This window comes from Pantoea sp. BJ2 (assembly GCF_040255075.1).
Lineage (GTDB): Bacteria > Pseudomonadota > Gammaproteobacteria > Enterobacterales > Enterobacteriaceae > Pantoea > Pantoea leporis.
In genome coordinates this window covers 1268035-1498720 of record NZ_CP158292.1, presented here as the reverse complement: position 1 = coordinate 1498720, position 230686 = coordinate 1268035, and the positions used below count along the sequence as shown (strand labels likewise).

Sequence of the window (230686 nt, the reverse complement as noted above, 5' to 3'; positions counted from 1 at the left end):
TCACCTTCGGCACAATATCCTGGCGCACCAGCGTGGTTGGCACGTTCCACGGTGGATTGAGCACCACATTATTCAGCGCGCTACGCATCAGCGGCGTTTTGCGGTCAGGACGACCCACAATCACGCGTGATGACAAAATGGTGGCGCCGTTGTTGTAGTAGGTCAGCGAATAGTTGGGAATGTTCACCATGATGCCGTTATGCATATCATCCGGTAGCAGACGCAGACGCTGTATGTTGAGCGCCAGCAGCGAAGCACGCATCTGCGGTGGCACATTCAGCCATTCACGGGTACGCGGACCAATTGCGCCGTCATCGGCCAGTCCCTGCCAGTGCTGGAAGCGTTTAACGCCCTCCACCAGCGCAGCGTCATACACGTTGGGTCCGGTTGCCGTCGGATTAGCAGCCACATTATTGGCCGCTTCAGGCGTCGCAGCGAGTGCCGGAGCCGCATCAATATCATCAAAGTTTGCCGCAGACGGGCTCACCGCCACCGGCTGATTGCTTTGGCTCACCGGAACCGGCGCAGTTGGCACCGCGTCTTCCGCCGGCGTTGGCGTAGTACTATGGCTGGCGGTCAACATGCCGGTGCGTTGCAGAATCTCACGCAGCGCAGGCACATCATTACTGATCTGCCCTGGGCGTAGCGTAACGGTATCACGCAGCTGTGGCCATGGGCGATCGTCGGTGAGTAACGTTTTCAGCGCATTATGCATCGGCGCATATTGCGGATGCTGCGGTTGCAGCGAGACCACGAAAGTCCGGCTGCCGCCGCCGTTCACCGCATTCTGCCACTGATTGATGGCCGCCAGTGATGGCATGGTCAGCTTGTAAGGCACATTGCTGTAGAGCCAGGTTTCACCCTGTGTCGGCACATTGGCAACAAACTGCAGATAGCCAAGCATCGCATCACTGAGCACGATATCGCGCGCCAGGCCTTTAATGTTCGGGTTAGTCAGACGCTCCACCCAGCGGGTGAATTGCGGCTGTACGCCTGAGAGCGCCACTTCCGCCAACTGCTGCTGGAAAGCCTGCACCGCTTGCGGGTCCTGCCACAGCGGAGCCATATCGCGCGACGCATAAATGCCGGCTAAACCGGGCAGGTAGAAAGGTTGTTCAGTGGCGCTGAACGCCTGCTGAATCTGCTGCTGGCTGGCAGCAACCGACATCGAACTGTGGTGCGTTGAATTGGGTAGCGTGGAGGTGATGGCCGCATGGCTCACAGCCAGCGGCGATAGTACCAGTGACAAACCGAGTGCTACTGCAGCACGACTCATTTTGCTCTTATTGTTTAGCAACATCCCTGCCCCCTTCTCACCAATGACATAGCGCCCTGTGATCGCCATGTACAGCCATACTCATAATGTTGAGTATACGAATAAAAAACGGCATCTGCCTCTCAGTGCAGATGCCGCATACAGATTAAACGTAGTGCTGTTTTTTAACCAGATTAAGCGCTATGAATTCTCATATTCAAGACCGACCTTAGGACTTTGATCCTTGCTCGGTGCAGGATCTGCCGAGAAGCCGCGCAGCCCAACCACATGCACATGTTCGGTGTTATTGAACATTTTACGCACCAGTTTGTAGGTGGTGCCTTTTTCCGGGCTGATATTCTCTGGCGCCGCGATGATCAGCTGCATCTCCAGACGTTCGCACAGCTCAAACAGTGTGGCGATCGAACGCGCATCAAGACGTGCCGCTTCATCGAGGAACAGCAGACGACACGGCGAAATATCTTTGCCACGCAGACGACGTGATTCCTCTTCCCAGCTCTGTACCACCATCACCAGAATCGACATCCCGGTACCGATCGCTTCACCGGTAGAGAGCGCCCCACTTTCTGCACGCAGCCAGCCGTCAGTGCCACGGTTCACTTCCACTTCCATCTCAAGATAGTTGCGGTAGTCGAGCAGTTCTTCACCGATGGTTTGCGGCGTGCGCTGGCCCATATCGATCTGCGGATTCAGGCGCTGATAAAGTTTCGCCAGCGCTTCCGAGAAGGTTAATCGGTTGCTGGTAAACAGATCCTGATGCTGTTCATGCTCTTCCGACAGCGTATCCAGCAGCGTTGAGTGCGCTTCACGCACGTTCACGTTGAGGCGCACGCTGCGCACCTGACCAAAGCTTACCGCCTGCAACCCCTGGTTCAGCTGGCGAATACGGTTTTGCTCGCGCTGGATGGTTTTACGAATGATGTTCGCTGCACTGCGTGAGCTGATTGCCAGCGTCTGTTCACGCGCCGTCAGCTCTTCGGTCAGACGATTCAGCTCAATCTCCATCTGCTCGATGGCTTCAACCGGATCGTCGGTACGAATGATGTCCTGGCGAATACGTTCGCGCAGATGCTGATACACCGCGATAAAGAACTGAATCTTACGTTCCGGACGTTTCGGATCTTCAGACATACGCAGCACATCGCGCAGATGTTCGTTATCCGCCACCGCCAGACGCAGCGCACCCAGCGCCTTATCCGACATCGAACGCAGCTCATCGCCGCTGAGATAGGCCAGCTCGCGACGATGCAGACGACGCTCAACGCCATTCTCTTTCACCAGACGCAACACCGTGCACCAGCCCGCTTTCGCGCTGACCACCTGCTCACGAATCTGATGATAATCGCGTTCCAGCTTGCGCAGTTTTTTCTGCAGGCTGTCCATTTCGGCTTCACAGAAGGTGATCTGTTTTTCCAGCTGGTTGCGACGCGCACGGTTGTGGCTTAGCGCGCTATACAGCTCATCACGACGAATGCGCGCGCGCTCTTCTGCACTGGCATCGGCATGCACGCCGATATCCTGCATCTCTTGCTGCAACTCTTTCAGCATGTCGCGTTTGGCATCGTATGAACTTTTTAGCGATGCCAGCACCTGCGAATACTGCGTCAGCTGGGCCTGATGTCCACGCAGACGTTCGCGTGCGCGGCTGCGCTCGCCTTCCGCCTGCTCCAGACGCTGACGCAACTGTTCGTTGAGATCGCTGTTGCCACCCAACATGCCAGCCGAACTTTCATAGCTGAAGTGCGCGCGGCGCTGCACCACTTCGGTCAGCGCAAAGGCTTGCTGACGCGCATCACGCTGCTGCTGCTGTGCCTGCTGATAGTCGCGCTGCAGCTGATCGTGCTGCTGCGGATCGCTTTGCAGTACCGCAATCAGCGGCTCCAGCTTGCTGAGTTTGCTGCCGTGCTGATGCAGGAAACGCGCGGCTTCCTGTGCTTCTTCAACGCGCTCGCGGATCTCTTCACAGCGATCGCCAAGCGTGTCGTCGAGCAGCAGATTTACGCGTGGCAACAGGCGGTTCAGCTGGCTGACGCCCTCTTTTGCCTGCTCAAACTGCGCGCGCTGCTGCTGATTGTCATTTTCATGCTGCGCCAGCGCCCGCTCCAGCTCGCCACGACGGCTGTTAAGCTGACGAATCTGCGCTTCCGGATCTTCGTCAAACGCCACCGCTAAATGGCTGCCGATGAAGCGGCTAAAGGATTGATGCAGACGCTGGGTTTTCTGTACATCAAACGACAGCGTGGCATAACGTTCAGCCAGCTGTTCACGTTCGTTGTTCAGCAACTCAAGCTGGTTTTCACGCGCCGCGCGACCAAACAGCGGCACTTTCGGGAAGCGGGAGTAGCGCCACTGACGCTCAGCCACTTTCACCACCACCGCTTTTTCCAGCTCTTCGACGCTAAATACGCTGTCGTCAAAGGCTTGCGGATCGCCTTCAATCAGATAGAGATCTTCCGGGCACTCGTCTAAACCGTCGAGCAGGTCGCGCACCAGCGACAGATCTGGCACCACGATGGCGTGGCGCGATGGACCGTATAGCGCCGAGAAGTACGGTGCATCATCCAGCGTAACGTCATCATAAATTTCCGACAGCAGCACGCCGCCAAAACGTTCCGCCAGCTGCGTCAGTCGCGCATCTTCCGCACCGCCCGGTTGGCTCAGACGTTCAATCTGCTGTTCAACTTCGCGCTTACGCGCGGCCAGCTCGTCGCGCTCAACCGTGGTTTCACGCTCGCGCTCCAGCAGTTGCTGCATAAATTCGGTGATTTGCTGGCTGCTGGTCAGCTCCTGACCGGTTTGCTCGCTCAGCTGCGTCAGGATTTCCTGCGCCGCCAGCCAGTGTGGCGCACGCGCGGTCAGCGCAGTGATGCGTTCACGCAGCTGCTCCAGCTCCTGACGCATCAACATGCGGCGTTCACCGGCATCGGCAACGCTGCTATTCAGTTGCTCAATCTGCGCTTCGAGTTCACGCTGCAAGCCGTCCAGCGCATCCGCATCGTATTGCTGGCCCTGACGTTTGCAGAAATCCGCCAGCAAACGCTCAGCATCATGCTGCTCACGCAGACGGGTTTCTAATTCATTGAGGCGCAGACGCAGCGAGGAAAGCTGTTCGGCCTGGTGGCGCTGATTGCCAGCGTCGCGCAGTAATTCGCGCCCCACTTGCCACGCATCCTGACGACTGACGTCACCGGCGATGCTGGTAACTAACGCTAACGCTTGCTCAAACTGGCTGTGTGCCGCTTCGGCGACGCTCAGTTTCTGTTCCAGACGCAGCAGGCGCTCGGTGGCTTCTTCTTCACGCGCCTGGAAGGTTTCCTGCCATTCGGCCGCGTTATCGATGGTTAAATCAGGCAGCTGACACTGCGTGCGCGCCTTTTCCAATGCTTGCAAAGCTTGCTGATACTGGATTGCCCGCGTCTGTTGCACGTCGAGCGCCTGCTGGAAATCGGCGAGTTGGCTTTTTAGCTCATCGACTTCCACTTCAGCCGCTTCGGCGCGTGCTTCATTCTCTTCCTGCACTTCGCGCGCTTCGGCAACCACTTCGTTCTGCTCTTCGAGGCGATAGGTCAGCTCTTCCAGATCGGCATCATAACGCTCGATTTTTTCCTGCTGGCGCATGGCGGTTTGCACCAGATTCAGATGGTCGCTAGCGCCCTGATAATCGCTTTCCAGATCGCTCTCAGCACCGCTGTGCTCGGCCAACTCGCGCGCCATTTCAATGTGGCGATACTGCTCGGAAATCAGCTGGTTGCGGCTGGTAAACAGCTCATTACGCAGCTGCAGCGCGCCGTCGAGGTGAATACGACGCTCGTTGGCGTGGCGCATGTAGTCGGCGGAAACGTAGTTGGTGGCTTCCGAGATCAGATGCTTAAACAGGTCGCGATCGGATTGGGTGACGCGAATCGCTTCCAGCGTCATGCGGTTTTCCCGCAGTGCAGCTTCCATATCCTGGAAGGCTTTACGCACGCCGCCATTTTCTGGCAGCAGGTAATCGCGCAGTGAACGGGTGATAGCGCTGGAGATACCGCCGTACAGCGAAGCTTCAATCAGGCGATAAAACTTACTGCGATCGCTGGCGTTACGCAGACGACGCGGCACCACGCCGAGCTCGAACAGCACCGCATGGTAATCGGTGACCGAGTTGTACTGTTTGAATTGCACGCCTTCCTGCGCTTCCACACGCTCCTTCACTTCCGTCAGCGGCAACACGCGCGCCTGACGGTTATTAAGGATTTCGGTCAGCATATCGGTCGCCTGTGAATCGCTCGGCAAGCCGTGAATACTGAATGGTTTGATATCGACCTTTTTATCGCGTCCCGCTACCTGCTGCAGACGTACGCCAACAATCACGCGTTGATGGCGTGAGTTGACCACATCCAGCACCGAATAGCAGACGCCGGCGCGCAGCTTACCGTGCAGGCCTTTATCGCGCGAACCCGATGTCGCACCGGCTTCGGTGGTGTTACGGAAGTGCAGCAAGGTTAAGTCAGGGATCATCGCCGTCACGAAGGCGGCCATGGTGGTGGATTTACCCGCACCGTTACCGCCCGAAAGCGTGGTGACCAGTTCATCAAGATCAAAAGTACGGGCAAAGAAGCCGTTCCAGTTGATCAGCGTTAGCGAACGAAATTTACCGCGTTCAATCATGCTTGTTCATCCTCCGCGTTATCACTCGCGTCGCTTTCAGCGTCAATATCGTTATCTGCTTCATCGTTCTCAGTCGCAGCCGGCGCACTTTCCAGCGTCATCGCTTCACCGTCACGTATCAGGCGCAGCTGCGCTTCACGCGCATCGTCACCGCTGCGCACGTCGGCGCCAAAGCGGAACACTGATTCGGTGATGCGGAATTTGCTGCTGTCGTTGCCCATAAACCACACCATGCCGAGACGGCGCAGGCGGCTCAGCGACGCACGCATTTTTTCCTGCAGCTTGGCGCGATCAAGATCGGAACCGGTAGAACGCTGATTGACCAGCTTGAGCAGCTTGCTCTCATCGGCCAGCGACAGCAGTTCGTCGTACAGCTCTTGCTGGGTAAAAATCCCTTCATTCGCCAGACGTTCCGGGCTGAGATAGAGATAGCAAAGAATTTTGCCCACCATCATATCCAGCTCGGACAACACCGAGCGTGGAATCAAAGTGGTTGAACGCGGACGCAGATAGAAGAAGCCTTCCGGCGCGCGGATCAGCTCAACGTTGTAGCGCGCGTAAAACTCTTCGAGATATTCCTGGTAATCCATCAGGAAGGCGTGATTATCCAGCTCTTCAATGCCAATGTGGCGACCCGCGCGTAACTGGCTATCGAGCGCCGGGAAAATCGGGTTTGCCAGAGCCAATGCCAGTTTGACTGGCATCACTTGTTCAATATTTGTCGATGACATGTGCCTGCACCTTGGCTCCGTAATCATTAATGGCCTGCCATTGCGCAGGCAGACCGGCTAAATCAGCTTCGGCCACGCCGAGTCGCACCGCTTGATCGATGACGATACGCGCCAGATCAAAGTGGCGCGCGCGCGGATACTGCGACAGATAGTCGCGCATCACCGTGGCCAGATGGAGCGGCTTCTGCTCCTGCTTATAAATCTGCAGCGCCTCTTCGATCATCGCGGCCAGCTGCTCGCGAATCTCATTAAACTCTTCGTATTCCATTTCCGGCGGCAGCTCGCCCATCACCTCGTCATTACGCAGCGTCATCTCTTCATCGCGCATATCGTAGAGACGATCGGCATTGGCGTAGGTCAGCGCCCACGGCTGATCGAAATAGTTTTGCACCGACAGGCGTAAACGCTGCGCAAACACGCGGTTCTTATCCATGTCGATGGCGGTACGAATAAACTTGTGTACGTGGCGGTCGTAGCCGATCCACAGATCGATAGCCTGCTGGCCCCAGCTGATGATGCGATCGAGCTTGTTTTGCAGGTCAAACACCAGCTTATCGACAAAGCCCAGATCCGGGCTGCTCAACGTCGCATCCTGGATGCGCAGCAGGTTGGCCTGCAGCTTATCGCCCGCCGCCTCCAGCGTATCCTGCAGTTCACGCAGCGTACCGGACGTTTCCGACAGCAACATTTCACAGCTGGAGATCGCCGCGCGCCAGTCTTTGTTAAGCAGATCGGCAATATCGGTTTTTACCGCTTGCTGCTGCTCATCCATCAGACGCTGCGTCATGTCGATGCTATCGAAGATTTCCGCCACCGAATATTTCAGCGGCGCAAACACGTTACGATGCCAGTGGAATTCATCACCGTCCTCTTCGGCGGCATCTGCGGCACGTTTCAACTCCTGCGCCACAATCGACAGCTGCATCGACAGGCGCAGCGTGGAGAACTCGCGCTGGCGGATGTAATAGTCGGTAATGCCGATGGCGAGTGGCGTCAGGCGATAGATGGCGTGCCCTTCAGTCAGCTCGCTGGTAAAGCGGTTCAGCAAGCGCTGACGCACCATGTCATTAATGGCGTTATTGGCACGGACCTGCACGGTTTCGTGGGTTTGTTCGAATGCTTTGCTAACGTGACGAAACGCGTCAATCAGCTCGCCTTCACTCATCTCGCCGTCCATGCGCTCACCGTTTAAGGTGGCGATGGCCAGCAAAAAGGCCAGACGTTCTACCGGCAGCGCAAGCGAAAAATCGTTCTTGCGCGCCCATGCCACCAATTCGGGGACCGTCTGGGAAAATTCGCTCATAGTTGATCCTTCTGGCTGGGTTTGCGCGCGGTCACGTGGATATAGCGCCCTAAGCTTAAAAAGGGCTCCTGGCGACAGAAACGCCGTTCCATCTCAATGATTTCCTCAACGCTCTTCCCTGCGCCGGGTTGCGGCTTCATGTAATCACAGAAGACGCGAATACCCGCACGCCGTTCAATTTCAAATCCGCAGTTTGTCAGCCAACGCGTCACATCATCCGGATCACGCGGGAAATCGGGCGACAGCGTGCGCTTTTTACGTTTGCTCATATTGGCGCGCATATAGCCGAAGTTGCCAAGCGTCAGGGTGCGGAAGGTTAAGCCGTGCGCGTTGTAAAACATCAACGACAGCACGCCGCCGGGCTTGAGCGTGTGCCACAGCGCTTGCAGCACCTCTTCCGGATGCGCGACCCATTCCAACACCGCGTGAAACAATACCAGATCAACCTGCGTATCCAAATGTTCGCCCACCTGCTGGGCGCTAATTTGTTTGAATTGCATGTTGTGGCTCACACCCGCGGCAAGCGCATGGGCTTCCGCCAGCTTCAGCATCTCAGCAGAGAGATCGCACAGCACAACCTGATGACCGCGCGCCGCCAGGCCGCTTGAGACTTGTCCCACGCCGCCGCCGGCATCCAGCACCTTCAAGGATCCGGCAGGCAATGTCGGTAACAGAGCTTCCAGTTCGTCCCAGACAATCGCCTGGCGCACTTGCCCTTTGCGCGTGCCATAAATGTTCTGTGAGAATTTGTCCGCCAGATCGTCAAAGTTACGATCCTGCATGATGATGGCTCCGCTTTGCTGCATTCAACTTGTGCTATTTTGTCACAGGCTCAACAAGAATGAACCTTTCATGCCGCAGTAACCGTCTGGCAGCTGTTTTTTTGGACAAAAGAGGCCATATTCGATGTTTTTCGCATTTAAAAAAGTCATTGGCGGGATGTTGCTTCCCTTGCCGCTGCTGTTATTAATGATGGCGGCAGGACTTTTGCTGCTCTGGTTCAGCCGCTGGCAAAAAAGCGGCAAAATCCTCATCTCTTGCAGCTGGCTGCTGCTGCTGATTTTGAGCCTGCAGCCGGTTGCCGATCGCCTGCTGTCACCGCTGGAAAATCATTATCCCACCTGGAACGGTAACGAGCCGGTCGATTATATCGTGGTGCTCGGCGGCGGCTATACCTTCAATCCGAATTGGGCACCGAGTTCCAACTTGATTAATAACAGTCTGCCGCGTGTGGCCGAAGGCGTGCGTCAGTGGCGGCGCTATCCGCAGGCCAAAATGATCTTTACGGGCGCAGCAGCCGGCGAAAACCCACGCAGCAGCGCCAGCGTGGCGGCCGAAGTGGCGGAAAGTCTGGGCGTGCCATCAGCAGCGATTATTCAGTTGGATCAACCCAAGGATACGATTGGCGAAGCTCGCGCGGTGAAACAGACGATTGGTGAACACCCGTTCTTACTGGTGACTTCCGCCAACCATCTGCCGCGTGCCATGCATTTCTTTCAAAGTGCCGGCATGAATCCGCTGGCCGCACCGGCAAATCAGTTGGCAGTGACCTCGCCGCTAAACTGGTGGGAACGCGCTATTCCGTCACCGCTGTGGCTGGCACATAGTGAGCGTGCGATCTATGAAACGCTGGGACAAACCTGGCAGAAGCTGCGCGGTGACGATCTCACCTCAACCCAGCCAGGGGAGTAATTGCGCGCGGGCGTGATCGAAGCGCGGACGGTCAAACTGTCCGCTGCTGACCAACGTGTCGACGCAATCCCACAGCTGATACAACCAGCGCCGCCAGAGGAAACCTTCCGCCACAGGCGCGCGCTGCAGATAGTGCTGCAGCAGTGACGCTTCTGCGCCGCTATCCGCCAGGCGCATCAGATCGTATTCGCGCGGTGCCCAGAGAATGTTGCCCGGCTGCATCATGGCAATAAGCTGATCGCTGTGCGCATCTTTTAACATACTGGCTAAGCGCAGGTTGCCGTGCATCAATACGCAGGGATCGTCAAAACCGTTGAACAGACGCGGTAATAGCTGACGGCTGCGAAACAGAATCTGACGATCTTCCAGTGTAAAAAACGGCGGTGACAAATAACCCAGCGTTGACCACAACACATCCACCCGCTGGCGATACCATGCGGGCCAGTTATTCTCCTGCACGCTGTCCACGCTGCCGACTAAGCCATGGCTGTCAATACGATGCCACGCCAGCACGCCTTCGACGATCTGTTCGCACAGCTGTTCCCAGCGCGCTGCGCTGCGGGCCGGAGCTTCCGCAGATACACCGTTAAAGCGTGCCATCAGCAACATTTCATGTACCGGCTTTTGCTGGCTAAGCACCAGACCAAACACGGCAGGCACGGCGATCAAGCCATCATGGCCGAGCATGGTCAGTTTTTTAGCTTCCAGCGCAGCGCGTCCCTGATGACGAAAATATTTCGCCACCAGCGGCATCGGTTTACCGGCGTTATCGTAAAGCGCATACAGCCGCGTGTGCGCCTGCTCGCTAATGGTTTCGAGACGACTGATGCTTTCACCAAGCACCAACGCGAGTTCTGAACGGAGCTGTTCCATGCAATATCCTCCGACGTCAAAGGGCTGGAATATGCTGGAGGTGATGGCGGCGCAAAGCTTAGCGCCAGATCAAACTTTCAGGCCAGCGAGAGCCGCTGGCCGGTCGGAGATTAACCCTGCATAGCGAGACGAACCCGCTCAAGGTCTTCCGGCGTATCCACCCCAACACTTGGGATAGTTTTTGCCACCGCGACGTGAATCTTTTCACCGTACCACAGCACGCGCAGCTGTTCGAGCAACTCAATGTGCTCCAGCGGGCAAGGTTCCCACGCGATGTAGCGACGGATGAAACCGGCGCGATAGGCGTAAATGCCAATGTGGCGGAGCAGCGTGTCGCCAATCTGCTCGCGCGAACGCGCATAACGCTCGCGATCCCAGGGAATGGTGGCGCGTGAGAAGTAGAGCGCATAACCTTTGGCGTCCATCACCACTTTCACCGCGTTCGGGTTAAAGGCTTCTTCTGCATTGGTGATCGGCACCGCCAGCGTCGCCATCCCGGCTTCAGATTGCGCCAGATTACCTGCCACCTGACGTACAATCTCCGCCGGGATCATCGGCTCGTCGCCCTGCACGTTAACGATGATCGTGTCGTCGGCAAACTGATACTTTTCGATCACTTCGGCCAAACGCTCAGTTCCGGACTGATGATCGACCCGCGTCATGCACACTTCGCCGCCAGCCGCCGTTACCGCCGCAGCCACATCCGGATGATCGGTGGCGACAATTACGCGATCGGCACCCGATTCACGGGCGCGTTCCATAACGTGCAGCACCATCGGTTTACCCTGAATATCCACCAGCGGTTTGCCGGGCAGACGGGTTGAAGCATAACGTGCAGGAATAATGGCAACAAAACTCATGGATGAATCTCTTCAACAGACAGCGTACGCGCTTCCACTTCCAGCAGCACTGGAATCCCGTCACGTACCGGGTAAGCCAGGCCATCCGGTTTACAGATCAGCTCTTGCTGCTCTTTGTTGAAATAGAGTTTTCCGTTGCATACCGGGCAAGCAACGATTTCGAGTAAACGGTGATCCATAATCTTCTCCATTCAGGACCGATTCAGACGGGTAGCATAGCATAATAGCGTGCGCGTGAATGACGCACTCAAGCCGGACAAATGGCAGCTTTATTCACCAATCGACCAGCGATTTGACCAGGCAGCCAGCAGTTCTGCTGGCGCATCTTCGATAATCACTTGGTTGGCGCCTTGCCACGCGGCGAAGCGATTAATGGCTTTTTGGACGTCATTAAGGAAAGCGTTACTGATGAGTGTGCCCTCTTCCAGCCAGAATGCACGAACCACTAATTGCTGCGCCTGACGCTCCATTTTGGCATCGATGCGCGCTTTCAATAATCCGCGATGCAGGACCGGCAGGACAAAATAACCATATTTGCGCTTTTCCGAAGGCGTATAGCACTCAATGCGGTAATCAAAATTAAACAGCTCCAGCGCGCGACGACGATCCCAAACCACTGGATCAAAGGGTGACAACAGCGCGGTATGCGTGGCAGAGAGTGGCTTTTCCAGCAGCGGCAATAATGCGTGGTGTAACCACATTTCGCCCAGTTGCTCGACCTCAACACGCACAATTTCTCCGCGCGCAGCCGCATCCTCAAGCCATGACTTGAGCGGTGCGCGTTTGAGCCGGTAATAATCGGCTAACCAACTGCCACGGAAAATGCCGAGACTGAATGCGCTGTGACTCAGCATCTGTAACACCGCTTCGTCTTCACTTAACGCATGTTGTTCATCAATCCAGTCCGGCATTACGCGGCTGTGCAGATCGTAAACCCGCTGGAAGTTGCGCCGCTCCACCACCATCAACTGACCCGCGCTGAACAAATTCTCCAGATGACGCTTATGCGGCTTCCACGCCCACCAGCCCGGTTTGGTCTGTTTATCATTACTGAAATCGGCTGCTCGCACTGGGCCGTTGGCGGAGATGTGTTGCAGTAGGTCAGTGATTTCCTGTTGATGTTCCTCAACCCATCGTTGGTTGTACTTCCAGCCCAGTCGCTGCGGTTCCAGCATGCGGTGGCGCAGCAACGGGTAATCTTCGAAAGGAATAAAACAGGCTTCATGAGCCCAATATTCAAATAATGCGCCCGAGGCCAGCGCCTCTTCCAGCCAGTTGGTCTGATACGCGCCAAGGCGGCTAAACAGCACCAGATAAGGACTGCGTGCCACCACATTGATGGTATCAATTTGCAGCAAAGACATCTGACGCACAGTCGCGTGTATATCAGCAAAGCGCGCACGTCGGCCTAAAGGACGTAACAGTCCCTGAGCAGCCAGATGCAGATGACGAGCAGTTTGCAACGAGAGGGAAGCGACGAGGTTCATAACTCCATTCCCTTTTTGGTGGTTAGCGCGAACGGGCGTCGCGCGCGGTAGTGCAGAGATGGGTGATATCGTCTAACAAGGTTGTCACCGCCGTGCCTTGCAGATGCGCATCAACCGGCAAATACCACCAGTTTGGGCGAGCAAAACTACGGCATTTTACCGCATCTTTTTCCGTCATCAGCAAGCACTGATCTGCCTGAGTCAGACGCCGCAATTCGTCTTCGCTGTAAGCATGGTGATCGGCGAAGGCAATTTCAGCCACTGGCTTGATGCCTTGCTGCTTAAGCGTGTTGAAGAAGCGCGGCGGATGACCTATGCCGGCCATCGCGACAATTTCCGGCAATTGCGCTAACGCCACGCTTGCACCGTTGATCAGGTTGACCGCCAGACCGGGCTGCAATGACATCGCAATTTCGCCCGCCTGCGCATCGCCGCCGTTAACGATCACCGCATTTACGGTGCTAAGTCGTGAGGCGCGTTCACGCATCGGCCCAGCCGGTAACCACCAGCCATTGCCAAAACGACGCATCCCATCCACCACCACAATTTCGCGATCGCGCTGCAGCGCGTAATGCTGCAGGCCATCATCGGTGATAATCACATCCAGATCGTGCGCAGCGAGCAAGCCTTCTACCGCCAGACGCCGCCGTGGCGCAACGGCGACCGGCACTTGCGTGCGTTGAGCGATCAGCACAGGTTCATCGCCGGCCTGCGCCGTGGGCGTTTCAGCGGTAACCAGCAGCGGATAACGTTCAGCTTTTCCGCCGTAACCCCGCGACACCACGCCAGCACGTACTCCACGTTGTTGCAGCGCCTGCACCAACCAAATCACTACGGGCGTTTTACCATTCCCACCTGCGGTGAGGTTCCCCACCACAATCACAGGGCAAGGCGCGCGCCAACTTTTTCGCCAACCGCGCTGGAAGCTGAGGCGAATCAATAGGGTAATCGCCCCATAAAGCAGACTCAGTGGCCATAGCAGCAGCCATAACGGCGAGCGCCCGCTCCAGATGCGTTCGATCATTGACCGAACTGCAGTTTGTGAAGCTGCGCATAGGCGCCCTTCTGTTCAAGCAGCACGCTGTGAGTACCGCGTTCGACAATGCGACCATCTTCAACTACGACGATCTCATCGGCTTTCTCAATGGTCGACAGACGGTGCGCAATCACCAGTGAGGTGCGATTTTTCTGCAGCTCATCAAGTGCGGCCTGAATCGCCCGCTCAGATTCGGTATCGAGCGCTGATGTGGCTTCATCGAGAATCAAAATCGGGCAGTCGCGTAGTAACGCACGCGCAATCGCAATACGCTGACGCTGACCACCGGAAAGCAGCACGCCATTCTCACCTATCACGGTATCAAGGCCATTATCCATCTTCTGGATGAAGTCCATTGCATGCGCCATGGTCGCAGCCTGCTCGATTTGCTCGCGCGTGTATTGACCATTACGGGCATAAGAAATGTTGTTGGCGACGGTGTCGTTGAAGAGATGAACGTTCTGGGAAACCAACGCCACTTGATTACGCAGTGAACGCAGGGTGTATTCGCGCAGATCGTGGCCATCCAGCAGAATTTCACCGCTATCAATGTCGTAGAAGCGCGTCAGCAAGCTGGCCATAGTGGATTTACCAGAGCCAGAACGGCCGACCAGTGCAACGGTTTTACCGGCAGGCAGCGACAGGTTGATATCACGCAGCGCAGGAATTTCTCGGCCTGGATAGGTAAAAGTCACGTTGCGGAATTCCACATCACCCTTAGCACGATCCATTTCACGCTTGCCGTTATCCACTTCCTGCTCACTGTCAAGAATCGAGAACAGCGTCTGACAAGCCGCCATACCACGCTGGAACTGCGCATTCACGTTGGTCAGTGACTTGAGCGGACGCATCAGGGCGATCATTGATGAGAACACCACGGTGATGGTACCGGCTGTCAGCGTTTCCATCACGCTTGGGAAACTGGCGGCATAAAGCACAAATGCCAGTGCCAGCGAGGCAATCAACTGGATTACCGGATCAGAGATTGAAGATGCTGACACCAGTTTCATGCCTTGTTGGCGCATCCTGTTACTGACCTGAGAAAAACGCTTGGCCTCCACTTCCTGGCCACCAAAGATCAGCACTTCTTTATGCCCTTTTAGCATCTGTTCGGCGCTGGTGGTGACCTGTCCCATGGTGTTCTGCATGTTCTTACTGATGCTGCGGAAACGTTTGGAAACAGTACGAATAGCAAAGGAGACGATCGGTGCCAGCACAATGAGAATCAAAGACAGCTGCCAGCTGTAATAGAACATCATGATGAACAGGCCAATGATTGAGGCCCCTTCACGCACCACCGTAACCAGTGCACTGGAAGAGGAAGAGGCCACCTGTTCAGAATCGTAGGTGATGCGTGACAGCAGCGTCCCCGTTGATTGCTGATCAAAGAAGGTTACCGGCATGCCCATCATATGGCCGAACAGGCGGCGACGCATGTTCATGACCACGTTGCCGGACACCCATGAGATGCAGTAACTGGAGATATAACTGGTCACGCCACGTACCAGCATCAGGCCAATTACCACTAGCGGCATCCACAGCATTACGGATCTGTCTGCTTTACCGAAGCCATCATCCAGTAAAGGTTTCAACAGAGAGAGCATCAGGGTATCGCCTGCCGCATTGAGTATCAGCGCCACCGCTGACACATACAGGCCAGCCTTGTGGGGCGCAATCATCGGCCAGAGTCGACGGAATGTCTGCCACGTTGAGAGATCTTTATCTTGATGCATTATTTATTCACGCTGTTTGAAATAGCCGCTCATTCTACCTGGAATCGCGTTTGACGCCAAACCACTGATGGTACCATCGAGGCATTATTTGCTCTCTTAAGCCCTTAATTTGCCAATGACCTTGTCTGATACCCACATGAATCTGACCCGATTGTGCCGTGTCGTACCACATATAGCCTTGCTGACGATAGCGTTGCACCACGGCTGGCGCAGGCATACGCCAGGCGTTATACCGCGCCACCGAAGCAAATGCTGCTTTCCCAGCAACATTACGTAACAGTAATGCGCCTGATGAAGTCCGACTACCATGGTGCGGAACCTGCAAAATTGTCGCGTTCAGAGCCTCTTTTTCCAGCGCGACAATTTTTCTCTCGGCTTCTAACTCAATATCCCCGGTGAGTAACACGCTAAAGAGCCCGTCATCGACTCGCACCACACAGGAATTGTTATTTTGTCCCTGGGTCTGATTCTCCGGCGGCCACAAAGCGGTAAATTGCAATTTGCCCCACTGCCACCGCTGACCACGGAAGCATGGCAGGTGTCCGTCTTCCGCCAGGGCACTACGAATTGCTACCGCTGGATTAACTTTGAGCAATGAGTGTAGCCCACCACGGTGATCAAGATGCTTGTGGCTTAGTATCAAAGAATGGAGGCTTCTGCCGTGATACTGCAACCATGGCAGAATGACGCGCGAACCGGCATCATCCTGTTTCCAACCCGGTCCAACGTCATACATCACCACTTCATTGCCCTGTGTAATGGCAATCGCCAGGCCATGCCCCACATCAATCATGTCGATTTGCCAGTCATCACGCTGTGAAGCGCTGCGCCAAAGGATGATTGCGAGTATCAGGCTAAAGCACGGCATCACACTGCGATAAATCAGCTTGCTGCGCCAGAGAACTAATCCTACCCACAGCAGCACGATAGCAGGTAACGTATCGCTCCATGCCCACCAGCCAGCGGGTAACCACTGCAGCAGGAGCATGACCTGGCTTATGGAAAGATCCGCCAGAGACCATAATCCCGTTGAAATCAGCGGCACTGGCAATAGCACTGCCAGCAATATCAGTGGCACCGTGACAAAAGACACAACCGGCACCGCGATCAGATTTGCTAATAACGCACTCAGGCTTATTCCCTGAAACAGGAAGATTTGTAGTGGAGCCATGAGGATCATCATTCCTAACTGCAGATGTAGCAATTGCAATAACAGCCATCGACGCTTTGCGCGAAAGCGATGTGTTAATGGAAACCATTGATACCAGGTAATCAGCATCGCGACCGCCAGTGCCGACAACCAAAAGCTTTCTGACAGCACAGTTAATGGATCCAGTACCAGCAAAGCGCCGATACATAACGTCCAGACTTGCCAGCCACTGAGCTGCCAACCGGCGCTGCGCATCCCTATCCATAATATGAGCGCGATCATCGCGCGCTGGGCCGGTGCATGACTGCCAGAAACCCACGTGTAAGTCGCTGCGGTCATAACACTAACCAGCAGCGGAAATAAATGACCAATCAAATGACCCGGCAAAATTACCTGGATAGCACGCGCCAACAGCCATCCAACGCTGGCAGCTAATGCAATATGCATTCCCGAGATTGCCATCAAGTGGGCAGTACCTGTTTCCCGCAGCAACTGTCGCTGTTCTTCAGTCATGTTGGTACGTATACCAAACGCTAAAGCCTGCATAATTGCCGGTTGTTTGAGCGTATCGAATGCGGGTAGATGATGATTGATTAAACGCGTCCGCCAGTTGCAAGTAAGCGATTCCACCTGCTTACTGATGATGCGCCCTTGCAGCGGCGTGTGATTAGACAAGGCAAAGCGCTGCAGATCGAACTCGCCTTGATTTAATCTGCCGTGGACGGCACGCAGTCGCAGTTTCATCTGCCAGCGCTGACCGGCACAGTACGGTTGCTCCATCGAAGCATTATTGAGCATGACAAAGAGAGGTGGAAACTGATAACGCTGACCGACACGCAAGATTTGCACGGTTAATTGCTGCTTCTGTTCACGAACTTCAGTCACCCGTACAGTGGCTTCAATTGTGGCGGCAGTCAGATCCCCAATGGCATTGACCATCTGGCGGGCTTCAGTCAATGTCCAGGCCACCATTAAGAGAGCAATCCCTGCAAGCCGTAGCAACGTGATTGGCATCAACCCAAGCGCCACAGCGAGTACAACCATGATGACTATTCCGTTGGCAGCGGGTATATGCGGCAATATGCCCAACGGCAATGCCGAGGCAATCATCAATCTGGCCAGAACAATCCAGTTCATATGCATCATTACTCTCCCTCATTGGCGGAAGAGTGTGCCGAGAAAAGCAGGGATTTACTTCATTGAAAAGAGAGTGTGTCGCGATGGATTCCGAGACTTTTGCAGAGATTACATTGATGAGACTTCATTTTGGAAAGCAGATCTCAATTCCGCATACTCTAAGCAAAAAAAAACGACACCCTAGAGTGTCGTTTTTATCGTTCGGTAGCGGCTTAGCCGTAGATGTTCGCACGGTCACGCAATTCTTTGCCCGGCTTAAAGTGGGGAACGTATTTACCTTCCAGATCCACTTTGTCGCCCGTTTTCGGGTTACGCCCCGTACGCGGTGCACGGTAATGCAAAGAAAAGCTGCCGAATCCCCGGATTTCAATGCGCTCGCCCTGGGCCAACGTAGTGGCCATGTGCTCAAGCATCTCTTTGACCGCATCCTCAACGACTTTCGCCGGAATATGAGTATGCTGGCCAGCAAGTCTTTCAATTAGTTCTGACTTGGTCATGTAACCTCCGGTTAATCCTTATTTGGAAAGGTATGACAGCTTTTACCGAAACCGGACGATTTTCATCGTCCGGTGCCTTAGGTCGATTACTCGCCTTTAGCCGCTTTGAACGCTTCAGCCATCGCGCTAGAGAAGTTGCTGCCTTCATCCTGTTTGGTGTTAACAGTGTTGATAGCTTCTTTCTCATCAGCCTGGTCTTTAGCACGAACAGACAGGCTCACAACGCGGTTCTTACGGTCAACGCCGGTGAATTTAGCTTCAACGTCGTCGCCAACACTCAGAACCAGAGTTGCGTCTTCGATGCGGTCCAGAGAAGCTTCAGAAGCGCGCAGGTAACCCTCTACGCCGTCAGCTAATTCTACTGTAGCACCTTTCGCGTCAACTGCAGTGACTTTACCAGTCACGATAGCGCCTTTCTTGTTCAGGGTGATGTAGTTGTTGAATGGATCTTCAGCCAACTGCTTCACGCCCAGAGAGATGCGCTCGCGCTCTGCATCAACCTGCAGTACAACGGCAGCGATTTCGTCGCCTTTTTTGTACTCGCGAACGGCTTCTTCGCCAGTCGCGTTCCAGGAGATGTCAGACAGGTGAACCAGACCGTCGATGCCACCGTCCAGGCCGATGAAGATACCGAAGTCAGTGATTGACTTGATTTTACCTTCAACGCGATCGCCTTTGTTGTGGGTCTCAGCGAACAGCTGCCATGGGTTAGATTTGCACTGCTTCAGACCCAAGGAGATACGACGACGCTCTTCATCGATGTCCAGAACCATTACTTCAACCACATCGCCTACGTTTACAACTTTAGACGGATGGATGTTTTTGTTGGTCCAGTCCATTTCTGAAACGTGTACCAGACCTTCAACGCCTTCTTCGATTTCTACGAAGCAGCCGTAATCAGTCAGGTTGGTTACACGACCAGTCAGGCGAGTGCCTTCTGGATAGCGCTTAGCGATAGCAACCCAAGGATCTTCGCCCAGCTGTTTCAGGCCCAGAGATACACGGGTACGCTCGCGGTCGAACTTCAGCACTTTAACAGTGATTTCGTCGCCCACGTTGACGATTTCGCTCGGATGCTTAACGCGTTTCCAAGCCATATCGGTAATGTGCAGCAGGCCATCAACGCCGCCCAGATCCACGAATGCACCGTAGTCAGTGAGGTTCTTAACGATACCTTTAACTTCCATGCCTTCCTGCAGGTTTTCCAGCAGCTGATCGCGCTCAGCGCTGTTCTCAGATTCGATAACTGCACGGCGTGAAACCACGACGTTGTTACGTTTCTGATCAAGCTTGATTACTTTGAATTCAAGCTCTTTGCCTTCCAGGTGCAGAGTATCGCGAACCGGACGAACGTCTACCAGTGAACCTGGCAGGAACGCACGAATACCGTTCAGCTCAACTGTGAAGCCACCTTTAACTTTGCCGTTGATAACACCGGTAACAGTTTCAGCGTCTTCGTAAGCTTTTTCCAGCGTGATCCAAGCTTCGTGACGTTTAGCTTTCTCACGGGACAGCAGGGTTTCACCGAAGCCGTCTTCTACTGCGTCCAGCGCAACGTCAACTTCGTCGCCTACCTGGATTTCCAGTTCGCCGGCTGCGTTCTTGAACTGCTCTGCAGGAATTGCAGATTCAGATTTCAGACCCGCATCAACCAGAACTACGTCTTTGTCGATAGAGACAACAACGCCACGAACGATGGAACCCGGACGGGTTTCGATTTCTTTCAGGGACTCTTCAAAGAGTTGAGCAAAAGATTCAGTCATATTGATAATCTTAGGATTCTTCAATTTAACGTCCACCTGACTTCATTGTCGGATGGGGTTGTTTCACATGCCCTGCACCGGGTCCTTGGTACAGGGTTACAGCAATTCGGTTGCCGAAAGATTAAATGCCCAACTTACGCTTAGCATAATCAAGCGCCTTTTCAATCACTTGCTCAATCGACATACTGGTTGAATCCAGTACCAGAGCATCTGTGGCAGGCACTAAAGGGGCGATGGCACGATTACGATCGCGGTCGTCGCGTTCCCTTATCTCGGATAAAAGGCGATCAAAGTTAACATTAAAGCCTTTCTCCTGCAACTGTAGCATACGGCGATGCGCACGCTCTTCCGAGCTGGCGTCGAGGAATATTTTCACTGGCGCATCAGGGAAAACCACGGTTCCCATATCGCGTCCATCAGCGATTAAACCGGGCTCTTCGCGGAATGCACGTTGGCGTCGAAGCAATGCCTCACGCACCCGCGGGAAAGCGGCAACGCGCGATGCGGTGTTGCTGACTTCTTGCGTGCGGATTTCACCGGTGACATCTTCACCTTCAAGAACCACCTGCATTTCACCGTCAACCGATAGAAAACGCACATCAAGATGCGCAGCCATCGGTACTAATGCTTCCTCGGACTCAATATCCACCTGATGGTGAAGTGCGGCCAATGCTAAAACGCGATAAATAGCGCCAGAATCCAGTAAGTGCCACTGCAACGACTCCGCCATCGCTTTACATAAAGTCCCTTTACCCGCGCCACTTGGCCCATCGATGGTAATAACCGGGGCGATTGCCGTCATTGTTCTCTCCTGTTGCTGCGTGCTTATTGTCAGCCCTTCCAGGCCGCCTGGATTGCGCGGCATTATACGCTGCCTGCGTCGGGTTAGTACCCTTTAGCGTAGACAGCGCTAGAAATATAGACAGATTCAGAACAATTTCCGCCTGATAAGGCCAGAAGAGAGCAAAGAAACCCGGCGCAGTGCACCGGGTTAAACGATCAGGAAGTATGACTGATTTTCGCCAACTGCTGGAAATAGCTCGGGAAGGTTTTAGCAGTGCAGCCTGGATCAAGGATGGTTACCGGCGTATCGGACAGAGCCACCAGTGCGAAGCACATTGCCATACGGTGATCGTTGTAAGTACCGATGTCCGCATGTTGCAACTGAGCCGGCGGTGTGACACGAATAAAGTCTTGCCCTTCTTCTACTTCCGCCCCCACTTTGCGTAACTCAGTCGCCATCGCAGCAAGACGGTCGGTCTCTTTTACGCGCCAGTTATAGATGTTGCGCATCAACGTGGTGCCTTGAGCGAAAAGGGCAGTAGTTGCAATTGTCATTGCCGCATCGGGAATATGGTTCATATCCATATCGATTGCCGTCAGCGATCCGCGTGTGCAAGAGATATAGTCATCTCCCCACTCAATCACTGCGCCCATCTTTTCCAGCACATCAGCAAAACGGATATCGCCCTGCACGCTGTTGCGGCCAATACCGGTTACACGTACGGTACCCCCTTTAATGGCAGCGGCAGCGAGGAAATATGATGCAGAAGACGCATCACCTTCCACCAGATAATCGCCCGGAGACTGGTACTGTTGCTGCCCTTTAACCACAAAACGCTGATAGTCCTGATTATCAACATCCACACCAAAGCAGCGCATCAGGTGCAAGGTGATATCAATGTAAGGCTTAGAAACCAGATCGCCTTTTATGGCGATGATGGTGTCTTGCTGCGCCAGTGGCGCGGTCATTAGCAATGCCGTGAGAAACTGGCTGGATACACTGCCATCGACGCTGACTTCCCCACCAACAAAACCACCATTAAGACGCACTGGCGGGTAATCGGTCTGTTCGAGATAGTCAATCTTTGCTCCGCCCTGACGCAGTGCATCAACCAGATGACCAATCGGACGCTCTTTCATGCGTGGCTCGCCAGTCAGAACGATTGACTGCTCGCCCAAACACAGCGCGGCAGCCAAAGGTCGCATCGCTGTACCTGCGTTACCGAGAAAAAGCTCAAGCGGTTTTTCAGCATGTAAAGGGCCCGCGTTACCTATCACTTCGCATACGGTGCGATCGTCTGAGAGCGTATAGCTGACACCCAGCGCTTTGAGGGCATTCAGCATGTGCTTAACGTCATCGCTATCAAGCAAGTTAGTCAGGCGGGTGGTGCCCTTTGCCAGCGCGGCCAGCAAGAGTGCGCGGTTCGAGACGCTTTTTGAACCCGGTAAGTTTACCGTGCCGTCAACGCGAGCAATCGGTTGTAGAGTCAGGGAGTCCTGCATGTGAAACCAAATCTCCAGAAAATACGAGACCCCATCGAGTGACGGGGTCTGATACCAGACAAGCTGGCATGAAAAAGCAATTAGCCGTGGCGACGTTCGAAGTCGACCATGAACTCAGTCAGCGTTTTAACCCCTTCCAGCGGCATCGCATTGTAGATCGATGCACGCATACCGCCAACCACGCGATGGCCTTTCAACGCGTGCAGCCCAGCCTTGAGAGACTCTTCCAGGAACACTTTGTCCAATGAGGAATCGGCTAACTGGAATGGCACGTTCATACGTGAACGGTTTTCGCTTGCGACATCGTTGCGATAAAACGCACTGTTATCAATCACGCCATACAATAAGTCGGCTTTTGCCTGATTCAGCTTGTCCATCTCAGCCACGCCGCCCTTCTCTTTCAGCCATTTGAATACCAGGCCAGAGAGATACCATGCGAAAGTCGGCGGAGTGTTAAACATCGATTCGTTTTCGGCCAGCACCTTATAATCAAGGATAGAAGGCACATAACGTTGTGCTTTGCCTAGCAGATCTTCGCGCACAACCACTAAGGTTAAGCCCGCCGGTCCGATATTTTTTTGTGCGCCAGCGTAGATCACGCCATAGCGACTCACATCGATTGGACGAGACAGAATAGTAGAAGAGAGATCGGCAACTACGACTTTATCGCCAAAATCCGGCTCTTCATCGATAGCAATGCCATCAATCGTTTCGTTCGGGCAGAAATGGACATAAGCCGCATCATCATTTAACTGCCATTCACGCATTGGTAATAAAGCACGCTTACCATCACGCGTGGTTTTAATATCAATGGTATTTGGCGAGCAGAATTTCTCGGCTTCTTTAATTGCGCTGTGAGCCCAGTAACCGCCGTCAATATAATCTGCGGTTTTTGCATCACCCAGCAAGTTGCCGGGAATGGCCGCGAACTGCGCACGCGCACCGCCATGGCAGAATAAAACTTTGTAGTTGGCTGGGATCTTCAGCAGATCGCGAAAATCTTGTTCTGCCGCTTCTGCAACAGCAATAAACTCTTTACTGCGGTGACTGATCTCCATCACCGAGGTGCCTAAACCGTGCCAGTTTGTCAGTTCTTGTTCTGCGCGACGGAGCACTTCTACCGGCAGCATAGCCGGGCCAGAGCTAAAATTATAAACCTGAGTCATTTCCCCTCACCACTGTCATATCGAACGGTTATGAATACCCAACCGGTTTTATCATTGCCTCCAGATGGCTGCAATCATTAATCCGGCAGCGATCACATTTCCAGAGCCAGCTCCACCGCAGCTTATGTCATAAATGCATTCAGCCATGGAATTTTGTGAGGTTGTTCCAGAAAGAAAAATCGCCAAGCGGAATGGCGTAACAACCTTAACCAGTCTGAGATAAATTTGGCTGACTGAATAGCGAAGCACGCATAAAACCCGTATTATTGCCCGCTTTACGCCCACCCCATTGACTTAAGAGAGCGCCACCATGACGCAAACGTTTATCCCCGGAAAAGACGCCGCACTGGAAGATTCCATTGCTCGCTTTCAGCAGAAACTGCAAGACCTTGGTTTCAATATTGAAGAAGCTTCCTGGCTGAATCCGGTGCCACACGTCTGGTCAGTACACATTCGCGATCGCGACTGCCCGCTGTGCTTTACAAATGGCAAAGGTGCTAGCAAAAAAGCCGCTCTGGCTTCAGCGCTGGGCGAATATTTTGAGCGCCTCTCTACTAACTATTTCTTCGCCGATTTCTGGTTGGGTGAATCCATCGCTAATGGCGATTTTGTTCACTATCCGAATGAAAAATGGTTCCCGCTCACTGAGGACGACAGCCTGCCAGAAGGCATTTTGGATGCGCGCCTGCGCAAGTTCTATGATCCTGATGAGAGCCTGGGTGCTTCTGAGCTGATTGATCTGCAATCCGGCAATGACGAGCGTGGAATTTGTGGCCTGCCATTTACCCGTCAATCTGACCAGCAAACAGTGTATATCCCGATGAATATCATCGGTAATCTGTACGTTTCGAATGGTATGTCTGCCGGTAACACCGCGAACGAAGCGCGTGTACAGGGTCTTTCTGAAGTGTTTGAGCGTCATATTAAGAATCGCATCATCGCCGAATCCATCAGCCTGCCAGAAATTCCAGCAGAGGTGATGCAGCGTTATCCTGGCGTAATTGAAGCAATTGAACGTCTGGAAGCAGAAGGTTTCCCAATCTTCTCATACGATGCGTCACTCGGCGGCAAATACCCGGTTATCTGCGTTGTTCTGTTCAATCCAGCAAATGGTACCTGCTTCGCTTCGTTTGGCGCACATCCGGACTTTGGCGTCGCACTGGAGCGTACCGTTACTGAACTGCTGCAGGGCCGCGGTCTGAAAGATCTCGACGTGTTCACACCGCCAACGTTCGATGATGAAGAGGTAGCGGAACACGCTAACCTGGAAACGCATTTCATCGATTCAAGCGGTCTGATTTCATGGGATATGTTTAAAGACGATGCCGATTATCCTTTCGTCGACTGGAGCTTTGCGGGTACCACTCACGAAGAGTTTGATACGCTAATGGCGATCTTCCGTGCGGAAGATAAAGAAGTCTATATCGCTGACTATGAACATCTGAGTGTTTACGCTTGCCGCATTATCGTGCCGGGCATGTCTGATATTTATCCAGCAGAAGATCTGCTGCTGGCAAATAACAGCATGGGCGCACCACTGCGCAAAACCCTGCTGGCGCTGCCAGACAGCCAATGGGAACCCGAAGCCTATCTCGAGCTGATTGTGCAACTGGATGAGGAAGGTCATGATGACTTTACTCGCGTGCGCGAGCTGCTGGGTCTGGCATCAGGCAAAGACAATGGCTGGTACACGCTGCGTATCGGCGAGCTGAAAGCCATGCTGGCGCTGGCCGGCGGCGACCTGGATCAGGCTCTGATCTGGACTGAATGGACGATGGAGTTTAATCAGTCCATCTTTAGTGAAGAGCGCGCAAACTACTACCGCTGCCTGCAAACCTTGCTGCTGCTGGCAATGGAAGAGGAACGCGATCCGCTACAATATCATCGCGCCTTTATTCGTATGTACGGCCAGGCTGCTGTTGAGGCTGCTTCAGCGGCAATCAGTGGCGAAGCGCCCTTCTATGGATTGCAAGCGGTCGATCTGGATCTGAAAGCTTTCCCTGCGCATCAATCATTACTCGCTGCCTATGAAAAGCTCCAGACAGTTAAACGTCGTTATTGGTCACAAAAATAGCCTTAACGCTTAAATTTCCATTTATAGAAATTAGGGTATTGGTCAATGGCACTGAAAAAATCAGTGCCATTTTTTTATATTGATCATACAAAGAGATTTAAGTGCATTATTAAATAACAATTCAGCTTTAATCGTTAATGATATTTAACAAAATCTAGTCTTGCCCGCAGCCACCTTCAACTTATTTTGCATAAATTAAAAATTATTTATTACAATAAATTCAATAATTTAAGCAGCACTCAGACGCATTTACGCTTCGCTTATCAGCGACCTTCCGGTCAAATATGATCCACATCAATTTCTGACCTATACTCCTTTGTTAATATCTTTACAGGCAATTTTTGGAGAGCGTTAGTGTGAAAGCTGACAACCCTTTTAATTCATTATTACCGGCGGCAATGGCGAAAGTTGCAGAAGAAGCCGGCATATATAAAGCTACTAAACGTCCTTTAACCACCTTCTTCCTTGCCATCACTGCTGGCGTATTTATCTCAATCGCATTTGTCTTCTATATCACTGCGACCACCGGAAGTGGAGCAATGCCCTACGGCATAGCAAAACTGATCGGCGGTATCTGTTTCTCGCTCGGTTTAATGTTAGTCGTGGTGTGCGGTGCTGACCTGTTCACCTCAACTGTTTTGATCGTGGTGGCAAAAGCCAGCGGCCGTATCACCTGGCTGCAACTCGGTCGACACTGGTTGACGGTCTATATCGGTAACCTGTTTGGTGCGCTGTTCTTTGTCGCGCTGATCTGGTTAGCCGGTGAACACATGGTGGCGAATGGTGCCTGGGGTTTGAATGTCCTGCAAACCGCTGACCATAAAATGCATCACACCTTTATTGAAGCAGTGAGTCTCGGCACGCTCGCCAACCTGATGGTTTGCCTGGCGGTGTGGATGAGTTATTCCGGCCGCAGTCTGATGGACAAAATGTTTGCGATGATCCTACCGGTGGCGATGTTTGTTGCCTGCGGTTTTGAACATAGTATTGCCAACATGTTCCTTATCCCGATGGCCATCGTTATCCGTGATTTTTCCAGCCCGGAATTCTGGCAAATGGCTGGTGCAAGCGCAGCACAGTTCCCGTCACTAAGCGTTAGTGACTTTATTGTTAACAACCTGATTCCCGTGACCATCGGCAACATTATTGGCGGCGGATTATTAGTCGGTTTGACCTACTGGGTAATCTATCTGCGTGGCGATGAGCCGGTGCATTAATGAATTGGTACGGGCGTGCTGAGTCAGCGCGCCATACGTCAAAGTCTCCCTTAATAAGGCAGGTATATCATGTCCGAACTGAATGAAAAAATGGCGTCAGCCTGGGAAGGATTTAGCGCCGGCGAATGGCAGAACAGCGTCAATGTCCGTGACTTTATCCAGAAAAACTACACACCGTATGAAGGCGACGAATCCTTCCTCGCTGGCGCGACGCCGGCCACAACTAAGCTGTGGGACAGTGTACTTGAAGGCATCAAAATCGAGAACCGCACCCACGCGCCGGTAGATTTTGACACCGATCTGGCTTCAACCATCACCTCTCATGATGCCGGCTACATCAGCAAATCGCTGGAAAAAATCGTTGGCCTGCAAACTGAAGCACCTTTGAAACGTGCCATCATCCCGTTTGGCGGCATCAAAATGGTTGAGGGTTCTTGCAAGGTTTATGGCCGCGAACTTGATCCCGCGCTGAAAAAAGTCTTCACTGATTACCGCAAAACCCATAACCAGGGCGTGTTCGATGTTTACACCCCTGACATCATGCGCTGCCGTAAATCAGGCGTGTTGACGGGTTTACCGGATGCCTATGGCCGCGGTCGTATCATCGGTGACTATCGCCGCGTTGCGCTGTACGGCATCGATTTTCTGATGAAAGACAAAGTTGCGCAGTTCAACTCTCTGCAGAGCGATATGGAGAATGGCGTTGACCTCGAAGCCACCATTCGCCTGCGTGAAGAGATCTCTGAACAGCACCGCGCACTGGGTCAGATCAAAGAGATGGCTGCGAAGTATGGTTCAGATATCTCGCTGCCCGCTACCAATGCTCAAGAAGCCGTTCAGTGGACTTACTATGGCTATCTCGCGGCGGTGAAATCTCAGAACGGTGCGGCAATGTCCTTTGGTCGCGTATCCACCTTCCTTGATGTGTATATCGAGCGCGATATTCAGGCCGGAAAACTGACTGAAGAAGAAGCACAGGAACTGATTGACCATCTGGTGATGAAACTGCGTATGGTGCGCTTCCTGCGTACGCCTGAATACGATGAGCTGTTCTCCGGTGACCCAATCTGGGCAACAGAATCACTGGCGGGTATGGGCGTCGATGGTCGTACTCTGGTGACTAAAAGCACCTTCCGTTTCCTGAATACGCTTTACACCATGGGGCCATCTCCGGAGCCAAATATGACCATCCTGTGGTCAGAAAAACTGCCGGTTAACTTTAAGAAATACGCCGCAAAAGTGTCTATCGATACATCCTCATTGCAGTATGAGAATGATGACCTGATGCGTCCTGACTTCGACAACGATGACTATGCTATCGCCTGCTGCGTTAGCCCAATGATTGTCGGTAAGCAGATGCAGTTCTTCGGTGCGCGTGCCAACCTGGCAAAAACCCTGCTGTACGCAATCAACGGTGGCGTTGATGAAAAACTGAAAATGCAGGTGGGTCCGAAAGAAGCACCAATCACTGACGAGATTCTTGATTACGACATCGTGATGGAGCGCCTGGATCACTTCATGGATTGGCTGGCTAAGCAGTACGTCACCTCCCTGAATATCATTCACTACATGCACGATAAGTACAGCTACGAAGCTTCACTGATGGCGCTGCACGATCGTGACGTTTATCGCACCATGGCCTGTGGTATCGCGGGTCTGTCTGTTGCGGCTGACTCACTTTCTGCCATCAAATACGCCAAAGTGAAAACCATCCGTGATGAAGATGGTCTCGCAGTAGACTTTGAAATTGAAGGCGAATATCCGCAGTTTGGTAACAACGACTCTCGCGTTGATGACATGGCGTGCGATTTGGTTGAACGTTTCATGAAGAAAATTCAGAAACTGCAAACCTACCGTAACGCGGTGCCAACTCAGTCAGTGCTGACCATCACTTCTAACGTGGTTTACGGTAAGAAAACCGGTAATACGCCAGACGGACGTCGTGCGGGTGCGCCATTCGGTCCGGGTGCTAACCCAATGCACGGCCGTGATCAGAAAGGTGCGGTGGCTTCACTGACCTCCGTTGCGAAACTGCCCTTTGCTTACGCGAAAGACGGCATCTCTTATACTTTCTCCATCGTGCCAAATGCACTGGGTAAAGATGATAACGTGCGTAAAACCAATCTTGCTGGCCTGATGGATGGATATTTCCACCATGAAGCCAACATTGAGGGCGGCCAGCATCTGAACGTTAACGTGATGAACCGTGAGATGTTGCTGGATGCGATGGAACATCCTGAGAAGTATCCGCAGCTGACCATTCGCGTATCCGGTTATGCTGTGCGCTTCAACTCGCTCACCAAAGAGCAGCAGAAGGATGTAATTACCCGTACGTTCACTCAGTCGCTGTAATCGTAGTTCACTGAGATTGAAAGGCTCCTGCGGGAGCCTTTTCTCCACAAGTCCGTTTTGCCAGTTTGCTGGTGCTGGCGACCTGGCAAAATCGACTTTCACTTTTAGAGCACAACATAGATTGTGCTGCCTGATATTCAGGCCCACCTGGAGAACTCATCGCAATGTCAACCATCGGTCGTATCCACTCCTTTGAATCCTGCGGCACCGTTGACGGCCCAGGCATCCGCTTCATTACCTTTTTTCAGGGCTGCCTCATGCGCTGCTTGTATTGCCATAACCGCGATACATGGGACACGCATGGCGGTAAAGAAGTTACCGTTGAAGAGTTGATGAAGGATGCGCTCTCATATCGTCACTTCATGAATGCATCTGGCGGTGGCGTGACGGCGTCGGGTGGCGAAGCGATCTTACAAGCGGAGTTCGTGCGTGACTGGTTCCGCGCTTGCCAGGCAGAAGGCATTCATACCTGTCTCGACACTAACGGCTTTGTTCGTCGCTACGATCCGGTGATCGATGAATTGCTTGATGCCACTGATTTGGTAATGCTCGATTTAAAACAGATTAACGATGATGTGCATCAGATTCTGGTGGGCGTTTCCAATCATCGTACGCTGGACTTTGCGCGCTATCTGCAGAAGAGAGGCAAACGCACCTGGATCCGCTTTGTAGTGGTGCCTGGCTACTCCGATGATGATGACTCCGTTCATCGCTTGGGTGAGTTTACCAAAGATATGGATAACATAGAGAAGATCGAATTGCTGCCTTACCACGAGTTAGGCAAACACAAATGGATCGCCATGGGCGAAGAGTACAAGCTGGATGGTGTTAAGCCGCCGAGCAAGGAAACCATGGAGCGAGTGAAGAATATCCTCGCCAGCTACGGCCATGAAGTGATGTATTAACCGCAAACAAAAGGGGAACCACCGGCTCCCCTTTTTACTATTTCATGGGAATGCGTTAAGCATGTGCGACAGGAGTAGCCTGATGATCGGCTTTGCGCAGTAACATCACCAGATAAACCAGTGCAACTGCAGCAATCATCACAAACAGCAGGCGGTCAGAGTAATTCTGCATCAGCATTGACGTCATTCCCGGCCCCACCAAACTGCCCACGGTATAGCTAAACAGTAACGCCTGATTCATTGCCACTAACTCATGATGCGCGACGGTTTCGCACGCCCAGGACATCGCCACCGGATAAAGTGTAAAACCAGCAAGACCCAGCACAAATAGCGCTGGCGCCATCGCAGTATCACCTAACATAGCAATCGCACCCAGGATAACCACAAACACTTGCACACGCAGCACCATCAGACGACCAAAGCGATCGGCTAAACGTCCTACCGGCCACTGACCGACAATGCCGGAACTGACCAGTAACGCCATCCAGTAACCGACGTTTGCATCACTCATACCCTGATGTGACAGATACAACGGCATCAAGCCATAAAGTGAGCCGAGAACGATACCGGAAATAATGCAGCCATTGATGCCGAGACGAGAACTACGACGACGCAACATAACCCAAAGGCGCCCCGTTGAAGCTTCTTCTGTCGCAGCGCTGGTATTGACATGCACAAACACTACCGGCAATACCGCACAGATAATCAGTGCAGTCACCCATGGAATCACGTGGAGCAGCTCGGTCGACACGCGGCTCACCAGCAACTGGCCTGCAACAGTGCCGAGGTAATAGATGATCATATAAGCCGCCAGCAACTGACCGCGATTACGCACGGTACCGCTGCATAACAAGGCACTCTCAACCACCACCCAAATCAGCGCACAACCGACACCTGCGGTAAAGCGCAGTAATGTCCAGCTATAGAAACCATCCAGTATCACCATGCCCATGGTCGCTACGGCAAAAAGCACGCTGGCAAGGTAAAAACAGCGATTAAAACCATAACGAGTAATCAACCAGCCCGCGAGCAAGGTGCCCAGCAAGTTACCGGTGTAATACGATGAGCTAGCCATTCCCACTTGCCAGGTCGGCAATTGATCATGGGTAAGCCAGAGCGGTACCAGCGTATTAAGCACAGCGATAGACACCGTCATGAGCATTAAGCCGCAAAGCAGCAAAACGACGGGGCGCGACCAGGTTGACATAGGGAATAAAACCAAAAGAAATGACGATAATTGCGCGCAGTTTGCCATCCGCTATCTTAAAGTCAATGTGCAAAAATTCGTCGCCGCACGATTTGCTGCGGAACAATTTATTTTTTTTATCTTCAGAGGGTTAGAAGCATGAGGAGGGATACAAGTCTGGCATCTATCTATTTGAATTTACGATTTTTAATGGTTAATAGCCATTTCTTGTCGATAACGTTTATTTCTTATTAATTCCGACTAAAAAATAATTATTTTGCCGCTTAAGAAACAAAAAACCCGGCATCGCCGGGCTCATATAATTGCGCGTTGATTAGCCAACGAATTCCAGTCCGCCCATATAAGGACGTAGTACTTCTGGCACTTCAATGCGGCCATCTGCTTGCTGATAGTTTTCAAGCACAGCCACCAGAGTACGACCCACTGCCAGACCAGAACCGTTCAGCGTGTGCACCAAACGCGGTTTCTTGTCGGTTTTGCTACGGCAGCGCGCCTGCATACGACGAGCCTGGAAATCACCCATGTTGGAGCAAGAGGAGATTTCACGATAGGTGTCCTGTGCTGGCAGCCAAACTTCCAGGTCGTAGGTCTTGGAAGAGCCAAAGCCCATATCGCCGGTGCAAAGCAGCACTTTACGGTATGGCAGATTGAGCAACTGAAGCACTTTCTCTGCATGGCCCACCAACTCTTCCAGTGCATCCATGGAGGTTTCAGGCGCCACAATCTGCACCATTTCCACTTTATCGAACTGGTGCATACGGATTAAACCACGCGTATCGCGCCCGTACGAACCGGCTTCAGAACGGAAGCATGGCGTGTGCGCAGCAAGTTTGAGCGGCAAAGATTCTTCTTCAACGATCTCATCACGCACCAGATTGGTCAGCGGCACTTCAGCGGTAGGGATCAGCGCATAGTTGCTGCTACCCGCTTCTTCGCCCAGCGGCTTGGTATGGAACAAATCTTCACCAAACTTCGGCAGCTGTCCGGTGCCATACAACGTTTCCTGATTCACCAGATACGGAACATAGGTTTCAAGATAACCGTGCTGCTGCGTATGCAGATCAAGCATAAACTGGCTAAGCGCACGGTGCAGACGCGCGATCTGGCCCTGCATCACAATGAAACGTGAACCCGTCAATTTCACCGCGGCGGCAAAGTCCAGACCTTTGGCGGCTTCACCCAGCTCAACATGATCTTTCACCGGGAAATCGAACTGGCGCGGCTGGCCCCAGCGGCTGACTTCCTGGTTCTCGCTGTCATCTTTACCCAACGGGACTTCGTCAACCGGGAGGTTTGGCAATGCGAGGGCAAAGTCACGAATTTCGTTCTGCAGGGCATCCAGTTCTGCTTTAGCCGCATCCAGGCGTTCGCCCAGCGCGTTCACTTCCTGACGCAGCGGCTCGATGTCTTCCCCACGTGCTTTGGCCTGACCGATGGATTTGGATCGGGAATTACGCTCAGCCTGCAGATTTTCAGTTTCTACCTGCAAGACTTTACGACGCTCTTCAAGCGAACGTAAGGTTTCCACATCCAGTTTAAATCCTCGGCGTGCCAGTTTTTCTGCGACTGCGTCTGGCTCGTTACGCAGCAGGTTGGGATCGAGCATGCTAATCCTGTGTAATAAAAGGTTGATTGAACGAATGGCGGGACTTGCATCCCTATGGAATGCAATGAAATCCTTGCTCACCTTACCGTAAGGTGTTTATCAGCGGTAGCGTTTTATCGGGCTATTTTGATCCTGCTCAGCCAGCCAGGCGAGTTTTTCGCCAATTTTCCCTTCGAGCCCGCGATTAGTCGGTTGATAGTAGCGCGTCTGCGCCATTTCAGGCGGGAAATAGACTTCGCCAGCGGCATAGGCGTTAGTCTCGTCGTGCGCATAACGATACTCTTTGCCCAGCCCCATCTCTTTCATCAATTTGGTAGGGGCGTTGCGTAAATGTTCCGGCACATCGTAGTCAGGAAATTCGCGCGCATCGCGCATCGCGGCTTTGAAAGCGGTGTAAACGGCATTACTTTTGGGTGCGCTTGCAAGGTAGACAATCGCCTGGGCAATCGCCCTTTCGCCTTCGGCTGGACCGACGCGCGTAAAGCAATCCCAGGCCGCTAGCGCAACCTGCATGCCGCGCGGATCGGCGTTACCCACATCTTCCGAGGCGATAGCCAGCAAACGGCGTGCGACATACAGCGGATCGCCGCCGGCGGTGATGATTCTTGCATACCAGTAAAGTGCCGCATCAGGTGCTGAACCGCGAACAGACTTGTGCAGAGCGGAGATCAGATCGTAGAAACGATCGCCTTTGTTATCAAAACGCGCCGCTCTTTCACCGGAAACTTCGTTGAGTAATTGTGGCGTTAATTCACGCTGGCCTTCGGCATTGCTTTCAGCCATATCCGCCATCATTTCCAGCGTATTCAATGCCCGACGCGCATCACCGTTAACCAGTTCCGCTATCATACGGCGCGTATTATCCGGCAGCACAATATCGCTTTTGCCATAACCGCGTTCGTCATCCTGCATCGCCTGCAGCAGAACCTGTTCAATATCAGCAGTGGTAAGAGACTTGAGTAAATATACGCGGGCACGGGATAGCAGCGCGGAATTGAGTTCAAACGAGGGATTTTCAGTGGTGGCACCAATAAACGTAATGGTGCCATCTTCAATATGCGGCAGGAAAGCATCCTGCTGACTTTTGTTAAAGCGATGGACTTCGTCGACAAACAGGATGGTGCGTCGACCCACCTGACGATTTTGTCGGGCACGCTCGATCGCTTCACGAATCTCTTTCACGCCAGAAGTGACAGCAGAAATGCGCTCAACATCAGCTTTACCGTAATGGGCGATAATCTCGGCTAATGTCGTTTTCCCTGTCCCAGGCGGTCCCCACAAAATCATCGAATGCAGATGCCCGGCCTCAATGGCGCGCGGCAGCGGTTTACCGGGCGCCAGCAAATGCTGTTGCCCAATGTAGTGTTGCAGCGTCGCCGGCCGCATACGAGCGGCCAGCGGCTGAAACTCATTCGATGGAGCGAAATCCAGAGACAGGTTACTCACCGTGACCTCACTGACGTTGATCGTCCACCGTTACCCCTTTTGGCGGCGTAAAGGTGAATTTGTCTGGGCTAATAGCGCCGTTGTTTTGGCTCTTCAGCTGATAATCGCTGTGCTGACCATCTTGCTCAATCGCGCTGAACTTATTGATGGTGCCAGACGATGTCACATTGATGGTGAACTGCTTGAGGTTGCCATCACTGCTCTTCGGCGTTAGCTCAAAATTATCGCCCTGCTGCTTGATGTTGTACTGTTTCCAGTCGCTTGGCTGGTTACGCGCAATCAGCATAAACGGCGTATTACTGGCTGCATTTTGCAACAGGCTAACGCTGGCTTGTTCAACGAAGGGATTGTAGAACCACAGATTTTTGCCATCAGAAATAATTACGCTTTCATCCGGCGCGGTCATGTGCCAGTTAAACAAGCTTGGGCGCTTCACCCACAGCTCGCCTTCACCATCCTGCACGTTGGCACCGCTGCCATCGGTCACTTTCTGACTGAAGCTGGCATGGAAGCTGTTCACTTTATTAAGACGCTGTTGCAGATCGCTGGACGCATCCGCCAATACTGATGCGGAAACAAAACTGGCCAACAGGCCACAGGCAATAACGCGTAATTTCATCTGATTCGATTCCTTATTTATTGTTTCCCGACACTTACAGCATTAAACGTAGTTGCCATCCTGTCTCTTCGACAGGAGAAAAAGCCGAAAGCTCCCGAAGATATGGGGATCGACCAACAGATAAACAATGGGCCAGTGTTAACTGGCCCATAAGCAGACAACTGCACGCGATAAATTACATCTCGTGTGGCGGCGGCGAAAGCACTTCGCGGTTGCCGTTATGTCCCGGTTCAGAAACGATGCCCTGCGCTTCCATCTGCTCGATGATACGTGCGGCACGGTTATATCCGATACGGAATTGGCGCTGAACTCCAGAAATGGAGGCTCGGCGTTTTTCCACTACGAAAGAGACCGCCTGATCAAACAGCGGATCCAGCTCTTCATCGCCCATCATTCCGCCAGCTGCACTCTCGCTCTCTTCACCAGCAGTAATGCTTTCGATGTATTGCGGGCGACCGCGTGCTTTCCAGTCCTGAACCACCGCATGCACTTCCTGATCGCGCACGAATGCACCATGCACACGTACAGGCATTGAGGAGTTTGGCGGCATGTACAGCATGTCACCCATCCCCAGCAGCGATTCTGCACCGCCCTGATCGAGGATGGTACGTGAGTCGATCTTGCTGGAAACGGTGAAGGCGATACGCGTCGGGATGTTGGCTTTGATCAGGCCGGTAATCACATCAACCGACGGACGCTGTGTCGCCAGCACCAGGTGAATACCCGCCGCTCGCGCTTTCTGAGCCAGACGAGCAATCAACTCTTCGACTTTCTTACCGACCGCCATCATCAGATCGGCAAATTCATCGACCAGCACCACGATATAAGGCAGTTTTTCCAGCACCGGCGGTGTGGTGTCCATGCTATCGCCCGGTTTCCAGAACGGATCCGGAATCGGTCGACCCATCGCGGCAGCCTGCTCAATCTTCTCGTTATAGCCGGCCAGATTACGCACGCCCAGCGCAGACATCAGTTTATAGCGACGCTCCATTTCACCAACACTCCAGCGCAGCGCATTGGCCGCATCTTTCATGTCTGTAACCACTTCGGTCAGCAAGTGAGGGATGCCTTCGTAGACTGACAGCTCGAGCATTTTCGGGTCGATCATGATAAAGCGCACTTCTTCCGGCGTGGCTTTATACAGCATGCTAATGATCATGGTGTTAACGCCCACTGATTTACCGGAACCGGTGGTACCGGCAACCAGCAAGTGCGGCATTTTCGCCAAATCAGCCACCACCGGCTGGCCAGCAATGTCTTTACCCAACACCACTGCAAGCGGTGACGGGTTTTCACGAAATTTAGGGCAATCCAGTACTTCGCGCAGATAAACGGTTTGACGATGTTTATTTGGCAGTTCAAGCCCGACGTAAGGCTTGCCTGGAATCACTTCCACCACGCGCACGGCAACCGCAGACAGAGAACGCGCCAGGTCACGCGACAAGTTAGAAATACGGGAAGCTTTAACGCCTGGCGCTAAATCGAGCTCGAAGCGGGTAATAACCGGACCAGGTGAAATACCTACAACCTCCGCCTTTACTCGATAATCAGCCAGGCGTGCTTCAACCAGCCGCGCGGTTTGCTCCAGCGCAAACATATCCACCGGCTCTTCTTCTGCCGGTGGTGACGTGAGCAGATCCAGCGTGGGCAGCGGCGTAGAAGGTTTTTCCAGCGGCTGTTCATGGCGAACCAGGAACGGATGGAACAAGCTGTCCTGCACAGGCGCAGCAGGTTTCACTGGTGCAGGCGGCGCAGAATAAGCTTCCTGTTCCGGCGACGACCATGGGCTGGATTCAGCACTCAACGACGGCAATGGCGATGGCTCCGGCGCAGCGGGTTGTTGCCACGGCGCGGGCTCTTCTGACTCTGGCGATGCAGAAATAGTGAACAGTGGCTCGCTCGGGCTATCGTCGACCAAATCTTTCATTGGTGAAAAATCAAAGGCAGACGATGTATCCAGATTAAATACCGGTGCTTCCTTCACTTCAGGTTCGGTATAGCGTTGCTGCTGCTGATCAGCGAACTGACGTGCAAGTTGAGCCTGCTGCAATGCATCCTCATCATCAGGCTCAGACGCTTCCTGCCAGCTTTCACCGTAACGATTCTGCTGCTGCGACGCGAAGGCTTCACGCAACTGCGCCTCTTGCAGCTCAACATCCTCTTCCTGTGGAGGAACGCTGTAAGACGCAGTGACTTCCGGCTGTTGCTGCTCAGCATCTTTAGCCTGTTCTTCCGCCATGCGCTGCGAGGGCAACTTAATGCCGTACGAAGCTAACTCACGTCGTGTTGGCAACTTAACTTTGTTTGGACGCGGCAACTCTGGACCAATGCCCTGCTTCACCTGCGGGTTGTAATCACGCTCAGGTACGATATCGAAGGCAGGTGAATAAGCAGCAGGTGATGTCGCTGCTTTGACTGCTCCAGCGGCAAGTGAAGCGGCGGCGAGACTGTTTAAAGGTGCAGAAGATGAAGCGGCATCCTGCCAGTTGCCCATGCTCGGGCCCTCATCATCATCAGCCGGCGAAAACGGTGAAGGTGCTGCTTCACCTGGCATCTCGAAACGATAGAGCGGAGCAGAAGGCTGCGCGATTGGTTGTTGCGCTGCAGCAACAGGCTGAGGAGCCGGAGTCGACTGAGCCGTGGCTTCGGCAACGCGTGGCATTGCGTCGGGTTCGGCAGATGCGGCTGGAGCAGGCTGCATAGCAGCTGGAGTTTGCTGTGCAGCTGGAGTTTGCTGTGCAGCTTGCGTAGTAACCGCAATTGCAGCGGCAGTTGCCGCACTCGCCTTCGCCAGCAGCGGATCGTCGCCCAACTCCGCAGCAACCGGTTCGCTCACCTTGCGCGGTTTAGCTAACAAGACATCATCGTCGTCATTAACGGACTGTACAGCATGCATCGGAGGCGACACCTCATCAGCAAGCTCTTCGTCGTCGTATTCTTCTTCCTGCCAGGGTTCGTCATGTCGTGAACGGTTGCTGGCAAAGGTCAGAACACCCATCACCACGCCGCCGATCTTCTCGGCAATCGTCAGCCATGACCATCCGGTGTAAAGCGTGATGCCGGCAGCCCAGACGCACAGCAGCGTCAAGGTGCCGCCAGCCGAACTGAACCACGGCGCCATCGCATTGCTGACCAGGCTGCCGATTACGCCGCCGGAAGCAAAATACCAGATGTCATCTACGTTGAGCGCCGCCAGACCACAGGTCGTTACCACCAAGGCCAGCACGCCAATCAGGCGTAAACCAACGGCAAAATAGTCGATGTAATCCTGACGATCGCGTTGGCGGAAGGTGATCCAACACAGACCAATAATGACGGGAGGAATGGCGTAGGCCATCACGCCAAAGATGAACAATAGCGTATCGGCCAGCCATGCGCCGACGCTACCACCCAGATTATGGATAGGTTCGTGCCATGCGGTTTGTGACCAGCTTGGATCTGACGGGTTAAAACTAACCAGCGACACCATCAAATAGATGGCGAACAAGGCCACAAGAATGAGCAACGCTTCCAGCAGACGACGTCCACTGCTCAGCGGTTGTAACGAAACATCTTTATCTTCTGTATATTCCTGGCTCAAGAGAACTCTCCAGGTGCCTGTAAATTAAGAAGGCAACAACGTCGGGCATGCCCGACGTTGGTCCTGTATGAATTCACAGGAGTGTACCGAAATCCTGCAAGCTTTGCACCTGCCCTGCACTACCGGGTTTTGATCACCAGACGATTGCTCTGTTTGACCTCTTCCATCACCACGTAAGTTCGGGTGTCGTTTACGCCCGGCAGACGCAGCAAGGTCTCACCCAGCAATTTACGATAAGCGGACATATCCGGTACGCGGGTTTTCAGCAGGTAGTCAAAATCACCGGAAACGAGGTGACATTCTTGAGTTTCCTCAAGTTTTTGCACGGCGGCGTTAAATTGTTCAAACACATCTGGCGCACCACGATTCAGAGTAATCTCAACGAAAACCAGCAGTGAAGCATCCAGATAATGCGGGTTGAGCTGCGCGGTGTAGCCCAGAATGAAGCCTTGACGCTCGAGGCGGCGCACGCGCTCAAGACATGGAGTTGGCGATAATCCAACACGTTTGGAAAGCTCGACATTAGAAATTCGACCGTCTTTCTGCAGTTCATTCAGAATATTTCTGTCGATACGATCTAAATCTTTTCCGGGGCGTTTCTTATTGTCTACCATTATTATTGTCTCTCTTAATTCCTTCCCTTTACCTGCCACACCCTGAAAACGCTCATTGTTCAGGGCCTTACTGAAGTGAAGACCATAAGCCTGTGCAGTAACGCGTCCATCCGTATGACGCATGTTGTCTGTCCACATCATGCGTCACTACCAATGTCAGGCTGAGTTTATTCGGCTAAAAAGCCCAAAACAGAAATGAAATTCTGTTTTGAATCGCTAAATATTCTCTGCTTCTCCCAATGTTTTCGCAAAAGCGCAGGCGATTGTCAAAGTAAAACATCCAAATTCAGTACAAGATGCCAGATAGAGTTCTGGGTTGCTGTTTTTAAATGAGAATTTTTATGCTGCTGCACCACTAATTGCCGAGCATTGCCCCCTTTTGGCGCAACGCGCGTGCAAAACTTGCACTCATCGTCTACGCCGCTCGCAGTGATTGTTAACAAAATTGCTGGAGCCTTTTTTTGCGGCGTTAATTTCCCTACAATCAAAAACTATGTTGTCAGAAAAAAATTGAGGAACGCATGAGTACGGCCAAACACAGTAAGCTGCTCATTCTGGGCTCCGGCCCTGCCGGTTATACTGCTGCGGTATATGCAGCGCGCGCTAACCTGAATCCGGTGTTAATTACCGGACTGGAGAAAGGAGGTCAGCTCACCACCACCACCGAAGTGGAGAACTGGCCAGGCGATGCAAACGATCTGACCGGTCCAGCGTTGATGGAGCGCATGCAGGAGCATGCCGAGAAATTCAACACCGAGATCATTTTTGACCACATTCATACCGTCGATTTGCAGAACCGTCCGTTCCGTCTGGTCGGCGACAGCGGTGAATACACTGCTGATGCGTTGATCATCGCCACTGGCGCATCGGCACGTTATCTCGGATTGCCATCAGAAGAAGCGTTCAAAGGCAAAGGCGTCTCTGCTTGTGCGACCTGCGACGGCTTCTTCTACCGCAATCAGAAAGTTGCCGTCATTGGTGGCGGTAACACTGCCGTTGAAGAAGCGCTTTATCTGGCTAACATTGCTGCAGAAGTGCATCTGATTCACCGTCGCGACAGTTTCCGCGCTGAGAAAATCCTTATTGACCGTCTGATGGAAAAAGTGCGCAATGGCAACATCGTGCTGCACACCGACCGCACGCTGGATGAAGTGGTTGGCGATCAAATGGGCGTGACGGGCTTGAAACTGCTGTCTACCAAAGGTGAAGCGGCTGAATCACTGGACGTCGCTGGTTTGTTTGTCGCTATCGGCCACAGTCCAAATACCGCAATTTTTGATGGTCAGCTGGATTTGGAAAATGGCTACATCAAAGTGCAGTCTGGTCTGCACGGCAACGCCACGCAAACCAGCATCCCAGGCGTGTTCGCTGCCGGCGATGTGATGGATCATATTTATCGTCAGGCCATTACCTCTGCCGGTACCGGCTGTATGGCGGCGTTGGATGCGGAACGCTTCCTCGATGGACTGGTTAAAAACGATAAGTAAGTTGTTAATAACTTGATCATAATCGCTAAAAGGCGGCCAGTTTTGGTCGCCTTTTTTGTTACCTGCGTGCTACAGTTCACGCGCCCGATATTGCTGGGTTTTCATCCGGGATTTACATCTCTTTTGAGTTACCAAACGGCATAGCATGAACAAATCACGGCAACAAGAACTTCTCCGCTGGCTCCGTCAGCAACGTCATCACGGTGCGCGCAACTTACGTGCGGCTTCGCTGCTGGGTTTTGCTGGCGCATTGGTCATTATCGCCCAAGCCTGGTTACTGGCTTCGCTGCTGCAAAATCTGCTTGTCGCACAGCAACCGCGCGCATCACTGCTCACCGATTTTCTGCTGCTGCTGCTGTGCTTTGTTTTGCGCGCCGGATTGCATTACGCCCGCGAAATGGCAGGACATCGCGCCGGCGTTGCCATTCGCCGTGCGCTGCGTCAGCAGGTTCTGGATCGACTCAATGTGCTCGGTCCCGCCTGGATTCAAGGTAAGCCAGCAGGCAGTTGGGCTACGCTGCTGCTCGAACAAATCGAAGAGATGCAGGAATACTACGCGCGGTATCTGCCTCAGATGTCGCTGGCACTCTTTATTCCGTTAGCCATATTGATCGCCATTTTTCCAATTAACTGGGCGGCGGGATTGATTCTGCTGGTCACCGCGCCACTGATTCCCCTATTTATGGCGATGGTTGGCATGGGCGCTGCAGATGCCAATCGCCGCAACTTTGTTGCTCTCGCCCGGCTAAGTGGTGATTTTTACGATCGTCTGCGTGGACGTGAAACGCTGCGCCTGTTCTATCGCGCTGCGGCAGAGCAAGAAGCAATTGCCGCCAGTACCACCGATTTTCGGCAACGCACTATGGAAGTGTTGCGCCTGGCGTTTCTCTCATCTGCCGTGCTGGAATTTTTTGCCTCACTGGCGATTGCTGTCGTCGCGGTCTATTTCGGTTTCTCTTATCTCGGCGAACTGAATTTTGGTCATTACAGCACCGGTGTAACGCTGTTTGCTGGTTTCCTGGCACTTATTCTGGCGCCTGAATTTTTCCAGCCGTTGCGCGACTTAGGCACCTTTTATCACGCCAAAGCGCAAGCGATTGGCGGAGCTGATGCGCTGGACCAGTTTCTACGCGAAAGTCCCGATCCACACGAAGAGCACGCTTCTCGCGAGCTTTCTCTCACTGCACCGCTGCATATTCAGGCTCAGAATTTGGTGGTCATGACTGCTGGCGGTGAAGCGCTGTCTCAATCGCTCAATTTCACTCTCGATACTGGTAAACGTGTGGCGCTGGTAGGACAAAGCGGTGCAGGCAAAACCGCGCTGATGAACGTCTTGCTGGGTTTCCTGCCTTATCAAGGTTCACTGCAGGTTAATGGGCAGGAGCTGCGTGATATCAACCGCGATAGCTGGCAACAATATATTGCCTGGGTTGGCCAAAATCCGCATTTACCCGCGCAAACGCTACGCGAAAACCTGCTGCTTAATAGCCCCATTGATGACGCTACGCTCATGTCAGTTCTGCAGCGCGCGGGCGTTGACGAGTTTTTAGATCGTCTGCCAAACGGATTAGATACTCTTTTAGGCGATGGCGGCGTGGGGCTTTCCGTCGGTCAGGCGCAGCGTATTGCCGTGGCGCGAGCCCTGCTCAAACCGGCACAACTGCTATTGCTTGATGAGCCCGGTTCTGGGCTGGATAGCCAAAGTGAGCAACATGTTATCCGCGCACTGCAGCAGGCGGCCACCCAGCAAACCACGCTGATGATCACGCATCAACTCAACGAGCTCGCTAGCTGGGATGAAGTGTGGGTGATGCTGGCCGGGCAACTGGTGCAACAAGGTCCCTGGCAGCAGCTGATTGAACAAGATGGACCTTTGCGTGAAATGGCGCAGCATCGTCAGAAGGAGATCGCATAATGAATAATTTGTCGCCTTTCCTGCGTCTGTTTAGCCGTCATCCATGGCGTTTGGGACTTGGCATTATTCTCGCCATTATCACTTTGCTTGCCAGTATCGGATTGCTGACTTTATCCGGCTGGTTCCTTGCCGCCTCTTCGCTGGCGGGCGTAGCGGGACTTTATACGTTCAATTACATGTTGCCCGCTGCCGGCGTGCGCGGCGCGGCGATCACGCGCACGGCTGCACGTTATTTTGAGCGTCTGGTGAGCCACGATGCCACCTTCCGCGTGCTGCAACATTTGCGCGTATTCACCTTCAGCAAAGTCATCGCCCTATCGCCGGAACAGCTGGCTCGTTTTCGTCATGGCGAATTGCTCAACCGTTTTGTCAGCGACGTGGATACACTCGATCATCTTTACCTGCGTGTGATCTCGCAGTTGATCGGTGCAGCGGTGGTAATTGTGGTGGTCACCTGCGGTTTGGCGCTGCTGGATGTACCGTTAGCTTTGCTGCTCGGCGGTATGATGCTTTTGACGCTGCTGCTCATGCCGCCGCTGTTCTGGCGGCTTGGCACCTCAGCCGGACACCAAATCGCCCAGCATCAGGCCAACTGGCGCATGCAGTTGACGCACTGGATTACTGGCCTGTCTGAGCTGAAAATTTATGGTGCAGCACAACAGTGGCGCGACCAACTTGATAGCGATGAACAGAAGTGGCAACAGGCGCAACGCAGACAACATTGCCTGCAGGCACTGGCGCAAAGTGTGTTGCTGGTCATCAGCGGCGCGACGGTTACGCTGTTGCTATGGATTTCCGCGAATGGCGTGGGTGGAAACAGTTCGCCGGGCGCATTGATCGCGCTGTTTGTGTTCTGCGGACTGGCGGCGTTTGAAGCGCTGGCCCCGGTTGCCGGAGCGTTTCTGCCGCTGTCGCAGGTGACCAGCGCCGCTAAGCGGGTACAGGAAATCATTGAACAGCCCGCCGCGATCCGTTTTCCCAGCGCAAAAATCAGTAGCCCATCAGGTATCAGCCTGAAAATGGAAAACATCCGCTTCAGCTATCCGCAGCGCCCCGAACCGGTGTTGCAGCATTTTTCCCTATCGTTAAATGCAGGTGAGCATTTGGCGCTGCTCGGTCCAACCGGCTGCGGCAAATCCAGTCTGCTGGCGCTGATTACCCGCGGTCGGGAAGCGCAGCAAGGTACAATTAGCCTCAACGATAGCGATCTCGCCGCCTGGGATGAAGCTTCGTTGCGTAGCCGAATTAGCGTGGTAACACAGCGCGTGCATCTGTTCAGCCAAACGCTGCGCGACAATCTCCTGCTGGCAAAACCCGATGCCAGCGATGAGCAACTGGTTGATACGTTGAACAAGGTGGGTCTGGCCCATCTCGCCGAACACAGCGAAGGATTGAATGCGTGGATGGGCGACGGCGGTCGACCGTTGTCCGGCGGCGAACTGCGTCGTCTGGCGATAGCACGCGCCCTGCTGCATGATGGCGATTTGTGGCTGCTGGATGAACCTACCGAAGGTTTGGATGCCAACACCGAGCAGCAAATTCTGGCGTTATTGCAACACGTCACCCGCGGCAAGACGCTGATTATGGTAACGCATCGCTTAAGTGGTTTAGACGCCATGGACCGCATTTGCGTTATGGATCAGGGACAAATTATCGAATCCGGTTCGCACGCCGAATTAATCTCAAAAGCAGGCCGCTACTGGCGTTTCCATCAGCGCTTTACGCTATAGTCTTAGCCAACAGCCCTGAGTGTGATTGATGCAATGAGACTGATACAGCTTTCACGAGATTCATTAAATTTCCCACCACCGGAAATGGCGCTGCGCGAGCCCAATGGATTATTGGCGATGGGCGGCGATCTCTCCCCTGCCCGCCTGATGAATGCTTATCAGCGAGGCATTTTTCCGTGGTTTTCTCCTGGCGATCCGATTCTCTGGTGGTCGCCGGATCCCCGCGCGGTCATGCTGCCAGAATCTTTCCATCTCAGCCGCAGTATGGCGCGCTTCCATAAGCGCTCACCGTATCGCGTCACCATGAATCATGCGTTTCCGCAGGTGCTGGAAGGCTGCGCCAGCGGCCGTCAGGAAGGGACATGGATCACTTTCGAAGTGAAACGTGCGTGGTTGCGGTTGTACGAACTGGGCCATGCACATTCGATTGAAGTCTGGTGCGAGCAGCAACTGGTCGGCGGGATGTATGGCCTGGCGCTGGGGCAAATTTTTTGCGGTGAATCGATGTTCAGCCGTCAGGAAAATGCCTCGAAAACCGCGCTCTGGGTATTCGCACAACATTTTCAGGCGCATCAGGGCCAGCTGATTGATTGTCAGGTGCTGAATCCGCATACCGCTTCCCTCGGTGCGGTGGAAATTCCTCGCGTTGATTATCTGCAGTACGTGCAAACGCTGGCGTGGCAACCGGTTTCCGAGAGTTGCTGGCACACACAAACCCTTTTTTGACATCGGTCACCGATGTTTTGCACACAATTCCCGACAAAAGTGATACAATAAGCGAGTTTGGTATGTCGTCCGCGCTTCGCTGTGGCGAGCCGGAATTGCCAGGTTGGGAATCTCACACATTTCCCGAAGCTGTTTTGATTGTGCAACTGATGCCGATTGCTACAGATTCTTAGCCCGCTAATCCCCCGCAGACGTCAAAAAACACCCTAATTTATCCGTACTGCACGCGCAACGGCGCGACGCACGGCGAAGCGTTGGCAAAATCATCAACGGTTCTTTACATAAATCATGGAATTCGGCATTATCTTGCCGGTTCAACAGTTTGGTAGTACACCCAGAGGATTCGATGGCCAAAGAAGACAATATTGAAATGCAAGGTACCGTACTGGATACGTTACCGAACACCATGTTCCGCGTAGAGCTTGAAAACGGGCACGTGGTTACCGCTCATATCTCCGGTAAAATGCGCAAAAACTATATCCGCATCCTGACGGGCGACAAAGTGACTGTCGAGTTGACCCCGTACGACCTGAGCAAAGGCCGCATTGTCTTCCGTAGTCGCTAAGTAGATATTTCTATCTCGCGCTGATGGCACAAACTTAGCGCAAAAAAAAGGCCGGATTCGCATCCGGCCTTTTTCATATCTGCAAAACGCTTAGTGTACTGTACCTTCGGTTTTACGTTTTTCCGCACTCAGGAAGTGGTATGTAAGCTGGTTTTTATCTTTATCCAGCGCTACTGATACCGATCCACCATCAACCAGCGAACCAAACAGCAGTTCATTCGCCAACGGTTTCTTCAGATTTTCCTGTACGGCACGTGCCATCGGACGCGCACCCATCGCTTTATCGTAGCCTTTATCAGCCAGCCAATCGCGCGCATCATCGCTAACTTCCAGCGATACGCCCTTCGCATCCAGCTGAGCCTGCAACTCGACGATAAACTTATCCACTACCTGATGAATCACTTCCTGAGACAGGTGACGGAACCAGATAATGTTATCGAGACGGTTACGGAACTCTGGGGTGAAGATCTTTTTGATCTCTTCCATCGCGTCAGTACTGTTGTCCTGATGAATCAGGCCAATCGACTTACGTTCAGTCTCACGCACACCGGCGTTGGTGGTCATCACCAGCACCACATTGCGGAAATCTGCTTTACGACCGTTGTTATCGGTCAGCATACCGTTGTCCATCACCTGCAGCAGCAGATTGAAGACATCCGGGTGCGCTTTCTCGATCTCATCCAGCAGCACCACAGCGTGCGGATGTTTAATCACCGCATCAGTCAGCAAACCGCCCTGATCGAAGCCAACGTAGCCCGGAGGCGCACCAATCAAACGGCTGACGGTGTGACGTTCCATATACTCGGACATATCAAAACGCAGCAGCTCGATACCCAGCGCTTTTGCCAGCTGGACGGTAACCTCTGTTTTACCGACACCGGTTGGGCCCGCAAAAAGGAAGGAACCGACCGGTTTACGATCTTGGCCCAAACCTGCACGGCTCATTTTGATCGCTTCAGTCAGTGCTTCAATCGCATTATCCTGACCAAACACCAACATTTTCAGGCGATCGCCGAGATTTTTCAGCGTATCACGATCGGTTTGTGACACGCTCTGCTCAGGAATACGCGCAATACGTGCCACCACCGTTTCAATATCCGAAACGTTAACGGTTTTCTTACGCTTGCTGACGGGCACCAGACGCGCACGCGCACCGGCTTCGTCAATCACGTCAATCGCTTTATCCGGCAGATGACGATCGTTGATGTACTTCACCGCCAGCTCCACCGCCGCACGCACCGCTTTGGCGGTATAACGCACGTCATGGTGCGCTTCGTACTTCGGTTTCAAGCCGTTAAGAATTTGCACGGTCTCTTCCACAGAAGGCTCGGTGATATCGATCTTCTGGAAACGACGCGCCAGCGCACGATCCTTCTCAAAAATGTTGCTGAATTCCTGATAGGTCGTTGAACCCATCACGCGAATTTTGCCGCTGGAGAGCAACGGTTTAATCAGGTTCGCCGCATCCACCTGGCCACCCGATGCCGCACCGGCACCGATAATGGTATGAATTTCATCAATAAACAGGATGCTGTTACTGTCCTGCTCCAGCTGTTTCAGCAGCGCTTTGAAGCGTTTTTCAAAATCACCACGGTATTTGGTACCCGCCAGCAGCGAACCGATGTCGAGTGAATAGATGGTGCACTCTTTCATCACTTCCGGTACGTCGCCCTGCACAATGCGCCAGGCAAGCCCTTCGGCAATCGCGGTTTTACCCACGCCCGATTCCCCCACCAGCAGCGGGTTATTCTTACGACGACGGCATAACACCTGAACAGTACGTTCCAGCTCTTTATCGCGGCCGATCAGCGGATCGATTCCGCCGACACGAGCAAGCTGATTAAGATTGGTGGTGAAGTTTTCCATACGATCCTCCCCGCCTGCTTGCTCTTCGTTAACCGGATTCTCCGCATTGTTCTGCGGCTGGCCGGGTTCGTCTTTACGCGTACCATGGGAGATGAAGTTCACCACATCGAGACGGCTCACTTCGTGTTTGCGCAGCAGATAAGCCGCTTGCGACTCCTGCTCGCTGAAAATCGCGACCAGCACGTTCGCGCCTGCGACTTCACTGCGACCGGAGGACTGGACGTGGAATACCGCGCGCTGCAGCACACGCTGGAAGCTGAGCGTAGGTTGGGTATCGCGCTCCTCTTCACTGGCAGGCAGCACCGGCGTGGTTTGTTCGATGAAGGCTTCGAGTTCCTGACGCAGAGCCACGATATCCACCGAACAGGCTTCCAGTGCCTCTCTGGCCGACGGGTTACTGAGCAATGCCAGCAACAGATGCTCGACGGTCATAAACTCATGACGGTGCTCGCGCGCTCTGGCGAAAGCCATATTTAAACTGAGTTCCAGTTCTTGATTGAGCATTTGGCACCTCCCCCAATTATCGCTCTGACAACCTATCTCCTATATGGAGATGGCTTCAGGCTTTTTCTAGCGTACACAGCAACGGATGTTCATTATCTCGTGCGTAATTGTTCACCTGGGCTACTTTGGTCTCCGCCACTTCTGCAGTGAATACACCACAGATTGCTTTTCCATGGTAGTGAACTTTCAACATCAGCTGCGTTGCACGTTCAATATCATAAGAAAAGAACTTTTGCAGAACGTCAATAACAAATTCCATAGGTGTATAATCGTCATTATTCAGAATGACTTTATACATTGAAGGCGGCTTTAACCCTTCGCGTACTTTATCTTCGGCTAGATGTTCAAAATTAAGCCAGTCGTTTGTGTTTGCCATAATGTTCCGTCGAAATTCTGCGTTACGGTTGTGCACATCTCTGCGCCCATTCCTAAAGTTTAACATGCCTGTCAAGCCGGTTTTCAGTTGATAAAAACTGGCCCTAAAAGCACATGCGCGACCTGTATCACAAAATTTGCAATAGCGTTAACTGCCTCAAATTTTGATGAATTTATCCCCGTCCGCCAGGGCCGTTTGCTTGACGGTAAGGTCCGTTTCTCTACATTCTACTAACACAAGCTGATTGAGTTTTAAACAAACTCGACTCACAGCTTCGATGACCTCACCTACTTATCAAAATGTCTTGCGAGGGAAGTAAAAGCATGGAGACGGGTACAGTAAAATGGTTCAATAACGCCAAAGGCTTCGGGTTTATCTGTCCGATTAGCGGCGGCGACGATATCTTCGCACACTACTCCACGATTCAGATGGAGGGATACAGAACGCTGAAAGCTGGCCAGCAGGTTCAGTTTGATGTCCATGAAGGACCAAAAGGCAATCATGCCAGCCTGATCGTGCCCTGTGAAGCCACGCAAGCCGCGGTCGCTTAACGCGCATGCTGCTTCACGTATTCTGACCACTCCCGAAAAAAAATGCCAGCCGCAGACGCTGGCATTTTTATTTGGCGCATCTCACCCTTTCCTCAATCCGCCCGGCCGCGAGCCAACCACATCACGCGCGCAAACAGCTGATCCAGCAACGGCGGAATCGCCTGTGGCCCGCGTTCAGCCGCAGCCATCGCGACGGCAATCGCCAGCTCAGGTTTCGAGCTGTGCTGAATGGCTTTACTAATAATACGCCGCGTGTTCATCGGCGCGTTTAACGGCAGATGCGCCGTCTGGTAATAAATATCGCTGAAACCCTGCTTATAGAGAAAATGTTCAATATCCGGTGCCGGAAACTGCGTGAGATGATCGCTTTCCCGTGCCGCCGACGGTAGCTGGCTGCGGGCAGTCGCCGCATATTTGCTGCCCGCCTGGTCGCCGTCGGTCAGCACATGCCAGGCGATGCCCATGCGTTGGGCGAACTTCAGCAGCGGTTTCAAGCCCGATTGCGCAAACTCAATGACTTTCACTCCTTCCGCCGCGAAGTGATAGCCACGCTGCCGCGCCAGTTCATTGATAATCCACACTTCGGTCTCGCCTTCCACCAGCAGCCAGCAGCGGGCAAACAGCGCCGAAGGACGATTCACGCGGATGTGGAAACCGATACGGCGACTCTCTTCAGCGCTTAAACCTTCAGGCCCAATGCGCCATGCCGCCACGCGCGCGGGTTCACGTACCAGCCGACACATATTTTCCAGTGGCACCTGCGATAGCAGTTCACCCGAGTTGGTGGTGGCGATTTTCTGTAGCGGCATCAGTTCCAGTAAATTCCACGCCACCGACAGCATAATGGGATGCAGCCGCGTCTCCGGATCTTCCACCAGCAGCAGCGGATGCGCACCCGCCGGCAGCGGCTCGTTGCCGTGCGCCTGAATCAACAGCGAGAACATGCGCAGCAGAATCACCTGACGACTGCGTGATTCGGTGCCGGCAATCAGGTGATTAAGTTTATCCAGCGATCGCCAGCCTTCGCTGCCATCGCGAACTTCCGGTGCCACGCGCGGCGCGCTGCTGCCTGACTGCTGCACCAGAAAATAGTGTTCCAGCAGCTGCTGCATAGTATGCAATCCCTGACGCAGCAGATCGTCGCTAAGCGTTTGCGGGCGCACTACCAAATCGCGCGTCAGCTTTTCCACTTCCTGCGCCAATGCCGTCAGCGTCGTCGCGCGGCGCTCCGCATCGCTGTCAGCATGGCGGTTACGACGGCCAAAACGCGCATCGCGTAAACGCAATACCGGATAATAAGCGCGCAGGTATGCCAACGCTGCGTCAGTGCCTGCCGCTGGCAACACATCGTTATGCTGATCGATGAAACGCCAGCTGGTTTTTACACCCTGATCCTGACGTTTAGCACGCGTGCTGAAACGGATATAGCGTCCATGCTCATCGTGCTGCCAGAAGGGCTGAAACAACGCACTCTCATCATCGCTCTGGGCACGAAAACGAAATACCAGCTGCAACTGGCGCATGCGGGCATCAATGTCGCCGGGCGGGAAGTGAAAGTCGTGTTCGCTAAACTGATAAGGCTCGGCGGCGGGTGCCAGCAACAGCGTCAATGCATCGAGCAGGCTCGATTTACCCCAGGCATTTTCCCCAATCAACACATTGGTGTTGGTCAACGGCAATGACAGCCGATTAATACCGCGAAATCCGTAAATATCGATATGTTCCAGAATCATCATACATTCCATCTGCTGCTTTGCCTGAGCATGGTCCGCCACGCTGCGTTGGTCAAGTCAGCGCCGGGGGAAAAGGTTTACACTTCAACCGTTTTTCGCTAGCGTGGCAGCCCGCAAATCATGGATAGAAACCTCACATGTACGGATTGATTATCATCCTTTTGCCGCTGATTTTCGGCTATCTGCTGCCGCTGCGCCACACCACGCTTTTACAGGCGGTTGCCCGCACGCTGAGCGCGCTGGTCTACATCATTCTGTTCTTTATGGGCACCAGCCTGGCATTCCTCGATAACCTGAGCAGCAATTTGCTGGCCATTTTCCACATCGCGCTGGTGAGCATGCTGAGCATTCTTGCCTGCTCGCTACTGGCGCTGTGGCTGCTGGAGCGACGCTGGCCGTGGCGTCATCAGCACAAGCCACAAGCGCTGCCGTCGCGTCTGCATATGGCGCTGGAGTCGCTCAAGCTGTGCGGTTCGGTGCTGGCGGGCTTTCTGCTCGGTTTGAGTCAATGGGCGCCGCTGCGTCACGCCTCGACCATCAGTGAATACGCCTTGATGCTGATGCTATTGCTGGTCGGTATTCAGCTGCGCAGCAGCGGCATGACGCTGCGTCAAATCACCATCAACCGGCGCGGCATGCTGGTGGCGCTGGTATCGCTGTGCAGCGCGCTGGTGGGCGGCGTAATGGCCGCGCTGCTGCTGGATCTGCCGATCAAAACCGGCCTGGCGTTAGCCAGCGGTTTCGGCTGGTATTCGCTCTCCGGCATTCTGATGAGCGAATCGTTCGGCCCGGTGATAGGCAGCGCCGCCTTCTTCAACGACCTGCTGCGTGAGCTGATCACCATTATGCTGATCCCGCTGCTGATCACCCGTCAACGCAGCATGACGCTGGGCTTGAGCGGCGCAACCTCGATGGATTTCACGCTGCCAATCCTGCAACGCACCGGCGGCATGGAGATCGTGCCCGCTGCGATTGTGCACGGTTTTATTATGAGTTTGCTGGCGCCAATCCTTATCGCCCTGTTCTCGGCATAACGCATTTTTTCACGCCTGCACACAAGCTTCATCGTCTACGCTTTCTGACTGACACGTTTTCGCCATCGGCATGGATGGCTCAACACCAGAAAGGAGCATAACGATGAAGCAAACTGTGGCGGCAATGCTGGCAAAAACTTTGGAAAACGCCGGCGTGAAACGCATTTGGGGCGTCACCGGTGACTCTCTCAACGGGCTGAGCGACAGCCTGAATCGCATGGGCACCATCGAATGGATGCCGACGCGCCATGAAGAAGTGGCAGCCTTCGCGGCCGGCGCTGAAGCACAAATCAGCGGTGAATTGGCGGTATGCGCCGGTTCCTGTGGACCGGGCAACCTGCATCTCATCAACGGCTTGTTTGATTGCCACCGCAATCACGTTCCGGTTTTGGCCATCGCCGCCCACATTCCTTCCAGCGAAATTGGCAGCGGCTATTTTCAGGAAACCCACCCACAAGAATTATTCCGCGAATGCAGCCACTATTGCGAGCTGGTTTCCAATCCGGAGCAGCTGCCGCAGGTACTGGGCATTGCGATGCGTAAAGCGATTCTCAATCGTGGCGTATCAGTGATTGTGATCCCCGGGGACGTGGCGTTGCAGCCGGCCCCGGAAAGCGCACGCAGCGAATGGTATCCGCCGCAGTTGCCGCACGTGGTGCCAACCGCCCGCGAAGTGGCCGCGTTAGCTGAAACGCTGAATGCAGCGAAAAATATCACCCTGCTGTGCGGTAGCGGTTGCGCTGGCGCGCATGACGAAGTGGTGAAGCTGGCAGAAACGCTGAAAGCGCCGATTGTGCACGCGATGCGCGGTAAAGAGCACATCGAATATGATAACCCTTACGATGTCGGCATGACCGGATTGATTGGCTTCTCTTCTGGTTTCCACGCCATGATGAATGCCGATACCTTAGTGCTGTTGGGGACGCAATTCCCCTATCGCGCCTTCTATCCGGCCGATGCCAAAATCATTCAGATCGACATCAATCCGGGCAGCCTTGGCTCACACAGCCATGTGGATATGGCGCTGGTGGGTGACATCAAAACCACCTTGCATGCTCTGCAGCCGCAGCTCACCAGCAAAACCGATCGTCAGCATTTGGACAAAGCGCTGGAGCATTATGTCGATGCGCGCAAAGGGCTGGACGAACTGGCCACCGCTAACGATAAGCTGGCGATTCACCCGCAATATCTGGCCCAGCAAATCAGCGAATACGCCGATGATGACGCCATCTTTACCTGCGACGTCGGCACGCCAACCGTGTGGGCAGCGCGCTATCTGAAGATGAACGGCAAACGTCGTTTGATCGGCTCGTTCAATCACGGTTCGATGGCCAACGCCATGCCGCAGGCGTTGGGCGCGCAGTCGCTGGACAAGCAGCGTCAGGTGGTGGCGCTGTGTGGCGACGGCGGTTTTAGCATGTTGATGGGCGATTTCATTTCGGTGGCGCAGCTCAAGCTGCCGGTAAAACTGGTGATCTTCAATAACAGCGTGCTGGGCTTTGTGGCGATGGAGATGAAAGCCGGTGGCTATCTGACCGACGGCACCGACCTCGAAAACCCGGATTTCGCCGCCATCGCCGCCGCCTGCGGCATCAAAGGCATTCGCGTCGAGAAAGCCTCCGATCTTAACGGCGCGCTGCAGGAAGCCTTTGCGCACGATGGCCCGGTGTTGCTTGACGTGATTACCGCCAAAGAAGAGTTGTCGATGCCGCCGCAGATTAAAGCCGAGCAGGCCAAAGGTTTCAGCCTCTACATGATGCGTGCCATTCTGAATGGACGCGGTGATGAGATCGTGGAGCTGGCGAAAACCAACTGGCTGAGGTAAAACAATTCAGGCCAGACATGATGATAACGCGGGCACTTCGCCCGCTTTTTTATTTCAGGAGAGCGACGTGATCGATCTACGCAGTGATACCGTAACCCGCCCAAGTGCTGCCATGCTCGATGCCATGATGGCAGCCGAAACCGGCGATGATGTCTACCGCGATGACCCCACCGTATACGCACTGGAAGTCGAAGCCGCACGCTTGAGCGGCAAAGCCGCCGCCCTGTTCTTCCCCACCGGCACGCAAGCTAATCTGGTTGCGCTGCTGTGTCACTGCCAGCGCGGCGATGAATATATCGTGGGTCAGCAGGCGCACAACTACAAATATGAAGCCGGCGGCGCAGCGGTGCTTGGCAGCATTCAGCCACAGCCAATTCTGCATGCGGAAGATGGTTCCCTGCCGCTGGCGGAGGTGGCCGCCGCCATCAAACCCGACGATTTCCACTTCGCCCGCACCCGTCTTCTGAGCCTGGAAAACACCCATCACGGTAAAGTGCTGCCGCTCAGCTATCTGGAGCAAGCGTGGACTCTCACCCGCGAGCATAAGCTGGCGCTGCACATTGATGGCGCACGTATTTTTAACGCCGTGGTGGCACAGAATGTGGAGCTGGAAGCGATTGCGCGTTACTGCGACACCTTAACCATCTGCCTGTCAAAAGGCCTCGGCACGCCAATTGGTTCGCTGCTGTGTGGCGATGAGGCCTACATTGAGCAAGCGCGTCGCTGGCGCAAAATGACCGGCGGCGGCATGCGCCAGTCGGGCATTCTGGCCGCGGCGGGGTTGTATGCGTTGAAGCACAATGTCGCGCGTCTCAAAGAGGATCATGATAATGCGGCATGGTTAGGCGAGCAGCTCAGCGCCATCGGTGTTGAAGTGCTCAATCAGCACACCAACATGCTGTTTGTGAAGGTGCCAACAGAGAAAGTTGACGCGCTGAAAAGCTGGATGCAGTCGGGCGATGTGCTAATCAGCGTTGGGCCCGTAACGCGTATTGTCACGCATCTGGATGTCAGCCGTCAGGATCTGCAACGGCTGGTGGCGCACTGGCAGGCATTCCTGCAGCAGTAAACAAACGGCCGCCATTTATGGCGACCAATGCCGCGTATCACTGCGCCGCACCGTACTTCGCTAATAACGCGCGGGCGATCGCCAGGGTTTCTGCATCGGCGATGCCGCGATAATCACGCGGGCGGAAATGCATTTGAAACGCCGCAATCAGCTTGCGCTGCATCTGCGGCGTGGTCGCCGCCGCCACGTCGTAGCCATAGCGCTGCAGCACATCCAGCAGTTCTGCCTGATCCACGCCTTCATCCGCCGCGCGTCCGTTAAGATAGCGCTGCACCGTTGCCTGCTCGGGCCAAGCGCCTAAACCGTGCTCTGCCAGCTGCTGCCAGGGAAACAGCGGACCGGGATCCTGCTTACGCTGCGGCGCGATATCGCTGTGCCCGACCACATTTTCCGCCGCGATGCCGTAGCGCTGAGTGATATCTTTGACCAGCGCCATCAGCGCGCTGATCTGCTGCGGCGTAAAGGGCTGCCACTGCAAACCCGTTAAGGTTCGACGATAACCACTGTTGACGATTTCAATACCAACCGAAGTGTCATTAATGCGCGTTGCGCCGCGCCAGAAACTCGGGCCTGCGTGCCACGCGAGTTGGCTTTCCGGCACCAATTGCCACACCACGCCCTTGCCGTTTTTATGCGGCGGATTCTGCGGAATCAGGTAGTGCGCGCTAACTTCCCGATCGGTCAGCGTCGCCAGCGAATTGGAGAAATCCTCAGCGGTGTAATGAATCACCACCACCTTAATACGCGGCCGCGCGCCCTGCGCCGGATGCGCGGTATCCACCCAGTAACCGTGGCGCGCTTCAATCGATGACTGACAAGCGCTGAGTAACAGCGCCATCGCCAGCAGGACAACCACGCGCATTAGCGAATAATCACGGCGGTGCCGGTGACGCTCACCATCAACATGCTGCCCTCTTTGCCGACAGTTTCGTAGTCGATATCGATGCCCACCACCGCGTTGGCGCCGAGCGCTTTCGCCTGCTCTTCCAGCTCTTTGAAGGCGATCTGACGCGCTTTGCGTAACTCTTTTTCGTAGGCGCCAGAGCGGCCACCGACGATATCGCGGATACCGGCGAAGAAATCGCGGAAAATATTGGCGCCGAGAATCGCTTCACCGGCGACCACACCGCAATATTCACTGATGCTGTGTCCTTCCAGCGTGGGCGTTGTAGAAAATTTCATGGTGTTCTCCTTTTCTGAATCAGCGGGTTATAGCTCGTAAGGCGTAAAAGCAAGGCTATACTCTATGCTAAAAATGGCGCTTTGCCAGTGAACAATAAGGAAATCGAGATGAGAAACAATGCCTTTGCGCTGCTTATTCCCGCGGCGTTGCTGCTAAGTGCTTGTACCACCGTTGAGCCAGTGATTAAGGATAATGGCCCGCGCACCGCTGCCTGTGTTGAGGGTGGTCCGGACAGCGTGGCGCAACAGTTCTACGATTTACGCGTCAGCCAGCCGACGCAAGGTTTGCCAGACAGCAACACGCTGGCAAAATACCGTCCTTACCTCAGCGATCATCTGTACCAGAAGCTGCTAAGTGCCAGCAGTCAGAACCCGAAACCGGCGGCGTGGACCAGCGGCGATCTCTTCTCCAGCTTGGCGCAAGGCCCAACTTCAGCGGACGTGGCCAGCGCATCCACCATTCCTAACCGCGACGCGCGCAATATTCCGCTGCGCGTTGAGCTGAGCCGTGACAGCAAAACCTGGCAAGATGAAGTGCTGATGATCCACGAAGGCACCTGCTGGGTGGTTGATGATGTGCGTTATGTCGGCCAGGTGCCACACGTTGGCGGCGGTTCGCTGACACAGCTGCTGGAAGCGAAAAAGTAACCGTTCACTTTTCCCGCAGTTAACACCATTGATTAGCGCGCCGCATCCTTGCGGCGCTTTTTGTTGATATTTTGTGAACTAAATTGGGCTCGCCAGCCCTCATCCACCTTGAGTTGCGCGATATTGTGCTACGCTTTGGAGGTTTCACTGCTCTTTAATAAATATTAACCCACCACAATTGCATAACTATTCTGGTGACGTTAAAATCCGCGACACTAATTACTATTCATTTTTTGCGCATGAGTATTCAACTAAACGCCATAAACTGTTTTTACGGTGCCCATCAGGCGCTGTTCGATATCAACCTGGCTTGTCCGCAGGGTGAAACGCTGGTGTTGCTCGGCCCGAGTGGCGCGGGTAAAAGTTCGCTCCTGCGCGTCCTCAACTTGCTGGAGCAACCGCGCTCCGGCAGCCTGCAGATTGCCGGCAACCAGTTTGATTTCACCAAAGCCCCTTCCGACAGCGCGATTCGCGAGCTGCGGCAGAACGTGGGCATGGTATTCCAGCAATATAATCTGTGGCCGCACCTGAGCGTGCTGCAAAACCTGATTGAAGCGCCGTGCCGCGTGCTCGGCCTCAGCAAGGACGCCGCGCGTGCGCGTGCTGAAAAGCTGCTGGACCGTCTGCGCCTGACGCCTTACGCCGATCGCTTCCCGCTGCATCTTTCCGGCGGCCAGCAGCAGCGCGTCGCGATTGCCCGTGCGCTGATGATGGAGCCGCAGGTGCTGCTGTTTGATGAACCGACCGCTGCGCTCGATCCCGAAATCACCGCCCAGATCGTCAGCATTATTCGTGAGCTGGCACAGACCAACATCACACAAGTGATCGTGACGCACGAAGTGGAAGTGGCGCGTAAAACCGCCAGCCGCGTGGTGTATATGGAAAACGGTCACATTGTTGAGCAAGGCGATGCCAGCCACTTTACACAGCCGCAAACCGACGCGTTTGCTAATTATCTTTCGCATTAAGTCAGGATGCTTCTAATGAAAAAAGTTGTAATTGCTGCCCTCCTTGCTGGCCTGAGCCTGAGCGCTTCAGCGGCACAGACATTGCGTTTTGCTACCGAGGCTTCTTATCCTCCGTTTGAATTCGTCGACTCTGATAACAAAATTCAGGGCTTTGATGTCGATCTGGCTAACGCGCTGTGTAAAGAGATGGATGCGACCTGCACCTTCACTAATCAGGCGTTCGATAGCCTGATCCCCAGTCTGAAGTTCCGTCGTTTTGACGCGGTGATGGCAGGCATGGACATCACGCCAGATCGTGAGAAGCAAGTGCTGTTCTCCAAGCCGTACTACGACAACTCTGCCATCTTCATCGCGCAGAAAGGCAAAATGGCTGACGTGGCCGCGCTGAAAGGCAAACGTGTAGGCGTGCAAAACGGCACCACGCACCAGAAATACCTCTCTGACAAACACAGCGACATCACCGTTGTGCCTTACGACAGCTACCAGAACGCGGTGCTGGATCTGAAAAATGGTCGTATCGATGCGGTATTCGGTGACACCGCGGTAGTGAACGAGTGGCTGAAGCAGAACGCCAACCTCGCGCCGCTGGGTGAGAAAGTGACGGACAAAGATTACTTCGGTACCGGTTTAGGTATTGCCGTGCGTCAGGGCAACAGCGAGCTGCAGGGCAAGTTCAATGCGGCGCTGGAGAAGATCAAAGCTGACGGCACCTACAAAACCATCTACAGCAAATGGTTCCAGCAGTAATTTCTGATGAATGAAATGATTCCACTCGCAAGCGCCGCCGGTATGACCGTCGGCCTTGCCGTTTGTGCACTGATCGCCGGCCTTGTGCTGGCGATGATTTTTGCTGGCTGGGAATCGCTGCGCTGGAAACCACTGGCGTGGCTCGGTACCGCGCTGGTCACACTGATTCGCGGCCTGCCGGAAATTCTGGTGGTGCTGTTTATCTATTTCGGCGCCTCACAGCTGCTGCTAACGCTCTCCGATGGCTTCCACATCAATCTCGGCCTGTTCGCTATTCCGGTGCAGGTGCAATTTGAAAACTTCGACGTCAGTCCCTTCCTGTGTGGTGTGATTGCGCTGGCGATGCTCTATTCCGCTTATGCGTCACAAACCCTGCGCGGCGCGCTGAAAGCGGTGCCGGTGGGTCAATGGGAATCGGGCCAGGCGCTGGGCATGAAGAAGTCGGCGATTTTCCTGCGCCTGATCATGCCGCAGATGTGGCGTCACGCGCTGCCCGGTTTGGGTAACCAATGGCTGGTGCTGCTGAAGGATACTGCGCTGGTATCGCTGATCAGCGTGAATGACCTGATGCTGCAAACCAAAAGTATCGCTACGCGCACGCAAGAGCCGTTTACCTGGTATCTGGTGGCGGCGGCGATCTATCTGATTATCACGCTGTTCAGTCAGTTCGTGCTGCGCCGCATTGAATTGCGCACCACGCGTTTCGAGCGAGGGGCTTAAGCATGCTGGATTACTTACCCGAGCTGCTGAAAGGGCTACACACCAGCCTGACGCTGACCGTGGCATCGCTGATTGCGGCATTGGTGCTCTCTGTACTTTGCACCATCGTGCTGGCGCTCAAAGTGCCGGTGCTCAATTGGCTAGTGAAAGGCTATATCACGCTGTTCACCGGCACGCCGCTGCTGGTGCAGATCTTCCTGATCTATTACGGTCCCGGCCAGTTCCCCAGCATCCAGAACATTCCTTGGTTGTGGCATCTGCTGTCGCAGCCGTGGCTGTGTGCGCTGCTGGCGCTGTCGCTCAACAGTGCGGCTTATACCACGCAGCTGTTTTACGGTGCGGTGCGCGCCATTCCGTCCGGTCAATGGCAATCCTGCGCGGCGCTCGGCATGAACCGCAAAGATACGCTGCGCATTCTGCTGCCGTACGCCTTCAAGCGCGCCTTGTCGTCCTACTCCAACGAAGTGGTGCTGGTATTCAAAAGTACCTCGCTGGCCTACACCATTACGCTGATGGAAGTGATGGGCCACGGACAACTGCTGTATGGCCGCACTTACGATATCTCGGTATACGCTGCCGCTGGTCTGATCTATCTGGTGGTGAACGGCTTGCTGACGCTGATGATGCGTCTGGTCGAGAAGCGTGCGCTGGCATTTGAGCGTCGTAACTGATTTATTCCCTGCGGGCGCACTAAAAAAGCGCCCGCTGTTCGTTTAAATTAATAAGCAAAAATATTGCATATAAATTCATTAACTGGCATCGTGTAACCCGTTCCGTCTCTGGCATGGTTTACAGGAGTTACATAATGAAAAAATGGATCGTTGCTGCTGCGCTGGCAACTCTGGCAATGAATGCTTATGCGGCGGAAAAAATCCGCTTCGCCTCTTCCGCCACTTATCCCCCGTTCGAATCCCTTGATCACGACAACCAAATCGTAGGCTTCGATATCGATTTGGCAAAAGCACTGTGTCAGCAGATGAAAGCGGATTGCACCTTCACCAACAACGCCTTCGATAGCCTGATTCCGTCGCTGAAATTCCGTCGCTATGACGCAGTGATTTCCGGCATGGATATCACCGCCGATCGCAGCAAGCAGGTCGATTTCACCCAACCTTACTACGCTAACTCGGCGATTGTGATTGCGCATAAAGGCCAGTTTACCGACTTCAGCCAGCTGAAAGGCAAACGTGTTGGCGTTGAGAACGGCACCACACATCAGAAATACCTGCTGGAGAAACATCCGGAGGTGATTGCGGTGGCGTATGACAGCTATCAGAACGCGATTCTCGACCTGAAAAACGGTCGCCTGAACGGCGTGTTTGGTGATACAGCGGTGGTGAATCAGTGGCTCAAGGCCAATGACGATCTTAGCGCGGTAGGCGAGCACATCACCGATACCGACTTCTTCGGCACCGGTTTAGGTATCGCGGTACGCAAAGGCAATGCGCCGCTGCTGAACGAGCTGAACAGCGCGTTAATGGCATTGAAAGCCAACGGCACCTGGCAGCAAATCAACCAGAAGTGGTTCCCGGAATAAGCATTATGGGATGGCGGAGCGTGCTGCCTGCCAGGTTCTGCACGTCCTCCGTGCAGGTGAACGTTACGCCGTCCCACCCTTCTTGCTCAGCAAGCACAGCACTTCAAAATGCGCGGTATGCGGGAACATGTCGAACAGCTGCACGCGGCTCACGTCATAATCAGCCAGACGCGCGATATCCTGCGCCATGCTGCTGGGATTGCAGCTGGAATAGAGAAGGTAATCCGGCGCCATCTCACTGAGATAAGTACACAACTCTGCGCCAATACCGCGACGTGGCGGATTCACCAACACCAACTGCGGCACCGCTTCCCGTGAAGTGGCGAACTGCGTGGAATCCAGCGCGGCAAAACTCACTTTTTCTAATCCCAGCTGCTGCGCCGACTGCTGCGCACAGGTGATGGCTTCAGCATTGATTTCGATGCCGGTCAGCTGCATTTCGGGCGTTGCGCAGTGCAGGCCAAATCCCCCAACGCCACAAAACAGATCCCACATGCTGCTCACCGGCAACTGCGCGACCCAATCGCGTGCGGTGGAATAGAGATCGGCCGCAACCTGTGGATTGGTCTGGAAGAAGCTTTGCGGGCGAATATAGAGCGGAACCTGATTAAAGCGCTCCGCCAGCGCCTGATCCGGCGTCAGCGCAATCTCTTCGTCGCCTTCAAGAATCGCCATATGCACCGGCTGAATATTGGCGGAAATCACCTTCAGCTGCGGCAGCTGCTGTTGCAGCCACGGCAAGGCGTCGCGCAGCTGCTGCAGCTTGCTGGTGGAACGAAGCACAAAACGCAGCATCATGCCGCCCTGCGTACTCTCCGTCAGCAGCAGAAATTTCAGCTCACCGCGTTTACGCGCCACGTTGTAGGGCGTTAAACCGGCGCGGGCGATAAAGGGTTTGAGCTGCGCGAACACCGCACTGAAGCTGTCAGGATAGAGCGGGCAAGCGCAGAGATCGACCGCTTCACCGTCGCGCGCCACCATGCCAAAAATCGGCCGCTCCACGCTCCCGCTGACTACCATTTTGGCTTTATTGCGAAACCCTTGCTGCGCGGATTGCACCGGCGGCAGCCATTCGCCCACCGGCTTCTCAGCCAGCAGTTGTTCCAGCAGCGACTGCTTGTCGTTGAGCTGTTGCGGATAGGGTTTTTCCAGCCACTGGCACGAACGACAGCGACCGGCATCATAAAGCGCGCAATGCATGAAAATGCCTGTAGTCAGAATCGGGAGAAAAAATGGGGGGCGATTGTATCACCGGCGCCGGAAAAAAGCGCGACTGCTGGCCGGCACAAACAGCAGCCCTAATACCAACACATCCGGGAGCTTTTGCAGCAGCGTGTGATGAATGATCTGCGCATTACTTTCACCGGGAATGCTAAAAATTTCCGGGTAGATCCAGCCCACCGATGCCATCAACATGTAGATCAGCACAATGATTTGCGTCGCGACATAGCCCCAGCGCCCACGATTGTTGCCGCGCATCAGAATAAAAGCGCAGCGCAGTTCAAACAGGAAAATCAGCTGGCTAGCGATAAAGATCAGGGTGGAATCCCAGGCTTGCGCGCTGCGATGCACGAAGTTGGCGAGTTCGTCGTAACCCAGTTCGTTGGCCAGCATCAACACGCTGAGGCAACGCGTAATGATGATAGCGCTGCCCGCCACCATCACGGGCACCGGTGTAGCGTTAATCATTGAACCGTGTTTCAGGGTTTCCGACATGGTGTCGCTCCGTAACCATAATAAAACGGGCCGATAAAATCAGCCCGTTCTTATAGTGACAAATGTTACGGCTTTCAGCCACGTTTTGCTTTCTGAATATCGCGTAAACGCTGCTTTTCTTCGTGCGCCATAAAGCGCCAGGCGATAAAACCCACTAAACCGACGACAAACAGAATCAGCGAGGCTAAAGCATTGATCTCCGGATTGACGCCACGACGCACGGTGGCGAAAATCGCCATCGGCAAGGTGGTCGCGCCTGGGCCGGTCACGAAGCTGGCAATCACCAAATCGTCCAGCGACAAGGTAAACGCCAGCAGCCAGCCGGTAACGATCGCGGGCGCGATCATCGGTACGGTGATCACAAAGAACACTTTCACCGGCGTTGCGCCGAGATCCATCGCCGCCTCTTCAATTGAGCGATCCAGTTCACGCAGACGCGAATTGATCACCACCGCCACGTAAGCAGTACAGAAGGTCACGTGCGCCAGCCAGATGGTCAGCATGCCGCGATCGCTCGGCCAGCCAAGGGTGTTGCCCATCGCCACAAATAGCAGCAGCAAGGACAAACCGGTGATCACATCAGGCATCACCAGCGGCGCCGTCAGCATAAAGGCGAAGCCGTTGTGTCCACGGAAGCGGCCAAAGCGCACAATCACCACCGCCGCCATGGTGCCGAGCACCACCGCCATGGTGGCTGAGAGCGCGGCGATGGTCAGGCTGAGTCCCACCGCATCCAGCATCGCCTGATCCTGGAACAATACGTTGTACCAGTGGAACGAGAAGCTCTCCCATACCGTGACCAGCGGCGAACTGTTGAAGGAATAAACCACCAGCAGCAGCATCGGCGCATAGAGGAACATAAAGCACAGCAGCAGAATCACAGTGCGCCACGGAGAGCGAATAGTCGGTAACTGGCTCATTCTTTCTCTCCCACTTCACGATTCTGATGCTTGTGGAACCAGATAATCGGCAATATCAGAATCAACAGGATGATCACCGCCAGCGCGGACGCTACCGGCCAGTCACGGTTGTTAAAGAACTCCTGCCACAAAATACGCCCAATCATGATGCTGTCCGGACCGCCGAGCAGTTCCGGGATCACGTACTCGCCGACCGCCGGAATAAACACCAGCATTGAGCCGGCAATAATCCCGCCTTTGGTCAGCGGCACAATCACGCTGAAAAAGGTCTTCAGCGGACGTGCACCGAGATCCAGCGAGGCTTCCACCAGCGAATAATCTATACGCGTCAGCGCGGTATAAATTGGCAGCACCATAAACGGCAGATAGCAGTAAACGATCCCGATATACACCGCCGTGTTGGTGTAGAGGATCACCAGCGGATGATCGATCACGCCGAGCCACATCAGGAAGCGGTTGAGAATGCCGTTGTTGTTGAGCAGGCCCATCCACGCGTAAACGCGCACCAGGAACGAGGTCCACGATGGCAGGATCACCAGCAGCAGCAAAATAGTGCGCATTGACGGCTTGCTGTGCGCCACCGCCCACGCCAGCGGATATCCGATCATCAGGCAGATAATGGTGGAGATGCCCGCCACTTTCAGCGACGTCAGGTACGCATCGGCATACAGCGGATCGTCGGTCAGCGTGAAGTAATTACCGAGATTGAGTACCAGATTGAGCTGACCATCGGCCCAGGTGACCAAATCGGTGTACGGCGGAATAGCGCGCGCAATATCGGCAAAGCTGATCTTCAGCACGATCAGGAACGGCAGCAGGAACAGCAGGATCAGCCACAGATACGGCATGGCAATCACCAGCTTGCGGCCGTGCTGCATCTTGATGCGCGTCGCCCAGCGCTGCAGCGGCGTGCCCACCACTTCGGGCTCGCTGCGTTGAGAAATCTGGCTCATATCGCCCCCCTTAAACCGTCAGAACCACACAGCTGTCGGCGTCCCAGCAGAGACGCACTTCATCGCCCCACGTTGGCGCGCCTTTGCGGTAGCGATGGGCGTTTTGCAACTGTGCGCTGATCATCTGGCCGCTGCGCAGGCGCACGTGATAAATCGACAGGTCGCCGAGATAGGCGATATGCACCACTTCACCTACGGCAAAGTTACAGCCATCGGCAGGCACCTCTTCGCACAGCATCACTTTTTCCGGACGCAGCGCCACATGGACCGGCACGTTATCGACGACAGAAACATCGGTCTGCACTTTCAGCGGATGCACTAAGCCCGGCGCATCAATGATCAGCGCGTCTTCACCGCGTTCGCGCAGCAAGCCTTCGAACACGTTCACCGAACCGATGAACTCGGCGCTGTAGCGGCTGGTGGGATGCTCGTAGATCTCTTCCGGCTCACCAATCTGCACAAATTTACCGCGGTTCATGATGGCGATGCGGCCCGCCATGGTCATCGCTTCTTCCTGATCGTGCGTCACCATTACGCAGGTGGCGCCGACGCGCTCGAGAATATCGACCACTTCGTGCTGCATGCGGTCACGCAGCTTTTTATCCAGTGCGCCCATCGGCTCGTCGAGCAGCAGCAGTTTGGGCCGCTTCGCCAGGCTACGCGCCAGCGCCACACGCTGACGCTGACCGCCAGAGAGCTGATGCGGCTTACGCTTCGCGAACTCCTGCATATGCACCAGCGACAGCATCTCTTCAACGCGGCTGCTGATTTCGCCTTTCGGCAGTTTGTCCTGCTTCAGGCCAAAGGCGATGTTCTGCTCCACCGTCATGTGCGGGAACAGTGCGTAGGACTGGAACATCATGTTGATCGGGCGCTGATACGGCGGAACATGGGAGAGATCCTGGCCATCCAGCACAATCTGGCCGCTGGTGGGCGGTTCGAATCCCGCCAGCATGCGCAGCAAGGTCGATTTACCACAGCCGGATGCGCCCAGCAGCGCAAAAATCTCACCTTTGTAAATGGTCAGACTGACATCATCCACGGCGTGCTGGCCGTCAAAAGATTTAGTCAGGTTGCGAATTTCCAGCAGCGGCGTCATCGCCTTAGCCGTTTTATTTGGGGGGCGGGGAATCGCGTCGTTCACTAACATTTCTCCGGCGCTAAAATCGCGCGGCACAGCCAGCCGCTAAAAATGGCACAACAGAGGCCATTACTGCGCCTCTGCTGTCGTCTTCAGGCAATAATCGTTCAGAACGAATTACTTACCACTTTTTACTTTAGTCCATGCACGGGTGCGCACACGATCCAGTTTCGGATCCTGGACCTTGAGCACAAACAGTTTGGCCATGGCATCCGGCGTTGGGAAAATGCCCGGATTGTTGCGCACGTCCGCATTGATCAACGGCAGCGAGGCTTTGTTACCGTTGGCGTAGTTCATGTTGTTGGAAACGTCAGCGATGACTTTGGGATCCATCATGTAATTAAGGAATTGGTAGGCGCCTTCCACATTTTTCGCGTCTTTTGGAATCGCGAACATGTCAAAGAATGCCAGTGCGCCCTGCTTTGGCACGATATAGCCGACATGCACGCCGTTGTTGGCTTTGTCCGCACGATCTTTCGCCTGCAGGATATCGCCCGACCAGCCAATCGCCACGCAGATGTTGCCGTTCGCCAGGTCGTTGATGTACTGCGACGAGTGGAAGTAACGGATGTTCGGACGCAGTTTCAGCAGCAAATCAGTGGCTGCGCCAGAGTAATCTTTCGCGTCAGAGCTGTTGGGATCTTTGCCAAGGTAGTTGAGCACAGTAGCGAAAATCTCTTCCGGCGCATCAAGGAAGGAAACCCCACAGCCTTTCAGTTTTTCCAGGTTTTCCGGTTTCAGCACCAGATCCCAGCTATCCAGCGGCACATCTTTGCCCAGTGCGGCTTTCACTTTATCGACGTTATAGCCGATGCCGGTGGTGCCCCACAGATAAGGAATCGCAAATTTGTTACCCGGATCGTGCTGCTCCAGTTTCTTCATCAGATCGGGATCAAGGTTTTTGTAGTTCGGCAGCTTGCTCTTATCCAGCTCCTGGAATACGCCGGATTGCAGCTGACGCGCGAGGAAGCTGGACGACGGCACCACCACGTCGTAGCCGGTACTGCCCGCCATTAATTTGCCTTCCAACACTTCGTTGGAATCAAAGACGTCATAAACCACTTTATCGCCGGTCTGCTTTTCGAAGTTCGGCACGGTATCCGCCGCGATATAATCGGACCAGTTATACACATGTACCGTACTGCCTTCGGCCTGCACACCGCCGGCCGCAGCCATCAATGCACCAGCAACCACACCTGACAACCATTTTTGACGTTGGTTGAACATGTTTTACTTCCTCCTGAGCGGGTCATCACAACGCTGCATACACGGCGATCCGGACGTTGCGTTTTCTGTTAAATCACAGGCACACAATGAATCAATATTCAGCGGGAGTTTAATAGCAAAAACCTATACCTGCGCTGAGGTTGCACGTCTCAAGCAGCCCCGCAAGAATAGCCCCCCCGCACCACCTTCACCAGATCCCAGCTTAAAAAACGCCTTTTTGCGATGAGTTATGCATGTTTCTGCTATGGGGTTTGGCACTAGTGGCATAAAGCACGACTAATATCTGGCAATAAAGGGCAAAGTGCAGAATAAAAAGTGGTGGGGCAAAAATGAAAACTGCCGCAAAAAGCGGCAGTTAGCGAGGCGGGGAACTCAGTGCAGCATCGCGTGGCTGCTGGAGCTCGGCTGTCTCTCCTCTTCTTCTTCAACCACCAGCAGGTGGTTAGCAAAGGCTTCCATGATCACCATAGAAACGCCCTCTTCACTCTGCTTCATAAAGTGGGAGAACTGACCGAAGGTTAATCCGGCGCTGGTACTGATCGACTGGCAGACAATCAGCTTCGGCAGATTGTCGTCCTGAATATCAACAAAGGCTTTAATCGTTAGCGAACTGGCATTGATCTGCGAGAGATCGCCCACCAGCGGAATCAGCGCCGTAGGTTTTACTTCTGCCAGCGCGGAGAAGAGGATAACGTTATCCACCAGGTCAATTTTTGCATCAAACACCCCGTCAAAATTCTGCATGTGCGGCAGGTGCAGTGCCTGACAGGCATCGCATTCGAACCAGGTGATATTTTGTTGATCCAGCCAGCGACGCAGCACGTCAATGTCCGGAACGACCAGTGAATCCATCGTAATATCCTGTGGGGTGAAGAAATAAGCGCCTTAGCTTACGGAAAAACCGATCTGGATGCCACGAAAACCGCTGAAAAGCGCCGGTTAGCCGCCGGTTTTAGGACGATAGCCGGGGCAAGCGTGCTGCTCAATCCACGTGATCATCATGGTGGCGATATCTAAACCGGTAATGCCCTCAATCCCTTCCAGTCCCGGCGAGGCGTTCACTTCCATAACCAGCGGACCACGCTGGGCGCGCAGGATATCCACACCGGCCACTTCCAGCCCCAGCGTGCAGGCGGCTTTCACCGCGATTTTGCGCTCCTGTTCAGTGATCTCCACCGCACGCGCTTTGCCGCCGCGATGCAGATTGGAGCGAAAATCGCCCTCTTTCGCCTCGCGCTCAATCGCTGCCACCACTTCATTGCCAATCACCAGGCAGCGAATATCGCGTCCTTGCGCTTCCTTGATGAACTCCTGCACCAGAATATGGGCATTGAGGCCACGAAAAGCGTCAATCACGCTCTCCGCTGCCTGCCGCGTTTCCGCCAGCACCACACCGATGCCCTGTGTGCCCTCCACCAGTTTCACCACCAGCGGCGCACCGCCCACCATCGCGATCAAATCATCAGTATCATCCGGCGAAGAAGCAAAACCGGTGATCGGCATATCAATGCCCTCACGCGCCAGCAGCTGCAGCGAACGCAGTTTGTCGCGCGCGCGGGTAATGGCCACCGATTCATTGAGTGGATAGCTGCCGCGCACTTCGAACTGACGCAGCACCGCGGTGCCGTAAAAAGTGGTAGCGGTGCCGATGCGCGGGATCACCGCATCAAAATGCCCCAGCGCCTCGCCGCGATAGTGCACCGCAGGCGAATCGGAATTGATGTTCATGTAGCAGGAGAGCGGATCGATCATCTGCACTTGATGGTCACGCTCCTCCGCGGCGTCGCGCAGACGCTTACACGAATAGATCGATCCATCGCGAGTGAGAATGGCCATTTTCATTACAGAGTTCCTTGTGCTTAGCGCGTCGCCCAGCCCTGCTGATGCAGGTAATCCAGTATGAAGGGACGCGTTTCTTTAATGATCAGACGCTGAATCAGCTGACTCCAGGTTTCGGAACGCTGGTTGCTATCACGCTGCTGATAATAGGCGGTAATTTGCTCATCGTATTGCGCCAACAGATTTTTATCGACTGCATGATAGCGGTTTTCATGTACCAGCATCGCGTGCGGCATGCGGGGTTTAACATCGGGTGTATCAGCCGGATGGCCGATGCAGAAGCCGAACAGCGGCAGCACAAACTTCGGCAGTTCAAGCAGCTCGGTCACTTCAGCGATGCTGTTGCGAATCCCGCCAATAAATACGCCGCCAAGGCCCAGCGATTCCGCCGCCACCATGGCATTTTGCGCCATCAGCGCGGTATCAACGCAACCGAGCAGCAGCTGTTCAGCACGCCCCAGTTGCGCATCCGGGCAGATCTGTTGATGACGATTGAAATCCGCGCAGAACACCCAAAACTCCGCCGCTGCGCTGACCCAAGGCTGGCCGCCGGTCAGCTGGACCAGCTGCTCGCGCTTAGCGGGATCGGTGATACGAATAATTGAGGAGCACTGTAAAAAGCTGGAGGTCGAAGCCGCTTGTGCCGCTGCAATGATGGCGCTGCGTTGCGCCTCGTCAATGCCCTGTTCGGTAAAAGCGCGAATGGAACGGTGGCTGCACAGTAAATCGATAGTCGGCGTCATAAATTCTCTCCGGTGGTTACTTCTTTTTGTTGGAATGATTGAACAATTGCGGGGCCATCGCCTTCGCCGTGCGCCACATCATCATCCATGCCGCAGGCAGCATCAGCGCGATGCCAAGAAAAAACAGCAGCGTCGCCAGCGGCTTTTTGGCGATGAAATCAGGTGCGCTCACCCAATCGTTGGTAAGCAACAAGGCGCCAATCACGGCAAGCACGCCGAGCACTTCGAGTAGCAACACGGGTTTGGGTAATGTGGCGAGATTACGCATGCGATGGTTCCTTGATTGTTCTTTCAGCGTTAGCCGCATTTTACCCAATGTATAGGCGGTAAGTATTAGAGTAACAGGTATATTCTTCTTCCTTTAAGCAGGATGGGCGGGCATGATGTGACGCATTATTCACGCTGTGATGTGATTCTAGTCACAAAACAGCAGCGGAAGGAGAGAAGCAATGATTGCAGTGATTTTTGGCCGTTCTAGCTGCCCTTACTGCGTACGTGCGAAAGAGTTGGCGGCTAAGCTGACCAGCGAGCGCGACGATTTTAACTATCAGTACGTGGATATTCAGGCCACCGGCATTACTAAAGCCGATTTGGAAGCCCGTGCCGGCAAGCCGGTGACGACCGTGCCGCAGATTTTCCTCGACGATCAGCACATCGGTGGCTACACCGAATTCGCTGCCTGGACCAAAGAAAACCTGGGTATCGAAGCCTAAGAGAACGGGCCTGCGGGCCCGTTTTTGCAGGTGCTATTCGGCTCGCATCGCCAGCATAATCCGCAGCAAGCGCACCAGCAGCGCACCACAGCCCGCCCAAAACAGCGCACTCAAACTCCAGGCCACAATCAACAAGCCGCTGTGCGTCATTGGCACCGCTAGCATTAACCACATCATACCCAGCAGCGTACCGCCTAGCGCGACCCACAAGGTGCTGATAAGCGGACTTTCCGGCTGCAGTAGCGCCATCACACATCCCGGCAGTAAAAACAGCAGTAATTCTGGCTGTCCGCGTACGGCTTGTTCACTGGCGGCGGCCCAGAAATGATGTGCATAAATAAACACCAGCGTATAAAGCATCACGCCCAGAATGGATGCTGGCCAGCGATTATTGCGCTGCAACATAATTATCCTCAACTTTGACGTTAACAATTATGAAACTTTTATTGCCCTGATGCGCACGACTGGAAATAAAAAGAAACAGCTGGAGGCGAAAGGAATGAAAACTGCCGATAGCTGAGGGTGTTAATTATGATTAGAATGACGCCGCTTTAGATTTCGGCTTGAACGCTTTTGTTGCAGGAACCTTAACGTTCGGCACAAGATAGCGAAAAAAGTCCCTCTCATCAACTGGTTACAGGTTAAGAAGAAGTTAAACCGTGAACATTAACGTCGCAGAATTGTTAAGCGGAAATGACGTTCTGTTATTATTTGTCGTTTTAGCCCTCGGACTCTGCTTAGGTAAATTACGCCTCGGCTCGGTCCAACTCGGTAATTCCATTGGAGTCCTGGTTGTTTCGTTGATTTTAGGTCAACAGCATTTCGCCATTAATACTGACGCATTAAGTCTTGGCTTTATGTTGTTTATTTTTTGTGTTGGCGTGGAAGCCGGGCCTAACTTTTTCTCGATATTTTTCCGCGACGGTAAAAACTACTTCTTTCTGGCGATTGTCATGGTTGTCAGCGCGCTGTTAATCGCCCTGACGCTCGGCAAAGTATTCGGCTGGGATATTGGTTTAACCGCGGGCATGTTGGCCGGTTCAATGACCTCAACGCCGGTGCTGGTGGGTGCTGGCGATACGTTGCGGCAAAGCATCAGCGACAGCCATCAGCTCACTTTGATGCAGGACAACCTCAGCCTCGGATATGCCCTCACCTATCTGGTAGGTTTAGTCAGCCTGATTTTTGGCGCGCGCTATCTGCCGCGCCTGCAGCATCAGGATCTGCCGACTTGCGCGCAGCAAATCGCGCGCGAGCGCGGCCTCGACGCTGATAGCCAGCGCAAAGTGTTTCTACCGGTGATCCGCGCGTATCGCGTGGGTCCGGAACTGGTGGAGTGGAGCGGCGGTAAAAACCTGCGCGAGCTGGGCATTCATCGCCAGACCGGCTGCTACATCGAGCGTTTGCGCCGCAACGGTATTCTCGCCAGCCCGGACGGTGACGCGATGCTGCAGCTGGGCGACGATATCTCGCTGGTGGGCTATCCCGATGCGCACGCGCGTCTTGATCCCAGCTTCCGTAACGGCAAAGAGGTGTTCGACCGTGACCTGCTGGATATGCGCATCGTCACCGAAGAGATTGTGGTGAAAAATCACAACGCGGTGAACAAGCGCCTGAGTCATCTCAAACTGACCGATCACGGCTGCTTCCTCAACCGGGTGATTCGCAGCCAAATCGAAATGCCGATCGATGACAGCATTATGCTAAACAAAGGCGATGTGCTGCAGGTAAGCGGCGAAGCGCGTCGCGTGAAAAGCCTGGCCGATCGCATTGGCTTTATCGCCATTCACAGCCAAATCACCGATCTGCTGGCCTTCTGCGCCTTCTTTATCGTCGGCTTGATGGTCGGGATGATCACCTTCCAGTTCAGCAATTTCAGCTTCGGCATCGGTAACGCCGCTGGATTGTTGTTCGCAGGCATCATGCTGGGCTTTATGCGCGCTAACCATCCTACATTTGGCTACATCCCGCAGGGTGCGCTGACGATGGTGAAAGAGTTTGGCCTGATGGTGTTTATGGCGGGCGTAGGTCTGAGCGCGGGCAACGGCTTGCAGCACGGTTTCGGCAGCGCCGGCGCGTTGATGCTGCTAAGTGGCTTGCTGGTGAGTTTGCTGCCGGTGGTGATTTGCTATCTGTTCGGCGCTTACGTGCTGCGTATGAACCGCGCGCTGCTGTTTGGTGCCATCATGGGCGCGCGTACCTGTGCGCCAGCGATGGAGATCATCAGCGATACCGCGCGCAGCAGCATCCCAGCCTTGGGCTATGCAGGAACGTATGCGATCGCGAATGTTTTGCTGACGCTGGCCGGTACCCTGATCGTGATAATCTGGCCGCTTTTGCCTTTATAAAAATATTTTTGCGCTGTCCAGAACTTTCTTCTGGGGTCGCAGTCTGAATAAGTGCCACTGCTTTTCTTTGAAATCCCCAAATTGTGGAGCCCGCCGGTCACTGACTTGCGGGTTTTTTTATGGCTGCCATTCTGCCGCTTAAGGTTCTTCTCAGACAAAAATTCCATCCTGCCACTCTGATGTCGATTTTTTAAATCTTCATGCAACTTTCATCAAAGTTAAACACTCCAACAACCCGCGATAAGATTAAGAGCGCGACTATTTATTCCTGGTTCGGACGCTTCTAGGCTATCAGCTTTATTTTGCAGACAATTTTGCTCTGCTGTTTTTCGGGTAAACAAGACGAGGACAAGGAATCGTGATGGAAGCATTGAACCACACGCTCTTTTTATGGATTAACGCTACAGAGGATTCACCGCAGTGGCTGATCATTCTGGCGACTTTTATCGCCAAAGATGTGATCGCCATCGTACCACTGCTGATTGTGGCGCTGTGGCTGTGGGGACCGCGCGATCAGGTGCAGTCTCAACGCGAGCTGGTGCTAAAAACCGGCATGGCGCTGCTGTATGCGCTGAGCATTTCGTGGTGCGTCGGCCAGCTGCTGCCGCATCCGCGTCCGTTCGCTATTGGTTTTGGCCATCAGTTACTGTCACACCGACCTGATGATTCCTATCCGAGCGATCACGGCACCACCATTTTCACCTTTGCGCTGGCATTTATCTTCTGGCATCGCCTTTGGTCAGGTGTGGTGTTGCTGGTGATAGGCAGCGCCATCGCCTGGTCACGCGTCTATCTTGGCGTGCACTGGCCGCTGGATATGCTGGGCGGATTCCTGGTTGGCTTGCTGGGTTGTCTGGCGTCGCACATGGCGTGGCAGCTGTATGGCGAACGCATGCTGGCGTTTACGCATCAGGTGTATCGCGCGCTGTTCGCCATGCCGATTAAGAAAGGGTGGATTCGTGAGTAAGCGATGGGGTCGCCATTAATGACGAGCCTGTAAAAAACGGTGCGCATCAAGCGCACCGTTTTTGTCTCAACTAAACCACTTCCCGAACCAGCCGTGGAATTTCATCATGATGAAATCCCAAATGCGGCCAACAAAGCCACCTTCCGGCACCGCTTCCATCGTCACCAGCGGACGTTGCTCAATGGTTTTGCCGTCCAGCTGGAAATCGATAGTGCCCACCACCTGATTCTTCTCCAGCGGCGCTTCCAGCTGCGGTGAATTCAGGGTAAAGCTGGCCTTGAGGTTTTTCATCTGCCCTTTTGGCACGGTGATCGCGGCGTCTTTTGCGACGCCAAGATTGACCTGGCTGCGATCGCCAAACCAAACGCGCTGCTGCGCAAACGGTTTATCGGCCTTAATCGGCGTCACGGTTTCATAGAAGCGGAAGCCCCACGTCAGCAACTTCTCACTTTCGCGGAAACGCGTGGCATCGGTCGCCGCACCGAGCACCACTGAAATCAGCCGCATATCGCCTTCGGTTGCCGACGCCACCAGATTGTTACCCGCGCCGGAGGTGTGACCGGTTTTAATGCCATCCACCTTGAGATTGGTGCTCCACAGCAGACGGTTGCGGTTCATCTGCTTAATCTTATTGAAGGTGAACTCTTTTTCACTGTTGATCGCATACTCTTCCGGCACATCGCTAATCAGGCGCTGGCCGATAATCGCCATATCACGCGCGGTGCTGTACTGCCCTTCGGCGTCCAGGCCGTGTACCGTCATAAAGTGGGTGTTTTGCAGGCCAAAGGCCTTGACGTAGTTGTTCATCAACCCGATAAACGAATCCTGGCTGCCCGCGACATAATCAGCCAGCGCGATACAGGCATCGTTGCCAGATTGAATCACCACACCTTTATTCAGCTCAGAGACCGGAATGCGATCGCCGGGCTTAAGGAACATCAGCGATGAGCCGCGCAGCTTGGGATTGCCGGTTGCCCACGCATCCTGGCCGATGGTAACCATGTCATCGTTGTGAATCTTGCCCGATTTCAGCGCCTGGCCGACCACATAGCTGGTCATCATTTTGGTCAAACTGGCGGGATCGAGGCGTTGATCGGCATTGGATTCCGCCAACACTTTGCCGCTGTTGTAATCCATTAAAATCCAGGCTTTGGCGTCAATTTGCGGTGCCGCAGGTGCCTGTTCAGCCAGGGTGGCTGCGGGGATAAAGAGTAAAAGAAGTGAAGACGCAGCCAACGGCCGCCAGACAGAAGCGAAGGTGTTTTTTCTCATGAGCGTGACCAGATTGTCCTTGTTAAATCTCGGTTTTCTTGCAGGCAAGACATGTCTTGCCCCACGCTAACGGTTCAGGCCAGCGAAAAAAACCGCTCAATCGTAAAGTTTTATAGAGTTTATTAGAATAACCCTGGCACCAACCGCGCAGCGCCGCCACTTTTGCCCATCTGACTATTGAAAAATTTTGCGTGTAATTCCGATTTTTCGCAGAACGGTTAAGCCAGTCACAAATTTCCGCTAACCTGAACTCAGTCAGCCTGAGGAGAGCCGCGATGGACTTAGCCATTTTCGATTTGGACGAAACCCTGATTTGTGAAGACAGCACCAGCCTCTGGCTGCGCTGGTTGGTTTCACAGGGCTTTGCCCCCGAAGAGATCATCCAGCAGGAGAAAATCCTGATGGAGCAATATCACACCGGTACGTTATCCATTGAAGAGTATATGAACACCACGCTGGCGCCACTCGCCGGCATGGCTACGATGACCGTTGAAGGCTGGGTACGCCGCTTTATCCATCGCGACATCATGCCGCGCGTGTTCCCTGCCGCCCGCGAGCGTATTGAGTGGCACCAGCAGCGCGGCGACACGGTAATGATCATCACCGCCAGCGGCGATCATCTTGCGGTGCCCATCGCCGAACGCCTTGGTGTACACGGCGCGCTGGCGATAGGCGTGGAAGTGGTGGATGAACGCTACAGCGGACAAACCTACGGCACCATGACCTATCGCGAAGGTAAAGTGACACGCCTCAGTGACTGGAAAGCGTTACAGCAAGATCAACGCTTTGAACGCACCTGGGCTTACAGCGATTCGATGAATGATTTACCGCTGCTGGCACATGCCGATCATGCGTGGGTGGTCAATCCCAATCCGCTGCTGCTGCAGGAAGCACAACAGCGCGGATGGGAGGTGTGTAACTGGGCACGCTAATTTAACCGCGTGGGGCGCTGGCTGTGTCTGGCAGCCCCACTTTCAGCAGCTTGCCGTTGGATTCATCGGTTAGCACGTACAGATAACCATCCGGGCCTTGACGCACATCTCGAATACGCTCGCCACGATTTTCCAGCAATCTCTGCTCCTCCACCACTTTCTCGCCGTTGACCTGCAAGCGAATCAAACTCTTCTCTTTCAGCGCACCAATAAACAGGGAATTTTTCCACTGCGGGAAACGCGCGCTGTTGTAGAACGCCATGCCGCTGATGGCCGGCGAGACTTTCCAGAAATACAGCGGTTGCTCAGTGCCTTCCAGTTCACTACCCTTTGCTTCCGGCACTTTCTGCCCGCTGTAATCAATGCCGTGCGTCGCCAGCGGCCAGCCGTAATTTTTGCCCTTCTCGGGGATGTTGACCTCATCACCCCCGCGCGGGCCGTGTTCGCTTTCCCACATTTGCTGCGTCCACGGATTGAGCGCCAGCCCTTGCGGATTGCGCATGCCGTAGGACCAGATTTCCGCGCGCGCGCCTTGACGATCAACAAACGGATTGTCCGGCGGGATTTCACCGTCTTTGGTCAGACGCACGATTTTACCGGAGAGCTTATCCAGCTGTTGCGCGCTGCTGCTGGCGAAGTTGTCACCGAAGGCGATATAGAGAAAGCCCTGGCGATCAAATGCCAGTCGCGTGCCGATATTGGCGCCGCCCGACAGCTTCGGCGTTTGCTCCAGCACCACTTTAAAGTCACTCAGCTGACGGTTGTCATCGCTCAGGCGACCATAACCCACCACGCCACCAGCCCGACCGCTGGCATCGGCGGTGGTGTAGCTGAGCCACACGCGGCGGCTTTCGGCGAAGTCCGGTGCCAGCACCACATCCAGCAAGCCACCCTGACGATTCGCCCACACCTTCGGCACCCCGCCGATCGGTGGCGACAAGCCTTTACCCGGCTGCCAACTGCGCAGCTGGCCGGATCGTTCAGTGATTAACAGCGTTTGATTATCGGGTAGAAAAGCCACGGACCACGGATGGTCGAGCTTGTCCTGAAGCACCTGAACCTGCACATCGGCAGCGAATAACGGTAAGGACGTGCTTAAAGCGCCAAACAGTAGCGCGGCGGGCAGTAAACGCATGGCATTCTCCTTTATCGCGGTCTGCCGTAAAGCGTAGTCAGCGCGCGACAAAGGATGTGCAGGATTTACAAAACATTAAGCCCGGCACGCCGCCGGGGGAGAATTTACTGTGCGGGGAAGGTCAGCGCATCGCGGACCATCTCGTCGATGCCCGGACGCAGATCGTTAAGTGTGATTGGCGCACTGTTATTCGGCAGGTTTTTACCAAATGCCTTGCGCACCACCTTGATCAGCGGCTTGCCAGTTTGCGCATCCAGCGCTTCCATTTCGAGGAACAGCGCGCTGTTTTGCGTGCGATGCCCAGTCGCTGCCATGGTGCTGGCAACAACAGCGGCAATTGGCACCACTTCATAGAACTGCACGCCTTCATTTTCGGCAGAAACGGCGGTGATAGCGGTTTTAACTACCAGCGTGTGAGGGCCTTTTTGCGTCACCAGCGGTTTACGCTGGGAAATCGCGTGCTTGAGTTGCGTATCGGTATAGCTGCGGATCGCATCCAATGTTTGCTGATCGATACGTGCCGTGGGGTGTGCCGCCGGATAATAGACCACTGGCGTATACACCACGCCTTTGTAATCAGCATCATGGTAATCGGGTGAAATCCAGCGCAAGGTCGGTTTACCGCTGGGCGACTCAGTGGCCTTCAATTCACTGTAATCGCCGAGAAATCCTGAATATTGTTGTTGATTAGTCACATGAGAGGTACAGCCCGCCGCCAGTATTGCCAGCGTTAAAACAGAAGCATAAAGGGGAAATCGCATGAGAAAGCCCTTATCAGAGGTAATTGCTTCTCAAGTGTAGGAGGTCGTCAAAAACGTGGCGGGAAATATTAACGAAATGCGAGGATAACCACCTGCAATGCAGGTGGTTAGGCGGAATTACTCGAAGCAGGTTTCCGGGTTTTCCGACAGCGAAATAAAGGATTCACCGCCTTTGGTCAGGGCAATGATTCCGCCACTCTCAATATCATAAACCCATCCATGCAGGCGAATTTTGCCTTTACGCAGCGCTACCGCTACGGAAGGGTGTGTTTTGATATTGTTCAGCTGCGCAATCACGTTCTCTTTCACCATTTCGTTGAGACGCTTCTCAACGGAATCGTAGTTACGCTCTTCCACCACCGCTTTCGCCGCGTTGGCGTAGTGCAACCAGTGATCGACCGCGGGCATGGTTTCGAGATCGGCATTGGAAGCAATGGCGTTCATGGCACCGCAGTTAGAGTGACCACAAATAATAATTTCGGTCACGCCCAAAGCGACAACCGCGTACTCAATGGTTGCGGACACGCCGCCCGGCTCTGGACCAAACGGTGGCACGATATTACCGGCGTTTCGGATCACGAACAGCTGACCCGGCTCCGACTGCGTCACCAGCTCTGGCACCAGACGGCTGTCTGAGCAGGAGATAAACAGGGCTTTAGGATTTTGGTTGGATGCCAAACTTTTGAAAAGATCCTTCCTTTCAGGGAACACATTCTGTTGAAAATTCAGAAAACCTTTGACGATCTCTTGCATATGTCTGCTCTCACATTATCCACTTCTGCCCTGGCAGTGAGGATTCACTATCAGTGCGATTTGAAATTTTCAGCGAAGATAACAACTTACCTTCACCGACCCAACATTTAAGCAAAAGGCGCCAGCTTACACAACTCGGATCGCCACAGAGGGCCATTGCGCCAGCGAGTGAGCCGCACCGCCAACAGAGTTAAGCACAATCATCATGCATTAGTTACCCCATAAGGAGATTCTTACACAGCCTATACATTTTCCCCGGCAACCTCTGTACAATCGCCCCCCTATCCACACTAATTATGATGAATTTTTATCCTTATGAGCCATGTCAAAAATCCACCGCGCGTGGGGTTCGTCTCCCTCGGCTGTCCGAAAAACCTCGTCGACTCTGAACGCATCCTGACGGAGCTGCGTACTGAAGGCTATGACGTGGTGCCACGCTACGATGATGCGGAGATCGTCATCGTTAACACCTGTGGATTTATTGACAGCGCCGTACAGGAATCTCTGGAAGCGATTGGTGAAGCGCTGAATGAAAACGGCAAAGTGATCGTCACCGGTTGCCTCGGTGCCAAAGTGGATCAGATCCGCGAAGTGCATCCGAAAGTGCTGGAGATCACTGGCCCGCACAGCTACGAGCAGGTGCTGTCGCATGTGCACACTTATGTGCCGAAACCAGAACACAATCCGTTCCTGAGTTTAGTGCCAGAGCAAGGTGTCAAACTGACGCCGCGTCATTACGCTTACCTGAAAATTTCCGAAGGCTGCAACCATCGCTGCACCTTCTGCATCATTCCATCAATGCGTGGCGATCTTGATAGCCGCCCAATCGGTTCGGTGCTCGACGAAGCTAAACGTCTGGTCGAAGCGGGCGTGAAAGAGCTGCTGGTAATCTCACAAGACACCTCCGCTTACGGCGTGGATGTTAAACATCGCACCGGTTTCTGGAACGGATCGCCGGTGAAAACCAGCATGGTGAGCCTGTGCGAGCAGTTAGCCAAACTCGGCGTGTGGGTGCGTCTGCACTATGTTTATCCTTATCCGCATGTGGATGATGTGATCCCGCTGATGGCCGAAGGCAAGATTCTGCCGTACCTCGATATTCCGCTGCAGCACGCCAGCCCGCGCATCCTCAAGCTGATGAAGCGTCCCGGCGCGGTAGAGCGTACGCTGGAGCGCATTAAGCGCTGGCGTGAAATCTGTCCGGAGCTGACGCTGCGTTCAACCTTTATCGTCGGTTTCCCCGGTGAAACCGAAGAAGATTTCCAGATGCTGCTCGACTTCCTACGGGAAGCGCGCCTCGATCGCGTTGGCTGCTTCCAGTACAGCCCGGTAGATGGCGCAACTGCTAACCAGCTGCCGGATCAGGTACCGGACGACGTGAAGCAGGATCGTTTTGATCGCTTCATGCAGCTGCAGCAGAAGATCTCCAGCGAACGGCTGCAGGAGAAAATCGGCCGCGAAGTGCTGGTGCTGATTGATGAAGTGGACGAAGAAGGTGCGGTGGGACGCAGCATGGCTGACGCCCCGGAAATCGATGGCGCGGTTTATCTGAACGGCGATCGTCAGGTGAAAGTCGGCGACGTGGTCCGCGTTAAAGTGGAACACGCCGATGAATACGATCTGTGGGGCACGCGCGTTTAACCATACTTCTGCTGGTGCGCACGCTTGCGCGCCAGATAGTCTGTATCCGCGCGCAGTTTATCCCAGCACGCTTTGAAAACGGCCGCCGCAGCGGCCTTCTCTTTTTCTGTGGTACGCGGCAGTTCGTTGCCCGCCTCGTCATATTTACGCCCGCCCTGATGATTACTGTAGCGGCGTGCACGCGTATAACCCATCTGAATATATTTGCGCGCCATATCCATACCGACAAAATCGTCCTGCGCGCGATATGCCTCAAACAGCTGCATAATCTGCTGTGAAGATTCTTTTGCCAGCTCGACGGTGCGAAAACGCCAGTGCGGCAGAATCTCACTTTTATAGGGCTCGACCATCAGCACGCCCTGCTCGCCGCGCCCCACCTGATACAGCTCAGGCTGCTGGCGAAAATTGATGTGCTTGAAATCCTGCTCGTAGTTAAACGCTTTCATCTGTTTTTCCCGCCTCTCATCGTCCCGTGACGTAATTATTTCCTGCTGGCACTTAAGCGATTTGCTTTTATACCGATAACCTGGATATCAGCCTACTTCCTCAGAGACGCACCTATGTTTAAACGAATGAAAATTGTGACAGCCATCATGATGATATTGGTGGTTTTCACCGCGATGCAGGCGATTTCCGGCTCGCTGTTTTTATCATCACTGATTACCGGACAGCATAATTTCACCACCAGTAATCAGCTGTCACATCAGCAGCGTGAGCTGGCCGACGGTTGGCAAACGCTGGTGAAAACGCGCGTGATCATTAACCGCGTCGCCATTCGTATCCTGAAAAAACAGACGGATGAAGCGTCCGTCGCCGCCATCAACAAACTGCTGATCAGCGCGGGTGCGTCACTGGATGAAGCAAAGCAACATTATGACCTCTACCAGAGCATGCCGCGCATTGCCGGACAAAGCGCTGATTCAGCCAGTGTAGTCGACGCTAAATTTGCTGCCTTCGCAGAATTACTGAAACAGTCGGCAGCGTTCCTGAAAGCCAATGATTACGCCGCCTATGGCAACCTTGACGCCCAGCAGGCGCAGGACGATCTGGAAGTCGCGTACAAGCAATGGCGCGAGCACAACGTGCAGCTGCTGGCCGAGCGCAACGCGGAATATGATAATAACTATCAGCACATGCTGGTGTTGGTCGCCGTGATGGCGATAGTTGTGGTGCTGTTGCTGGTTGCGGTGTGGATTCTGGTGCGTCGCATCCTGCTGGCACCGATGAAGCAGGTGCAGCAGCAGATGGAGCGCTTCGCCGACGGCGATCTCTCCGCCCGTTTGCAGGTGGAAGGCCGCAGTGAAATGGCATCGATTGCCGCCAGCCTCAACCATATGCAGCAGTCGCTGCTCAGCACCATCAACAATGTGCGTGATAGTGCGGATGCGATTTTTGGTAGCGCCAGCGAGATTGCCACCGGCAATAACGATCTCTCTTCACGCACCGAGCAACAAGCGGCATCGCTGGAAGAGACCGCCGCCAGTATGGAACAGCTGACCGCCACGGTGAAACAGAACGCCGATAACGCGCGTCAGGCCACGCAGCTGGCGAAAACCGCCTCGGAAACCGCCGATAAAGGCGGCAACGTGGTGGATGGTGTGGTGAAAACCATGCGCGATATCGCCGACAGCTCGAAGAAAATCGCCGATATCACCAGCGTGATTGATGGCATCGCCTTCCAGACCAACATCCTCGCGCTCAACGCGGCAGTTGAAGCGGCGCGCGCCGGTGAACAAGGACGCGGTTTTGCCGTGGTAGCGGGTGAAGTGCGCAATCTGGCACAGCGCAGCGCTCAGGCGGCGAAAGAGATCAAACTGCTGATTGAGAATTCCGTGCAGCGTGTCAACACCGGTTCGCAGCAGGTGAGCAGCGCCGGTGAAACCATGCAGGAAATCGTCAGCGCTGTTACCCGCGTCACCGATATCATGGGCGAGATTGCTTCAGCGTCCGATGAGCAGAGCCGCGGCATCGACCAGATTGGTCAGGCGGTGAACGAGATGGATCGCGTCACGCAGCAGAACGCCACGCTGGTGCAGGAATCGGCTAACGCCTCAGCGTCGCTGGAGCAGCAGGCCAGCAGCCTCTCTTCTGCGGTGGCCCGCTTCAAAACCGGCACGCGCCAGGCGACTGCAACGGTGGCGAAAGTGGTGAAACCGGTGATAACACCAACCCGCGCGCAGCCTGCCGCCGCGCACAGTAATGACAATTGGGAAACGTTCTAAGACCGAAGTGGTGCGGTTATTGAAGAGGTCGCCATAAATGGCGACCGGACCCACCATCAGGTCTTCAATTTGGGATCCAGCGCATCACGCAAACCATCACCCAGCAGGTTAAACGCCAGCACGGTGAGGAAAATCGCCAGGCTCGGGAAGATGGCGACATGCGGCGCAATTACCATATCGGCGCGCGCTTCATTGAGCATCGCGCCCCACTCCGGCGTGGGCGGCTGCGCGCCGAGGCCGAGAAAGGACAAACTCGCCGCCGTGATAATCGAGGTACCGATACGCATGGTGAAATAGACCACAATCGACGACACCGTGCCGGGCAGGATGTGACGCATAATTATGGTCCAGTCCGACGCGCCAATACTGCGTGCCGACTCAATATAGGTTTGATGTTTCAGCACCAGCGTATTGCCGCGCACCAAACGGGCAAACGCCGGAATGCTGAAGATCGCCACCGCGACAATCACGTTGCTCATGCCGCTGCCCATAATCGCCACCACCGCGATCGCCAGCAGAATGCCGGGGAAAGCGAACAGCACATCGCAGATACGCATGGTGATGCGATCCCACCAGCCTTCGTAATAGCCCGCCAGCAGGCCTAAAACGGTGCCGATCAGCGCGCCAATCGCCACCGAGAAGAAACCGGCTATCAGCGAAATACGTGTGCCCACCAGCACACGGCTGAAGATATCGCGCCCCAGCGAGTCAACGCCAAACCAGTGCATCAGCGACGACCCTTCGTTTAGCCGGTCATAATCGAAATAGTTTTCCGCATCAAACGGCGCAATCAGCGGCGCGATAAATGCCACCACGATCAGCAGTAGCACAAACAGTCCGGCCAGCAGCGCCACATGCTGACGGCGAAAGCGTCGCCAGAATTCGCGCCACGGCGTGCGTACCCGGTTTTCCGTGATAGTCGGCAGGGTTTTCAATGCCGCGGCTCGTCGCCAGTTCTTCAATTGCAACTCCTTACTTGTAGCGAATTGCCGGGTTGATTGCCGCGTACAGCACATCGACAATCAGGTTAATCAGGATGAACTCCAGCGAGAACAGCAGCACTTCGGCCTGAATCACCGGGTAATCGCGCATCTCGACCGAATCCACCAGCAAGCGGCCCAGGCCGGGCCAGTTGAACACCACCTCCACCACAATCGAGCCGCCGAGCAGGAAGCCAAACTGCAGGCCCATCATGGTGACCACTGGGATCATCGCGTTGCGCAGGCCGTGTTTCACCACCACCAGCGATTCGCGCACCCCTTTGGCGCGCGCGGTGCGCATGTAATCTTCCTGCATCACCTCCACGAACGACGCGCGGGTGAAGCGTGCCATCACCGCCGCCACCGCTGCACCCAAGGTGATCGATGGCAAAATGTAGTGTTTCCAGCTATCCGCGCCAACGGTCGGCAACCAGCCGAGCTCGACAGAAAACACCTGCATCAGTAGCATGCCGAGCGCAAACGCCGGGAACGAGATGCCCGACACCGCCAGTGTCATGCCGATGCGATCCGGCCAGCGATTGCGCCACACCGCCGAGGTGATGCCAATCGCCATACCGAATATCACCGCCCACACCATGCTGCTGAATGTCAGCCACAGCGTCGGGAAAAAGCGCGCGGCAATTTCGTCAATTACCGGACGTTTCGAGACCAGCGAATGGCCGAAATCGCCCTGCACCGCATTGATCATAAAGTGCCAGAACTGCTTGATCAGCGGCTGATCGAGGCCGAGATCCTGACGCACCAGCGCCACCACCGAGGCATCCGCTTCCGGGCCGGCAATCAGGCGCGCCGGATCGCCCGGCAGCAAATGAACGAACAGGAACACCAGCACCGCCACAATCAGCAGCGTGGGAATCAGTCCCAGTAATCGTTTGAGAAAATAGTTGAGCATGCGAAGTCCTGCGCAGCATCGGCCAGCCCGCTAAGGCTGGCCGCGTCTGTTACTTCAGATCGGCCTCATCAAAATTGAATGAGGTATCGGGCATGACATAAAAACCGCTGAGGTTTTTATTGTTGGCTGACAGCAGTTGTTCCACCACCAGCGGGATCCACGGATGATCGTTCCAGATGCGATCCTGCGCGTCTTTGTACAGCTTAGCTTTCTGGTCGCGATCGGTGGTTTTCAGCGCATCGGCGAGATCTTTATCCACCTGCGGATTGCTGTAGAACGCGGTGTTGAAGATTGCTGGCGGCCATGAAGTGGTGGCGAACAGCGGCGTCAGCGCCCAGTCGGCTTCACCGGTCGAGGCGGACCAGCCGGTGTAGAACATGCGTACACCGCTCTCTTTCTGCCCTTTGCTCTCTACTTCAGCGGCACGCTGACCGGCATCCATCGCCGTCACTTTCACCTTCACGCCCACCTGTGCCAGCTGCTGCTGGGTGAACTGCAGCACTTTCTGCGCGGTGCTGTGGTTGTGCGAAGACCACAACGTGGTTTCGAAACCGTTCGGGAAGCCCGCTTCTTTCAGCAGTTCGCGCGCTTTGGCCGGATCATATTTGATTGCCGGATAGCTCTGCGCAAAGTCGATGCTGGGCGGCACGATGCCGGTGGCTGGCGTGGCGTAACCGGCAAAGGCGACTTTTGCCAGTGCCTGACGGTTGATGGCGTACTCCAGCGCTTCACGCACTTTCGGATTATCAAACGGCTTTTGCGTCACGTTGAGGCTGATGTAGCGCTGCATGATTGACGGCGTGGTGACCACATCGAGCTTGCTGTTGCCTTCCAGCAGTTTGGCCTGCTCGAACGGCACCGGGAAAGCAAAGCTCGCTTCGCCCGTTTGCAGCATCGCCGCGCGGGTGTTGTTATCCACCACCGGACGCCAGGTAATGCTATCCAGCTTCGGATAGCCTTTTTTCCAGTAGCCGTCCCACTTCTTCACTTTCACGAAGTCGGTCTGGTTCCAGGTATCAAAGGCAAACGGGCCGGTTCCTACCGGATGGAAGCCGATCTCTTTGCCATATTTCTTCAGCGCGGTCGGGGAAATCATCACCGCCGCCGGATGCGCGAGATTATTAATGAAGGCCGAGAACGGCTGCTTCAGGGTGATTTTCACTGTGCTCGGATCGACCACTTCGGTGGTGGCGATATATTTGAACAGGTTATAGCGTTTGAGATGGTTATCCGGATTGCTGGCGCGATCGAGGTTCACCTTCACCGCTTCGGCATTGAAGTCAGTGCCATCCTGGAATTTCACGCCAGCGCGCAGCTTGATGGTGTAGGTCAGGCCGTCGCTGCTCGCCTGATAACTTTCCGCCAGCACGTTGGTCAGCTTCATGTCTTTATCGAAGCCGAACAAGCCCTGATAGAAGGACTTCGCCACCGCCTGCGACAGCGTATCGTTAGCGTCATACGGATCGAGCGTGGTAAAGGTCGAGGCCACCGCAATCACCGCATCTTTCGCCGCCCACGCGGGCAGCGCCAGCGCCGAACTCAACAAACCGGCAGTGATAACCCCTTTTCGCATAATATGGTGCATCGTTATCGTTCTCCTGTAATCCCTGTCATGCGCGACATCCAAAGATGTGCGGTTGTTTGCTGCTCAGGCGCCGCTAATTGCGTGCCGGGCGACAAAATGGCCCGGTGCCACTTCCAGTAAAGGCGCCACTTCTGGCTCATCGCCCAGCGGGCGAATCGGGCTGGGGATCTCATCCACCATCAGCGCCCGCTCACGATGCCGATGGGCCGGATCGGCCACCGGCACCGCGGCCATCAGTTTTTTGGTGTAGGGATGGCGCGGCTGCTCAAATACCGCCTGACGCGGCCCCATCTCCACAATTTGTCCGAGATACATCACCGCCACGCGATGGCTGATGCGTTCCACCACCGCCATATCGTGTGAGATAAATAAGAAAGCGATACCAAATTCACGCTGCAAATCGAGCATCAGGTTGATGATTTGCGCCTGAATCGACACATCCAGCGCCGACACCGATTCATCGGCGATCACCACTTTGGGATTGAGCGCCAGCGCGCGCGCAATGCAGATGCGCTGGCGCTGGCCGCCGGAAAATTCGTGCGGATAGCGCTGCGCATGTTCCGGCAGCAGGCCGACGCGCTCCAGCAGCCAGGCAACGCGCTTCTCCGCCTGACGGCGATCCAGCGTTTTGTGCACCAGCAGCGGTTCCATGATCGAAAAACCCACGGTCAAACGCGGATCGAGCGAGGCGTAAGGATCCTGAAAGATAAACTGGATATCGCGACGCAGCGACGCCAGCGCATTGCCCTGCAGCGCATCGATGCGTTGGCCGTCAAAAGTAATGGTGCCGCCCTGGCTGGCTACCAGCCGCAGCAGCGAACGCCCGGTAGTGGATTTTCCGCAGCCGGATTCCCCCACCAGCGCCAGCGTTTCACCGGCATGGAGATCGAAACTGACTTTCTCGACCGCGTGCACGCGGCGTTTAACGCGATTGAGTAAACCGCCGCGAATATCAAAGCGCGTGACTAAATCGCGCACCTGCAAAATCGGCGGTCGATCGTGACGCACCGTGTCCTGCGGCGCGGCCTGTTCTTCACGTCCGTTGCTATGCAATAAGGGAAATTTAGCCGGTAGCGGCTGGCCATGCATCGCCCCCAGTTTGGGCACCGCCGCCAGCAACGCGCGGGTATAGGGCTGCTGCGGGTCGGCAAACAGCTGCTGCACCGACGCGCGCTCTACCACATCGCCGCGATACATCACCTGCACGCGATCGGCCATCTCCGCCACCACGCCCATATCATGGGTGATGAAAATCACCCCCATCTGCATCTCTTTTTGCAGCACGCGGATCAACTGCAGAATTTGCGCCTGAATAGTGACGTCGAGTGCGGTGGTGGGTTCGTCGGCAATCAGCAGCGCCGGTTTGCACGACAGCGCCATGGCAATCATTACGCGCTGTCGCATGCCGCCCGAGAGTTGATGCGGATAGCGTGATAACACATTTTGCGCTTCGGGAATGCGCACCAGATCGAGCATGCGCCGCGCTTCCGCCAGCGCCTGCTGGTGACTTTTTCCCTGATGCAGACGGATGGATTCCGCAATCTGCTCGCCAACGGTAAACACCGGGTTGAGCGAGGTCATCGGCTCCTGAAAGATCATCGCCATATCGGCGCCGCGCACTTTGCGCATCTGACCGTTCGACGCGCGCATCACATCCAGCACCTCGCCATTGCGACGCCGCAGCTGGATATCTCCGCTCACTTCGCCGCCGGCCTGCTGAATCAAGCGCATCAGCGCCAGCGAGGTGACGGATTTGCCCGAGCCCGATTCGCCCACCAGCGCCAGAGTTTCACCGCGATGCAGGTCGAGCGACAGGTTGCGTACCGCTTCGGTAATGCGCCCTTCATGCTCAAAGCGCACGTTAAGATCGCGCACCGCCAGAACCTGCTCCGGCGCAAACTGCAGCTGTTGGTCCGTCATGCCTGCTCCTTAGCTGTCGCGGTAAATCGCTACCTCAACATCGCCATTCACATAGGCGAATCCGCGATACATGCCTTCGCTGTTAAACGGCAGCGCCACATTGCCTGCGGCGTCAATGGCAATCAGCCCGCCGCTGCCTTCCAGCTCCTGCACTTTGTCATGAATGACGTTGGCGGTGGCCTGTTGCAGCGAGCGTCCGGCGTAATGCATCTGCGCCGCCACGTCGTAAGCGGCGAGCGTGCGAATAAACACTTCGCCGGTACCGGTACAGGAGACCGCTACGGTGTCGTTGCTGGCGTAGCAGCCTGCGCCGACTAAAGGCGAATCGCCCACGCGACCGGCCTGTTTGTTGGTCATGCCGCCGGTTGAGGTGGCGGCCGCCAGATTACCCTGAAGATCGAGCGCGACCGCACCGACGGTGCCGAATTTGCGATCCGGGTCCAGCGGATCGTCGCTGTGACTGTTTGCTTCGCCATCGTGATCCAGCACCATCTGCTGGCTGTGCAGCGCGCGCTGCAGCTGCTCCCAGCGCTCCGGCGTGGAGAAGAAATCGGCGTCGACCGGCGCTAAACCTTGCTCAGCGGCGAAAGCTTCTGCGCCCGCACCGATAAACAGTACGTGCGGGCTATTCTCCAGCACCTTACGCGCCGCCAGAATCGGATTGCGGATGTGGCTGACGCCCGCGACCGCGCCGACGTCCAGCGTGCGGCCATCCATAATGCTGGCATCGAGTTCATGCGTGCCCTGATGAGTGAACACCGCGCCCTTGCCCGCGTTAAACAGCGGACACTCTTCCAGCAGGCGTACGGCTTCGGTAACGGCATCTAACGCGCTGCCGCCCGCCGCAAGAATTTGCTGGCCTGCGGTAACGATTGCGGTGAGTTGCTGACGATAGTGCTGCTCTTTTTCGGCGCTCATTGCCGCACGCGTAATCGCGCCTGCACCGCCGTGAATTGCGATAACTGCTTTAGCCATAACCGGTACCCTGTTAAGGAATCAGAACCAAAAACACTGATTTAGAATGGTTTTCATCTTTTTTTGGCAATTTTCGACTATAGAAAGGCACCCTCATCTTGTAAAGCAGAAACTGCCTGCGCGGTCATAACCTTTTATTGTGGATTATGCTTTTTTGGTTGTGATGTGCTTAGCGGATGCGCACCTGTAAAACAGGAAAACCATTTTTACCATTCGCACATTCCGTAGCGGCGCGATTTATCGCGCGATAAATTGCGCCGCCACGAAATGTGCAGTGATTGAGTAAAGTGCACTCTCGCTTAACGGCCACGCATTACCCATAATAGACCGCATCTGAAATTAACCAGACAGAGATGGACATGGAACCTTTTACCGCAGGATTAATCTCCCTCGAAGACGCGCAGCAAAAGATGCTGCAACAGCTGACGCCGATTAGCGATTCGATCAACGTCTCGCTGTTTGAGGCCGCCGGACGCATCACCGCCAGGCCTATCAACTCGCCGCTCGATGTCCCCTCGTTTGATAACTCGGCGATGGATGGTTACGCGCTGCGTCTGGCCGACATCGCACCCGATCGCGTGTTCCCGGTGGCCGGTAAAGCCTTCGCCGGTGCGCCGTTTAACGGTGCGTGGCCCGCGGGCAGCGTGATCCGCATCACAACCGGCGCGCCAATTCCCGCCGGTTGTGATGCCGTGGTGATACAGGAGCAAACGGAGCAACGCGACGGCGGCATTGTGATTACCGCGCCGGTGCAGGCTGCGCAAAATATTCGTCGCATCGGTGAAGACATTCAGGCGGGCAAACAGGTGCTGGACGCCGGAGTGCGCCTTGGTGCGGCCGAACTGCCGCTGCTGGCGTCGCTGGGGATTGCTGAAGTCAGCGTGCTGCGCAAACTGCGCGTGGCAATCTTCTCCACCGGCGATGAACTGCAGGCGGTCGGCCAGCCGCTGGCGGAAGGTCAGATTTACGATACCAACCGCTTTACCGTGGCGTTAATGCTTAACAAGCTGGGCTGCGAAGTGATCGATCTCGGTGTGATTGCCGACGATCAGGCGGCGCTGCGTACCGCCTTTACCGAAGCCGATCGCCAGGCCGATGTGGTGATCAGCACCGGCGGCGTGTCGGTTGGCGAAGCCGATTTCACCCGTGCGATACTGGAAGAGCTCGGCGCTATCACCTTCTGGAAACTGGCGATCAAACCGGGCAAACCCTTTGCTTTTGGTCGCCTGGCCAACAGCTGGTTCTGCGGTTTACCGGGCAATCCGGTTTCTGCGGCGGTAACCTTCTATCAATTAGTTCAGCCGCTGCTGGCCACCTTAACCGGCCAAACCACGCGCATCATGCCGCTACGCCAACGTGCGCGCGCCACCCAGCGTTTGAAGAAATCGCCGGGTCGTCTCGACTTCCAACGTGCGATTCTCAGCCGCGGTGACGATGGCGTGCTGGAAGTGCGCAGCACCGGTGCGCAAGGTTCGCATGTGTTCAGCTCGTTCGCGCTGGCTAACTGCTTTGTGGTGCTGGAGCGCGAGCGCGGCGATGTGGAACCGGGCGAATGGGTGGAGATCGAAGCCTTTAATAGCTTGCTGGAGGGCTAATGAGCGTTGAGTTGAGCGATGAAGAGATGCTGCGCTATAACCGTCAGATTGTCCTGCGCGGTTTTGATTTTGATGGCCAGGAGAAGCTAAAGGCGGCACAGGTGTTGGTGATCGGCCTCGGCGGACTCGGCTGTGCGGCGGCGCCCTATCTGGCCTCGGCGGGTGTGGGACATCTCACGTTGCTCGATTTCGACAGCGTTAGCCTCAGTAATCTCCAGCGCCAGATCCTGCACAGTGATGCGAAAATTGGCGTAGCGAAAGTCGCCTCGGCGCAGCAGCAGTTGGCGGCAATTAATCCGCATTGCCAGCTGGAGCCGATTGATGCGCAGCTGGATGACGCGCAGCTCAGCACGTTAATTGCGCGCCATGATGCGGTGGTGGATTGCACCGATAACGTCGATACCCGCGAGCAGATCAACCGCCTCTGTTTTCAGCACAAGGTGCCGCTGATTTCCGGCGCAGCGATTCGCATGGAAGGCCAGCTCAGCGTGTTTACCTGGCAGCCCGGCGAGCCGTGTTATCGCTGCATCAGCCGCTTGTTTGGCGATCAGGTATTAAGTTGCGTGGAAGCCGGCGTGATGGCGCCGTTGGTGGGTGTGGTCGGTGCAATGCAGGCGATGGAAACCTTAAAAGTGCTGACGGCGTTCGGTCACCCCGCTAGCGCACGCTTATTGATGTACGACGCGATGAGCGCGGAGTTCCGCAGCATGAAGGTGGCGCAGGATGCGCATTGTGAAGTATGTGGTGAACAAGGTCGCCATGAATGACGACCTTACGCGAGATATAACGCTGGCAGTTGACGTGCATTAAGGCGTGTGTGCCGGGCCCGGAGTAAAGCCTCCGCCGCCGGGATACGGCGGCCGAGGTTACAGGGAAATATTTACACCGTCGTTACGCAGCGACCCGGCATTTTCGCCTGATCGGCGCCGAAACCTCACAAGCCTTAAACAATGCCCTGACTGCGCAGGTAATCTTCGTAATTACCCGTGAAGTCGATAATACGATCGGCTTTCATCTCCATCACGCGGGTAGCCAGCGAGCTAACAAACTCACGGTCGTGCGAGACGAAAATCAGGGTGCCTTCGTACATCTCCAGCGCCATGTTGAGCGACTCGATCGATTCCATATCCAGGTGGTTAGTCGGTTCATCCATGATCAGGATGTTTGGCTTTTGCATCATCAGCTTGCCAAATAGCATGCGACCCTTCTCACCACCGGACAGCACCTTAGCGGGCTTGTTGATCTCGTCGTGACCAAACAGCAGACGACCAAGAATACTGCGCACCGCCTGTTCGTCATCGCCTTCCTGCTTCCACTGGCTCATCCAGTCGAATACCGTCAGATCGTCAGCGAAGTCTTCCGCGTGATCCTGGCCGTAATAACCAATGCGCGCATTCTCAGACCATTTCACTGTGCCGCTATCCGGCGTATGTTCACCGACCAGCGTTTTCAGCAACGTAGTTTTACCGATACCGTTGGCACCGAGAATCGCCAATTTCTCGCCGACTTCTAACATCAGGTTGAGTTTATTAAACAGCGGACCGTTATCAAAACCTTTGGTCAGCGCTTCAACTTCCAGCGCATTACGGAACAGCTTCTTATCCTGATCAAAACGGATAAACGGGTTTTGACGGCTGGAGGCTTTAACTTCTTCCAGCTTAATTTTATCAATCTGTTTGGCACGCGAAGTCGCCTGACGCGATTTAGAGGCGTTGGCGCTAAAACGGCTAACAAACGATTGCAGATCGGCAATTTGCGCTTTCTTCTTGGCGTTATCCGATAATAAACGTTCGCGTGACTGGGTAGCCGCGGTCATATATTCGTCATAATTGCCCGGATAAACGCGCAGTTCACCGTAATCCAGATCCGCCATGTGCGTGCACACCATATTCAGGAAGTGACGGTCATGCGAAATGATGATCATGGTGCTGTTACGTTCGTTGAGCACTTGCTCCAACCAACGAATGGTATCGATATCCAGGTTGTTGGTCGGTTCATCGAGCAACAAAATATCAGGATTGGCAAATAATGCCTGCGCTAAAAGGACACGCAATTTCCAACCCGGCGCAATTTCGCTCATCGGGCCGTAATGCTGCTCCACAGGAATGCCAACGCCCAGTAATAATTCACCGGCACGTGATTCTGAACTGTAACCGTCCATCTCGCCGTATTCGACTTCAAGGTCGGCCACTTTATAGCCTTCCTCTTCGCTCATTTCTGGCAATGCATATATACGGTCACGCTCTTGCTTCACTGCCCACAATTCATTGTGGCCCATGATCACGGTGTCCAGCACACTATATTGCTCGAAGGCAAATTGGTCCTGACGTAACTTACCGATACGCTCATTTGGGTCGAGGGAAACATTTCCACCCGTTGGCGCCAAATCGCCGCCCAGTATTTTCATAAAGGTAGATTTACCGCTGCCGTTCGCACCGATTAAACCGTAACGATTACCGCCGCCAAATTTAACGGAGATATTTTCGAACAGCGGCTTACTGCCGAACTGCATGGTGATATTGCTGGAAACTAACACGGCATTGACCTTTGTTACGCAGTGGAGGAAAAAACAGCGGGCATTATGCCAGAAGCGGGCACCCGGACGCCACCTCTGCGCCAGAGGCAGACGTTACGTTGGGCTAAAGGTGTTGTTGCTCATAAAGAAATAAAAACAACAAAAAAGCCGGGGGTATTTGCCCCCGGCTCCCACTTACAAGGATTGTGCGGATTATTTGATCAGGAAAGTGTCGAGGCTTTTACCTGAATCCAGCGCTTTTTTAATCGCTGCTGGTGTACGGCCTTGACCGGTCCATGATTTTACTTCACCGTTTTCGTCGGTGTAGGAATATTTTGCCGGGCGTGGTGCACGCTTAGCGCGTTTTTTACCAACTTCCAGAGCGCCCAGTAATTCGTTCGGGTCAATACCATCAGCCAGCAGCATTTCGCGATATTTAGACAGCTTCTCTTCTTTTTCGCGGTTCTGCGCTTCTTCAGCGTTTACTTCGTCACGACGTTCAGTCACGACAACCGTTAATTTTTCCAGAATTTCTTCCAGATCGCTCAATGGCAGTTCACGAGCCTGTGCACGTAATGTGCGAATGTTGTTCAGAACTTTAAATGCGTCACTCATCACAATGTCCTTGCTTAAGGGGGTTAAATAAACTGTAGTGGCAAGATTACCTAATTCAAATAAAAAAATAAATTAATTTTATTGCCCGGATTAATCTGAAGTTGCTTACATATTTCTTACGTTAGGGTTTAAAACGCGGATAACCGCTTTAATTAACCCTGAATTAACAACCGTAATGTGTTCCATATGTAGCAACTGGAATCGATTTCAAAGCAATATTCCCAGGTAATAAACAATCATTTAGCGGCTATTACGCGCTGCAGCATTAGTGAGCATAATGGTAAGCAAGGATTAATGGTGTAACGTAAAACCTGATATCATCACGGATTATTATATTGCCCGGGATGAGAGAAGAATCTCATTTTTTCATATCGTGCCGATAAAAAAAGCCGGTGTTTAACCGGCTGCTAAGGGAAATTAATGCACTTCCGTTGCGGGACCAAACACAGAATAGTCTGGCAAATTGACGTTTTGATAAGGTTCCCAGCCACCGCCCAGCGCTTTATATAACGCCACTAAATCAAGTGCACTTTGCATCCGCGCCTGCGTCGATTGCGCTTTAGCTTGCGCCAGTTGTCGCTGCGCATCTAATACATCGAGGAAGGTGGAAATACCCTGACGATAACTGTCGCTTGCCAAATCAAATGCACGTTGCAGTGCGCCGGTGGTTTCATCCAGCGCTATAACCTGCTGCTGATCGGCGCGATAACTGACCAACGCGTTCTCCACATCCTGCAGCGCAGTTAATACCGTTTGCCGATAATCAAGCGCCGCGCTGGCTTGCTGCGCGCGCGCCAATTTTACGCTGGACACTAAACGGCCGCCCTGAAAAATTGGAATCGACAGCGACGGACCAACGCTGAAGAAGTGGCTGCTCCAGTCATCCAGATAGCTGGCATCGGTATTTCGCACGCCCAGTTGCCCGGTGAGCGACAAGCTGGGGAACAGCTCGGCAACGGATACGCCAATATTCGCGGTCTGCGCATGCAGTGTGGCTTCAGCCTGGCGAATATCCGGACGTCGCCGCGCCAGCGTCGACGGAATGCCCACCGGCACCAATTTCGGCAAATCAGGCAGCGGTTTTTTGCTCATCAGTTCGTTATCCAGCGCGCCCGGTGTTTTACCCAGTAGCACCGCCAAACCGTTCATTGCCTGCAACTGCTGCGCCTGATATTGCGGCAGCTGCGCATTCAGCGAGGCTAATTGCGCGCGCGCATTTTCCACATCCGTGGTCGGCGCTAAGCCGTTTTGCTGCTGGCTCTTTGTCAGTTCCCAGGTTTGCTGCGCGACCTCAATTTGCTGCTGCAAGGTCGCCAGCACCGCCTGCGAACCGCGCAGTTGCAGATAGGCGCGAGCCACTTCGGCTTCCAGCGAGACCAGCGCATCGTTGCGTTGCTCAATGGCCGCCTGCTGCTGAGCATCCGCGGCTTCCATCTGGCGGCGTACTTTGCCCCATAGATCCAGCTCCCAGCTGGCGTCAAAGCTGCCTTGATACAGGGTGACAGAATGGTCTAAACCGTTGAGCTGGCTGGCGACATCGCTATCAACCTGGTCATAAACGCCGTTGGATTTCAGCAAGCCTTTTAAACCGAGCTGCTGACGGGTCACTTTTGCCGAGCCGTTAAGCGAAGGGAATAACCCACCGCGCGCCTGCGCCAGCTGTTCACGCGCCCCAGCAATGCGCAGCACCGATTGTTGCAGCGTTAAGTTGCCGGCAATAGCGCGCTTAATCAGGCTATCAAGCTGCGGATCATTAAAGCTTTTCCACCACAGCGGATTGGTTGCTGCCGCCAGCGGCTTAGACGCTTGCTGTGAAGGCAAATCATGGTAACCGCTCGGTGTGTGCGCCTGCGGCGGCTGATAATCAGGTCCTACGGCGCATCCGGCCAGCAACAGTGACAGCGCCAGCAACGTCAGTGACGGCGTAGAGCGCGAAAACTTACTCATTTTAATGTGCTCCTGCACTGCCTTCGCTCTTAATCGGCGAAAGCAACCAACAAAATGGAATCAATAGCAACGCCACGATACTCAGGCCCGTAAATACGTCGATGTACGCCAGAATACGGGCCTGCGCGATCATCTCCTGGTAGAGCTGCCCGCTCGCCAGCACCAGCGGATCGCCCACTGCGGTGGTGAAATTACGGATCGAATCAGCCCAATGCTGCAGCGTGAGATTGTAAGGCTCATTGAGCGGCGACATGTTGTGCACCATGGTGGCCGATCGCGTCTGCATGCGTTCGGTAATGCCCGCCGTCGACAGCGAAATTCCGATCGAACCCGCGACATTACGGAACATGGTGAACAGCGCCGACGCATCGGCGTTTAATCGCTGCGGCACGGTGATGAACGCAATGGTGGTCAGCGGCACAAACAGGAAGCCAAGGCCAATCGACTGCGCGCTGCGCATTAACACCAGCGTGGTGAAATCAACGTTGGGCGTAAGCCGGGTGGAGTAGAAGAAGGCGCTGGCAAGGCAGGTGAAGCCGAATGCGATAATGTAGCGCGTTTGCACAATCGGCATCAGCTTCAGCACGATGGGTATCGTCAGCACAATCAATATCGCGCCGGGCGACAGCACCAGCCCCGACCAGGTTGCGGTGTAACCGAGATCCTGTTGTGCCAGTTGGGGAAGTACCACCGAACTGCCGTACAAAATCATCGCCATGCCCGCCATCAGTAAGCCCGCCACCCAGAAGTTACGATCCTTCATAACGCTAAGATCCACCACCGGTTTGCGTGCATACAGCAGCCAATAAATGGCGCCGATAATGCCGATCACCGCCAACATGGCGAACAGGCGAATGAAGTGGGAGGCAAACCAATCTTCATCTTCGCCACGATCGAGGAACACCTGCAAACAGCCAAGTCCCAGCGTGATCAGGCTGATGCCAATGTAGTCGATCTTCAGGCGGCCTTTATCCCACTTGCGCTCCCACGGCGGATCTTCCAGCAGCTGGTAAATTGCCATTACCGTCAAAATACCGACTGGAATATTAATGAAGAACACCCAGCGCCAGCTGTAGTTGTCGGTGATCCAGCCGCCGAGCGTCGGACCAATCACCGGCGCGACGATAATCGCAATCGACGATAGACCAAAGGCTTTGCCGCGATCTTCCGCTTTGAAGTAATCGAGCAGCACCGATTGCTGTACCGGCTGCAATCCGCCGCCAAAAAAGCCCTGCAGGATGCGGAACAGAATGATCTGCCACAGCTCCGTTGCGATGCCGCACAGGAAGGAGCAGATGGTGAACATCACGATGCAAATCAGGAAGAACTGCTTGCGGCCAAACAGGCGGCTGAAGAACGCCGAAATGGGCAACACGATGCCGTTCGCCACCAGATAAGAGGTTAAAACCCAGGTCGATTCGTCGTAGCTGGAGGAGAGCGAACCGGCAATGTGTGGCAGCGCGACGTTAACGATGGTGGTGTCGAGGATCTCCATAAACACCGCCAGCGTCACCGTAATGGCGACCAGCCACGGATTGCTGGCCGGACGCCAGCTTTCGCTCGCACTCATTCCACTGTGACCTTCGGCTCAACCGACAAGCCCAGCGGCAGCGGATGATTGGGATCTAATCCTTTATCGATAACGATTTTCACCGGCACGCGCTGCACGATTTTCACGTAGTTGCCGGTGGCGTTTTCCGCCGGGAAGGTGGAGAAGCGGGAACCGGATCCCATCTGCACGCTATCCACATGTCCTTCCAGCTTCATATCCGGCCAGGCATCGACACTGATTTCCACTTTATTACCCGGCTTCATGCGCGCCAGCTGTGACTCTTTGAAATTGGCATTAATCCAGATTTCAGGCGAAACCAGCGAGAACAGCGCGCTGCCAGCCTGCACCAGCGTGCCGAGTTGCACGTTACGCTTGGTGACAAAGCCATCGTAAGGTGCGCGAACCTGGGTATAAGAGAGATTCAATTCGGCGGTGTTGAGCTGTGCCTGCGCCTGCTCAACCTGCTGCTCACGCGCTTCCACATTGGTTTCCTGCTGGCGGATTTGCAGCTTCACCTGAGAAGCCACTTCAACCTGCGCCTTAGCGCTTTGCAGTTGCGCTTCAGCCGAACGCAATTGCGCGGCGGCAGTATCAATATTGCGCTGTGAAGTGGCACGCGGATCAACACCGCGCTGGCGACGATAATCGGCCTGGGCGTTAAGCAAATTGGCCTGCGCTTTGGCCTGATCGGCGAGAGCTTGATCGCGCTGTGCCGGATACTGCACGCGGGACAAGGCTAACTGCGCCTGCGCCTGATGCAGCTGCGCCTGCGCCAAGCCAAGCTGGGCTTTGGCCTGATCGCGCTGCGCTTCACTGTCGCGCGCATCGATCTCCACCAGCAAATCGCCCTGCTTCACGCGCTGGTTATCATGCACCAGCAGCTTGACCACATATCCGGCTGCTTTCGGCGCGATGGTCACCGCATTGCCTTCGGTAAAGGCATCATCCGTGCTTTCGATATTGCGCGTGGTGAGCCAAAACCATAATCCCACCACGATCATAATCACCACCACAATGGCGAGAAAAATCAGAGGTTTCTTTCCGGGACGTTTACGTTCTGGTTCGTTGTTATCTTGATGGGTATTGGCGGTTTTTTGCGGATCCTGCTGATCGCGTTCAGACGGTTGATTCTGGTTTTCCATAATTTTTCATCGTAGGCAGTTGTCCCGATTCCCGGGCAAAAACGGTCAACATAACCTTAGATGGGAAATTGACAAATGCCAATGCAACTTTACACAAGCCGACATTGGCACGGTGCTAACGCATGAGGTGTAACAGCAGCCATCCGCCTAACATCGACCAGGCCAGCATCGGGATGGAAAACAAGTGGAAACGCCACCAAACGCGCGCGTCCTGCGCCATCCGCAAGGCAATCAGGTTGGCGAGCGAACCCGGCAATAAGCCAAATCCGCCGATATTCACTGCCCACGCCAGCACCTCCGACGGTGGCACTTTCTGCAAAAGCAGAATGGTGGCGGGAACGTTACTAATGAATTGCGACAAGCCAATCGCCAGCAAATAGATTCCGCCCTCGCCTAGCTGACCGATAGCGGCAAAGTGCGGCTGCAGCCAGGACAAATGCATCAACAGGAAGACATCGATAAACATCGCCACGAACACCAGCAGCAAACTCCAGTCGATGCTGATCAACACGCTGCGCGCCATGATCAGGAAACAGGCCGCCACCAGCAGCAGCGCCCAGCCGGTCATTTTCAGCTCGAGCGCGACGATAAATACGATATACAGCAGCACGCTAATCGTGAACAACGGTTTGCGCCACGCCTGAGTTTCACTCTGCTCATGCTTTTGGATCGCGCGCGCCGGGAAACTCCACCAGGTTAACGCCATCAGCGAAAGCAGTAAAAATGCCGCCAGCGGCGCCATCTGCGCAATGAAACCGGGCACGCTAAGCGTGCCGTGACTCCACAGCAGAATGTTTTGCGGGTTACCAACCGGCGTCAGTAAGGAACCCGCGTTCACTGCCAGCGCTTCGAAAATGATCAGGCGCGAAATGGGCAGCCGCGAGAATTTACGCAGCGTCAGCGTGAGCGGCACCAGAATAAACAGCGCAACATCGTTGGTGAGAAAAGTTGAGAGCAACGCGGCGGCGCACACCATGAATAACGCCAATGCGCGTTCATGCTGGAAACGCTGAATCAGACGTGCGCCGAGCACATCAAAATAGCCGCTGTTTTCCAGCCCTTTGGTCAGCATCAGTAAGCCGGTGAGCGTCATGATGGTATGCCAGTCCACAGCGGAAGGCAGTTGCGACCAGCGGAAATTCGCCAGCGGCAACATGATCACACCCAACAGCAACAACAAATGCAAAATACGATCGCGCATAAAAGAACGAAGCAGATTGGGCATGATGGCGGAAGGCCTTGTAGTTAGCGATTCTCGTAGAATTTCTGGAACACGGCCAGAGTTTCATCACTGACGTGATGCTCAAGGCCTTCTGAGTCACGGCGCGCGGTTTCCGGGCTAACGCCCAGCGCCAACAGGAAAGTTTCAACAATATGGTGGCGGACGCGGCTCGCTTCAGCCAGCTTCTCGCCTTCGGCGGTGAGGAATACACCGCGATACGGCACTTGCTCAACCAAACCGGTGGTGCCAAGACGCTTTAACATTTTCGCCACTGTCGGCTGGGAAACCCCCAAACGTGCAGCCATATCCACCTGACGCGCTTCGCCAAATTCACGAATCAAATCAGAGATTAATTCAACGTAGTCATCGATCAGCTCACGACGATGCGCCTCGCGCACCTGACGAAATCCTTCGACATGCTCCTCTATCTCTTTTAGCGGGCCCTGGGGCATGTTGGTGGCGATTTTTGCACGACGACTCATCTAACTTCCTCTTTATTATCTGCCGCACTTTATCTGCGGTGCGGGCTGGCTGCGCCCATTGTAAACCAGGCACAAATAAGCACAAATTTTTCCTAAATAGTGTTGGCTAAAGAGTATAGCCAGTGCTATCTTTGTTGATAATGTAAGCGAATAGCTTATAAAGGCTACAAAGAAATGTCGTCATTCACTCGGGAGGTGAACATGACTACCATGAAAAACTGCCTCGACTGTGGCAAATGTTTCCAGGCTGAACAGAGCAAACCGGCTTTTGAGCTGAAATCGCTGCTGTGCCTGTTGACCCGCTCGCCGTTTGCGCTGCGCTTGATGCTGATTGAAAAGCTCACCGGCAAACAGCTGGTTGAACGTCCGTGCCCAAAACTGATCTGGCGCGGCTAACGTTCCCGACGCATACAAATTCCAATAAAGCCCGCTCATGTAGCGGGCTTTGTGTTTCTGGCGGCAGGTAAATCGTTAATCGCGCCCATAAAAAAACGGTCCCGAAGGACCGTTTATTGTGCAACTGGTCTAAGCAAGAACTTAGAAGCTGTAACCTACGCCAGCAATCCAGGTGCCAACGTCAACGTTGCGGATACGGCTCTGCTCGTAACCCACGTCAACAGCGATGTTTTCGATTGGGTTGAACTGCATGCCCGCACCGTAAGAGAAACCGTAGTCGCTGGTATCAGCTTTCTGGCGCTCTGGAGCGGTAGACTGGAATTTACCGTAGCCAACACCTACAACACCGTAGATGCTCGCCCAGTCGTTCAGACGGTAAGCTGGACCACCAGTCACACCGTAGTACTGGCCTTTATTGTAAACGCCAGCATCAGTACGATCTTTCTCGGTATAGGTGAAAGAACCGATCCAACCCAGTGGGTTAGTACCGTCTTCGTAACGATATTTCAGGTTGAAGCCGTTTGCTTTGTTAGCAACGCCTTGATAATCGCTCTGAGCGTAACCACCGGTAACGGTGCTTTGTGCCATGGCAGAACCTGCAGAAACTGCAAGTACACAAGCCAATGCTGAAAGACATGCAATTTTTTTCATAACCACCTCAAATGTGAATATACTTCTCTCCTGACAACGCTATAAATATAACAAAAAACAGCAAGAAACTCTGCCCGCATTTTGTTGTCTAATAGATTGTTTGGTGTAACAGAAAGTTAATGAAGTTTCCTATGTCATTCATTTTACTTATAAAAAGCATCATATCCCTGCAACATAAATAACGATCACAAAAAATGCCTTTAAGTAAATTCCTAAACTAACCTGACGTTTCTTTACGGAAATGGCACTAAAAATGGCCAAATTCTGACCTGTCAGCGCGTTTTATTTCCCCGATTCGCGTCTCCTTATTTGCCTGAGATTCCATTACACTGAGCGCTTGTTGCTCTACTGTTAATAAATAAAAGGAATGGATTACAGGATGTCTGCCCCTCTGACGACCAAAAATATGGCCCCGGTGTTGTTCCCTATTGCTGTGCTGCTGATTGCCATGCTCTCACTACAGGGCGGCGCTTCACTGGCAAAATCGATGTTTTCCACCGTTGGCGCCACCGGCATTACCGCGCTGCGTCTTGGTCTTGGCACCCTGATTCTCTGCATTATCTTTAAACCCTGGCGTTTGCGCTTCACGCGCGAGCAGCGCAAACCGCTGCTGATGTACGGCTTGGCGCTGGGCTGCATGAACTATCTCTTCTATTTAGCGATTCGCACCGTGCCGCTGGGCGTTGCCGTCGGATTGGAGTTTTTGGGTCCGCTGACTTTGGCGTTGATCGGCGCGCGTCGTCCGCTTGATTTTCTTTGGGTGTTGCTGGCGGTGGCGGGTTTGTGGTTCCTGTTGCCCATCGGTGAAGGGATGAGTCATATCGATCCGCTCGGTGCGTTGCTGGCGGTAGGCGCGGGTGCCTGCTGGGCGGTGTACATCCTTGCAGGACAGCGTGCCGGCGCGGAGCATGGTCCGGCAACGGTGGCGATGGGTTCGCTAATTGCCTCGGTGATTTTTGTGCCGCTCGGCCTGACCTTTGCCGCGCCGGGCATCTGGCATTGGGAAGTGTTGCCGCTGGCACTGCTGATCGCCCTGCTCTCCAGCGCCATTCCCTATTCTTTAGAGATGATGGCGCTGACACGACTGCCGGCACGCATTTTTGGTACCTTAATGAGTCTGGAACCGGCGATGGCGGCGTTATCAGGCATGTTATTCCTGGGCGAGTTATTGACGCTGAAGCAGTGGATTGCGCTGCTGGCGATCATCATCGCCTCGGCCGGTTCAACGCTCACCATGAAACAAAAAAGCGCAAAAATAAGCGAAGTCGACATTACGCATCCGCAATAAATATTCAATAATTCAGCCTGCTGCGCGGCAGGCTAAATATAGAAGCATTCTCATTATCATTTTTAACGCGGTATTAAGATTTTTCCGTTATTATTTTGCAACACGTTTAATAAATAATTAACATACCTCACAAGCATCTGTTTTAACTGAAATAATCATCAAGATGCACAATCCATGAGCAATATTAAGGTTTATCTATTCCTGTCATTGATTTAATCAACCCTGCAAGTTAAAAAACTGCTGCTATACTTATTTCCGTGCTTGATTAGGACAACCATCAATAAGAGGACATTAATGATGAGTACCGCAAAACTGGTTAAAACTAAATCGTCTGATCTGATTTACACCCGTAATGACGTCGCTGACAGCGATAAAAAAGCGACCATCGAGGTGCTCAACCGTCTGGTAGTGGAGTTTATTGACCTGTCGCTGATCACCAAGCAGGCGCACTGGAACATGCGTGGCGCCAACTTTATTGGCGTACATGAGATGCTGGATGGTTTCCGTACCGCCATTACCGATCACCAGGACACTATCGCTGAACGTGTAGTTCAGCTAGGCGGCGTGGCGCTGGGTACCACTCAAATCGTCAACGATAAAACACCACTGAAAAGCTATCCGTTGAACATTCATAGCGTGCAGGATCACCTGAAAGCGCTGGCCGATCGCTATGCGATTGTGGCGAATGACACGCGTAAAGCTATCACTGAAGTCAGCGATGAAGATACCGCTGATATCTTCACTGCGGCATCGCGCGATCTGGATAAATTCCTGTGGTTTATCGAATCGAATATTGAATAAATTTCAGTGTTATAACGAAGGCGGGTTATCCCGCCTTTTTTACGTCTGTAACATTGTGGTGCTTTTTTTGACGTTGTTAACATTTCCTTAATCCCTTCTTTCGCTCTCCCCGCCCTTGGTGCACACTGTGCCTGCACCACAACAGCACCACGCACCAAAATGAAGCACCAATAAGGTGCAAAACTTTTCTTCTGCGCAAAATCGTGTCAGCAAGTGCTTAAAACTACTGATTTCGAGCAAAATGAAAAGTTGGCATAATTTTTTCATATGATAGGCCGTACATCGGGCCACCAGGCCTGAGGGGTAATAAGGAAAAAAATGATGAAGTCATTGATTAAAGTCTCCGTGGCCGCGCTGGCGCTGGCCTTCTCGCTTTCCTCCACCGCAGCAGACAAAAAACTGATCGTCGCAACCGACACCGCATTTGTTCCCTTTGAGTTCAAACAAGGCGATAAATACGTCGGTTTTGACATCGATCTGTGGGATGCCATCGCGAAAGAACTGAAACTCGATTACGCCTTCAAGCCAATGGATTTCAGCGGCATCATTCCTGCGCTGCAAACCAAAAACATTGACCTGGCGCTGGCGGGTATCACCATCACCGAAGAACGTAAAAAAGCCATCGAGTTCTCTGACGGCTACTACAAAAGCGGCCTGCTGGTGATGGTGCGCGAGAATGAAAAAGACGTTAAAAGCATTGACGATCTGAACGGCAAAGTGGTGGCGGTGAAGAGCGGCACCGGTTCGGTGGATTACGCCAAAGCGCACATCAAGTCTAAAGACCTGCGCCAGTTCCCTAACATCGACAACGCGTACATGGAGTTAGGCACTAACCGTGCTGACGCCGTGCTGCACGATACGCCGAACATCCTGTACTTCATCAACACCGCCGGTAAAGGCCGCTTCAAAGCGGTAGGCGAGTCAATTGAAGCGCAGCAGTATGGCATCGCGTTCCCGAAAGGCAGCGACGACCTGCGTGAAAAAGTGAACGGCGCCCTGAAAACTCTGCGCGACAACGGCACCTACAACACCATCTATAAAAAATGGTTCGGTACTGAACCAAAATAATTGCGGCCTGAGCCGATTTTTCCAGCAGGGAGCCTGACACTCCCTGCTTTTTACATTTCCACGCAACAGATTTTGGAGTCACACCATGGAGTTTGACTGGAGCGTCATTTGGCCTGCCCTGCCGATTTTAATCGAAGGCGCCAAAATGACCCTGCTGATCTCGGTCCTCGGCCTGGTCGGCGGTTTAATTATCGGTTTAGTTGCCGGTTTTGCCCGCGCCTACGGCGGCTGGATCACCAACAACATCGCCTTAGTCTTCATCGAACTGATTCGCGGCACGCCAATCGTGGTTCAGGTGATGTTTATCTACTTCGCCCTGCCGATGGCTTTCCCGGATCTGCGTATCGATCCGTTCAGCGCGGCGGTGGTCACCATCATGATCAACTCCGGCGCTTATATCGCGGAAATCACGCGCGGTGCGGTACTGTCGATTAATAAAGGCTTCCGTGAAGCGGGTCTGGCGCTGGGTCTGTCGCGCCGCGAGACCCTGCGTTATGTGATCATGCCGCTGGCCCTGCGCCGTATGCTGCCACCGCTGGGTAATCAGTGGATTGTCAGCATCAAAGATACGTCGCTGTTTATCGTGATTGGCGTGGCCGAACTGACGCGTCAGGGTCAGGAGATCATTGCCGGTAACTTCCGCGCGCTGGAGATCTGGAGCGCCGTTGCCATTATCTATTTGGTTATTACGTTGGTGTTGAGCTTTGTGCTGCGCCGTATTGAGAAAAGGATGAAAATTCTGTGATTGAATTTAAAAACGTCTCGAAGAATTTCGGCCAGACTCAGGTTCTGCACAACATCAACCTGAAGATTAATCAAGGCGAAGTAGTGGTGATTATCGGACCGTCCGGTTCCGGTAAATCCACGCTGCTGCGCTGCATCAACAAGCTGGAAGAGATCACCACCGGCGAGCTGGTTGTCGATGGCATGAAGGTCAATGATCCAAAAGTGGATGAGCGACTGATTCGTCAGGAAGCGGGCATGGTGTTCCAGCAGTTCCATCTGTTCCCACAAATGAGCGCGCTGGATAACGTCGCCTTTGGTCCGATTCGCGTGCGTGGTACGAAGAAAGAGGAAGCGCATAAGCTGGCGCGTGAGCTGCTGGGTAAAGTGGGCCTTGCCGAGCGTGCACACCACTTCCCGTCTGAGCTTTCCGGTGGTCAGCAACAGCGCGTGGCGATTGCGCGTGCGCTGGCGGTGAAACCGAAGATGATGCTGTTTGATGAGCCAACCTCAGCGCTGGATCCCGAGCTGCGTCACGAAGTACTGAAAGTGATGCAGGATCTGGCGGAAGAAGGCATGACGATGGTCATCGTGACGCACGAAGTCGGTTTCGCCCAAAAAGTGGCTTCGCGTCTGATCTTTATCGACAAAGGCACCATCGCAGAAGATGGCAACCCGGACGATCTGATCACCAACCCGCCGAGCGACCGTCTGCGCGAGTTCCTGCAGCACGTATCCTAAGCTCTGCCATTAAACCGTCGCCCATTTTCGGCGGCGGTTTTTTACATGCACAATTTGTAGCGGCGCGATAAATCGCGCCACTACGGCAGGTACCACGATTCAATTTTCCTTTTCAAAATCTTCACCTTCCATCACTGACTATACTTCTCTCTTGTGCCGCTGCGCGAAGCTAAAGGAGAAAAGCGATGTCGTCTGCCAGCCCACCATGGCGTTCAGCCGTGTGGTTACTCTTCAGTTTGTTCACTCTATTTCTCATTCCCCCGGCGCAGGCCGTTAATCTGCCGCTGGCGGCCGTCGCAGCACAGCAGTCGCAAACCCCGGCAGCGGATGATAAAGCCGAAGGCGAACCCAGCTTAGACGAGAAAAAAGCCGCCTATGCCGCGCTGGCGAATATTCTGGATAACAATGCCTCGCGTCAGGAGCTGATCGATCAGTTACGTCAGGCTGCCAACAGCCAATCCACCAGCGACCAACCGGTGCTGGCGCCGCCGCAGGCCAATCAGGACGATCTCACGGTACTGGAGAGCGTCACCAGCGTAACGCGTGAATATGGCGGCGCGGTGGCCGCGCAGTTTGTGCAACTGCATGACAACATCACCAATGCGCCACACAAATCCTTTAACCAGCAAACCTTCTTCAACGCGCTGAAATACTTCGCTGCGCTCTCCGCCGCGGTGTTTGCATTTTACTGGCTGACACGCCGCCTGATGTGGCCGGTGTGGCGCCGCATGGGCCGCTGGGGACGCGATCAAAACCTTGAGCGCACCAAGTGGCTGCACTTGCCCGCCACTATCTTGATGGCCTTTGTGCTCGATATTGTGCTGCTGGCGCTGACGCTGTTTGTCGGTCAGATCATCAGCGACAACTATCACAACAACAACCGCACCATCGCCTATCAGCAAGGCCTTTTCCTTAACGCCTTCGCGCTGATTGAGTTCTTTAAAGCGGTGCTGCGGCTGATATTCTGCCCGCGTTTCCCTTCGCTGCGCTTCTTCCACTTAACCGATGCGCGCGCCAGCTACTGGAACACACGTTTGAGCTGGCTAAGCGGCATCATCGGTTACGGTTTACTGGTGGTGGTGCCGATTGTCTCCAATCAGGTGAATATTCAGGTGGCGGCGCTGGTCAACATGCTGATTATGGGGATCATGACCGGCTGGGCGCTGTGGCTGATTTTCCGCAACAAAAGCAACATCCATCATGAACTGTCGCGTCTTGCCGATCGCAGCTTGAGCTTCTTTGCGCTGTTCATCCGCGCCTTTGGCATGGTGTGGCACTGGCTGGCCAGCGCCTACTTTATCGCGCTGTTCCTGTTCTCGATCTTCAACCCCGGCGACAGCCTGAAGTTTATGATGTCCGCCACGGTGCGCAGCCTGGCGATCGTGGTTATCGCTGCGCTGATTTCCGGCATGCTGACGCGCTGGATTGGCAAAACCGTCACGCTGTCGCCCGACATGCGCCGCAACTATCCCGAGCTGCAAAAGCGCGTTAACGATTGGGTGAAAGCGCTGCTGAAACTGGCGCGCGTGGTCACGGTGTTTGCCACGCTGTTGCTGCTGCTCAATGCATGGAATCTGTTTGATCTCTGGCACTGGCTCACGCTTGGCGCCGGCCAAAAAATGGTGGATGTGCTGATTCGTATCGTGATCATTGTGCTGCTGTCGGCAGTCGGCTGGACGCTGCTGGCAAGCCTGATCGAAAGTCGCCTCGCCTCGGATTCGCACGGCCGCCCCATGCCGAGCGCACGCACCCGCACGCTGCTGACGCTGTTTCGTAACGCGCTGGCGGTCGTAATAAGCACAATCACCATTATGATTTTACTGTCGGAAGTGGGCGTGAATATTGCGCCGCTGCTAGCCGGTGCCGGTGCGCTCGGTCTGGCGGTATCATTCGGTTCGCAAACGCTGGTGAAAGACATCATCACCGGCATTTTTATCCAGTTTGAGAACGGCATGAACACCGGTGATCTAGTCACCATTGGCCCGATCACCGGCACCGTAGAGCGCATGTCGATTCGCTCGGTGGGCGTGCGTCAGGATACTGGCGCGTATCACATTATTCCGTGGTCATCGATCACCACCTTCGCCAACTTTGTGCGCGGCATCGGCTCGTTCGTGGCGAACTACGATGTGGATCGCAGTGAAGATACCGAACGCGTTAACCAAACGCTGCAGGGCGCAGTGAAAGAGCTGCTGGAGAACCCGGAGATTCGCGGCATGGTGATTGGCGAGCCGAGTTTTGCCGGATTAGTGGGATTAACCAACCAATCCTTTACCGTGCGCGTGTCATTCACCACCCAGCCGCTGAAGCAGTGGACGGTACGTTTTGCGCTGGATGATAAGGTGAAGAAGCATTTTGATGCGGCCGGCATTAAAGCGCCGCATCAAACGGTAGCAGTGATGCAAACCGGCAGCGATATTACCACCGCTGCCAGCTTACCGGCGTTGCCGCCGGCACAATGAGGTTAGCGTTTCAGCCGTTTGGCGCGCGTCGCCGGCGGCTGGAACGTCCAGGCGATAAAGCGGCTCTGCTTCTGACCTTGCGCCATTTCGATGATGCGCACTTCATAAGCATCGAGATCACGCAGTTGGTCGCGCAGCGCCGGTAAATTCTCTTTGCGCGAGACCAGCGAGGTGAACCAAATAATGGCGTCTGAGTGCGTCACGCTTTCAGCGATCATTTGACCAACGAACTTGCGCTCGCCGCCGTCACACCACAATTCGTTGTGATGGCCACCAAAATTGAGCGGCGCATTTTTGCCTAAGCCAAGGTTGCGCGTTTTGCGCTGACCCACGCTGGCCGCCTCTTCCGCTGATGAATGGAAAGGCGGATTGCACAGCACCGCATGATAGCGTTCATTCTTATGCACCACGCCGGCGAAAATCGCCGAGGCCTCTTTTTGCCGACGCAGACGCACGCCGCGCTGCAAGCCCGGATTACTCGCCACAATCTGCCCGGCCACGGTAATCGCTTCGGCGGTGATATCGGTGCCGGTGAAGCGCCAGCCATATTCGGCGTTGCCAATCAGCGGATAGATGCAGTTCGCGCCGCAGCCGATATCCATTACATCCAGATCGCGTGGAACCACGCCGCCGTTGTCGCTCGCCAGCAGATCGGCCAGCGCATGAACGTAATCGGCACGGCCCGGCACCGGCGGCGTCAGATAACCTGCAGGTAGCTGCCAGTTGAGGTTATAGAACAGCTTCAGCAGCGCCTGATTCAGCAGCATCACCGCTTCAGGATCGGCGAAATCCACCGACAACTCGCCGTAGCCGTTGGGACGCACTTTCACCGCCAGCGGCGGATGGGCTGCGGTCAGAGCAGCAAAATCATAACGGCCCTGGTGGCGGTTACGCGGATGGAAAGGTGACGTGGCGGCTGGCTTGTTCATAGTTTCTCCGGAAAATAGCGCGGGCGTAAGATACTCTGGCTAGCGGCATCGCACAATGCGCTTAATCGAATTCACCGTATTAGATGAGATTAGTGCACCACACTCATGTTCTCTTATAAGGATGGTTATGACTCGTCAGCGTTACTCTTATCAGCCCCGCGCGGGACACGGTTTGCCGCACGATCCGTTGAACGCCATCGTCGGCCCTCGCCCAATCGGCTGGGTCAGCTCGCAAAGCGCCAGCGGGGTTCGCAATTTAGCGCCCTACAGCTTCTTTAACTGCTTTAACTATCATCCGCCGATTATTGGTTTTGCCAGCAGCGGCTGGAAAGACAGCGTACAAAATATTTCAGAGACCAAAGAGTTTGTCTGGAATCTGGCCACGCGTCCGCTGGCCGAGGCGATGAATGAGAGCTCCGCATCGGTGCCGTCAGAACAGGATGAGTTTGCGCTGGCGGGATTAACGCCGCTTGCAGCGTCACATGTCAATGTCAGCATGGTGGCGGAAAGCCCGGTGAATTTTGAGTGTAAGTTGACGCAGTTGATTCAGTTGCAGGATGCCCAGGGCCAGCCGATTGATAGCTGGCTGGTGCTGGGCGAAGCGGTCGCCATTCATATTGATGAAGCCCTGCTGGAAGAGGGTATTTATCAAACGGCCAAAGCGCAGCCGATCCTGCGTGCCGGAGGCCCGTCGGCCTATTACGGCATCAGCGAAGAACTGCGTTTCGATTTGGTACGGCCGGACGCTCGCCGCTGATCCTTGGTCAGGTCGCCGTAAATGGCGACCATGTTACAAACCGCTCTTCAACACCTCTACCGCCCGCGCGATCTCCGGTGCCAGCCAGCGGTCTTCCTGCCAGTTGGCAACCACCGCGCGCAGGCGACGCAATGCCTGCGCCGTTCCCTGCGCCAGCTGCTCTTCGCCGTGGAAATCCAGCGCCTGCGCCGCCAGCAGATACTCGATCGCCAGAATCTGCCACACGTTGCCCACCAGCTTCAGCAGCTTTAGCGCCGCGCCGGTGCCGAGGCTGAGATGATCCTCCTGCAAACCCGAGGTCACATAGTTATCCAGCACCGCCGGCTGCGCCAGCTGGCGATTCTCCGCACAGAGTGACGCCGCCACATACTGCGCAATCATCATGCCGGAGTTAACGCCCGGCTGCGCCACCAGAAACGCCGGCAAGCCGCTCACCAGCGGATTGACTAAACGATCAAGCCGCCGCTCGGCGATGCTGCCGATTTCCGCCATGGCAATCGCCAGCAGATCCGCCGCCATCGCCACCGATTCGCCGTGCGGGTTAGCCTGCGACACTACGCGCCAGTTATCCGCCGTGCCGAGCACCAGCGGATTATCGGTGCAGGCATTGAGTTCGGTTTCAATCTGGCGCGCCGCGTGATCGAACTGATCGCGGCTGGCGCCATGTACCTGCGGCATGGATCGCAGGCTGAGCGCATCCTGAGTGCGAATGCCAACGCTGGTCGCCAGCAGCGGGCTATCAATCAGCAATGCGCGTAAGCGCTGACCGCTTATCTGCATGCCCGGACTGGCTTTCAGCGCGATCACTTCGGCATCAAAGGCCACCCGCTGTCCACGCAGCGCCTCAAAACTCATCGCACCGGTGACATCGGCCCAATCCAGCAAACGCGCCGCATCATCCAGCGCCAGGCAGGACAAGCCGGTCATGCACGGCGTGCCGTTGACCAGGCTCAAACCCTCTTTGGCCCCCGGACGATAAGGCTGTAATCCCGCCAGCGTTAACGCCTGCGCCGCGGGCATGATCTGGTTTTGATACTCCACGTCGCCGACACCAATCAGCGCCAGACCGATATGCGCCATATGGCTGAGGTAGCCGACCGAACCCTGCGACGGCACCTGCGGCGTAATCTGCTGATTGAGCAGCGCCAGCAGATGCTGCACCAGCGCCACCGACACGCCCGATTTGCCGTGGCTGTAATTGGCAATCGCCGCGCACAGAATGGCGCGCGCCTGCTCACGCGTCAGCAGCGGACCCACGCCACAGGCGTGACTCAGCAGCGTATTGCGCGAAAGCTGGCTGAGCTGATCTTCCGGCAGGGTGATGTTGCACAGCGCGCCGAGGCCGGTATTGATGCCGTAAGCGATCTGGCCGCTGGCGACAATCTCATCGACAATCGCGCGCCCCTGCGCAATGCGCTGCCAGGCGCTGACGCTCAAACTGAGTTCCGCGTTGTGCCGCGCCACCTGCACCAGCTCTTGCCAGGTTAATGAGCTGTCGCCCCATACGATGGTCATGCTGGCTGCTCCGCGCCGTGATGGCTGGAGATAAACTGCTTAAAGCGCTGCGATCCCTGGGCGCCAAACATCTCTTCCGGCGCGCCCTGACAATCAATGGTGCCCTGATGCATAAACACCACGCGGTTGGAGACGTTGCGCGCAAAGCCCATTTCGTGCGTCACCACCAGCATGGTGCGCCCCTCTTCCGCCAGGCTGCGCATCACTTTCAGCACTTCGCCCACCAGTTCCGGATCGAGCGCCGAAGTCGGTTCATCAAACAGCATCACTTCCGGATCCATCGCCAGCGCGCGGGCAATCGCCACGCGCTGCTGCTGGCCGCCCGAGAGTTGCGCCGGGTAGAAATCTTTGCGATTGAGTAAGCCAACGCGATCCAGCAGTTGCTCCGCCTGGGCGATGCAGCTTTTCTTGTCGCGCTTCAGCACATAGTGCGGCCCTTCAATGACGTTTTGCAGCACCGTAATGTGCGACCAAAGATTAAAGCTCTGGAACACCATGCCAAGGCGTGAACGCAAACGCTCAATCTGTTTCGGATTGGCCGCCAGCTGATGGCCGCGCGCATGGCGTTTCATCTCAATGGTTTCGCCGCCGACACTCACCACGCCAGCATCCGGCGTTTCCAGCAGGTTAATGCAGCGCAGCAAGGTACTTTTGCCCGAGCCGCTGGCGCCAAGAATCGAGATGACATCGCCTTGATGCGCCTGTAGCGAAATGCCTTTCAGAACTTCCATCGCGCCAAAGGATTTATGGATATCAGTGGCGGATAAGGTAACGGGTGATGTGGAATGCATATTACTCTCCGGCAAGCGGTTTAACGGCGGGCATCGGCTTTTTTGCGACACGATGCGCCGGGGTCAGACGGCGCTCTAACAGCGCGTACAGCTGGACGATAATAAAGTTGAGAATCAGGTAGATCGCCGCCGCACAGACAAACACTTCCATGGTGCGATAGGTACGCTGAATGATCTGCTGCGCCACGCCAGTCACGTCCCACACGGTGACGAGGCTGGCGAGCGCGGTGGATTTCACCAGCAAAATCGCTTCGGTGGAGTACGCCGGCAACGCATAGCGCAGCATGATCGGCGCGATAATGCGGCGCAGCAGCAGCCAGCGTGACATGCCGCAGGCGAGACCGGCTTCCACTTGTCCAGCCGGCACGGCGAGCAGCGCTCCACGCAAAATCTCAGCGGTGTAAGCTGCCGTACAGAGTGACAGCGCCAGTACCGCGCAGATAAATGGCTCGCGCAGGAACGGCCAGACGAAGCTGTGGCGGATGACGCCAAACTGCCCAAGACCGTAATAGATGAGAAACAGCTGAATCATCAGCGGCGAGCCGCGAAACACCAGAATGTAGCCGCGTGCGAAGCCGCTCAGCACCCGCCAGCGGCTCATGCGCAGTGACAAAATGCCAATCGCCAATATGCCGCCGCAGAGAAAGGCGCTGATAAACAGGCCAAGCGTCACCGGCAGCGCGGCGCTCAGTTTGAGGAAGGTATCCGAGAGAAAAGCGAAGTCGATCATGCTGCTGCTCCTTAATGCTGCGCCGCAGTGCGACTTTGCCACGCGCGACCAAGGCGCGACTCTGCCCGACGAAACGCATGATTAGACACCAGCGTCAGCACCAGATAACAGGCAGCGCCAACCAGATAAAACGTGAAGTAATCGCGCGTGGATCCCGCCGCAACCTGGCTGGCGCGCATCAGCTCGACGATGCCGGTGACCGACACCAGCGCCGAGTCTTTCAGGCTCATCTGCCACACGTTCGACATGCCCGGCAGCGCGTAACGCACCACCTGCGGCAGCAGAATGCGTTGCGCAATGCGCCAGCGTGGCATGCCAATCGCCACCGCCGCTTCCACTTCGCCTTTGGCCAGCGCCAGACGCGCCGCGCGATACACTTCACCCTGATACGAACCCGAGATGAGCCCGATGGCCAGCGCCCCAATCAGGAAAGGCGGCGCTTCGATAAAGCCATCTGCGCCGAACATCTGCCCAACCAGCGTAATCAGGCCGGATCCACCAAAATAGAACAGGTAGATCACCAGCAGTTCCGGGATGCCGCGAAACACCACCGAATAGCTTTCACCCAACCAGCGCAGCCAGCGCTGAGGCGATAATTTGGCGGCCGCCACACCGGAACCGACCACCGCACCAATCATCAGCGCCACCAGCGACAGCAGCAGCGTGGTGCAGGCGGCGCTCAGGATCAGGCGGCCCCAACCATCAGCACCAAAACTCAGCAGGCTCATCATCTTTCACCTCACTTACGGAGTTACGTCAGTTTTAAACCACTTCTCACTGAGCTTTTTCACCGTGCCGTCAGCCAGCGCGGCATGAATCGCCTCATCCAGCCTGGCTTTCAGATCGTTATCCGCCATGCGTACGCCCATTGCTTCGCCCTCGCCCCAAATTGGACCGCCGAGCTGTGGGCCGCTGAAGACCAGATTGTTGTTCTCTTTGCGCGCCAGCATTGATTGCGCAAAGGTCACGTCATCGAACACCGCATCGATACGACCGGATTGCAGATCGAGCATCGCATCCGCCGAAGAGGTGTATTCGCGTACCTCGGTATCGCCTTTGAAGTACTTGTCGATAAAGGGCGTGTAAACCGTGCCGGAGGCGATACCAATGGTTTTGCCCTTCAGCGCCGCTTTCAGTGGGGCAATTGCCGCGTTGATCGCTTTCTCGTCGTCATGCAGCTTGATGATGTTGTGATCGGCCGGCAGCAGCGGATTGTCTTTAGTGGTAATAAAGGTGGCGGGCGTTGAAGCGTATGGCGTGGTGAAGTTAACCACTTTTTTGCGCTCTGGCGTGATGACAATCGCATCCATGATCACGTCATATTTTCCGGCGTTGAGGCCGGCGATCATGCCGTCCCAGTTCTGCACCACCAGCTTGCACTGAATGCCCATGCGCTTGCACAGGTCTTCCATCAGTTCCGGTTCAAAGCCGCCCAACTTGCCGCCCGGCAGCGTCAGGTTCCAGGGTTCGTAGCTGCCTTCGGTAGCGATGGTGATCGATTTCCACTCTTTCGCCTGGACGGCAATGCCGCTAATCATCAGGCTGGCAAACAGGGTCGTGAGGCAAAAACGGCGAATCGGGGCGCGGTGCGTCATGCGGCATCTCCTGGCTATTAATCGAATTTGGCAGTCTCTGCTTATGCAATATTTGCAGATGACCTTTCATGTATATACAAGTTAGCGTGCGGCAGATCATTGTCGGCATAAGCTTTTTGTGAGCCAGCCAGTATAAAAATTAATAATCGCTGCGCGGTCTTTACTTGTACATACAACCTAGCAAGCACTATGCCAAATCGGCAAAGCCGCAAATTCAGGGAGATGGTCACGCGATGGACGTAATATTGCACCGCGAGGAGGCAAGGTGTGCATTGTGGTGGTGCAGGATCACGAATCGTAGCGGCGCGATTAATCGCGCGTATGAATGGCGACCACATTGCCAATCTGAATAACGTGCAATAAATTGCGCCGCAACGAATATGTGCGGGGATTTAGTTCGATTTACCGGCGTCTAGAAACGCCTGCATCAGCGGTTTCAGTACCTTCTGCAGCTGCGCTGCGCGATCCTGCTGCCAGGCAAACGGCGAGGTTTCATCCATATAATTGAGCTGCGCCAGCTCCAGCTGCACCGCCTGCACGCCTTGCTCCGGCTGGCCGTAGGCGCGGGTAATATAGCCGCCTTTAAAGCGTCCGTTCGCGATCCAGCTGTAATCATTTTGCGCATGACACACCTGTTTGATCGCGTTGATCACCGCCGTTGAACAGCTGGCGCCATCATTGGTACCGATGTTGAGATCCGGTAAACGCCCCTCAAACAGCCGCGGGATCACCGAGGCGATCGAGTGCGCATCAAACAGCAGCGCGTAACCATGTTCAGCTTTCAGGCGTGCCAGCTCCTGCTGCAGCTGCTGATGATAAGGCTGCCAAATCGTGTCCAGATAACCCTGGCGCACCTCGGCGCTCGGCGTTTTACCCGGTGCAAAGGTGGGGCTGCCGTCGAACAGGGTTTCCGGATACAAGCCGGTGGTCGCCGTGGTGTAGAGCGGCTGATTATCCGCCGGGCGATTAAGGTCAATAACAAAACGTGAATAGTGACCAATTAACACGCTGGCGCCGAGATCGCGCACAAAATCGTACAGCAGCGGCAAGTGCCAATCAGTATCCGGCAGGCCGCGCGCTGCGTCGCTCAGGCCGGCGTCCACTTCCGGCGTTAACTGCGTGCCGGCGTGAGGAATGCTGACCAGCAGCGGAATCTTACCGGCGGTAAAATGAAAAGGTGTCATTGCGCTTCTCCACGATAAATAACCTGGCACGGCAATTCGCCGCCCAGCCAGTAAACCAGCTCAGCCGGACGCGCCAGCGGCCAGTGAACAAAATTCGCGACCTTGCCCGCTTCCAGCGAACCGTGCGAGTGCTGTAATCCCAGCGCTTTGGCGCCCCACAAGGTCACGCCCGCTAACGCCTCTTCGGGCGTCAAACCAAACAGCGTGCAGCCCATGTTCAACATCAGTCGCAGCGAAAGCGCCGGTGAGGTGCCCGGATTGGCATCGCTGGCCAGCGCCATCGCTACGCCGTGTTCTCGAAACAGTGCTACCGGCGGACGCTGGGTTTCACGCAACAGATAAAACGCGCCCGGCAGCAACACCGCCACGGTGCCGTGCTGCGCCATCGCTTGCGCATCCGCTGCGGTGGCGTACTCCAGATGATCGGCGGAGAGCGCACCGTAACTGGCCGCCAGCGCCGCGCCGCTCAGCGCCGAAAGCTGCTCGGCGTGCAGTTTCACCGGCATGCCCAATGCTTTGGCGGCATCAAAGACCGTGCGAACTTGCTCAGGAGAAAAGGCCAAATGCTCGCAAAACGCATCCACCGCATCCGCCAACCCTTCTGCTTTCACCTGCGGTAACAGGCGCTGGCAGATGATATCGATCCAGCCTTGCGGATTGTCTTTAAACTCCGGCGGGAAACCGTGCGCGGCTAAGCAAGTAGCCTGCACATCGGCAGGCACCGTTTCCGCCAACTCACGAATGGCGCGCAGCATGGTCAGTTCGCTGGCCTCATCGAGACCGTAACCGGATTTGATCTCTACCGTGGTGACGCCTTCCGCCAGCAGGCGATCCAGCCGCCAGCGCGCACTTGCCACCAGCTCTTGCTGCGAGGCCGCGCGGGTGGCGCGCACCGTGGAGAGAATGCCGCCGCCCTGTGCAGCGATTTCTGCATAGCTCACACCATTAAGACGCTGCTCAAACTCCTGGCTGCGATCGCCGCCAAACACCAGATGCGTATGGCAATCCACCAGACCGGGCGTGATGATGCCGCCGGAAAATTGGTGCTGTTCGCGCGCGGCAAAAGCCGGGCATTCACTGCGTGGCCCCACCCAAATCAGTTTTCCCTGATCGACCGCCAGCGCACCGTCGGCAATCAGATTGTAGTGCCCGTCACGCATCGTAACGATGTCGGCCCCCAGCCACAGGCTGTCGATCTGCTCTGTTTCTGCCATCCCACTCCCCTTCGCGTTCGGCGATTTACACTGCGCTTCAAAGTATGTATATGTATATACAACTTTCCGCCATGCAGGATCAACCATGACAACCTATTTTGCCCCACGCGCACTGCTGGCCGACGGCTGGCATGAGCGCGTGCTGATTACCACCAACGCAGTCGGACAGATCACCCAACTCGCGCCCAACAGCGAGCCCGGCGATGCCACGCGTCTTGCCGGTCCAGTGATTCCGGCGATAGCGAATCTGCATTCACACGCCTTCCAGCGCGCGATGGCGGGATTGGCTGAAGTGGCGGGCGATCCGCAGGACAGCTTCTGGACATGGCGCGAGCTGATGTATCGCATGGTGCAGCGCCTGTCGCCCGAGCAGGTTGGCGCTATCGCCACGCATCTCTACATCGACATGCTGAAAGGCGGTTACAGCCAGGTGGCGGAATTCCACTATTTGCACCACGATGCGCACGGCAAACCCTACGCCGATGATGCCATGCAGCTGGCACTGATGGCGGCGGCGGAGACCGCCGGCATCGGTCAAACCTTGCTGCCGGTGCTCTACAGCTACAGCGGTTTTGGTTCGCAACCGGCCAGCGACGGCCAGCGCCGTTTCATTCAGCAAACCGACGCCTATCTGCAACAGCAGCAGCGCGTGGCGAGCTGGAGCGCGGATAAGCCGCTGCTTAATCATGGCATCTGCTTCCATTCGCTGCGCGCGGTGAATGAAGCGCAGATGCACGAAGTATTAGCCGCCTGCCCGCAGGATGTGCCGGTGCACATTCACGTTGCCGAGCAGGAGAAAGAGGTTAACGACAGCCTGGCGTGGAGCGGTGAGCGTCCGGTGGCGTGGCTGCTCAATCGCTTCGCGGTCGATCAGCGCTGGTGCTTGATTCACGCCACTCATCTTGATGACGACGAAATTCAGCGCATGGCGGCAAGCGGCGCGGTGGCGGGATTGTGTCCGACCACGGAAGCCAACCTCGGCGACGGCATTTTTCCAGCGGTGGAGTACATCGCGCGCGGCGGCCGCTGGGGCATTGGCTCCGACAGCCACGTGTCGCTTAGCGCATTGGAAGAGCTGCGCTGGCTGGAGTACGGCCAGCGACTGCGCGATCGTCGTCGCAACCGCATCACCTTGCCCAATCAACCTTCCGTAGGCGATCTGCTGTGGCAGCAAGCAGCACAGGGCGGCGCGCAGGCATGTGGTTTGCCGGCGGGTGAACTGGCGATAGGCAAACGTGCTGACTGGCTGGTGCTGGCAGAAGACGCGTTCCTCAGCAGCGTTAGCAGCACAGCGCTGTTGAACCGCTGGCTGTTTGGCGGCCAGCGCGAACAGATCCGCGACGTGTTTGTGGCGGGCAAGCAGGTAATCAGCGAAGGCCATCATGCGGCAGAAGAGCGTGCAGCAGCGAACTTTGCCGGGGCGATGAGGGCGTTACAATGAGCACCCGTTTTGCCTACGACCAGCTTGCGGTCAGCCGCTGGCGCAACGGCGGCGGTGAAACAAGAGAAATCGTCAGCTATCCGCCGGGCGACGCGCAGTTTGCCTGGCGCGCCAGTATCGCTACCATCTCCGCCGACGGGCCGTTTTCACCTTTTCCCGGCATCGATCGCGTGATTACCTTGCTGCACGGCGACAGCGTGCTGTTGCGCGGCGAGCACGGGGAACACGTTTTACAGCCGCATCAACCATGGGCGTTTCCCGGTGAATGGGCGATTGACGCCCGCATTCGCGGCAGCTGTGAGGATTTTAATATCATGACGCGCCGCGACAGCTGGCGTTCTCAGGTTACCGTTGAGCAAAAAATGGCCAGTAGTGAAAACGGCGTGGCGTGGGTGTTGGCAGGAGACTGGCAAACATCGGCGGGGGAAAAACTAGCCGTCAATCAAGGTGTGTGGTGGATGGATGAACTTACGCAGCTTGAACCGTTAACCTCAGATGCCAGCCTACTGTTTGTGATGCTCAGTCGGGTTGAATAAGTGCCGCGTTCCCCTCATCCCAGCCTTCTCCCGCACGCGGGAGAAGGCGCAATTGGTCCACTCTCCTGCTTGCGGGAGAGGGTTAGGGTGAGGGAAATCTTTGCTCAACCATGTCCTCTAAAGCGCCCCAGCAACTTATAGCGCGATCCCGGATACAACAGTCGCGCGTAGGTCACAATCTTGTTGTCGCTCCACGTCTGACGACGAATCAGCAGGCACGGCTCATGTTCATCCAGCGCCAGATGCTTACGCTGGCGCAGATCCGGCAGCACCGCTTCCACAATATGCTCACCAGCGGTCAGCGGCGCAACGCGCATCAAATAGGTGTACGGCGTCAGCTGATGATAATCCTGGCTGAGATAATCCGGAGCCACCAGTGGATTGACCAAGCGATCTTCCAGCTGTACCGGCAGATCGTTTTCGTAATGCACAATCAGCGAATGGAACAGCGTTTGCCCGGTGGATAATCCCAGCACCGCCGCCTGTTCCGGATCGGCCTTCATCTGCCCAATCGACAAAATCTTGCAGCTGTGACGATGTCCACGCTGCGCGATCTCATCGGCGATGTTGTGCACTTCCAGCATCGCGGTGTAGCCCTTCATCTCCGCGACAAAGGTGCCCACGCCCTGCATGCGCACCAGAAAACCCTCGCTGGTGAGTTCACGCAGCGCGCGGTTAATGGTCATACGACTGACGCCCAGCTCGTTCACCAGTTCACTTTCAGACGGCACGCGCTGGTTGGCTTTCCAGTGACCTTCGCGGATTTGGCTGACGATCGCCTGCTTCACCCGCTGGTAAATCGGCGCAGGCTCATCGCCCATCGCCGCAGCCAGCTGTGCTACTGCTGTTTGCTCCGCCATTTCCTGTTCCTATAAAGAATAATGCCCAAAGTTTACTGTCTCAGCCCGTAAATGTATATACATCTAATTGTGCAAGGTGCCCAGCATTGGTGCAGCTTTCGCCCTGCTCCGGTGCAATCCCGCTGCGTTTACACCGCATAACGCGCATTGCGTCGTATTTCACAGAACGTGAACAATCTGGCATAGCGCTTGCTACTTGTATAGACAAGATTAGACACTTATGCTTCACTCATCGCAATCCACGGCAAATCGGACAGCCACATCGCAAAATATCGGCGTCCCATTCATGCCAGATCACTTGTATAGACAGGAGTAGACTATGTCAGGTTCGGTTCAGGAAATTCGCCTCGTTCCCGGTGAAGTGGACCTCGCTACCTTGCGCACCATCTATCAAAGCAAGGTAACGCTCACGTTGGCCGATGATGCGCGCGCAGCGATTGCGCGTGCCCATGAAACCGTCGATGCCATTGTCGCATCCGGCAACGTGGTGTACGGCATCAACACCGGTTTTGGCAAGCTGGCGCAGACGCAGATCCCCTCGGCGCGGCTGGCCGAGCTGCAGCGCAATCTGGTGCTGTCGCACAGCGTTGGCCTCGGCGATTTGCTGCCGGACAACGTGGCACGTCTGGTGGTCGCGACCAAAATTATCAGCCTGGCGCGCGGTCACTCTGGCGTGCGTATCGAACTGATTGAAGCGCTGCTGGCGCTGTTCAACGCCGGTGTGATGCCGTGCATCCCGGAGAAAGGTTCGGTGGGCGCGTCAGGCGATCTGGCCCCGCTAGCACATCTTTCCCTGATGCTGCTGGGCGAAGGTCAGGTACGCGTCGATGGCGAGTTAATCCCCGCGACCGAAGGCTTAGCGCGCGTTGGCCTGCAGCCGATTGTGCTGGGCCCCAAAGAAGGTCTGGCGCTGCTCAACGGCACGCAGGTTTCGAATGCGCTGGCGCTGCGCGGGCTGTTCGAAGCGGAAAACCTGTTCGCGGCGGGCCTGATGGCCGGCGCACTGTCGCTGGAAGCGATTAAAGGCTCGGTGAAACCTTACGATGCGCGGATTCACGAAGCGCGCGGCCAGGTGGGACAGATCAACGTTGCCGCCGCCGTCTCCTCTTTATTAGCCGGCAGTGAAATCCTCGGCTCACACACCCACTGCGGCCGCGTGCAGGATCCCTACTCGATTCGCTGCGTGCCACAGGTGATGGGCGCCTGCCTCGATAATCTGTCGCACGCCGCGCGCGTGTTGCAGATTGAAGCCAACGCCGCCTCCGATAATCCGCTGGTGTTCAGCGACAGTGGCGATGTGATTTCCGGCGGTAACTTCCACGCCGAGCCGGTGGCCTTCGCCGCTGATATTCTAGCGCTGGCGATTGCCGAAATCGGCGCGATCTCCGAGCGTCGTCTGGCGCTGCTGCTGGATACCGGCCTTTCCGGTTTACCGCCGTTCCTCGTCAATGATGGCGGCGTTAACTCCGGCTTTATGATTGCGCAGGTCACTGCTGCAGCGCTGGCGTCTGAGAACAAATCGCTGGCGCATCCGGGCAGCGTTGACAGCCTGCCAACCTCCGCTAACCAGGAAGATCACGTCTCGATGGCGACCTACGCGGCCCGCCGCCTCGGCAGCATGTGCTTCAATACCGCCGCTGTGGTCGGCATTGAGGCGATGGCTGCGGCACAAGGCATTGATTTCCATCGTCCGCTGCAGAGCTCGCCGACGCTGGAGCAAGAGATGAGCCGCATTCGCGAGAAGGTGGCCTTCCTCGATCACGACCGTTTACTGGCGCCGGATATCGAATCCATGCGTCTGTGGGCCAGCGCTCCTGCATGGCCTGAATCCCTTACCGCGCTGCTGCCAAGCCAGCGTAAGACTGTTAATTAAGGAATCGATGATGAGCGAAACTTTGACTCAGGCTGTAGCCCGTGAAATCCGTGCGCCGCGCGGTAATGAATTGCACTGCGCCAACTGGTTGATTGAGGCGGCTTACCGCATGATCCAGAACAACCTCGATCCTGACGTGGCAGAGCGCCCGGAAGATCTGGTGGTGTACGGCGGCATCGGTAAAGCCGCGCGTAACTGGGAGTGCTTTGAGCAGATTCTGCGTTCGCTGCGCGCCCTGCAGCCGGAGGAGACGCTGCTCATCCAGTCCGGTAAACCGGTGGGCGTGTTCCGTACGCATGCCGATGCGCCGCGCGTGCTGCTGGCTAACTCGAATCTGGTGCCGCATTGGGCCAACTGGGATCACTTCCACGAGCTGGATCAAAAAGGCCTGATGATGTACGGCCAGATGACCGCCGGTTCGTGGATCTACATCGGTGCGCAGGGCATCGTGCAAGGTACCTTCGAAACCTTCGCTGAAGCGGGTCGTCAGCATTACGACAGCGATCTCAGCGGCCGCTGGATCCTCACCGCCGGTTTGGGCGGCATGGGGGGCGCACAACCGCTGGCGGGTGTGTTGGCCGGTGCCAGCGTGCTGGCGATTGAGTGCCAGGAATCTCGTATCGATTTCCGTATCCGCACTCGCTACGTCGACCACAAAGCCTATACGCTGGACGAAGCACTGGCGCTGATTGATCAGGCCAACAAAGAGAAGCGTGCCATTTCTGTTGGTCTGCTGGGCAACGCCGCTGAAATCGTGCCGGAGCTGGTGAAACGTGCCAAAGCGGGCGGCATGAAGCCGGACATCGTCACCGATCAGACCTCAGCACACGATCCGATTAACGGTTATCTGCCGGTCGGCTGGGATCTGGCGCGCTGGGAAGCCGAGCGTGTCAGCAACCCGAAAGCGGTGGAGAAAGCCGCGCGCGCCTCAATGGCGGTACATGTGCAGGCGATGCTGGATTTCCATCACATGGGCGTGCCGACCGTGGATTACGGCAATAACATCCGTCAGGTGGCGCTGGATGAGGGCGTGAAAAATGCCTTCGATTTCCCGGGTTTTGTGCCGGCCTATATTCGTCCGCTGTTCTGCGAAGGTAAAGGCCCGTTCCGCTGGGTGGCGCTGTCAGGTGATGCGGAAGATATCTACAAAACCGATGCCAAGCTGAAAGAGCTGTTCCCGGATCACCAGAATCTGCATCGCTGGCTCGACATGGCGCAGGAGCGTATCGCCTTCCAGGGCTTACCGGCGCGTATCTGCTGGCTGGGTCTCGGCGAGCGCCACAAAGCGGCGCTGGCGTTCAACGAAATGGTGCGTAACGGCGAGCTGAAAGCGCCGATCGTCATCGGTCGCGACCATCTGGATTGCGGTTCCGTGGCGTCACCGAACCGTGAAACCGAAGCGATGAAAGACGGCTCGGATGCGGTATCCGATTGGCCGCTGCTCAATGCCCTGCTGAACACCGCAGGCGGCGCGACCTGGGTGAGTCTGCATCATGGCGGCGGCGTCGGCATGGGCTTCTCGCAGCACTCCGGCGTGGTGATTGTGTGTGACGGCAGCAAAGAAGCCGATGCGCGTCTGGGCCGCGTGCTGTGGAACGATCCGGCCACCGGCGTAATGCGTCACGCGGATGCGGGTTACGAATTAGCGCAAAGCTGCGCGCAGGAGCACGGTCTCAACCTGCCGATGCAGAAATAACGTCCAACCCGCGCCCGCCTATCAATCCCCTCTCCCGCCTGCGGGAGAGGGTTAGGGTGAGGGACAGCGCGCACCTTTCAACATTGTGCAGCTTTCCCCTCATCCCAACCTTCTTCCGCAAGCGGGGGAAGGCGCTTACCAGCCCGTTTACTATATTCCATTCCGCTATACCCTATAGCCAAATTATTCCGTTCCGCGATAGACGCCGCCATACGCTTGCCACTACAGTAAATACATTATTTTGCAGCTCACGCTGCTAATGGAGAGCCTTACCTTATGAGCCTGCCTGCTGCACTGCTGGAAAACGCCCTCAACTGGCGTCGTCAGTTACACCAACATCCTGAGCTGGGTTACCAGGAGCAGCAGACCAGCGAGCTCGTCGCACAGGTCCTCACTGAGGCCGGATTACAGGTGTTTCGTGGCTTAGCGGGCACCGGCGTAATCGGCACCTTAGAGAACGGTCCCGGACCGGTTATTGGTCTGCGCGCCGATATGGATGCGCTGCCGATCACCGAAAAAGGCGCGCCGCAGTGGAAGTCGCAAACAGCCGGCGTTATGCATGCCTGCGGTCACGATGGTCACACTTCGATCCTGCTGGCGGCGGCTTGTCAGCTGGCGGCTACGCGCAACTTCAGCGGCACTATTCACTTCATCTTCCAGCCCGCCGAAGAGAATCTCGGTGGCGCGCGCAAAATGGTGGAAGAAGGCCTGTTCCAGCGCTTCCCGATGGATGCGGTTTACGCCATGCACAACTGGCCGGGCATGCCGGTGGGCACGCTGGCGGTGAATCCGGATGCGATGATGGCGTCACTCGACTCGTTCGAAATTACGCTGCACGGTAAAAGCTGCCATGCGGCGATGCCGGAAAGCGGGGCCGATCCCATGGTGGTTGCTGCCGAGCTGATTCTGGCGCTGCAAACCATTCCGTCGCGTCGTCTGTCGCCACTGGCTTCGGCGGTGGTGAGCGTGACGCAGATTCACGGCGGCGAAGCGATTAACGTCATTCCTGAGCAGATTGTGTTGCGCGGCACGGTGCGATGTTTGCAGACCGACGTGCGTAATCGCGTGCGCGGTCTGATTGAGGATTTTGTCACGACGTTGCCGCGCCCGTTTGGCGTCAGCGGGGAGATTCACTGGTATCCCGGTTATCCGGTCACCGCCAACCATGCAGATCAAGCCGAACAGGTGCGTGCCGTGGCGGTTGAGGTGCTTGGCGAGGCGCAGGTTCACTGGCAGGTGAACCCTTCAATGGCTTCGGAAGATTTTGCCTGCATGCTGCAAGCCTGCCCCGGCGCCTATTTCTGGCTGGGTGCCGATGGCGCGACGCCATCCGCACCGCTGCATAACGCCAATTACGATTTTAATGATGAGCTGCTGCCGATTGGTATTACCTTCTGGCAGCAGTTGGTAGAGCGCGTGCTGGCGAAAGCGTGAGGGCGGTCGCCAGGAATGGCGGATGCTTGCTCGTGCCGTCGCGGCGCAATTTATTACGCAATAGCGGGATGGCGACATTGCTGCCATTGAACAGCGCGATTAATCGCGCCGCTACAGCTTGTGTGCGCTGTAAATGAGGCGCTTAATTCAAAGGCTTTACTCTTCACATCCCCGCCAACTGTAACTTCACTTCTGCATCCGCCAGGCTAGCCGATTCACCGGTCGCCATCAAACAACACGCCAGCTGCAAACGCAGCGCCTGCGGCACCGCGCGTTCCCCGGCTAATACCTGATTGATCCACGCGGCGGTGTCCTGTGCGCTTTTGCTTTCTGGCAGTTCCACACTGACTTCCGGCTGGCGCTCAACCCACACTTCCGCTTCTGCACCCGCGCCACGAATGTAGTTAATCGCCGGGCAGCGCTGCGGATTGGCATACACCTCGCCTTCGGTCCCGTTCAGCAGAATCGCCGGTGCATCGATATCCTGGAAGAATTTCCCCACGCGCGGCACATATTCCGGATGCGAGACGCTGGCCAGGCGCAGCGCAGCACGTTCGGCAAACGGCGTCGCCAGTTTCGCCAGCGTATGCGCGCTGTTACGCACGCCCATGCGCCAGCGCAGCGACAGCTGTTGCGCCATTGGCGCACACAGATGGTCGATGGTGATAAACGCCAGTTCGCCGTTATCCAGCTTCGCCTGCGCCTGTGCGGCGGAGGTGACAGGCGCGATGTCCAGCGCTGCCAGCACCGCTTCGGTGGTGATGCGCGTGGGATCGTCGCTGACGCCGTGCAGCAGCACCGGGAAGCCCAGCTTCACCAGCAGCAGCGCCAGCAGCGGCGTCAGATTGCCCTGACGGCGCGCGCCATTGTAGCTGGGAATGACAATCGGCATGGGCCGGTTAGCGGGTGCCTGCAACTGCATCATCTGCTGCTGCATCGCGTGATAAAAACCGCGCATCTCCTCTTCGCCTTCGCCCTTGATGCGCAGCGCAATCAGCACGCCACCGAGCTCCAGCTCCGGCACGTCACCGGCCAGCATCGCGCTGTAGAGCGCCTGCGCGGTGGCGAAATCGATATCGCGCGCGTGATTTTTACCGCGCCCAATCTCTTTAATAATTTTATTCAGTTCCATCAGGCATTCCCGCTTCCAGGGCGCGCCGCCGTGCGGCTGCCAAAATTGATCGTTAGATTTTCTTACTGCGACGTTTTTTCGTCTTGTCACTGCTGGCTTCCGGCATCGGCGGTTGCTCAATCGGGAACACCGGCAGCGCGGCCAGCAGTCGGCTGCCATAGGCTTTGTTGAGCAGGCGGCGATCGTAAATTACGATTTCGCCAAAGCAGCTGTGGCTGCGAATCAAACGTCCTACCTGCTGAATCAAGGTAAAGGAGGCGCTCGGCAAGCTCTGCACTTCGAACGGATAGCGTTTCAGGCTCTTCAGCCATTCGCCCTCGGTCAAAATTACCGGACTGTCTACCGGTGGAAAAGCGATTTTATGGATATGCACCTGCGACAGCAGATCGCCTTTCAAATCCAACCCTTCGGCGAACGATTGCAGCCCGACCAGAATACTGATTTTACCGGCTTCGACGCGTTCACGATGCAGCGCCACCAGGCGCGAACGCGGCTGATCGCCCTGCACCAGCATCGACAGGCGCAGATCAGGAATATGTGCGACAAACTGCTGCATCGCGCGGCCACTGGCGAACAGCACCAGCACCCCTTTGTGCTTCTCTTCGGCGATCTGCTGGCGGAAAAAGCGCGCCATCTCGGCAATGTGCTCCGCTTCCTGCGCCATCTGCGGCTCAAACTGCATCTGCGGAATCACCAGCTTGCCCTGGTCGATATGGTTAAACGGTGAATCCAGTGCCACAAAGCGGTCGCCGGCTTTCTCACTCAGGCCGGACATTTCCTGCAAACGGTTGAAGCTGTTGAGCGAGCGCAAAGTGGCCGAGGTCACCACCACATGCGGGATTTTGCGCCACAGGATTTTTTCCAGCTGATCACTCACGCGAATGCCCGCGCAGTGGAACAGCAGATGCGCCTGGCCTTCACGGATCTCACGCGTAATCCACTTCGACACCGGCGCATTGGAAGCTTTCTCCATCGCCGCCAGCCGCCACAATTTGCTAATCGACTCGAACCAGCCGAAGTGGCGATTGAGCTGAATGATAGCTTTATGCAGCCGCATGATATCGGCTTTCCCGGTTTGCTCGCCCAACTCGTTGAGCAGGCCTTCGCTTAAGCCGCGCAGCGCGTCACTCAGCTTGAACAGCCGCGCGCACAGGCTCAGTAGCTCTTCCGGCAATTCACCCAGAACAAAGCGGAACTCGCCCGGCTGATTATGGCCCGGCAGCAGTGGATTGAGCGCATCGCACAGGATCTGCAGCAGCTCGCGCATTTCATCGCAGTGACCTTTCAGGCGCTCCGGGTTGGTGAGCGGCGGCGGCGATTTTGGGCGGAACTGCGCCATGATGGTTTCCACCAGCCGCACAAACAGATCGAGCTGCAAACTGCTCCAGCCGGGCGTGATCTCCGCGCTCATCTCCAGCGCATCGCGCGCCACTTCCGGCAGATGATGGCCTTCGTCCAGCACCAGCATCAGGTTTTTCGCCGGTGGCAGCACCGATTCATTCTCCATCGCCGCCATCACCAACGCATGGTTGGCGACCACCACATCCGCCTGCTCAATTTCGCGACGCGCGACAAAGAACGGGCATTCACGATACCAGCGGCAGTGATGGCCAAGGCAGTTGGCTTTGTCGGTGGAGAGGCGTTGCCACAAGCTGTCCTCAATGTTGACATCGGTGTGATCGCGCAAGCCATCCCAGCGGTAGCTACTGAGCTGCTTCTCTAGCTTGGCGCAGAATTTCTGCTCCTCTTTCGAGCCGGTGACTGCCTCTTCATCCAGATAGAGCAGCAAATCGCCCTGCTGATCTTCGGTCGCCGCCAGCGCCGCAAGGTTGCGCGGACAAACATAGCGTCCACGGCCAAAGGCGGCAGTAAAAGTGAGATCGGGGATGATTTTCTTCAGCAGCGGCAGATCCTTGCTGAAGATCTGGTCCTGCAACGCCACGTTGGCGGTGCTGATCACCAGCCGCTTCTCCTCGGCGCGGCTCACCGCAATACCGGGAATCAAATAAGAGAGAGTTTTGCCGACGCCGGTGGGCGCTTCAATCGCCAGATGACGACCTTCGTCACCGGCCAGACTTTTCGCCACTTCGGCAATCATCTGGCGCTGCGGCGCGCGCGGGATAAAGTCAGGAACCTGCTGCTGCAGCGCCTTATACCATTGCGCAATCTGGCTTTTTATCGCTGCTGTCAGGGCCATTTTCGTTACTGTTTGCTGAATTGGCCTGTATTTTTACACAGTATTGGCGCAGCGTCAGCTTTCGCTGCTATTTTTTCGCGCTGGATTCAGAATTTCACGCATCGCGCGGATTAAGGTTTCACGCGCGCGCCCACGGCGGAACGCAAAAGAGAAAGGCGCGCGGAAGTGGAAATGGTGCGGCAGCAGGCGGCGCAGCGTGCCCTGCAGTTCCCCGCTGCGCGCGTAGTGTTCGGGTAAATAGCCAATGAAGCGGCCAGAGAGAATCAGCGTCAGCTGCGCTTCGATGCTCTCCACTGAGGCGTTGCTCTGGCGGAAGCCGCGCTTATTCAGCTCCTGCTGATTCCAGTAACGCCGCGTCACCATGCCGGTTTGCTGCACGGTGCGCACATCCGGATGACCCTCAGCCAGCGGATGTTGCGGGCTGCAATAGAGCCAATGCTGTTCTTCGTAAAGCGGAATAGTCACCAGATTGCTGGCGCGCAGCGGAAAGTGCCCAATCGCCAAATCGAGCCGATCCTCCAGCAACTGCTGCTGCAACTCATTGGGATCGCGCACGCTCAGATTAAAGAACACCGCCGGAAAGCGCTGATTAAAGCGGGCAATGGCAGCGGGCAGATCCAGCGTGCTATCGGTGACGGTGGCGTCCACCACGCCAAGCGAGAAAGTGCCGCCCTGCGCGCTTTTCAGCGTCTCTACCTGCTCCTGCCAACCCGCCAGCGTCGCCAGCATCTCCTGACTGTAGCGATAAAACTGCTCGCCTTTGCTGGTCAGGGTAAAGCCGCCGCGCCCGCGCTGACAGAGGATAAAACCGAGCTGGCTTTCGAGCTCGCTCATGTAGGCGCTGATGGCCGGCGTGGTCATGTTCAGCGCCTGCTGCGCGCGCGAATAGCCCTGATTTTCCACCACGCTGGCGAACACCTGCAGCAGTTTAAGATTGGGAAGCGTCTGCACCGATTTTCCTTCAGAGATTGCTGACTAAAGTTAAGTAATCTCTGAAGTGATTATCGGCTGTCAAGGATTTTTCCGGCGCGCGGGCTGGGTAATGATGGGTTTTACCTGACTGAAGGAGTGCGTGATGACCGATTTCCCCCAGCCGCAAGGCGGCAACGAAATGCCCCGTTTCGCCGGACGCGGCACCATGATGCGTTTACCCGCCGCTGAATCACCAGCCGATTTGGATGTGGCGTTCGTCGGCATTCCGCTGGATATCGGCACCTCGCAGCGCAGCGGTACGCGCTATGGCCCACGCGCCATCCGCGCCGATTCAGTCATGATCCGACCCTACAACATGGCCACCGGCGCCGCGCCCTTTGATTCGCTGCGCGTCGGCGATCTCGGTGATGTGCCGATCAACACTTACAGCCTGCTGAAATCAGTCGATATCATTGAAAACTATTATACCGAGCTGAATAACTGGCCGATTATCCCGTTAACGCTGGGCGGCGATCACACGCTGACGCTGCCGATTTTGCGCGCGCTGGCGAAGAAGCATGGGCCGATGGGGCTGATTCACATTGATGCCCACACCGACACCAACGACGAGATGTTTGGCGAGAAGATCGCGCATGGCACCACGTTCCGCCGCGCGGTGGAAGAGGGCCTGCTCGACTGCCAGCGCGTGGTGCAAATCGGGCAACGTGCGCAAGGTTACGCCGCCGATGATTTTCAGTGGGGCGTCGATCAGGGCTTCCATCTGGTGCCCGCCGAACAGTGCTGGTATCGCTCCATGACGCCGCTGATGGCCGAGGTGCGCGCGCGTATCGGCGACGGCCCGGTGTATCTCTCTTACGACATCGACAGTTTCGATCCCGCGTGGGCACCCGGCACCGGCACGCCGGAAGTGGGCGGTTTAACCTCGATGCAAGGGCTGGAGATCGTGCGCGGCTGTCGTGGACTCAATCTGGTGGGCGGCGATCTGGTGGAAGTCTCGCCGCCGTACGACATCAGCGGTATGACCTCGCAGCTGGCGGCCAATATCCTTTATGAGATGCTGTGCGTGTTGCCCGGCGTCCGTTACACAGAGAACAAGTGATGACACAACAGAATCTGGTTTTCCCGGCGCGCGTGCTGCGCGGTGCGGGCGTGATCAACCAATTAGGCGCGATCTGCGCCGGACTGGGACAGCGTGCGCTGCTGATTGGCGGCCATCAGGCGTTGCAGGCAGTAGAAGCGCAGGTTCGCGCGCAGCTGCTGGCGGCCAACGTCACGCTGTTAGCTCAAGAGTGGTTTGGCGGTGAAACCTCGATCAATCAGATCAATCGTCTGGCGGCGATGGCCAGCGAGCTGCACGCCGAGGTGCTGATTGGCGTGGGCGGCGGTAAATCGCTGGATACGGTGAAAGCGGTAGGCGCACAGATTGGCGTGCCGGTGATCACGCTGCCAACCATCGCCGCCACCTGTTCCGCGGTGACGCCGCTGAGTATTCGCTATGACGATAACGGCAATTTCTTCGACATCTTCCCGCTGCCGCAGGCACCGGCGGCGGTGATCATTGACAGCGAGCTGCTGGCTAAAGCGCCCGCCCGCTGGCTGGCCGCCGGGCTGGGCGATACGCTGGCGAAGTGGTACGAGTTCCGCGCGGTCAGCGCACGTCATCCGGCACGCGAGGGCAATGCGCTCTCGTCACTGGCGCACAGCCAGATCTGTTATAACGTAATTGGTGAACATGGACCGGCAGCCTATGCCGCAGTGCTGCGTGGTGAGAGCAGCGCGTCGCTCGATCAGGTGCTGGATGCGATCTTCACCTGGGCGGGATTAACCTCGCTAATGAGCAACGGCGCACACGCGGCGGCTTCGCATGCGATTTATGAAGGCTTTACCTTCTGCGATAAAACCCGCGAGTTTGGGCACGGCTTGCTGGTCGGCTTCGGCAACCTCTGTTTGCTGGCGCTGGAGAACCGCACCGATGAGGAAGTGCTGGATGAGATGCGCCTGGCGCGCGATTGCGGCGTGCCGCTGACGCTGAGCGAGATTGCCGCGCTGGATGAAAGTGAGCTGGCACTGATTGTGCGCGAATCAGTGCATGCGCCGGATATGGAGAACATGGCCGAAACAGTGACCGAAGCGCGCTTGCTGGCAGCGATAGCGCGGATTGAGGGGTTAGCAGGCAGGGTTTAGTTTGTGCTCGCTGTGGTTTGAATGTGCACGCTGTGGTTTGAATGTGCACGCTGTGGTTTGAATGTGCACGCTGTCCCCCATCCCGGCCTTCCCCCATAAATGGGGGAAGGAGACGCTGCCACATGCAGCTTCAGAACGAACATATGGCAGCATCTTCCTCCCCCATTTATGGGGGAGGACCGAGGAGGGGGACAACGTGCACCTACCGAGGAGGGGGACAGCGTGCACATACCAACGGGACAGCGAGCACAAACCAAAAAGAAAAAAAATCACCCAATCCCCAACAATCCCACCACTTCCCGCACATCCGCCACTTCATCCAGCTCCAGACACACCGCCTCGAGCTGTTCGACCTGCTCCAGCGGCAATACGCGCGCGGCCAAACTGCGGTATTTCGCCAGCAAGGCCTCCAGCGTGAGCGGATTGGTTGGCGCGCCTGACGGCACCGGCACATGCTGCTGCCACTGCGCGCCCTGCCCGGTTTCCAGCCGCACCCACGGCTCGTCGTCGCGGCTCTGCTGCTCATCAATCACCAGCTCAATACGTGCCAGCAACGCTTCCACATCGGGATGCAGGCGCTTGGCGTCGTCATAACTGGCCAGATCCGCCGAGCCGTACAGTGCGCGCGCCGCCAGCGCATACGGCAGGCTCATCTGCGCCGCCGCCAGGCTGTGTAACTCGCGTCCGCCGCACATATCCAGCAGGAACGGATTAACGCCCACCACGATGCGCGCAATCTGCTCTACCCGCACATCATGCTGTTGCAGCAGGATTCCCAGCGCATCAATAGCCGCGTGGGTGCCACGGCACGAAGCGTAGGGTTTGATTGAGCAGCGCGCCAGTTTCCACACCTCGCCGAGATCGGCCGTCAAGGCCTGCGGCTGCTGGGTTTCCGCCGCTAAGGTTTGCAGGAAGCCGCCCCAGCGCGGTTCAAACACCGCTGAAGGGCCGCTGATACCGCGTTGTGCCAGCAGCGCGGCCTGCACGCCGCCTTCTGCTGCGCGCGCGGCATGCAGTTTTTTGGTGTGCGATCCGTCGTGAATAAAGCCCCACAAACCGCCGCTGAAGCTGGCGGCAATGCCCAGCGCAGACGCACACTGCGCGCGGTCGAGCTGCAGCAGCGAACAGACCGCCGCCGCCGCACCAAACACCCCGCAGCTGGCGGTAGAGTGCCAGCCTGCGCCGTTGTGCGCCGAGTAACCGCCGCAGGCTTCTAACACGCGGCGGCCAACGTCATAGCCGATCACCATCGCCACCAGCAGCGCTTGCCCGTCCACCGGCTGCGTCGCCAGCGGCAAAGCCGCCAGCAGCGCCGGGATCACCACCGCACCGGAGTGATCGCAGCCGCCGGTATCGTCGAGTTCATACATGTGCGCCGCCACGCCGTTCAGCCACGCCGCCTGACGCGGATTGGCCTGCTGCGCGCTGCCCCAAATCTGCGCCTGTTCGCGGCCACCTTCGGCCTGCACCAGCGCCAGACACTCGCGCCAGATCGGGCTGTCGCAGCCCGCCAGCGAAGCACCGAGCGTATCAAGCAGATGGCGTTTCGCCTGCTCCACCAGCGGTTCAGGCAGTTGTGCAAAACGCGTCCCGGCGATAAAGGCCGCCAGTTGATTAAGCGAGTTCGCCATGCGCACCTCCAGTGATGCGGGTAAACACCTCCGCCGGATGGCAGAAATCGTTATCCGGCTGCGTCTGCCAGTGCGCCGCCGCCTGCTCAGCGGTGGCGATCCACACATTGTGCTGTTGCAGCATGTCGAGCAGCGCCCGCAGCAAACAAATGCGTCCGGCGGTGCCGATGATTTCCGGATGCAGTCGCAGCAAGTAGCACAGGCCAAAGCGGTGAAAGCCGTGGAAATCCTGCGTCATATTCGCCAGAGTTTCGCCATACGGCGCGATGCGCGATTGTCCCGGCGGAATAGCCGGGCTGAGGTTGAAGGCGAAGTACGGCTCATCTTCCAGCGTGTAGTGCATCGGTAATTCCACCAGGCGCGTACCGGGATGGAAGTACGGCAAATCGTCGCCGCGCCAGCTGGAGGACCATTGAATACCGCGTGCGATCAACGCCTGCGCCAGTCCCGGTTTCCACTGCCCGGCGGGCGTGCGGAACCCCGTGATTTTGCGTCCGGTTATCTGCGCCAGTTTGTCGCAGCCGCGCGTCACGCTGGCGATCTGCTGCTCCAGCGTCAGCAGCGAGAAATCTTCGTGGCTATCGCCACTGCAGGCGATTTCATGGCCGCCGGTCACGATGCGCTGCACCAGTTCCGGCTGCTGTTCGGCGACAATTGCGGGCATACACCAGCTGGCTTTGAGCTGCTTTTCTGCCAGCAGCGCCAGCAAGCGATCGACGCCGCGCAGCGTGCCGTAGCGCCACACCGACAGCGTTTTATCGCGCCCCGCCACTGCCGGAGCCTGAGTGAGAATGCCGTGAATATCGTTGAAATCGATAGTGAGGATCGCCGCCGACTGGAAACCCAGCGGCCAGCGTGAAGGTTCAGTCATGCTGTTGCTCCTGCAAATACCACTGCGCCACCGCGTCGCAGCGCGCAAACCAAACGTCATCGCGCGCCGTCATATGTGCAAACAGCTGTTCCAGCAGCAGCAAGCGTCCCGGCTGGCCGGAGATTTTCGGGTGAAACAGCGTGGTGAGGCACAAGCCTTCATCCATCGCGCCATCGAACTCGCGCTGCCAGTTATCACGCGTGTGCGCATAGCTGGCGATGCGATCGCCGCCTTTGGGGAAGTCGGGCTGGCGCGTGTAGGCCAGCGAGGCGTAATCATCCATCTCCCACTTACCGGGGATCTCCACCAGCGGCGTATGGCCCGCCACCGGAATGCTGTAGGGGCGATCGTCGCCGCGCATGCTGCTGGAGTAGATCACGCCCGCGTCACGCAGGATTTGTGGCGTTTCGGCATGCCAGTCGCCCGACGGCGTACGAAAACCGCAGGCGGTGATGCCCAGATGTTGGTGAAAGACTTCAGCGGATTTCGCCATGACTGCGCGCTGTTCATCCGGTGAAATCGCCCAAAAGGATTCGTGGCGATAGCCGTGATAGGCCACTTCGTGGCCCTGTTCGATAATCGCCTGACACTGCTGCGGCCACTGCTCCACCACCCACGCCGGCACAAAGAAGGTGGCGGGAAGGTGGAAGGCGCGCAGCAGGTCAAGCAGACGCCCGAGCGCGCGGTACGGCCCGTAAGCCCCAAAAGTAAAATACTCTGGCGTTGACCACAGGCTGCCATTCAACATGGCATCGCCGGTGGGACCGTCGAGGTCAAACGCCAGCGCCATACAGCCGCGTTTACCCTGCGGCCAGCGCACTGCGCCCGGTTGTTGCATCTGCGCGCTCCTTAGCCCTGGTTGACGGTCGCCTTCGCCACGCCGTTGTCTGCCAGACCCCATTTGCCGAGGATTTTCTGGTAAGTGCCATCGGCAATCATCGCGTCGATAGCCGCCTGAATCGCGGTGGTCAGCTCGCCCGCATCTTTACCAATCGCCATGCCGGTGTACTGGAAGGAGAAGGCTTTATCCAGCGCCTTATATTTGCCCTTTTCCAGATCCATGATGTACGGCAGCGTTTCACTGCCCTGCACCACGCCATCCAGACGGTTCTGACGCAGCTGGGTGCGCGCATCGGCGGTGCCTTCAGCACCTACCACAATGATCGCCGGCTTACCGGCCGCTTCACAGTGTGCTTTTGACCAGTTGGCAATCTCCTGCGGGAAGGTGGTGCGACGGCTGGTACCGACTTTCTTACCGCACAGATCCATCGCGCTGTTGATGTCGCTGCGCGCGGATTGGGTGTAGAACTGCGGGCCGGTTTTGAAGTAATCGATAAAGTTCACCACCTGCTGACGCTCTTTGGTGTCCGTCATGCCAGACATCACCAGATCGACGCGCTTGGTCACCACCGCGTTCACCATCTGTTCGAAGGCGATCTCCTGCCAGTTGATCTTCACGCCGAGTTTTTCGCCAATCGCCTGGCCGAGGTCGTAGTCCACGCCGGTCAGCTGGTTGGTCGCCGGATCTTTAAAATCCATTGGCGGATAATTCGGCATGATCGCTACCGTCAGCCCTTTCTCTTTTATCGCCGCGGGTACGGCGATGTCTGCCCAGGCAGAGGATTGCAGCAGCAGCGCGGCACTGATGGCACTCAATAACAGCTTTTTCATATTCACCCCGGTAATGTTTAAAGAAGAATCGCGTTAATAAAGTTTTTCATCCGTGGATTTTGCGGGTTCAGCAGAATGTCTTCCGGTGCGCCCTGCTCGATAATCCGTCCCTCGTCCATAAACACCACCTGATTGGCCACCTCACGGGCAAAGCCCATTTCGTGGGTGACCACCAGCATGGTGGTGCCCTCTTTTGCCAGCTGACGCATCACCGCCAGCACTTCGCCCACCATCTCCGGATCCAGCGCCGAGGTGGGTTCGTCAAACAGCATCAGTTTGGGTTTCATCGCCAGCGCACGAGCAATCGCCACGCGCTGCTGCTGACCGCCGGAGAGCGACTGCGGATAGTCGTGCGCTTTGTGCGCCAGACCCACGCGATCGAGCAGCGCCATCGCCTCTTCGCTGGCTTCGCGCCTTGGGCGCAGCAGCACGCGACACGGCCCTTCGATGATGTTCTCCAGCGCGGTTTTGTGTGGGAACAGGTTAAAACGCTGGAATACCATGCCGGTTTGCAGGCGCTGGCGCGCAATCTGTTTGTCGCTCAGCGCATGCAGTTTGTTACCGGCGATGCGATAGCCCGCCAGCTCGTTGTCAACCCAAATCCCGCCTTTATCGACCTTCTCCAGCTGGTTAATGCAGCGCAAAAAGGTGCTTTTGCCGGAACCGGATGGGCCGAGGATGCACATCACCTCGCCGTAGTTCACTTCGAGGCTGACATCCTTCAGGGCGTGGAACTGGTCGAAATATTTGTTCACCTTAACGGCGCGCACGATGTTTCTCATGTTGGGCTCCTGATTACTGACGCTGACGATGGCCGCGTGAGAAATAACGTTCCAGTCGGCTCTGTCCAAACGACAACACCGTGACCACAATCAGGTACCAAATGCCTGCCACGAACAGCAGTTCCATGACGCGCGCGTTGGCGAAGTAGATGGTTTGCGTGTTGTAGAGCAGTTCCGAGTACTGAATCATGCTGGCGAGACTGGTGGTTTTGATCATGCTGATAAATTCGTTGCCGACCGGCGGCAGAATCACGCGCATCGCCTGCGGCAGAATGATGCGCTGCAGCGCCTGCAGACGCGGCATGCCGATGGCTTTCGCCGCTTCGTATTGCCCGGTATCCACTGATAGCAAGCCCGCGCGCACCACTTCCGAGGTGTACGCGCCCTGATTGATGCTCAAACCGAGCAGCGCGGCGAGGAACGGCGTCATGATGGTGACGGTTTGCACGCTGAACACGCCGGGAATGCTGATGGTGGGAAACACCAGCGCGAGGTTGAACCACAGCAGCAGCTGCAGAATCAGCGGCGTACCGCGAAAAATCCACGCGTAGCCCACGGCGATGTAGTGCAGCACCGGATTCGGCGACATGTACATGATGGCGGTGATGACGCCAAACAGTACGCCGAGCCCCATCGCCAGCACCGACATGATCAGCGTGTTGACCACGCCGTTAAGAATCGCCTGGGCGGTAAAGAACTGGCCGACAAACGACCATTCGATATTGCCGTGCGCAAAGGCGTTTACCAGCAGCGCCAGCAGCAGCAGAATCACCGCCGACGCGGTGATACGGCCGTAGTAACGGCGCGGCACCACTTGGTAACGATCGAGATCGTAATGCGTCTGCTCGCGGCTGTTGTTCAAACCCGGCTCAATCGGCGTTGATTGCGACATAAGTTCTCCTCAGGCGCGTGGGCCAGCGTAATCGTCGGTCCAGCGCTGCTGATCCTGCATCAGGGTTTGCAGACGTGCCAGTTGCTCACGTACGCGTGCCGGTGCGGTACCGCCGTAGCCGCTTCGGGCCGCCAGCGCGGCTTCCAGCGTCAGCGCACTGCGCACCTCAGGCGTTAAGCGGACGTCCACCGCCTGCAGTTGCGCATCGCTGAGATCCGACAGACCGCAGTTTCCGCGCTCGCACAATTGCACCAGCTGGCCGGTGATCTCATGCGCTTCGCGGAACGGCACACCGCGCATCGCCAGCCAGTCGGCCACTTCGGTCGCCAGCGTGAAGCCATCCGGCGCCTGCTCGCGCATCACGTCGGTGTTGAATTTCAGCGTCGCCATCATGCCTGCCATCGCCGGTAGCACCAGCAGCAGCGTATCCACCGCATCAATCACATTGCGTTTGTCGTCGCTGAGATCGCGGTTGTAGGAGAGCGGCATCGCTTTCATGGTGGTGAGCAGCGCCATCAGATTGCCGACCAGGCGGCCAGCGCGGCCGCGCGTCAGTTCGGCGATGTCCGGGTTTTTCTTCTGCGGCATGATGGAGCTGCCGGTGGCGTAGCTGTCATGCAGCTCGACCCAGCGGAACTGGCGCGATGCCCACATGCACACTTCTTCGCACAGGCGTGACAGGTTGATGCCGATCATGCTGGTGACAAACAGGAATTCAGCGGCATAGTCGCGGCTGGCAACGGCATCAATGGAGTTTTCGCACGGCGCGAGATAGGAAAGATCGGCGGCGGCCTGCTCCGGCTGGCGCGCAATGGCGGAACCGGCCATCGCAGCGGCACCGAGCGGACAGCGTGCGCTGCGGCGATCCCAATCCTGCATACGTTCAATATCGCGGGCAAAAGATTGCGCGTGAGCCAAAAGTTGATGACCAAAAACAATCGGCTGCGCCTGCTGCAGATGCGTGAAACCGGGCGCGACGCTTTCGGTGTGCTGTGCCGCCTGCTCGACCAGCGCCTGCTGCAAGGCCAGCAGCGCGCTCACCACCTTGCGACCGTTGTCGCGCAGGTAAAGACGCAGGTCGTTAACGGTTTGATCGTTACGCGAACGCCCGGCGCGCAGCTTGCCGCCCAGCGGACCTAAACGCTCGGTCAGCGCGCGTTCGATAAAGGTGTGCACATCTTCGTCGGCGGCAATCGGATGCAGCTGACCGGCGCGATAATCGGCGTCTAACGCGTCAATGGCCGCCAGCATGGTGCTGAGCTCTTCGGCGCTCAGCAACTCGCCGCGCGCCAGTTCACGGGCATGCGCCCGGCAGCCCGCCAGATCGTAAGGTGCCAATGCAAAGTAATAATCCGGGCTACGAGACAGCGCGGTTAAACTCGCCGCCGGTGCCGCTTTAAAACGCGCGCCCCATAACAGTTCGGCATTATCAGACATGCTATTTCCCCTTACAGATAATCATCAGCGATATGAAAAAGATATGGATGAGCCAGTTGATATAATAAAAACTTATTTTATGGCTACACTGGTAAATAGGCCCTATTTCAGATTCACTGTACTTTCACCGCAATTATTCCGGAGTTGAATAGCAAAAATGGAAAGTAAAGTTTCCCAGTCCGGAAACAATGCAAATAATCGCAGCGATAATGCGGTTCTGGCACTGAGTAATATCGATTTAAAATTACTGCGGGTATTTAAATGCGTGGTAGAAGCGGGCGGATTAACCGCTGCCAGCCACGAATTGAATATTGGTCTGGCGGCGATCAGTAAACAGGTTTCCGATCTGGAAATTCGTCTCGGTATGACGTTATGCAGCCGCGGACGCGAAGGTTTTGAGCTGACGCAGTACGGCATCAACGTCTACCAGGCCACGCTGGAGCTGTTCGTCTCGCTGAATCTGTTTCGCGAGCGGCTGCACAACAGCCGCAACGAACTGCTGGGCGACATTGCCATTTGCGTGGTGGATAACACCATCTCCGATCCGCAATCTCCGGTCACCGCAGCGGTGCAACAGCTGCACCAGAAAGCGCCAAAGGTACAAATTCGACTGCAAACCGCGCAATTAGATGATATTGAGCGCGGCATCAGCGAAGGCCGTTTTCATTGTGGTATTGCACCGGTTTATGAAATGAAAAGTGATTTTGATTACTTCCCGCTTTATAAGGAATATTCAAAATTATATTGCTCCATGTCACATCCTTTATATTCTGGATCGTGCGATAAAAATATATCGCTGGACATATTACGTGAGCAGAAAATTATTAATCATTTATATGTGACGCCGCGCGACGATCGTCGCATCATTCCCTTACAGGACAGCGGCGTGCAGGCGGTTCAGGTTGAATCTGTCGCCATGCTAATTTTAACCGGCCATTTTATTGGTTATTTACCGGAACATTATGCCGCCGCGTTTATTGCGCGTGGGCAGCTGTGTGAGTTGGGTGATGATTTGACTCGCCGTGAAAACCCGTTTTGTTTGATGATGAAGAAGGGCCGCAAAATAAACCCGATTATCCGGCTGTTTATGCAGGCGCTGGGGATTGGCGAGGCGGAAGGACCGCACTGAGTTGGTGCGTTTGGAGATTGTGCTCGCTGTGCCTGGGTTTTGTGCTCGCTGTCCCCCATCCCGGCCTTCCCCCGCAAGCGGGGGAAGGAGATGCTGCCACATGCAGCTTCATCACTGACATATGGCAGCATCTTCCTCCCCCATTTATGGGGGAGGACCGAGGAGGGGGACAGCGAGCACAATCACAAGCACAATCACAATCACGCCAACACCTTATACATCACCGTAGTCGCATCCAGCACACCTTCGGTTGACTCGGCATACAGCGGAATCGACCCAGCAATCTGCCAATCCATCGACAAATACAATGTGGTTGCCACGTCGCCGCTGCGCGTATCCAGCACCAGCAGGGTTTTCCCCTGCTGTGCCGCCAGCTGTTCCGCCTGCTGCATCAGGCGGCGCGCGATGCCCTGACGTCTGGCGCGGGGATGCACCAGCAGCTTACTGATCTCCGCCCGATGGCGACCGTTCGGCATTGCGCTGAATCCCACCATCACCGTCGCCACAATCACGCCCTGCTGATACGCCACCAGCAACTGATTGTCGCCGCTCGCCAGGCTGTAAATTTTGTCCTGCCAGAAGCGCTCAATGGCCGCGCGATCGTCCGCATCAATAAAGCCCACGCTGGCGCCATCGGCGACGCAGCCCTGCAGCACATCACACAATGCCGCCAGCAGCGGCTGCGCCTGGGTGGCGCTGAGAGGTTCGATGTCAATCATGGTTTGCATACCACCAAAATGTAGCGCGCGCCGCCTTCGGCATGGGCGGCAAACGCGGATTTGCCGGTGAGATGAAAGCGCAGACAGTCGCCTGCCTGCAGCGTCCAGTGCTGATCGTCCATGCTGATGGTCAGCTCGCCCGATTGCAGCCAGATGTGCTGCTCCAGTCCCTGAATCGGCGGCGCATCGTAATCAATGCGCGCGCCAGGACGCAGCACACCTTCCACCACTTCCGCTTTAAAGTGGCTGGCGGGCGGTGATACGTTGCGGCGCTGGAAGCCGCTGGCGTCATCGCGCCATACCGGCTGTTGCGCCGCTTTCAGCAGCAGCGCGGCCTCCTCTTCCACCTCGCTCAGCAGGCGCGACATGGTCAAGCCGTAGGCCACGCAAAGGCGGTTAAGCAAAGCGGCTGTGGGGCTCGTTTCGGCGCGTTCAATGCGCGACAACGACGCCCGACTGATGCCGGTCGCCATCGCCAATTCATCTAATGACCAACCGCGTTGTACGCGTAATTCAGCCAGTCGCGCCGCCAGTCGATCGTCGGTATCCGAAGCAGACATCTTCACCTCTCATATACGGGAAATAAATCTCACATATGAGATATGACCTTAAATAAATAAAACGGTCAAGTTGTACAATTAAAAAATCATTGTACAACCCAGTCGTGGGGGTTAAGGTGTTGTTATGCAGGTCAGAATTTTTGAGGACTTTATGGCCTTATACAGTATCGGGGATGTGGCCGAACGCTGTGGAATCAACCCGGTAACGCTTCGCGCCTGGCAGCGACGTTACGGTCTGTTAAAACCCCAGCGTACCGAAGGTGGTCATCGGCAGTTTGATGATGAAGATGTTCAGCGTATCGAAGAGATAAAACGCTGGATAGAGAGCGGCGTGCCCGTTGGCAAAGTGAAAGCGTTGCTGGAAGGCGCCACGGTCAATGTGGATGACGGTTGGTCGGCGCTGCAGGAAGAGTTGATGAGCGTACTGCGCCACGTTCGCCCGGCGAAATTGCGCGTTAAAATTGCCAATATTGGCCGGGAACATCCGGTGGATGCGTTGATCGATCACGTGTTCGTGCCGGTTCGCCAGCGTCTTGGTTTAGATCAGAACACCGCGCGCACCATGTGCAGTCTGCTTGATGGCGCGCTGATTGATTATGTGGCGTTTTGTCTGGCCTGTGGACGTAAAAAAGCCGGTAAAGATGCCTTGATGCTGGGTTGGGCGGTGGAAGATCGTACCCGCATCTGGCTGGAAGCCTGGCGTTTGTCGCAGCAAGGCTGGCGCATGGATGTGTTGGCGGAGCCGCTGGACATGCCGCGCCCTGAGTTATTCCCCGGACAAAACCTGTTTATCTGGACCGGCAAAAAGCCGACGCGTCGTCAGGTCGAGCAGTTTGAACACTGGCAGGCGCAGGGTTTTGCCATTCACCTGCACGATCCCGCATAAGTAAAATCGCACACACGGCCTTTGCCTGGCGTGGTGTGCGCGTTATCATGCCGCCCTAAATTTCTTTTCTCAGGTCTCCTCATGAACTGGAATAAACTCCTTATCGGTTCCCTGTTTGCCATCATGGCGCTTGGCGGCATGGGTGGCATGATGCTGGTCGGCTACAGCCTCATTGTGCATACCCACTAAGTTTGCGCTGCACGCGCTCTAGCAGGCGATCGCAAATCAACGCCAGCAGCGCCACCAGCAGCGCGCCCTGAATCACATAGGCGGTGTTAAAGCCGCTAAGACCGATAATCACCGGCGATCCCAGACTCTCCGCGCCCACCGTGGAGGCGATAGTTGCCGTGCCGATGTTGATCATCACTGAGGTTCGCACGCCCGCCATGATCACCGGTGCCGCCAGCGCCAGCTCAATCTGCCACAAGCGTCGCCACGGCCCCATGCCAAGGCCGACTGCGATTTCACGATTGCTGGCCGGTACGCTATCTAAACCCGCCAGCGTACCCTGCAAAATCGGTAGCAAGCCGTAGAGAAACAGCGCCATTACCGCGGGCGTGGCACCAAACCCCATCACTGGCACCGCAATCGCTAACACCGCAACCGGCGGAAAGGTTTGCCCGGCCGCCGCCACGGTTTCCAGCAGCGGACGAAAGGCGCGCCCGGCGTGACGCGTAGCAAACACCGCACAGCCAACGCCGACCAGCAACGCCAGCAGGCTGCCGCTGACCACCAACGCCAGATGCGCCAGCGCCAGCCGCCAGAAACTCTCCTGCTGATACAGCGGACGCTCGAGCTGTGGAAACCAGTGAGCAAACAGCGGACCGCTGTGCGGCAAGCCCCACAGTAGCAGCAGAAAGGCCGCCAGCAGCCAGTAGAGCGGATCGCGTAACAGCCGCATCAGCTCGCCTCCCGCTGGCGCAGCAGATCGCTGAAGTGCAGCACGCCCAGCGGCTGTTGCTGCTGATCGATCACCGGCAATTTATCGGTGCGGCGCGCAATAAATTGCGACAGCGCTTCACGCAGCGTCAGCGATTCGGCAATCGGTTCGGCGTCCAGCCATTCACCGCGTCGCGCCGCGCTGCCCGCGCGTCCCAGCGCCAGCAAACGCACGCCGAGCTCGCTGCGACCAAAGAACTCGCGGGCAAAGTCGTTCACCGGCTGCGTCAGCAGATCGATTGGCCTGCCCTGCTGCACGATTTCGCCGCCGTCCATCAGCACCAGCTGATCGGCCAGCGTTAGCGCTTCGTCGATGTCGTGCGTCACCAGCACCACGGTGCGACCAGACATTTTCTGAATGCGCAGCATCTCGTGTTGCAGCGCCAGACGGTTGACCGGATCGAGCGCGCCGAAAGGTTCATCCATCAGCAGCAACTCGGGATCGGCCGCCAGCGCGCGCGCCACGCCGACGCGCTGCTGCTGTCCGCCCGACAGCTGATGCGGCATGCGCGTCGCCAGATGGCTGTCGAGATTGAGCAGCGCCAGCAGCTCCTCGACGCGTTGAGTGATCTTCGCCTGCGGCCAGCCGAGCAGCGAGGGCACGGTGCCGATGTTCTTCGCTACGTTCCAGTGCGGAAACAGGCCAATCGACTGAATGGCATAACCGATGCGGCGGCGCAACGCGCGCGCATCCATGGTTTCGATGGCTTCTCCGGCAAAACGGATTTCGCCGCTGTCGTGCTCCACCAGCCGGTTGATCATCTTCAGCGTGGTCGATTTGCCCGAACCTGAGGTGCCAATCAGCACGGTAAAACTGCCCTTCTCAATCTTCAGCGACAGGTTACGTATCGCATCTTTGCCAGCGAACACTTTGCTCACCTGGTGAAATTCAATCATGACGTCTCTCCAGCAGTGCCGACAGTAAACGCAGCAGCGCATCAAAAATCACCGCCAGCGCCACCACCGGAATCACGCCCAGCAGCACCAGATCCAGCGCGCTGCTGAGCAATCCCTGAAAAACAATGGCGCCGAATCCGCCCGCCCCAATCAGCGCCGCGACCACCGCCAGGCCCACGGTTTGCACCACTACCACGCGCAGCCCGGAGAGCCACACCGGCAGCGCCAGCGGCAGTTCGGCGTGCCAGAACTGTTGCCACGCGCTCATGCCCATGCCGCGCGCGGTTTCACGCACTTCCTGCGGCACCTGCTGCAAACCGGCCACCACGCTGCGCACCAGCGGCAGCAGCGCGTAGAGCACCAGCGCAATCAAGGCCGGTGCAATACCGATGCCGCTGATGCCCCAACGGGCCAGCAGCGGAAAATGCGCCACCAATCCCGCCAGCGGCGCAATCAGTAAACCGAACAGCGCCACCGACGGCACCGTTTGAATCAGGTTAAGCACGCTAAATGCGGCATTCTGCCAGCGCGGACGCCGCGCAATCACCAGCCCGAGCGGCAATCCGATGATTACCGTCGGCAGCAGCGTGCCGCCCAGCAGCCACAAATGCTGCGTGAAGGCCGCATCAAACACCGCCGTGCGGTTGGCGTACTCTTTCAAAAGCGAGAGACGATCAAGATGACCGCTGAGTAACAGCGCCAGCGGCAGCAGCCAGATTTGCAGGTTGAGCACAATGCGCCACGGGGTACTGCGGGTGATTTGCCGGACCGCTTCCGCCGCCAGCAGCAGCGCCAGCGCCGCCGCACACCACAAGCCGCTGCCAAACGCGGTGCGCGCCAGCGGGCTCCCGCTGTTCGCCAGTTGCGTGGCCTGTTGTCCGGCCAGCCAGATGAGTAAGGCCAGCAGCACTTCCGCCGCCAGCAGCACCGATATCGCGTGAATGCGGCGCGGCGGCCACCACAAGCTTTGCCACAGCCACAGCAACGGGATGAACAGCAGTATGCTGTTGGTCACCTGCCATAACGTCAGCGGCTGGCCAGAGACCAGCCGATTGGCGGCAAAGCTCAATAGCGGCAAGGCAAACAGCGCCAGCGTGATAAGCGCGATTAACACCAGCAGCACCGGCTGCTGGCGCGGTCGGAATAACAACGACGACACTGCTTACAGCAACTTATTGGTCTGTAGCCACTGTTTCGCGACCTGGCTGGCATCCTGACCATCCACCGCGATCTGCGCATTCAGCTGCTGCAGGGTTTTCTCATCCAGCTTGCTGAAGACCGGCTGCAGCCAGTTGCCGATGCCCGGATATTGCTTGAGCACGCTTTCGCGGATCACCGGCGCAGGGGCATAAATCGGCTGCACGCCTTTCGGATCGCTCAGCGTTTGCAGGCCCAGCGCCGCTACCGGACCGTCGGTGCCGTAGGCCATCGCCGCGTTCACGCCAGAGGTTTGCTGCGCCGCCGCTTTGATGGTCACGGCGGTGTCGCCACCGGCCAGCGACAGCAGCTGCGCCTGCTCCAGTTTGAAGTTGTAGGCTTTTTCAAACGCCGGTAACGCATCGCTGCGTTCGATAAATTCCGCCGAGGCAGCCAGTTTGAAAGTGCCGCCTTTTTTCAGGTAAGCGCTGAGATCGTCCAGCGTGTTGAGGTTGTTCTTCTGCGCCACGTCACCGCGCACCGCAATCGTCCAGGTATTGTTAGCTGGCGCGGGCGTCAGCCACACCAGATGATTTTTCTCGGCGTCGAGTTTTTTCACCTTCTCGTAGCCCTGCTGAGCGTTCTTCCATGCCGTGTCTTTTTCATCGTTGAAGAAGAATGCGCCATTGCCGGTGTATTCCGGGTAGATATCCAGCTCACCAGCGGTGATCGCGCCGCGTACCACTTGCGTGGTACCGAGCTGGATTTTATTGACGGTTTTTACCCCATGTTTGTCCAGCACCTGCAGAATAATGTTGCCGAGTAGCGAGCCTTCGGTATCAATTTTGGAACCGACTTTCACCGGATCCGCCGCCTGCGCTGCACCCATGCTCATTGCCAATGCCATCATTCCCAATAAACCCTGCTTTATCATCCCGCTTCCCTCATTTGTTTTCATTGTGTGACTATCAAGCGTAGCCTGGCGAAAGGGGATAGGCGCGGTCAAGCGGCTTACTTCGTGCTTTTTTTGCTATCAATAGCCTATCGGTTATAACCAAAACGCAGCACATATAACCAATTGGAATTTTCGATGTTAAGACGGCGGCTTATGCTCACAGTCCCACTCATTACAATAAATTACAAAACATCATGACCGACTTAGCTTCTCCGGCGCACGTCGCGCAGGCAGGGAATGCCCCCATCGGTGAGACCAAATGGATCCGCAGCGCGGCCGATGTCTCCGGGCTGGTGAACAACAGCAACGAATCACGCAGCAACGCGCGCATCGTCATCGCGATTGCGCTGGGCGGCGTGTTCCTTGACGCCTACGATCTCGGCGCATTGGCGTTTGGCATCAAAGACGTGACGCGCGAGTTCCATCTGACGCCCGCAGGCACCGGCATGGTGGCATCGGCGATTACCTTTGGTGCGATTGTTGGGGCGCTGATTGGCGGCTACCTCACCGATAAAATAGGTCGCTATCGCGTGTTTATGGCCGACATGTTTTTCTTCGTGGTGGCAGCGTTAGCCTGTGCGTTCGCGCCAAACGAATATGTGCTGGCCGGCGCGCGCTTTGTGATGGGCCTCGGCGTCGGGATCGACTTACCGGTGGCGATGGCGTTTCTCGCCGAGTTTTCGAAGCTGCGCGGGCAAGGCAATAAGGCCGCCAGCGTGGCGATGTGGTGTCCGACATGGTACGCGGCGATCAGTATTTCCTACCTGCTGGTCCTGCTGCTGTATGCGGTGTTGCCCGAAAGCCACACCGATTGGCTGTGGCGTTTGATTCTGGGTTTTGGTGCGGTGCCTGCGCTGCTGATCATCGCTATTCGCAGCCGTTACATGAGTGAATCGCCGATTTGGGCAGCCAATCAGGGCAACCTCACAGGCGCGGCGGAGATTCTGCGCAACTCTTACAACATCAACGCGCAGGTGGCGGATGACGCCGATCTGACGCCGCAGAAAGCGGTACGTAAAGCCAGCTGGCGCAACTACGGCGCGCTGCTGCAGGGCGTCTATCGTCGCCGTACCATTCTGGCAACCGTCACCTCCATCGCCTCGTCGTTTGCCTATAACGCGGTGGCGTTTGGCCTGCCGGTGATTATCTCCAGCTTCTTTGCGCAATCGATGCTGACCACCATTCTGGTGTCGCTGGCGCTGAATCTGCTATTTGCCTTTGTCGGCGGCTTGCTGGCGGTGCGGCTGGTGCCGCGTCTCGGCGCGTGGAAGATGTCGGTGGCCGGTTACGCCTGTCAGTGCGTGGCGCTGCTGGGACTGGCGTTGATTGGTCATCCGGAAGGCGGCGAACAGGCGGCGGTGGCGATTGCCATGCTGGCGCTGTTCCTGTTTGGTCAGGGCTTTGGTCCCGGCTCGCACACCATGACATTTGCCTCGCTAAGCTATCCGGCTTCGCTGCGCGGCGTGGGCGTCGGCTTCAACCAGACGCTGATGCGCGGCAGTTCCACCGTGTCGCTGTTCACCTTCCCGCTGCTGGTGGCGGCGTTTGGTACCGGCGTGTTCTGGGTGATTTTCCTTGCGCCGCTGATTGGCTTACTGGCGCTGCTGGCGATTCGCTGGGAGCCATCGGGTTACGACGTGGATGCGGAAGATTTTCAGTGATGGATTAACAGAGGTCGCCATAAATGGCGACCTTCGTCTTTAAGCCGTCAGGCGAAACTCGCCCAGCGTGTTGGGAATGCGCGGGAAGGTATGCAAAAACCACGGCGTGAACTGCGCCGGATTCTCCTGCATCTCCTGCTGAATCTGCGCAATCGAGCGATAGCACCATGCATCCGCCTCTTCCGGGTTGAGGACCGGCTGCTCATCGCTGATGGCGAAGAACACGTGCCCATATTCATGCTCGGTCAAGCCGTTACTCAGCGGCAGGTTGTAGCTCAGCTCAAACACCGGCGTTAACGCAACATTCATGCCCATCTCTTCACGCAAACGGCGCTCGGCGGCATCGCGCGTGGATTCCTGCGGATAGGGATGACTGCAGCAGGTGTTACTCCACAATCCACCACAGTGATATTTAGTGCTGGCACGACGTTGCAGCAGCACTTCATGGCGCGAATTGAACACGTAAACCGTTACCGCGCGATGCAGCAATCCTTTTTCATGCACTTCCAGCTTTTCCATTTTGCCGATAGGGCGATCGAGGTGGTCAACGAGAATAACTTCAATGGCGGGCATGACAACTCCTTCGGAAAATTCGCAGCTATTGTACACAACCTCCAAAGGGTTGATGGAGGAAATAGCGCACATTCCGTGCGTTAACGTGGGCACATTAAAGCGTAGCAGCCTGCGGAGAATTCAGCATAAAAAAGCGGGGAATGGCGTTAATAGAGAAGATGTGTGCGGTGTGTGAGAAGGCCGCCATGCATGGCGACCTTCTCCACAAAACTTACAGCTTAAAGCTTTGCACCACCTGCTCCAGCTGCACGCTTTGCTGCTGCATCGACTGCGCGGCGGCTGAAACCTGCTCGACGAGCGCGGCGTTCTGCTGAGTGCTGCCGTCCAGCTGGGTAATCGCCACGTTAACCTGATCGATGCCCATGCTCTGCTCGCGGCTCGCTGACATGATTTCGCTCATCAGCGTGGTCACGCTGCTGACGCCCTGCATCAGCTCATCCATGGTTTGCCCGGCCTGCTCCACCAGTTGGCTGCCGGTATCAATATTCGCCACCGACTCCTCAATCAGCTTCTTAATTTCACGCGCCGAGTTAGCCGAGCGCTGTGCCAGGTTGCGCACTTCCGAGGCCACCACGGCAAAACCGCGCCCCTGTTCACCGGCGCGCGCCGCCTCTACCGCGGCGTTCAGCGCCAGGATGTTGGTCTGGAAGGCGATGCTGTCGATGACGCTGATGATATCAACCACTTTGCGCGAAGAGTGATTAATCGCGCCCATGGTGGTGACCACCTGACTCACCACTTCGGTACCGCGTGCCGCAACCTGCGACGCGCCATCCGCCAGCTGATTCGCATGCGTGGCGTTATCGGCGTTCTGACGCACCGTGCCGGTCAGCTCTTCCATCGATGCTGCCGTTTCAACAATCGAACTGGCCTGCGATTCGGTACGCGCCGAGAGATCGGCGTTGCCGCTGGCAATTTCACGCGAAGCCGCCGTAATCGCCAGCGCGCTATCGCCCACCTGACGCATCAGGCCTTGCAGATAGGCGATGAACTGGTTGAAGCTCTGCGCCACGGCGTTGAATTCCGGGCTATTACTGGCGGGCAGACGCTGCGTCAAATCGGCACCGCCGGTCGATAAGGCTTCAATGTTGCTGTTCAGCACCGCGAGGCGTTTCATCATGGCGCGCACAAAGCCCAGCAGCACCAACAGCAGGATCACCGCCAGCGGAATCTGCACCAGCCCCAGACGCGTCAACATGCTGTGAGTTTGCGCATCCAGCAAGCTCGACGGCACATCGCTGGCGAGATACCACGGGCTACCGGCAATCGCCTGCACAAACAGCGTGTGTTCGCCATCTTCACCTGCAAAGGTGGTTTGCGCGGGCTGGCTGCCCGCCTGCGCCAGCAGACCTTTTAACGCGGACGCCATCGGCAGCTGGGTATCGGCGAGGTTTTCCAGCTTCGGCGCACCATCCACCAGCGCGGCGTTACCCACCACTTTACCGTCGGCTTCAACGATCAGTACGCGGCCCTGAATCGCCTCACCCATCTGTTTTGCCAGCTGGTTGAAGAAGCCGAGCGTCACGTCAATGGTCGCCACGCCCCATACGGTGCCATCGCGATAGATCGCCATCGCGCAGTTGGTACGCGGCTGCGGGCTGGCAGCATCCTGATAGGCTTTTGCCCATGCGCACTGGCCCTTCGGCGCGCTCAAACCATCTTTGTACCAGGATTGCTCCCAGTATTTGTCGGCGGCGTCCGAGTTCCAGTAAGTGTTGACCTGCAGCTGGTTACTGGCGTTGCGCGCAAAGAACGAACTGTCTTTCTCTTTGGCCGGATCGCGACGGTTCGGTAACGGCCAGATGCCACCGCCGAACACGTTACTGTCCTGATATTGGTTAACTAAGGCGGGCAGCAAGGTATCAATGGCAGCGCTGTCCATCACGCCTGCGGCTTCGGTAATGGCGCGCTGCTGTGCCTGTACGCGGTTCATCTGCTCGACGATGCGTCCGGCCAGGCCGTCCACTTCGTAACGTACCAGACGACTTTCATTTTCGGAGAGTTGCGGAGCGATAAACTGATTAATTACCAGCACGGTAACCAGCATCAGACCGGCAAAAAAGGCGACCAGCGTCGCGGTGAAACGGGATTGTGTTGTTTTGAACATTATGTGTGCCCTTACCCTGGTTGGCGAGTTGCCTGATCGAGGTTAACGGCGTGTTAATGGGGAACTTGAGGTGAGCACGATCACAAAGCAGTGAAATAGTTGATTTGGGTGATAATTTAAAATCGTAGGGTCGGCATCGATGCCGACCTGATTTACGGAGCGGGAGTTTCAACCACTTCCTGGCGCGGCCGGAACACATGATTATTGCCGTCCGCCAGCAAACGTTGCAGCAGCTGCTGCCCACCGCGATCGTCAGCCTGCGCAAACTGGCGTTCGGCTTCGGTAATTGGCGTGGACCAGAGCAGATTCACGCGGTCGCCATCGCGTTTCGGCAGGCGGAATTGCGCCGCTTCGGGAGCGAGATCGTTGGCCAGCAGGAAGCTTTCAAAGCCAACCGGCGCCACTTCCGACGCCAGCGTATGCCCTTCGCCAATCCAGGTCAGGCGCGCCCACGGCAGATGGGCAAACTCAGCCAGCGCGCTCGCCATCTGCACCGCATTGGCTTCGGTCATCACTTCACCGTCCACCGCCATCGCCAGCTCGACGCGGCGATACTGCGGCGCCAGCTCGTCAAACAGGTGATCCACCTGCGGCATCGGACGGATCCCCATGCCCAGCGTCAGGAAATACCAAACGCCATTGTGCAAATGCTGCGAAATCGCCATTGGCGGCCAGTTGCCTTGATCGATGGAGTAATATTTTACCGATTCGCCAAACTGCGCCTGATAACACTGCATCAGCTCGCGCTGCACCACATCCCACAAGTGTCCGTCGTGCCAGTCACGCCAGAAGTGACGCTGCTGTTCAGCGCGCGCGTAGTAATCGTTGGTGGAGGCCGATCCCAGCGGTGCGGTCAGGCGATTCTCTTTGATGCAGGCAGCAGAAAAACTCACCTGCTTATCCTGATACAGGCTCCAGCCAGGGATCACCGCCAGCAGCTGACCGTAATACCACAGCGCGGCGCCGTCGTCGCTGGGCTCCCACAGCACCTGCAAGCCGGCGGGATCGAGCATCGGCTCGGCTTCCAGCGTGCGGCAATACTCGGCACTGAGCAGCGGCGCGATGCCCTGCTCCATCGCTTCACGATCTTCCTGCGCGGGCGCAGGCAGCAGGTTACGCAGCCAGCAGCCGCGCACCGCGTATTGGCTGCGAAACAGGTCATTCGGCCAGATATAAAAATAGGCCGTACGCGCATCCTGCTCAACGATCGCGGTTAGTGTGTGTTGCTGATTCGGCACCTCAGCAATCAGAGGTTGGTGGGTCATAACGCCTCGATATTACCTGGAGGAATCCATTTTCCCCGAGAATAGAGCAGGATCGGCACTCGTGCCATGTGACACAAGGGTAAAACTCTCAAAGTGCCAGAAGGGAAAGATGAGTGCGGCTTATCAATTGCCGCTTAACACGCTGACAAGCTTCAGATTAATTTGCGATTCTTTTACAATTTCACGTGATATGGTTTGCGCATTCACCTCTTTGGAGCTGCCATCATGGTGCTGCAAAACCTCGATCTGAACCTGCGTGACGTGGTTATTTTCGCGATGTTGGTGTGGCTGTTTATCCGTTATACATGGGTGATGACGTCGCTGACGCTGTTGCTGAGCGGCGTGGCGTTGCTGGTGTTATTACCGCTTGATATCTATTACAGTCTGCTGCCGCTGGCGCTGATGGGCCTCGGACTTGGCATGATGCTGCACCATTATCAGCAACGTCAGCAGGCACTAAAACGTGAAGCGCGCACACCGCGCACCTACACGCAGAAAGAGGATGAGCTGCATTTGTAACGCTTAGCGGCCCATGCGCTGCATGGCGCGGGTATAAGCGCCGCGCTGAATCGACCAGCGCAGCAGCCCGGCAATCACCGCCATTTCCCGATCCACACGCCACTGCGTCAGCGGCCCAACCGGCTGCTGAATCTGCTGTTGTGCCCAGTCAGGCAACAATCCCATCCCCGCTTTCAGCATCACGCGCATTGCCGGTCTCGCCTGCCAGCTGGGTGCAGGCGCGTTAATCAGCAATTGCATCACCTCCAGCGTGCGCGCATCACAGAGCAACTCGGGCCGCATCAGTTGTAGATACGCCTCAACCGCCTGCACGCTTTTCGGCACCCGCTGTGCGCCAAGCGCCTCGGCAACTAATGCCGCTTCCTGATAGTAACGATCCTGATCGGCCAGGCTGAGCTGCGGATTTTTGTAGCGCAGATGCGCCGCCAGAAAACGGCTGGTTTCCGCAACGTGTACCCAGGTAAGCAGATGCGGATCGCTGGCGGCATACGGCTTGCCCGCGTTATCGACGCCGGTGACGCGCAGGTGAATCCGTTTGACGCGGTCGATAAGGATGTTGGCATCGGCGGTGTTACCGAAGGTGGTGACGGCGATAAACTGGCTGGTGCGCCGCAGGCGGCCCATCATGTCCTGCCGGAAATTGGAGTGATCCCACACGCCCGCCAGCGCCGCCGGATGCAGCATCTGCAGCATTAAGGCGCTGATACCGCCGCACAGCATCGAGGGGAAGTCGCCATGGACGCGCCAGATAACGTGGTCCGGGCCAAATAAGCCGGGATCGCCAGGCGGTTGCGAAATGTCGAATTCGTTGAGTGACAGGCCGTTGAGGCGGAAGACTTGCTGTTGGATGCGTTCGCGGATGTTCATGGGTTTGTGCGCTCATTGGCCTGGTCGGCATGAATGCCAACCCTACAAATCACCGAAGCATAACATGTAGGGCCAGCATTCATGCTGACCGAGCGAAAGAGCGCAACAATCTTACTTACAGATAATCAAATTGCGCATCCTGCGTGCGCACCGAATCCAGTCCAATCATCACGTTGATTTTGCCTGGCTCGGCAACCTGCTGCATCTTCTGGTTCCAGAATTTCAGCGCATCAACGTCGATCTTAAACTTCACAGTCTGCGATTCACCGGCTTTCAGCATGATGCGCTGGAAGCCGCGCAGCTCCTGCACCGGACGGCTAATGCTGGCGACCGGATCGTTGAGATAGAGCTGCACCACGGTTGCACCATCGCGTTTACCGCTATTGGTCACGGTCACTGACGCTTCCACCGAGCCGTTACGCGGCATAGTGCGTGACGACATCTTCACCGGCGACACCGTGAAGGTGGTGTAGCTCAGGCCGTAACCAAACGGATAAAGCGGACCGTTCACCGCATCGTAGTAGTGCGAGGTGTACTTGTTCGGCTTGGCGAAGTTGTAGGGACGACCGGTTGGCAAGTGGTTGTAATAAATCGGAATCTGGCCCACCGAACGCGGGAAGGAGACCGGCAGCTTGCCCGACGGGTTGTAATCGCCGAACAGCACATCGGCGATCGCGTTGCCGCCTTCAGTACCGCTAAACCAGGTTTCCAGCATCGCATCGGCTTGCTGATCTTCCTTCACCACCGTCAGCGGACGGCCGTTCATCAGCACGATCACCAGCGGTTTGCCGGTGGCCTTCAGTGCGGCCAGCAGCTTCTGCTGACTTTCCGGGATCACCAAATCGCTGCGGCTGGAGGCTTCATGCGCCATGCCCTGCGCTTCACCCACGGCAGCCACCACCACATCAGCTTTTTTCGCCTGCGCTACCGCTTCGTCAATCAGCTCCTGCGGTGAACGCTTGTCCACGCTGACCGCCTGCTCATACAGATTGAGGAAGTCCTGAATGCCTTTGTTGTCGGTGATGTTAGCGCCTTTGGCGTACAGCACCGTGCCTTTGCCCGCCATCGCATTGCGCACGCCTTGCAGCAGCGGAATCGACTGTTTCGCCACGCCGGCGGCCGACCAGCTGCCCATGATGTCGCGCTGGCTATCCGCTAGCGGACCCACCAACGCAATGGTGGCGTCTTTCTTCAGCGGCAGCGTTTCGCGCCAGTTTTTCAGCAGCACAATGCTTTTACGCGCCACGTCACGCGCTTCGGCGCGATGCAAACGGCTTTCCGCATTGGTGTCCTGCGGATCACTCTCTTTCGGCCCTAAATGACTGTAAGGATCGTTAAACAAGCCCATGTCATATTTGACGTTCAGCACATGGCGCGCGGCATCGTCCACTTCCGCCATGCTCACCGCGCCGCTCTTCACCAGGCCCGGCAGATATTTGCTGTAGTACTCGTCGCTCATGCTCATGTCGATGCCTGATTTCATCGCAATGCGCACCGCATCCTGTGGATCGCTGGCTACGCCGTGTTTAATCAGTTCTTTAATCGCACCGTGATCGCTAATGGTGATGCCTTTGAACTTCCAGTCGCCGCGAAGGATGTCTTTCAGCAGCCAACTGTCTGCCGTGGCCGGTGTGCCATTCAATGAGTTAAGCGCCACCATTACGCCACCGCTGCCCGCATCCAATGAGGCTTTATACGGCGGCAGATAATCCTGGAACAGGCGCTGCGGGCTCATGTCGACGGTGTTGTAATCTCGTCCACCTTCCACTGCGCCGTAGGCCGCGAAGTGCTTCACGCTGGTCATGATCGAGTAGCGATCCGCCGCGCTTTTGCCCTGCATGGCTTTCACCATGCTGCTGCCCATTTGCGCGCTGAGGAAGGTGTCTTCACCAAAGCCTTCCGAGCCGCGTCCCCAACGAGGTTCGCGGGACACATCAACCATCGGCGCCCACGTCATGTTGAGGCCGTCATCCGCGGCTTCATAAGCAGAGACGCGTCCCACCTCAGCGATGGCATCCAGATCCCAGCTTGCCGCCAGGCCAAGTGGAATCGGGAAAATGGTGCGCTGACCGTGCACCACGTCATAGGCGAAGAACAGCGGAATTTTCAGGCGGCTGAGCTGCATCACCTGATCCTGCATGGCGCGAATATCCTGACGCGTCACGGTGTTAAAAATTGCCCCGACCTGACCGTGCTGAATCATGTCGCGAATCGCCGATTTTGGCGTATCCGGTCCTACGCTGATCAAACGCATCTGCCCGATTTTTTCATCGAGGGTCATTTTGCTGAGCAGCTGATTCACAAAGGCGTCGCGCGCCTGTTCAGTCATCGGATGTGGGCCAAACAGATCGTCCGCGAAAGCGGGTTGCATGGCTAAGGAGACAGCGAGGCTAACAGAGTAAATCCATTTCATCAGGTCGGGTTCTCTTAAGTGACTGCGCAATATCGAAATAACCGGGGCAGTTTGCCACAAGATGAGGATAGCAGGTAGCCGCCATGTCACACCGCGCTCCTGTCGCTGGCGCATGCTACAGTAAAAGCGCCATGTTAAAGACAAGGATAGGCCAATGAATAACAACACTTCGCACCCTACTCTGCTCGCCGAACTGCGTCGTCTGGTCGGATCGTCGAACCTGTTAACCGACGCGGAACAGACCGCGCGCTACCGTAAAGGTTTCCGCTCGGGCGAAGGCGAAGCGCTGGCGGTGATTTTCCCCGGTTCGCTGCTTGAGCTGTGGCGTGCGTTGCAGGCGCTGGTGAGCGCCGATGCGATCATTTTGATGCAGGCCGCCAACACCGGCCTGACCGAAGGTTCCACGCCAAACGGCAACGATTACGATCGTCCAGTGGTGATCATCAGCACCTTGCGTCTGGATAAGTTGCAGCTGATCGACAACGGCAAACAGATCCTCGCCTTCCCCGGCAGCACGCTGTATCAGCTGGAAAAAGCGCTGAAGCCGCTTGGCCGCGAGCCGCATTCGGTGATCGGTTCCTCCTGCATTGGCGCCTCGGTAATGGGCGGGATTTGCAATAACTCGGGCGGTTCGCTGATCAAACGCGGTCCGGCCTACAGCGAAATGGCGCTGTTTGCGCAGATTGATGCCAGCGGCAAACTCAAGCTGGTGAACCATCTCGGCATCGATCTCGGCCATTCGCCGGAAGAGATGTTGGGTCGGCTGGATGACGATCGCTGGCAGCAGAGCGATGTGCGCTGGGATGAACGCCACGCCTCGGATCATGAATACGCCGAACGCGTGCGCGATATCCATGCAGAGACGCCAGCGCGCTTCAACGCCGATGAGCGTCGCCTGTTTGAAGCCTCCGGCTGCGCCGGTAAGCTGGCGGTGTTTGCCGTGCGTCTGGATACCTTCCCCACCGAACCGCAGCAACAGGTGTTCTACATCGGCACCAATAATCCGGCGGAACTGGGCGATATTCGCCGCCATATACTGGCGGAATTTACCCATCTGCCGGTGGCGGGCGAATATATGCACCGCGACATTTTCGACATCGCCGAGGTGTACGGCAAAGATACCTTCGTGATGATTGATAAACTCGGCACCGACAAAATGCCGCTGTTTTTCACCCTGAAAGGCCGCGTGGATGCCTGGCTGGGCAAGCTGAGCTGGGTGAAACCGCATCTCACCGATCGTTTATTGCAGCGCGTCAGCAGCTGGCTACCGGCGCATCTGCCTAAACGCCTGAAGCAGTATCGCGACAAATATGAGCATCACCTGATGCTGAAGATGTCCGGCGACGGCGTCGCCGAAGCGCAGGCCTATCTGACCGAATATTTCCGCGAAGGCGGCGGCGCGTTCTTCGCCTGTGACGCCAAAGAGGGTGCGCACGCGTTCCTGCATCGCTTTGCCGCCGCCGGTGCCGCGGTGCGCTATCACGCGGTGCATGCCGATGAAGTGGAAGATATTCTGGCGCTGGATATCGCGCTGCGTCGTAATGATGAAGCGTGGTTTGAACGACTGCCGCCCGAGTTCGATAACGATCTGATCCATCGTCTCTACTACGGCCACTTTTTCTGCCACGTCTTCCATCAGGATTACATCGTGAAAAAAGGCGTGGATGCGCATGCGTTAAAAGAGAAGATGCTGGCGATTTTAGCCGCGCGCGGCGCCGAGTATCCGGCCGAGCATAACGTGGGCCATCTGTATCAGGCGAAACCGCAGCTGCAGGCGTTTTATCAGCAGCTCGATCCCACCAACAGTTTTAATCCAGGAATTGGGAAAACCAGTAAGCAGAAAGGTTGGGCGGTGAAAGTTTGAGACCGGGCGGTGGCGGTAAATGTGCCCTTTTTAGCAGCACTCACTGAAGCTTCGGAGCAGGCCGGGGACGCTTTTGGACCGGCAATCCGCAGCGCTGAACGAAACGAGGAAGCCAGGAGAGCCCGCAGGACGCGGGCGAAAGGCGGAGCCGGGACAGGGACGTCCCGTCTCCGCCGGTCCGTCAGGCAAACGAGCGAAGTGAAGGTACCGCGCAAGCGGCGCGAGGACCGCCGGACCAAAAGTGGCCCCGGCCTGCGCACTCGTCGTCGGCTTAACTGACGAGCATTAGGCCATAAATGGCCACCCTACGCATTTATGGCAACGGATCGCTTTGCTGATCTTGTGCTGCGGCCACGGCGCGGCGCTCGATGATCATGGTCTGCGGCGTCGATAGCATAATGCCCTCTTTGCGCAGACGCGTCAGAATATCGAACAGCAGATCGCTCTTGGCACCGGAAATCTGGCGTTGACCGGCAACGTTGCCGGTGACGCTCAACACGATACCCGCTGGCGTCAAATCTTTGAACGACACGGACGGCTCCGGCGTCTCCAGAATACGCTCGTTCTCCTGATACACTTCCAGCAGAATTTCACGCACCCGCACCGGATCGATATCCAGCGGGAACGTCAGCAAGATGGTGACCACGCCCTGCGCGTTACCCATGGTGGCGTTACGCACGTTCTGCGAAATAAATTGCGAGTTCGGCACAATCACCGTCGATTTGTCGCCGAGCTGAATTTCGGTGGCGCGCACGTTAATACGACGGATATCCCCTTCAATGCCGCTGATGCTCACCAGATCGCCCACTTTCACCGGACGCTCGGTTAACAGAATCAGGCCGGAAATAAAATTCTTCACAATCTCCTGTAAGCCGAAACCGATACCGACCGACAAGGCGCTCACAATCCACGCCAGTTTGTTCCACTGCAGGCCCATAATCGACAGCGTCAGCAGGATAATCAGCACGTAACCGATATTGCTGAACAGCGTCACCAGCGACACGCGCATGCCGACGTCCATGGTGGTTTTGGGCAGGAAATCTTTATCCAGCCAGCGACGCACCGAACGCAGCACGTAAATGCCCACCACCAGACAGAGAATTGCATTGACCATGTGCGCCGGCACAATGTTCAGCGACTCCAGCCCTTTGCCGCCCCAGAACTCAATCACCTTCTGGATCAGCTCAATCGGCGTTGATGAGGCAAAGGTGCCGTTCAGCAGTGCCAGCGCCAGAATGGCAATCAGCACGGTTTTACCCAGCGCGCTGAGCAGCGTCGCCGCCTGTTGCAGGTAACGCTCATCAATATTCAGCGTGGTTTGCAGGCGCTTGCCGGTGGCATTGCTGGTGGAGAACAGGCTTTCGCAGCCGTCATTCACCAGATGGCTGAGGAAGTAGAACGAACCAAACAAAATGCCGCACCAAATCACTTCATAGCTAAGGAAGCGCGCCAGCGTGACGTAACCGATGATCAGTGAAATCAGGATGCCGAGCGCCGTCAGCATCAGCGCCAGCTGCACCAATCCCACCAACGTTGAACGCGCTTCAGGCTGCTGACCTTCCTGCACCATGCGGCGGCGTACGCGGTTGATGCGCATGCCGATCGCCAGTCCGGTACTGCCAATCAGCAGCGCGGTCAAGCCGTTAGCAAAAATGGTGGTATTCAGGCTGGTGCCGACGCTGTAGTTGAAGGCTTCCACCGTCTGGAAAATAAACACCAGCGCCGCAGTGAACGGCGGGAACGGCTTCAGGGCTTGCGCGACTTCGTTGGAGATGGCCGGCAAACGCCAGCTTGGGCGACGTGTGGAGAGGAACGCGCGGCCTAAACCGGCAATCAAGCCGCAATAGACGCTGAGCTGCACCAGCCGATCAACAAAATCCTGCACATCACCCGAGACTTCATCACGGCGCGTAAAGGCCAGCGCGATGAAGTTAAAGGTGATCACCACCGCGGCCAGCGTGGTGAGCGCGGTGGTGGCGGCGAGGAAGCTGCGACGTAAGCGCCCTTCCGGCATCTTATGAATGCTGACCCAGGCAAAGAACTCTTCGCTGTAGCGACGGCCCAGCGTCATCACCAGCATCGCGGCAAACAGCCAGGCCACGGTGCCGAAACGCCAGCCAGATTCCCACGACAGCGCGGCGGTGTCCTGCAATTCAGTAATGAACTCGCTGATCTTCTCGCCATCAAGATCCTGACTGCTAACCAGCGGCGCCCAGAAGCGCGGGCCAAGGATACTGCCAGAGTTCAGCGCCAGCTGGCTTTTCAGCTGGTCACGACGCAGGTTGACGATCTGCGATGACAGCACCAGCGCACCGTTTTTGATGCCATCGGCTTGTTTGATCTGATCGTCCAGCTTGGCTTTCTGGCTCTCCAGCGCCGCACGTTTGCGCGTCACTTCAGGCGTCTCTTTCACGCCGCTATCGGCTTTCGGTGCCGGGCCAAGAACCGCCAATTGTGCATCCAATTGCTGGCCCTGCGGGATCAACGCCTGGCCGAGGGTTTCGGCATTACCGGAAAGCTCCAGCGCCATCTCATTAAGCTGGTTGAGCTGGCTTTCATTGGTATCGCCCGAGACCTGGCCTTTAATTTTGTCGAGAATTTTCTGCATCTTAGGCAGCTCGACCGAGGCATTCACCTTGGGTGCGGCGTCCTCTGCCTGATCGTTGGGCGGCGTATCTGCGGCCACGCTCAGCGTGGGAGCTAACAGCACAAGCAGCAGTAAAAACGGGGTAAACAGATGACGAAACTTGAACATATGAATGAGATTCCAGCGTAATAACAGCCGATAAACGCAAGTGCGATCGTGAATGGCGGCTAGTTTAAGACGTTGCCGACACTGAAACTATAGGAATGAAGGTGTAAAACTTTGGCGCTAACGATAAGCGTTTTTGCAGATGAGCGTAACAACACAACGCACAATCTGTAGCGGCGTAATCTATTGCGCATCCTGCAGAATCTGCAATGGGCAATAGATTGCGCCGCTACGGTATGTGCGTGCTTTAAATCCAGTTATTCATTATTCGCGGTCAAACCTGACTTCTGCTTCTTATACGCCAGCGCAGCGGCCGGAACCGGTGCGGCTTTACCGGTTTCCAGCCAGTCGCGCAGGCGGTTGGCATCGGCGAAATGGGTATATTTACCAAAGGCATCCAGCACCACCAGCGCCACCGGACGGTTGTTGATCACCGTACGCATCACCAGGCAGTGCCCGGCTTCATCGGTATAACCGGTTTTGGTCAGCTGGATGCGCCAGTCGTTTTTGTACACCAGATGATTGGTGTTACGGAACGGCAGCGCGTAGCTCGGATGTTTGAATACGGCGGTGTCTTCTTTGGTGGTGCTCAGTTCGCCAATCAGCGGGTACTGTCGCGTGGCTTTCAACAGCTTGACCAGATCTTCCGCGCTGGAAACGTTCTGAATCGACAGGCCCGTCGGCTCGACATAGCGCGTGTGCGTCATGCCAAGTGAGCGTGCTTTGGCGTTCATGGCGCGAATAAACGCATCGTAACCGCCCGGATAGTGATGCGCCAGGCTGGCGGCAGCGCGGTTTTCCGAGGACATCAGCGCCAGTAGCAGCATGTTGCGGCGGCTAATTTCGCTGTTCAGTTTGACGCGGGAGAACACGCCGCGCATCTCAGCGGTATGGCTGATATCCACCGACAGCATTTCATCCATCGGCAGTTTGGCATCCAACACCACCATCGCCGTCATCACTTTGGTGAGTGAGGCGATCGGACGTACGCGGTTAGGATGGCTGGAAAACAGCACCTTGTTGTTTTCCAGATCGACAATCATGGCACTGCCGGAGGCGATTTGCGGTTGGGCAATCGGCGCCAGGTTTGCGAGTGCCGCCGGCGCAGCGAGCGCGGGCGTTATAGCGGCTGGCGCGGCGACAAACAGCGCCAGCGACAGCAAGGAAATACGCATTTTTGCAGACATCGTGTCAAAAAAATCCGGTCAGGAGTTTTGCGCTGTGTTGAGACACAGGCCGCCCGCAACAATCCAGACGGGATGCGGGCTGGCAGCAGTATCATACGCACTTACCTGAGAAATTTCTTATTGAGATTGTTTCCGGGCGTTAAAAAGGTCGCCATGAATGACGTGATGCTCGTCAATTAAGATATGAAAATCCCTGATTAACGAAAGCACAGCTTGTAGCGGCGCAATTCATTGCGCGATAAATCGCGCCGCTACGGAAGGTGCGGTGATTTGATACGGCGCTTACCTGATCGGCACTACGCCTTAGATGCCGACCAGGCTTTCCTCAGAACAACCGTGGCCCGTAACCCCACAGAACCACCGTCAGCGCCAGCAGCACTTCAAACACCAGCACACCAATCGCCAATGTCGATCCGGAGAAGCGCAAGCTCTCATCACGGTCGATGCTCAGGAACACCGGGATGCCGACGTAAAGCAGATAACCGGTGTAAACCAGCGCCATCGCGCCCACCAGCACGCACAGCCACACCAGCGGATAGAGCGCCACCAGCCCGCTGAGGAACAGCGGCGTGGCCACATACCCGGCAAACACCGTACAGCGCTGCAAGCTGGGACGCTGCGGATAGTTACGCGCCATCCAGTGGATCACGCGGCCCATTACCGCCACGCCGCCGAGGATAATCAGATAGAACAGAATGCCGAGACCGATACCGGTCAGTAGATTGAGTTGTACGAACTGCCCTTCGCCCAGATTCCAGCCCAGCTGCGTGGTACCGATAAAGGCGCAGATCACCGGGATCGCCGCCATTAGCAGAACATGATGGGTGTAATGGTGCGAAACGCTCTCATTTTCCTGTTTAATATCGCGCATTTCCTGACCTGGATGCGCCAGTAAACCCCAGACATGATTCATACATTTACTCCTTTGCTGCGATGGGCTGCCCTTACAGCCAACGGCCTGATCAACGGAGGCAGCGTTAGCTCAAGTATAATCGTCGTCGCCGTTTTTGCGGGGCGCCACACAAATTAAGCCGCTGGTATACACTAATAGCGATTTCACACTTTGCAGGGAGGATAATTTGCATCTCGATATCAATGGATTAATCACCCAATACGGTTATCTGGCGCTGCTGATTGGTTGTATTGCCGAAGGGGAAACGTTCACGTTGTTAGGCGGTGTGGCGGCGCATGAAGGCTTATTGCACTTCAGCGGCGTGGTGCTGGCGGCGATGATCGGCGGCATTATTGGCGATCAGCTGCTGTTCTGGCTGGGACGCCGTTATGGCACGCGCATTTTGCGCCGTTTCAGTAAACATCAGGAAACAATTGGCAAGGCTAAGCGGCTGATTCAAAAACACCCGAGCCTGTTCGTGATTGGCGTGCGCTTTATGTACGGCTTCCGCATTGTCGGGCCGATCATTATTGGCACCAGCCGCCTCAAGCCGCTGCGTTTCTTCATTCTGAACGTGATTGGTGCGGCGCTGTGGGCGCTGATCTTTGTCTCGCTTGGCTACTTTGCCGGACAAATTGTCGCGCCGTGGCTGCACAAGATCGATCAGCACCTCAAGCCGCTGTTGTGGCTGGCGGCGGCGGTGATTTTTGGCATCGTCTTGCGTTACATCATTCGCCACTGGAATCACCGCCGCGCCGGTTGATTACGAGTGGTACCCCTTAAACTGCGGATTGGCCAACATAAAACCACCGTCGACAATAAACGATTGTCCGGTGGTATAAGTTGCCCACTCCGAACAGAGCCACGCCACTAAACTCGCCACTTCACGCGTATCGCCGGGACGCCCAATCGGGATTTCCGGCATACGTCGTCCTTGCTGGTCATCTTTCATATCGTTCATCGCCGTGGCAATTGCGCCCGGTGCGACCGCGTTCACCAGAATATGGTGCGGTAAGAGACTCAGCGCCATCGATTTGGTCAAGCCGCCGAGCGCATGTTTGGCAGCGGTATAGGCGGTGGCATCCGGCAGCGGCGTGTGTTCATGCACCGACGTAATGTTGATGATGCGTCCGCCGTCGCCCTGGTCAACCATATGGCGCGCGGCAATCTGCCCGCAAAGAAACGCGCCATCGACATCCACGTTGAACACTTTGCGCCAATCCTCAAAGGTGACATCGAGAAAGTCGGCTTTGGTCATCACGCCGGCATTACACACCAATACGTCAATGCGCCCCAGCGAGTTGATCAGCTGCGTCAGTTGCTGTGCGCCGGCTTGCGGATCGGAGAGATCAACCTGCCGCACCTGCGCCTGCTGTCCACGACTTTCCACCATGCGCGCGGTTTCCTGGGCGCCCTCTTCATCCGAACTCCAGGTGATGCCCAGCGTATAACCCGCTTCAGCCAGCATCACCGCACAGCTGCGACCAATGCCTGAACTGGATCCGGTAACCACAGCGACTTTCTGTTTTCCTAAGCTCATAACATTCTCCTGATTGAGGGTGTCTTTACAGTATAGAAGTTATCCTTCTGTGCCTCGGGGCCGCCGAATCTGCCGTTTCGTCTATAGTTAACAATTACCTACGGCAAAGGGGGCACGATGAGCGAGATTAAACGCAGAATAGACGACCATGGCGTGATTGGTGATTTACGCACCTGCGCACTGATTGCTAACGATGGCACCATCGATTATCTCTGCTGGCCGGCGCTCGATAGCCCGTCGGTTTTCGCCGCGCTACTGGACAGCGATGAGGCCGGCCTGTTCTCCCTCGCGCCGGACTGGAAAAATGCCCGCCAGCAACAGCTCTATTTACCGGATACCAATATTCTGCAAACCCGCTGGCTGGATGACGCGGGCGTGGCAGAGATCACCGATTACATGCCGATCTGCGATGAGCAGAGCAAAGTGCCGCGTATCGTGCGCCGCGTAAAGATGGTACGCGGCACCGCCACCTTTCATCTGCTGTGTGCGCCACGCCACGACTACGCGCGTGCCGAAACCACCACCGAACTGCGGCCCGGCGGTATCGCCTTCCTTGCGTCGGGGCAACCGGCGTTGCGCCTCAGCGCTTCGGTGGTGATGACGCGCGAGAACCACAGCGCGGTAGCGGAATTTACCCTGAAAGCCGGGGAAACCGCTGAGTTTGTCTTTGGTAACGATGACGATCCTAACGTGGCCACCATCGCCACCGAGCACTGTTTCCACGACACGCTGGAGTACTGGCGACGCTGGAGCAGCCACAGTTCCTATCGCGGCCGCTGGCAGGAGATGGTGACGCGTTCGGCGCTGGCGCTGAAGTTACTCACTTCGCATCAGCACGGTTCCATCGCCGCCGCCGCTACTTTCGGCTTACCCGAAGAGTTGGGCGGCGAGCGCAACTGGGATTATCGCGCCTCGTGGATTCGCGATGCCTCATTCAGCATGTACGCGCTGATGCGCCTCGGCTACACCGAAGAAGCGCGCGACTTTACCAAATGGGTCGGCCGCTGCGTCGAGCACAGCCACGACGACACGCCGCACCTGCAAGTGATGTATCGCCTCGACAGCGGCACCGAGCTACACGAAACCGAGCTGCTCAATCTTTCCGGCTACGCCAATTCACGTCCGGTGCGCATCGGCAATGATGCCTGGCGCCAGACGCAGCTCGATATTTACGGCGAACTGATGGATGCCATTTATCTCGCCAACAAATATGGCGAAGCGATTTCGCATCGCGGCTGGAAGTACGTCTCCGATATGATCGATTACGTCTGCGTGAACTGGAATCAGCCCGATGCCGGAATCTGGGAGATGCGCGGCGAGCCAGAACATTTCCTGCATTCACGCCTGATGTGTTGGGTCGCGCTCGATCGCGCACTGCGCCTTGGCCTGAAACGTTCGCTGCCGATGCCGTACGACCGCTGGGATAAGGTGCGCAGCGAGATCCGCGACGATATCTGGCAGAACTTCTGGAACCCGGAGCTGGGCCATTTCACCGCGACGCGCGGCGGCAATTTCCTGGATGCTTCGATGCTGCTGATGCCGCTGGTGCGCTTTGTCAGCTCCACCGATCCCGACTGGATTTCGACGCTGGACGCGATTAAAACGCATCTGGTGAGCGACGGTTTAGTCCGACGCTATAACATTCACGAGACGCCTGCCGATGCTTTAACCGGCGGAGAAGGATCTTTCGGTGCCTGCTCATTCTGGTATGTGGAGTGTCTGGCGCGAGCGGGTCGCGTACATGAGGCGCATTTTGAGTTTGAAAAGCTGCTGAGTTACGCCAATCCGCTTGGTTTGTACGCCGAAGAGTTCACCTCACACGGCGAAGCGTTGGGTAACATGCCGCAGGCGTTGACGCATCTGGCTTTAATCAGTGCCGCTTTTTTCCTCAATCGTAAATTGAGTAATGAAGTGACGCTGTGGCAGCCGTAAAAATTCACATTTTGGGCTGCGGATCGAAGGGATTTGTCGGGTAAAGACAAGGAATTGCGTAAAGTATGTGCAGCCAGTAAAAATCCTGATTTCCATCAATGCGCCAATGCACATATAATGCGCAGCGGGTCATACTGACCACGATGGATTCGACACACTGACAAGCCTGAAACATGGCCATAACGACTTGAAAAACATGAAAATGAGCATTCGCGCGTTCGCTTCACTCGCCCTCGCACTGGCGGCGTTCAGCCAGTCGGCATTTGCAGTAGTCTATCCGCTGCCGCCGGCTAACAGCCGTCTGATCGGCGAAAACATTGAAATCACTGTCCCTGATGACAGCAAACTTCCGCTGGAAGCCTTTGCTGCACAGTATCAGATGGGCCTCAGCAATATGCTGGAAGCCAATCCGGGCGTTGACGTTTATCTGCCAAAAGCTGGCACTAAAATGATCATCCCACAGCAGCTGATTCTGCCTGACGCGCCGCGTGAAGGCATCGTGATCAACAGCGCTGAGATGCGTCTTTACTACTACCCGAAAGGCACCAAGACCGTGGTCGTGCTGCCAATCGGTATCGGCGAGCTGGGTAAAGATACGCCGGTCAACTGGACGACCAAGGTTGAGCGTAAGAAAGATGGCCCAACCTGGACGCCAACCAAAGCGATGCACGCAGAATATGCGGCACGCGGCGAGAGCATTCCTGCGGTGTTCCCGGCGGGTCCGGATAACCCGATGGGCCTGCACGCGCTCTATATCGGCCGCCTGTATGCGATTCACGGCACCAACGCCAACTTCGGTATCGGCCTGCGCGTAAGCCACGGCTGTGTGCGTCTGCGTGCTGACGACATCAAATGGCTGTTCGACAACGTGCCTGTTGGCACCCGCGTACAGTTCATCGATCAGCCGGTGAAAGCCACCGTTGAGCCAGATGGTTCGCGCTACGTGGAAGTACACAATCCGCTATCGACCACCGAAGAGCAGTTCAATTCACGCGAAGTGGTGCCGATCAACCTGACTTCCGCTGTGACCAAAGTGATTGCCGATGCCAGCACCAACCAGGATGCGGTCAACAACGCTATCCAGGCGCGTAACGGTATGCCGATCAAAATCAACGGTCCAGCTGGCGAAGTGCAGCCAGCACCGGTGCCGGTTCAGGAGTCTTCTGACGCATTGCCGAAAGAAGAGCCAATGACGCCGCAAGGTATCAACGGCGCAGCGCCAGCAGCGCAGCCTGCCACCAGCCTGTAATCGCGAGTTAAGAAGCGCAATAAATTGCGCCGCTACAGATACATGCACCTACCGTAGCGGCGCGATTCATCGCGCAACGTCAATCAATCACGCGGTCGTCGAAACGCCAGCCAACCCGCCACCAGGGTAAACGCCAGCACTACCAACACCAGCAGCAAAAAGCCGTGCGGATTATTCGCCAGCGGAATCCCGCCCACGTTCATGCCAAAAAATCCCGCCACGATATTGATCGGTAACGCCAGCACGGTGATCACTGTCAGCAAAAAAAGCGTGCGGTTGCTCTGCTCCATCAATCGTGCGGCAATCTCTTCCTGCAGCAAACGAATCCGCTCCATCAAACTCGCCAAATCATTCAGCGCCACGCTGAACTCTTCGGTGAAAATTCGCAGCTCGCCCAGGGGTTCACGCTTTAGCCATTTGGGCGGACGATTCAGCAAGCGGAACAGCGCCGCCGGTTCCGGTGCCAGCAAACGCTGCACGCGCAGCAGCATACGACGCAGTTGTCCCAGCTCGCGGCGATTGGTTTTGATCGCCGCACTCAGCAAGCGCTCTTCAATCGCATCCACCGCCTGACTGGAACGCCGCACCACTTGCTCCAGCTGCGCTTCCTGCTCGCCAAGCAGCCACAGCAGCATCGCATCCGGCTCGGCGAACTTCAGTTCATTCATCTGCTGATGCATGCGTTCGATCATGCCAACCGGGCGAAAACGCGCGGTGACCACCACACGCGGGCAGCACCACATCCACAACGTGGCGTTCTGCGTGCTGCGCTCCTCTTTACTGAAGGTGACGTCATTGAGTACCGCCAGCAGCGCATCATTTTGCTGGGCTAAACGGGTGCGCGGCGAAGCAGAATGTATCTCGTCGAAAAAATCGTGGTCTACGCCAAAGTGGTCCTGAACCCAGCGTTCAGCACGCGCGTGATTAAGGTTGATGTGCAGCCAGATAAAGGTCGACTCCGGCAGCTGCTGCTGCGCCAGCTGGGCCGCTTCGCGTGCATTGAGCCGCTGTGGCAGCGACGCGGGCGTAAAAAGATAACCATGAATCAGTCCGGCGACGTCGTTATTGAAGTCCGGCAGCGAGGCGAGCGGTAGTACGGGCTGGAGCATTAGCAGGTCATTCCCGAGCGGTCAGATCCACAGCGTGCGACAGGGATGTTGCAGCAAGATGACACCGGGCGTGCGCCATCATCATTCTGTCATACAAACCACGTATCACACTGCCATTAACGGGTGCCGTTCGAGCATCGTGAGTTAACACTGAGGTGTTTTATGGCTGAAAACAGTTTACCTGCATCGACCTCCTCGTCCCACAGCGGACGCCCGAACCTTAACCGCGGCAACGGCCCTGCCTCACGCCTGATCTTCGTGCTGTTGCTGATTGCTGGCCTGCTGTATGCCGGCATCAACCTGTTTAATGACGTTGAAGAGACCGGCGCGCCGGTCACCAGCTACATACCGTTCCTGCTGCTCGGCGTGGCGCTGATCATTGCGCTCGGTTTTGAATTTGTGAACGGTTTCCACGATACCGCCAACGCCGTCGCCACGGTGATCTACACCCATTCACTGTCGCCGGGCGTGGCGGTGATGTGGTCCGGTTTCTGTAACTTTTTGGGCGTGCTGCTCTCCAGCGGCGTGGTGGCGTTCGGCATCATCTCGCTGCTGCCGGTGGAGTTAATTCTGCAAGCGGGCAGCGGCCACGGCTTTGCCATGGTCTATGCGCTGCTGTTCTCGGCGATTATCTGGAACCTCGGCACCTGGTATTTTGGTTTACCGGCCTCCTCTTCGCATACGCTGATCGGTTCGATTATCGGCGTTGGCGTGGCGAACGCCTTGCTGCATGGCCGCAGCGGCACCAGCGGCGTGGATTGGGATCAGGCAATTAAAGTCGGGTATGCGCTGCTGCTGTCGCCGATTGTCGGCTTCGTCTGCGCCGCACTGCTGCTGCTGGCGATGAAAGCCTTTATCCGCAATCGCCAGCTGTATGAAGCGCCGAAGGGCAACCAGCCGCCGCCGGTGTGGATTCGCGGCTTGCTGATCCTCACCTGCACCGGCGTCTCTTTCGCGCACGGCTCGAATGACGGGCAGAAAGGCATGGGCCTAATCATGCTGATTCTGGTCGGCACCATGCCGATTGCCTACGCGTTGAACCGCTCGCTGCCGCCGGAGCAGATTCCGCGCGTCGCCGCCTTGACTCAGGTGACGGAACAGCAGCTGCTGACGCTGCAACCGGCGCCCGCCGCCATGCCCGCGCCGCGCGAGGTGCTGACCGAATTCGTGCGCACCAGCCAGACTCGTCCACAGGTGTTGCCGGCGCTCGGCATGATGCTGGGCGATATCGGCGACCAGATTCGTCGCTACGGCGCAGTGGAGAATATCCCGGCGCAGGCGGTGACCAACACGCGAAACGACATGTATCTGGCCTCCGAAACCATTAAGCATCTGCAAAGCGCCAAAGTAGCGCTGCCGGAAGAGACCGCGCGCAACCTGGCGGCGGTGAAGAAAGAGCTGGATGCCGCCACGCGCTTTATCCCGATGTGGGTGAAAGTGGTGGTGGCGTTAGCGCTGGGTCTCGGCACCCTGGTTGGCTGGCGTCGCATTGTGGTGACGGTGGGCGAACGCATCGGCAAAACCCATCTGACCTACGCGCAAGGTGCCAGCGCTGAGCTGGTAGCGATGGCGACCATCGGCGCGGTCGACGCGTTTGGCCTGCCGGTTTCTACTACCCATGTGCTCTCTTCCGGCGTCGCCGGTACGATGGCCGCCAACCGTTCAGGTCTGCAACTCGCCACCATCCGCAATCTGGGGATGGCGTGGGTGCTGACGCTGCCGGTGTCCGTGTTACTTTCGGGGTTGCTTTACGCCCTGTTTATCCACTTTTAACTGCGGTAAACAACGGCGGCGCACGGGGGTTTGCCGATGAAGCGTTATTCGCTCAGCGCTTGCGCGGCCGTCTGCCGGCCGTGTTGCTGGTGCAGACGCAGCGTGATAGCAAACGCGCCCAGCACCATCAGCGCCGCCGCCAGATAGACCGATTGCATGCCCCAATGCCCAATCAGCAAGCCCGCCACCGGACCGGTTAATCCCAGTCCTAAATCAAGAAACGCCGAATAGGTGCCGAGTGCCGACCCCTGATCCTGCTGCTGTACGCGCTTCACCGCTTCCACACCTAGCGCGGGGAACACCAGCGAGAAACCGCCGCCGGTGAGGAACGCGCCCAAATCCACCAGCCAGATGCTGTCGGCCTGCCAAATCAGCAGCAGTCCGGCACACTCCAGCACGAACGACACCAGCGACACTTTCAGGCCACCGAAACGCGTGATGTAGCGACCAAAACCGAGGCGCACAATCACAAAACCGAGGCTGAACAGCGTCAGCGCGAACGCCGCACCGCTCCAGTCGCGGCTGGCGAAATAGAGCGTGATAAAGGTGGAAATTACGCCGAAACCAATGGTGCCAAAGCCAAGCGCCAGACCAAACATCCACACGCGGCTGACCACGCGATGAAACGGAATGCGCACGCCAGCGGAGACGCTGACGCCCGCTTTGCGACTCGCCATCCAGAATCCGGCAACGCCCATGATCGCCACTAAACCAGCAAAGCCGCTGATGCCAAACCACTGATTAAGCAGCACGCCGAGCGGTGCACCAATCGCCATGGCGAAATAGGTCGCTACGCCGTTCCACGAGATCACCCGCGCGGTTTGCAGCGGACCGACAATGTTCATGCCCCACAGCGTCGATCCGGTGCTGCTGAAGCTTTCACCTACGCCAAGGAACAAGCGCCCCGCCGCCAGCAGCGCCAGGCTCAGCAGCGGCATGTCGCTGCACAGCGCGGCGATAATCGATAACACGCCGCTCATGCCACAGAACACCAATCCCATCATCACCACGCGCTTCGGACCAAAGCGATCCGCCAGACGACCGGAGTGCGGGCGGCTTAATAGCGTAGCGAAATATTGCAGGCTAATGATTAATCCGGCGATGAACGAGCTGAATCCAAGCTGGTTATGCACAAATCCCGGCAGCACCGCGAGCGGCAAACCCACCGAGAGATAGCAAAAGAAGGTGAAAACAATGACGGAGAGAATACGTTTATTTAACTGAGCGTTACTCAGTACAGCGGCGTCAGACATGGAAAGTGGCGTCGGGAATGGTGATGAAAATGGACACTAACTATAACCTTAGCCTGCTAAGAGATCGCGGGTTTTTTAGTTATAAAGTTTATGCACTTGTTGAGAAGGTCGCCATGAATGGCGACTCTACGAGGATTTGATTATTGCTGCGGCATGGCGCTCGATTGCGGTGGCGATGTCGGCGGAGACTTTGAGGGTGCGAACTTCGCTGAACAAGCCGTCGGCTTGGTGATACGCCTTGCGCAGGTAGCCAAGCCACTGCTTGATGCGCGCCACGTGATACATGCCGGTATCGCCCTGCTTTTCCAGCTGAGTGTACTTCAGCAACAAGGCAACCACGTCGGGCCACGCCATCGGCGCTTCGTTGTACTTCACCACGCGCGCCAGATTCGGCACGTTGAGCGCGCCGCGCCCTATCATCACCGCATCGCAGCCGGTAATGCGCATGCAATCCTGCGCGTCCTGCCAGTTCCAGATCTCACCGTTGGCGATCACCGGAATGCGCAGACGCTGGCGGATTTCGCCAATCGCCTGCCAGTTAATGCTGTCGGCGCGATAACCGTCTTCTTTAGTACGACCGTGCACCACCAGCTCGCTGGCACCGGCTTGCTGCACCGCATCGGCAATCTCAAAACGACGATCGCCAGAATCCCAGCCCAACCGCACTTTCACCGTCACCGGCAGATGATCCGGCACCGCTTCACGCATCGCTTTCGCGCCGCGATAGATCAGTTCGGGATCTTTCAGCAAGGTGGCACCGCCGCCGCTGCCGTTGACCAGCTTTGACGGACAGCCGCAGTTGAGATCAACGCCCCAGGAACCGAGTTCCACCGCGCGCGCGGCGTTCTCGGCCAGCCACTCGGGGTATTGCCCGAGCAGCTGCATGCGAACGCGCGTGCCTGACGGCGTGCGGCTGTGGTTATGCAGCTCAGGACACAAACGATTGAAGGATTTTACCGGCAGCAGCTGATCGACCACGCGCAAAAACTCGGTCACGCACAAGTCATAATCATTCACCCCGGAGAGCAGCTCACGCACCAGCGAATCAAGCACGCCCTCCATCGGCGCCAGCAACACCCTCATGACGTTAGGCGTTCCCGGTTTTCTTTGGTGCCGGACGACGACGACCGCTGTTGGCGGCTGGCGCAGCCTGGCTTGCGCCCTGCGCTGGACGACGCGCGGAACGCGCTTCACCCTGCGGACGTGGCGCATTGCCGCTATGCGGGCGAGAAACGTTGCCGGCCTGGCCGCGACCCTGGCCTTGACCACGTCCGCCTTGACCGCGACCGCCGCCCTGCTGCTGACGACCGTTCTGGATTGGCTCGGCTTTGATGCTGGGATCGACTTCGAAGCCAGGCAGCTCGATGCGCGGGATTTCACGTTTCAGCAGACGCTCAATGTCACGCAGCAGTTTGTGTTCATCAACACACACCAGCGACAGTGCCGCGCCGGTAGCAGCCGCACGGCCGGTACGACCGATACGGTGCACGTAATCTTCCGCCACGTTTGGCAGCTCGTAGTTCACCACGTGTGGCAGCTCTTCGATATCCAGACCACGCGCCGCGATGTCGGTCGCGACCAGCACGCGAATGCCGCCGGATTTGAAGTCAGCCAATGCACGGGTACGCGCGCCCTGGCTCTTGTTGCCGTGGATCGCGGCGGCGGTGATGCCGTCTTTGTTCAGCTGCTCAGCCAGATGATTGGCGCCGTGTTTGGTACGGGTGAACACCAGCACTTGCTGCCAGTTATCACGACCAATCATCAGCGACAGCAGTTCCCGCTTGCGCTTCTTATCCACGAAATGCACTTGCTGTGAAACTTGCTCAGAGGCGGTGTTACGACGCGCAACTTCAACCTGTTCTGGGTTGGTAAGCAGTTTTTCCGCCAGCGTTTTGATCTCGTCAGAGAAGGTGGCAGAGAACAGCAGGTTCTGACGCTTAGCAGGCAGACGCGCCAGCACGCGACGGATGTCGTGGATGAAGCCCATGTCGAGCATACGATCCGCTTCATCCAACACGAGGATTTCAACCTGTGACAGATCAACCGCGTTCTGGTGCGCCAGATCGAGCAGACGGCCCGGTGTCGCCACCAGCACGTCAACGCCGCCGCGCAGTTTCATCATCTGCGGGTTGATGCTCACGCCGCCGAATACCACCAGCGAACGGATATCGAGATATTGGCTGTACTCACGCACGTTCTCGCCAACCTGAGCCGCCAGTTCGCGGGTCGGGGTCAGGATCAACGCACGCACCGGACGGCGGCCACGCGCCGTGGACGGTTTTGCAGTCAGACGCTGCAGCAACGGCAGCGTAAAGCCGGCGGTTTTACCGGTGCCGGTTTGGGCGCTCGCCAGCAGGTCACGACCAGCCAGCACCACAGGAATGGCCTGACGCTGAATCGGCGTCGGCTCTTGGTAGCCTTGTTCTGCTACCGCACGCAAAATATCGGCACTTAAGCCGAGAGAGTCAAATGACATGCAGGTGTATTACTCCGAACCGTCCTGACCGCCGTAGGCGATGTAGTTTTCAGGAGGGATATGACGCAAGCGCGGGGCTCACGTGTGAAAAGGGCACAAACTACCATGCGTAAGGGCGCGAGTTTAGCAGCTTTCCGCGCAGACAGCATCCATAAAAAAAGGAGCCGCATTGGGCTCCTTTTTGTCAGGTCCGCAGGGTTGCGGTCCCTAATCGATCAACTGCGCTTCTTCTCGATGCGCTGAACCGGCTCTTTCGCCAGCAGTGAAACCAGCGCCGGTCCCACCAACATCACCACGCCGAGGAGACCAATCAGCAGGTTGTTATGGATAAAGCGGGAGATCAGGAACAGCGTTAACATCGCTGCGCCAAAGTAGTAAGTGGTGGTCACCTCTTCGAGGGAATCACCCATTCTACGTAAACGGGCACTACGCTGCATGACCAGCATGGTAATGAATACCACCGCATAAGCTGCCACCAGGGTACTGCTCACTTCAACCAGCGCCCTATGTTTCCAGCCCCAAACCAGTGCGGCAATCACCAGCAGGTGCATTGCAATGTGCAAACAAGTTTGTCCGGTAACAATCTGAACACGATTAGACCATTTCATTCTCTTCTCCTGGCAGACCCAACAGGTCGCCCAAGTGTATCTGGCTGGAGGCCAGACGAACGTCCTCAATGTAAAGCAAATTTCGGATTACGCCCTAATTTTCTGCCCTTAACACCATCCATTTGTGACAAAGACTACACTTTGTGCTGTTGATGATGAAAAGGAGCGCGTCGAAGTATGCCACAAAATACGCAAGGATTTTCATTTAAAGTCCTGACGATCAATACCCACAAGGGTTTCACCAGCTTTAATCGCCGCTTTATCCTGCCGGAATTGCGTGACGCTGTTCGCGCCACGTCGGCGGATATCGTCTTCCTGCAAGAGGTAATGGGTACCCACGCCATCCATTCGCTGCACATTGAAAACTGGCCGGAAACCTCCCATTACGAATTTCTGGCCGATACCATGTGGAACGATTTTGCCTATGGCCGCAACGCGGTTTATCCCGAGGGACATCACGGGAACGCGATATTGTCACGCTTTCCCATCGTTGAATATGAAAACCGCGATATTTCCGTCGCCGGAAGTGAAAAACGCGGCATGTTGCACTGCCAAATCCGCCTGCCGGATCGGGCGGAACCGCTGCATGTGTTCTGCGTACATCTCGGTCTGAAGGAGAAACATCGCCAGGCGCAGATGAAGATGATGTGCGACTTTATCGATACGCTTCCGCCCGATGCGCCTTTGGTGGTGGCCGGTGATTTCAATGACTGGCAGGTCAGCGCCAATCGCTTTCTCAAACGCGCGGTGGGCTTAGAGGAAGTGTTCAGCATCAAAACCGGCCGCCCTGCCCGCACCTTCCCGGCGCGTTTTCCGCTGTTACGGCTAGATCGTATCTACATCCGCAACGCTACGGTGAGTAAGCCGTGGGCGCTGCCGGTTAAACCCTGGTCTCACCTGTCCGATCATGCGCCGTTAGCGGTGGAGATTTTCCTATGAGTTTCAATTGGCGCGACGGTAATCAGCTCCGTCTGTTAGAAAATGGTGACCAGTTTTTCCCGCGCGTATCAGGCGCGATCCAACGCGCCGAGCGCACGCTGCTGCTGGAAACCTTCATCCTGTTTGAGGACGAAGTCGGCAACGATCTGCACGAACAGTTGCTCAAGGCGGCGCAGCGCGGGGTCAAAGTCGAGGTGATGGTCGATGGCTACGGCTCGCCAGATCTCTCCGACCGGTTTGTGGATAGCCTGACGGCCGCAGGCGTGCGCTTTATCTATTACGATCCGCGTCCGCTGGTGCTCGGCATGCGCACCAATGTGTTTCGTCGCCTGCACCGCAAGATTGTGGTGATCGATGAACAGATCGCCTTTGTCGGCGGCATCAACTTCTCCGCTGAACATAACATCGATTTCGGTGCAGAGGCCAAACAGGATTATGCCGTGGAGGTGAAAGGCCCGGTGGTGCTGGATATTGCCCAATACGTGCAGCAACAAATGGGTAGCGAACAGCACACGCGGCGCTGGTGGGGTGCGCGTTCCCATCGCCCGGCGGTCAACGCCATGCCCGGTGAAGCGCAGGTGTTGTTTGTCTACCGCGATAACGACGAACACCGCGACGACATCGAACAGCACTATCTCGCCATGCTGCGCAAGGCACAGAAGGATGTGATCATCGCCAACGCCTACTTCTTCCCCGGCTATCGTCTGCTGCGCGAAATGCGCAGCGCGGCTCAGCGCGGCGTGCGCGTCAGGCTGATTGTGCAGGGCGAGCCCGATATGCCGATCGTCAAAGTCGGTGCCGAGCTGCTGTACAACTACCTGGTCGATGGCGGTGTGGAAGTGTATGAATATTGCCGCCGCCCGCTGCACGGCAAAATAGCGGTACAGGATCAGCAGTGGTCCACCGTCGGCTCCAGCAACCTCGATCCACTGAGTTTATCTCTCAATCTGGAAGCTAATTTGATGGTGCACGATCGCGCTTTCAACCAGACGCTGCGCGACAATCTGGAACTGCTGATTCAGCAGGATTGCGTGCGCGTGGAGGATGACAAGCTGCCGCCGCGCAACTGGTGGCAGCTCACCAAGGGCGTAATTGTGTTCCACTTTTTACGTCACTTCCCGGCTATTGCCGGATGGTTGCCTGCGCACACGCCACACTTGTCGCAAGTTGCTCCCCCCGTACAACCCGAAATGGAAACTCAGGATCGGGTTGAAGCTGATAATTCAGGAGCAAAATCCTAATGTCGAAAAAGAATCCGCGCTGGCAACTGGCGAAGAAAATCCTCACCTGGCTGTTTTTTATTGCGGTGATTGTGCTGCTGGTGGTGTATGCGCGCAAGGTGAACTGGGAAGACGTCTATACGGTGATCGTCGGTTATAACCGCTATGTGGTGCTAAGCGCTGCTGCACTAGTGGTGGTGAGTTATCTGACCTATGGCTTGTACGACCTGATTGGACGAGCCTACTGCGGCCATAAGCTGGCGAAGCGCCAGGTGATGCTGGTGTCGTTTATCTGTTATGCCTTCAACCTGACGCTCAGCACCTGGGTTGGCGGCGTGGCGATGCGCTATCGGCTCTACTCAAGACTCGGTTTGCCGGGCAATACTATTACGCGCATTTTCTCGCTGAGCATCGCCACCAACTGGCTCGGCTATATTCTGCTGGCCGGCGTGGTGTTTGCGGCGGGCATGGTGCCGATTCCCTCCGGTTGGTTCATTGGTGAAACCACGCTGCGCATCATTGGCGCGGTGCTGCTGGTGATGGTGGCGGTCTATTTGTGGGCTTGCGCCTTCGCGAAGAAGCGCCGCTGGACGGTTAAAGGCCAGCATCTGCAGCTGCCTTCGCTGCGCATGGCGCTGTTCCAGTTTGCGGTCTCCTGCGCCAACTGGATGGTGATGGGCATGATTATCTGGCTGCTGCTGGCGCGTCAGGTGGATTATCCGATTGTGTTAGGCGTGTTGCTGATCAGCAGTATCGCCGGTGTGATCATTCACATCCCGGCCGGGATTGGTGTGCTGGAAGCGGTATTTTTGGCGCTGCTCAGTGGGCAACACGCCTCGCACGGCACCATTATTGCAGCGCTGCTGGCTTACCGCGTGCTCTATTTTATTCTGCCGCTGTTGGTGGCGCTGGTGCTCTATTTGTGGCTGGAGAGCCGCGCGAAGCATTTACGGCAGAAGAATGAGCAGAAGATGGAGAAATCGGTATCGCGGTGAGTTTGTGCGGAGTTCCCCTCTCCCGCAGGCGGGAAAGGGGACAGTTTGGTGCGTGGTTTAGCGGCGGTTGCCGAAGATGCGCAGCAGCATCAGGAACAGGTTGATGAAGTCGAGATACAGCGTTAACGCACCCATGATTGAGGCGCGACGCAGGTTCTCTTTGTCATTGACGTTGATATTCTCGCCAATCGCCTTCAGCCTCTGCGTGTCATAGGCGGTTAAGCCAACAAACACCACCACGCCGATATAGGTAATCGCCCACATCAGCGCCGGACTTTTCAGCCAGAAGTTCACCAGTGACGCCAGCAAAATACCGATCAGCGCCATAAACAGCAGGCTGCCAAAACGGCTCAGGTCGCGCTTAGTGGTGTAACCGTAGAAGCTCATGGCACCGAACATCCCGGCCGTCACGAAGAAGGTGCTGGCGATGGATGAGTAGGTGTAAACGAGGAAAATACTCGCCATGGTTAATCCGGTTAGCGCCGAATAGAGCATAAACAGTGCGGTGGCGACCGCGCCGCTCAGGCGATGCACCATGCCAGACAACACAAACACCAGCGCTAACTGCGCGATGATCAAGCCAAAGAAAGTGATGCGGTTAGCAAACACCAGTTCCATTACTGCAGGTGTGCGGGCAGCAAACCACGAAACAAACGCGGTCAGCAGCAAGCCGCAGGTCATCCAACCATATACCTGCGCCATGTAGGTCTGCAGCGAGGTGGATGCCTGCTGCACGATTGAATCATTACGTGGATATCGATCCATGAAGCGCCTCATTAGCGGTTACGTTAACAAACTCTGTAAGTGTGGAGTGTACACCCGTTTGCGTCAACGGCGCGTCAAGCACTGTTGATAGCGGCCATTTACGCGCTGAGCAAACCACGCGGTGGTGAGATTGCGGGTGATTTTCGGGCTCTCCAGCTTGATGCCCGGCAGCATTTCGCGCGGCAGACGTTTTCCGGCCATCTTATCGGCGAGGATAAAGGTCTGCTTCCACAGTGTGCTTTTGGCAAAATCTTCAGTGTCGCCCTTCTCCAGATCGCGGCGGATTTCACGATTGCTCATATCCAGCTGCTTGCTCAGGCTGCGCACCGCCAGTTCGGTGGAACCGGCCTGATCGCTGCCATAGGCGATGAGGTCGCCGTCCAGTGCCAGCTTGATGCCGCTGGCGCGCGCGATGGCCGCCTGAAATGCGGCGTTGCGGCTGGCGTACCAACCGGCGTTGAAGTCGGCGAAGCGATACAGCGGCTGGCTGTAATCGGCCGGGTAGCCAAGCAGATGCAGCGTGCCGAAGTAGATACCACCGCGACGAGTGAAGACTTCACGACGAATCGAGCCGTCAACCGCATACGGATAGCCTTTGGCGTGCGCTTCCGCAAACGCAATGCTGACCTGCATCGGCCCGCCGGTATGAATTGGGTTGAGGTTGCCAAACAGCTTTTGCCCCATCGGCACCATATCGATGAAATCATCAAAAATGGCGCTCAGCTCTTTCTCGCTGCGCACCTTATCCAGACGCGCAGCATAGCTTTCGCCATTTGGTGATTTGATCAGCAGAGCGGTGCGCACCAGAAATGCCGGCACATGCACTTTGGCGGCGCGGCGATCAATCTCGCCCCAGGCGATTTTCGGTAAGCCCGGCACCACCGCATCGGCGCTGAAGTTAGACTCCTGATCGGTAACGGCAATCACTGCGCAGAGGTTGCTGACGCTGGCATCAATTTGCTGCACGCGGAACGCGGTATAGATATCGTCGGCCCAGGCGGATTTCTGTTTAACGTCGCTGGGTAACAACTGCTGGATTTGGCGTTTTACATCGGCGGGCTGACGCGCGGGCGCCTGCGGCTCTTTTTTCGTGCTACAACCGGCCAGCACCAGCGCAGCCAGCAAAGCTGCGCCTTTCATCATCTTGCTCGTGTTCATCCTGCTCCCTGACGCCAACAAAAACCGTACCTTAACGTTTTCAGTGGCCTGCCGCTATCGGAGCCGGAGGATTTTGCGCGCTAGCTCCAGAGTTCAGCGGCCTGATGATCGCTATCACGGGCATCAACCCAGCGGTCGCCTGTGGCGGTGGCTTCACGCTTCCAGAACGGCGCGCGGGTTTTCAGGTAATCCATGATGAACTCGGTGGCGGCGAATGCGCTGCCGCGATGCGCGCTGCTGACGCCCACAAACACGATCTCATCGCCGGGAAACAGTTCGCCAACGCGATGGATCACCGTAACCTGCTGCAGCGCCCAGCGCTGACGCGCGTCTTCTACGATCTCCCCCAGCGCTTTTTCCGTCATGCCGGGATAGTGCTCCAGCGTCAAGGCCGCCACGCTGGCACCGAGATTGTGATTGCGCACTTTGCCGGTGAAGGTGACGACCGCGCCATCTCTGTCATGGGTGGCGAGTTTTTCGTACTCTTCGCCGACGTTGAACGGCTCTGAACCCACACGAATCCGCGTTTCCATCATCAGCCTCCCGTGACCGGCGGGAAAAAGGCCACTTCATCACCCGCACGCAGCGGATGACTCATCGGCACCAGCGTTTGGTTTACCGCCGCCAGCAGCTTGCCGGATTCCAGCGCCAGCGCCCAGCGATCGCCCTTCTCTGCTAACGCCGCGCGCAGCGTGGCGACATCGGCGTAGTCAGGCTGCAAATCCAGTGAAGCGGTGCCGGTTAATTCCCGCACCTGAGCAAAAAACAGCACCTTAATCATGGCTCACCGCCTTGAAGTCGCCGGATTTGCCGCCGCTTTTAGTCAGCAAACGCAGCTGGTCGATGACGATGTCTTTTTGCACCGCTTTGCACATGTCATAGATGGTCAGCGCTGCAACGGACGCCGCCGTCAGCGCTTCCATCTCAACGCCAGTTTTGCCGGTAAGACGACAGAGTGAGGTGACGCGCACGCGATTGTGCTGCGGTTCCGCCAGCAAGGTAACCTCCACTTTGCTCAGCATCAGCGGATGACAGAGCGGAATCAGTTCCCAGGTGCGTTTTGCCGCCTGAATACCGGCGATGCGCGCGGTGGCGAACACGTCGCCTTTATGATGGCTGCCGTCAATAATCATCTGCAGCGTTTCGGCGCTCATCAGCACCAGTGCTTCGGCCTGCGCTTCGCGCACCGTTTCGGTTTTGCCAGAGACATCCACCATGTGGGCTTCGCCAGCGGCATTGATATGAGTTAACGATGACATGCTTACAACTTCTTCAAATGTGAGACGAAATTACACGGACGCGTACGCGCATCCAGCTGATCTTCGATAATGCGTTCCCAGGCGCTGCGGCAGGCGTTGGTTGATCCCGGCACGGCAAAAATCAGCGTCTGATTGGCTAATCCAGCCACCGCGCGCGACTGCAGCGTCGAGCTGCCGATCTCTTCATAGGAGATCATGCGGAACAGCTCGCCAAAGCCTTCGATTTCGCGGTCCAGTAGCGGCAGCAACGCTTCTGGCGTGCTGTTTTTGCTATTGAAACCGGTGCCGCCGTTAACGATCACCACTTGCACATCGTCGCTGGCAATCCAGCGCGATACCGTGGCGCGAATGCGATAGCGGTTATCTGGCACAATCGCGCGATCAACCACCTGATGCCCGGCTTCCGCCAGCGCTTCACGCAGATAATCGCCCGATGTGTCATTGCTGGCATCGCGGCTATCCGAGACGGTCATCACCGCCACATTTAAGGCGACAAATTCGCCGGAAGGTTTACCCATGGCCGTAACTCCTGTGTTTAGCCACCAATAAAGGAGAGATTTTGCGTGATGCCGGTGTTGCCCTGATGCAGGAAATGCGTCTGCTTTTTCTGTCCAAGGCTGTGCGCAATGCGCGCCTGCAACTCATCTTGCTGATCGTCAGAGGCCAGCAGATCGCGCAGCGACACGCCGCCGTCACCAAACAGGCACAGATGCAGATTGCCCAGCGCCGAGACGCGCAGGCGGTTGCAGCTGGCACAGAAATCTTTCTCGTACGGCATGATCAGGCCGACTTCGCCCTGATAATCGGGATGACGGAACACCTGCGCCGGACCGTCGCTGCGGCCGCGCGGCTGGCGTTGCCAGCCTTGCAGGATCAGTTGGTCGCGGATCACTTCACCGGAGATGTGATGACGGCGGAACAGATCGCTGCCTTCGCCGGTTTCCATCAGTTCGATAAAGCGCAGTTGAATCGGTCGCAGGCGCAGCCACTCAAGGAAGGTGCTGAGACTATGGCTGTTCACATCGCGCATCAGCACGCTATTGACTTTCACTTTATCGAAACCGGCATCAAAGGCGGCGTCGATTCCCGCCATCACCTCGGCAAATTTGTCCTGGCCGGTAATGGCGTGAAACTGGCGTGCGTCGAGGCTATCGACGCTGACGTTGATATGGGTGAGACCGGCAGCGCGCCAGGCACCTACGTCACGCGCCATGCGATAACCGTTGGTGGTCATCGCGATCTGGCGAATGGCGGCGTTTTCACGCACTGCAGCGATGATGTCGGTGAAATCACGCCGCATGGAGGGTTCGCCGCCCGTCAGGCGCACTTTTTCCGTGCCCGCCGCCGCAAAGGCACGCGTCACGCGACGAATCTCATCCAGCGAGAGAAAACTTTTATTGTGTGTACCGTTCGGCTTATAGCCGTTCGGCAAACAGTAGGTACAACGGAAGTTACACACATCCGTGACCGACAGGCGCAGATAGTAAAAGCTGCGCGCATAGGCATCTATAAATTGTGGCACCTGAACACCTTTCCAAAGTCGGGAGATGCAGTCATTTCTTTCTGCACCCTGGCAGCTCAAGGCTGCGGCCTGGCTTCCATATCGATAACGACTTAGGAAACCAGGCTTGGGAGTTTGTTGTCATTATGGACAACACGGTTAAAACGAATGGTAGCGCGATTAACGGTTAGCATCCATGAGTGATTTTCGCTATATATCTTGATGCATAACGTTTTTTCACCGCATTTTCGCGACAGGATACGGTAAAATGCACCACGGATATTGATGCACATCAGTTCAACTACGCCTCAACGCGAGGACGTCAGTGACAAAGGAGAAACATGAATCGAACCCTGGCAGATTTGGATCGCGTAGTGGCATTAGGTGGCGGACACGGTTTGGGCCGCGTGATGTCGGCGCTGGCACCGTTAGGTTCGCGCCTGACCGGCATCGTCACCACCACCGATAACGGCGGATCCACCGGCCGCATTCGCCGCTCGGAAGGCGGCATTGCGTGGGGCGATATGCGTAACTGCATCAATCAGTTGATCACCGAACCGAGCGTCGCCACCGCGATGTTTGAGTATCGCTTCACCGGCAATGGCTAGCTGGCCGGGCATAATCTGGGCAACCTGATGCTGAAGGCGCTTGATCATCTCAGCGTGCGCCCGCTGGAAGCCATCAACATCATCCGCAATCTGCTCAAGGTCGATGCGTTTCTGATCCCGATGTCGGAACAGCCGGTCGATCTGGTGGCGCAGGATGGCGAAGGCAATATGGTGTACGGCGAAACGGCAATTGATGAGATGAAGCAGCCGCCCCAAGAGTTGATGTTACATCCGAATGTATTGCCAACCCGTGAAGCCATCGAGGCAATTGGTGAAGCGGATTTGATTCTGATTGGCCCCGGCAGCTTCTACACCAGCCTGATGCCGATTCTGCTGATGGAAGAGATGGCGCGCGCGCTGCGCCGTACGCCTGCCACCATGGTGTTTATCGGCAATCTGGGCCGCGAACTGAGCCCAGCGGCAGCTAGCCTGAATGTGGCCGACAAGTTGGCAATTATGGAGAAAGCGATTGGCAAGCGGGTGATTGATGCGGTGGTGGTGAGTCCAGCCGCCGATATTCGCGGCGTGGAAGAGCGTTTAATCATTCGCGAGCCGCTGGAGGCCGCCGACATCAAATATCGCCATGACCGCCAGCTGCTGCGCATCGCGCTGGAACATGCGATTCAGGCCGTTTAATTTCCAGGTGCGCATGAATGCGCACCCTACGAAAACCGCGCTGAATTCCTGTAGGGTCGTCATTCATGGCGACCTGGATACCACGATCACGAAGCCGCAATAAACAGCTCGCGCAATTGATGCAACTGATCGCGCACGCTGGCAGCCTCTTCAAACTCCAGATTCTGCGCGTGCTGCTGCATCTGCCCTTCCAGCTCGTGAATCTTCTTCTGCATCGCCTGCGGCGTAAGCGCCATATAGTTGGCTTCCGCTTCTGCTGCGGTACGTGAGGCGGTTTTGCCTTTACCACGCGTTTTCACTACGTTTTTGCCGAGCTCAAGAATATCGGTGATCTTCTTGTTGAGCCCTTGCGGCGTAATGCCATTCTCTTCGTTGTATTTCTGCTGCTTCTCACGACGACGCTCGGTTTCGCCCATCGCGCGCTCCATCGACGGCGTGATTTTATCGGCGTAGAGAATCGCCCGGCCATTGATGTTACGCGCGGCGCGACCAATGGTCTGTATCAGCGAACGCTCCGAACGCAGGAAGCCCTCTTTATCGGCATCGAGAATCGCCACCAGCGACACTTCCGGCATATCCAGACCTTCTCGCAGCAAGTTGATGCCAACCAGCACATCAAATTCGCCAAGACGTAAATCGCGGATGATCTCCATACGTTCCACAGTATCGATATCCGAGTGCAGATAGCGCACCTTCTCGCCGTGCTCCACCAGGTATTCGGTAAGATCTTCCGCCATACGCTTGGTCAGCACAGTCACCAGTACGCGCTCGTTAATCTCAACACGCTTGCGGATTTCCGACAGCAAATCGTCAACCTGCGTCGCCACCGGCCGTACTTCCAGAATCGGATCCAGCAGGCCGGTTGGACGCACCAGCTGATCGATCACTTCGCCACCCGATTTTTCCAGCTCGTAATTGCCCGGCGTGGCCGACACGTAAATGGTTTGCGGAGCGGCTGCTTCAAACTCTTCAAACTTCATCGGACGGTTATCCAGCGCCGACGGCAGGCGGAAACCGTACTCCACCAGCGTCTCTTTACGCGCGCGGTCACCACGATACATGCCGCCAATCTGCGGAATGGTGACGTGCGATTCGTCGACCACCAGCAAGCCATCCGCCGGTAAATAGTCGAACAAGGTCGGCGGCGGCTCGCCCGGTCCGCGCCCGGAGAGATAGCGCGAGTAGTTTTCGATGCCGGAGCAGTAACCCAACTCGTTCATCATCTCGAGATCGAACTGCGTCCGCTGGGAAATACGCTGCTCTTCCAGCAGCTTATTGTTCTCCAGCAGCACTTTGCGGCGCACCACCAGCTCATCTTTGATCTCTTCCATCGCCTTAAGAATGCGCTCACGCGGCGTCACATAGTGCGTTTTCGGATAGACGGTAAAGCGCGGGATTACCGAATCAATCTGCCCGGTGAGCGGATCAAACAGCGACAGCCGCTCAACTTCTTCATCAAACAGCTCAATACGCAGCGCAATATCGTCCGATTCTGCCGGGAACACATCAATCACTTCGCCGCGCACGCGGAAGGTGCCGCGCTGGAAGGCCTGATCGTTGCGGCTGTACTGCAGCTCCGCCAGACGACGCAAAATGCTGCGCTGATCAATGATCATGCCGCGCGTCAGATGCAGCATCATTTTCAGGTAGAGATCGGGATCGCCCAAACCGTAGATCGCCGAAACCGAGGCCACGACGATGACATCACGGCGCTCCAGCAGCGCTTTGGTCGCCGACAGACGCATCTGCTCAATGTGCTCATTCACCGAGGCATCTTTTTCGATAAAGGTGTCCGAACTCGGCACATAGGCTTCAGGCTGATAGTAATCGTAATATGAGACGAAAAACTCCACCGCGTTATCCGGGAAGAACTCCTTCATCTCACCATAGAGCTGCGCCGCCAGGGTTTTATTCGGCGCCAGCACCATCGTCGGGCGGTTGAGGTCGGCAATCACATTCGCCACGGTAAAGGTTTTACCTGAGCCGGTCACGCCCAACAGCGTTTGATGCGCGAGTCCATCTTCCAGTCCCTCTTCGAGACGGCGAATCGCCTCAGGTTGATCCCCTGAAGGATTGAAAGCGGAGTTGAGTTTAAAGACTTTGCTCATGTTTTAGCGGTTCCAGCAGATGAAGTCGGCGGGCAGGCTGCTAATTCTACTCTGCTATGGCGAATTTGCCAGAAAAAAATACTGGACATAATCACAGTAACCTTGCACGATAATGGCACCTGACGGCGATTCTCTTCAGTGCAATTTAAGCGGCAGGCGGCAAGTTGTTGTTGCGCAATGTTATCCCCAGGCGGAGGATGCTTTTAACATTTGTCAATAGAGTGTCATTAAATTGCAGTCCGATGACAAGGCAGATAATTCGCATGCTTGATTTTAACTAACCTGCTGTTTTAATTCACTTTGACTCAAAAGCCCAGTTTCTCATCATAATGTAGGAAGGCCGCGAATTTACTCGCTTCCACACGGTTTTCAGTCGCTAATGCACAAGGTTATCCACAGTAATGGTGGATAAGTGAATCCAGCCCCGAGCCCATCGGCTGTGTATAATTTTCTCCCGCCCATTCTTAAGCGTGAAAAAAAATTTTTTCGCATTTATTTTTCCCGCCGTGCGTGTCGCATTACCCCCCTTTTTCCGGCTTTACCTTCCCGTGCCCGGCGAAAAGTCAGGCGTTAAGGCCATTTATTTCTCCGGTTATTGCCTTACGAACGATCAAATGCACCAGAAACGTTAAGCAGTCAGCACCGTCAAAGTGCAGTCGGTTTATCACCGCTGGCAATTGTTAAGCGTTTCTCAACTTTTAGCCGCTGATTTGTCAGGTTTCCGCCGCAGTTGCGCCTTAATTCCCAACCTGGCCTGGGAATTGCAGTATTAGCACTATGGAGTGACGAGTCCATATCGGCGCTTGCCGACGACAGCGGTGTCCATCAATCGTGCACGACTGTATGCCAGACGACACAGAGCGGGAGCATTCAGGCTAATAATCTGGAAGGAGTATGTCAGATGCTGAGTTTACGTTCGGTGAATCAGTTTTACGGTCAAAATCACATTCTGTGGGATGTCGATCTCGATCTGCCGCCGGGCACCTGTACCGGCGTGCTGGGCAGTCCCGGCATGGGCAAAACCACGTTGGTGAACTGCATTATGGGCCGCCTGCCAATTAACAGCGGCTCGATGACCTGGCAGGAAGATGGCGCGCCGCCGGAAGATTTACTGTTGCAACCGGCCGAACTGCGCGCGCGCACCGGCATTGGTTATGTGCCGCAAGGACGGCATATTTTCTCGCAAATGAGCGTGGAGGATAACCTGCTGATCGCCCTGATGGCGGCACAGGACGATCGTAGCCGTGCCATTCCGGAAATGGTGTTCGACCTGTTCCCGGCACTCTATTCATTGCGCCATCAGCGCAGCGGCGAGTTGCCAATGGAACAGCAACAACATTTGGCCCTGGCGCGTGCGCTGGTGCTGCAACCCAAGCTGGTGATTCTGGATGAGCCGACAGAGGGGATGTCGCCGTGGCTGGAAGAGGAGATGGGCAATCTGATTCGTCGGTTAAACCGTGAGTATGGTTTAACCATTTTGCTGCTTGAGCAGCACGTCTCGTTTGTCCGCCGCGTCGCCGATTATTTCCTGCTGCTGCATCGCGGACGCAATGTGGCGCACGGCAAAGTGGCGCAGTTGGATGATTTGACGGTGAATAAGTGGCTGACCGCAAGGTGAAGATGTAGCCAGGTCGCCGTGAATGGCGACCTGGGTTATTTATTGCGGCAACGTCAAATAACGCCCGCACTCGGCCTGCTGCGACTCGTCGCGTAGGTGCGGAATCTCACCGAGGAACGGCGCATCAATGCGCTGACGCAGCGTATCCATATACTCCTGATGGCGTTTGCCGGGTGGCTGAATATCATTGGCAATCCAGCCCGCAAGGCGCAATCCGCGCGCTTTAACCGCTTCGGCGGTCAGCATGGCATGATTGATGCAGCCTAACTTCACACCCACCACCAGAATCACCGGCAGCTGCTCGGCTTCCACCCAATCGGCGTAAGTTTGCGTCTCCGACAGCGGCGTAAACCACCCGCCTGCGCCTTCGACTAACACCCATTCTGCCTGCTGCTCCAGCGCGCGCAAGCCCGCTGACAGCGTGGCAAAGCTAATCGGCCTGCCCTCTTCCGCGCTAATGATATGCGGCGAGGTCGGCTCGACAAACGCCAGTGGGTTCACTTGCTCGTAGCTTAACGACAAGGTGCTGTAGCGCTGCAACGCCAGCGCGTCGCTGTTGCGAATGCCTTGCGGCGTGATTTCGCAGCCGGATGCCACCGGCTTATAGCCTGCGGTGCGTAAACCGGCGGCGCTCGCCGCCTGCAGCAGCGCGCCGCTGGCCACGGTTTTGCCCACTTCGGTATCGGTTCCGGTAATAAACCAGCGTGTCATTTGCTTAAAACTCCATACATCAGGTGATAACTCAGGCGATAACCGGCCTCGTCCTGCGGCCAGCGCTGCTCAAGTTGTGCCAGTTGGGAACGCGTTAGCACGCTGGCACCGCGACCATCGTGCAGGTGCGTGGCCCCAATGCCTTTCAGCGATTGCATAGCGCTGAGCGCGCTGGGAAAATGCAGGGTGATAACCTGCTGCTGCGCAGCGATCGACAGCGTCGCGGTGGCCGCATGAAACTGGGCAGCGCTGAGGAAACGGTTGGCGTGCCGGCGACCATCCAGCTGCGCCCACGCGTGATGCACTTCGTGCAGCGAACCGTCGAGCAGCGTGGAAAACAGCACCGTGCCGCCCGGCCGTGTGACGCGCAAAAACTGCTGCAGCGCAGTATGCAAGTCGCTGCTCCACTGCACCGCCAGATTGCTCCACACGCCGTCAACGCTGGCGTCCGGCAGCGGCACCGCATCGATATCGCCCAACAGATAGTGCTGCGCCGATTGCTGATCGCGCGCGGTTTGCAGCATGTTGGGCGACAGATCGAGCGCCGTCAGCGTGCGCCCGCGATCGCGCCAGTAGCGGCTATACCAGCCGGTACCGCACCCGGCATCCAGCAGGTGCGGACCAAAACCAGCGGGCGCCAGCGCCAGCAGCGCATCGCCGCTCAGCCGCTGTAACTGCGCGTGCTGCTCGTAATGCGCAGCCGCACGACCAAAAGCCTGCGCCACGGCCTGTTTGTTAACCTGCAGCGTCATACAGAGCCTCCAGCAAACAATCAATGTCATCGGTGTGATGTGCAGCGGTAAGCGTGATGCGTAGCCGCGCGGTGCCCGGCGGCACGGTTGGTGGCCGAATCGCACTGACCCAACAGCCGGCCTGCGCCAGCCGCTGCGACAACGCCATTGCCGCGCTGTTTTCGCCAACGATCAGCGGCTGGATGGCGCTCGCAGAATCGACCAGCTGCCACGGCAAATTCGCCGCAGCGGCGCGGAAACGCGCAATGTGGCTGTGCAGTTTTTCGCGCAGCGCATCACCTTGCTGAATCTGCCGCAACGCCGCCAGCAGCGCATAGCACTGCGCCGGTGGCATCGCGGTGGAGTAGATCAGATGGCGGGAAAACTGCTCGACGTAATCAGCGGTGGCGTCATCGCACAGCAGCGCCGCGCCGCTGACGCCAAACCCTTTGCCGAAGGTGACGATCAGCAGTTCCGGTTTGACCTGCTGCTGCCAGCAGCTGCCGCGCCCTTGCGCGCCGGTCACGCCGATACCGTGCGCATCATCCACCAGCAGCCAGCCGTTGCCGCGCCGCGTCTCCGCAGCGATCTGTGTTAGCGGAGCGCTGTCGCCGTCCATGCTGAACACGCCTTCGGTCACCACCAGCGTGCCGCCTTCCGACGGCGTTGCCAGCAGCTTCGCCAGGCTTTCCGGCTGATTATGGGCAAAACGGCGCAGGCTCGCCGGGCTGTGGCTGGCGGCATCCAGCAGTGAAGCATGCGCCAGCTTATCGGCGAAGATGCGATCCTGCTTTTCCGCCAGCAGATGGATCACCGCCTGATTGGCGGCAAACCCCGAAATGAACAGCAGCGCGCGCGAATAGCCCAGCCAGTCCGCCAGCTCCGCTTCGAGCTGCGCATGGTGGCGGCTGTAGCCGGTCACATGCCCGGATGCACCCGCGCCAGCACCCGTCTCGGCCGCGCCCTGCTGCCACGCGGCAATCACCGCCGGATGCTGGCTCAAGCCAAGATAGTCGTTGCTGGAGAAGTGCCGATAGCGCTGCCCCTCCAGCGTAATTTCCCGCACGCTGTTGTGCTCAACGCGACGCCGTAAACGCCAGCCATCAGCGGCACGCCGCGCCGTCAGCGCCTCGTCGATACGTTGTGACCAGCCCATTTACACCGCCGCGTTGTAGAACTGCTCGGTATCCGCGTGCAGCAGCTGCTTGCTGAGCTGATGCTGCTGCTCATTGTTACCCGCCGTTGTCGCGGTGTGCTCCGGATTCAGGCCCAGTTTGCGGAACAGAATCAGATCCTTGTCCTCTTCCGGATTTGGCGTGGTAAGCAGTTTGCAGCCGTAGAAGATCGAGTTAGCGCCGGCCATAAAGCACATCGCCTGCGTTTGCTCGCTCATCTGCTCGCGTCCGGCAGAAAGACGCACGTGCGACGAGGGCATCATGATGCGCGCCACCGCGATGGTGCGGATGAAGTCGAAGGGTTCAACATCGTCGTTATCGGCCAGCGGCGTGCCTTTGACCTTCACCAACATGTTGATCGGTACGCTTTCGGGCGGCGTCGGCAGATTCGCCAGCTGCACCAGCAAGCCCGCACGATCTTTCACCGTTTCACCCAGACCCACAATGCCGCCGGAACACACCTTGATGCCCGCGCCGCGCACTTTATCCAGCGTATCCAGACGTTCCTGATAGCTGCGCGTGGTGATGATGTTGCCGTAAAACTCTGGCGAGGTGTCGAGGTTGTGGTTGTAGAAATCCAGTCCCGCTTCGGCGAGGCGCTGCGCCTGGTCGCCATCCAGCGTGCCAAGCGTCATGCAGGTTTCCATGCCCATCGCTTTCACGCCCTGCACCATCTGCTGAAGGTAAGGCATGTCGCGCTCGTGCGGGTTTTTCCACGCGGCGCCCATGCAGAAACGGCTCGATCCCGCCGCTTTGGCTTTGCGCGCCGACTCCAGCACCGCGTCCACTTCCATCAGACGTTCCGATTCCAACCCGGTTTTGTAGCGCGCGCTCTGCGGACAGTATTTACAGTCTTCCGGACAGGCGCCGGTTTTGATTGATAGCAGCGTGCTGACCTGCACCTGGCGTGGATCGAAATGTTGACGATGCACTTGCTGCGCTTCAAACATCAACTCAAGGAAAGGTTTATCGAAAAGTGCCTGAGCTTGTGCCAGTGTCCAGCGGTTTGCCATTGCTTACTCCAGAAAAAGGGGGTTCATCCCGACGATTAACGTGGTTATACTTGTAAACTAAATCTTTTTAAAATGGTTTACAACTCACATGTTCACTCAGGATGACCTCAACTTTGACCGTCAGCATATCTGGCATCCCTACACGTCGATGCGCGATCCCCTGCCCTGTTATCCGATTGTGGCGGCGCACGGCTGCCAGCTGCAGTTGGCCGATGGACGTGAACTGGTGGACGGCATGTCGTCGTGGTGGGCGGCGATCCACGGCTACAACCATCCGCGTCTCAATCAGGCGCTGCAGCAGCAAATGACGCAGATGTCGCATGTGATGTTTGGCGGCATCACCCATCCGGCGGCGGTGGAACTGAGCCGCCAGCTGATTGCCATGACGCCTGATGCGCTGGAGTGCGTGTTCCTCGCCGATTCGGGTTCGATCGCCGTCGAAGTGTCGATGAAAATGGCGCTGCAATACTGGCTGGGACGCAACCAAACGCGACAGAAATTCCTTACGCTGAAGCGCGGCTATCACGGGGATACCTTTGCCGCGATGTCGGTGTGCGATCCGGAAAATTCGATGCACAGCCTGTGGCGCGGCTATCTGCCGGAACATCTGTTCGCCAACGCGCCGCAGTGCGCTTTCGATGACGCGTGGAACGAGGCCGATTTCGCCGATTTTGCGCAGCTGGCGGAAATCCACCATCGGGAGATTGCGGCGGTGATTCTGGAGCCGATTGTGCAAGGCGCTGGCGGAATGCGTTTCTACCATCCGCGCTATCTGCAGCAGGTGCGCGAGCTGTGCGACCGCTACGGTTTGCTGCTGATTGCCGATGAGATCGCCACCGGATTTGGCCGCAGCGGCAAGCTGTTTGCCTGTGACCATGCGGGCATCACGCCGGACATTCTCTGCCTCGGCAAAGCGCTGACCGGCGGCACCATGACGCTCTCTGCCACGCTGACCACGCGTGAAGTCGCGGATACCATCAGCCGCAGCGCAGCAGGCTGCTTTATGCACGGCCCTACTTTTATGGGCAATCCGCTGGCCTGCGCGGTGGCGGTGGAAAGTCTGAAGATGATCAATGAAGGCGGCTGGACAACACAGGTGGCGCACATCGAACAGCAGCTGCGCAGCGAGTTGCTGCCGTTGCGCAGTCATCACGCGGTGGCCGATGCGCGCGTGCTGGGTGCGATTGGCGTGATCGAAACCCATCAGGCCGTGAACATGGCGGCGCTGCAGCACTTCTTCGTTGAGCGCGGCGTGTGGATTCGGCCGTTTGGGCGCTTGATCTACCTGATGCCACCTTATCTGATTTCTGCCGCCGAACTGACGAAACTGACGCAAGCGGTCGGTGCAGCACTGGATGTTGCGGCGCATTTCCACCATGATTGAGGGCACTGCACAACCAATAAGGAGCGATCATGCGCGTAGTTAGCCAGGATTTTAACGACGGCGATAAGATGCCAGAGCGACACGTTTTCAACGGCATGGGTTACCAGGGCGACAATGTGTCACCGCATCTGGCGTGGGATGATGTACCGGCAGGCACCAAAAGCTTTGTTGTCACCTGCTACGATCCCGACGCGCCTACCGGTTCCGGCTGGTGGCATTGGGTGGTAGCGAACATTCCGGCTGAAGTCACCGCGTTGCCGCAGGGTGCCGGTTCCGGCGTGGCGGAACTGCCGGCGAGCGCCATTCAGACGCGTACCGATTTTGGCCAAACCGGCTACGGTGGCGCAGCGCCACCGCAAGGCGAATCACATCGCTACATCTTTACGGTGCATGCGCTGGATACGGATAAAATTGACGTGGATGAAGGCGCGAGCGGCGCGATGGTTGGCTTTAATGTGCATTTCCATGCGCTGGCCAGTGCGTCGATTACGGTGAAGTACGCGTAACAGCTCAGAATCGCGCTGTTAGGAAATATGCCCGCCTGTTTGATCAGGCAGGCATTTTATTTATCCCAACGGGTGGATAACCACCCACATTGGGCCTTGTCCTACCGCGTAACGCGCCAGCGGATTAAGCAGACCGCGTTCCTGAATCTTATACACTTCGATGTGATGCGATTTCTGTCCCGCCGCTACCAGGTATTGACCGCTGTGATCAATATTGAAGCCGCGCGGCTGGGTTTCAGTTGGCTGGTAGCCTTCAATCGCCAGCACCGAGCCATCTTCACTGATGCTGAATACCGTAATGGTGCTGCTGGTACGGTCGCAGGCATAGAGGAAACGGCCATCCGGCGTGATGTGGATGTCCGCCGCCCAGCGCGTGTCGCTGAAATCTTTCGGCATCATATCAAGGCTCTGCACGCGCTCAACCTGGCCGTGCACATTGTTCAGCGCCCATACATCCACCGTGCTATCCAGCTCGTTCACCACGTAGCCATATGCGCCGTTCGGATGGAAGGCCATGTGACGCGGACCGGCACCTTCAACGGTGGTGACCTGCGCTTGTTCGCGCGGAGCCAGAGTGCCGTCTGCGTTCAGTTGATACAGGCAGATGCGGTCCTGCTTCAGTGCCGGTACAAACAGCGTTTGGTTATTCAGATCGATATTGGCGGAGTGGCAACCGTCTAACCCGCTGATCACCTGAACTGGCGCTTGCGGCAAACCATCGCTGCCAATCGGGCTGATGCTGACGCAGGCATCGTTGTACGAACCGCAGAACAGATAATTGCCCTGACGATCGGTGGAGATGTGGGTTGGGCTGCCCGGCAGCGGTGCTTCACCGGCGAGGCTCAGCGTGCCGTCGGCCGCAATGCGAAACGCCAGCACGCGGAAATTCGGACGCACACCGACATAGAGAAAATCTTTCTTCGGGCTCACCACCATCGGCTGCACCTGGCCGGCAACATCCGTTACCTGCAATAACGTCAGTGCGCCATCTTCCTGCAACTGCCAGGCATGAATCTGCTGGCTCTCGGGACTGGCGGTATACACGACTTGTTTCATGCGTTTTCCTTATTCGCTGCCTGATGAAAGGGATAACTGTAGCGCGTTTCATTTTGTCGCGCTGGATTCATTTGTGCCCTGTTTTTTGTCTCAGGGCCGCTGCCGGGTGTAGACTCAATGCTTTGCCAACTCCCGGACGGAAAGTGTAATGAGCTACCGCGTAATCGCCCTTGACCTCGACGGCACCCTGCTAACCCCGAATAAAACCATCTTGCCTGAATCCATCGAAGCGCTGGCCCGCGCGCAACAGGCGGGCGTGAAAGTGTTGATCGTTACCGGTCGCCACCACTGCGCTATCCACCCTTTTTATCAGGCACTTAAGCTGGATACACCCGCAATTTGCTGTAATGGCACCTATTTATATGATTATCCCGCGAAACAGGTGCTGGCCGCCGATCCGCTGGATAAAAGCCGAGCCGCACGGGTGATTGAGATGCTGGATGAAGAGAACATTCACGGTCTGCTGTATGTCGATGATGCGATGCTGTACCAAACGCCAACCGGCCATGTGACGCGTACGCTTAACTGGGCGCAATCGTTGCCGGAAGCGCAGCGTCCGCTGTTCCTGCAGGTGCCAAGCCTGGCGCAGGCGGCGATTGAGGCTGATTCGATCTGGAAATTCGCGCTGTCGCATCCCGACACGCGCGCGCTGCAGCAGTTTGCCGAACGCACCGAAGCCGAACTTGGTCTGGCGTGTGAATGGTCGTGGCACGATCAAGTGGATATCGCCAAAGGCGGCAACAGCAAAGGCAAGCGTCTGGCGCAGTGGGTTGAGAGTCAGGGCTTTAGCATGCAAGACGTGCTGGCGTTTGGCGACAACTACAACGATCTCAGCATGCTGGAACAGGTGGGATTAGGCGTGGCGATGGGCAATGCCGATGACGCCATCAAAGCGCGCGCCAAAAAGGTGATTGGCACCAATCTGGAGCCGGGCATCGCCGAAGTGATCTATCAAGAGGTTCTGTAACCGTAAGATGTAGCGCGCAATTCATGGCGCGGATTTTTCTCACACCGCGCAATGAATCCATTTACGCTGCTATCGACACGCTCTTGATCTGCGCATACAGCCACTGATCCGGTCGAATGCCCAGCTCATCGCGCGCCCACGGCGAAATGCGTGCCCACAACTCGCTGATGCCAATGCGCAGCTTCACTTCCACCTGATCGTCAATCTCCAGCAGCTCAACCACCTGTGCCGGCAATATATTGCGGATCGAGGTGTTATGCGGCGGCTGCAATGCCAGCGACACATCGGCTGAGGCGATGCGAATACGCAGCGGCGTTTTCAGCGGCTGATTCACCCGGCTCACCCAAATATGCTGATCGCCAAGCGACAGCGCGGTCATTGGGTAATCAGGATGCTGCTCCAGCACCTGCACGCGCAGCACGCTGGTGCGCTCGGCGAGCGGCAGCCACGGACGCATCGCCGAACTGCTCCACACTTTTTCCAGCGGACCAAAGGCTTTCACCTGGCCGGCATCCAGCACCAGCACGTTATCCGCCAGCTGCAGGATTTCATCGAGGCTGTGCGATACGTAAAGAATGGGAATATCGACCTGCTTCGCCAGCTTTTGCAGATAGGGCATCAGCTCACGTTTGCGCGGCAGATCAAGCGACGCCAGCGGCTCATCCATCAGCAGAATATCGGGCGCCGTCAGCAACGCGCGGCCTATCGCCACGCGCTGTTTTTCACCGCCCGAAAGCGACGCAGGAAAACGCGTCAGCAGCGATTCTAAACCCAGCAGCGCCACCAGCGCGTTGAACTGCGGCTTCATTGAGGCCGCCATGCCGTATTGCAGATTGCCGCGCACGCGATAATGTGGAAACAGCCGCGCGTCCTGAAACACATAGCCGATACGGCGCTTTTCCGGCGGCAAATTCACGCGCGTGGCCGAATCGAACAGCAGGCGATCGTTTAACTCAATACGCCCGCTCTGCGGCTGGGTTAATCCGCCAATCGCGTTAATCAACGAGGTTTTGCCCGCACCCGACACGCCGAAAATGGCGGTAATGCCGCTGGCGGGAACATTAATGTTAACGTCGAGCAGGTGCTCGCCCAACTGCTGAGAAAGTTGCAGATTGAGCATTATGCCGCTCCCAGCCGTTTACGGCCCCAGCGCGCCAGCATTTCCGATGCCACTAACGACATCAGCGCCAGCGCAATCGCCACCGCACAGAGGCGCGCGGCGGTGCCTTCCGCGCCCGGCGTTTCAATCAGGGTAAACATCGCCGACGGAATGGTGCGCGTCTCGCCGGGAATGTTGGAGACAAATGTGATGGTGGCACCAAATTCACCCAGCGAACGGGCAAAGGCCAGCACCGTGCCAACAATAATGCCCGGCAAGGTGAGCGGAAGCGTGATGGTGAAAAATACGCGCCAGCGCCCGGCACCCAGCGTGCGTGCGGCCAGCTCCAGTTTGGTATCCACCGCTTCCAGCGCAAGACGAATTGCACGCACCATCAGCGGAAACGCCATCACCGCCGAAGCGATCACCGCGCCGCGCCAGCTAAAGGCAAAGGTGAAACCGAACCAGTCATACAGCCATTCGCCAATAAAACCGCGCCGGCCTAAGGCGATCAGCAGCAGATAGCCGACCACCACCGGTGGCAGCACCAGCGGCAGGTGGACGATGCTGTCCAACAGGGTTTTGCCCGGAAAGCGGCAGCGCGCCAGAATCCAGGCCATCAGGATGCCAAACGGCAAGCTGCATATCACAGCTACGCAGGACACTTTCAGGCTAAGAAAAACGGCCTGCCATTCGGGATCGCTCAATATCATTTCTTCGGCGTGAATCCATACTGTTTAAACACGGCAGCGGCATCCGGCCCCTGCAAATAGTTGTAGAAGGCTTCCACCGTTGCGTTCTGATGTTCTTTGACAATCGCCATCGGATATTCCACTGGCTTGTGGCTATCTTCCGGGAATCGTCCTACGACCTGCACTTTTTGGCTGGCCACCGCGTCCGAACCATACACGATGCCGTACGGCGTTTCGTTACGCTCAACCAATGCTAGCGCGGCGCGCACGTTGTTGGCTGGCGCCAGCTGCGGGGATAAAGCGTCCCACGCGCCGAGTTTTTGTAATGCTTCTTTGGCATAAATGCCGGCCGGCACGTGATCCGGATCGCCCACCGCCAGACGCTCGCCTTTCAGCAGGCGTTTCCAGTCGGTTTTGCTATCAAGGGTGACCGCTTTAGCCGCGTCGCTTTTCGGTGCAATCAGCACTAAATCGTTGCCAAGCAGCGTATAGCGCGTGCTGCTCACCACGCTGTTTTTTGCCACCACATCGTCCATCCACTGCTGATCGGCAGAGATGAACAGATCGGCCGGTGCGCCCTGATCGATCTGGCGCGCCAGCACCGAAGAAGAGGCAAAAGAGGATACCACTTCTACACCGCTTTTCTTCTGGTACTGCGTCGCAATGTCCTGCAGCGCATTGGTCAGCGATGCTGCTGCAAACACGGTGATTTTCTCTGCGGCCGCGGCATGACCGGCCAATGAAACGCTTAAAACGGTTGCAGCAGCCCAACGGTACTTGATGGTTCGCATTTGTTGCTCCTTGTTACGTTATATATTTGATAATACAACGTACGCGCAAATGCGTCATGAGCTTTATATCGGCAGGATTTTACGGAAGTTCAGAAACAAAACGCCCGCAGGAAGCGGGCGTTGAGAAATTAGTGTTGTGAGCTGTTGGCAGGACGATCGTCGCGGCGGCCAAATTTTGAGATGACGTTGAAAACTTCACCCAGGCCGTAAATCAAACCGAGCATAATCGCCATCACAATCGGCACCATGATGATAGCCACAGCCAGGCTTTTTAACAGTTCCAGCATGGAAACCTCACGCAGAAAATAAAAAAGTAATTGTAACGGTTAGCGAAAAAAACGCACTGCCCTTTTCGTGCTTTTACTTTTAAGCAGTAAACTGAGCGGATTAACCTAAGGAGCTGACATGCAGGCAGAACTTTCTCTCCATATTCGTCTTCAGCAAAAACTGTTTGCCGATCCGCGTCGTATCGAATTACTGAAACGCGTGCAGCAAACCGGCTCCATCAGCCAGGGCGCGAAACTGGCGGGCATCAGTTATAAAAGTGCCTGGGATGCGATCAATGAGATGAATCAGCTGGCCGACAAAACGCTGGTGGATCGCGCCACCGGCGGCAAAGGCGGCGGCGGCGCGCAGCTGACGCGTTATGGCGAGCGGCTGATTCAGCTGTTCCAGTTGATGGAGCAGATTCAACAAAAGGCCTTCGATGTGCTGCAAAACGACAGCTTGCCGCTCGACAGTTTGCTGGCGGCGATTGCGCGTTTCTCGCTGCAAACCAGCGCGCGCAATCAGCTGTTTGGTACGGTGCTGGCCAGCGATCATCAGCAGGTGCAGCAGCATCTTGAGGTGCTGCTCGCCGATGGCGTAACGCGCCTGCAGGTGGCGATCACCGCACACAGTGCCGAACGCTTGCAGCTCGACAGCGGCAAAGAGGTGCTGGTGCTGATTAAAGCACCGTGGATTCACGTCAGTCACGCCGCCGCCAGCAGCGACAATCAACTGGCTGCGCAGATCAGCGCAATTGAGCCCGGCGATCAGCTTAGCGAAGTATTGATGGTGTTGCCGAGTGGCGAAACGCTGTGCGCGACCGTCACCAATGAGGCGGTGAAACAGCAGAATCTGCAGGTTGGCGCCAGCGTCACCGCCAGTTTTAATGCCGAACACGCCATCATCGCCACACTGCTCTGAAATCCACGCCATGATTTGACTTCGCCTGCATCGCTGGCTAAAACTGGACAACACGATGCATAAAACGGAATAGATCATGGCTTCATTGCAAATTTCGCAAGGTACGTTTCACCTTAGCGACACCCGAGCACTGTCCCTTAACGATTTAACCCTCAACAGCGGCGAAAGCTGGGCGTTTGTCGGCGCCAACGGCAGCGGCAAGTCATCGCTGGCGCGCGCCCTTTCCGGCGAGTTGCAGCCCGGTAAAGGCAGCGTGCAGCAGGATTTTCAACGCCGTACGCGCCTGTCGCTGGAGCAGCTACAGAAACTGGTCAGCGATGAGTGGGAACGCAACAACACCGATTTGCTAAGTGAAGGCGAAGACGATACCGGTCGCACCGCCGCACAGATCATTCAGGATGAAGTGCAAGATGCGGCGCGTTGTCAGGCGCTGGCGCAGCAGTTTGGCATCACTTATCTGCTCGATCGCCGGTTCAAATATCTCTCCACCGGCGAGACGCGCAAAACGCTGTTGTGCCAGGCGCTGATGGCGCAGCCGGATCTGCTGATCCTCGATGAACCTTTCGATGGGCTGGATGTGGCGTCGCGCGCCAGCCTGGCGCAAACCCTCAACGATCTGCATCGAAGCGGTTTTAGCGTGGTGCTGGTGCTCAATCGCTTTGATGATATTCCCGATTTTGTCGAGAAGATCGGCGTGTTAGCCGAATGCACGTTAACCCACGTGGGCGAACGGCGCGCGATTCTGGCCGAAGCGCTGGTGGCGCAGCTGGCGCACAGCGAGAAGCTTGCTGGCATGGCGCTGCCGCAGGCGGATCAACCCGATCAACTGCCGCAGCTGGCCGAAGATGCGCCGCGCGTGATACTGCGCAACGGCGTGGTGTCGTACAACGACAAAGCGGTGATTGATGGCCTGAACTGGCAGGTTAATCCCGGTGAACACTGGCAGATTGTGGGGCCGAACGGTGCGGGTAAATCCACCCTGCTCAGTTTGGTAACCGGCGATCATCCGCAGGGTTACAGCAACGATTTGACGCTGTTCGGCATCCGACGCGGCAGCGGTGAAACCATCTGGGACATCAAGCAGCACATCGGTTACGTCAGCAGCAGCCTGCACCTCGATTATCGCGTCAGCTGTAATGTGCGCACCGTGGTGCTCTCCGGCTTCTTCGATTCGATTGGTCTGTATCAGGCGGTGTCCGATCGGCAAAAAGCGCTGGCGCGTCAGTGGCTGGCGCTGCTCGGTATGGATAATCAGCTGGCGGATGCGCCGTTCCACAGTTTGTCGTGGGGCCAGCAGCGGCTGGTGCTGATTGCGCGCGCGCTGGTGAAACATCCCACGCTACTCATTCTCGATGAACCGTTGCAGGGGCTCGATCCGATTAACCGTCAGCTAGTGCGCCGCTTTGTTGATGTGCTGATTGGCGAAGGCCGTACGCAACTGCTGTTTGTCTCCCACCACGCCGAGGATGCGCCGCAGTGCATCACCCATCGCCTGAGTTTTGTCGCGCAGGAACAGGGTTACGGTTTCCTGCAAGAGTCGCTGCGTTAAATAGCGGTTGCCATAAGTGGCAATCCTACAAACATCTAACGTGCATAGCGCCATTGCCAAAATAATTCGAGCTGCGGCAAGCAGCAGCAGTTCGGAGTATGAAGGCAATGTAAGCGTTACCATTTCATCGCCTGGTAATTCAACAAACACACGCAACAACCCCACAAAATGAGAATCGTCACCTTGTGTAAACGATACCATTTATCCAGACTGGATCACGCTTTCACGCTGGTCTTTGTGCTACTTTGATCAAAATCATTTTTATCTGTTTGCCGTTTACCAGGACTCATCATGGAAAAATTTAACCCGGTCGATCATCCGCATCGCCGTTATAACCCATTGATCGATCAATGGGTGCTGGTCTCACCCCATCGCGCTAAGCGCCCGTGGCAAGGTGCGCAGGAAACCCCGGCACTGGAGCAACTGCCAGCGCACGATCCTGACTGCTTCCTTTGTGCTGGAAACACCCGCATTACCGGTGACAAAAACCCCAACTATAAAAGCACTTACGTGTTCACCAATGACTTTGCCGCGCTGATGACTAACACGCCAGACGCACCGCAAAGCGACGATCTGTTGATGCGCTGCGAAAGCGCGCGCGGTACCAGCCGGGTGATCTGCTTCTCGCCGGATCACAGCAAAACGCTGCCGGAACTGCCGCTGAGCGGGCTGGAAGATATCGTGCGGACCTGGCAGGAACAGACTGCCGATCTCGGTCAGCACTATCCGTGGGTGCAGGTGTTTGAAAACAAAGGTGCGGCGATGGGCTGCTCCAACCCGCATCCGCATGGCCAGATTTGGGCCAACAGCTTCCTGCCAAACGAAGCGCAGAAAGAAGATGACAACCAACGTCACTATTTTGCCGAGAAAGGCACGCCGCTGCTGGTCGATTACGCTGCGCGCGAGTTGAGCGATGGCAGCCGTACGGTGGTGGAAACCGAACACTGGCTGGCCGTGGTGCCGTGGTGGGCGGCGTGGCCGTTTGAAACCTTGCTGCTGCCGAAAGCCCATGTGAAACGCATCACCGATCTCTCCGAGCCGCAGCGCACCGATCTGGCGCTGGCGCTTAAGCAGCTCACCAGCCGCTACGACAACCTGTTCCAGTGCTCTTTCCCCTATTCGATGGGTTGGCACGGCGCGCCGTTCAACGGCGAAGCCAACGATCACTGGCAGCTGCACGCACACTTCTATCCGCCGCTGCTGCGTTCAGCCACGGTACGCAAATTTATGGTTGGCTATGAAATGCTGGCCGAAATTCAACGTGATTTAACGGCGGAACAGGCAGCTGAACGTCTGCGTTCTGTCAGCGATGTCCATTTCCGCGAGGCGCAATAAATGTCATTAAAATCCATTACTCAACAGGTTTTCGCTGACACTTTCGGCTATCAGGCGACACACAGCGTTCAGGCACCGGGCCGCGTCAATCTGATTGGCGAACACACCGACTACAACGATGGCTTTGTGCTGCCGTGCGCCATCGATTATCAAACCGTGATTGCCTGCGCCAAACGCGACGATCGCCAGGTGCGCGTGATTGCCGTCGATTACGACAATCAGCAGGACAGCTTCTCGCTGGATGCGCCGATTGAGCCGCTGAAAGAGCCAATGTGGGCCAACTACGTGCGCGGCGTGGTGAAACATCTGCAAAAACGCGATGCCAGCTTTGGCGGCGTGGATATGGTGATCAGCGGCAACGTGCCACAAGGCGCGGGCCTGAGTTCTTCGGCGTCGCTGGAAGTGGCGGTAGGTACCGTATTCCAGCAGCTGTATGCATTAAACCTCGATGGCGCAGCGATTGCGGTGAACGGTCAGGAAGCGGAAAACCAGTTTGTCGGCTGCAACTGCGGCATCATGGATCAGCTGATCTCGGCGCTCGGTCAGCCGGATCACGCCATGCTGCTGGATTGTCGTACGCTCGGCACGCGCGCGGTATCAATGCCGGAAGATGTCGCGGTGGTGATCATCAACTCCAACTTCCGTCGTAGCCTGGTGGGCAGCGAATACAATACGCGTCGTGAACAGTGTGAAACTGGCGCACGCTTCTTCAATAAACCGGCGCTGCGCGATGTGACGCTGGAAGAGTTTGAAGCCTCTGCTGGTGAGCTGGATGCGTTGGTGGCAAAACGCGTGCGTCACGTGATTAGCGAAAATGCGCGCACGCTGGAAGCCGCCGATGCGTTAAGCGCGGGCGATCTGAAACGCATGGGCGAACTGATGGCCGAATCGCACGCCTCGATGCGTGACGATTTCGAAATCACCGTGCCGCAAATCGATCAGCTGGTTGAGATTGTGAAAACAGAAATCGGCCCGCGCGGCGGCGTGCGTATGACCGGCGGCGGTTTCGGTGGCTGCATCGTGGCGCTGATACCAACCGATCTGGTCGATGCGGTGAAAGCGGCGGTGGCCGAGAAGTATGAAGCGCAAACCGGCATCAAAGAGACCTTCTACGTGTGCAAAGCGTCCGCAGGAGCAGGCCAATGGTAAGTGATGTGAATTCACACGCGCCAGACGGGCAACCGTGGCGCATCACTGTGCTGCGCAATCGCAACGGCATGGTGGCTACTTTTATGGATTGGGGCGCGACCTGGCTGTCAGCGCGCGTGCCAATGTTGGATCACAGCGTGCGTGAAGCGCTGCTCGGCTGTGCCACGCCGTCCGGTTATCTGCATCAGGATGCTTATCTTGGCGCGACGATTGGCCGCTACGCGAACCGCATCGCCTCGGCCGAACTTAAGCAACTCAATCTACAGCTGGCGGCTAATCAGGGCGCACATCAGCTGCACGGCGGGCCGCAAGGTTTCGATAAACGTCGCTGGCAGATTCTCAGTCAGAGCGAAAGCGAGGTGCACTATCGCCTCGATTCGCCCGATGGCGATCAGGGTTATCCCGGCAATGTGATCGCCAATGTCATCTATCAACTTGATGACGATAATTGCTTGTCGATTCGCTATGAAGCGCAAACCGACAAGCCTTGCCCGGTCAATCTCACCAACCATGCTTACTTTAATCTTGATGCGCATCATGGTGATGCGCGCCAGCATCGCTTACAACTGCACGCCGATCGTTACCTGCCGGTGGACAGCGAAGGCATTCCTAACGCGCCGCTGAAAGAGGTGGCGGGAAACAGTTTTGATTTCCGCCAGCCGAAGCGCGTCGCCGATGAGTTCCTCGCCGATGACGATCAAAAAGCGGTGAAAGGCTATGACCACGCCTTTTTGCTTAACACCGCTGGCGACAGCAGCCAGCCCGCCGCCCATTTATGGTCTGCCGATGGCAAGCTGGAGCTGAGCGTGTTTACTGCCGCTCCGGCGCTGCAGTTCTACACCGGCAACTATCTGGCGGGAACACGCGCCCGTGAGCAGGACAGCTATACTGCTTTCCAGGGCATCGCTCTGGAGAGCGAATTTTTACCGGATTCGCCTAACCATGCAGAGTGGCCGCAGCCCGATTGCTGGCTGCAACCCGGCGACAGCTGGCAGTCCGTGACGCGTTATCGCTTCACGCCGCACTGAGCGACCGGATGAAAAACGCGCACTGCGCTGCCGACAGGCTTACGCCGTGCGTTGTTTTCCGCTATGGTATGGCGCTATTAGTGAGCCGCTTCTCAGTGGCCGCAGCCGGTTTCAATACTAATCGTAAATCGAGCATTAAGGAGTAAAGCTATGGCCGTAACTAAGCTGGTACTGGTGCGACACGGCGAAAGCCAGTGGAACCAGGAAAACCGCTTCACCGGATGGTACGACGTTGACCTGTCTGACAAAGGTCGCACTGAAGCCAAAGCAGCCGGTCAGCTGCTGAAAAAAGAAGGTTTCGTGTTTGATTTCGCTTACACCTCAGTGCTGAAGCGCGCTATTCACACCCTGTGGAATGTGCTGGATGAGTTGGATCAGGCTTGGCTGCCGGTTGAAAAAACCTGGCGTCTGAACGAGCGTCACTACGGTGCGCTGCAAGGTCTGGATAAAGCAGAAACCGCCGCTAAATACGGTGACGAGCAAGTGAAACAGTGGCGTCGTGGCTTTGCTATCACGCCACCAGAACTGGATCGCGCTGATGAGCGTTTCCCAGGCCACGATCCGCGTTACGCTTCACTGACTGACGCGCAGCTGCCAACCACCGAAAGCCTGGCGCTGACCATCGAACGCGTGATTCCTTACTGGAACGAAAGCATTCTGCCGCGCATTAAGAGCGGTGAGAAAGTGATCGTTGCTGCACACGGCAACTCACTGCGTGCGCTGGTTAAATACCTCGACAACCTGAGCGAAGACGAGATCCTCGAACTGAACATCCCAACTGGCGTGCCGTTGGTGTATGAGTTCGATGAGAACTTCAAGCCGCTCAAGCGTTACTATCTGGGTGATGCTGACGAGATTGCTGCGAAAGCCGCAGCCGTAGCAAACCAGGGTAAAGCGAAGTAAGCGAACGCTGAAACGCAAAAAGGCCAGACGCAAGTCTGGCCTTTTTTATTGCCGCATTGGCTTAGCTGCGGCGCTGTTTGACCGCCTGAGCCAGCTGACGCAACGCCTTCTCAGTGTCTTCCCAGCCGATACAGGCATCGGTCACGCTCTGGCCGTACACCAGCGGTTTGTCGCTTTCGAGGCTCTGATTACCTTCCACCAGATGACTCTCGATCATCACGCCAGTAATCGCCTGCTCACCACCGGCAATTTGCTGTGCCACGTCGTCGGCAACCACCATCTGACGTTGGAACTGCTTGCTGCTATTAGCATGGCTGAAGTCGATCATCACTTGCGGACGCAAGCCTGCTTTCTCCAGACCGGTTTTCACGGCCGCCACGTGTTCGGCGCTGTAGTTCGGCTCTTTGCCGCCGCGCAGGATGATGTGGCAGTCTTCGTTACCGCTGGTTTCGACAATCGCCGAGTGACCATATTTGGTGACTGACAGGAAGCAGTGTGGCGCGCTGGCCGCACCGATGGCGTCAATCGCCACTTTGATGGTGCCGTCGGTACCGTTTTTGAAGCCCACCGGGCAAGAGAGGCCGGAAGAGAGTTCGCGATGCACCTGCGATTCGGTGGTACGTGCGCCAATCGCGCCCCAGCTCATCAGGTCGGCCATATATTGTGGCGTGATCATATCGAGGAACTCACCGGCGGCTGGCAACCCGATATCGTTGATATCCACCAGCAGCTTGCGCGCCAGGCGCAGGCCGTCATTGATCTGGAAGCTGCCATCCATAAACGGGTCGTTGATCAGCCCTTTCCAGCCCACCGTGGTGCGCGGTTTTTCAAAGTAAACGCGCATCACCACTTCGAGATCGTCTTTCAGCTCATCACGCAGTGCCAGCAGGCGCGTCGCATACTCTTGCGCAGCCTGGGTATCGTGAATTGAGCACGGACCGATCACCACCAGCAGACGATCGTCTTCGCCATGCAGAATGCGGTGAATCGCCTGACGTGACTGCGCTACGGTTGCAGCCGCTTTATCGGTGGCGGGGAATTTTTCAAGCAAAGCAACAGGAGGCAGTAACTCTTTGATCTCTCTGATGCGTAAATCATCGTTCTGGTAATCCATACACAATTCCATTCAAATTTCTGGCCCAACGTCCGTCGGGCGCAACCCGCCCACTTTAGCCCTTCGCGCGGTGGGTGTAAATTACGCACCGCGCTTAAAATGTACATCTCAAATTTGCATTTATATATCCATGCACTAAGCTTTTTAAATGTAAGCACTAAGGAATGATGTGTTTGCAAAATTAAATTTTTAAGTGAAGCGTATAAGGTGGATTTTATTCCATCGCGGCACGCTATTTTCGTCACTCAACACCAGCGGGTGTTAGACGGCAACTATCCATTAATTACTGGAGCATAATGATGAATAAGTTTGCAATGATCTTTCTGACAGCAGCGATGACCATGGGTAGCGGTGCTGTAATGGCTGCGGATAACAACAATGGTGCGGCCAACGCTTCAGCTGAAGCCGGTGCAGCAGCTGGCGGTGCAAAACAAAATCTGCCACCAAATAATGTTGATAACAGCAAAATTAACAGCGGTAGCACCAATACCAACAGCGCAGCAACGTCAGGCACTGACTCAAGCAATATGTCAGCCAACCAGGTGCACAAAAACAGCATGTGCAAAGACGGCAAATGCCCGGACATGAATAAAAAAGTCGACACCAAAGAGGGTGGCGGCCACGTGAAACATAAAACAGACGGTACTTCGCAATAAGTTTCCTTCTGTTTGATCAAGGGAGAGCTTCGGCTCTCCCTTTTATTTTGCCCCCCGCCCTTTTCCGCTATGCTGAAGCAATGAAATTCACAGGAACTGTTTCATGGCTTCATTGCTGCTTATTGATGATCACCCGTTAGTTGCCGTCGCACTGGAAGCGGCTTGCGTTAACGCTCCTATCACGTTGAACATTCACGCCGCTGGCGACGAAGCGCAGGCGCGCCAACTGCTTCAACAACATCCCATCGATTTAATTGTGCTGGATATCGGTTTACCCGATTGCGACGGACTCGAACTGCTGCGCCGGTTGCGCGTGCGTAATCAGCACTGCCCGGTGTTGATCTATTCCGCGCAGCAGAGCCGCCACACGCTGCTCAGCGCCGTGTCGCTTGGCGCTGCTGGTTACGTGGTGAAAAGCCAAAGCATGGCGCAACTGCTGAGCGCGATTCTGGCGGTGCTAGGCGGCCAGCAGGCTTTTCCGCCGCTGCCGGAACGTATCGAACTGCCGTTAACCGAAAAAGAGCAGCAGATTGTAGCGCTGCTGGTGCGCGGCCTTTCGAATCTGCAGATTGGCGAACAGCTGCATATCAGCAATAAAACCGTTAGCACCCACAAGAAGAACATCCTGGAGAAAACCGGCGTACAGTCGGTGGTTGAGCTGGCTGAGCTGTGGAAAGCGCAGCAGTGAGGATCTGTTTGCTGCTGTGTACGCTGCTGCTGAGTGTGATGGCGAAAGCCGATCTGCAACCCGCCAGCAGCGTGATGTTACCCGCGATGATGCCAGCCCCACACGCCGAGCCGTGGCCTGGCGCAACGTTGCGCGTCGCGGTGCCGGCACAAAACAGCGCACCCTGGGCGATGCGCATTGGCGATCACCTCTGGGGCATCGACGCCGACTATCTCAGCGCCCTAAGCCAGTTGACCGGTACGCATTTCACGCTGCAAAGCTATGCCGATCGCGCGCAGCAACTGGCAGCCTTGCAGCGCGGCGAGGTGGATTTGGTGTTGAGTAATCAACATGCCCAGCTCCCATCCGATGTGCTGCTCAGCGACAGCTGGTACAGCAGCCCGATTCGCATCTATCGCAACCGGGATAATCAGCGCGCGGTGATGTTCAATAGCGAAACCGCGCAGCTCACCATTGCCGAAGCGACGCTGGCGCAGTTGCCCACTGAATTTGTGCAGCAGCATCGCTGGCACACCTTGCCGGGCGATCTGCAGGCGCTGTATGCGCTGCTCAATCAGCAAAGCGATTATCTGGTCGCCGATGAAGCCAGCGCCGGTTTCTTGCTGGGCCAGCTGCAGCAAGGACAAATTTACCAAATCACTGCCGATCCTGGCGCGGGCGAATTAACGCTACGCGCAATGACGCGCAATGCCGCGCTGATCCACTGGCTTAACAGCCAGCTGCGCCTGCTGCCCGCCGAGTTCAGCAGTCGGGTCCAGCAGCGCTGGAGCCCGCCGCTGCTGCGTTATCAGGACACACAAACTCTGATGCTGTCGGCCAGCGAAAAGCAGTGGCTGGCGCAACATACTGAGATTCCGTATGCGGTTGAGGCGGATAACGCGCCCTGGAGTTATCGCGACAGCAGCGGCAACGCGCGCGGCTTCGGCATCGACATGCTGAACGCGCTGAGCCAAAGTACCGGCCTGCGTTTTACCCCGCGCTGGGTCAACAATCCGCAGCAGGCCGCCACGCTACTGCAGCAACAGCAGGTGATGCTCAACCTGTTGCAGCCGCTGTATGGCGACGATCCCGGCAGCAATACTTTGCCGGTATGGCGCGCCATTTGGGGCATTTACACGCTTGCCACGCATCAGGCAATGAACTGGCAATCGTTACAAGGCCAGCGCGTGGGCGTATTACGCGACGATCTCGCCATACGTTTGCTGCCGTCAGGTATTACGCCGCAGCCGTTCGACGATCGGACGCAGCTGTGGCAAGCGCTGAATAACGGTCAGATCGATGCGCTGGTAGATAACGTGCTCTCTGCCCGCTGGCGTATGGCGAGTCACGAAGATAATCGTGTGCATCTGGCGTTTGCTGCCAGCGATATCGCCTGGCCGCTGGCGCCGCAGGTCAGTGCTGAACAGCCTGAGCTGCGCGCCCTGCTCGACCATGCATTGCAGCAAATCCCGCCTGATACGCTCAACCAGATGCGCGTCAGCTGGTCACAGCCGCCGCAGCCCGGCACGACGATGGCGATGCGCAATATTCCGCTGATGATTTTGCTTGCGGCAGGCGTAATTATTCTGTTGCTGTTGGGCTTGCTGGCGCGTCGTTACTGGCAGCAGCGCCGTGACCGATTGCAGCGTGAGCAGGCCGAACGCGCCAATGCCGCCAAAAGCCAGTTTCTTGCCACTGCCAGCCACGAACTGCGCACGCCGATGCAGGCGATACTCGGTTTGCTGGAGCTGGAACAGCAGCAGCATCCGAGTGAACGGCTGGCGCTGATGCACAGCAGCGCGCGGTCGCTGATGGCGCTATTGAACGACTTGCAGGATCACGCGCGTATTGAGAGCCAGAGCTTCCGTCTGGCGCCGCGTCCGCTCAATCTGACGCTCTGGCTGCAGCAACAGCAGCAGTTTTATCATCCCTTAATGCGCGATGCCGGGCCGAACCTGATTGCCGAAGCCCTGACGCCGCTGCCTGCCAGCGTGTTGCTGGATGGCGATCGCCTGCAGCAGGTGGTGAATAATCTGGTGGCCAACGCCCTGAAGTTTACCCGCGAAGGCGAAGTGCGCCTGTCGCTGGCGGTCAGTGAGCACATCCAGCTTACGGTCACCGACACCGGCAGCGGCATCCCGCTTAACGAGCAGGCAAAACTGTTTGAGCCGTGGTATCAGGCGCCGTCCGGCAAAAGCCATGCGGTGCAAGGCAGCGGCTTAGGTTTGTTTATCTGTCGCGAGATTGTGCAACGAATGGGCGGTACGCTAACGCTCACTTCAGCACCGGGCAGCGGCACCACGGTCAGCTTGCAGTTGCCATTAGTCGTGAGCCAAGAGCCGTTAACCGAGCGCACAGCCAGCTGGCCTGTTTACCCGCAGCTGCGCGTGGCCATTGTGGACGATCACCCGACCAATCTTTTGGTGATGCAGCAGCAGCTGGCGATGTTTGGCGTTGAGGCGCAGGTATTTGAAGAGGGCCGAGCGCTGCTGCGCGCCGATGCTCAGCGCGCCTTCGATATTCTGTTTATCGACCAGATGATGCCGCGCCCGGATGGTTTAACGCTGCTGCGTATTCTGCGCCGTCGTCAGCGCCAGCGCGGCAGCACCTCGCTGCGCGTGCTCTGCTCTGCAGATGTTCAGTTGCTGAAAATCGCCTTGCTGGATGACGAAGCTCTGCTGCTCAAACCCATTGAGCTCGATCATCTGGCACCGCTGCTGGCGCGCGCAGTAAAAGATCCATTGGATGTCTTGCCAAACAGCTTACTGATTCTGGCGCAGGATAATCAGGCATTTATTCCGCGCATCTGTCAAACCTTGCAGCGCACGCTGCAACAGGATCGGGATTTGCTGTTGAACGCGCGCGATACACAAAATTGGACGGCGCTGGAACAGGCTGCACACCGCATGAAGGGCAGCTGGTTGATGCTGGGCATTGATGAGGTAGCCGAGCGCTGTCAGCAGTTGATTGAGCAGGTTAAACAGCAGCAGTTGCCGCTTGATGATCTCAATTTACTGATATCATTAACAAACAGGTTACTTAAACAACTGGATAATTATGGCACACACGCATTCTCACGGGACCGCTAACGGCAACCGCAAACGACTGGCCGCGGCGTTTGGCGTAACGGCGCTGTTTATGGTGGCCGAAGTGATCGGCGGGCTGGTTTCTGGCTCGCTGGCGCTGCTGGCCGATGCCGGACATATGTTGACCGATGCCGCCGCGCTGCTGATGGCGTTACTCGCGGTGCAGTTTGCTCAGCGCAAGCCTAACGCGCGCCATACCTTCGGCTTGCTGCGTCTCACCACCTTAGCGGCGTTCGTCAACGCCATTGCGCTATTGGTGATTACGGTGCTGATTGTCTGGGAAGCGCTGCGTCGCTTCTATGAACCCCAGCCGATTGCCGGCGGATTGATGCTCGGCATCGCCATTGCCGGTTTGCTGGCCAATCTGCTGTCGTTCTGGCTGCTGCATCGCGGCAGCGAAGAGAAGAATCTCAACGTGCGTGCGGCGGCATTGCATGTGCTGGGCGATTTGCTGGGTTCGGTCGGTGCGATTGTCGCGGCGGTGATCATCATGCTGACCGGCTGGACGCCAATCGACCCAATTTTATCGCTGCTGGTGTCATTGCTGGTGGTACGTAGCGCCTGGTCGCTGCTGCGCGAGAGCCTGCATGAGTTGCTGGAAGGTGCGCCGGGCCATATCAACGCGGATAAACTGTCACGCGAGCTGACGCGCAATATCGATGAAGTACGTAACGTGCATCACGTTCATTTGTGGCAAGTGGGTGAAAAACCGGTGCTGACGCTGCATGTGCAGGTGATTCCGCCATACGATCATGACGGCCTGCTTAAGCGCATTCACCACTATTTGCATGAGCACTATCAGATTGCCCACGCCACGGTGCAGATGGAATATCAGCCGTGCAGCGGGCCGGACTGCGAGTTGTGTTTAGATAATAGCGCCGCGCAGCACGATCACCACGATCATGCTGCGCTGGAAGGTCACGCTCATCATCACTGATGGGACAGCGCGCGCGAGCCATGTTCGCGTGCGCTTTGCATCCACAGGCGCGAACCGTTAAGCGCAATCAGCGTCAGAATCGCGTACTCCAGTGACATGGCATATACGCCCTGACGCGCAAAGATCATCACGCTGATAACGTTGATCACCACCCAAAGCAGCCAGTTCTCAACATATTTTCGCGTCATCAAAATCATCGCCACAATCGATAGCACCATCATGCACGAATCCCAGAATGGGAACGCATCCGGCTGCAGTTGCGGCATCGCCACGTTAAGCCCCAGACTTTGCATGATGCCGACTGCTGTTTTGGTCAGGAAGGCAAAGACCGGGTCGATGTACACCGTCATCAGCGCAATCGCTACCACGCACGCCGCGCCCCAACCCAATGCTTTCGGCAGCGGCAGCCAGCGAATTCTCAGCTCCGTTTCGTTGTTAGAGGTTTGCCGACTCCACGCGTACCAGCCGTAAACGTTGGCGACGAAGAAAAACAGTTGCAGCAACAAGCTGGCGTAAAGCTGAATCTGGAAGAAAATCACCGCGAACAGCGTGACGTTTATCAGCCCGAAAAAGTAGTTGATGATTTTCTCAAGGCTGGCGAGCCAGATGCACAGCAGGCCCGCAAGGGTGCCAACGGCTTCGATCCATGAGAGATCGTAGCCGCCAACGCCGAGCGGAATGTGAACCAGAATATTTTGCGTGCTAAAGAAGTCCATATAAGGTGCCTGTGTAACGGGAGCCCGTCATGCATTCCCTTTGATTTTAAGTTTAAGATCTGCAGCAAAGGATAGCATGCGGTTGAGCGGTAGCAACGCGGCCTCACGCAACGCGCTATCCACATGGATCTCATGCGCGCTGCCGCCACGCTCCAGTCCTTCGGCAATCGCTTTCAGGCCGTTCATCGCCATCCAAGGACAGTGCGCACAGCTGCGGCAGGTGGCGCCCTCGCCTGCGGTGGGCGCTTCCAGCAACTCTTTGTTCGGCACCGCCTGCTGCATTTTGTAGAAGATGCCGCGATCGGTGGCGACGATCATCTGCGGATGCGGCAAACTTTGCGCCGCCTGAATCAGCTGACTGGTGGATCCCACCGCATCAGCCAGATCGACAATCGCCTGCGGTGATTCAGGATGCACCAGCACCGCCGCATGCGGATAGAGCGCTTTCATGCGTTGCAAAGCCTGTGTTTTGAATTCGTCATGCACAATACAGGCGCCCTGCCAGCACAGCACATCCGCGCCGGATTTTTGGGTGACGTAGCGGCCGAGATGGCGATCCGGTGCCCAGATGATTTTCTCGCCGAGGCTGTCAAGATGCTCAATCAGCTCAACCGCGATGCTCGAGGTGACGACCCAATCCGCACGCGCTTTAACCGCCGCCGAGGTGTTGGCATACACCACCACAGTGCGATCGGGATGCTGATCGCAGAAGCGGTTAAATTCTTCAATTGGGCAACCGAGATCGAGCGAGCATTCCGCCTGCAAGGTGGGCATCAGCACGGTTTTTTCCGGGCTAAGGATTTTTGCGGTTTCACCCATAAAACGCACGCCCGCCACCAGCAAGGTTTTAGCGGGATGGGTGCTGCCGAAACGCGCCATTTCCAGTGAGTCCGATACGCAGCCGCCGGTCTCTTCCGCAAGCGCCTGAATTTCGGGATCGGTGTAGTAATGCGCCACTATCACCGCATCGCGTTCTTTCAGCAAGCGTTTGATTTTGTTTTTGTAGTGGGCTTTTTCATCGTCGCTGAGACGTGCCGGTTTCGGCGGGAAAGGATAGATCGCGCTTTCAGGATCGAACATCAGGCTCATGACACGGCTCTCGTTTTCTCAATTTAACAAAATTGCCTGTTACGGCAATGATGCGGCATCAAAACCGCTATCGTGTTTTATATGCTAAACACGATAGCGGAATTGCGCGAGAGTGTCGTCTCTTTTTTGTGCGCTCTACAGCAACAATGCGCTGCTCAACGTTTTCTGCGGACTTTCCAGCTCCAGCAGGAAGGCTTTAACGGTGAGTCCGCCTGCAAAACCGGTGAGTTTGCCGTTGCTGCCAATCACGCGATGGCACGGCGCCATAATCGACAGCGGATTTTTACCGTTCGCTGCGCCCACGGCGCGCACCGCTTTCGGATTGCCGATCTGCTCGGCGATTTGCAGGTAGCTGCGCGTTTCTCCAAACGGGATGGTGAGCAGCGCCTGCCACACTTTTTTCTGGAACTCGGTGCCGACGGTGTCGTACGGCATATCAAACTGCTGACGCTCACCGGCGAAATATTCGCGCAGCTGGCGTTCGGCCTCACACAGAATCGGATGCTGATCGTTACGGCTGATCGGTTTCAGCGGCACGCGCTGCGCCCCTTCGTTTTCCCACAGAATCGCCGACAATCCTTTATCGGTGGCAACAAGCGTGAGCTCACCAACGGGCGTCGCGATGATTTTGGCATGATACATGGTGCACCTCCGGCATATTCTCTGCTGGCGATTATCGCATTTCCGTCGCAGGAAACTGGCTGTTTTCGGTCATCAGCATAAACTGGTTAGCTGTCCGAAAGCAGCGAGTTTTCCTGTTCAGCTTGCGCGACTATGCCGTTTATTTGCCGGAGACGATGATGTTTGATGCTGAAATTGCGTACCAGGCGCTGACGTCGCGCGATAGCCGCTTCGACGGGCTGTTTTTTGTTGGCGTGACATCCACCGGCATTTATTGCCGCCCCATTTGTCCAGTGAAAGCGCCGATGCAGAAGAACTGCCTGTTTTTTAGCAGCGCAGAGGCCGCCGAGAAAGCGCACTTCCGTCCGTGTTTACGCTGCCGTCCGGAACTGGCGCCCGGCTCTGCGCCGGTGGATAGCCATCACCGCATTGCCGATCGTTTAATTCGCCGCATCGAAGAGGGCTTGCTGGAAGAGCAGGAGACGCTGGCAGACATCGCTGGCGAGTTTGACCTCAGTGAACGTCAATTGCGTCGCGTGGTGCAGCAGGAGCTCGGCGTATCGCCTTTAGAGCTGCGTCAGACACGTCGTATGCTGCTAGCCAAGCAACTTCTGACAGAAACCTTTTTGCCGGTCACGGAAATTGCTTACGCCAGCGGCTTCCGCAGTTTGAGGCGCTTTAACGATGTGTTCCAGGCGCGCTATCGCATGACGCCCTCCCGCCTGCGCAAGCAGAATCAACCCGACGCCGTGAAAACCACGCAGGAGAGCGCCGAACTGCGCCTGAGTTATCGGCCGCCTTACGATTGGGATGCGATGCTCGATTTCCTGCAACAGCGCGTGATGAAGGAAGTGGAATGGGTGAACGAGGGCATGTATCACCGCACCGTGGCGCTGGGCAACTGTCGCGGCTGGGTGCGTGTGAGCCATGTTGCGGAGAAACAGTCGCTGAAGGTGCAATTCACAACGTCGCTGACGCCAGCGCTGCCCGCTCTGCTGCGTCGGCTACGCGATTTGTTTGACCTGGATGCGCAGCCACAGCGCATAGCAGAGCATTTAAGCCACGAGCCGTTATTAGCCGAGAGCTTATCGCGCTTTCCCGGCTTACGCGTTCCTGGTGCGTTTGACGGCTTTGAGTTGGGTGTGCGCGCGATACTCGGCCAGCAGGTTACCGTCAAAGCCGCAACCACGCTAAGCAGCCGAATGGCACAGCGTTTTGGTGAGCCGCTGGTGACGCCGTGGTCAGAACTTTCGCGTTTGCCGCCAAATGCGGAGTCGCTGGCGGCGGCGAGCATTGATGATATTGCCAGCCTGGGAATCGTCAGTGCGCGTTCACATGCCATTCAGGCGTTGGCGCAGACCTGTGCTTCCGGCGCATTACGCTTTAACGGTGCGGTGAATCCGGACGTGGTTCAGCAGCAGTTACTGGCGCTGAAAGGCATAGGGCCGTGGACGGCAAGTTATATCGCCATGCGCGCGCTGCGTTGGCCTGATGCGTTTCCCAAAGAGGATATTGCGATTCGTAATAATCTCGGCGGCGTGAGTGCCAAAGTGGCGGAGCAGTTATCGCAGGTTTGGCGGCCGTGGCGCAGCTATGCGGTGCTGCATATCTGGAAAAGTCTGACGCCGGTTAAGGTTAAAAAATAGATTGGGCTTAAAAGCTTGCCAACCAGCCGGAAGGACCGGGCGGTTCCGTAAAGTCGCCGTGGATACATCCCTGTAGGCTCTGCCGGCGCATCCATGCGCCGGAAGCTTTACTCCACCGCCCGGCCCTTCCGTCTTCGTCCAGCATGCGTGCGATTATTTCAAGCAACGACAAAGCATAAGGGCCAGAAAAGGCGGGAGCGGAAGGAGCGAAGCGTCCGAGCCATGGATGGCGAGGCCGATCCACAGGGATGTGAGGTTTCTTCGCGATCCGCCCCGCCTTATCTGGCCGGTGCACCATCTCAAAGCAAATCCACCTAGCGTAGAAAAGCAAAAAGGCGCCTTTAGGGCGCCTTTCTACATAACTGGTGGGTCGTGCAGGATTCGAACCTGCGACCAATTGATTAAAAGTCAACTGCTCTACCAACTGAGCTAACGACCCGCTGTGGGGCTTACAACCTTTACTTGATGGTGGGTCGTGCAGGATTCGAACCTGCGACCAATTGATTAAAAGTCAACTGCTCTACCAACTGAGCTAACGACCCATCAAGGTTGTGAAGCTTACTGAAGAAATCATCTCACTTACAACGGGTTGAGATGGTGGGTCGTGCAGGATTCGAACCTGCGACCAATTGATTAAAAGTCAACTGCTCTACCAACTGAGCTAACGACCCATCTTCAGTGCTGCCGATACTTGTTAAGATATGTCCCGGCAACGGCGGCATATATTACTGATTTAGCGGGAGGGCGCAACCCTTATTTTCCACTAAATGTCTCAATTGCTTACCTTTCATGCTGTAAGACCAGAAATCACACGAAATCCGGTCTTTTAGGCACAAATTACAACCCGGCAAGGCGTTTTTGCGCCTGCTTAGCGGAATCACTATTTGGGAATTGTTTGATCACTTGCTGGAAGACAGCCTTGGCTTTCGCCGTGTCGTTCTTCTCTTGCATGATCACACCAACCTTAAACAGCGCTTCCGGGGCTTTTGGCGATTTCGCGTAATTTTTTACCACAGTGGCAAAATAATAGGCCGAATCGTCTTTTTTGCCCTTGTTGTAAAACAGCTGACCCAGCCAGTAATTAGCATTCGGCTGATAGGTAGAATCAGGGTATTTCTTCACCCAAGCCTGCAGGGCAGTAATCGCCTGATCGTACTGCTTCTTCTCCAGAATCAGCGCAACAGCAGCATTGTAGTCCGTGTTGGCATCGCCGGTTTGCGCTGGCGCAGCCGAACTGGCGCTGCTACCGCTATCCGCAGAAGCCGCAGCGCCCGCTGCAGCGGCATCAGCACCACCGCTCGCCTGCGCACCGTTACTGCCGGAGCTAAGGCTGTCGATTTGCTGATAGAGCTGCTTCTGGCGCTCAATCACCTGATTAAGCTGATAGCTGTTTTGCTGGATTTGCCCGCGCAGCGAATCGATATCGCTTTGGTTGTCGCTCATCTGCTGCTGCAATTGCTGCAAAAGCTGAGCCTGGGCATTAGAGATACGTTCAAGAGTGGTGACGCGGTCTTCGACCGAGCCTGAGCCAACGCTACTGATTGACGCCTGGGCATTAGCGGCCCCCAAAGGAGCCACTAAACCAACCAGTAACGACAGACTCAACAGATGAAGTCTGAAGTTACTCATCATGATATTTTCTTAGTAAACCAGTACGGCACGACGGTTTTTAGCGTAAGCCGCTTCGTCATGACCCAGTACAGCTGGTTTTTCTTTACCGTAAGAAACGATAGACATCTGGTCAGCAGAAACGCCTTTGCCTTGCAGATACATCTTAACGGCGCTTGCACGACGTTCGCCCAGGGCGATGTTGTATTCTGGGGTACCGCGCTCATCCGCATGACCTTCGATGGTCACTTTGTAAGACGGGTTGCCACGCAGGAATGCAGCGTGCTGATCCAGCATCTGAGCGTAGTCAGAAGCCACGTCATATTTGTCCAGACCGAAGTAAACAATGTTGTTCTGCTGCAGCTGCTGCATCTGCAGACGCGCTTGCTCATCAGAAGACATGTTACCGCCGTTCTGACCAGCACCGTAAGCACCGTCGTTAGCGCCCATGCCAGTCTGATCGTTGTTGTTGTTTTTGTGTGAGCTACATGCAGCTACTGCGATAACCGGCAGAGCCAGCATCAAACCCTTCAGCACTTTGTTCAGTTGCATTTCTTTATCCTATTATTTTGTTTGCCATACATTTTAATCCCCCGCCGTGCAGGGGACCTATGCATCACAGATACGGCGACCAGGCAGGGAATTTGACCTGTCCATCAGTTGCCGGAAGACGCGCTTTGAAACGCCCGTCGGTTGAAACCAATTGCAACACGGAACCCATCCCCTGAGTAGAGCTATAGATTACCATTGTGCCGTTTGGCGCCAGACTCGGCGTTTCATCCAGGAACGTGTCCGTTATTGTTTGAACGGCTCCCGTTACCAGATCCTGTTTGGCGACGTGCTGAGCGCCACCGGCGCTGCTGATCATCACCATAGTTTTGCCGTCGGTTGACACATCCGCGTCCTGGTTTTGCGCACCTTCCCAGGTAATACGTTGTGGCGCACCGCCGTTGATACCAACTTTATAAATCTGGGGCGCACCGGCCTGATCCGAGGTGTAAGCCAGTGTCTGGCTGTCCGGGAACCACGTTGGTTCAGTGCTGTTGTAGCGACCATCGGTCACCTGACGCGTCTGACCAGAAGCCAGATCCATCACATACAGGTTCAGGCTACCGGTTTTTGACAGCGCGAAGGCCAGTTTAGAACCGTCTGGTGAGAAGGCTGGCGCACCGTTATGACGCGGATAAGAAGCCACCTGACGGATTGCACCGTTAGACAGCGTCTGCACGACCAGCGCAGATTTGCCGCTTTCGAAGGTCACGTAAGCCACTTTGCTGCCATCTGGCGACCAGGCCGGAGACATCAATGGCTGCGGTGAACGGTGAACCACAAACTGGTTGTAGCCATCGTAATCCGACACGCGCAACTCATACGGGAACTGACCGCCATTGGTCTGTACCACATAGGCAATGCGAGTACGGAATGCGCCTTTGATGCCGGTCAGCTTTTCGAACACTTCGTCACTGGCGGTGTGCGCTGCGTAACGCAGCCACTGCTTAGTCACTTTATAAGAGTTCTGCGCCAGCACGGTGCCTGGCGCGCCGCCGGTGTCCACCAACTGATAGGCAACTTGATAGCTGCCGTCAGCGTTAGGCGTTACCTGACCAACTACGACCGCATCAATACCCAATGCGCTCCATGCGGCAGGTTGAACTTCCTGTGCGCTGGCTGGCTGTTGTGGCAGACGAGAACGATCGAGCGGATTAAATTTACCGCTGTTACGTAAGTCAGCAGAAACGATCCCGCCGATGTCTTCTGGTGCCGCGCCTGGGCCAGCCCATTGGAACGGAACCACACCAATAGGACGTGCGGTGTTAACGCCCTGCGTAATTTCAATACGGACTTCTGCATGAAGCATTGCTGCCCACAGCAGTACAAAAAAACCTAAGGTTACACGAAGTGCCTGCTTCATTTTTTCTCCCTTACCTGAACCAGAGGTTCATGATAATTCGCACAGTTCCTGAAAAACACGAGTACTCATAGAGTATGGCAAGCTAACCTTAGTTCAACCTGCCGTACGTTACTGCATTATTCTGGTTTGAAACGCATCGGTGCGTTTTTAAACACTTCATACACCGCCTGCGAAGGCGGCTTCGGAATCCGCGCCTGCTTCGCGGCAGCAATTGCCGCCTGACACAAGGCGGGGTCGCCACCTTCCGATTTAACGTCAATCAGCAAACCATCCGGTGCCAGTTTAATACGCAGGTTACACTCTTTACCTTTGTACAAATCTGCATCGTAGAAACGGCTCTGAATCGCCCCGACCACTTGCCCCAGATAATTATTGATATCTGCGCCTGACGCGCCCGCTTTCTTCTGATTGCCCTGCCCTGCAGCGCCACCCGATGCGGTGCCGCTTTTCGGTGCATTCTTACCAGAAGACAAACCACCTAACAGGTCATCAACCGCATTTTCGTTCTTCGCAGCTTCAGCGGCGGCTTTTTTGGCATCCGCAGCCGCTTTCGCTTTTGCATCCGCTTTTGCCTTAGCAGCCGCATCGGCCTTGGCTTTCGCCTCGGCGGCAGCCTTCTCTTTGGCTTCTGCTGCGGCTTTTTCCTTCGCCTCAGCAGCCGCCTGCTCTTTAGCCTCTTTGGCTTCCTGAGCCGCTTTCGCCTTGGCATCGGCAGCAGCCTGCGCTTTGGCTTCAGCGTCCGCTTTGGCTTTCGATTCTGCGGCCGCTTTTGCCTGCTGCGCCGCTTTCTCTTTCGCTGCTTCAGCGGCAGCGGCTTTCGCCTGCTCTTCTGCTTTCTTCTTCGCGTTAGCTGCGGCTTGCTTGGCTTCTTCTACCGCTTTGGCTTTGGCGTCAGCCGCTGCTTTTGCCTGCGCATCAGCTTCCGCTTTGGCATCAGCCTTGGCTTTCGCTGCGGCGGCTTCGGCAGTTTTCTGCTGTTCCTGGGCCTGCTTAGCGGCGGCTTCAGCGGCTTTCTGCTGCTCGGCCTGCTGCTTCGCCTGCTCTTTGGCTTCCTGCTGGGCCTGCAAGCGCTCTTTTTCCATCTCTTTCAGGCGCTGCTGCTCAGCAGCTTGTTTCTGCTGTAACTCTTCGGCCTGCTGCTGCGACTGCTTCTGACGCTGCTGCTCGGCGCGCTGACTGTCTCGTTGCTGATTCTGCTGGCGGTTATACTGCTCAACCACGGCGCCGGAATCGACCATCACTGCGTCAATATCACTGCCACCGCCACCGCCGCTGGATTCGATTTTTTCGTTAAACGAGCTCCAAATCAGTAAGGCGATCAGCACGATGTGCAGAATCACCGAAACGATTATCGCGCGCTTTAACTTGTCGTTCTGCTCGGTTGCCTTCGACACACTCGGTTCCCAAAAAACGGTTCGCTTTAAATCGGCTGCGTCATCAAACCGACAGATTTCACGCCTGCCTGATGTAACAGGTTCAGCGCCTTGATGATTTCGTCGTAAGGGACGTCTTTCGCACCGCCGATCAGGAAGACCGTTTTCGGATTGGCTTCAATCCGGCGCTGCGCTTCGCTCACCACCTGCTCCGGCGGTAATTGCGTCATACGATCGTGATCCACCACCAGGCTGTACTGGCCAACACCAGACACTTCAACAATCACCGGTGGATTATCATCAGTTGAGACGGTTTTTGAATCTGTCGCATCCGGCAGATCCACTTCCACGCTCTGGGTAATAATCGGCGCGGTTGCCATAAAGATGAGCAGCAACACCAACAGCACGTCCAGCAGTGGAACAATGTTGATTTCCGACTTAAGGTCGCGTTTACCGCGACCACGGGTTCTGGCCATCGTAAACCTCGACTTACTTCGTGTTGTCGGTGGAGAAAGCCTGACGATGCAGGATAGCCGTGAACTCTTCCATGAAGTTGTCGTAGCCCTGTTCCAGCTTGTTAACGCGCTGGTTCAGACGGTTGTACGCCATAACGGCAGGAATGGCCGCAAACAGACCGATTGCGGTCGCGATCAACGCTTCGGCAATACCCGGTGCAACCATCTGCAGCGTGGCCTGTTTTACCGCACCGAGGGCGATAAAGGCGTGCATGATCCCCCACACCGTACCAAACAGACCGATATACGGACTGATGGAGCCAACGGTGCCAAGGAAAGGAATGTGAGTTTCCAGCGTTTCCAGTTCACGATTGAAGGAGATACGCATCGCACGGCTCGCGCCCTCAACAACCGCTTCAGGCGCATGGTTGTTAGCACGATGCAAACGCGCAAACTCTTTGAAACCCGAATAGAAAATTTGCTCAGATCCGCTCAGTTCATCGCGGCGTCCCTGGCTTTCCTGATACAGGCGTGACAGCTCGATACCCGACCAGAACTTATCTTCAAACGCTTCGGCTTCGCGCCCCGCCGCATTCAAAATGCGCGTACGCTGAATAATGATCGCCCATGAGGCAATAGAAAAGCCGATCAAAATCAACATGATAAGTTTGACCAGAAGGCTCGCCTTCAGGAACAAATCAAGAACATTCATGTCAGTCACTGCTTGAACTCCGCGACAATAGACTTGGGAAGCGCAATTGGCTTCATTAGATGTGGGTTGATGCAGGCAATCAGGACTTCTGCTTCATTTAGCACTTTGCCTTCTGCATTCACGATACGCTGCGAGAACGTCATCGTTGCACGCGTCATTGAGGTCACTTCTGTTTGAATTTCCAAAAGATCGTCCAGACGTGCAGCCGCAACAAAATCGATCGTCATGCGTCGTACCACAAAAGCCACCTGCTCTTCCAACAGGACCTGCTGATTGAAATGGTGCTGGCGCAACATTTCGGTACGTGCTCGTTCATAGAAAGCAAGATAACTGGCGTGGTAAACCACACCACCGGCATCGGTGTCTTCGTAATAGACACGAACCGGCCAGCGAAACAGCGTTGTACTCACTCTACATCCCGGTCTCATTTTAAACGTTGCTACTATACGCAAGAGAGATCGGCTTGGGAATGGTCCGCTGACGCCGCGAGAAAATAATTATCACAGGTTAACAACTGGAAGGATTTATAGGATGTTTCTTGACCGGACGCTGACAAAACCTCACGTCAGCGTCTGAAATTGCGGCGTTTTTAAGTCCTGAGCCTGGACTTAATAGTAGAACCAGAAAATTCCTGCTACTAAAACTATCATCGCGGGCAACGGCGAGAAGAGCGCTTGCCAGCGCAGGCGCTGAGGGCGAAATCCAGTGCCGTGAATCACGCCGGTACAAACGGCCCAAATCAGCAGCATTCCATGCCATATCGCTAAATCACTGGTACGCGCGGCAAAGCGTGAAGGCTGCCAAATGACACAGCCCGCCAGCCACAGCGCGAGGATTAGCGAAAGGGCCCGAAGCGGGCCCTTGTCCATCAGACGATAAAGCGTCTGAATCAGTGCGCGCATCAGACTTGCTCGTCCTTCGCGCTGCTCTCTTCAACGTGCTCCAGCGCCAGCGCCGTAATCACACCGAACGCACAGGCCAGCAAGGTGCCAAGAATCCAGGCAAAATACCACATGCTCAATCTCCTTAATCAGTACAGGGAGTGCGTATTGCTCTCAATGTGTTCTTTGGTGATACGGCCAAACATCTTGTAATAACACCAGGCGGTGTACGCCAGGATAATCGGTACAAAGATGATGGCGGCAATGGTCATCACTTTCAGCGTCAGCAGGCTAGACGTGGCATCCCACATGGTCAGGCTGATGCCCGGCACGGTGCTGGATGGCATGATGAAGGGGAACATCGCAATCCCGGCCGTCATGATCACGCAAGCTAAGGTCAATGAAGACGAGATAAACGCCAGAGCGCCCTTCTCGATACGCGAGCAGAGAATGGTCAGCAGCGGCAACACCACGCCCAACAGCGGGAACAGCCACAGTACTGGCATCTGCTCGAAGTTCACCATCCACGCACCGGCTTCACGCACCACATTTTTACCCAACGGGTTGGATGCCGCGTGATGATCGATAACGCTTTTCAGCACATAACCGTCGATGCCGTATTTCACCCACACACCCGCGAGAATGAAGCACACCATCATTACCAGCGCCGAGATTTGCGCGGTGCTGCGGCTGCGGACGTGTAACTCACCGGCAGTACGCATCTGCAGATAGGTTGCGCCTTGCGTCAGGATCATCGCCACACTCACCACACCCGCCAGCAAGCCAAACGGGTTCAGCAACTGGAAGAAATTGCCGGTATAGAAGAGGCGCAGATATTCGTCAGCATGGAACGGCACCCCTTGCAGCAGGTTGCCGAACGCCACACCAATCACCAGCGGCGGAACAAAGCTGCCGATGAAAATGCCCCAATCCCACATGCCGCGCCAGCGCATATCTTCAATCTTTGAACGGTAATCAAATCCAACCGGACGGAAGAACAGTGAAGCCAGCACCAGAATCATCGCCACGTAGAAGCCGGAGAACGCAGCGGCATAAACCATTGGCCAGGCAGCAAACAGCGCGCCACCGGCGGTGATCAGCCAAACCTGGTTTCCGTCCCAGTGCGGCGCAATGGTATTAATCATGATGCGACGTTCGGTATCAGTACGACCCAGAATGCGCGTCAGCATACCAACGCCCATATCAAAGCCATCGGTGACCGCGAAACCGATCAGCAACACGCCAATCAGCAGCCACCAGACAAAGCGCAATACTTCGTAATCAAACATGGTCGCTCTCCTTATCCACGCGCCGGCTGAGATGATGTCTTCAGCGTTTCATGATGATAGCGGCCGGTTTTCAGGCTGCTTGGACCGAGGCGCGCGAACTTGAACATCAGGTACATTTCCGCCACAAGGAACAAGGTGTAGAGACCGCAAATCAGCGTCATTGAGAACAGCAGATCGCCAACGGTCAATGAGGAGTTAGCGACCGCGGTTGGCAGCACCTCACCAATTGCCCACGGCTGGCGACCATACTCAGCAACGAACCAACCCGCTTCAATCGCAATCCACGGTAACGGAATGCCGTACAACGCGGCTTTCAGTAACCAGCGAGACTTACCGATGCGGTTACGAATCACGCTCCAGAAGGAGAGCGCAATAATGCCCAGCATCAGCACACCGCCCAGCACCATGATGCGGAAGGCGAAGTACAGTGGCGCAACGCGTGGGATCGAATCCTGTGTCGCTTTCTGAATCTGCTCTTCGCTGGCGTTAGCCACATCCGGCGTATAGCGCTTCAGCAGCAGGCCATAACCGAGATCCTGTTTGCTGGCTTCAAACTGGCTGCGCACCTCAGGATCTTTGCTGCCACCACGCAGTTCGTTCAGCAGCGCGTAGGCTTTCATGCCATTACGAATACGCACTTCATGTTGTGCCAGCAGCTCTTTCAAACCGGTGACCGGCGTATCCACTGAACGCGTGGCGATCAGGCCGAGCAGATACGGAATCTGAATCGCATATTTATTTTCCTGCGTCTCCTGATCCGGAATACCAAACAGCGTAAACGCAGCCGGAGCCGGTTGGGTTTCCCATTCCGCTTCAATTGCCGCCAGTTTGGTTTTCTGCACGTCACCGATTTCATAACCGGATTCGTCACCCAGTACGATCACTGACAGAATCGCCGCCATACCGAAACTGGCTGCGATGGCGAAAGAGCGTTTAGCGAAAGCAATGTCGCGCCCTTTCAGCAGATACCATGCGCTGATACCAAGGATGAACATCGCGCCCGTGGTGTAACCGGCGGCCACGGTATGGACAAACTTCACCTGCGCAACCGGGTTCAGCACCAGCTCGGAGAAACTCAACATCTCCATACGCATGGTTTCGAAATTGAATTCCGATGCAATGGGGTTTTGCATCCAGCCGTTCGCCACCAGAATCCACAGCGCGGACATGTTCGAACCGAGCGCCACCAGCCAGGTCACCGCAAGGTGTTGCACCTTACCGAGGCGATCCCAGCCGAAGAAGAACAGGCCAACAAAGGTGGATTCGAGGAAGAACGCCATTAAACCTTCAATGGCGAGCGGCGCACCGAAGATATCGCCGACATAGTGTGAATAATATGACCAGTTGGTACCGAACTGGAATTCCATGGTCAGGCCGGTAGCCACGCCGAGTGCAAAGTTAATACCAAACAACTTGCCCCAGAACTTGGTCATATCTTTATAAATTTGTTTCCCCGTCAGGACATATACCGTTTCCATGATCGCCAATAAAAACGCCATACCCAGCGTTAATGGCACGAACAGGAAATGGTACATCGCCGTCAGGGCAAACTGTAAACGCGACAGCTCGACAATATCTAACATGATGACTCCTTGCTCCTCGCATGAACTTCCCCTGCGGATGACAACGGCAAACAACAGACATTGACGCGCAGAACAAGATTCAGGAACGACTGATTATTGATTCCAGTTTTGTTACTGATAGAACAGAGAAAGCTGTTGCCCGAAGAGAGCGAGTAACAGTGATAAAATTCCCTTAAAAACCGATCTTTTCAGTCAATTTAAAGCAGGAGTAACACGAGGAGGCGGCAGAATTGATATAACAACGCCTGGCACAAACTCCTGATAAATTATGACGAAGACTGAATTGATGCAGCGCAATTTATACCGGTTAGTCGGCCTTTTGCTAGCGGTAAAGTTTCCTATAAGTCGCCAATTATTGATCTAGATTAAGACAATAAATTTCCGGATATGTAGTGTTAAAGTGGTTGTTAATTAGATGTCACAACATCATCATATTATTAAGAATATAATTACCTTTTCCGCAATTATTTAACCTCATTTTGGAAAGTCGCACGCCAATTGCTTGACAAAAATCCAGCGCCTTTTCCCTTCTTTACCTTGATGACAGAGTAAGCATAGCCGCAATTTTTTGAAGCCGTTGCGCTTTTTTCCCTCTCTTTCAGGCGGGTTATTACCAAAAAAAAAGCCACCCGAAGGTGGCTTTTCATTGTCAGTCTGTATTGGCTTATTTGAGTGGTAAAACCGCTTTAACCGCGTCACCAATGTCTGCCAGGCTGCGTACGGTTTTCACACCGGCCGCTTCCAGCGCAGCAAATTTCTCATCAGCGGTACCTTTACCACCGGCAATGATGGCGCCTGCGTGGCCCATACGTTTGCCTTTCGGTGCAGTCACACCGGCGATGTAGCCGACAACCGGCTTGGTCACGTGGGCTTTGATGTAAGCTGCTGCTTCTTCTTCCGCGCTACCACCGATCTCACCGATCATCACGATCGCTTCGGTCTGTGGATCTTCCTGGAATAATTTCAGGATATCGATGAAGTTAGAGCCAGGGATCGGGTCACCACCGATACCTACGCAGGTTGACTGGCCGTAGCCGATGTCAGTGGTCTGCTTAACGGCTTCATAAGTCAGCGTACCTGAACGCGATACGATACCGACGCGGCCTGGCTGGTGAATGTGGCCTGGCATGATACCGATCTTACATTCGCCTGGCGTGATCACGCCTGGGCAGTTCGGGCCGATCATGCGCACGCCAGCTTCATCCAGCTTCACTTTCACGGTCAGCATATCCAGCGTTGGGATACCTTCGGTGATAGTGATGATCAGTTTAATGCCCGCATCGATCGCTTCCAGGATACCGTCTTTGCAGAACGGCGCTGGAACGTAGATCACGGTGGCGGTTGCGCCGGTGGCTTCTACTGCTTCACGTACGGTGTTGAACACCGGCAGGCCGAGATGCGTGGTGCCGCCTTTGCCTGGCGTTACACCGCCAACCAGCTGCGTACCGTAAGCCAGCGCCTGCTCAGAGTGGAACGTCCCTTGACCACCGGTGAAACCCTGGCAAATGACTTTGGTGTTTTTGTCGATCAAAATGGACATTATTTACCCTCCGCTGCAGCTACAACACGCTGTGCAGCGTCTGTCAGGCTGGTTGCTGCAATGATGTTCAGACCGCTGTCCGCCAATTTCTTAGCGCCCAGCTCGGCGTTGTTACCTTCCAGACGTACCACAACCGGCACGTTGACACCCACTTCTGCCACGGCACCGATGATGCCGTCTGCGATCAGGTCGCAACGCACAATACCGCCGAAGATGTTAACGAACACGGCTTTCACTGCATCGTCAGACAGAATGATTTTGAAGGCTTCGGTGACGCGCTCTTTGGTTGCGCCGCCGCCAACGTCCAGGAAGTTTGCTGGCTCACCACCGTGGTGTTTCACGATGTCCATGGTGCCCATCGCCAGACCGGCGCCGTTCACCATACAGCCGATGTTGCCATCCAGCGCAACGTAGTTCAGTTCCCACTGCGTTGCGTGGGCTTCACGTGGATCTTCCTGGCTCGGATCGCGCATTTCACGCAGTTCCGGCTGACGGAACAGTGCGTTACCGTCCGCGCCAAGTTTGCCGTCGAGGCAGATCAGATCGCCCTGCTTGGTGATCACCAGCGGGTTAATCTCAACCATCGCCAGATCGCGCTCAAGGAACATGGTCGCCAGGCCCATGAAGATTTTGGTGAACTGGCTAACTTGCTTGCCGGTCAGGCCGAGTTTGAACGCCAACTCGCGGCCCTGATACGGCTGTGGACCCGCTAATGGATCGAGCGCCATCTTGTGGATCAAGTGTGGCGTTTCTTCTGCCACTTTCTCAATCTCAACACCGCCTTCTGTCGAAGCCATGAAGATGACACGACGGGTAGCACGGTCAACAACCGCACCCAAATACAGCTCCTGATCGATATCCGTCGCGGCTTCAACCAGAATCTGGTTTACCGGCTGACCGTGCGCATCAGTTTGATAGGTCACCAGACGTTTGCCCAGCCAGTGTTCAGCAAAAGCACGAATGTCTTCTTTGCTGTTCACCACTTTCACGCCGCCCGCTTTACCGCGGCCACCGGCATGAACCTGACATTTCACTACCCACGGACCTGCGCCAATTTTAGACGCGGCTTCTTCAGCTTCACGTGGCGTGGTGCAGGCGTAGCCTGTCGGTGCTGGCATGCCATAGCGTGCAAACAGCTGCTTCGCCTGGTATTCATGTAAATTCATGATGTTCTATCCATTCAGGTATGAGTTTGGGCGCGCCTTCACACCGCGCGCCCGGCGAAATTAGACGTCCAGCAGCAGGCGAGCTGGATCTTCCAGCATCTCTTTCACCGCGACCAGATAGCCAACGGATTCACGACCATCAATCAAACGGTGATCGTAAGAGAGCGCCAGATACATCATTGGCAGAATCACAACCTGACCATTAACCGCCATTGGGCGATCTTTGATGGCGTGCATGCCGAGAATCGCGCTCTGCGGCGGGTTGATGATTGGCGTAGACATCAGCGAACCAAACACACCACCGTTGGTGATGGTGAAGTTACCGCCGGTCAGCTCTTCAACCGTCAACTTGCCGTCACGGCCTTTCACCGCCAGCTCTTTAATTTTCTTCTCAATGTCGGCCATGCTCAGTGCATCAACATCTTTCAGCACCGGCGTAACCAGACCACGCGGGGTAGAAACCGCAATGCTCACATCGAAATAGTTGTGGTAAACCACATCTTCGCCATCAATAGACGCGTTCACTTCCGGGAAGCGTTTCAGCGCTTCCACTACCGCTTTGATGTAGAAGGACATGAAGCCCAGACGCACGCCGTGACGTTTCTCGAACGCATCGCCGTACTGCTTGCGCAGATCCATGATTGGCTTCATGTTGATTTCGTTAAACGTGGTCAACATCGCGGTGCTGTTTTTCGCTTCCAGCAGACGCTCGGCAACACGCTTACGCAGACGCGTCATCGGTACGCGTTTTTCGCTGCGGTTAGCCACAGCGGCCTGCGGTGCAGCAGCGGCTGGCGCGGCAGCCGGTGCAGCTTTGCCACCGTCAGCTTTCTTCGCCAGATGTTTTTCCACATCTTCACGCGTCAGACGGCCACCAACGCCGGTGCCTTTGATCTGGCTGGCATCGAGGTTGTTTTCAGCAATCAGGCGGCGTACCGCTGGGCTGAGCGCATCGTTGCTCTCTTCTTCCAGCGAAGCGGTCTGGCGCTGTGCCGGTGTAGATTCGTTGCTTTCCGCTTTGGCCGCAGTCTCTTTCCCGCCGCTGTTGCCCTCTTTCAGACGGCCCAGAATCTGACGAGAAGTGACGGTAGCGCCTTCCTCTTCCAGCACGGCTTCCAGGATGCCATCCGCTGAAGCAGGCACTTCCAGAACCACTTTGTCAGTTTCAATCTCTACCAGTACTTCATCGCGGCTCACAGAGTCGCCAGGTTTTTTGTGCCAGGTTGCAACCGTTGCGTCCGCTACGGATTCAGGCAAATCGGGAACGAGAATTTCTACGCTACTCATTTTCTTTCCTTTTTATTAACCAAGGTTCAGCGCGTCATTAACCAGGTCTTGCTGCTGTTTTTGATGTACGGACATGTAGCCCACGGCCGGTGAAGCAGAAGCCGGACGGCCTGCATAACGCAGTGACGCACCAAATGGAACCACTTCGCGGAAATGATGCTGACTGCAATACCATGCGCCCTGATTCAGCGGCTCTTCCTGACACCACACGAAATCCTGCACATGAGCATAGTTTTTCAATACGTCCTGCACGACTTTGTGCGGGAACGGATAGAGTTGTTCGATACGCACGATGGCCACGTCGGTCTGCTCGTTTTTACGACGCTGCTCCAGCAGATCGTAATAAACCTTGCCCGAACACAGCACCACGCGTTTTACCTGTTGTGGATCGAGATCGTCGATCTCACCAATCGCTGGCTGGAAGCTGCCTGTGGCCAACTCTTCCAGGCTGGAAATCGCCAGCGGATGACGCAGCAGTGATTTCGGTGACATGACGATCAGCGGACGGCGCATACCGCGCAGCGCCTGACGACGCAGCATGTGGTAAACCTGCGCTGGCGTAGAAGGCACGCACACCTGCATGTTCTGTTCAGCACAGAGTTGCAAATAGCGCTCCAGACGCGCTGAGGAGTGCTCAGGACCCTGACCTTCATAACCGTGCGGTAGCAACATGACCAGGCCACACATACGGCCCCATTTCTGTTCGCCGGAGCTGATGAACTGGTCGATCACGACCTGCGCGCCATTGGCGAAGTCGCCGAACTGCGCTTCCCAGATGGTCAGCACGCGTGGTTCTGCGGTAGCATAACCGTATTCGAAAGCCAGTACCGCTTCTTCAGACAGCACGGAATCCCACACTTTGAACTGACCCTGGCCGTTATGGACATGGTGCAGCGGCGTGTAGGTTGAGCCGTTGGTCTGGTTGTGGATTACCGCATGACGGTGGAAGAAGGTCCCGCGACCGGTATCTTCACCGGAAAGACGCACCGGAATCCCCTCGTCAACCAGCGTGGCATAGGCGAGGTTTTCTGCACCGCCCCAGTCGAACGCTTTGTTGCCTTCGGCCATCTCTTTACGATCGTTGTAGATCTTGGCAACGCGAGACTGCACTTCTACCGATTCCGGTACGCTGCTGATGCGGCGCGCCAGTTCCTGCAGGCGTTTCAGTTCCACGGTCGCCGGGTAGCTTTCGTCCCACTCGTGGTTCAGATACGGCGACCAGGTGAATGAGTGCAGGCTCATCGGACGCCACTCTGGCACCACGCATTCGCCTTCATCCAGCGCGTCGCGATAGAGATTGACCATCTCGGTGGCATCTTCGCTGGTCGCTACACCTTCGCTTTCCAGCTGATCGGCATAGAGTTTACGCGGCGTCGGATGCTTTTTGATTTTCTGGTACATCAACGGCTGCGTTGCACTTGGCTCGTCGGCTTCGTTGTGGCCGTGACGGCGATAGCACACCAGGTCGATGAAGACATCACGTTTAAAGGTGTTGCGATAATCCAGCGCCAGGCGCGTCACAAAGGCTACGGCTTCCGGATCGTCCGCGTTAACGTGGAAAATCGGTGCCAGCACCATCTTGCCGATATCCGTACAGTACGGCGTAGAGCGCGCATCTTTCGGGTTGGAGGTGGTGAAACCAACCTGGTTGTTGATCACGATGCGAACGGTACCGCCCACTTCGTAGCCACGCGCCTGCGACATGTTCAGGGTTTCCTGCACCACGCCCTGACCAATAACAGCGGCATCACCGTGAATGGTGATAGGCAGAACTTTGTTGCTGCTTGGCTCAGCCAGACGATCCAGACGCGCACGCACCGAACCCATCACTACCGGGCTTACGATTTCCAGATGCGACGGGTTGAACGCCAGCGCCAGGTGCACTAAGCCGCCTTCGGTTTCCACGTCAGACGAGAAGCCCATGTGGTACTTCACGTCGCCGGTGCCGAGGTGTTCTTTGTGCTTACCGGAGAATTCGTCGAAGAGATCCTGCGGCTTCTTACCTAATACGTTGATCAGTACGTTGAGACGACCGCGGTGCGCCATACCCAGCACCACTTCGCGCGTACCGCTCTTGCCCGCGTGACGAATCATCTCGCGCAACATGGGCACCAGTGCATCGCCGCCTTCCAGCGAGAAGCGCTTCGCACCCGGGAATTTTGCACCCAGATATTTTTCCAGGCCTTCTGCCGCGGTCAGCTCTTTCAGGAAACCTTTTTTCTCGTCACTGCTGAAAGACGCGTGGCCCACCACCGATTCCAGACGCTGCTGAATCCAGCGCTTCTCGTCGGTGTTGTTGATGTGCATGTACTCAGCACCAATCGAGCCACAGTAAGTCTGCTGCAGCGCCGCAAACAGATCCGCCAGCTTCATGGTCTCTTTGCCGATAGCAAAAGAGCCTACGTTAAAGCTTTCCTGAAAATCGGCGTCGGTCAGATCGTGATAAGCCGGATCGAGGTCGGCTACCGTGTCCTGTTTCCACAGGCCAAGCGGATCGAGGTTTGCATGCTGATGGCCGCGGAAGCGGAACGCATTAATCAGCTGCAGCACTTTTACCTGTTTGGAGTTGGTTGCCGGATCGGTCACGGTTGATGTGTAACGCGTAGCGTCTTTAGCCAGGCGGCGGAAGTAGTCACGCGTGGTGGAGTGAAATTGCTCAGGTTTCACGCCAGTGCCCGGCAGCTGTTGGAACAGCTCGCGCCACATGTCATCAACTGAGTCAGGATCGGTCAGGAAATCCTCATAGAGCTGCTCTATGTAAGATTGGTTCGCGCCGGCCAGCCAGGAGGAGTCCAGCCAGGGTTTCATCGCGCTGTTCTGCATTGTGATCCCTTAAGCATTAATCTGCTTTTTATGAGGTTTCATTTTTTACCGCTTACGCGGCTTGCCGTAGTGAGTTCAGCGATACGAACCTGTGCGCTACCGGCGCCTGGCTCGTAAGGGAACCTTTATAAGCGTGGTCAGCACCGCGCTTATAGAGGCTTCCGTAAACATCCGGGAACTCAGGTTCCCGGAGAGTGACTTTTTCTGTTACGCCCCGCGTTGCAGCAGCATCGACTTAATATGGCCGATGGCGCGCGTTGGGTTTAGGCCTTTCGGGCACACGCTCACACAGTTCATGATGCTGTGACAGCGGAAAACACTGAAAGCATCGTTGAGATTGTCGAGACGCGCATTGGTTTCCGTGTCGCGGCTGTCGATCAGGAAACGGTAAGCGGCCAGCAGGCCAGCCGGACCGACAAACTTGTCCGGATTCCACCAGAACGACGGGCACGACGTTGAGCAACAGGCGCAGAGAATACACTCATACAAACCGTCCAGATGCTCACGCTCGGCTGGGCTCTGTAAATGTTCGCGCGCCGGTGGATTTTCCCCATTATTCAACAGGAAAGGCTTAATCTTCTCATACTGTGCATAGAAT

General features: G+C 56.0%; 204 protein-coding genes, 3 tRNA genes, 1 pseudogene and 1 riboswitch (2 of these 209 running past the window's edge). Of the genes and pseudogenes, 72 read left to right on the top strand and 136 right to left on the bottom strand.

The features are described from left to right. From ldtD to cmoM, 5 genes are all read right to left on the bottom strand, one after another. Positions 1 to 1300: the 5' portion of a L,D-transpeptidase gene (gene ldtD, locus AAF463_RS06795; RefSeq protein WP_350261753.1), read on the bottom strand. Its footprint begins 530 nt before the window's first position; the window shows 1300 of its 1830 coding nt (coding positions 1-1300); the start codon lies at positions 1298 to 1300; the stop codon falls past the left edge of the window. 156 nt (positions 1301 to 1456) lie between these two features. Beyond that, positions 1457 to 5923 carry a chromosome partition protein MukB gene (gene mukB / locus AAF463_RS06790; protein ID WP_137385497.1) on the bottom strand — a complete coding sequence of 1489 codons (4467 nt, stop codon included), beginning with the start codon at positions 5921 to 5923 and terminating at the stop codon, positions 1457 to 1459. Continuing rightward, positions 5920 to 6654 (bottom strand): chromosome partition protein MukE, encoded by a 735-nt coding sequence (gene mukE, locus AAF463_RS06785; protein WP_101760949.1) that lies wholly within the window; start codon positions 6652 to 6654, stop codon positions 5920 to 5922. The genes mukB and mukE overlap by 4 nt, the downstream gene beginning before the upstream one ends. Continuing rightward, positions 6635 to 7957 (bottom strand): chromosome partition protein MukF, encoded by a 1323-nt coding sequence (mukF, locus tag AAF463_RS06780; RefSeq protein WP_007887410.1) that lies wholly within the window; start codon positions 7955 to 7957, stop codon positions 6635 to 6637. Before mukF ends, mukE begins: the two co-directional genes overlap by 20 nt. Next, the gene (gene cmoM / locus AAF463_RS06775; protein ID WP_101760950.1) at positions 7954 to 8739 is read right to left on the bottom strand and encodes a tRNA uridine 5-oxyacetic acid(34) methyltransferase CmoM; all 786 of its coding nucleotides are present in this window, start codon (positions 8737 to 8739) and stop codon (positions 7954 to 7956) included. Before cmoM ends, mukF begins: the two co-directional genes overlap by 4 nt. 124 nt (positions 8740 to 8863) lie before the next feature. Between cmoM and elyC the strand changes: the two genes are divergently transcribed. Then, positions 8864 to 9649, top strand: coding sequence for an envelope biogenesis factor ElyC (gene elyC / locus AAF463_RS06770; RefSeq protein ID WP_222233210.1), 786 nt, complete (start codon positions 8864 to 8866; stop codon positions 9647 to 9649). On the opposite strand, the gene AAF463_RS06765 is transcribed toward elyC, so the two are convergent. The 12 genes from AAF463_RS06765 to serC form a co-directional block, all read right to left on the bottom strand. Beyond that, positions 9629 to 10522, bottom strand: a complete 894-nt coding sequence (locus AAF463_RS06765; RefSeq protein ID WP_101760952.1) for a YcbJ family phosphotransferase — start codon at positions 10520 to 10522, stop codon at positions 9629 to 9631. The two genes, elyC and AAF463_RS06765, sit on opposite strands and share 21 nt — an antisense overlap. A 110-nt stretch (positions 10523 to 10632) precedes the next feature. Beyond that, positions 10633 to 11382: a 3-deoxy-manno-octulosonate cytidylyltransferase gene (gene kdsB, locus AAF463_RS06760; RefSeq protein ID WP_350261752.1), complete on the bottom strand. Its 750-nt coding sequence runs from the start codon at positions 11380 to 11382 to the stop codon at positions 10633 to 10635. Continuing rightward, positions 11379 to 11561: a Trm112 family protein gene (locus AAF463_RS06755; protein WP_007887424.1), complete on the bottom strand. Its 183-nt coding sequence runs from the start codon at positions 11559 to 11561 to the stop codon at positions 11379 to 11381. Before AAF463_RS06755 ends, kdsB begins: the two co-directional genes overlap by 4 nt. A gap of 90 nt (positions 11562 to 11651) precedes the next feature. Further along, positions 11652 to 12869 (bottom strand): winged helix-turn-helix domain-containing protein, encoded by a 1218-nt coding sequence (locus tag AAF463_RS06750; RefSeq protein WP_350261751.1) that lies wholly within the window; start codon positions 12867 to 12869, stop codon positions 11652 to 11654. Positions 12870 to 12891: 22 nt separating this feature from the next. Next, positions 12892 to 13893: a tetraacyldisaccharide 4'-kinase gene (lpxK, locus tag AAF463_RS06745; protein WP_137385495.1), complete on the bottom strand. Its 1002-nt coding sequence runs from the start codon at positions 13891 to 13893 to the stop codon at positions 12892 to 12894. After that, positions 13890 to 15638 (bottom strand): lipid A ABC transporter ATP-binding protein/permease MsbA, encoded by a 1749-nt coding sequence (msbA, locus tag AAF463_RS06740; protein WP_101760956.1) that lies wholly within the window; start codon positions 15636 to 15638, stop codon positions 13890 to 13892. The genes lpxK and msbA overlap by 4 nt, the downstream gene beginning before the upstream one ends. A 34-nt stretch (positions 15639 to 15672) precedes the next feature. Next, positions 15673 to 17931 carry a DNA internalization-related competence protein ComEC/Rec2 gene (locus AAF463_RS06735; protein WP_350261978.1) on the bottom strand — a complete coding sequence of 753 codons (2259 nt, stop codon included), beginning with the start codon at positions 17929 to 17931 and terminating at the stop codon, positions 15673 to 15675. Between the two features lie 206 nt (positions 17932 to 18137). Next, positions 18138 to 18422 carry an integration host factor subunit beta gene (gene ihfB / locus AAF463_RS06730; RefSeq protein ID WP_003849360.1) on the bottom strand — a complete coding sequence of 95 codons (285 nt, stop codon included), beginning with the start codon at positions 18420 to 18422 and terminating at the stop codon, positions 18138 to 18140. Positions 18423 to 18508: 86 nt separating this feature from the next. Next, on the bottom strand, positions 18509 to 20185 hold the full coding sequence (rpsA, locus tag AAF463_RS06725) for a 30S ribosomal protein S1 (protein WP_052025984.1): 1677 nt from the start codon (positions 20183 to 20185) through the stop codon (positions 18509 to 18511). 121 nt (positions 20186 to 20306) lie between these two features. Then, on the bottom strand, positions 20307 to 20987 hold the full coding sequence (gene cmk, locus AAF463_RS06720; RefSeq protein ID WP_192234411.1) for a (d)CMP kinase: 681 nt from the start codon (positions 20985 to 20987) through the stop codon (positions 20307 to 20309). A 197-nt stretch (positions 20988 to 21184) separates the two neighbouring features. After that, a complete protein-coding gene (aroA, locus tag AAF463_RS06715; protein WP_350261750.1) occupies positions 21185 to 22471 on the bottom strand; it encodes a 3-phosphoshikimate 1-carboxyvinyltransferase in 1287 nt (428 codons plus the stop codon). A gap of 80 nt (positions 22472 to 22551) precedes the next feature. Then, complete coding sequence (serC, locus tag AAF463_RS06710; protein WP_101760959.1) at positions 22552 to 23637, bottom strand: 3-phosphoserine/phosphohydroxythreonine transaminase; 1086 nt, start codon at positions 23635 to 23637, stop codon at positions 22552 to 22554. A gap of 310 nt (positions 23638 to 23947) precedes the next feature. On the opposite strand from serC, the gene ycaO reads away from it, so the two are divergent. The 4 genes from ycaO (at position 23948) to pflA (ending at position 30185) form a co-directional block, all read left to right on the top strand. After that, the gene (gene ycaO, locus AAF463_RS06705) at positions 23948 to 25711 is read left to right on the top strand and encodes a 30S ribosomal protein S12 methylthiotransferase accessory factor YcaO (protein ID WP_350261749.1); all 1764 of its coding nucleotides are present in this window, start codon (positions 23948 to 23950) and stop codon (positions 25709 to 25711) included. Positions 25712 to 26067: 356 nt separating this feature from the next. Beyond that, positions 26068 to 26928: a formate transporter FocA gene (gene focA, locus AAF463_RS06700; RefSeq protein WP_101760961.1), complete on the top strand. Its 861-nt coding sequence runs from the start codon at positions 26068 to 26070 to the stop codon at positions 26926 to 26928. A 69-nt stretch (positions 26929 to 26997) separates the two neighbouring features. Further along, positions 26998 to 29280 (top strand): formate C-acetyltransferase, encoded by a 2283-nt coding sequence (gene pflB, locus AAF463_RS06695; protein WP_101760962.1) that lies wholly within the window; start codon positions 26998 to 27000, stop codon positions 29278 to 29280. 164 nt (positions 29281 to 29444) lie between these two features. Next, positions 29445 to 30185, top strand: coding sequence for a pyruvate formate lyase 1-activating protein (pflA, locus tag AAF463_RS06690; protein ID WP_101760963.1), 741 nt, complete (start codon positions 29445 to 29447; stop codon positions 30183 to 30185). A 55-nt stretch (positions 30186 to 30240) separates the two neighbouring features. Here the strand turns inward: pflA and AAF463_RS06685 are convergent, their stop codons facing one another. Beyond that, complete coding sequence (locus AAF463_RS06685) at positions 30241 to 31392, bottom strand: MFS transporter (RefSeq protein WP_101760964.1); 1152 nt, start codon at positions 31390 to 31392, stop codon at positions 30241 to 30243. Between AAF463_RS06685 and AAF463_RS06680 the strand changes: the two genes are divergently transcribed. Next, a complete protein-coding gene (locus AAF463_RS06680) occupies positions 31340 to 31534 on the top strand; it encodes a hypothetical protein (RefSeq protein WP_277974957.1) in 195 nt (64 codons plus the stop codon). The genes AAF463_RS06685 and AAF463_RS06680 overlap by 53 nt on opposite strands. A gap of 171 nt (positions 31535 to 31705) precedes the next feature. On the opposite strand, the gene serS is transcribed toward AAF463_RS06680, so the two are convergent. The 5 genes from serS to lrp all read right to left on the bottom strand — a co-directional run bounded on the left by serS (position 31706) and on the right by lrp (position 39257). Beyond that, positions 31706 to 32998 carry a serine--tRNA ligase gene (gene serS / locus AAF463_RS06675; RefSeq protein WP_101760965.1) on the bottom strand — a complete coding sequence of 431 codons (1293 nt, stop codon included), beginning with the start codon at positions 32996 to 32998 and terminating at the stop codon, positions 31706 to 31708. Between the two features lie 99 nt (positions 32999 to 33097). Next, positions 33098 to 34444, bottom strand: coding sequence for a replication-associated recombination protein A (locus AAF463_RS06670; RefSeq protein ID WP_110865839.1), 1347 nt, complete (start codon positions 34442 to 34444; stop codon positions 33098 to 33100). Between the two features lie 7 nt (positions 34445 to 34451). Beyond that, the gene (gene lolA / locus AAF463_RS06665) at positions 34452 to 35063 is read right to left on the bottom strand and encodes an outer membrane lipoprotein chaperone LolA (protein WP_008102417.1); all 612 of its coding nucleotides are present in this window, start codon (positions 35061 to 35063) and stop codon (positions 34452 to 34454) included. Between the two features lie 175 nt (positions 35064 to 35238). Continuing rightward, a complete protein-coding gene (locus AAF463_RS06660) occupies positions 35239 to 38643 on the bottom strand; it encodes a DNA translocase FtsK 4TM domain-containing protein (RefSeq protein ID WP_350261748.1) in 3405 nt (1134 codons plus the stop codon). Between the two features lie 119 nt (positions 38644 to 38762). Next, the gene (lrp, locus tag AAF463_RS06655; protein ID WP_006118610.1) at positions 38763 to 39257 is read right to left on the bottom strand and encodes a leucine-responsive transcriptional regulator Lrp; all 495 of its coding nucleotides are present in this window, start codon (positions 39255 to 39257) and stop codon (positions 38763 to 38765) included. Positions 39258 to 39778: 521 nt separating this feature from the next. Between lrp and trxB the strand changes: the two genes are divergently transcribed. From trxB to infA, 5 genes are all read left to right on the top strand, one after another. Further along, the gene (gene trxB, locus AAF463_RS06650) at positions 39779 to 40744 is read left to right on the top strand and encodes a thioredoxin-disulfide reductase (protein ID WP_061717155.1); all 966 of its coding nucleotides are present in this window, start codon (positions 39779 to 39781) and stop codon (positions 40742 to 40744) included. Positions 40745 to 40889: 145 nt separating this feature from the next. Further along, positions 40890 to 42659: a cysteine/glutathione ABC transporter permease/ATP-binding protein CydD gene (gene cydD, locus AAF463_RS06645; protein WP_350261747.1), complete on the top strand. Its 1770-nt coding sequence runs from the start codon at positions 40890 to 40892 to the stop codon at positions 42657 to 42659. Beyond that, the gene (gene cydC / locus AAF463_RS06640) at positions 42659 to 44389 is read left to right on the top strand and encodes a cysteine/glutathione ABC transporter ATP-binding protein/permease CydC (RefSeq protein WP_350261746.1); all 1731 of its coding nucleotides are present in this window, start codon (positions 42659 to 42661) and stop codon (positions 44387 to 44389) included. The genes cydD and cydC overlap by 1 nt, the downstream gene beginning before the upstream one ends. Before the next feature lie 33 nt (positions 44390 to 44422). After that, on the top strand, positions 44423 to 45115 hold the full coding sequence (gene aat, locus AAF463_RS06635; protein WP_350261745.1) for a leucyl/phenylalanyl-tRNA--protein transferase: 693 nt from the start codon (positions 44423 to 44425) through the stop codon (positions 45113 to 45115). A 346-nt stretch (positions 45116 to 45461) separates the two neighbouring features. Beyond that, positions 45462 to 45680, top strand: coding sequence for a translation initiation factor IF-1 (infA, locus tag AAF463_RS06630; protein WP_002211347.1), 219 nt, complete (start codon positions 45462 to 45464; stop codon positions 45678 to 45680). A 90-nt stretch (positions 45681 to 45770) separates the two neighbouring features. Here the strand turns inward: infA and clpA are convergent, their stop codons facing one another. Both clpA and clpS read right to left on the bottom strand, forming a co-directional pair. Continuing rightward, on the bottom strand, positions 45771 to 48050 hold the full coding sequence (clpA, locus tag AAF463_RS06625; RefSeq protein WP_064740732.1) for an ATP-dependent Clp protease ATP-binding subunit ClpA: 2280 nt from the start codon (positions 48048 to 48050) through the stop codon (positions 45771 to 45773). Between the two features lie 55 nt (positions 48051 to 48105). Next, positions 48106 to 48426, bottom strand: coding sequence for an ATP-dependent Clp protease adapter ClpS (gene clpS / locus AAF463_RS06620; protein WP_007887621.1), 321 nt, complete (start codon positions 48424 to 48426; stop codon positions 48106 to 48108). 323 nt (positions 48427 to 48749) lie between these two features. On the opposite strand from clpS, the gene cspD reads away from it, so the two are divergent. After that, the gene (gene cspD / locus AAF463_RS06615; protein WP_007887624.1) at positions 48750 to 48977 is read left to right on the top strand and encodes a cold shock-like protein CspD; all 228 of its coding nucleotides are present in this window, start codon (positions 48750 to 48752) and stop codon (positions 48975 to 48977) included. A 92-nt stretch (positions 48978 to 49069) separates the two neighbouring features. Here the strand turns inward: cspD and AAF463_RS06610 are convergent, their stop codons facing one another. Next, complete coding sequence (locus tag AAF463_RS06610; RefSeq protein ID WP_350261977.1) at positions 49070 to 50710, bottom strand: ATP-dependent endonuclease; 1641 nt, start codon at positions 50708 to 50710, stop codon at positions 49070 to 49072. Between the two features lie 137 nt (positions 50711 to 50847). Between AAF463_RS06610 and AAF463_RS06605 the strand changes: the two genes are divergently transcribed. The 3 genes from AAF463_RS06605 (at position 50848) to ltaE (ending at position 54638) form a co-directional block, all read left to right on the top strand. Then, on the top strand, positions 50848 to 51744 hold the full coding sequence (locus tag AAF463_RS06605; RefSeq protein WP_101760973.1) for a lysine exporter LysO family protein: 897 nt from the start codon (positions 50848 to 50850) through the stop codon (positions 51742 to 51744). 103 nt (positions 51745 to 51847) lie between these two features. Continuing rightward, positions 51848 to 53569 (top strand): ubiquinone-dependent pyruvate dehydrogenase, encoded by a 1722-nt coding sequence (poxB, locus tag AAF463_RS06600; protein WP_192234431.1) that lies wholly within the window; start codon positions 51848 to 51850, stop codon positions 53567 to 53569. A 67-nt stretch (positions 53570 to 53636) separates the two neighbouring features. Further along, positions 53637 to 54638: a low-specificity L-threonine aldolase gene (ltaE, locus tag AAF463_RS06595; protein WP_192234433.1), complete on the top strand. Its 1002-nt coding sequence runs from the start codon at positions 53637 to 53639 to the stop codon at positions 54636 to 54638. 37 nt (positions 54639 to 54675) lie between these two features. Here ltaE and AAF463_RS06590 read toward each other — a convergent pair whose 3' ends face one another. Together AAF463_RS06590 and AAF463_RS06585 are read right to left on the bottom strand one after the other, a co-directional pair. Further along, positions 54676 to 55500 (bottom strand): N-acetylmuramoyl-L-alanine amidase, encoded by an 825-nt coding sequence (locus AAF463_RS06590; RefSeq protein WP_192234435.1) that lies wholly within the window; start codon positions 55498 to 55500, stop codon positions 54676 to 54678. Further along, positions 55500 to 55820, bottom strand: coding sequence for a heavy metal-binding domain-containing protein (locus tag AAF463_RS06585; RefSeq protein WP_007887640.1), 321 nt, complete (start codon positions 55818 to 55820; stop codon positions 55500 to 55502). Before AAF463_RS06585 ends, AAF463_RS06590 begins: the two co-directional genes overlap by 1 nt. A 108-nt stretch (positions 55821 to 55928) precedes the next feature. Between AAF463_RS06585 and AAF463_RS06580 the strand changes: the two genes are divergently transcribed. The 6 genes from AAF463_RS06580 to artJ (AAF463_RS06555) all read left to right on the top strand — a co-directional run bounded on the left by AAF463_RS06580 (position 55929) and on the right by artJ (AAF463_RS06555) (position 60440). Continuing rightward, positions 55929 to 56468 carry a lipoprotein gene (locus tag AAF463_RS06580; protein ID WP_176970895.1) on the top strand — a complete coding sequence of 180 codons (540 nt, stop codon included), beginning with the start codon at positions 55929 to 55931 and terminating at the stop codon, positions 56466 to 56468. A gap of 239 nt (positions 56469 to 56707) precedes the next feature. Further along, positions 56708 to 57436 (top strand): arginine ABC transporter ATP-binding protein ArtP, encoded by a 729-nt coding sequence (gene artP, locus AAF463_RS06575; protein WP_336767377.1) that lies wholly within the window; start codon positions 56708 to 56710, stop codon positions 57434 to 57436. Positions 57437 to 57451: 15 nt separating this feature from the next. After that, the gene (artJ, locus tag AAF463_RS06570) at positions 57452 to 58183 is read left to right on the top strand and encodes an arginine ABC transporter substrate-binding protein (RefSeq protein ID WP_008102446.1); all 732 of its coding nucleotides are present in this window, start codon (positions 57452 to 57454) and stop codon (positions 58181 to 58183) included. 6 nt (positions 58184 to 58189) lie between these two features. After that, positions 58190 to 58903 (top strand): arginine ABC transporter permease ArtQ, encoded by a 714-nt coding sequence (gene artQ / locus AAF463_RS06565; RefSeq protein ID WP_350261744.1) that lies wholly within the window; start codon positions 58190 to 58192, stop codon positions 58901 to 58903. A gap of 2 nt (positions 58904 to 58905) precedes the next feature. Then, positions 58906 to 59574, top strand: coding sequence for an arginine ABC transporter permease ArtM (gene artM / locus AAF463_RS06560; protein ID WP_008102451.1), 669 nt, complete (start codon positions 58906 to 58908; stop codon positions 59572 to 59574). Between the two features lie 134 nt (positions 59575 to 59708). Beyond that, the gene (gene artJ / locus AAF463_RS06555; protein ID WP_350261743.1) at positions 59709 to 60440 is read left to right on the top strand and encodes an arginine ABC transporter substrate-binding protein; all 732 of its coding nucleotides are present in this window, start codon (positions 59709 to 59711) and stop codon (positions 60438 to 60440) included. A 63-nt stretch (positions 60441 to 60503) separates the two neighbouring features. On the opposite strand, the gene rlmC is transcribed toward artJ (AAF463_RS06555), so the two are convergent. The 10 genes from rlmC to AAF463_RS06505 all read right to left on the bottom strand — a co-directional run bounded on the left by rlmC (position 60504) and on the right by AAF463_RS06505 (position 69247). Further along, on the bottom strand, positions 60504 to 61640 hold the full coding sequence (gene rlmC / locus AAF463_RS06550; RefSeq protein WP_350261742.1) for a 23S rRNA (uracil(747)-C(5))-methyltransferase RlmC: 1137 nt from the start codon (positions 61638 to 61640) through the stop codon (positions 60504 to 60506). A gap of 48 nt (positions 61641 to 61688) precedes the next feature. Then, positions 61689 to 62156 carry a YbjO family protein gene (locus AAF463_RS06545; RefSeq protein ID WP_101760982.1) on the bottom strand — a complete coding sequence of 156 codons (468 nt, stop codon included), beginning with the start codon at positions 62154 to 62156 and terminating at the stop codon, positions 61689 to 61691. Positions 62157 to 62230: 74 nt separating this feature from the next. Continuing rightward, on the bottom strand, positions 62231 to 63076 hold the full coding sequence (potI, locus tag AAF463_RS06540) for a putrescine ABC transporter permease PotI (protein WP_101760983.1): 846 nt from the start codon (positions 63074 to 63076) through the stop codon (positions 62231 to 62233). Beyond that, a complete protein-coding gene (gene potH, locus AAF463_RS06535; RefSeq protein ID WP_101760984.1) occupies positions 63073 to 64029 on the bottom strand; it encodes a putrescine ABC transporter permease PotH in 957 nt (318 codons plus the stop codon). The genes potI and potH overlap by 4 nt, the downstream gene beginning before the upstream one ends. Before the next feature lie 10 nt (positions 64030 to 64039). Continuing rightward, the gene (potG, locus tag AAF463_RS06530) at positions 64040 to 65173 is read right to left on the bottom strand and encodes a putrescine ABC transporter ATP-binding subunit PotG (RefSeq protein ID WP_158238594.1); all 1134 of its coding nucleotides are present in this window, start codon (positions 65171 to 65173) and stop codon (positions 64040 to 64042) included. Between the two features lie 114 nt (positions 65174 to 65287). Further along, the gene (potF, locus tag AAF463_RS06525) at positions 65288 to 66397 is read right to left on the bottom strand and encodes a spermidine/putrescine ABC transporter substrate-binding protein PotF (RefSeq protein WP_101760986.1); all 1110 of its coding nucleotides are present in this window, start codon (positions 66395 to 66397) and stop codon (positions 65288 to 65290) included. Between the two features lie 372 nt (positions 66398 to 66769). Then, positions 66770 to 67249, bottom strand: a complete 480-nt coding sequence (locus tag AAF463_RS06520; RefSeq protein ID WP_008102469.1) for a YbjN domain-containing protein — start codon at positions 67247 to 67249, stop codon at positions 66770 to 66772. Positions 67250 to 67336: 87 nt separating this feature from the next. Further along, positions 67337 to 68239, bottom strand: coding sequence for a 30S ribosomal protein S6--L-glutamate ligase (gene rimK / locus AAF463_RS06515; RefSeq protein WP_350261741.1), 903 nt, complete (start codon positions 68237 to 68239; stop codon positions 67337 to 67339). Positions 68240 to 68256: 17 nt separating this feature from the next. Further along, a complete protein-coding gene (nfsA, locus tag AAF463_RS06510; protein ID WP_101760988.1) occupies positions 68257 to 68979 on the bottom strand; it encodes an oxygen-insensitive NADPH nitroreductase in 723 nt (240 codons plus the stop codon). A gap of 16 nt (positions 68980 to 68995) precedes the next feature. Beyond that, entirely contained in the window at positions 68996 to 69247 is a 252-nt protein-coding gene (locus AAF463_RS06505) for a DUF1418 family protein (protein ID WP_101760989.1), read from the bottom strand. Between the two features lie 181 nt (positions 69248 to 69428). Here AAF463_RS06505 and AAF463_RS06500 point away from each other — a divergent pair, with 181 nt between their 5' ends. Then, positions 69429 to 69692, top strand: a complete 264-nt coding sequence (locus AAF463_RS06500; RefSeq protein ID WP_007887673.1) for a GrxA family glutaredoxin — start codon at positions 69429 to 69431, stop codon at positions 69690 to 69692. 33 nt (positions 69693 to 69725) lie between these two features. Here AAF463_RS06500 and ybjM read toward each other — a convergent pair whose 3' ends face one another. Next, complete coding sequence (gene ybjM / locus AAF463_RS06495; protein ID WP_271459991.1) at positions 69726 to 70097, bottom strand: inner membrane protein YbjM; 372 nt, start codon at positions 70095 to 70097, stop codon at positions 69726 to 69728. A gap of 254 nt (positions 70098 to 70351) precedes the next feature. On the opposite strand from ybjM, the gene AAF463_RS06490 reads away from it, so the two are divergent. Next, positions 70352 to 72040: an aspartate:alanine antiporter gene (locus AAF463_RS06490; RefSeq protein WP_350261740.1), complete on the top strand. Its 1689-nt coding sequence runs from the start codon at positions 70352 to 70354 to the stop codon at positions 72038 to 72040. A 361-nt stretch (positions 72041 to 72401) separates the two neighbouring features. After that, on the top strand, positions 72402 to 73007 hold the full coding sequence (ybjG, locus tag AAF463_RS06485; RefSeq protein WP_350261739.1) for an undecaprenyl-diphosphate phosphatase: 606 nt from the start codon (positions 72402 to 72404) through the stop codon (positions 73005 to 73007). 66 nt (positions 73008 to 73073) lie between these two features. On the opposite strand, the gene AAF463_RS06480 is transcribed toward ybjG, so the two are convergent. Continuing rightward, on the bottom strand, positions 73074 to 74279 hold the full coding sequence (locus tag AAF463_RS06480; protein WP_101760993.1) for a serine hydrolase: 1206 nt from the start codon (positions 74277 to 74279) through the stop codon (positions 73074 to 73076). Between the two features lie 275 nt (positions 74280 to 74554). On the opposite strand from AAF463_RS06480, the gene AAF463_RS06475 reads away from it, so the two are divergent. Beyond that, on the top strand, positions 74555 to 75211 hold the full coding sequence (locus tag AAF463_RS06475; RefSeq protein ID WP_110865822.1) for an HAD family hydrolase: 657 nt from the start codon (positions 74555 to 74557) through the stop codon (positions 75209 to 75211). A gap of 1 nt (position 75212) precedes the next feature. On the opposite strand, the gene AAF463_RS06470 is transcribed toward AAF463_RS06475, so the two are convergent. From AAF463_RS06470 to AAF463_RS06460, 3 genes are all read right to left on the bottom strand, one after another. Continuing rightward, entirely contained in the window at positions 75213 to 76346 is a 1134-nt protein-coding gene (locus AAF463_RS06470; RefSeq protein ID WP_110865821.1) for a PQQ-dependent sugar dehydrogenase, read from the bottom strand. Positions 76347 to 76450: 104 nt separating this feature from the next. Continuing rightward, entirely contained in the window at positions 76451 to 77107 is a 657-nt protein-coding gene (locus AAF463_RS06465) for a DUF3313 domain-containing protein (protein WP_101760996.1), read from the bottom strand. 117 nt (positions 77108 to 77224) lie between these two features. Continuing rightward, positions 77225 to 77860 carry a carbonic anhydrase gene (locus AAF463_RS06460; protein ID WP_101760997.1) on the bottom strand — a complete coding sequence of 212 codons (636 nt, stop codon included), beginning with the start codon at positions 77858 to 77860 and terminating at the stop codon, positions 77225 to 77227. A gap of 315 nt (positions 77861 to 78175) precedes the next feature. Between AAF463_RS06460 and rimO the strand changes: the two genes are divergently transcribed. After that, complete coding sequence (gene rimO / locus AAF463_RS06455) at positions 78176 to 79501, top strand: 30S ribosomal protein S12 methylthiotransferase RimO (RefSeq protein ID WP_110865820.1); 1326 nt, start codon at positions 78176 to 78178, stop codon at positions 79499 to 79501. Here rimO and AAF463_RS06450 read toward each other — a convergent pair. Beyond that, positions 79498 to 79947, bottom strand: a complete 450-nt coding sequence (locus AAF463_RS06450) for a DUF4385 domain-containing protein (RefSeq protein WP_101760999.1) — start codon at positions 79945 to 79947, stop codon at positions 79498 to 79500. The two genes, rimO and AAF463_RS06450, sit on opposite strands and share 4 nt — an antisense overlap. A gap of 114 nt (positions 79948 to 80061) precedes the next feature. Here AAF463_RS06450 and AAF463_RS06445 point away from each other — a divergent pair, with 114 nt between their 5' ends. Beyond that, positions 80062 to 81723 (top strand): methyl-accepting chemotaxis protein, encoded by a 1662-nt coding sequence (locus tag AAF463_RS06445; RefSeq protein ID WP_192236550.1) that lies wholly within the window; start codon positions 80062 to 80064, stop codon positions 81721 to 81723. A 56-nt stretch (positions 81724 to 81779) separates the two neighbouring features. Here the strand turns inward: AAF463_RS06445 and gsiD are convergent, their stop codons facing one another. The 5 genes from gsiD to AAF463_RS06420 form a co-directional block, all read right to left on the bottom strand. Further along, the gene (gene gsiD / locus AAF463_RS06440; protein WP_350261738.1) at positions 81780 to 82685 is read right to left on the bottom strand and encodes a glutathione ABC transporter permease GsiD; all 906 of its coding nucleotides are present in this window, start codon (positions 82683 to 82685) and stop codon (positions 81780 to 81782) included. A 10-nt stretch (positions 82686 to 82695) separates the two neighbouring features. Next, positions 82696 to 83616, bottom strand: coding sequence for a glutathione ABC transporter permease GsiC (gsiC, locus tag AAF463_RS06435; RefSeq protein WP_350261737.1), 921 nt, complete (start codon positions 83614 to 83616; stop codon positions 82696 to 82698). A 49-nt stretch (positions 83617 to 83665) separates the two neighbouring features. Next, positions 83666 to 85201 carry a glutathione ABC transporter substrate-binding protein GsiB gene (gene gsiB / locus AAF463_RS06430; protein WP_192413917.1) on the bottom strand — a complete coding sequence of 512 codons (1536 nt, stop codon included), beginning with the start codon at positions 85199 to 85201 and terminating at the stop codon, positions 83666 to 83668. Positions 85202 to 85264: 63 nt separating this feature from the next. Continuing rightward, positions 85265 to 87121: a glutathione ABC transporter ATP-binding protein GsiA gene (gene gsiA / locus AAF463_RS06425; RefSeq protein ID WP_101761003.1), complete on the bottom strand. Its 1857-nt coding sequence runs from the start codon at positions 87119 to 87121 to the stop codon at positions 85265 to 85267. Between the two features lie 9 nt (positions 87122 to 87130). After that, on the bottom strand, positions 87131 to 88096 hold the full coding sequence (locus AAF463_RS06420) for an isoaspartyl peptidase/L-asparaginase (protein ID WP_101761004.1): 966 nt from the start codon (positions 88094 to 88096) through the stop codon (positions 87131 to 87133). A 359-nt stretch (positions 88097 to 88455) separates the two neighbouring features. Here AAF463_RS06420 and moeA point away from each other — a divergent pair, with 359 nt between their 5' ends. Continuing rightward, positions 88456 to 89691, top strand: coding sequence for a molybdopterin molybdotransferase MoeA (moeA, locus tag AAF463_RS06415; RefSeq protein WP_350261736.1), 1236 nt, complete (start codon positions 88456 to 88458; stop codon positions 89689 to 89691). Then, entirely contained in the window at positions 89691 to 90458 is a 768-nt protein-coding gene (gene moeB / locus AAF463_RS06410) for a molybdopterin-synthase adenylyltransferase MoeB (protein ID WP_350261735.1), read from the top strand. Before moeA ends, moeB begins: the two co-directional genes overlap by 1 nt. A gap of 176 nt (positions 90459 to 90634) precedes the next feature. Here moeB and AAF463_RS06405 read toward each other — a convergent pair whose 3' ends face one another. The 7 genes from AAF463_RS06405 to mntR all read right to left on the bottom strand — a co-directional run bounded on the left by AAF463_RS06405 (position 90635) and on the right by mntR (position 99166). Beyond that, positions 90635 to 92227 carry an ABC-F family ATPase gene (locus tag AAF463_RS06405; protein WP_064741202.1) on the bottom strand — a complete coding sequence of 531 codons (1593 nt, stop codon included), beginning with the start codon at positions 92225 to 92227 and terminating at the stop codon, positions 90635 to 90637. Between the two features lie 192 nt (positions 92228 to 92419). Next, positions 92420 to 92821: an H-NS family nucleoid-associated regulatory protein gene (locus AAF463_RS06400; RefSeq protein ID WP_101761007.1), complete on the bottom strand. Its 402-nt coding sequence runs from the start codon at positions 92819 to 92821 to the stop codon at positions 92420 to 92422. A 417-nt stretch (positions 92822 to 93238) separates the two neighbouring features. After that, on the bottom strand, positions 93239 to 94768 hold the full coding sequence (locus AAF463_RS06395; protein WP_350261734.1) for an efflux transporter outer membrane subunit: 1530 nt from the start codon (positions 94766 to 94768) through the stop codon (positions 93239 to 93241). Position 94769: 1 nt separating this feature from the next. Next, positions 94770 to 96338, bottom strand: a complete 1569-nt coding sequence (locus AAF463_RS06390; RefSeq protein WP_110865813.1) for a DHA2 family efflux MFS transporter permease subunit — start codon at positions 96336 to 96338, stop codon at positions 94770 to 94772. Further along, positions 96335 to 97462: an HlyD family secretion protein gene (locus tag AAF463_RS06385; protein ID WP_101761010.1), complete on the bottom strand. Its 1128-nt coding sequence runs from the start codon at positions 97460 to 97462 to the stop codon at positions 96335 to 96337. Before AAF463_RS06385 ends, AAF463_RS06390 begins: the two co-directional genes overlap by 4 nt. A 115-nt stretch (positions 97463 to 97577) precedes the next feature. Beyond that, a complete protein-coding gene (locus tag AAF463_RS06380) occupies positions 97578 to 98687 on the bottom strand; it encodes an SLC13 family permease (protein WP_137385455.1) in 1110 nt (369 codons plus the stop codon). A gap of 20 nt (positions 98688 to 98707) precedes the next feature. Further along, the gene (gene mntR / locus AAF463_RS06375) at positions 98708 to 99166 is read right to left on the bottom strand and encodes a manganese-binding transcriptional regulator MntR (RefSeq protein ID WP_101761012.1); all 459 of its coding nucleotides are present in this window, start codon (positions 99164 to 99166) and stop codon (positions 98708 to 98710) included. A gap of 201 nt (positions 99167 to 99367) precedes the next feature. On the opposite strand from mntR, the gene AAF463_RS06370 reads away from it, so the two are divergent. Beyond that, complete coding sequence (locus AAF463_RS06370) at positions 99368 to 99562, top strand: hypothetical protein (RefSeq protein WP_101761013.1); 195 nt, start codon at positions 99368 to 99370, stop codon at positions 99560 to 99562. 141 nt (positions 99563 to 99703) lie between these two features. Here AAF463_RS06370 and ompX read toward each other — a convergent pair whose 3' ends face one another. Next, positions 99704 to 100213: an outer membrane protein OmpX gene (ompX, locus tag AAF463_RS06365; protein ID WP_176970932.1), complete on the bottom strand. Its 510-nt coding sequence runs from the start codon at positions 100211 to 100213 to the stop codon at positions 99704 to 99706. A gap of 379 nt (positions 100214 to 100592) precedes the next feature. Here ompX and rhtA point away from each other — a divergent pair, with 379 nt between their 5' ends. The 6 genes from rhtA (at position 100593) to ybiO (ending at position 107296) form a co-directional block, all read left to right on the top strand. Further along, positions 100593 to 101501, top strand: coding sequence for a threonine/homoserine exporter RhtA (gene rhtA / locus AAF463_RS06360; RefSeq protein WP_101761015.1), 909 nt, complete (start codon positions 100593 to 100595; stop codon positions 101499 to 101501). Positions 101502 to 101798: 297 nt separating this feature from the next. Further along, entirely contained in the window at positions 101799 to 102302 is a 504-nt protein-coding gene (gene dps / locus AAF463_RS06355) for a DNA starvation/stationary phase protection protein Dps (protein WP_036620516.1), read from the top strand. A 321-nt stretch (positions 102303 to 102623) separates the two neighbouring features. Beyond that, on the top strand, positions 102624 to 103370 hold the full coding sequence (glnH, locus tag AAF463_RS06350) for a glutamine ABC transporter substrate-binding protein GlnH (RefSeq protein ID WP_036647919.1): 747 nt from the start codon (positions 102624 to 102626) through the stop codon (positions 103368 to 103370). 85 nt (positions 103371 to 103455) lie between these two features. Next, a complete protein-coding gene (gene glnP / locus AAF463_RS06345; protein WP_007887744.1) occupies positions 103456 to 104115 on the top strand; it encodes a glutamine ABC transporter permease GlnP in 660 nt (219 codons plus the stop codon). After that, positions 104112 to 104834, top strand: coding sequence for a glutamine ABC transporter ATP-binding protein GlnQ (glnQ, locus tag AAF463_RS06340; RefSeq protein WP_110865810.1), 723 nt, complete (start codon positions 104112 to 104114; stop codon positions 104832 to 104834). Before glnP ends, glnQ begins: the two co-directional genes overlap by 4 nt. 185 nt (positions 104835 to 105019) lie before the next feature. Then, the gene (ybiO, locus tag AAF463_RS06335) at positions 105020 to 107296 is read left to right on the top strand and encodes a mechanosensitive channel protein (RefSeq protein WP_350261733.1); all 2277 of its coding nucleotides are present in this window, start codon (positions 105020 to 105022) and stop codon (positions 107294 to 107296) included. A gap of 2 nt (positions 107297 to 107298) precedes the next feature. Here the strand turns inward: ybiO and rlmF are convergent, their stop codons facing one another. Beyond that, positions 107299 to 108225, bottom strand: coding sequence for a 23S rRNA (adenine(1618)-N(6))-methyltransferase RlmF (gene rlmF, locus AAF463_RS06330; RefSeq protein ID WP_137385453.1), 927 nt, complete (start codon positions 108223 to 108225; stop codon positions 107299 to 107301). Positions 108226 to 108352: 127 nt separating this feature from the next. Between rlmF and AAF463_RS06325 the strand changes: the two genes are divergently transcribed. Continuing rightward, complete coding sequence (locus AAF463_RS06325; RefSeq protein WP_137385452.1) at positions 108353 to 108982, top strand: flavin reductase family protein; 630 nt, start codon at positions 108353 to 108355, stop codon at positions 108980 to 108982. A 33-nt stretch (positions 108983 to 109015) separates the two neighbouring features. Here the strand turns inward: AAF463_RS06325 and hutH (AAF463_RS06320) are convergent, their stop codons facing one another. The 7 genes from hutH (AAF463_RS06320) to hutI all read right to left on the bottom strand — a co-directional run bounded on the left by hutH (AAF463_RS06320) (position 109016) and on the right by hutI (position 116011). Continuing rightward, positions 109016 to 110497 (bottom strand): histidine ammonia-lyase, encoded by a 1482-nt coding sequence (gene hutH / locus AAF463_RS06320; RefSeq protein ID WP_350261732.1) that lies wholly within the window; start codon positions 110495 to 110497, stop codon positions 109016 to 109018. Then, positions 110494 to 111288 (bottom strand): ATP-binding cassette domain-containing protein, encoded by a 795-nt coding sequence (locus tag AAF463_RS06315; protein WP_350261731.1) that lies wholly within the window; start codon positions 111286 to 111288, stop codon positions 110494 to 110496. Before AAF463_RS06315 ends, hutH (AAF463_RS06320) begins: the two co-directional genes overlap by 4 nt. 1 nt (position 111289) lies before the next feature. Continuing rightward, a complete protein-coding gene (locus tag AAF463_RS06310) occupies positions 111290 to 112018 on the bottom strand; it encodes an ABC transporter permease subunit (RefSeq protein ID WP_101761022.1) in 729 nt (242 codons plus the stop codon). Between the two features lie 11 nt (positions 112019 to 112029). Further along, the gene (locus AAF463_RS06305) at positions 112030 to 112749 is read right to left on the bottom strand and encodes an ABC transporter permease subunit (RefSeq protein ID WP_277975759.1); all 720 of its coding nucleotides are present in this window, start codon (positions 112747 to 112749) and stop codon (positions 112030 to 112032) included. Between the two features lie 12 nt (positions 112750 to 112761). Next, positions 112762 to 113613 (bottom strand): transporter substrate-binding domain-containing protein, encoded by an 852-nt coding sequence (locus AAF463_RS06300; protein WP_192236565.1) that lies wholly within the window; start codon positions 113611 to 113613, stop codon positions 112762 to 112764. Between the two features lie 392 nt (positions 113614 to 114005). Next, complete coding sequence (hutG, locus tag AAF463_RS06295) at positions 114006 to 114797, bottom strand: N-formylglutamate deformylase (RefSeq protein ID WP_192236566.1); 792 nt, start codon at positions 114795 to 114797, stop codon at positions 114006 to 114008. Continuing rightward, entirely contained in the window at positions 114794 to 116011 is a 1218-nt protein-coding gene (hutI, locus tag AAF463_RS06290; protein ID WP_350261730.1) for an imidazolonepropionase, read from the bottom strand. The genes hutG and hutI overlap by 4 nt, the downstream gene beginning before the upstream one ends. A gap of 85 nt (positions 116012 to 116096) precedes the next feature. Between hutI and AAF463_RS06285 the strand changes: the two genes are divergently transcribed. Together AAF463_RS06285 and AAF463_RS06280 are read left to right on the top strand one after the other, a co-directional pair. Then, entirely contained in the window at positions 116097 to 117452 is a 1356-nt protein-coding gene (locus AAF463_RS06285) for a formimidoylglutamate deiminase (RefSeq protein ID WP_350261728.1), read from the top strand. Beyond that, entirely contained in the window at positions 117449 to 117988 is a 540-nt protein-coding gene (locus tag AAF463_RS06280; RefSeq protein ID WP_350261727.1) for a HutD family protein, read from the top strand. Before AAF463_RS06285 ends, AAF463_RS06280 begins: the two co-directional genes overlap by 4 nt. A 104-nt stretch (positions 117989 to 118092) precedes the next feature. Here the strand turns inward: AAF463_RS06280 and hutC are convergent, their stop codons facing one another. Next, positions 118093 to 118848 (bottom strand): histidine utilization repressor, encoded by a 756-nt coding sequence (gene hutC / locus AAF463_RS06275; RefSeq protein ID WP_008102577.1) that lies wholly within the window; start codon positions 118846 to 118848, stop codon positions 118093 to 118095. A 319-nt stretch (positions 118849 to 119167) separates the two neighbouring features. Here hutC and hutH (AAF463_RS06270) point away from each other — a divergent pair, with 319 nt between their 5' ends. The 3 genes from hutH (AAF463_RS06270) (at position 119168) to AAF463_RS06260 (ending at position 123851) form a co-directional block, all read left to right on the top strand. After that, positions 119168 to 120721, top strand: a complete 1554-nt coding sequence (gene hutH, locus AAF463_RS06270; protein WP_350261725.1) for a histidine ammonia-lyase — start codon at positions 119168 to 119170, stop codon at positions 120719 to 120721. Between the two features lie 10 nt (positions 120722 to 120731). Next, positions 120732 to 122417 (top strand): urocanate hydratase, encoded by a 1686-nt coding sequence (gene hutU, locus AAF463_RS06265; RefSeq protein ID WP_110865798.1) that lies wholly within the window; start codon positions 120732 to 120734, stop codon positions 122415 to 122417. A 276-nt stretch (positions 122418 to 122693) separates the two neighbouring features. Continuing rightward, on the top strand, positions 122694 to 123851 hold the full coding sequence (locus tag AAF463_RS06260; protein ID WP_350261724.1) for a M20 aminoacylase family protein: 1158 nt from the start codon (positions 122694 to 122696) through the stop codon (positions 123849 to 123851). A gap of 163 nt (positions 123852 to 124014) precedes the next feature. Here AAF463_RS06260 and ybiB read toward each other — a convergent pair whose 3' ends face one another. Genes ybiB through AAF463_RS06245 form a run of 3 tightly spaced genes read right to left on the bottom strand, consistent with a single transcriptional unit; the run spans position 124015 to position 128131 of the window. After that, on the bottom strand, positions 124015 to 124983 hold the full coding sequence (ybiB, locus tag AAF463_RS06255; RefSeq protein WP_192236573.1) for a DNA-binding protein YbiB: 969 nt from the start codon (positions 124981 to 124983) through the stop codon (positions 124015 to 124017). A 52-nt stretch (positions 124984 to 125035) separates the two neighbouring features. Further along, positions 125036 to 127180 carry an ATP-dependent DNA helicase DinG gene (gene dinG / locus AAF463_RS06250; protein WP_101763133.1) on the bottom strand — a complete coding sequence of 715 codons (2145 nt, stop codon included), beginning with the start codon at positions 127178 to 127180 and terminating at the stop codon, positions 125036 to 125038. A 54-nt stretch (positions 127181 to 127234) separates the two neighbouring features. Beyond that, positions 127235 to 128131, bottom strand: a complete 897-nt coding sequence (locus AAF463_RS06245) for a LysR family transcriptional regulator (protein ID WP_101763134.1) — start codon at positions 128129 to 128131, stop codon at positions 127235 to 127237. A 121-nt stretch (positions 128132 to 128252) separates the two neighbouring features. Between AAF463_RS06245 and speB the strand changes: the two genes are divergently transcribed. Together speB and AAF463_RS06235 are read left to right on the top strand one after the other, a co-directional pair. Then, on the top strand, positions 128253 to 129212 hold the full coding sequence (speB, locus tag AAF463_RS06240; protein ID WP_192236575.1) for an agmatinase: 960 nt from the start codon (positions 128253 to 128255) through the stop codon (positions 129210 to 129212). Beyond that, the gene (locus AAF463_RS06235) at positions 129212 to 130297 is read left to right on the top strand and encodes an iron-containing alcohol dehydrogenase family protein (RefSeq protein ID WP_280172615.1); all 1086 of its coding nucleotides are present in this window, start codon (positions 129212 to 129214) and stop codon (positions 130295 to 130297) included. The genes speB and AAF463_RS06235 overlap by 1 nt, the downstream gene beginning before the upstream one ends. Before the next feature lie 269 nt (positions 130298 to 130566). On the opposite strand, the gene AAF463_RS06230 is transcribed toward AAF463_RS06235, so the two are convergent. Genes AAF463_RS06230 through argH form a run of 7 tightly spaced genes read right to left on the bottom strand, consistent with a single transcriptional unit; the run spans position 130567 to position 137581 of the window. Then, complete coding sequence (locus AAF463_RS06230; protein WP_350261722.1) at positions 130567 to 131928, bottom strand: MmgE/PrpD family protein; 1362 nt, start codon at positions 131926 to 131928, stop codon at positions 130567 to 130569. Then, positions 131912 to 132799 (bottom strand): polysaccharide deacetylase, encoded by an 888-nt coding sequence (locus AAF463_RS06225; RefSeq protein WP_350261720.1) that lies wholly within the window; start codon positions 132797 to 132799, stop codon positions 131912 to 131914. Before AAF463_RS06225 ends, AAF463_RS06230 begins: the two co-directional genes overlap by 17 nt. Continuing rightward, positions 132792 to 133637 (bottom strand): polysaccharide deacetylase, encoded by an 846-nt coding sequence (locus AAF463_RS06220; RefSeq protein WP_101763139.1) that lies wholly within the window; start codon positions 133635 to 133637, stop codon positions 132792 to 132794. Before AAF463_RS06220 ends, AAF463_RS06225 begins: the two co-directional genes overlap by 8 nt. An 11-nt stretch (positions 133638 to 133648) precedes the next feature. Continuing rightward, positions 133649 to 134470, bottom strand: coding sequence for an ABC transporter substrate-binding protein (locus AAF463_RS06215; protein WP_101763140.1), 822 nt, complete (start codon positions 134468 to 134470; stop codon positions 133649 to 133651). A 17-nt stretch (positions 134471 to 134487) separates the two neighbouring features. Then, on the bottom strand, positions 134488 to 135252 hold the full coding sequence (locus AAF463_RS06210) for an amino acid ABC transporter ATP-binding protein (protein ID WP_008102604.1): 765 nt from the start codon (positions 135250 to 135252) through the stop codon (positions 134488 to 134490). A gap of 13 nt (positions 135253 to 135265) precedes the next feature. Further along, positions 135266 to 136144 carry an amino acid ABC transporter permease gene (locus AAF463_RS06205; RefSeq protein ID WP_101763141.1) on the bottom strand — a complete coding sequence of 293 codons (879 nt, stop codon included), beginning with the start codon at positions 136142 to 136144 and terminating at the stop codon, positions 135266 to 135268. Between the two features lie 9 nt (positions 136145 to 136153). Further along, entirely contained in the window at positions 136154 to 137581 is a 1428-nt protein-coding gene (gene argH / locus AAF463_RS06200; protein WP_350261719.1) for an argininosuccinate lyase, read from the bottom strand. Between the two features lie 157 nt (positions 137582 to 137738). Here argH and AAF463_RS06195 point away from each other — a divergent pair, with 157 nt between their 5' ends. Next, positions 137739 to 138710, top strand: coding sequence for a LysR family transcriptional regulator (locus tag AAF463_RS06195; protein ID WP_350261718.1), 972 nt, complete (start codon positions 137739 to 137741; stop codon positions 138708 to 138710). 200 nt (positions 138711 to 138910) lie between these two features. On the opposite strand, the gene AAF463_RS06190 is transcribed toward AAF463_RS06195, so the two are convergent. Then, positions 138911 to 139429, bottom strand: coding sequence for a GNAT family N-acetyltransferase (locus AAF463_RS06190; RefSeq protein WP_350261717.1), 519 nt, complete (start codon positions 139427 to 139429; stop codon positions 138911 to 138913). Continuing rightward, the gene (locus AAF463_RS06185) at positions 139426 to 139989 is read right to left on the bottom strand and encodes an XRE family transcriptional regulator (protein ID WP_101763144.1); all 564 of its coding nucleotides are present in this window, start codon (positions 139987 to 139989) and stop codon (positions 139426 to 139428) included. Before AAF463_RS06185 ends, AAF463_RS06190 begins: the two co-directional genes overlap by 4 nt. A gap of 151 nt (positions 139990 to 140140) precedes the next feature. On the opposite strand from AAF463_RS06185, the gene AAF463_RS06180 reads away from it, so the two are divergent. Continuing rightward, positions 140141 to 140875, top strand: a complete 735-nt coding sequence (locus AAF463_RS06180) for a MerR family transcriptional regulator (RefSeq protein ID WP_101763312.1) — start codon at positions 140141 to 140143, stop codon at positions 140873 to 140875. A 169-nt stretch (positions 140876 to 141044) separates the two neighbouring features. On the opposite strand, the gene AAF463_RS06175 is transcribed toward AAF463_RS06180, so the two are convergent. The 4 genes from AAF463_RS06175 to AAF463_RS06160 are packed head-to-tail and all read right to left on the bottom strand — an operon-like array spanning position 141045 to position 144782. Next, positions 141045 to 141776 (bottom strand): ABC transporter permease, encoded by a 732-nt coding sequence (locus tag AAF463_RS06175; protein WP_101763145.1) that lies wholly within the window; start codon positions 141774 to 141776, stop codon positions 141045 to 141047. Continuing rightward, positions 141776 to 142711 carry an ABC transporter ATP-binding protein gene (locus AAF463_RS06170; protein WP_350261716.1) on the bottom strand — a complete coding sequence of 312 codons (936 nt, stop codon included), beginning with the start codon at positions 142709 to 142711 and terminating at the stop codon, positions 141776 to 141778. Before AAF463_RS06170 ends, AAF463_RS06175 begins: the two co-directional genes overlap by 1 nt. Continuing rightward, positions 142704 to 143870, bottom strand: coding sequence for an ABC transporter permease (locus AAF463_RS06165; protein WP_350261715.1), 1167 nt, complete (start codon positions 143868 to 143870; stop codon positions 142704 to 142706). Before AAF463_RS06165 ends, AAF463_RS06170 begins: the two co-directional genes overlap by 8 nt. A 3-nt stretch (positions 143871 to 143873) precedes the next feature. Beyond that, on the bottom strand, positions 143874 to 144782 hold the full coding sequence (locus tag AAF463_RS06160) for an ABC transporter substrate-binding protein (RefSeq protein WP_350261714.1): 909 nt from the start codon (positions 144780 to 144782) through the stop codon (positions 143874 to 143876). Between the two features lie 215 nt (positions 144783 to 144997). On the opposite strand from AAF463_RS06160, the gene AAF463_RS06155 reads away from it, so the two are divergent. Continuing rightward, complete coding sequence (locus AAF463_RS06155; RefSeq protein ID WP_350261713.1) at positions 144998 to 146464, top strand: MFS transporter; 1467 nt, start codon at positions 144998 to 145000, stop codon at positions 146462 to 146464. A 39-nt stretch (positions 146465 to 146503) separates the two neighbouring features. On the opposite strand, the gene idi is transcribed toward AAF463_RS06155, so the two are convergent. The 3 genes from idi to AAF463_RS06140 form a co-directional block, all read right to left on the bottom strand. Next, positions 146504 to 147037, bottom strand: coding sequence for an isopentenyl-diphosphate Delta-isomerase (gene idi / locus AAF463_RS06150; RefSeq protein ID WP_101763150.1), 534 nt, complete (start codon positions 147035 to 147037; stop codon positions 146504 to 146506). A gap of 211 nt (positions 147038 to 147248) precedes the next feature. Further along, a complete protein-coding gene (locus AAF463_RS06145) occupies positions 147249 to 149144 on the bottom strand; it encodes a methyl-accepting chemotaxis protein (protein WP_350261712.1) in 1896 nt (631 codons plus the stop codon). Between the two features lie 152 nt (positions 149145 to 149296). After that, entirely contained in the window at positions 149297 to 150409 is a 1113-nt protein-coding gene (locus tag AAF463_RS06140; protein WP_008102641.1) for a suppressor of fused domain protein, read from the bottom strand. A 225-nt stretch (positions 150410 to 150634) separates the two neighbouring features. On the opposite strand from AAF463_RS06140, the gene AAF463_RS06135 reads away from it, so the two are divergent. Further along, the gene (locus AAF463_RS06135) at positions 150635 to 150928 is read left to right on the top strand and encodes a hypothetical protein (RefSeq protein WP_350261710.1); all 294 of its coding nucleotides are present in this window, start codon (positions 150635 to 150637) and stop codon (positions 150926 to 150928) included. Positions 150929 to 150931: 3 nt separating this feature from the next. On the opposite strand, the gene AAF463_RS06130 is transcribed toward AAF463_RS06135, so the two are convergent. Together AAF463_RS06130 and bglX are read right to left on the bottom strand one after the other, a co-directional pair. Then, entirely contained in the window at positions 150932 to 151795 is an 864-nt protein-coding gene (locus AAF463_RS06130; protein ID WP_101763154.1) for an oxygenase MpaB family protein, read from the bottom strand. A 115-nt stretch (positions 151796 to 151910) separates the two neighbouring features. Next, positions 151911 to 154208 carry a beta-glucosidase BglX gene (bglX, locus tag AAF463_RS06125; RefSeq protein WP_350261708.1) on the bottom strand — a complete coding sequence of 766 codons (2298 nt, stop codon included), beginning with the start codon at positions 154206 to 154208 and terminating at the stop codon, positions 151911 to 151913. A gap of 154 nt (positions 154209 to 154362) precedes the next feature. On the opposite strand from bglX, the gene dld reads away from it, so the two are divergent. Then, a complete protein-coding gene (gene dld / locus AAF463_RS06120) occupies positions 154363 to 156072 on the top strand; it encodes a D-lactate dehydrogenase (RefSeq protein WP_350261706.1) in 1710 nt (569 codons plus the stop codon). Positions 156073 to 156385: 313 nt separating this feature from the next. On the opposite strand, the gene AAF463_RS06115 is transcribed toward dld, so the two are convergent. The 3 genes from AAF463_RS06115 to AAF463_RS06105 form a co-directional block, all read right to left on the bottom strand. Continuing rightward, positions 156386 to 158827, bottom strand: a complete 2442-nt coding sequence (locus AAF463_RS06115; protein WP_101763157.1) for a DUF3772 domain-containing protein — start codon at positions 158825 to 158827, stop codon at positions 156386 to 156388. A gap of 254 nt (positions 158828 to 159081) precedes the next feature. After that, positions 159082 to 160011, bottom strand: a complete 930-nt coding sequence (pbpG, locus tag AAF463_RS06110) for a D-alanyl-D-alanine endopeptidase (RefSeq protein ID WP_137385419.1) — start codon at positions 160009 to 160011, stop codon at positions 159082 to 159084. A gap of 325 nt (positions 160012 to 160336) precedes the next feature. Next, on the bottom strand, positions 160337 to 160924 hold the full coding sequence (locus AAF463_RS06105; RefSeq protein WP_101763159.1) for a Yip1 family protein: 588 nt from the start codon (positions 160922 to 160924) through the stop codon (positions 160337 to 160339). Between the two features lie 166 nt (positions 160925 to 161090). On the opposite strand from AAF463_RS06105, the gene AAF463_RS06100 reads away from it, so the two are divergent. Continuing rightward, positions 161091 to 161666 carry a DedA family protein gene (locus tag AAF463_RS06100; protein WP_110865775.1) on the top strand — a complete coding sequence of 192 codons (576 nt, stop codon included), beginning with the start codon at positions 161091 to 161093 and terminating at the stop codon, positions 161664 to 161666. On the opposite strand, the gene AAF463_RS06095 is transcribed toward AAF463_RS06100, so the two are convergent. Further along, a complete protein-coding gene (locus tag AAF463_RS06095) occupies positions 161667 to 162443 on the bottom strand; it encodes an SDR family oxidoreductase (RefSeq protein ID WP_110865774.1) in 777 nt (258 codons plus the stop codon). A gap of 117 nt (positions 162444 to 162560) precedes the next feature. Here AAF463_RS06095 and AAF463_RS06090 point away from each other — a divergent pair, with 117 nt between their 5' ends. Together AAF463_RS06090 and AAF463_RS06085 are read left to right on the top strand one after the other, a co-directional pair. Beyond that, a complete protein-coding gene (locus tag AAF463_RS06090) occupies positions 162561 to 164375 on the top strand; it encodes a glycoside hydrolase family 15 protein (RefSeq protein ID WP_101763162.1) in 1815 nt (604 codons plus the stop codon). Positions 164376 to 164571: 196 nt separating this feature from the next. Further along, positions 164572 to 165624 (top strand): L,D-transpeptidase family protein, encoded by a 1053-nt coding sequence (locus tag AAF463_RS06085; protein ID WP_101763163.1) that lies wholly within the window; start codon positions 164572 to 164574, stop codon positions 165622 to 165624. An 83-nt stretch (positions 165625 to 165707) separates the two neighbouring features. Here the strand turns inward: AAF463_RS06085 and AAF463_RS06080 are convergent, their stop codons facing one another. Further along, entirely contained in the window at positions 165708 to 166733 is a 1026-nt protein-coding gene (locus AAF463_RS06080; protein WP_217547195.1) for a transporter, read from the bottom strand. A gap of 162 nt (positions 166734 to 166895) precedes the next feature. Between AAF463_RS06080 and AAF463_RS06075 the strand changes: the two genes are divergently transcribed. Next, positions 166896 to 168506, top strand: a complete 1611-nt coding sequence (locus AAF463_RS06075) for an inorganic phosphate transporter (protein WP_350261704.1) — start codon at positions 166896 to 166898, stop codon at positions 168504 to 168506. 44 nt (positions 168507 to 168550) lie between these two features. On the opposite strand, the gene AAF463_RS06070 is transcribed toward AAF463_RS06075, so the two are convergent. From AAF463_RS06070 to AAF463_RS06055, 4 genes are all read right to left on the bottom strand, one after another. After that, on the bottom strand, positions 168551 to 169759 hold the full coding sequence (locus AAF463_RS06070; RefSeq protein ID WP_101763166.1) for an MFS transporter: 1209 nt from the start codon (positions 169757 to 169759) through the stop codon (positions 168551 to 168553). 126 nt (positions 169760 to 169885) lie between these two features. Further along, entirely contained in the window at positions 169886 to 170842 is a 957-nt protein-coding gene (dusC, locus tag AAF463_RS06065; RefSeq protein ID WP_350261703.1) for a tRNA dihydrouridine(16) synthase DusC, read from the bottom strand. A 4-nt stretch (positions 170843 to 170846) separates the two neighbouring features. Continuing rightward, positions 170847 to 172235 carry an ATP-dependent RNA helicase RhlE gene (gene rhlE / locus AAF463_RS06060; protein WP_192236598.1) on the bottom strand — a complete coding sequence of 463 codons (1389 nt, stop codon included), beginning with the start codon at positions 172233 to 172235 and terminating at the stop codon, positions 170847 to 170849. Positions 172236 to 172450: 215 nt separating this feature from the next. Further along, positions 172451 to 172843, bottom strand: coding sequence for a YbhQ family protein (locus AAF463_RS06055; protein WP_101763168.1), 393 nt, complete (start codon positions 172841 to 172843; stop codon positions 172451 to 172453). A 177-nt stretch (positions 172844 to 173020) separates the two neighbouring features. On the opposite strand from AAF463_RS06055, the gene AAF463_RS06050 reads away from it, so the two are divergent. From AAF463_RS06050 to AAF463_RS06040, 3 genes are read left to right on the top strand one after another with little or no spacing between them, the layout of a single operon-like run. After that, positions 173021 to 173782, top strand: a complete 762-nt coding sequence (locus AAF463_RS06050) for an endonuclease/exonuclease/phosphatase family protein (RefSeq protein ID WP_101763169.1) — start codon at positions 173021 to 173023, stop codon at positions 173780 to 173782. After that, on the top strand, positions 173779 to 175023 hold the full coding sequence (gene clsB, locus AAF463_RS06045) for a cardiolipin synthase ClsB (RefSeq protein ID WP_137385413.1): 1245 nt from the start codon (positions 173779 to 173781) through the stop codon (positions 175021 to 175023). Before AAF463_RS06050 ends, clsB begins: the two co-directional genes overlap by 4 nt. Continuing rightward, a complete protein-coding gene (locus AAF463_RS06040; RefSeq protein ID WP_101763171.1) occupies positions 175023 to 175997 on the top strand; it encodes a lysylphosphatidylglycerol synthase domain-containing protein in 975 nt (324 codons plus the stop codon). The genes clsB and AAF463_RS06040 overlap by 1 nt, the downstream gene beginning before the upstream one ends. Positions 175998 to 176054: 57 nt before the next feature. On the opposite strand, the gene AAF463_RS06035 is transcribed toward AAF463_RS06040, so the two are convergent. The 7 genes from AAF463_RS06035 to moaA form a co-directional block, all read right to left on the bottom strand. Continuing rightward, positions 176055 to 176762, bottom strand: a complete 708-nt coding sequence (locus AAF463_RS06035; RefSeq protein WP_101763172.1) for a Bax inhibitor-1/YccA family protein — start codon at positions 176760 to 176762, stop codon at positions 176055 to 176057. Between the two features lie 63 nt (positions 176763 to 176825). Continuing rightward, a complete protein-coding gene (locus AAF463_RS06030; protein ID WP_350261702.1) occupies positions 176826 to 177920 on the bottom strand; it encodes a DUF1615 domain-containing protein in 1095 nt (364 codons plus the stop codon). An 80-nt stretch (positions 177921 to 178000) separates the two neighbouring features. After that, entirely contained in the window at positions 178001 to 178453 is a 453-nt protein-coding gene (moaE, locus tag AAF463_RS06025) for a molybdopterin synthase catalytic subunit MoaE (protein WP_350261976.1), read from the bottom strand. 2 nt (positions 178454 to 178455) lie between these two features. After that, positions 178456 to 178701: a molybdopterin synthase sulfur carrier subunit gene (moaD, locus tag AAF463_RS06020; protein ID WP_101763175.1), complete on the bottom strand. Its 246-nt coding sequence runs from the start codon at positions 178699 to 178701 to the stop codon at positions 178456 to 178458. Then, entirely contained in the window at positions 178694 to 179179 is a 486-nt protein-coding gene (gene moaC / locus AAF463_RS06015) for a cyclic pyranopterin monophosphate synthase MoaC (protein WP_110865768.1), read from the bottom strand. The genes moaD and moaC overlap by 8 nt, the downstream gene beginning before the upstream one ends. A gap of 2 nt (positions 179180 to 179181) precedes the next feature. Further along, entirely contained in the window at positions 179182 to 179697 is a 516-nt protein-coding gene (gene moaB / locus AAF463_RS06010; RefSeq protein WP_101763177.1) for a molybdenum cofactor biosynthesis protein B, read from the bottom strand. A 17-nt stretch (positions 179698 to 179714) separates the two neighbouring features. Next, the gene (moaA, locus tag AAF463_RS06005; RefSeq protein ID WP_350261701.1) at positions 179715 to 180701 is read right to left on the bottom strand and encodes a GTP 3',8-cyclase MoaA; all 987 of its coding nucleotides are present in this window, start codon (positions 180699 to 180701) and stop codon (positions 179715 to 179717) included. Then, positions 180691 to 180826: riboswitch (molybdenum cofactor riboswitch) on the bottom strand. Its footprint overlaps the gene before it by 11 nt. 195 nt (positions 180827 to 181021) lie before the next feature. On the opposite strand from moaA, the pseudogene yvcK reads away from it, so the two are divergent. Then, positions 181022 to 181924: pseudogene (gene yvcK / locus AAF463_RS06000) on the top strand (uridine diphosphate-N-acetylglucosamine-binding protein YvcK). Between the two features lie 86 nt (positions 181925 to 182010). Here yvcK and uvrB read toward each other — a convergent pair. Continuing rightward, entirely contained in the window at positions 182011 to 184032 is a 2022-nt protein-coding gene (gene uvrB / locus AAF463_RS05995; protein ID WP_350261700.1) for an excinuclease ABC subunit UvrB, read from the bottom strand. 901 nt (positions 184033 to 184933) lie between these two features. Between uvrB and AAF463_RS05990 the strand changes: the two genes are divergently transcribed. Beyond that, positions 184934 to 185650 carry an ATP-binding cassette domain-containing protein gene (locus tag AAF463_RS05990; RefSeq protein WP_110865765.1) on the top strand — a complete coding sequence of 239 codons (717 nt, stop codon included), beginning with the start codon at positions 184934 to 184936 and terminating at the stop codon, positions 185648 to 185650. 39 nt (positions 185651 to 185689) lie between these two features. Here AAF463_RS05990 and bioD read toward each other — a convergent pair whose 3' ends face one another. From bioD to bioB, 4 genes are read right to left on the bottom strand one after another with little or no spacing between them, the layout of a single operon-like run. Beyond that, positions 185690 to 186361 carry a dethiobiotin synthase gene (gene bioD / locus AAF463_RS05985; protein ID WP_350261699.1) on the bottom strand — a complete coding sequence of 224 codons (672 nt, stop codon included), beginning with the start codon at positions 186359 to 186361 and terminating at the stop codon, positions 185690 to 185692. Next, positions 186358 to 187113 carry a malonyl-ACP O-methyltransferase BioC gene (bioC, locus tag AAF463_RS05980; protein WP_350261698.1) on the bottom strand — a complete coding sequence of 252 codons (756 nt, stop codon included), beginning with the start codon at positions 187111 to 187113 and terminating at the stop codon, positions 186358 to 186360. Before bioC ends, bioD begins: the two co-directional genes overlap by 4 nt. Continuing rightward, on the bottom strand, positions 187097 to 188248 hold the full coding sequence (bioF, locus tag AAF463_RS05975) for an 8-amino-7-oxononanoate synthase (protein WP_350261697.1): 1152 nt from the start codon (positions 188246 to 188248) through the stop codon (positions 187097 to 187099). The genes bioC and bioF overlap by 17 nt, the downstream gene beginning before the upstream one ends. Continuing rightward, complete coding sequence (gene bioB / locus AAF463_RS05970; protein ID WP_350261696.1) at positions 188249 to 189280, bottom strand: biotin synthase BioB; 1032 nt, start codon at positions 189278 to 189280, stop codon at positions 188249 to 188251. An 88-nt stretch (positions 189281 to 189368) separates the two neighbouring features. Here bioB and bioA point away from each other — a divergent pair, with 88 nt between their 5' ends. Further along, positions 189369 to 190664: an adenosylmethionine--8-amino-7-oxononanoate transaminase gene (gene bioA, locus AAF463_RS05965; RefSeq protein WP_350261695.1), complete on the top strand. Its 1296-nt coding sequence runs from the start codon at positions 189369 to 189371 to the stop codon at positions 190662 to 190664. Between the two features lie 29 nt (positions 190665 to 190693). Then, entirely contained in the window at positions 190694 to 191170 is a 477-nt protein-coding gene (locus AAF463_RS05960; protein WP_336767342.1) for a kinase inhibitor, read from the top strand. 60 nt (positions 191171 to 191230) lie between these two features. On the opposite strand, the gene pgl is transcribed toward AAF463_RS05960, so the two are convergent. Beyond that, positions 191231 to 192226, bottom strand: a complete 996-nt coding sequence (pgl, locus tag AAF463_RS05955) for a 6-phosphogluconolactonase (protein ID WP_137385402.1) — start codon at positions 192224 to 192226, stop codon at positions 191231 to 191233. Between the two features lie 148 nt (positions 192227 to 192374). Between pgl and AAF463_RS05950 the strand changes: the two genes are divergently transcribed. Next, positions 192375 to 193193, top strand: coding sequence for a pyridoxal phosphatase (locus tag AAF463_RS05950; protein WP_222181662.1), 819 nt, complete (start codon positions 192375 to 192377; stop codon positions 193191 to 193193). Positions 193194 to 193254: 61 nt separating this feature from the next. Here AAF463_RS05950 and modC read toward each other — a convergent pair whose 3' ends face one another. The 4 genes from modC to AAF463_RS05930 all read right to left on the bottom strand — a co-directional run bounded on the left by modC (position 193255) and on the right by AAF463_RS05930 (position 196062). Further along, positions 193255 to 194313: a molybdenum ABC transporter ATP-binding protein ModC gene (modC, locus tag AAF463_RS05945; protein ID WP_350261694.1), complete on the bottom strand. Its 1059-nt coding sequence runs from the start codon at positions 194311 to 194313 to the stop codon at positions 193255 to 193257. After that, on the bottom strand, positions 194313 to 195005 hold the full coding sequence (gene modB / locus AAF463_RS05940) for a molybdate ABC transporter permease subunit (RefSeq protein WP_192236612.1): 693 nt from the start codon (positions 195003 to 195005) through the stop codon (positions 194313 to 194315). The genes modC and modB overlap by 1 nt, the downstream gene beginning before the upstream one ends. After that, complete coding sequence (gene modA / locus AAF463_RS05935; protein ID WP_217547225.1) at positions 195002 to 195775, bottom strand: molybdate ABC transporter substrate-binding protein; 774 nt, start codon at positions 195773 to 195775, stop codon at positions 195002 to 195004. Before modA ends, modB begins: the two co-directional genes overlap by 4 nt. A gap of 128 nt (positions 195776 to 195903) precedes the next feature. Further along, the gene (locus AAF463_RS05930) at positions 195904 to 196062 is read right to left on the bottom strand and encodes an AcrZ family multidrug efflux pump-associated protein (protein WP_007890616.1); all 159 of its coding nucleotides are present in this window, start codon (positions 196060 to 196062) and stop codon (positions 195904 to 195906) included. A 118-nt stretch (positions 196063 to 196180) separates the two neighbouring features. Between AAF463_RS05930 and modE the strand changes: the two genes are divergently transcribed. The 6 genes from modE (at position 196181) to gpmA (ending at position 202927) form a co-directional block, all read left to right on the top strand. Further along, positions 196181 to 196963, top strand: a complete 783-nt coding sequence (modE, locus tag AAF463_RS05925; protein WP_350261693.1) for a molybdenum-dependent transcriptional regulator — start codon at positions 196181 to 196183, stop codon at positions 196961 to 196963. A 76-nt stretch (positions 196964 to 197039) separates the two neighbouring features. Then, positions 197040 to 198512: a molybdate ABC transporter ATP-binding protein ModF gene (gene modF / locus AAF463_RS05920; RefSeq protein ID WP_350261692.1), complete on the top strand. Its 1473-nt coding sequence runs from the start codon at positions 197040 to 197042 to the stop codon at positions 198510 to 198512. Between the two features lie 291 nt (positions 198513 to 198803). Continuing rightward, entirely contained in the window at positions 198804 to 199847 is a 1044-nt protein-coding gene (gene galT / locus AAF463_RS05915; RefSeq protein ID WP_350261691.1) for a galactose-1-phosphate uridylyltransferase, read from the top strand. Further along, entirely contained in the window at positions 199848 to 200996 is a 1149-nt protein-coding gene (gene galK, locus AAF463_RS05910) for a galactokinase (RefSeq protein WP_350261690.1), read from the top strand. After that, positions 200990 to 202024, top strand: coding sequence for a galactose-1-epimerase (galM, locus tag AAF463_RS05905; protein WP_350261689.1), 1035 nt, complete (start codon positions 200990 to 200992; stop codon positions 202022 to 202024). Before galK ends, galM begins: the two co-directional genes overlap by 7 nt. 150 nt (positions 202025 to 202174) lie before the next feature. After that, entirely contained in the window at positions 202175 to 202927 is a 753-nt protein-coding gene (gpmA, locus tag AAF463_RS05900) for a 2,3-diphosphoglycerate-dependent phosphoglycerate mutase (RefSeq protein WP_008109047.1), read from the top strand. Between the two features lie 61 nt (positions 202928 to 202988). On the opposite strand, the gene aroG is transcribed toward gpmA, so the two are convergent. Then, a complete protein-coding gene (gene aroG / locus AAF463_RS05895) occupies positions 202989 to 204041 on the bottom strand; it encodes a 3-deoxy-7-phosphoheptulonate synthase AroG (protein ID WP_350261688.1) in 1053 nt (350 codons plus the stop codon). A 299-nt stretch (positions 204042 to 204340) separates the two neighbouring features. On the opposite strand from aroG, the gene AAF463_RS05890 reads away from it, so the two are divergent. The 4 genes from AAF463_RS05890 to zitB all read left to right on the top strand — a co-directional run bounded on the left by AAF463_RS05890 (position 204341) and on the right by zitB (position 209387). After that, the gene (locus AAF463_RS05890) at positions 204341 to 204697 is read left to right on the top strand and encodes a YbgS-like family protein (protein WP_192236776.1); all 357 of its coding nucleotides are present in this window, start codon (positions 204341 to 204343) and stop codon (positions 204695 to 204697) included. Between the two features lie 103 nt (positions 204698 to 204800). Next, a complete protein-coding gene (locus AAF463_RS05885) occupies positions 204801 to 205385 on the top strand; it encodes a response regulator transcription factor (protein WP_137385389.1) in 585 nt (194 codons plus the stop codon). Further along, entirely contained in the window at positions 205367 to 208453 is a 3087-nt protein-coding gene (locus AAF463_RS05880; RefSeq protein ID WP_350261687.1) for an ATP-binding protein, read from the top strand. The genes AAF463_RS05885 and AAF463_RS05880 overlap by 19 nt, the downstream gene beginning before the upstream one ends. Next, entirely contained in the window at positions 208422 to 209387 is a 966-nt protein-coding gene (gene zitB / locus AAF463_RS05875) for a CDF family zinc transporter ZitB (protein ID WP_101763201.1), read from the top strand. Before AAF463_RS05880 ends, zitB begins: the two co-directional genes overlap by 32 nt. On the opposite strand, the gene pnuC is transcribed toward zitB, so the two are convergent. From pnuC to AAF463_RS05860, 3 genes are all read right to left on the bottom strand, one after another. Further along, the gene (gene pnuC, locus AAF463_RS05870) at positions 209381 to 210103 is read right to left on the bottom strand and encodes a nicotinamide riboside transporter PnuC (protein ID WP_110865748.1); all 723 of its coding nucleotides are present in this window, start codon (positions 210101 to 210103) and stop codon (positions 209381 to 209383) included. The two genes, zitB and pnuC, sit on opposite strands and share 7 nt — an antisense overlap. 27 nt (positions 210104 to 210130) lie before the next feature. Beyond that, positions 210131 to 211192: a quinolinate synthase NadA gene (gene nadA / locus AAF463_RS05865; protein WP_350261686.1), complete on the bottom strand. Its 1062-nt coding sequence runs from the start codon at positions 211190 to 211192 to the stop codon at positions 210131 to 210133. A gap of 135 nt (positions 211193 to 211327) precedes the next feature. Further along, on the bottom strand, positions 211328 to 211834 hold the full coding sequence (locus tag AAF463_RS05860; protein ID WP_101763204.1) for a methylated-DNA--[protein]-cysteine S-methyltransferase: 507 nt from the start codon (positions 211832 to 211834) through the stop codon (positions 211328 to 211330). A gap of 158 nt (positions 211835 to 211992) precedes the next feature. On the opposite strand from AAF463_RS05860, the gene AAF463_RS05855 reads away from it, so the two are divergent. Then, positions 211993 to 213459, top strand: coding sequence for an AlkA N-terminal domain-containing protein (locus AAF463_RS05855; protein ID WP_217547562.1), 1467 nt, complete (start codon positions 211993 to 211995; stop codon positions 213457 to 213459). A gap of 363 nt (positions 213460 to 213822) precedes the next feature. On the opposite strand, the gene AAF463_RS05850 is transcribed toward AAF463_RS05855, so the two are convergent. The 19 genes from AAF463_RS05850 to AAF463_RS05760 form a co-directional block, all read right to left on the bottom strand. Continuing rightward, a tRNA-Lys gene (locus tag AAF463_RS05850) sits at positions 213823 to 213898 on the bottom strand. A gap of 27 nt (positions 213899 to 213925) precedes the next feature. Then, a tRNA-Lys gene (locus AAF463_RS05845) sits at positions 213926 to 214001 on the bottom strand. 53 nt (positions 214002 to 214054) lie between these two features. Next, positions 214055 to 214130, bottom strand: a tRNA-Lys gene (locus AAF463_RS05840). A gap of 166 nt (positions 214131 to 214296) precedes the next feature. Further along, the gene (cpoB, locus tag AAF463_RS05835) at positions 214297 to 215091 is read right to left on the bottom strand and encodes a cell division protein CpoB (protein WP_350261685.1); all 795 of its coding nucleotides are present in this window, start codon (positions 215089 to 215091) and stop codon (positions 214297 to 214299) included. A gap of 9 nt (positions 215092 to 215100) precedes the next feature. Then, positions 215101 to 215619: a peptidoglycan-associated lipoprotein Pal gene (gene pal, locus AAF463_RS05830; protein ID WP_101763207.1), complete on the bottom strand. Its 519-nt coding sequence runs from the start codon at positions 215617 to 215619 to the stop codon at positions 215101 to 215103. Between the two features lie 64 nt (positions 215620 to 215683). Continuing rightward, the gene (tolB, locus tag AAF463_RS05825) at positions 215684 to 216979 is read right to left on the bottom strand and encodes a Tol-Pal system beta propeller repeat protein TolB (protein ID WP_101763208.1); all 1296 of its coding nucleotides are present in this window, start codon (positions 216977 to 216979) and stop codon (positions 215684 to 215686) included. A gap of 116 nt (positions 216980 to 217095) precedes the next feature. Next, positions 217096 to 218373: a cell envelope integrity protein TolA gene (gene tolA, locus AAF463_RS05820; RefSeq protein ID WP_350261684.1), complete on the bottom strand. Its 1278-nt coding sequence runs from the start codon at positions 218371 to 218373 to the stop codon at positions 217096 to 217098. Between the two features lie 26 nt (positions 218374 to 218399). Then, positions 218400 to 218828 carry a colicin uptake protein TolR gene (gene tolR, locus AAF463_RS05815; RefSeq protein WP_008107389.1) on the bottom strand — a complete coding sequence of 143 codons (429 nt, stop codon included), beginning with the start codon at positions 218826 to 218828 and terminating at the stop codon, positions 218400 to 218402. A 13-nt stretch (positions 218829 to 218841) separates the two neighbouring features. Continuing rightward, complete coding sequence (gene tolQ / locus AAF463_RS05810) at positions 218842 to 219528, bottom strand: Tol-Pal system protein TolQ (protein ID WP_101763210.1); 687 nt, start codon at positions 219526 to 219528, stop codon at positions 218842 to 218844. Then, the gene (gene ybgC, locus AAF463_RS05805; RefSeq protein WP_008107385.1) at positions 219525 to 219929 is read right to left on the bottom strand and encodes a tol-pal system-associated acyl-CoA thioesterase; all 405 of its coding nucleotides are present in this window, start codon (positions 219927 to 219929) and stop codon (positions 219525 to 219527) included. The genes tolQ and ybgC overlap by 4 nt, the downstream gene beginning before the upstream one ends. A gap of 198 nt (positions 219930 to 220127) precedes the next feature. Continuing rightward, positions 220128 to 220421, bottom strand: a complete 294-nt coding sequence (gene ybgE, locus AAF463_RS05800; RefSeq protein WP_192414186.1) for a cyd operon protein YbgE — start codon at positions 220419 to 220421, stop codon at positions 220128 to 220130. Then, on the bottom strand, positions 220421 to 220534 hold the full coding sequence (cydX, locus tag AAF463_RS05795) for a cytochrome bd-I oxidase subunit CydX (protein ID WP_007890642.1): 114 nt from the start codon (positions 220532 to 220534) through the stop codon (positions 220421 to 220423). Before cydX ends, ybgE begins: the two co-directional genes overlap by 1 nt. 15 nt (positions 220535 to 220549) lie before the next feature. Next, a complete protein-coding gene (gene cydB, locus AAF463_RS05790) occupies positions 220550 to 221689 on the bottom strand; it encodes a cytochrome d ubiquinol oxidase subunit II (protein WP_350261683.1) in 1140 nt (379 codons plus the stop codon). 11 nt (positions 221690 to 221700) lie between these two features. Next, positions 221701 to 223272, bottom strand: coding sequence for a cytochrome ubiquinol oxidase subunit I (gene cydA / locus AAF463_RS05785; RefSeq protein WP_101763213.1), 1572 nt, complete (start codon positions 223270 to 223272; stop codon positions 221701 to 221703). Positions 223273 to 223936: 664 nt separating this feature from the next. Continuing rightward, complete coding sequence (gene sucD / locus AAF463_RS05780; RefSeq protein WP_110865742.1) at positions 223937 to 224812, bottom strand: succinate--CoA ligase subunit alpha; 876 nt, start codon at positions 224810 to 224812, stop codon at positions 223937 to 223939. Next, entirely contained in the window at positions 224812 to 225978 is a 1167-nt protein-coding gene (gene sucC, locus AAF463_RS05775; protein WP_007890646.1) for an ADP-forming succinate--CoA ligase subunit beta, read from the bottom strand. The genes sucD and sucC overlap by 1 nt, the downstream gene beginning before the upstream one ends. A 60-nt stretch (positions 225979 to 226038) precedes the next feature. Continuing rightward, positions 226039 to 227265 carry a 2-oxoglutarate dehydrogenase complex dihydrolipoyllysine-residue succinyltransferase gene (odhB, locus tag AAF463_RS05770; RefSeq protein ID WP_101763215.1) on the bottom strand — a complete coding sequence of 409 codons (1227 nt, stop codon included), beginning with the start codon at positions 227263 to 227265 and terminating at the stop codon, positions 226039 to 226041. A gap of 15 nt (positions 227266 to 227280) precedes the next feature. Further along, positions 227281 to 230088: a 2-oxoglutarate dehydrogenase E1 component gene (gene sucA, locus AAF463_RS05765; RefSeq protein ID WP_110865741.1), complete on the bottom strand. Its 2808-nt coding sequence runs from the start codon at positions 230086 to 230088 to the stop codon at positions 227281 to 227283. Between the two features lie 207 nt (positions 230089 to 230295). Continuing rightward, positions 230296 to 230686, bottom strand: the 3' portion of a protein-coding gene (locus tag AAF463_RS05760) for a succinate dehydrogenase iron-sulfur subunit (RefSeq protein ID WP_007890649.1). 326 nt of this gene lie beyond the right edge of the window; 391 of the gene's 717 nt are visible here — the last part of the coding sequence; its start codon lies beyond the right edge, outside the window; the stop codon is at positions 230296 to 230298.

Bases quoted from the DNA above. Each gene is read 5' to 3' on its own strand.
- mukB (WP_137385497.1), bottom strand. From the start codon at position 5,923: ATGATTGAACGCGGTAAATTTCGTTCGCTAACGCTGATCAACTGGAAC.
- mukE (WP_101760949.1), bottom strand. From the start codon at position 6,654: ATGTCATCGACAAATATTGAACAAGTGATGCCAGTCAAACTGGCATTG.
- mukF (WP_007887410.1), bottom strand. From the start codon at position 7,957: ATGAGCGAATTTTCCCAGACGGTCCCCGAATTGGTGGCATGGGCGCGC.
- cmoM (WP_101760950.1), bottom strand. From the start codon at position 8,739: ATGCAGGATCGTAACTTTGACGATCTGGCGGACAAATTCTCACAGAAC.
- elyC (WP_222233210.1), top strand. From the start codon at position 8,864: ATGTTTTTCGCATTTAAAAAAGTCATTGGCGGGATGTTGCTTCCCTTG.
- AAF463_RS06765 (WP_101760952.1), bottom strand. From the start codon at position 10,522: ATGGAACAGCTCCGTTCAGAACTCGCGTTGGTGCTTGGTGAAAGCATC.
- kdsB (WP_350261752.1), bottom strand. From the start codon at position 11,382: ATGAGTTTTGTTGCCATTATTCCTGCACGTTATGCTTCAACCCGTCTG.
- AAF463_RS06755 (WP_007887424.1), bottom strand. From the start codon at position 11,561: ATGGATCACCGTTTACTCGAAATCGTTGCTTGCCCGGTATGCAACGGA.
- AAF463_RS06750 (WP_350261751.1), bottom strand. From the start codon at position 12,869: ATGAACCTCGTCGCTTCCCTCTCGTTGCAAACTGCTCGTCATCTGCAT.
- lpxK (WP_137385495.1), bottom strand. From the start codon at position 13,893: ATGATCGAACGCATCTGGAGCGGGCGCTCGCCGTTATGGCTGCTGCTA.
- msbA (WP_101760956.1), bottom strand. From the start codon at position 15,638: ATGCATCAAGATAAAGATCTCTCAACGTGGCAGACATTCCGTCGACTC.
- AAF463_RS06735 (WP_350261978.1), bottom strand. From the start codon at position 17,931: ATGCATATGAACTGGATTGTTCTGGCCAGATTGATGATTGCCTCGGCA.
- ihfB (WP_003849360.1), bottom strand. From the start codon at position 18,422: ATGACCAAGTCAGAACTAATTGAAAGACTTGCTGGCCAGCATACTCAT.
- rpsA (WP_052025984.1), bottom strand. From the start codon at position 20,185: ATGACTGAATCTTTTGCTCAACTCTTTGAAGAGTCCCTGAAAGAAATC.
- cmk (WP_192234411.1), bottom strand. From the start codon at position 20,987: ATGACGGCAATCGCCCCGGTTATTACCATCGATGGGCCAAGTGGCGCG.
- aroA (WP_350261750.1), bottom strand. From the start codon at position 22,471: ATGCAGGACTCCCTGACTCTACAACCGATTGCTCGCGTTGACGGCACG.
- serC (WP_101760959.1), bottom strand. From the start codon at position 23,637: ATGACTCAGGTTTATAATTTTAGCTCTGGCCCGGCTATGCTGCCGGTA.
- ycaO (WP_350261749.1), top strand. From the start codon at position 23,948: ATGACGCAAACGTTTATCCCCGGAAAAGACGCCGCACTGGAAGATTCC.
- pflB (WP_101760962.1), top strand. From the start codon at position 26,998: ATGTCCGAACTGAATGAAAAAATGGCGTCAGCCTGGGAAGGATTTAGC.
- pflA (WP_101760963.1), top strand. From the start codon at position 29,445: ATGTCAACCATCGGTCGTATCCACTCCTTTGAATCCTGCGGCACCGTT.
- AAF463_RS06680 (WP_277974957.1), top strand. From the start codon at position 31,340: ATGAGCATTAAGCCGCAAAGCAGCAAAACGACGGGGCGCGACCAGGTT.
- AAF463_RS06685 (WP_101760964.1), bottom strand. From the start codon at position 31,392: ATGTCAACCTGGTCGCGCCCCGTCGTTTTGCTGCTTTGCGGCTTAATG.
- serS (WP_101760965.1), bottom strand. From the start codon at position 32,998: ATGCTCGATCCCAACCTGCTGCGTAACGAGCCAGACGCAGTCGCAGAA.
- lolA (WP_008102417.1), bottom strand. From the start codon at position 35,063: ATGAAATTACGCGTTATTGCCTGTGGCCTGTTGGCCAGTTTTGTTTCC.
- lrp (WP_006118610.1), bottom strand. From the start codon at position 39,257: ATGGTAGACAATAAGAAACGCCCCGGAAAAGATTTAGATCGTATCGAC.
- trxB (WP_061717155.1), top strand. From the start codon at position 39,779: ATGAGTACGGCCAAACACAGTAAGCTGCTCATTCTGGGCTCCGGCCCT.
- cydD (WP_350261747.1), top strand. From the start codon at position 40,890: ATGAACAAATCACGGCAACAAGAACTTCTCCGCTGGCTCCGTCAGCAA.
- cydC (WP_350261746.1), top strand. From the start codon at position 42,659: ATGAATAATTTGTCGCCTTTCCTGCGTCTGTTTAGCCGTCATCCATGG.
- aat (WP_350261745.1), top strand. From the start codon at position 44,423: ATGAGACTGATACAGCTTTCACGAGATTCATTAAATTTCCCACCACCG.
- infA (WP_002211347.1), top strand. From the start codon at position 45,462: ATGGCCAAAGAAGACAATATTGAAATGCAAGGTACCGTACTGGATACG.
- clpA (WP_064740732.1), bottom strand. From the start codon at position 48,050: ATGCTCAATCAAGAACTGGAACTCAGTTTAAATATGGCTTTCGCCAGA.
- clpS (WP_007887621.1), bottom strand. From the start codon at position 48,426: ATGGCAAACACAAACGACTGGCTTAATTTTGAACATCTAGCCGAAGAT.
- cspD (WP_007887624.1), top strand. From the start codon at position 48,750: ATGGAGACGGGTACAGTAAAATGGTTCAATAACGCCAAAGGCTTCGGG.
- AAF463_RS06610 (WP_350261977.1), bottom strand. From the start codon at position 50,710: ATGATTCTGGAACATATCGATATTTACGGATTTCGCGGTATTAATCGG.
- AAF463_RS06605 (WP_101760973.1), top strand. From the start codon at position 50,848: ATGTACGGATTGATTATCATCCTTTTGCCGCTGATTTTCGGCTATCTG.
- poxB (WP_192234431.1), top strand. From the start codon at position 51,848: ATGAAGCAAACTGTGGCGGCAATGCTGGCAAAAACTTTGGAAAACGCC.
- AAF463_RS06590 (WP_192234435.1), bottom strand. From the start codon at position 55,500: ATGCGCGTGGTTGTCCTGCTGGCGATGGCGCTGTTACTCAGCGCTTGT.
- AAF463_RS06585 (WP_007887640.1), bottom strand. From the start codon at position 55,820: ATGAAATTTTCTACAACGCCCACGCTGGAAGGACACAGCATCAGTGAA.
- AAF463_RS06580 (WP_176970895.1), top strand. From the start codon at position 55,929: ATGAGAAACAATGCCTTTGCGCTGCTTATTCCCGCGGCGTTGCTGCTA.
- artP (WP_336767377.1), top strand. From the start codon at position 56,708: ATGAGTATTCAACTAAACGCCATAAACTGTTTTTACGGTGCCCATCAG.
- artJ (WP_008102446.1), top strand. From the start codon at position 57,452: ATGAAAAAAGTTGTAATTGCTGCCCTCCTTGCTGGCCTGAGCCTGAGC.
- artQ (WP_350261744.1), top strand. From the start codon at position 58,190: ATGAATGAAATGATTCCACTCGCAAGCGCCGCCGGTATGACCGTCGGC.
- artM (WP_008102451.1), top strand. From the start codon at position 58,906: ATGCTGGATTACTTACCCGAGCTGCTGAAAGGGCTACACACCAGCCTG.
- artJ (WP_350261743.1), top strand. From the start codon at position 59,709: ATGAAAAAATGGATCGTTGCTGCTGCGCTGGCAACTCTGGCAATGAAT.
- rlmC (WP_350261742.1), bottom strand. From the start codon at position 61,640: ATGCATTGCGCGCTTTATGATGCCGGTCGCTGTCGTTCGTGCCAGTGG.
- AAF463_RS06545 (WP_101760982.1), bottom strand. From the start codon at position 62,156: ATGTCGGAAACCCTGAAACACGGTTCAATGATTAACGCTACACCGGTG.
- potI (WP_101760983.1), bottom strand. From the start codon at position 63,076: ATGAGCCAGTTACCGACTATTCGCTCTCCGTGGCGCACTGTGATTCTG.
- potH (WP_101760984.1), bottom strand. From the start codon at position 64,029: ATGAGCCAGATTTCTCAACGCAGCGAGCCCGAAGTGGTGGGCACGCCG.
- potF (WP_101760986.1), bottom strand. From the start codon at position 66,397: ATGTTCAACCAACGTCAAAAATGGTTGTCAGGTGTGGTTGCTGGTGCA.
- AAF463_RS06520 (WP_008102469.1), bottom strand. From the start codon at position 67,249: ATGGATTCACTGGTCGTTCCGGACATTGACGTGCTGCGTCGCTGGCTG.
- rimK (WP_350261741.1), bottom strand. From the start codon at position 68,239: ATGAAAATGGCCATTCTCACTCGCGATGGATCGATCTATTCGTGTAAG.
- nfsA (WP_101760988.1), bottom strand. From the start codon at position 68,979: ATGACGCCGACTATCGATTTACTGTGCAGCCACCGTTCCATTCGCGCT.
- AAF463_RS06505 (WP_101760989.1), bottom strand. From the start codon at position 69,247: ATGCGTAATCTCGCCACATTACCCAAACCCGTGTTGCTACTCGAAGTG.
- AAF463_RS06500 (WP_007887673.1), top strand. From the start codon at position 69,429: ATGATTGCAGTGATTTTTGGCCGTTCTAGCTGCCCTTACTGCGTACGT.
- ybjM (WP_271459991.1), bottom strand. From the start codon at position 70,097: ATGTTGCAGCGCAATAATCGCTGGCCAGCATCCATTCTGGGCGTGATG.
- ybjG (WP_350261739.1), top strand. From the start codon at position 72,402: ATGGAAGCATTGAACCACACGCTCTTTTTATGGATTAACGCTACAGAG.
- AAF463_RS06480 (WP_101760993.1), bottom strand. From the start codon at position 74,279: ATGAGAAAAAACACCTTCGCTTCTGTCTGGCGGCCGTTGGCTGCGTCT.
- AAF463_RS06475 (WP_110865822.1), top strand. From the start codon at position 74,555: ATGGACTTAGCCATTTTCGATTTGGACGAAACCCTGATTTGTGAAGAC.
- AAF463_RS06470 (WP_110865821.1), bottom strand. From the start codon at position 76,346: ATGCGTTTACTGCCCGCCGCGCTACTGTTTGGCGCTTTAAGCACGTCC.
- AAF463_RS06465 (WP_101760996.1), bottom strand. From the start codon at position 77,107: ATGCGATTTCCCCTTTATGCTTCTGTTTTAACGCTGGCAATACTGGCG.
- AAF463_RS06460 (WP_101760997.1), bottom strand. From the start codon at position 77,860: ATGCAAGAGATCGTCAAAGGTTTTCTGAATTTTCAACAGAATGTGTTC.
- rimO (WP_110865820.1), top strand. From the start codon at position 78,176: ATGAGCCATGTCAAAAATCCACCGCGCGTGGGGTTCGTCTCCCTCGGC.
- AAF463_RS06450 (WP_101760999.1), bottom strand. From the start codon at position 79,947: ATGAAAGCGTTTAACTACGAGCAGGATTTCAAGCACATCAATTTTCGC.
- AAF463_RS06445 (WP_192236550.1), top strand. From the start codon at position 80,062: ATGTTTAAACGAATGAAAATTGTGACAGCCATCATGATGATATTGGTG.
- gsiC (WP_350261737.1), bottom strand. From the start codon at position 83,616: ATGCTCAACTATTTTCTCAAACGATTACTGGGACTGATTCCCACGCTG.
- gsiB (WP_192413917.1), bottom strand. From the start codon at position 85,201: ATGCACCATATTATGCGAAAAGGGGTTATCACTGCCGGTTTGTTGAGT.
- gsiA (WP_101761003.1), bottom strand. From the start codon at position 87,121: ATGACGGACCAACAGCTGCAGTTTGCGCCGGAGCAGGTTCTGGCGGTG.
- AAF463_RS06420 (WP_101761004.1), bottom strand. From the start codon at position 88,096: ATGGCTAAAGCAGTTATCGCAATTCACGGCGGTGCAGGCGCGATTACG.
- moeA (WP_350261736.1), top strand. From the start codon at position 88,456: ATGGAACCTTTTACCGCAGGATTAATCTCCCTCGAAGACGCGCAGCAA.
- moeB (WP_350261735.1), top strand. From the start codon at position 89,691: ATGAGCGTTGAGTTGAGCGATGAAGAGATGCTGCGCTATAACCGTCAG.
- AAF463_RS06400 (WP_101761007.1), bottom strand. From the start codon at position 92,821: ATGAGTGACGCATTTAAAGTTCTGAACAACATTCGCACATTACGTGCA.
- AAF463_RS06395 (WP_350261734.1), bottom strand. From the start codon at position 94,768: ATGAGTAAGTTTTCGCGCTCTACGCCGTCACTGACGTTGCTGGCGCTG.
- AAF463_RS06390 (WP_110865813.1), bottom strand. From the start codon at position 96,338: ATGAGTGCGAGCGAAAGCTGGCGTCCGGCCAGCAATCCGTGGCTGGTC.
- AAF463_RS06385 (WP_101761010.1), bottom strand. From the start codon at position 97,462: ATGGAAAACCAGAATCAACCGTCTGAACGCGATCAGCAGGATCCGCAA.
- AAF463_RS06380 (WP_137385455.1), bottom strand. From the start codon at position 98,687: ATGCCCAATCTGCTTCGTTCTTTTATGCGCGATCGTATTTTGCATTTG.
- mntR (WP_101761012.1), bottom strand. From the start codon at position 99,166: ATGAGTCGTCGTGCAAAAATCGCCACCAACATGCCCCAGGGCCCGCTA.
- AAF463_RS06370 (WP_101761013.1), top strand. From the start codon at position 99,368: ATGACTACCATGAAAAACTGCCTCGACTGTGGCAAATGTTTCCAGGCT.
- ompX (WP_176970932.1), bottom strand. From the start codon at position 100,213: ATGAAAAAAATTGCATGTCTTTCAGCATTGGCTTGTGTACTTGCAGTT.
- rhtA (WP_101761015.1), top strand. From the start codon at position 100,593: ATGTCTGCCCCTCTGACGACCAAAAATATGGCCCCGGTGTTGTTCCCT.
- dps (WP_036620516.1), top strand. From the start codon at position 101,799: ATGAGTACCGCAAAACTGGTTAAAACTAAATCGTCTGATCTGATTTAC.
- glnH (WP_036647919.1), top strand. From the start codon at position 102,624: ATGAAGTCATTGATTAAAGTCTCCGTGGCCGCGCTGGCGCTGGCCTTC.
- glnP (WP_007887744.1), top strand. From the start codon at position 103,456: ATGGAGTTTGACTGGAGCGTCATTTGGCCTGCCCTGCCGATTTTAATC.
- ybiO (WP_350261733.1), top strand. From the start codon at position 105,020: ATGTCGTCTGCCAGCCCACCATGGCGTTCAGCCGTGTGGTTACTCTTC.
- rlmF (WP_137385453.1), bottom strand. From the start codon at position 108,225: ATGAACAAGCCAGCCGCCACGTCACCTTTCCATCCGCGTAACCGCCAC.
- AAF463_RS06325 (WP_137385452.1), top strand. From the start codon at position 108,353: ATGACTCGTCAGCGTTACTCTTATCAGCCCCGCGCGGGACACGGTTTG.
- hutH (WP_350261732.1), bottom strand. From the start codon at position 110,497: ATGACCATCGTATGGGGCGACAGCTCATTAACCTGGCAAGAGCTGGTG.
- AAF463_RS06315 (WP_350261731.1), bottom strand. From the start codon at position 111,288: ATGCATTCCACATCACCCGTTACCTTATCCGCCACTGATATCCATAAA.
- AAF463_RS06310 (WP_101761022.1), bottom strand. From the start codon at position 112,018: ATGATCGACTTCGCTTTTCTCTCGGATACCTTCCTCAAACTGAGCGCC.
- AAF463_RS06305 (WP_277975759.1), bottom strand. From the start codon at position 112,749: ATGATGAGCCTGCTGAGTTTTGGTGCTGATGGTTGGGGCCGCCTGATC.
- AAF463_RS06300 (WP_192236565.1), bottom strand. From the start codon at position 113,613: ATGACGCACCGCGCCCCGATTCGCCGTTTTTGCCTCACGACCCTGTTT.
- hutG (WP_192236566.1), bottom strand. From the start codon at position 114,797: ATGACACCTTTTCATTTTACCGCCGGTAAGATTCCGCTGCTGGTCAGC.
- hutI (WP_350261730.1), bottom strand. From the start codon at position 116,011: ATGGCAGAAACAGAGCAGATCGACAGCCTGTGGCTGGGGGCCGACATC.
- AAF463_RS06285 (WP_350261728.1), top strand. From the start codon at position 116,097: ATGACAACCTATTTTGCCCCACGCGCACTGCTGGCCGACGGCTGGCAT.
- AAF463_RS06280 (WP_350261727.1), top strand. From the start codon at position 117,449: ATGAGCACCCGTTTTGCCTACGACCAGCTTGCGGTCAGCCGCTGGCGC.
- hutC (WP_008102577.1), bottom strand. From the start codon at position 118,848: ATGGCGGAGCAAACAGCAGTAGCACAGCTGGCTGCGGCGATGGGCGAT.
- hutH (WP_350261725.1), top strand. From the start codon at position 119,168: ATGTCAGGTTCGGTTCAGGAAATTCGCCTCGTTCCCGGTGAAGTGGAC.
- hutU (WP_110865798.1), top strand. From the start codon at position 120,732: ATGAGCGAAACTTTGACTCAGGCTGTAGCCCGTGAAATCCGTGCGCCG.
- AAF463_RS06260 (WP_350261724.1), top strand. From the start codon at position 122,694: ATGAGCCTGCCTGCTGCACTGCTGGAAAACGCCCTCAACTGGCGTCGT.
- ybiB (WP_192236573.1), bottom strand. From the start codon at position 124,983: ATGGAACTGAATAAAATTATTAAAGAGATTGGGCGCGGTAAAAATCAC.
- dinG (WP_101763133.1), bottom strand. From the start codon at position 127,180: ATGGCCCTGACAGCAGCGATAAAAAGCCAGATTGCGCAATGGTATAAG.
- AAF463_RS06235 (WP_280172615.1), top strand. From the start codon at position 129,212: ATGACACAACAGAATCTGGTTTTCCCGGCGCGCGTGCTGCGCGGTGCG.
- AAF463_RS06230 (WP_350261722.1), bottom strand. From the start codon at position 131,928: ATGGCGAACTCGCTTAATCAACTGGCGGCCTTTATCGCCGGGACGCGT.
- AAF463_RS06225 (WP_350261720.1), bottom strand. From the start codon at position 132,799: ATGACTGAACCTTCACGCTGGCCGCTGGGTTTCCAGTCGGCGGCGATC.
- AAF463_RS06220 (WP_101763139.1), bottom strand. From the start codon at position 133,637: ATGCAACAACCGGGCGCAGTGCGCTGGCCGCAGGGTAAACGCGGCTGT.
- AAF463_RS06215 (WP_101763140.1), bottom strand. From the start codon at position 134,470: ATGAAAAAGCTGTTATTGAGTGCCATCAGTGCCGCGCTGCTGCTGCAA.
- AAF463_RS06210 (WP_008102604.1), bottom strand. From the start codon at position 135,252: ATGAGAAACATCGTGCGCGCCGTTAAGGTGAACAAATATTTCGACCAG.
- AAF463_RS06205 (WP_101763141.1), bottom strand. From the start codon at position 136,144: ATGTCGCAATCAACGCCGATTGAGCCGGGTTTGAACAACAGCCGCGAG.
- argH (WP_350261719.1), bottom strand. From the start codon at position 137,581: ATGTCTGATAATGCCGAACTGTTATGGGGCGCGCGTTTTAAAGCGGCA.
- AAF463_RS06195 (WP_350261718.1), top strand. From the start codon at position 137,739: ATGGAAAGTAAAGTTTCCCAGTCCGGAAACAATGCAAATAATCGCAGC.
- AAF463_RS06190 (WP_350261717.1), bottom strand. From the start codon at position 139,429: ATGATTGACATCGAACCTCTCAGCGCCACCCAGGCGCAGCCGCTGCTG.
- AAF463_RS06185 (WP_101763144.1), bottom strand. From the start codon at position 139,989: ATGTCTGCTTCGGATACCGACGATCGACTGGCGGCGCGACTGGCTGAA.
- AAF463_RS06180 (WP_101763312.1), top strand. From the start codon at position 140,141: ATGGCCTTATACAGTATCGGGGATGTGGCCGAACGCTGTGGAATCAAC.
- AAF463_RS06175 (WP_101763145.1), bottom strand. From the start codon at position 141,776: ATGCGGCTGTTACGCGATCCGCTCTACTGGCTGCTGGCGGCCTTTCTG.
- AAF463_RS06170 (WP_350261716.1), bottom strand. From the start codon at position 142,711: ATGATTGAATTTCACCAGGTGAGCAAAGTGTTCGCTGGCAAAGATGCG.
- AAF463_RS06160 (WP_350261714.1), bottom strand. From the start codon at position 144,782: ATGATAAAGCAGGGTTTATTGGGAATGATGGCATTGGCAATGAGCATG.
- AAF463_RS06155 (WP_350261713.1), top strand. From the start codon at position 144,998: ATGACCGACTTAGCTTCTCCGGCGCACGTCGCGCAGGCAGGGAATGCC.
- idi (WP_101763150.1), bottom strand. From the start codon at position 147,037: ATGCCCGCCATTGAAGTTATTCTCGTTGACCACCTCGATCGCCCTATC.
- AAF463_RS06145 (WP_350261712.1), bottom strand. From the start codon at position 149,144: ATGTTCAAAACAACACAATCCCGTTTCACCGCGACGCTGGTCGCCTTT.
- AAF463_RS06140 (WP_008102641.1), bottom strand. From the start codon at position 150,409: ATGACCCACCAACCTCTGATTGCTGAGGTGCCGAATCAGCAACACACA.
- AAF463_RS06135 (WP_350261710.1), top strand. From the start codon at position 150,635: ATGGTGCTGCAAAACCTCGATCTGAACCTGCGTGACGTGGTTATTTTC.
- AAF463_RS06130 (WP_101763154.1), bottom strand. From the start codon at position 151,795: ATGAACATCCGCGAACGCATCCAACAGCAAGTCTTCCGCCTCAACGGC.
- bglX (WP_350261708.1), bottom strand. From the start codon at position 154,208: ATGAAATGGATTTACTCTGTTAGCCTCGCTGTCTCCTTAGCCATGCAA.
- dld (WP_350261706.1), top strand. From the start codon at position 154,363: ATGAATAACAACACTTCGCACCCTACTCTGCTCGCCGAACTGCGTCGT.
- AAF463_RS06115 (WP_101763157.1), bottom strand. From the start codon at position 158,827: ATGTTCAAGTTTCGTCATCTGTTTACCCCGTTTTTACTGCTGCTTGTG.
- pbpG (WP_137385419.1), bottom strand. From the start codon at position 160,011: ATGTCTGCAAAAATGCGTATTTCCTTGCTGTCGCTGGCGCTGTTTGTC.
- AAF463_RS06105 (WP_101763159.1), bottom strand. From the start codon at position 160,924: ATGAATCATGTCTGGGGTTTACTGGCGCATCCAGGTCAGGAAATGCGC.
- AAF463_RS06095 (WP_110865774.1), bottom strand. From the start codon at position 162,443: ATGAGCTTAGGAAAACAGAAAGTCGCTGTGGTTACCGGATCCAGTTCA.
- AAF463_RS06090 (WP_101763162.1), top strand. From the start codon at position 162,561: ATGAGCGAGATTAAACGCAGAATAGACGACCATGGCGTGATTGGTGAT.
- AAF463_RS06085 (WP_101763163.1), top strand. From the start codon at position 164,572: ATGAAAATGAGCATTCGCGCGTTCGCTTCACTCGCCCTCGCACTGGCG.
- AAF463_RS06080 (WP_217547195.1), bottom strand. From the start codon at position 166,733: ATGCTCCAGCCCGTACTACCGCTCGCCTCGCTGCCGGACTTCAATAAC.
- AAF463_RS06075 (WP_350261704.1), top strand. From the start codon at position 166,896: ATGGCTGAAAACAGTTTACCTGCATCGACCTCCTCGTCCCACAGCGGA.
- AAF463_RS06070 (WP_101763166.1), bottom strand. From the start codon at position 169,759: ATGTCTGACGCCGCTGTACTGAGTAACGCTCAGTTAAATAAACGTATT.
- dusC (WP_350261703.1), bottom strand. From the start codon at position 170,842: ATGAGGGTGTTGCTGGCGCCGATGGAGGGCGTGCTTGATTCGCTGGTG.
- rhlE (WP_192236598.1), bottom strand. From the start codon at position 172,235: ATGTCATTTGACTCTCTCGGCTTAAGTGCCGATATTTTGCGTGCGGTA.
- AAF463_RS06055 (WP_101763168.1), bottom strand. From the start codon at position 172,843: ATGAAATGGTCTAATCGTGTTCAGATTGTTACCGGACAAACTTGTTTG.
- AAF463_RS06050 (WP_101763169.1), top strand. From the start codon at position 173,021: ATGCCACAAAATACGCAAGGATTTTCATTTAAAGTCCTGACGATCAAT.
- clsB (WP_137385413.1), top strand. From the start codon at position 173,779: ATGAGTTTCAATTGGCGCGACGGTAATCAGCTCCGTCTGTTAGAAAAT.
- AAF463_RS06040 (WP_101763171.1), top strand. From the start codon at position 175,023: ATGTCGAAAAAGAATCCGCGCTGGCAACTGGCGAAGAAAATCCTCACC.
- AAF463_RS06035 (WP_101763172.1), bottom strand. From the start codon at position 176,762: ATGGATCGATATCCACGTAATGATTCAATCGTGCAGCAGGCATCCACC.
- AAF463_RS06030 (WP_350261702.1), bottom strand. From the start codon at position 177,920: ATGAACACGAGCAAGATGATGAAAGGCGCAGCTTTGCTGGCTGCGCTG.
- moaE (WP_350261976.1), bottom strand. From the start codon at position 178,453: ATGGAAACGCGGATTCGTGTGGGTTCAGAGCCGTTCAACGTCGGCGAA.
- moaD (WP_101763175.1), bottom strand. From the start codon at position 178,701: ATGATTAAGGTGCTGTTTTTTGCTCAGGTGCGGGAATTAACCGGCACC.
- moaC (WP_110865768.1), bottom strand. From the start codon at position 179,179: ATGTCATCGTTAACTCATATCAATGCCGCTGGCGAAGCCCACATGGTG.
- moaB (WP_101763177.1), bottom strand. From the start codon at position 179,697: ATGGGTAAACCTTCCGGCGAATTTGTCGCCTTAAATGTGGCGGTGATG.
- uvrB (WP_350261700.1), bottom strand. From the start codon at position 184,032: ATGAGCAAAGTCTTTAAACTCAACTCCGCTTTCAATCCTTCAGGGGAT.
- AAF463_RS05990 (WP_110865765.1), top strand. From the start codon at position 184,934: ATGCTGAGTTTACGTTCGGTGAATCAGTTTTACGGTCAAAATCACATT.
- bioD (WP_350261699.1), bottom strand. From the start codon at position 186,361: ATGACACGCTGGTTTATTACCGGAACCGATACCGAAGTGGGCAAAACC.
- bioC (WP_350261698.1), bottom strand. From the start codon at position 187,113: ATGACGCTGCAGGTTAACAAACAGGCCGTGGCGCAGGCTTTTGGTCGT.
- bioF (WP_350261697.1), bottom strand. From the start codon at position 188,248: ATGGGCTGGTCACAACGTATCGACGAGGCGCTGACGGCGCGGCGTGCC.
- bioB (WP_350261696.1), bottom strand. From the start codon at position 189,280: ATGGCAAACCGCTGGACACTGGCACAAGCTCAGGCACTTTTCGATAAA.
- bioA (WP_350261695.1), top strand. From the start codon at position 189,369: ATGTTCACTCAGGATGACCTCAACTTTGACCGTCAGCATATCTGGCAT.
- AAF463_RS05960 (WP_336767342.1), top strand. From the start codon at position 190,694: ATGCGCGTAGTTAGCCAGGATTTTAACGACGGCGATAAGATGCCAGAG.
- pgl (WP_137385402.1), bottom strand. From the start codon at position 192,226: ATGAAACAAGTCGTGTATACCGCCAGTCCCGAGAGCCAGCAGATTCAT.
- AAF463_RS05950 (WP_222181662.1), top strand. From the start codon at position 192,375: ATGAGCTACCGCGTAATCGCCCTTGACCTCGACGGCACCCTGCTAACC.
- modC (WP_350261694.1), bottom strand. From the start codon at position 194,313: ATGCTCAATCTGCAACTTTCTCAGCAGTTGGGCGAGCACCTGCTCGAC.
- modB (WP_192236612.1), bottom strand. From the start codon at position 195,005: ATGATATTGAGCGATCCCGAATGGCAGGCCGTTTTTCTTAGCCTGAAA.
- modA (WP_217547225.1), bottom strand. From the start codon at position 195,775: ATGCGAACCATCAAGTACCGTTGGGCTGCTGCAACCGTTTTAAGCGTT.
- AAF463_RS05930 (WP_007890616.1), bottom strand. From the start codon at position 196,062: ATGCTGGAACTGTTAAAAAGCCTGGCTGTGGCTATCATCATGGTGCCG.
- modE (WP_350261693.1), top strand. From the start codon at position 196,181: ATGCAGGCAGAACTTTCTCTCCATATTCGTCTTCAGCAAAAACTGTTT.
- modF (WP_350261692.1), top strand. From the start codon at position 197,040: ATGGCTTCATTGCAAATTTCGCAAGGTACGTTTCACCTTAGCGACACC.
- galT (WP_350261691.1), top strand. From the start codon at position 198,804: ATGGAAAAATTTAACCCGGTCGATCATCCGCATCGCCGTTATAACCCA.
- galK (WP_350261690.1), top strand. From the start codon at position 199,848: ATGTCATTAAAATCCATTACTCAACAGGTTTTCGCTGACACTTTCGGC.
- galM (WP_350261689.1), top strand. From the start codon at position 200,990: ATGGTAAGTGATGTGAATTCACACGCGCCAGACGGGCAACCGTGGCGC.
- gpmA (WP_008109047.1), top strand. From the start codon at position 202,175: ATGGCCGTAACTAAGCTGGTACTGGTGCGACACGGCGAAAGCCAGTGG.
- aroG (WP_350261688.1), bottom strand. From the start codon at position 204,041: ATGGATTACCAGAACGATGATTTACGCATCAGAGAGATCAAAGAGTTA.
- AAF463_RS05890 (WP_192236776.1), top strand. From the start codon at position 204,341: ATGAATAAGTTTGCAATGATCTTTCTGACAGCAGCGATGACCATGGGT.
- AAF463_RS05885 (WP_137385389.1), top strand. From the start codon at position 204,801: ATGGCTTCATTGCTGCTTATTGATGATCACCCGTTAGTTGCCGTCGCA.
- zitB (WP_101763201.1), top strand. From the start codon at position 208,422: ATGGCACACACGCATTCTCACGGGACCGCTAACGGCAACCGCAAACGA.
- pnuC (WP_110865748.1), bottom strand. From the start codon at position 210,103: ATGGACTTCTTTAGCACGCAAAATATTCTGGTTCACATTCCGCTCGGC.
- nadA (WP_350261686.1), bottom strand. From the start codon at position 211,192: ATGAGCCTGATGTTCGATCCTGAAAGCGCGATCTATCCTTTCCCGCCG.
- AAF463_RS05860 (WP_101763204.1), bottom strand. From the start codon at position 211,834: ATGTATCATGCCAAAATCATCGCGACGCCCGTTGGTGAGCTCACGCTT.
- AAF463_RS05855 (WP_217547562.1), top strand. From the start codon at position 211,993: ATGTTTGATGCTGAAATTGCGTACCAGGCGCTGACGTCGCGCGATAGC.
- cpoB (WP_350261685.1), bottom strand. From the start codon at position 215,091: ATGATGAGTAACTTCAGACTTCATCTGTTGAGTCTGTCGTTACTGGTT.
- pal (WP_101763207.1), bottom strand. From the start codon at position 215,619: ATGCAACTGAACAAAGTGCTGAAGGGTTTGATGCTGGCTCTGCCGGTT.
- tolB (WP_101763208.1), bottom strand. From the start codon at position 216,979: ATGAAGCAGGCACTTCGTGTAACCTTAGGTTTTTTTGTACTGCTGTGG.
- tolR (WP_008107389.1), bottom strand. From the start codon at position 218,828: ATGGCCAGAACCCGTGGTCGCGGTAAACGCGACCTTAAGTCGGAAATC.
- ybgE (WP_192414186.1), bottom strand. From the start codon at position 220,421: ATGCGCGCACTGATTCAGACGCTTTATCGTCTGATGGACAAGGGCCCG.
- cydX (WP_007890642.1), bottom strand. From the start codon at position 220,534: ATGTGGTATTTTGCCTGGATTCTTGGCACCTTGCTGGCCTGTGCGTTC.
- cydB (WP_350261683.1), bottom strand. From the start codon at position 221,689: ATGTTTGATTACGAAGTATTGCGCTTTGTCTGGTGGCTGCTGATTGGC.
- cydA (WP_101763213.1), bottom strand. From the start codon at position 223,272: ATGTTAGATATTGTCGAGCTGTCGCGTTTACAGTTTGCCCTGACGGCG.
- sucD (WP_110865742.1), bottom strand. From the start codon at position 224,812: ATGTCCATTTTGATCGACAAAAACACCAAAGTCATTTGCCAGGGTTTC.
- sucC (WP_007890646.1), bottom strand. From the start codon at position 225,978: ATGAATTTACATGAATACCAGGCGAAGCAGCTGTTTGCACGCTATGGC.
- odhB (WP_101763215.1), bottom strand. From the start codon at position 227,265: ATGAGTAGCGTAGAAATTCTCGTTCCCGATTTGCCTGAATCCGTAGCG.
- sucA (WP_110865741.1), bottom strand. From the start codon at position 230,088: ATGCAGAACAGCGCGATGAAACCCTGGCTGGACTCCTCCTGGCTGGCC.